The sequence below is a fragment of the Acidianus manzaensis genome (assembly GCF_002116695.1).
GTDB lineage: Archaea > Thermoproteota > Thermoprotei_A > Sulfolobales > Sulfolobaceae > Acidianus > Acidianus manzaensis.
Genome location: NZ_CP020477.1, coordinates 2,472,672 through 2,687,463 on the forward strand (window position 1 = coordinate 2,472,672; position 214,792 = coordinate 2,687,463).

Genomic DNA, 214,792 nt, shown 5'->3' on the forward strand with positions numbered 1-214,792 from the left:
AAGTAATTTTTTTAATAGCAAAGATATATAAAAATTCTACATTAATTTATATTTTATTAATATAATTATATCTAATATAAAGTAAAGAACAAAAATACCATTTTTCTAACTGGCAAACTTTTACTATTAATGAGACTCAATCTTAACAATATACTACAAGGAATTTTTATAATAATTTATCTTTAAATTGCATAAGTGAATAGAAGATATAATTGTGTAATTTAAAAAGATATAATTTATTAAGATACTTTAGACTATGCACTAAAATGAACGTAACTTCTTCTCTTTGTTTCATTAAAAAGTTTTATCTAGTATAGAAGTTTACAGAAATTCATATGACTTTTTCGTTAAAAAGTAATGCCAATTTTCTTAATCAAATTAGACTTAATTTTAAATATTTGTCTTATAATCATAAAAAGAATTAATCTTATCTAATCTTACATTAAACAGTTTCGGTAAGGCGTTAATTTCCGTTAACTACTAGTAATAACTTATTTGAATAGTAAAGATAAGGTAAAAGTATTGAAAGTTAACTGCTATCATAAGCCTTTAACTTCATACGTTAATTATGTTAAGATATTTCTACTAAGCACTGTTGATGTTAGGGCTTAATTAGAACCAGATATGAAAACTTTCTATTAAATTTCTGCAGATAAATGACGAACCCTTAACAAAAGATTCTGTGCACAAAAGCCTTATTCTAAAGTAAAATTATATGAAGTCAGTTTATACATATAGAGATATATTTTTAGATAAAAAAGAAAAGTTTCCTTTAACTGATAGCAGTTTCGTTAGGATATAAAGTTGCAAATACAGTAACATTATAAGCTTGTAACTGTATTATTAACGTAGTATTCCAGAAATATTTGCTAACACTTGATATACTAAAATTATAGACTAAAGGTAAAGGTAAATGTGAAGAATCTGCAGTAACATAATTAGTTATATTCACTATTTTCCCATAATAGATGCTAAATACTCCAGTTAATGTAAAATTAGAATTTCCTCTAAATACTATAATTTGAGAATTAAATGGAGAAGAGTTGAAATAGATTAAAACGCTTCCTCCATTTATCTGATTTTGAGCTATTTCAGCAAAATCAGGAGATTTAACGGAAGGTTTTGAATAGTTTAATAATAGATAATAAGCAGGAATTAAAATAACCAAAATAAGTATTAAAGCAATTAAAAAAGCAATTAAAGCTGACTGAGCTTTCATTTTATTCACCAGATAAGGGTGTCCAATAAATTGTTACATTATAATACACTATAATATTCATAGGCTGATTTATTATTATATAGTCAGGAATCTTTGGAAAATTATATGTAAAAGTAGTACCATTACTATATTCGAAGCATACTGTAATTGCTCCTTGAGTATAAGAACCAGTGAAAGTAACAATTGGATTGAAATAATAATTACCGCCAATGATCCAATACGAATTATTATAATTATATCCTACACCACCAATGAAAATATTATCATTACAAGTGTCATTATAGGCTATTAGACATATCTGATAATAATTATAATTATTTTGATAATAAACATAAATGTAGTTATTATCACTATTTGGAGGTACAAAAATTATTTCTGAAGTAGTTATATACTGTGCCTCGTTGTATTCTACATAGGAAAATTGATAATGTTCTATAATTCCTTCTGATTCATAGTTAGTATTATTACCTTGCAATGTATAAATTGTGATATTGACGAAACCAGCGGGTACATAAATTGTTTGTTGCATATTACTTACTGATTGTTTTTTCCCATCTATTGATAAGCATATTGATCCAGGATAGTTGGTGTTTATCGTTAATTCCACTTTACTTAATACTGGAGTGTAATTAGCTATAACAATTGTTGGTTGTCCCTCTAATTGGACATTTACGCCTAATTCGTTAGTTGAGTTAAGTTTTGCTTTTCCTATTACATTCCAATTGTGGAACACACCAGTGACTATTTGCCCTTTAGAATTCTCATAGTAAACATATTCTGGTACCTTAGCATCAAAACTTCCTGTAATGTTTGGAAATTCTACAGGTGTAGTATAATTCTTAAATGTACCGTAAATGTTAGTAGTAACATTAGTTGATACTGGTAATGTACCCGAAGAATTTGAAATCTGGGTAATAATTTCTATACCTCCTACTCCTGACTGAGAATATGGTCCTATTTCAGATCCTGGAGTAAGATAAAATATGTTACCTAAAGAAGATACTAAGATTATTGGGTCTCCTTTAACATAACTAGGTAAAGATAGAGATTTGTCTACAGAAATTACAATAGGATAATTTTCAGGGATTTCAGTCCACTTATCTTGATTGAAATAAAGCATTTCTGTTATGGTCAAATTAGAAGGTGGAACAAACTCTCCATTAGTATAAACCATGAGAACATATGTACCATTATAAACTATAGCTGGATGTCCGCTGGTTACTTGATTTATTTGTAAATTCTTAAGATAAATATAGTTATTTACTAAAACATTAGAAACTTCCTTATTGCTTTGTAAAGATTCAGAGTAGAATATAAACGGAACAGCTAAAGCTATTACTATAACTAGAAGAATAATTATAGCTACTGCATTAATTAACCCTTTTTTAAACATTTTTTTATTGGCCATTTTGATAACCTCCATATTCTATTTTCTCATAAACTGTTATGAGTAAAGGAGATGAAACGTTAAATAAGCCTCCGATAGTATTATAAAATTCACAAGTATCATTACTTTCATATGTAACATTATAACCAGCTGGACGTGTTAGCAAAGAGATATAGGAGACGTTTTGAGAGGAAATAATCCAGTTCTTTTCAATTGTATAATTTCCAATTGGAAGCTGGCAAAGATATTGGTACGTAACTTCGTAGCAAGTTCCTGCCTTAGCATAGAATTCTTGTGGTACGTAATTAGCTAAAGGTCCCCATGCGTACGTATTGTTAACTTGTAGTAACTGTCCTGCTATATCTCCGCATACTGGAGAAGTATTATAAACAAGAGAAATATAAGGAGGAAATGAATTTCCAGGATAAAAGTTAAAGCGGAAATCGTTTTTTACGGTAATAAGGTAATAAACGTTTTTTGGTTTATAATTTCCGTAAACTGTCCCATCTCCTTTTACAAATATTTCGTTGTTTGAGCTTGAGGTAATGTTATTAGAAGATGTACTAAATCCAGAAAATTGATAACAGTTGATTTCTCCATCTTTCACAGGTGAGGCGTCAAGATAATTACCAGATAATTAAATGTTATATTCTGTTCTTGTGGGAATTCAATTATGTGATATCCGTATGTTAAATTTAACGTTATTCCAGACGATCCTACATTATATACCTTATTGTTAATGATAACTGGTATTGTTGTATTTAATGATGTTATAGTAATTCCATTATTAGTAGAGCTACCTCCTAATAGTATACCTTGAGGTTCTATTGTGACCTGATATTTTTGTAATGATGCATTGTATACTGCTGTTATTACCATTGGTCCTGTTAATGTGAATTGTGTATCTAGGTTATTAGGTTCACTTAAGTATCCACTGCCGACTATGCTCCAATCTAAGAAGTTAGCAGTTAATCCATAACTGGATAGAAATATTGGAGAGCCATTAATGTCATCCAAAGTATAGCTTCCAGGATCGAGATAAACTACTTGTGGTGTTAATACAGTTATTCCGTTTCCTAGATCTACTTTTATCGGGATTGGTATGGCTTTACTTCCATTATCTGCGAATGCTACTATATATACTGGTATTTTGCCAGTAGGCCCGCTTATTGTAACTGTTACTACGGAGGTATTAGGATTTAAATAGTACATGTTTCCTAATGTAGTTAAAATAAGGATTGGATTTCCGAAGGCTTGACTAGGTAAAGGATATTTAGATTCCCCTGCTATTGTTAAATTGCTTTTTAGAACTGGAGTCCATGTTGAGCTGGTGCTGTCAAAATAGTAAATTTGGCTTATACTAAATGGAGTTGGTATTGAATCATAGAAGAATTGTAAGTAAGGTTGTTCAGAAGAATTATAGTATATGTTTGGGTTTCCTTTATAAACTTCTTGGTTTTGATAGTTTTGTTCTTGTACATATCCGTTTCCTTGAACTGAACCTTGGGATGAGTATGCTCCAGTTTCGTTGAAAATTATAAATGCAGGTATTATTTATTGAAATCATCATTATCAAAAGGATTAATAATGCGATTGGGACTGACATTCCTTTCATTTAGCTCGCCCCGGTAGAGGAAGGTATTCCGGTGTACGTATATCCTATCCTAAAAACGTACCCTCCTTCGTTAACTATAAACCAGATTATTACAATATCAGCGGGATTTACGTTATTTATGTTGATTGTAACTGGAGTGTTAAAATTAATTTTGTAAGCTGTTATTTCGGATTGAAAAAGAGTTCTTCCATTAGTGTCTAATATTTTAGTTAGTGTTGTTGTACTAGCTTGTGAACCGTTTGGGCAATAAACGGTAAATGATGGAGTAGAAGAAGGTGTAACTACTCCTGCTGAAGCTTCCATATAAGAAGGTTCGACAAAAGCTATTATGCAAGCTGTTCCGCTCGTTGATGGATTATATAATTCAGTTACTATACTTCCTGTATCACCATTTCCTATAATTAATGGACCTACTGAGACTGAAGATGATGAAGCTAAGTTTGATGCTACGTTTTCAGCATTGGATAATGCAATTTGGGGCGCAAGATATCCAAATGTGAATCCTACTACTACTAATCCTATCACTACAACCATAATGATTAAAATTAGCTCGTCTGTCACTTCTGATGGCATCTTTTTCTCCCTATAATTTTCTATATAAACTTTCTAGTATAAAAAGATGTTTCTTATTTGAAAATACGCATTTTATTATATACATTATTTACTATTATACATTAAAAAATAATTTCTAATATTATATACAAATAAGGTAAAGAGTATTATTGAATAAATAAATTATATTTGAATAAAATACGTAAAAATTTTTATTATTATAATTGATTCGTTTATTCCTTATGTCGAATGATGTGACTTTTTAACAAAAGCTATTAATTAAAGAAAGGATATAGAACTAATTTAGTAAAAGAATAAAAGGTGTTATATAATCTATTTTAATTACTTTTTATTTAAGAGTAAAAAATCAGAAAGAATATTACAAAGAAGGAAGTTAGATAGAATTATCATTATCTAAAAAACTTAAATTTGTATTCTGGTAGAATAATTTTTGAATTATGTTTGGAAGATTTATATAGAAGATATGCGATACTTTTTATATAAGTGAGACTTTAGTGAAAGCATTAAGTTCTGCTGTTATTGCTATAATTTTAACTTTAGTTACAGTAGTTGCTACTTTGTCCGTTTTTGGATTATATAGCTTCTATTTTGCTGGTGTAGATTCTTCTGTCTCTACGCAAGGTTACGTTATCTCATTATCTAAAAGTATTCAGTTCCAAATATCCACTCTAGGCTTTTATGGATTATCTCCTTCTTATAAATATTTTAACGTAAGTTATCTAATTTGGGTTTCAGCACCAGTTAGAACAGTTACGTTAATAGTGTTTAATTCAAGTAGCTTACCTTATTCCTCTTTATATTATGAGTTACCTCAGTATTCTAATAGTGGAGTGTTTTCAAGTAGTTTTAAACACCAAACTAATCAATATAGTCCATTAAGTAGTTTTACTTTAGGCTCTTCGGTTTATTTACCTCAAGACGGAACTTTATTGGGAAATGTTAATTATAAGGCTTATAATATTTCAACTAATACTACGTATATTTTATCATCTTTAGTAAAACCTAATAATGTAATAGTATTTTGGATACTCTACAATTATTTAGGCAAATGGTATAGACTAGATTTTTCGTATTTAAATCCTGGAAAAGATGGTCTTGGCATTTATATAGTAAGCAGTACCGGACTTTTTAGTCAAGGTAATAAGGGCTTAAACCATGTTGAGGCTCCTCATACTTTAACTACTCAAACTGGAGACGAGTTTGGATTTTGGTTTAAAGTTTTTAATAATGAGACGGAAGCTAATATCTTGAATTTAACTTATTATACAGTGGGCGAAAGTGGTAAAAATAATGTGTCTGTTATTCTTTTTCAGAAGAACGGCGAGTTATGGGCATCAGATTATATAGAAGGACAGATTATTAATAGTACTGAATTAACTAGTTTAAATGATAATAATTGTTATTTTGTAATTATAGAACACGGATCTCTATTAAATCATCCTAACGGATTTAATGTGACAGTTTATAGTTATACTGGTTTCATATTAAGTAGTGGAACTCTCTGTGCTCATAATCATAGTAATAGTAATGATAAGATAAGCCTTAATGGTTATAACATGTCAGTGACTTTTGGTTCTCCAGAATTAGCTGATGGAATATCTCAAGCTTATTTCGTATCACAACAAAGTAACAAGATCAAGAACGAAATCCCATCTATTTCATTAGCCATATTAAAAAATGGATTTTACTATAATAATACAGAATTCCTATATGGCAAGATATCAAATTCAAGTAACAATTTATATTCTATAGTATATTGGTATTTCGCATTTGCTTATTCAAATCCTCCTACAAACGTTCCTGGAATAATATGGTATTATCCTAATGGAAATAAAATATTAAACACTGCAATAATACCAGAATATGGAACAAATACTTATATTATATGAATTAATTTTAAGTTATATGTATTAGTTCAAACGTAAAATGTATAGATTTAAGAGAAAATAATACTAAGATAGCTTAATTGATTCTTTTTTCTTCTCTACGAATTCTTTGAAGTCACTTATTCTAACAGAAATAATCCTAGGTAATGAAATTATATAATAGCATATAATGATTCGTTTTTCCATATTAATTTGGAAGATTATTCTATGCCTGTACAACCTATTTGTAGCAATTAAAGGAAAATCCCCTTAATGACAATTAAAACATATGACTAATTCTCTTATTAAATTAATCATGCTTTGAATATATTTAACATGTAAATTAAAACTTTAATTTCTATAGAGCTACTGTTGGTGTTATCTGTCATTTAGGCAAGAATTAATACTCTGAAGATAATTGGAAGTATGTGAGAAGGTTTATTGATGGTTTAACTTACTATGGTATTAAGCTTTACAGTTATGTAAAAAATTTAGAAACAAATTCAGATGATCTATTTATTGAGAAGATTGTTTTGAGCCCTTTGTATAAGTATTCTTGTCAGTGTTGTGTTGATGGATTTTATCAACAATATTTGTGGAGTTTGGATAAACCTTACGTAATTAGATTGGGTATATATAATCCGAATTGTAGAGTTCCTGCAAATGTGGAAATTAATAGGCAGTATGATAAAGGTATTCATGGGATTGTGTTAAATCCTTCTCATCATCAATTTTCTTTGGATAATGACAAGTTAAAGTATGTTTATGAATTTGCTGAGGATCATGACTTACCAATAATTATATATTTACCCGCAAATTTAGATGTCTTGGAAACGTATAATAAAATAAAGGTTGGATTAGTAAATTGGGAAGGTAAAATAGATGAGATAAGCCCTAGGTATTATTTATTTTCTAGCAAGGTATTTTCTAGGAGGGATCGTCTAATTTACGCTAGTCAATCTCCTTACTCTGGGATATCTTTGATTGAATCTGCGAAGAATTTACCATTTTATGATGAAAAGATAATGTATGAGAACGTAAAGGAATTTTTAAATATAGAATAAAAAATGGAAATATAAGTTGATATCCAATTATTCGTGTATTAATGCTTTTTCGCTCTATTTTATCTTTCAATAGCAGGTACGATGCTTACATGGATGATGTCTATAATAAATAGTGCACAAGTAAAATTTTAGGATTTCTATCTATTAACTCTTCTACATGAGTTCTTATTCTTTTGTAGGAGATGCTATTTCTTAATTTATAAACTCTTTTCTTTTCTTTAACATACTTTATCAACACGTATATATTTACATTTGTCATACAGTTTGCATGTATTTCGAATATCATTTATTTTTTAATGTTTTCAAACAAAAATTTATTTATCATAAAATTTATATAATCAAAACATACTTATATATATTGACCAAATATGGATAAATTAGATCGTCTAATGGGATTAAAGGGAGCAATAGCTGCAGGAGAATATACGCCAGATGGAAAATTAGTAAGTTATAAGGGGAATATACAAAAAGAAATGGCAGAAATGGTTGCAATGATGGTTGCAGCAAATACAATGATGGGGAAAATGCAAGCAGAAGGATTTAGCAAATTATCAGGCATGAAATGGACGCCATTCCATGGTTGGGCAGTAGCAGCTGGAGATTATGCAGTATGTGTAATGGGTAACTATGGAGTGTTTGTCGAATTATCAAAAGCCGATTTTTCAGAAATATTCAAGACTTTAATGGAAGTTGCACAAAGTTAAAGAAAAAGAATCATTTTTTAATATTTTTCTCTTTTTAAGAATTTTCTGTTTATTTCTTCTAATGTTTTACCGCTAGTTTCTATTTTATTTCCTAGCCAGAATATTATAATTATAGAGGCTAGTAGTGATATTACAGCATATCCTACTAATATTCCTGCAGTTCCAAAAGAAGATAACAGTAGAGATCCTCCAAAAGTTCCAATAACTCCTGCTAATCTTATTCCTGACACGCTAATTCCTTGCCCTAATCCTCTAATATTAGTTGGATATAATTCTGTAGATAATGAATAAATGATAGGAATGAAGAAGGATTGTAATATTCCTCCTGCAACCATTGAAAATAATATCATATATATGTTAAATAGTAAGGAGGAGAAAGCATACATTGAAAATAATGCTATAGCAAGACCTATAGAACCTATGGCGAGCATTTTAAATCTTCCAAGTCTGTCAATTAGTTTGAATGCTACTACGTTTCCGATAATTACTGGTGTCACCCAAGCTGCGCTGGTAAACAGTAAGGAGTCTGCTTTTGAGATTTTCAATGTTGTTAATATTAATGGAGTTAACTCTAGCATTCCAGATGGTGGAATATTTAGAAACATTATAAGGAATAATGGGATGGTGATGCTTATAATATATGGTTTTAATAATTTTATCGGATTCTCATTATAATTTTCATATGTTTGTATTTCTTCTTTGCTTATTCCTGCTTCTTCTGCAGCTTTTTCAGCTTCTTTAGTTTTGTTTTTTGCTATTAACCATCTTGGAGTTTCTGGTAATTTGGATCTTATTATTAATCCTAATAATGGTGGTATTGCTCCTATAATGAAAAGGATTCTCCATTGGTTTACTCCAAAAGGTATTAAGGAAAATGCTATAAGATAAGAAGCTAATGCTCCTATGTTTGCAATTATCCAGAAGAAATCGAACGAGGATCCTCTTACTTTCGGCTTGACGAATTCTGCTAATAAGGTAATTGCTGGAACATAGTCTGCTCCTATTGCGAATCCTACAATTGTTCTAAAAAGTAAGAGAGACAAGTAATTAGGAGCTAATCCTGATAGTAATTCAAAGATAACGAATAAAGATAATGTCAGTAAAAAGGATCTTTTTCTCCCTAACTTATCTGTTAAGAATCCGAAGCTTAATGCTCCAAATATTCCTCCTACAAACGTCATAGATCCAAGTAAGCCAAATTCTGGTGTTGTTAGTTTCAATGATGTTATGATGCTTGCAGACGTTCCCCCCACGATGCTTGTGTCAAAAATGTCTGTAAATGCACCTATAGCAGTAGATATATACAAAATTTTTATGAAGGTTTGGTAATCCATTGCAGTGCATGAGTACACTTAGGATAGTAATAAATATTTTTATTATAAAAACATGAAATAAATATATATGTTTAGATTACTTTTTAAATTTCATATCAAAGATAGGGTATTTGACGTGTATTTTATAGAGTGTTAAAATGTTTTTCCTGTCTAATATAGGAATAAGTTAGGTTGTTTGGAGTGTTTTTATCAGTTAAAAGATTTTTTATGATAATTTATTTAATTCTTATGTGAATTAAGGGAAGTTAGATACGAAAGGAAGTTCATATTTTTAATTGCCCTTTAAATCTAGTTATAAACTTTCCTTATTTTTAAAAGTTAAATACTAGTAAATAGTAAGTCTTTCATGCAAGTATCGAGAAGCAGTATTGCTTTTTGTATTTTATCATTATTTGTTATATTAATAGCAGTATACTCTATTAATTTGACTTTGAATAGTAGTGCTTTAATCGATAATATGAATAATGTTAATGTAAATCAAAATAATTTAAACAATCAAGAGTTTTCAGATAATTATTCATTAAAATTTTATACATATGCAATAAAAGTGGGAGAAGATCCTAATTATGAGGTTTATGATCCTTCTAATGGATTTGTCTATGTGTCAGATTATGGTAATGTTTCTATAATTAATGGGACAAAAGTAATAGGCAATGTAATGATTGGAAATAATCCTTGGTATCTTGTTTATGATCCTTCTGATGGCTATGTGTATGTAACTCATCATTTTTCTAATTCTGTTTCTGTTATTAACGGTACTTCAGTTATCTCTAATATAACTGTAGGAGAGTATCCTTTGTATGTTGTTTATGCTAATGGTTATGTTTACGTAGTAAATGCTTTTTCTGGTACTGTCTCTGTTATTAATGGTACATCAGTTATATCTAACATTACGGTGGGATGTGAACCTGGATATCCTGCTTATGATCCTTTCAACGGGTACATATATGTGCCAAATAGTTTTTCTAATTCTGTTTCTGTTATTAACGGTACTTCAGTTATCTTTACTATACAAGTAGGAAAAGATCCGGTATATGCTTTGTATGCTAATGGTTATGTTTATGTAGTAAATAAAGATTCTAATTCTGTTTCTGTGATAAAAGGAAATTCGGTTGTTGCTAATATTTCGGTAGGAAGTAATCCAGTGGTAGCTGTTTATGCTAATTATATTTATGTCTTGAATGAGGGTTCTAATAGTGTTTCAGTTATAAATGGTACTTCGTTAATAGCTAATATATCAGTAGGAAATGATCCTGAATATGCTGTTTACGCCAATGGTTATGTTTACGTAGTGAATCATCTTTCTAATTCTGTTTCTATCATTAATGGTACTTCTGTAATAGCTACTGTGCAAGTAGGAGATGCTCCTTGCTTTGCTGTCTCTTCTAATGATTATGTATATGTTTCGAATTATGTTTCTGGTACTGTTTCTATAATTGTAAAAGAAAGGGTTTATTATGTTTCTTTTATAGAGACTGGTTTATCAGGTATATCTTGGTCTGTTACACTGAATGGTTCTACAAAGACTTCTACATCTAATATGATAACGTTTATTGAACCTGAAGGTTACTATTCCTATGTTGTTCATCCTCCTAATGGATATTCAGTTTCAAATAGTTCTGGTGTGTTTTATTTAGATAATAGCATGGTTATTTACATATTATTTAATCTAATTTCTGTTTCGTCAAGTAGTTCCGTATCTTCTTCACATTCTTCTACTACTACTGTTTCATCCGTTTCCTCATCAAAATCTACTTCCACAATAATTTCCTCTACTACTTTGTCTAAAACTACTTCATCTAAGTTGAATACTATTTCTTCTTATGATGATATTATACTTACTATTCTTACTATTATCATTATTGGAATATCTACATGGAATCTGAAAAAATCTTCTAACACAAAATAAATATAAGAATTACGAAGATTTCAGAGATAATAAAATTTCTTGTGTATGAAGAAATATAAGGATAAGAAACGTCCTCATATAGGTATTAAATCTCTTCCGAGAAAATTGTAACTTAATAAATTATTAGAAAATTCACTTGAAGATATACTTCATCAAGTCTCTAAAGGTATAATTATATGGAAATAAACTTCTAAAACTTTTCTTTCTGGATTAAAATAGTTTTTATCAATATAACGATTTTTTCAATTTGTGGAGTTCAAATAAAGAGAATCATGAAAAAAAGATTAATGCACTTAGGACTTTTTATCACCTTTATACATTATTATATTCATGATACTTGCTACTTTAGGTTCGGATAAGTCAGTTACTACAATCGACGCAATTATGACGGAAATTTTTACTGGTGTAAAACCTAATGAAATTAGAATTTACAGGGAAGAAAGCGATCCAAGGCAAAATTTCAGTGAAAAATTGAAGGATACTTTGAAACTTTTGGGAATTGACTCGAAAATAAGGGAGATAGTAATTGGTGATAAAATTTCTGATTGGAAGGATAAAATGAGTAATGAGGAAATAGATATTCTAGACATAACTCCAGGCAGGAAGTATATGGCTATAGTTGCAAATAATTACAGTAAAGCTAAAGAAGTGAGATATGCTTATCTTAAGGAGGAAAGAAAGGGATATCATGTTTTTGGATATGTTTCACCTTTAGAGATAAAAGTATATAATATAAGGGACGGTAAGGAGGTAAATTATGAACCACCTTCTACGTTAGATGGTGATGAAATATCTTTTTTAAACAGTGAGGGATTAACTTCGTTATATAATTTACTTTCTCTTCATGGTAAACTTAACATTTTAGTAGGAGATGAAGATCTTAATTTAGATAAGCCTGATATTAGAGATGATTATATAAATAATTGTTTAATAAGATCGGGTTTTAAAAAATATGACGAAGAGAAGGATGTAGAAAAGTATGAAAAACAAGATAGCTTTTTCCTTGCAGATACTAATACATATATTAAACTAGGAAATAGGTTAGGTTGGCTAACTAAGGGCAAGCTATTAGCTTCTAAGAGTGTATATAATGAATTACTAAATAAGACTAAAAATACGCAAAAGGAAGGAAAAACGATACTTTTTCATTTAGGTATGTACTCATATACTTTACTTCACAGGAATCCTCCGATAAGTGAATTCAATAAATCTGGAGATATTCCTCTTATAGAAGAGGCTAAGAAAATAAAGGATAATATTAGCGAACAACTTGTTTTAATTACTGCTGATAGACAGGAAAGTTATGTAGCTGGAAGCAATAAAGTAAAATCTATATTTCTAAATACACTAAAAGATGGCAAAGGAGACATAGGAGAGTTACTATTTTGCTTAACGTATAGAAGCGAATATACTGATCCACATGATAATGCTAAAAAAGAATTATCTATAGAATTGAATGGAGAAGAGACAGTAAAAATTCTACCTTATCAACTTCATGAAGGTAAATCTAAAGTAGTAACAAAGAATAAAGAATTAAATTATGCTAAAGTAATAGAGAAGCTTTATGAAATTGTAAAAAATCAGTAATGAGGAATTTTATTCTGGTCTGTATTATGAAAAACAGAGTTTAAAATCTCATAGTTTGACGGATTTTTTTAGGTTTATTCGTAGGAAAGTAAAAGTTAAGCATGTTCTAGTTTTTTTCTAATTTGATGGATAATAGCGTAAAGCAGTATGCAATTTTTAACGGTTTTACAATTTATGGAGTTATTATTATGGAATTAACACTTTATTGGTTACTTTATAAAGTCATAAATAATCCTTTTCTTTATGTTCCTGTAGCTGCGGCTCAACCTATAAGTAAACTGGGTTTTTCATATATTGGAGGATACATTGCAGATAAATATAATAACAGAAAGATGTATTTAACCTATTCAGTCCTTAATAGAGCATCTATTTTATTGAGTGCTCTTTTTGTTTATCTTGATAATCCTTTACTTGCAGTTATTTTCTTTTTAGCAAGATGGGCTAACGTTACATTAGGAGCTCAAGTGACAGAAACTACAATATTCAAAAAAATTCCTAAAGAAGAAATAGCTAAAGGTTATTATTATATTAGACTTGGTAAAGAAATCTTAGAAATTGCAGGCATTTTATCGTGGCCTATCTTATTGTCTTATTTTCAAGTTTGGACTGCTGGAATAGGGGCTATAGTTTCAGAAATTGGTGTTATAATACTCTCACGTTTTATGAGTAATGAAAGGAGTAAAAAAGTAATATCGTTCAGTCAAGGGATAAAAGAGTATTTTTCAAATAAAACAATATTTTCTGTCTTTTTTCCTCTTTCAATAATTGAAGGCGGAATAGGTATGGTGTATTTTTTCCCTGCTGCATTAATCCAGCTAATGCATGGTACTGCAATAGAATATACCGTAGCTGAAGTTGTAGGAAGTTTAAGTAGATTAATAGGAAGCTGGGTTTCTACTAAAATTACCTCTAGTGTTAAGTTAGCTATTGGTTCCATTTTATCGTACTTACTCGTATTTATTTCTCTTATTCCTAAAGATCCATGGCTAGTAGGATTAGGATTATTTGGAGTTGGATTTGGAGATTCTTTATATGCTGTAATATTTTACACTGCATTAAAAATGAGTAGGAATGAGGTTTACGGTAGTATCCTAGGTATAGATGAAATAGTAACTAATAGTATTAGATTAGCATATGAAGGAGTAGCTGGCTTACTTTACAGTATAGCATATTATGCTGTTCCTTTATTAGGTTTTGGCACTACTTTGGTATTTGGAATATTTTTACTGTTTAATAAAGACTGGAGAATAAAAATAGGAGGATGATGGAATAAATGTGAATTAGCATTTGAAATTTGTTCTTTTTTTATCTCTTCCTTTACATTTTGAATTTAGGAAAATATTTTTCTGGTAGACTGCAACAAGCATCGTACATTTCTAGATTAAACTCTTTCATCACTTTGTGCGTAGGATTTGATATTCTTTCTCCTAGTTCTTCTTTTATGAAGGTTCTATCTAGTTCTTCTTTCATTTTATAAGGTCTCATGCATCCTAAACTTATTTTTTTATTCATTAGATCTGACCCTAAACGTATTTTATCAATTATTTCATCTAATTTAGGTAATTCGATTTTACTAGAAGGAGTACCTGGAGTAGGGATCATAACTAAAAAGTTAATTAAGTAAGGCTTCATTGAAGAGGCTATTTTTATTGCTTCATCTACTTCATCATGAGGTAATCCTAACATTATATGAGGCACTATGTATTTAGGACCTAAATCAATTAAATTCTGTAAAACGTCCAGATAATCTTCTCTTTTTCTTCCTCTTAGACCTTTGCTTAAAAATGCTTTTTCAGAATAAGCGAATTCGAAGTCTACCATATCTATTACGTCTGACATTTCTTCTATTACTTCTTTTCTAACTAATCCAGGATGAATGTTGAAAACTATGTCATCTTTATATTCATTTTTGATTTTTCTTAGAACTGCTAAAGTTTTCTCTATATTAATTAGTTCTCCTTTTTCGTTAAATCCTCCGCTGATTAAGAATCCTCTTACTCCTTTTTCGTATCTTTCTTTTATAATTTTATATAGGGATTCATTAGCTGGTTCCATTGATTGGATGTATTTTGTAGTACAATAGAAGCAATTAAGTGAGCAAGTACCACCGCTAACGCTAATTACGTTAAATTTTTTAATCGTGGTGAACGCTTTCATGATAATCCCTCAAAGGAATATTATATAAGGTTTTTAAAGGATCTTCATTATAATAAGGTCTATCACAAGAAGGACATCCAGACGTCAAATAAGCTAATTTTTCATCTTCTTTTACTTCTTTATCATTGGATAAATTGTATCTTATCTTTTGTATTTTCCTATAATATTCTAGTTTAGGAGGAGATAAAGATTCAAAGGCAGTTCCTTTAACAGGAGTGAAGGCAAATAGAGCTACTTCTGCTCCAATTTGATAAATCTCTTTCATTAAATTAATAATCTCATCTTCTTTTTCTCCTAAGCCTACTATCAAGTGAACGTAAACGTGTCTTTTACCAAAAATTGAGACTGATCTTTTTACGAAATCCATGTACTCTTTGAAAGTAAATGGCTTTCCTACTTCATTCCACAATCTCTCTACAGTATCTAAGCCCGTACCTAAATAATCTACTCCTATTTCTTTCAATTTAATTAAATAATCATCTGTTATTGGAACAGTAGTTATGGATTTTCCTTTTGTTTTTACTTTTTCAAGAATTTCTATTGCTTCATCTTCAAAATTTTTCTTTATAACAGTTTGAAGACAAAATCTAGAAAATGATGAAAATTTTTCTTTTTCTTCGTCTAAGTTAACTGGAAACCATTTAACCCTAGATAAGTAAAATTTATCAGCTCTATTTGAGAGGGATTGAGAACAAAACTTGCATGTGCCTGAACATCCTCCAGACTGTAAAGCGTAAGCAGTATTGCTTACTCTTATTCCCTTTCTTATATAATAGTAAGTCCCAGCGGATAAAAGAACTTGCATGAGATTAGAGATGTTAATACGTTAATAGCTTTTTCTAAAATTGAACCTAATTTTTTGTCTGCTAAGTAAACATTATTTTTAGTAATATTTCTTTTTCCATCATTTGAGAAAAATTTCTTTTTTCAAAAATTAAATAGAAGAGACTTTATGAAAACTCGTAAATTCAAATTTTTTCTGGCTCTTTATTACACTTCTAGTATCATGCTCATCCATTCCTATAGCCCATTTTACATATTTTACACCAATTATTCCAGCGGTAGGATCAACAGAAATCCATTTTCCAGAATTGTAAACTTCAACCCATGCATGAGCTTCGTTAGTTGTAATAGGAGGAATTCCTACAGCTATTCTAGCTGGAATATTAGAAGCTCTCATAAAACCTATGTAAGCATGAGCAAAATTAACGCAGACGCCATACCCTCTCTGCAAAGAATATGAAGCAGATTTAACGTTATCATTTTTTACATATTGAATTTTAGTTTTCACGATTTTTAATCCTTCTACGATAGGATTTTCTAATTTAGAAAATTTCTCTACTTGAACGTATCGTGATGATGAAAGAAAATCTTTTTCTTCGCCTTTAGATTCAGAAACATTAGTTGGTTCTATCTTATATCTGATTGAAATTTCGTAATCTTCTTTAGATTCAGATGAGAATATTAAATGTATATTACCAAATCTATCTTGCTTTTTATTTATTCTACAGAAATTAGGAAAATCTACTTCTAGATCATAAACTTTTTGAGATGGATGAGGAAGCATAAGTAAATCTCCAGATGATTTACCTTTAGGGACTTTGACTATAGATTCTACTTGTAGCATGACTTCTGACTTAAAGAGAAAAAGAGCTTGGAATGTTATTAAATTTTTAGAAGTAAAGCAAGATTCCTTAACTACTCTGATTTAGCTATGAAGAGAAAAATACGTAAGAGAATTAACCGAAAAAGTAGAATGAATAAAATAATGAAAAAATATTTTCAAGTAAAATGGCGTTTCACTCTCTACAACTTATTTTATTTTTCTCTTTCTAGTAACCAGTACCATAATGGAATTGCATCATAATCTTTTATTTTCCCATTAATGTTCCATGTTATGAGTGTAATTTTTTCTGGTTTTAGTTCCTTTTCAGCTTTTTTCAAAGATTTAATTTCTCTTTCTTCAACTTTATCTTCTGCATATGTTACTTGGATTATTTCTTTTACTTCAAAATTTTCACTTACAACGAAATCAATCTCTGCTCCTTCAGATTTTCCATTTTCTTTCCAGTAATAAACCTCTTTTCCTTCTCTTCTTAACTGAAGAAATACTATATTTTCCATAGCTTTAGATATCGAGAATTCATAACCTAAAGAGAATCTATAGCCGTTATCAATAACGTAAACTTTTCTAGGATTTGCTTTTCTTTTATTTTCACTTTTATTGAATATTTCTACTTCAAAGAGGAAATAAGATTCTTTTGCTTTATTAAACATTTCAATAACTTTTTCTTTACTAATGGAATAACCCATGGATTTGAAGTAATTGTAAACTCTGTTATATGAAATAAGAGAAGAGTAGTTTGAAATTATGTAAGTTGCAAAAGTTTCTCCATACTTTTCATCTATATCTCTTATTACAACTGAATCAAAATATGAGCGAAGTAATCTCTTTTTCAAATTAACGTCTTTTTCCAAAACTACTGCTGGATATCCACCGTAATATAAATAGTTCCTCAGAAGAGACAAGATCTTTCCTTTCTCTTCCGTATAAAATGCTAATTTTGGATTTACATTAATGCCTAGAAAAGATAAATACTCCTTAAAGGAGAGTGGAAAAACTTCAAAGTTTATGCTTCTTCCTCTTAGTTCTTCTGCAATTTTTAACGGAGTTAAAACTGAGGAAGATCCAGAAAGGTAAACCTTTGCATCTATCCTTTTTCTAAACCAACTTCCGTAATCCTTAACGCTTTTGAATTTCGTCTAAGAAAAGATACTTAGGTTTTTTACCTGTAAGTTCATAAAACGCTGATAACATGTCATCTAGATCTTGTGCGTTCAAGTTCTTTAATCGTGATGTTCAAAATCTATGTAAATAATTTCGTCTTTACTAGCTTTTCCTTCAGTTATTTTTCTTATTGTGTTAAAAAGGATAAAGGTTTTCCCTACTCTTCTTCCTCCAGTAATAGTAATAATGTAATTGGTATCTAATGGTAATTCCAATTCTCTGTTAACGGTAGGCGGTAAATCAGTAGTGAGAAATTCTGCAATAACTGACTTAAAGTCCTCAATTCTCACAATACCAAATTTTACGATAAGTTATTATAGCTATCTGACCAGTTTTACCTTAAAACTGGTAGTTTAATCTTACCAGTCTATGGAAATTTTAATTACAATAATTCCCTAAAAGATGAAATATATAAAACATTACTCATAACTCTAAATAAATTAGATTTTGCTCTTTCTAAAAGAGAGTTACTGCTAATATATAATCTAAATAATCAATAGAACTGCAAGAAGCTTGGGACTAATTCCTTTAGACTTTTATTTTTTCAATATTATTTTAATTATTATATATTTTCTGCTAATTCCTATTTGTTTAGTATAAATTTAGTTTATGGAGGGTCTGAAAAATAAGATTTTTCTCTTTATACGAACACCTCGTAGAACTAACGTCTAGTTTCCAAATGATACACACTATAAAAACATAGTAAAAATTTCATCTAGCAAATTATATCTATTTTAGTTTAACTGATCCTTTTCAGCTAATAAGATCAGAATATAGGAAGCTGAAAGATATTCACAAGGTCTTTCTCACATTAACTCAAAAAGTCATTTAATTAAGAGAACCTCTTAATCCAGTAAACCTTAATATTTAATGAAAAACGCGTTAAATTTAGTTATATCAATCTCTATATTCTTAGCTGTTTAATGTTTTAATTTTCCTTTAACTACATATAATTATGGATATTGGTGATGCTATTGAACATTTTCAAAGAGGAATGGAGCTTTATAGAGAAGGAATTTTAGATCAAGCTTTTGAAGAAGTTCTTAGTGCAATCAAGTTTGATCCTAACGTAGCAGACTATTATTATTGGGCTGGAGTAATTTTAATTTCTCTCCGTCGATTCGATGAATCTTTGAACTATTTTAGGAAAGCAGTTGAAATAAATCCAAAGAATGCTGAATACCATTTCGGATTAGCCTCTTCATTATTTGAAAACGATAAATTTGACGAATCTATACTAGAATTCAAAAAAGCAATAAGCCTAAATCCTAATGAAGGAAAATATCATTGGGCTTTAAGTTTAGCTTATTTTCAACTAAAAAATAATGAAGAAGGATTAAAAGAGCTAAATAAAGCTTTAGAATTAGATCCTAATAATCACGTATATTTAAACATGAAGAATAGCATAACTAGAGAAAGAAAGAACAGAATAATCTCTCGCATATCTTCTGGAAACTACCTAGAAGTTTTAGAAGAAATTCAAAAAGAGAAAAAAATAGATCCAAATGACCCATTTCTTTACTATTATTCAGCATTATCACTCTTAAAATTAGGTAAATTCTCCGAAGCTTTGAAAGAAATTGATAAAGCAATTTCATTAAGTAATAAAAGCGAATACCATCAATTAGCTTCAGTAATCTTAGAAAATCTAGGAGAATTAGACGAAGCTTTGAAAGAAATTGATAAAGCAATTAAAATCAATCCTTACGATGATATAAATTATTACACTTATGCTCATTTACTATTTAAAAAAGGCCTAATGAAAGAAGCAATGATACAATATGGCAGATTTATAGAAATGACAAGCAAAGAAGAATTACTAGACGAAGCAGTAAAAAACTTGGAAGTAGGAGTTCTATTTAATAGCAAAGCAGAATTTTACTATTATCTAGGTTTAGGTTATTTTAAGTTAAAAAAATTTAAAAAATCAACAGAGAACTTTAAAAAAGCATACGAATTATCATCAGAAGACAAGTATCTATACTGGATGAAAAGAGCAGAAGAAAAAGCTAAAACTTTTAATTGATTACACAAAGAAAGTTTATGGAAAAAGCTTTTACAGATAAAAACATAAATATAGGAAAATTAATAGAAGATCTGACTAATTCCTTAAAAGAAGACGGTTGGGAAGTAGAAAACAACGGAAACACTAACGATACATTACTAAAAGGAATCAAGAAATCTCATTTTCACAAGGAAGAAGTTATTTTGATCAGAGTAAGAGGAGAACCTAATAATGTAATAATATCTATAGATGAAGAAAATATTGGAACATTAGGCAGAGCGTGGATAAACCTCAAGTTATTAGGAGAAATTGAAAGAAAAGTAAACGACGGATTCTATTCTCAATAAACGTTAACTTCAGATTATTCAACTCGTTTTTATAAAAAAAGAAATATTAAATAAAGGAAAAAACGACTAACCCCTTTCTAATGCTGTAAGCTTTATCTATAACCTTTATTAGGAATCAAGAATAATTCTCCATATGTACGTTGGACAGAGAATAAAAAGAAAAGAAGATTTAAAATTAATCACTGGAAACGGAAGATACGTAGATGATATTAATATCCCAGGCCAACTTTTCTTATCAATTTTAAGAAGTAGAACACCACACGCTAAATTAAATAAAGTAGACTACTCTGATGCATTAAAACTGGAAGGAGTAGTAGGCGTAATAACTGGCTTAAATCTTACGGTAGAGAACAGACCAAGAAATTTCCCAATGGCAAAAGACGAAATACTTTACGTTGGACAACCAATTGCTGCAGTTTTAGCTACAGATAGATACACTGCAGCTGACGCATTGGATTACATAACTTACGATTACGATGAATTACCCGCAGTAATAGATCCAGAAGAATCATTAAAAAACGAGACTAGAGCTGTGGAAGACAAAAATAATGTAATTTATTCTAAAACTTACAAAGGAGGAAACCCAGAAAAAGAATACGAAAAATCTGACGTTAAAATTGAAGAGAAAATAGAAATAAGCAGAGTATATCCATCAGCAATGGAACCAAGAGGATTAGTAATTGACTATTCTCCGGACAGATTAACAATATATGCATCAACTCAATCTCCTCATTACATGAAAGCTTACTTATCCCCAGTTTTTAATACAGATATAAGAGTAATTCAAGCAGACGTAGGAGGAGCATTCGGTTCCAAACTATTTCCTTATGCCGAAGAATTCATTTCAGTCTACGCTAGCTTACAGTACAAAAGACCAATAAAGTTCATAAATACTAGAAGCGAAGATTTAATGTCAACTTACCACGGAAGAGGACAAATCCACAAAGTAAAAGTAGGAGCTACTAAAGACGGAAAAGTCAACGCAATAATAGACGATTTAATTATTGACTTGGGAGCTGCATGGCACGGAACTTACTTAGCAGACATTGCAGGAACATTAATCACTGGACCATACGATATAAAAAACGCATTAGTTAACGTATACGGAGTATTAACTAACAAAGTTCCATTAGATCAGTATAGGGGAGCAGGAAGGCCAGAAGCGGCATTCGTTTATGAAAGAATGATGGACATTCTAGCCGACGAATTAAAAATGGACCCAATACAAATAAGAAAACTAAACGTTATACAATCTACCCCTTACGTTAATCCATTTGGGCTAAAATATGATACAGGCGATTACAAGTCACTACTCTACAAAGTAGAAGAAACTTATAGAGAGATGGAAACACAAGCAGAAGAGCTTAGAAAACAAGGAAAAAGAGTTGGAGTAGGATTAACATTTTACATAGAACAAAACAATTTCGGACCTTGGGAAAGCGCATCAGTAAGAGTACTATTTAATGGAAAAGTAGAAGTAGTAATAGGAGCAGCACCTCACGGACAAGGCACTGGAACTGGAGTAGCTCAAATAGTAGCTGATGAACTAGGCGTAAATATTGACGACGTAGAAGTAACCTGGGGAGATACAGACAAATTATCAAACGGTTTCGGAACTTATGGAAGCAGAAGTTTAACCTTAGCAGGAAATGCAGCACTGTTAGCTTCTAGGAAATTAAAAGAAAATATAATAAAATTAGCAGCAGACTTCATGAATGCAGATCCAGAAGAATTAATGTATAAAGATGGAAAAGTAATAAATCCTAAATCTGGTGCATCAATGAGCTTAAAAGAAATTGCAATGAAAGCAACCTCAAATTTAGGAGGCATTTGGACTCATAAAGCAGAGCCAACACTAGAGGCTACAGCATCATTTGGTTTTGACAATTACACTTTCCCATATGGTTCTCACATAGCTTTAGTCGAAGTAACAGAAGAAGGAAAAATAAAGATCCACAATTACGCAGTAATTGACGATATTGGGAAAGTAATAAATCCTATGTTAGCAGAAGGTCAAGTAGAAGGTGGAGCAATTCAAGCATTTGGAGAAGCTACTTTAGAACAGATAATTTACGATAAACAGGGTAATTTGCTAACCTCTTCATTTTCAGACTACCTAATTCCCTCGTCCTTAGAATCCTTTAACTTAAAGTGGAATTACATAGAAAAAGGTCTTTCAGAAGCTCCAATTCCAGCAAAGGGAGTAGGAGAAGGCGCAACTATCGGAGGATTAAACGCTATTGTTAGAGGAGTAGAAAAAGCTACTGGAAAAAGGATAACAAAACTACCAATTAGTTCAGAACTATTGATTTAAAATATTTTCTCTTATCCTTTTTATTAAAGGCAATAATTTATTTTCTACAGTATTTATACATATTTCAGCATTTTCTTTCGTTATATCAGAATATTGCCCTAAGTTTCTAGAGCTTTCTACTATTACGAATTCTTTTCTATTTTCTCTTATTAGTCTTGTTATCTCGCCTTCAAAACTTGGAATATGAAAAGACAAAGATGAAAGAATTTTTCTAATATGATGAAAAGAATAATACGGAGGATCCTTCCTTAGCAGACTATAGACCGATCTTATCATTAATTCTGCCGAAATTGCGCAATTAGTGGAAGAAACGTCATAAAATGAGTTATCTAAAGCAGTCTTAGAAATAATCAAGTATCTTAAAGATCTTTCATATAAGTCCATGCTTATATTAAAGGAGATAAGGATAGTAAGCCTATTGCTATCCTACAGAATATTTACTAATTTCATTTAAACTTATAATTTCTTCTTATCATGTTTTAAAATGGAATTAAATTATAAATTTTTACTTAAAACGATCTATCTCATTTCCTAATCCACATTTTTCCTACTCTTGTCCATTCCTTCCTTTTTTCTTTGTATATTTCCATAACTTTTTCCCAAAAACTATCATCTTTTTCAATTATTTTTCCCTCTTCAATGATTTGTAGAATGAATGGATCTGAAGAGTGAAGCTTCTTCAGAAATATTTCAGTGTTCATAAATAACGCATCTACATCACTAGGAAACATATTAACTATCTTTAAGTAAAGTTGATTGTCCACTCTTTTAGGATCTTTCAGAATATCATCATCAACGTACAATACATCATAATCGCTACTTTCAGTAAAATCACCTCTAGCTCTTGAACCGAAAAGAATAATTAGCTTTGCAATTGTTCCTTTACCCAATTCATAATTTTCTTAGCACAATTTAAACATTCATATCCATCCCTTTTTGTATAATATTCGAAGGGAGCACCTTCATCGTACGAATCCGATACCTAGGTGGAATATATTGTTTGTCTTAGATAAACTAAACATTCCCTTATGTCTTCTGAAGGAGATAAAGATTCAGATAATTTTAATAGAGAATGTCCTCTTCTTTCTATACTTTTACTTTAAAGTAGACCTTTTACTGCTAGTTCAGCAGACTACTGTGAAAGAAAACATGTTAATTCATAATAATCATGGTGAAAATTGAATTCTGCCTCTTCTAAAGCCCTTTCTTCTTGCTTTATCAAATCTTCTACTCTTTCATGCTCAAGATATATAGTGAAGAAATAATAATTTAGCGTTGTTAAGCTTGAATATTTATCCTTATTTCTTTTTATTGCTTTTCCTCTTTTATATTTAGGATTTCTTTTTATTGCTTTTCCTCTTTTATATTTAGGCTTATTTTTTAGCTTCTTCAAGAATGAATTTTCGGTTTACTTTCTTGTTTAAACCAGATTTTATTATTTCGAGTATAAACATTATGGTAAAGCGCCAGTGATTTACGAATTATGTTATTATTTTATGTTCATATTATTAATGTATTACTAAAAATGAGGAAATATTTTCATTATTGTTCAGTTATAATATTCTGATTGACTTGTGAATAGTTTAACATTTTTATTCTCTATTCATTTTTTCTGAATTAAGCTCATTCCTTATTTATAGTTTAGCTATTTATTTCGAGGTACAGTATTAGATCGCATTGGTATACTTAATTTATCGACAGTAATTTTTTAAATCGAAATTACTATAAAGTTTGATGATTAATGATTACTTTACTTATCGCAAAAATTTAGAAATTTTAGAAAATGTATCAGATTCAAGTAAGTTGATCGAAACTTTGAAAAATTTTCTGGATACTAGAAATTTATCCATTTGTGCTTTTGTATCTAATAAGATTTCGCATTGGTTAGCTTCGATACAATATTCTCTTAAAGCTGAAGTAGGATACGCTATTTGGGGAGATACTGGACAGAATAAGGGCTCAGATAAGGAAACTGGCATAGAATTTAAAGGATTAATTGAAAAATATAAAAATTCAATTAACTCTTCTTTAACTTCAGATGGACAACTTGAAGAGAACTTAATAAGACCTATATTCTCAGTTTTAGTAGTAAAACATGATAATAATTACTATATATTGGGTTTCGGTTTATTAGTCTCAGTGGAATATGATCTATACAGGAATTTCAAATATTGGTCTGAAGTAGGAAATATTTGGAAGATTAGACCTAAAATCAAAATATTATATCTTGATCCTGCAATAAGAAACAATATATCAAAATTAAGCGAATTAGATTTCACTCAAACTTCTGAAGATGAGCTTTTTAAATTAATAGAGAATACATATAGAATTCCACAATCGAATAAATCTGAAGAAAGTTTAGCAATTACTACTAACCAATGTTATGAAGAGAATACTAGGAAGGGGTCTCCTTCTAAACCTTTCATTCTTTTTTATAATTTTATAAAGAGCAAAATAGAGGATGAAAAAGAAGTTCTCGAAACTCTATCTATTTATAGAAGTTTAAGTAGTGTAGCGACATTAGGTGAATCTGTAGTTATCAAACCGCATGACGTCTCTTGCAAAAGGTCTCAAGATTTACAAATACCAGAAGGTCTAATAACTTCGTTATCTTTTGACCATAATAAATTAAAAGAAATTTTAGTAAGCATAATAAAAAGTGGTAATTTACTTTTTGTAGGTCCACCGGGTACAGGTAAAACTGAATTAGCCATTAACTTAGCTAAATATGTAAGTGGTGAAAATTGTTTTATGCTAACTACAGCTAATTCATTATGGTTCAGAAGGGATGTTATTGGCGGTGAAACATTAATTAATGGAAACGTTGCATGGAAAAGCGGAATATTTATTAAAGCTTATAATAAGGCATATGAAAGTGATTCAGAGTTTTTTGCAGTTATAATTGATGAAATTAACAGAGCAGATGTAGATAAAGCATTTGGAGAATTGTTTACTGTATTTTCCAGTAGTGACCCAGAAAATTGGTTAATACCTAATAACCTACTTGATGAAATTTGCAGTTATAGTAACAGAGATAAAGAAGCAGAAAAGTTCTTAGAATATTATTCTAAAGCTAAAGATAAACCTCTTAAAAAAATAAGGATTATTGGAACGATGAATTTGATGGATATGCGTAATTTATTTAGTATAGGTGAAGCTTTAGTAAGAAGATTTTCCATAGTTAACTTTGAATATCCTAGGGGAAGTGAAGATGTTACTGATACAAAAGACGATAAAATAAAGGAATTTATATCATGTTTGAGAGAAAAATTCAATCAAGATAGGAGTGGATTACTCTTCAATATATCTCCAGCATCAGTTAGAAAAACACTATCTATATACACACAATTAAAGCCTGAGGAAAAAGATCTGCAGACATTTAGTGATATATTAAGAGGAAATTTAGGAACATTAAACGTTAAAATCTTAGAAAAATATGATGAATTTTCCAGTCAATGTTTAGAAAGGATGGGCGTATCTAAATGAATAGACACGAAAAGTTAATAACGAAAGTAGGCAAATATTATTTTCTGTATAAGTCGAAAAAAATCGATAACATAGATTCTATATTTAGAAGTAATCTTACGCTAATAAATGTTGACGAAATAACACGAAGTTATCTTTTTCTATCTCTATTTAAATCAATAATAACAAACGTATTACGTGAATTTGAAATAGCAAAGAAAGATGAATTAACGTATAGGGAGTACACTGTAGAATATGATAGAGATGTGCATGGAGAGTTAACAGTACCACAGACAATTTCAGTTTTTCCTCAAGGGCTTTATGCTTATTATACATTTAGAGAAGGTAGAAATGCAAGAGAATATGCAATACTCAATTATTTATTGCATAGGATATATAATATTGCATCAAATTTTTTTAATAAAATAAAAAATAATGTAGAAAAGATAGAATATTTCAGAAAGAAAATCGACAGTATTAGAGTAAAATTAGATAAACTTTACAGTATTCTTGATTATTTTAAAGGAGAATATTTTAGACCTATTACAGCATATGATCCGACGTGGTTAAGGAATGTATACGAGGACTATATTATCATGGCTGATCTTGAAAAAGCTGAATTTGGTATTAAAGGGGAAGTAAAAATAGATAGGAAAACAATACTAATCTCTTTATGGAAATTATATGAAATTTATGTTTTCTTTCTATTGGCTAATTTTCTCGAAAGTATAGGGTATGAGATTTCTTACAATAATAACATTTTTGTAGCGAAAAAAGGTAATAAGAAATTAGATATTTATCTAAATTCTTCTCTTTCTTCATCTACGCTTGTAAGTGTTAATGACTTCCATGTAGAACAATTTAAAGGAAGACCTGATATTTCAATAAGTAATTCAAATTCTATAATAATAGAGTGTAAGTATTCAACAAATGTAAGCTACATTACTGCAAGTAGATTTAAAATTATGGCATATGCTTACGAATATGATCCTTTAACTGTTATTTTAGCTTATCCTGGATTAAATGAAAATGGAAATGCTATTGACATAGAGGAAGAAGCAACCATAAAACTAGATCAATATATAAGGAATAATGGATACGTTGATTTTAATTTTCGTAATGGCAAGAAGCTTTTTTTAATGATTCTTGATCCTGCTAGAGATGATATTGAAAATATTAAGAATATAAGGAGAATTTTTGATAACTATCCAAATCTTAAAAATTTTATTTAATCATTTTTAAAGTATGTAAAAACTTGTTTTTGTATTAAATCTTTATAAAGATATCTTGATAATTGAAATTTAATATCTTATGTTATCTTTAGTTATAACACATTCTCTCATCCAATTCTAAAGCACAGTTTCTCTTCCTCAATCGTTTTTAAGGTATAGTTTGAGTATATACTATGTTAGAAGTTAAAATTAGAAGAGCCTTACCAGAAGATGTAGAGAAGATCTTTGAATTATATAATTCATTATCTGAAGACGATCTATATTTAAGATATTTTCATTATTATAAACCAACATTAGATGAAATGAAGACATTAGTTAAACAGAGCGATCATATTACACTAGTTGCTGAAAGTGATGGAAAAATAATTGGAGAAGGAACATTATATAATGATGGTGAATTTTCGCTAGTAGTTGCTCAAGAATTTAGAAAGCAAGGAGTTGGCACTGAAATTGTGAAAGCTCTTATTGAAGAAGCTAAAAATAAAAAATTGAAGAATGTTCGATTTTACACTTTACCCGAAAATGAACCAATGATAAGAATAGGCAAAAAGTTAAATTTCAAATTAAGCATAGATGAAGATGAAGTTTATGGAGAACTAAAACTTAGCTAACTTCTAAAACATTAGATGTTTATTATTTACATATAAGAGTTAGAGTACTTAAGATGCAAATCCTCTCTGAGTTTTTACCTAGTTTAATAGATATGTCTTCCTTAAATCTCTCGTATTATTAATAGTAAGAATATTACATTTACAGTTGTATTTATTTGTATCACTAGATAAAGCTTAGGCGTAGAGGAATTTATTCTTTCTTAGTTAGAGCATATATTAGATCTAAAGCTTATATCCTAATTATATTTATTAGTGGATAAATTATGTTATCAGAGTTAATGGATTCCTTTTCAGCATTCATAGAGCATAATGATAAGATCTCTCGTAAATTTCCCAGAGAAGTAATAGACAAAATGGAACATTATTCAGAAAATAAATATTGTCAAATTTTAGAAATTGGAGAATTTTGTGTTAAGGCTTTGACTAACCCTTTAAATGAGGATTTTATCAAGACTATTTCAGAAGAATACAAAAAGATGAAGGAAGAGTTTGATATTTATAACTCTATTGTAGAACACAATACTACAATCGGAGAGTATAAGAGATTAGTAGAAAATAAATTGGGAAAGCTAATTGACGAATTGAGAATAAATTTAGACAAATTTGCTGAAGAAGTTAAGGAGTATTCTGGTGATTTCATTATTTCTTATTATAGTATTTATCTTCATTTCATAACATGTCTATATTTTATATTGGACGAATTGAAAATTACAAACTATAACATAAAAACCGTGGATTCACCTAAGGAGAGAAAACTAATTAATTTGATAAGCTTTACAGTATTTATTTTTGCTATACCTATAATTGCATATATCAAAAGGAAAGAGATTATGGAAGAAATAACATCATTACAAGGTATAATGTTGTACTTTCTGGCTAAAGATAAAACCTTTGTAAATCCTAACTCTTTTGGTCATAAAATTTTTCAAGCTATTTTTAATGGATGATATTTAATAGACGCAAATATCATCTTTTCGTTATCCGCAAAGGAATAATTATAACTAAAAATACCACATAGGTTATAAATGGGAAGCAAGTCAAAAATTTCGGAAGAACAATTAAAGAATTAGCTTAAATCTTTTCAGATTTTTCACTTACCAAAAAGATCTTAATTAAAAAATTAAGGCTAAATTAGAATTTTCAAATATATCAGGAAGGAAATATTTGACGAAATAAAAAGGAATGCGAGAAAATGAGATTTAGAACTACTTAGAGCCTGTAATTACTCAAGTTAGCAGTAGTAAATACTTTATTCTTGGCGTAAATAATAAAGCGATATAGTTAAGAATAAGTTGAAATGAGTAGAATAAAAGTTCAAAGACAAAAGAGGAGAGCGCTAGATTTTCTAGCTGATGCTAAGATAGATCTTAGCAGGGGCTCATATGATATAGCAATTTTCAATGCTGAAGAAGCGCTTCAGCTTTATTTGGAAGCTGTAATTTTTGAGTTATTTGGAGCTGAATTTAGATCTCATTATGTTAGAGCGTTATTATCTCGATTATCACAATTGCTAAAAAATAATAATTTTGAAGAATTATCTAGAAGAATTGATAATATTTCTATAGAATATAGAAGTTTGTTAATTAGTCTTGAAGATTCATATACTGAAATTAATGGAGATATGGATTATGATGAACTTCAAGCTAAGGAATCTATAGATATTGTAGAAAAGATTATAAATGAATTAGAAAATATTTCGAGCAGTGTCAAGCTGGGTAAAGGATAAATTTGCGCATTTACGTAGATGGAAAGAATACGCTACAATGATTTTTAAGTCAGCTAAAGAAATTAATCCTAACGTTAAAGTATTAGTTTTTGGTGGTGTAGCAGAAAATAGGATAACTGTTTTAAGCGATATCGATATTCTAGTTATTTTCCCTGGAACTCTGTCTAGTAAGGAGCGTTTAGAATTAAAGGTGAAAATTATGGAAAACGTAATGGATAAATATGGTTTACCTTTTGATGCTCCAGTGGAAATTCATGTAGTTGATGAGGAGAAGGCTAAGGAATATTTCAAGCATGCAAAAAATGTTATTGAAATAAATTAACTTAATTCCTATTCAAAGCAAGCTAATTATAATCTGAACTAGTTATAAAAAATCTAACCATCACTTTACTGATAAAGTAGCATTAATCTGGTGGAATTTCTTTGAATGCTAAGTCAATTTCTAATCCTTTCCTTTTATTTATATACTTAGATACTAAATATATTATTGCTCCAACTATGAATGATCCTATTACGAAAGCTAGAGTTATTGGATCTGGCTGTCCGTTAGGATAAGTGAAGTCGAACGCTGGATTTATTATAGCTTCATATGTTAGAAAAACGAAATATCCTGCTGATATTGCGGAAATTGGAATGATAGCTTTTCCGAAGGAATCACGATTCTTATATCCATATAAAAATCCTGCAATGCTTACTGTGAAGAAGTATATTGGACCTATTACTGTAGCTCCGTATAAAGAAGTAGCTCCGGATATGGAGATAACTGGTAAAACTAAGAAAGTTAAAGTTAAAGCTAAGTCGAAGATGTGAGTGTAAACTGGAGATCCTGCTCTGTTTAGCCTGGTAAATATTTCTGGGAATATTCTATCAAAAGCCATCGCGAAGATGTATCTGGCAAAAAATATTACTCCATAAGCTAATACTGCAAATTCCCAAAACATTAATCCGATTCCTATTATCCATTGAATTATTTGATTAGACGTTAAACCCAATGCAACAGTCCAAAAAGTGTAAGTAAATCCATTATTTATGAATTCATAATTTGTAAACGAATAACCTCCACCTATGTATAAAAGTAAAAATCCTAGTGTAACAATAAAGGCAGTTGCTAATACTGGAATAAATATTCCATATTTTAGGTAAGCAGGCTTCTTTAACTCTGAGCCAACTGCAGGAACGGCCTGAATCCAAGGATAAGTAAATATAGCTAAAAGTGGTAAAGATCCTAAAGTAGCGTAAATACTAAAAGGTGCTACAGAGTAATGAGAAGGAGGAGTTATTCCTTCTACTGTAAGGAAATGAGATATTGAAGTGTGGAAATGTGGTAAATTAATTCCAATTAAAATCATTGCTAATGCAGTGCTTATTAATGCTATAATTCCTGATATCGAAACTAAAGTGAATCCCCATTTTGATTTGAAAATATTGATTAATACGATAAAGGTGAATAAACCTGCTCCTAAAACATAAGAATAGATGGATGAAGTCAAAGTACTTGAAATAGATACTAGAGAAGGAATTCCGTCTAAGCTTCCTATTGTAGAGAATACACTGCTTACTGCAGAGGAAAAGAAAAACGCTGTCAAAGCAAAAAACGCTGTTGATTCTATCATTAAAGCGAAAGCCATAATTCCTCCTAAAGGTCCATTAATAATTCTAGAAATCCAAACGTAATCTCCACCGGTTCTAGCAATTTTAGAGCCAAGAAAAGTGTAGACTATGATCTGAGGTATAGCTAAAATTAATCCAATTATAGCAGCTAGCCAAATTAATGCTCCAGGGTAAATATATGGTGATATTGAAGTAAATAGTGCAACGCCAGCAGGCATGTTAGCCATATTGAGCATTATCGCGTCGGTAAGAGAAACTTCCTTTTTTAAACCTGAGGATTCTCTTACAAAAATCTTACTTGACATATAAACGTCTAATTAAACCCTGTTCTTAAAGTTGTCTAAGAGAAAAAAATAGTAAAAAGTTTTAGAAAATAAAAACAATAAATAAAAAATATTCACTAAAGATAAGAGAACAATATGAGAAGTATATATAAGTTTTACGTAAACAGATAATAATCTTTTAGATCTCCTTAATTTCTTTTTCATTGCCGAATATAAAAGAGGAGACTTATTAAATAATGCAATACCAATATTTATAGAAATGTTTTATTGATTTTTCTTGTATTGCTTGTTGAACACGTACTTAGCGTTATCTTTTTGAATAACTGCTAATTTTTAAGTTATACAATATTTCGCACAAAAATAAGGCTATTACATTTGTACAAATTTATCTGCTCTTACTTCCTATTATTCAAATTTGATTAGAATTTCTCTATATAGTAGTATATACTTTACATCAATTCTATTCTACTATATAATCTAAATTGAGAATTCTTAAATATTTATATTTTGTCAAATAAGGCGAAATGAATATAAAAGATATTTTCAAACCACTAGATGAATCTAATTTCAATATATATCACTTTAGAAGTTTACTAATAACTAGCTTAGGAATGTTTACTATAAGCTATAATACGACATTTGTATCAATAGAATTAGATACCTTATCTAAAATCTTTCATGCTTCTGGTTTACTATTCGTTTTATTAGGAACAGCATCATTGTGGACAGCTATTGCAGGAGCATTAATTTTTGGTTTCATTTCAAACTTTAAAGGAAGGAAAGCAGTGTATGGTTTTGAATGTCTCTTTCTTGCTATAGGTTCATTACTAGGAGCATTTACTACGAATGCAGTAGAATTAGTAATTACACAAATGATATTTGGTATAGGAATAGGAGGAGATTTCGTCCTTTCGCCAATAGTGTTGGGAGAATTTTCAGAAATGAGGGACAGAGGAAAACTATTAGCTTTTGCAGTAGGAGTTACTGGACCTATTGGAAGTATAGCAAGTGCAGGAACTACATTACTTTTAACGTCATTGAATGTACCTGCAGATTTGAGTTGGAGAATAATACTAGGCTTAGGCGCAATAATTCCAGGATCAGTCGTATATTTAAGGAGAAAAGTACCAGAATCTCCAAGATATTTAGCTAGGATAAAAGGGGATCTAAAAGGATTAGAAGAAGAAATTAAGAGAGTAACTAAAAAAGAGGTCAATATAGCTGGAGATATAGTAGATAAAACTCCAGTTCTTTTCTACTTTACGAAATATGCTAAGTACATATTCATAGCTGGAATATTATGGTTCTTAGATCACATGGTAAATCCAGGTGGAGTATTTGAACTAGCACTAGTAGCTTACCCTATAGGAATAAGGAATTTAGCATTGTTTAGCTTACTAATTACAATAATAGCATCAATACCAGGTGGAATCTCTAACATGCTATTAGTGGATAGATGGGGAAGAAAACCGTTGGAAGCATTAGGCTTTGTAGGAATGGGAGTAGCGTTAGTACTTTTCTTTTTACTAAAAGGCGTATTACTAAAATCTCCTATAGCTTTAACACCATTATTAGGTGCAATAATATTAGGCGGATATCATTATTTCCATAATCTAGGCCCAGCAAATATAAGTGCAGCAGGTACGTTTAACGTAGAATTAACTCCTACAAAGATAAGAGGTATAGCTTCTGGCATAACAGTTGCAATAGATAGAACAGGAGCATTAGCTAATTCAGCAATATTTCCATTCTTAGATTCAAATTTTGGTTTAGGAGTAGCTGTTGGTATAGGAGGATTTTTAGGAATACTAGCTGCAATAATAACTCTTCTAATTGTTCCAGAAACTAAAGGGAAATCGTTAGAAGAGGCAAGTAAAGAAGATCAAATATCTGCTTTAGCTAAAGAAGAAAAGGAAAAAACAAAATAATAAGCAATTAACTAAGTAATTTCTTTTTTCTGTAGTAAATGCAATAAAGTTTAAATATTTTTTGTTCTCTATTACGATTATGGATTATGGAATACTTTTGTTCATTTTTATTATTTTTATTGCAATCATAATAGGGATTATCTTTTATTATTCTAGAAAAATTTCTCTATTAAATAGAAAGATTCAAGAAGAGTATTCTCGAGCACAACAACAAGCTCAATTATCATTCAATTCTTGGGTTCAACAATACTCTCAACAATTAAGAACGCAAATGGAACAAACAATAAAGCAACAGTACGAAAATATTCTAAACCAGTGGAAAATGCAAACTGAAGAACAGATAAGGAGAGATGCTATTGAAAGATCAATAAACACGATACTAGGTAAAGTAGGAGAAGAGTTTTCTCCCGTTTTTCTAGCAGAAAAGTATAATGTTAATTTGAAAGATTTTAGGCATTTAGGATCACCAGTAGATTTTATAGCATTTAAAGGTCTTTCTGATGAAGCAGATCCAGAAATAATATTTATCGAAATAAAAAGTGGAAAATCTACTAGGTTAACTGATAGAGAAAGAAAAATTCAAGATGCAATAAAAGCTGGAAAAGTTAAGTATGAAGTAGTTAATATTAATGATTTAATTGGTGAAGTAAAAGAGAAAATATTAAAAGAATAAGTTATACAATTAAATGCTTTTAATCTATATTTTTGATGTGTTTTCTTCTTTATTAGTTTTATCTTTAGTCAACTTAGATTTAACGTGCTGTAAATTACTCTAGGAACTATGAAATATTTAATAGTATAGCATAAAACTCATAATATTCTTAGTTACTTTTTATTTAAAGACGTAATATTATGTATTCTTTATAACATATATATTTATCCTTAAAAAGGTTCACTACATAAAGAATAAAAAGTTAACACATATTTGTTGTAATTCTTAAAAACTATTGAACAGTTTTTTACACTATTCTAATATATTAGTTTATATTACTTAATGGTAATATTATATAATACTCATGTTAATCAATAACTAATAAGTTTATAAGTTGAGCTATAAGCCTTAACAATAAAACATTAAAAGTTAGTATTTAAATTTAAGTCACTATTTATAGTATTCTTTGTTTAATAAGTAAATAGATAGAAAATAGTAAAAGTTTTTAATATAAAATTAGTGTTCATAAATTCTCTATGTATAGTTGATGACTTATGTGGACTAATATTTAGAAGGTATTAACTAGGTAAAGCCAATATGTTAAAAAGTTTTAATTAATCTTATTATTATTTTCTAAGATTTGTTTTATTTTTTCTAGAACTTCACTAGCTTTAGGAACTTCTACTTCGTAAGTCTTGTTATCAGTAAATATCTCTATAGCATAGTTTACTATATATTTATTTGAAAAAGGAGAATACGTAAATCTAGTAGCTTTTATATCTGCGTTTTTAACTTTGTTCCAAGGAATATGATATTTTCTTATTTTTCTTATGTAAATTCCAGTATCAGTAACAATTATGCTTCCCTTTTTTATAACCAAAAAAAGGAGAATAAAAAATAAGATCATAAGGAAGAAAGAGATATCGAATATTACATCTAATACTATACTGTTGCCTAAGATAGTAACCAAATATATAGAAATTATGAAGACCAATATATCAGAAATAGTATAGATCGATATTTTTTTAAGACTAGCACCCGATTTTATTATTACATTCATATAATACTTTAATACTATGCGTTTTAAAAAATTATGTTGATTACTTCATGTCTTAAATTTTTTGAGAATTTTATTTATAGTACTAGAGATTATTAGAAAACATTATACACTAGAGGAAGATAAGAGCTGAAACATTTTAGTAAGTATGGTTTAAATATAAGCATTGAATAAAGTTTCGGGAGAATACTTTATTATTTTGTGTAATGAGAGATGTTAAAGATTGTGAAAGTCGCGCTCTTAGGTATTTTTGTTTTATTAATATAGTAATATTAATTCATCATTAAATTTTTTATCAATTCATTTTAAGTTTTCCATTAATAGGACATAATTCATTATTAAATATAATTTATATAATAATTAGCAAAATATGATAAATATTGAAGAGTTAAATTGCTATAACTAGATCTGAAATGCAATCTTAAATGAGATGAACATAAATTTCTAATGCTAAATTTAAACATAAGATCTAGCTAAAATACTGTGCTTATATTAGGATATACTAAGCTCAAGACTAGGGCTGGTCTTTCTATCGGGTTTGTATAACTCAAACCCGACTAATATGTTTTATATGAGGCTGTAACTAACAGTATATAGGATAATTTATTTTCCTCGTTGTTGCAGGAGGTAAGATATGCTTAAATGTTCAAGATTCTTGCAATCTAGAAGGAGAGAAAATTTTGTATAATTATTATTCTCAAACTTTGTAGAGCATGTTTCATTGAGAACTTTATCTGAGCATACGTATTATGAAGAGAATAACATTAATTTACAAATAGTCTGTATACTACAAATTTTGTGATTGAAACTAATAATTTGCTTTTCGTATATCTCATGATAATTTTAGATTTTATATAAAAATTTTAATGATAATTAAACTTCAGCTAATTGGCGTATTCTATAGATTATCATAGATATTATTAAACTAAAAATTAAATATCCTACTAATATTGCAATGCTTTCAGCTATAGTAACATTATATGATTTTTCTATTCCATTTGAGGAAACTATCTGAATAATATGTGGGGGATAATGTGGTTCAGCCACATTTGCAATTACTGTTAAACCATAAATAATTAAGAACCAAGGTTCTAATTGTAAATTTGTCATTATATCTTCTATTATAGGAAATATTATCAATAATATCAATATAGAAATAGTTATAGAAACAGAAGGATTTTTGCTTAGTGTACTAAAAAGCGAAGTGAATGCAAGTAATGATGTCATTCCTAATATAGAGAATGCAATAATTAATCCAAAATTACCCACGAGATATCCATATAAAATATATGTGGAAGATATTACTCCAAGGAGAAATACTATTACTGCAATTATTGATGAAATTAACGCTGAAAGAAATCTTGCTGTGAAAATTAAATCTCTCTTCATTGGTTGCGATAAAGTAAATAATCCTTCTCTACTAAAATCTTTACTTATTAAGTCCCCTCCAAATAATCCTGCTATAACTATAAATAAAGGAAGATAGTAGGACAAAGTAGCATCTAAAAACGTATAAGGATCAGCAGGTTTATGTAATATACGTAAAAGTACTAATATTGCATTTATATAAGATATAGCCAAAGATAACGGTAATAGTATTTGAAATCTTTTGGATCTATAATAAAATTTAAAATTAGAAATAATTAGTAATTTAAGCTCATTATTCATAACTATACACCTTACTAAATTTATCTAATAATCTAATATAACTTTCTTCTAGACTACTAGTGTTATCGCCGAAATTTTTAATGCCTAAATTTACCAATTTTTCTAAAATTTTCTTTCTATCATTATCATCACCTGAATACTCTATAACAAAAGTTCTATTGCTATCTTCAATCTGCCTAATTTGATACGCTAAAGTATTAATTAAACTTTTAACTTCTACTATATCAACTGGATAAAGGAATTCTACTCTCAATGTCTTGTTAGTGAACATATTCATTAGACTATTCTTATCTCCCTTCCATAGAAGTCGTTTCTTCACTACCATTATATAGTCGCATAACTCTTGAACCTCGGATAAAATATGTGAGGACAAAATTATTATCTTATCCTTCTTAATTTTTTTTATGATATTCTTAATTACATATATTTCTATAGGATCTAAACCATCAGTAGGTTCATCTAAAATCATTATTTTAGGATCCTGTGCTAGCAGAGCTGCTAAATACACTCTCCTCTTTTGTCCTTTTGATAAGATTCCGCATCTAGCTCTTAAATCAGGTAAATCTAATTCGTCTTTCAATTCATTTACATTAACATCTTTTCCTCTTAATTTAGCAGCAAATTCTATAAATTCTTTAACAGTTAGATAATCATATGGTTCAGGAGTTCCAACTAGAAAAGCAGTATCCTTTAAAGCCTTTTCTCGACTTTCGAAAATATCATAACCATTAATCTTAACAGTACCACTAGATGGTTTTATAAGGGTAGACATGATCTTAAAAAGAGTGGTCTTGCCAGCGCCATTGGGTCCAAGTATGCCATAGCACCCATTATTTGAGATATTGAAAGAAATGCTATCTAGCGCAATAAACTTACCAAAGTACTTCGAAATATTTGAAACTTCAACACTCATTAGAATATCATCAGCTGACCAATATTAAAATCTTTTTCCATAGAGTGTCCGGTATATTGAATAAAAATTTGAATAAACTTATAAATAAATTGAGTTTAATAAAAATCAACTATTTTAAAAATCTGTTAATCATCTTTTAAAGTAAATTAATTTGATCTGTTAATCCTTCTTTTACCTTTAGTTGAGCTATTGAAGAAATGCGTAATCTTTACTATTAAAAGATCTATGTTAAAAAGTAAATAAACGAGTTTGTCTTATTTATAACATGTCGCTATTCAGAAGAGATAACTAAACGCTGATTTTAAAAGTCAAAAATTATTCTATAATTAAAGTTTTTTAAGGCAAGGTATTAATTATTTATATATTAATTAAGAAATTATGGATTATATTTTATTTAAATCATAAAAAATCTTTATATGTTCTAAATTTTAGAAAAAATATTTAGCTTATAAAAATATTTACTGGAAATATTGAATCTTTATCCGTATATTGTATTATATATTAAATCTAAGTCATATACCATTGCATATGCGTTATAAGTTCCTATTCCAGTTACGTAATTCCATCCATACATTGCAGGGAATGGATTATATCCAGAAGTTATTGGAATCCATGGGGGTAATCCTTGTAGTGTAACGCCATCTAATTGTATTTCGCCACTATATGATATGTAGTACAATATATAATTTAGCGAACCGAATCTATGTCCAGTTAAAGCAATCATTGCTGCTGTCATTGGTGGACCACCACTAGTACCAAACCAATATTCTAAAGTTCCATTAAATATCATAGGTAGACCAGAACCATATTCAGTAATATTATATCCTGCATCAGAGACGAAGGCTATATCGGGATACTGTCTCATGAAAGTTAGAGTACCTGGAATCAGCGAGTTCCATTCATAAGGTTGATAATAGAAAACTTCACTATATCCTCCAGTACTATAATCCCAGCCACTTACGTTTATAACTTGTCCAGTAGCGCTAACATTAACAAAAATGCCTCCTACAGCAGTTACTAGTGGATCACTAGCTGGATACCAGAGAGTATTTTGATATAATGTTAAATCATCTATAGGTGGAAAATCAGTATCATAGCCCCAATCTCCGGAAGCTGCCAATACTGATATTCCTTGATCAGAAGCTTGAATCATTAAGTTATTTATAGCGTATAACATTACTGGATCATAAGCTCCTAGCAATGATTCTGGAGCTTCAACTGATACTGACATAACATTTGGATTAATGTAATTTATCATGTAATAGAATTCATAATAATAATTAAGTAAATTACCAATCATTGAATTTCCTCCTACATATCCATTACTAAACACTAAGTATATGTCAGCAGCAGGTGCTAAGACTCCAGACCATTCAGAATCCATTACATTTTCAGCGCTTTCTCCTTCACTTACGTTATTACCAAAACTTATTATATTTAAACTTCCTGTTCTTGGTACGATACTGTACTTGTTCCAGAATTGATATATATCTGAAACATTTACATAGCTTTCTGGCTCTCCTATTATACCTATTTTAGCTCCTTGACCTAACTGCCCATTTTTGTATAACTTTGTAAAATTAAAGTAGTTAGCTATAATAGATGGCGTTACAGTCACACTTGAGATTAGTGGATTTTTTTGTACTAATTGGAAATTACTTTGATATAACATTGGAGATATTGCTGGATCAAGACTGTCAATTCCTATAATTCCTAAAATATGTTTACCTATATTATAGGGAACTGAAGGTGTTACATTATTAGCGTAATAGTAGAATGGAAGAAATGTTAGCAGTCCAGGTTCATCATACCAGAAAATCTCTCCAGTAGGATAATAATAGATATTAATATAGGTATTTAATGCATTTTCTATATCTGCTACTGTTCCTTTGAAAATTAAAATTAGACCATAACTTCTTACGAACGAGATCCCATAGGATTCCATGTATGAAATTACTGAATTTATATATGATGAAGATGGGTAATAGTACTGTCTAAATTGAGCTGGAGACATAAAAGGAGCTACATGGTTCACTATTAATTGAGTATTTTGTAATAGAGATGTATAATTAGTAAAGTTTAGAATTACAGCAAATTCAATAGTTTGAGAAGCATTTAGAGGTTCTATGTATTCTGATTGAGAAATTAGTGAATAATATGGTGAATTATATTGAAGGTAATATGGCTGTGAGAATCCAGAGGTAGTTGAGATTATGTTCGTTATCGGTAAAACTAAAATTAAAGATATTATTATTACAATAACTCTTTTTTCCATATATTATATAAAGAAAATTAGTATTTAAGATTAATGTTTATTTATTCTATTTAGTTGCTTTGCGGACAATAAAAGCGATAATGATAATAATTGATACTAATGCTACTACACCTGTTAGTAGAAGTTTAGTTTTTAGATATACAGAATCATGAGATGAAGTGGTAGGTAATCTAGGAGTTGTGAAAGACGAAGATTGAACATTTGTAGAATGAGTAGTTGTAGAATTTTGAATACTTGTAGAAGTATGGGTAGTTGTAGAAGTATGAGTAGTAGTTTGAGTTACAGGAATGCTAATTTCATATAATTGAAAAGAAATGTTAACTGAACCTAAACTGTCCGAAGCAAATTCCTGCATTTGAACTAGCAAACCAGAACTATTATCTACCCATAAATTTACATACCCTTCTTCATTACTTTTTGTTACGCTTTCTTTAGCTAGATATGTATAAAAAGTCCCTGCATTAGTTGTAATCTTAGCTTTAGTTGAATTCTTAGATAAAGCTTGTAACGTTTCATAGTTTACTGAAGGGAACTTAAGCGTAGAATTATAGCTAACAGTATAAGTACCATTATTAACGTATACTAACAAAAGTTTTTGTGGATTAATATTATTTTGTTTTAAGAACTGAAATATGTTACCATATGATTCTACTGTAAATGTAAAATTATAACTAGAATAATTTATTATATTGTAGATAACAAATCCAGATTTAAATTCCTTTATAAGGCCATCGAATCCTGATATACACATATTAATTTCATATGCCATTTCTCCACCTTTAATGACATAACTAGGTTTCTCATTTAAAGCATATGATGAGAAGTACAAAGGTGAAATAATAGCTAATCCAATTAGCAGTAAAACGATAATTCCTAATTTCACGTTATATCCCCATGAAAAATGCTCACTACATTGTTTTTATCCTCTACACTTATCTGCACATTTACAAATTTATTCTTTTTATTATCGAACATTATTATTAGCTTAAGTATTTTATTATTCTTCTTATTATCTATTAATTTATAATAATCGATATTCTGCTTATTTTGTAATCTCTTCCATATTGTAGTATAATCTAAACTATAAGGAATTATGTTATATTCTACTAATATTTTGAGGATTGCTTCAATTTGCCTGTTAGGAAAATATTGAGCTAATATACTAAGAAAGTAATTGAACTCCAATGGAGCTTTTAGAATCTTTTTTCTTTTTCTATTTTCGTCTTCAAGCAAAGTAAACCATTGTTCAAATATATAATAAGGAAAAGTTATGTGATAAACAGCTATGTTACTATTTTTTTCTCCATTGGTTTTTTTGCCCATAATAACTTACCCTATTTATTATTACTTACATTAAAGTATAATTTATAAATTTTGCTATTCTTTAAGCTAATGTATATAATTGCTGGATATAGTTAAAGAAAATAAATTCTATCTTTAATTTTAGATATAATCACAAAACTCAAATCTCTAACCTAAATTATCTATTTAATTATTTTTATACAATTATTATCATAGCTTACTTAGTGTGTGTACTATGAATACTTTGCGTTAGTTCTACGAATGGTTCTGATTGGGAGAAAAACTTCAATTTTCAAATACTTCATACACTATAGTTTTATTAAGAAAAATACTTGCATCAGCCTAAATCTCTAGAAAATATCGTTCACTGTTACATTTATAAACTAAGAATTTCATAATACCCTATCTAACTCAAGGATCATATAAATTGCAAAATATTTGATTTAATGATTATTAAGTATTTTATATTAGTCGAAAGTTTTTAACAAGTATCAGACTTAGTATTTTTGGATAAGGCAACTAGTCTGTGTAATATTTGATTACTTAACGCTTATTCTACGGATAGTCCTATTTGAGAGAATAGCTTAATTTTCAAATACTTCACAAACTATAGGACAGCAATAAATATATCAAAAATAGTTTCATTACTTTACCTAGGTTAGTACTTTAAGCTCTCTTTAACTAACTCTTACTATAATTCTTATTACTAGTCCAATATTTTCTTATGGAATAGCCAAATTCTCATAAATAAGTATTATGAAAGAATATTTAGATTAAAGTATCAGATAGATTTATATAGACTTCTTACTTTTGAAAGTGTAGACATTAAATACAAAGATATTCTCTTTTTCTATATAAGTTTTCTATTTGCCTTTTCATGAAAAACTTTATTTCCTTAATGCAAACGAAGATCTAAATCTATTCTAATATCTAAACTGATAAGTCTCACTTTATAAAATAATTATAATTTTATTAATCTATTTAAATTGGAAAATGATTAGTACTAAATAATATAACACTTTAAGAATGTTAAATATTTTAATATCGCTAGAAAAGATTATATAATAAAAAATAAATTATGATTTAAATTTCATATTTTTCCTTATAAACGATGTGTAAATACTCCTAATCTTAATTAATTATAAGAGACTAAGTAGTGGAGCTTTCTGATATTATACGATAGTTAACTGCTTAATTCGAGAATCGAAACTGCATACAACATTCAAGCAGTTAGGATTTTCTTAATTAATCCAAAATATAAGAAAGAAAAAAAGAAATATCTTTATCTTTTTATGCAGCTAATGATTGAAGTAGACTTGTTAAGAGACTTAATACTGCTTGTAGTAGTTGTTCTAATAGTTGCAATAATACATTTAGTATGTCTCCTAAGGCTGATTCTGCCATTTTTGGTCTAATTATTCTTAATTAGTAAGACATTTAAATACTTTATGTCATCTGAAGATGTTTAATTATTGATATTTAATATAATTTTTTAAAAAAATTCTAGTTATCTATTGACAACTATTAAGACTTATTCAATAGAGATGGTATAGTTAATAATAACAAGGATGACGATTAAATGAATAATTATAATAATTTCCATACTAATTCGAGCTATTTCTGTCTAAAACTATTGTAAGCTAAGTTCTTAATAACGTAAACCATAACTATATTACAACTGTATTCTTTTCTATAATTTCTATAATACTTATATCTATTTTTTATATTTTCAAATAAGAAACGGTATTATTGATAAGAAATGTTTTTATACTGCTGATTGTATTTATGGTTGAGAGAAAATGTTCTTTATAGAAAGTTTGTTAGGGCTAGATTCGGCGTTAAATGGCTTGTTGACGTCGTTAGCATCGTTGTTGCAAAATCTTTTAGAGTTAGTGGTTCAACTCTTGCAGACTCTACTGGGAGCGTTAGCAAGCCTGTAAATTAAGAGAAATTTTTTATTTTTTTAATTAATATATTTGTATTTTATTATTATTTATGATTAGTAATATATCATAAAAACTGCAATTATTTAATTTTCGTTCTTAAAATTAATTATAAAAATTCCTTTGTATTAGCTAAGTATTCATTTGATAATATGTATATGTTAGTATGTGTATAATGTTTTTATGATAAAAAGTAAAAATTAAGTTTAATTTCCAAAAAGTTTTAACTAAATCAACAATCCGATGACGATTTCATAGAAGTTTATAAGGTAGTTATATGGTTATTATTAATAAATGAGATTACTAAATGGGTTATCGATAGAATATATTATAAATCTTAAATTTAATGCATCATTCTTAGATAGAGAATATTCTGGTAAGGTTAGGTACTATATTCTAGATATGGATGAAAATAAGATAAAATATAAAGTAGATACTGATGAAGAATTATTAATAGCAAAACAATCATTTAAAACAGATTTAGAAAAAATATTATTAATGAAAATAGAACCGGGAGAGTATGAACATAATTTATCTCAAAATTTTGGAAGTGGATTTCCTATTTTATCGAAAAAAAATATAAATATAATTAAAAATAACCAGAATATTAAATTAAATCCATCTACAATGTTTCCTAACTTTCCTTTAACAATAACAAATTTTGATACTACTTTCGTAGATGTTATTTGCCAAGCAGGAAAGATCAGAAGTTATAAATTTTCTATAACAGGTAAAAAAGATTTCGTAAACTTATCCGTGGATATGTATTTTGATGTGGAAAGTGGAATTTTAAGTAGATTAAACGAAAAAGGAAAAATGATGCTAATTAAATTGAATATAGAAAATGAATTATATAGAATCACGCCAAGTTAGAATTATTAGTCCTATAAAAACAAAATAAAATAAAACCATTAGAGTCATCAAACCTAACAAATCTTATCTTAAGTAGCTTGTGAATGAAGAAAGTTAATGTCTGGTATACGGATATTTTCTTTTTACTATAATAATTTTGTGATAAAATAATTTATAAATTGAATCACGAAAATATTACTATATTTTAAAATTTAATTTCTTAAAAGAAAAAAGAAATTATATCTTTTATGCTTATCCAGATAGTGACCCAAGAAGGCTTGTTAAAAGACTTAATATTGCTTTTAATAGTTCTTCTAATAGTTGCATTAATACATTTAGGAGGTCACTTAACAATGTTGTTTCTGCCATTTTTGGTCTGATTATTCTTATTAGCAAGACATTTAAATACTTTATGTCATCTGAAGATGTTTAATTATTGATATTTAATATAATTTTTTTGATAAAATTCTAGTTATCTATTGAATGGGTTAATCTCATTTCCATTGCGTTTTACAATTGATTGATATCATGTATAATAGAAATGAAATTATTAATATAATACCTATTTATTTCCTATTAACTCATATATGATTCTATTTTCATATCAAGAAGAACTTAATGATATGTAGCGAAACTTGAGTGTCTAGTTTTATGGATTCACAATTAACGTTAAAGTTTATTTTATAAGATGAGATATGGTTAATTCAAGACATATAGCCATATTTCATTATCGATATTTCACATATCGTCACATCATATTTTTATATTTTCAAATAAGAAACGGTATTATTGATAAGAAATGTTTTTATACTGCTGATTGTATTTATGGTTGAGAGAAAATGTTCTTTATAGAAAGTTTGTTAGGGCTAGATTCGGCGTTAAATGGCTTGTTGACGTCGTTAGCATCGTTGTTGCAAAATCTTTTAGAGTTAGTGGTTCAACTCTTGCAGACTCTACTGGGAGCGTTAGCAAGCCTGTAAATTAAGAGAAATTTTTTATTTTTATTATATTATTCTCATTTTTATTTGTTAATACTAATATTTCTATAAATAGAATAAGGTAAATGAAGTATTAAGACTATATTAGAATTACCGATAAACTATAGAAATCGCTGAGAAATTTATTATATAGGATATATGAATCATTTTAATCACTATAAAAAAGATAATATCTTATAATTAATGTTCCAAAGTCGAATTTATTTATCAATTCTAGAGAAATTCGTATTAGTATAATTACTTTTCCTAATAAATATTACATTAGTGTCATGTAATGAATACATGTTATCATATAATATCTAGATCTATTTTCTAAATTTCGTACCAGTTAAATCATAAGCACGTACTATAATTTAGGATATATTATTATTATTTTTAAATAAAAGATGGTTCCAAATACATCATAATGTTGGTCTTTTCTATCTTATTTCGTAGAGATATTTAGATATCTAATAGTATATAGTTATGTTATTATAGGTAAGAATTTATGTAAAATATAGTTTTATATTAAGCAGAATTAGATTCTATCTTAGTATATAACAACAAAATTTACTTCTACGTCTAGGAAGATTGATTAAGTTTATATTCGAAACTACTAATTTTGTTAACCTAAAGTAGGAGGTCATTATATCTTAATATTATTGATAGTGAATCATAATATTCATGGTACATAAATTAATTTTTATTCGATTTTCTTTTGTGAATAATCTTAAATATTAAGTTTGGTATCTAACATTTATGATTAAAGAGCATGAAAGAATTATTACTGGTCATTCGACTTATATAGACGATATAACTCCAAGCAATGTAGCTTATTTATATGTTATAAGATCTAGGATCGCTAGAGGAATTATAAAAAATATTTCTAGACCAACTAAAGGACTTTTATCCTTAACTTGGGATGATGTAAAAGCATACATTCCAGCAAGATTTTTTGGAGGAATGGAAAGAAATTCTCAAATAGCGAGAATGCCAGTTTTAGCAAAAGATAGAGTAAATTTCGTTGGCCAACCAGTTTTAGCTGTTGTAGCTGAAGACAGATATGAAACTGAAGATATTGCAGAAGACGTATCCATTGATTATGAAGAACTAAAGCCAGTAGTAGATGTAGAAGATGCCTTAAATGTAGAACCAATACACCCAGAGTTAAAAAGTAACATTTCAGTAGATCAGCTACTGGAGGGAGGAGATTTAAGGTTAAAAGAAAAAGCTGAAGTCGTAGTTCGAAGGAAAATAAAACAAAGTAGAGTTGTTTCGAATCCACTAGAGCCTAAAGGATTTATATGCTGGTGGGAAGGAGATATTCTAAATATATATGTATCAACTCAAGCTCCTTTCGGAGTAAGAAATGATTTAAGGGAAATTCTAGGCATTCCTCCAGAAAAAATAAGAGTATTGTCTCCGCCAAATGTAGGTGGAGGATTTGGAAATAAAAGCGGAGGATATGCGGAGTATGTTTTAGCTTCTTTAGCTTCATTGAAACTTCATAGACCAATAAAATGGATAGAAACTAGGAGTGAGATCTTAAATAATGCTCAATCCTTGGGAAGGGGCGAAGTTTCAGATATGAAGCTTTATGCAACGAAGCAAGGGGAGATTCTTGGGATGGAAGGGACTGTAATAGCTAATATTGGTGCATATGATTATGGAATTAATTATTTTGCCTCATCTTTCGTTGCTAGATTAAGTAATGGTCCATATAAAGTAAAGTTTGCTTCGATTAGAGCTATGTCAGTCTTCACTAATACTCCTCCAATGGGATTTTATAGAGGAGCAGGAAGACCGGAAGCTGCGTTAATACATGAGACTTTAGTTGAAGATTTAGCTGATGAATTAGGTATGGATCCTGTAGAGATAAGAAAGAAAAATTTAGTAGATGATTCTGGATATGTAACTCCATTAGGATTGAAATTTGATCCCGCTGGTTATCATGAAGTTCTTAATAAAGCAGAAAATTATTACAGGAAAATGAAAGAGATTCATAAGGATAAAGGAGTATCAATAATAGCTTTTACAGAAATAGTAAGAGCTTCACCAGGTGAAGGAGCTAGAGCTAAGATTCATGGAGGAAAAGTATACTTTTATTTAGGTTTAGGTCCACATGGTCAAGCTTATGCTTCATCGTTTAAAGGAGTAGCATCGCAAGTTTTAGGTATTGATGAAGATAAGATTGAGATAATAACTGGAAGTACTGATAACGTTAAAGAGGGAATAGGGAGTTTTGGATCAAGAGGAGGTACTGTAGGTAGTTCTGCTGTTATTGCTGCTGCTGAAGAACTTTTAAAGAAAATGAATGGTAAAATTGATCTTTCAAAAGAAGAAGAAGTAGAAGTATTTTATAAGACTGATGATATTTTTGCACCTGGAGCTCATGTTGCTGTTGTAGACGTAGATAAGGAAACTGGATTATTCAAAGTTATCGAATATTATGCTGTTGACGATGTTGGAAAAACATTAAATAAGGAAGAAGTAGAAGGGCAAATAATAGGTGGAGCACTACAAGGGGCATCTCAAGTAATGATAGAATCTATGAAGTATGATGAAAATGGCAATCCATTATTTAGTTCTATAGCGGACTGTGGAGTTTTATCGGCTACTGAAGCTCCTAGAAATATTCATGTAGATACAGTGGAATATCCTTCTGGAGTTTTATCTCACAGTAGAGGTGTGGGAGAAGCAGGAACTACTGGTGCATTACCTGCAGTTTTCATAGCGCTAGAAAAAGCTACTAAGAAGAAATATAGCAGACTACCAGTAGATCCTCAAATTGTTTTAGGAATCTAATTGATTTTTCAAAGAGTTTTTATTTTGGGTTATTCTATTATTTTCCCTCTATGGATTAAGTATTCTTACTTTTCAATGATAGTTATGCGTTATATTTATATGTAGAAATATTTTTAGCAGTAGGATTATAATAAATACTTTTATGCTAATTTCTTCTCTGTGATCGAAATAAGAACTATATGCACATTCTGTGCAGTTGATTGTGAAGCGACTACTCAGCTCTTATCGAAATGTGAAAATAAGCAAGTATTTATTTTTATGATTTTTAGAATTTCCCCAATTTTACTGGAGAGTAAAATGCAAGGAGAAATAGCGTTAAGCTTATTTTAGTAGAAGCTAAAGATAAATAACGGGGGCTCAGGCTGACTCTCTGTCATCAGTCAGGTGCCGGGCAAGTCATCATTTGGCACCCTTTTTTAGTTATGCGAATTTTGAGGTGAGAAAAACCCCACATCTTAAAGTTGAATTTCTTCAAATATTTTTTAAAATGACAGATACTGTCTTAATTTCTTTCTCTCATACTTAAATGGAAAAATTATTGCGAACTTTGTAGTACTTAAAAAATAGTAAAGCTATCGTGTTGTATTTTCAACTAATTTTTCAATATATTCCTTAATAGTATCTTCAAGTTCTCGAGTTCTAGACAAGTTTGTAAGAAAGTTATCCATAATTTCTATATAACGTAAATTAAAGAGGTAAAGCTTATTACGTTAAGGTGAGAAATAAGAAATAAGGGGGGGCTCAGCTCGTAACACGTTCATCATAGGTTAGCGCTTTGCTCCATTTATCTTTGTGCCCCTCCTCCTCATCCATATAGTTACTCTTTATAGAAAGGTTCGTTCGTATTTTCCTTTTTTCACCGTTTCCCAGAACTGTAATGGCTGACTGATGAGGGTTGTGGTTGTCTGTGTGGAGCCTCCACTGTATATCATCTCGTGAGGTGGTGTATAGTAAGTTTACCTAGAGAAGCAGGAAATCCTCATCGCGAAGTGGGCATGCTCCGTCGTAAGTGTGGATTAGTTCATGCTTTCAAGTGGCGCACAAACTAGTATAATACATAAAGCAATATTTGAAAAAATAAGATATAGTTACTTCACATTAGACCATAATACTACTGCTACACTATCCATGCTCATAGCTAATGCGGCATATTCAGGAGGTAAATATAAGGGATATAGAACTCCTGCAGCTATCGATACCAGGATAGAATTATAGACGAAAGCCCAAACTAAATTCTGCTTAATCTTATTTACGGCTCTTTTACCTTGCGAAAATACATCAATGATAGAATTAACGCTTGGAATAACGATATCTCCAGCATATTTAGCTATTTCTGTTCCATTAGAAACAGCTATTCCAACATCGGCTTCCTTTATAGCTTGGGCATCATTAATTCCGTCTCCTACAAAAACTACTTGTCCTTTGTATTTCCTAACTAAATCTACTTTTTCGTCTGGAGATAATCCTTTGTATAGTTTCACTCCTAACTTTTGTGCAACTCTATCTGAAGCAATACTAGGATCTCCAGTAGCAATAATTATTTCTTTCCCTTGTTCTTTTAGTCTTCTAATAGTATCTTCAACTCCTTCTATAATTTCGTCAGTTAGCCAAATGCTTCCTTTTATTTTTCCATCTACACAGATTAAAATATCCCCTTCTACTTCGTTACTTTCGCAATTCTTAAGAACAAACTCTCTTTTTCCTATGATTACACTTTTTCCATTTACTTCTCCATACACTCCTTCTCCAGGAAAATCGTTAAAATTCTCAACTTTTTCTTTCTTTTCAGATAACGATGAAATAGCTTTTGCTATTGGGTGAGAACTATAGCTTTCAACTGATGACGCTAAAGCTATTGTTTCTTCGTCAGCCTCTACTCTTTCTACTTGAAACTGACCTTTTGTTATAGTTCCGGTCTTATCAAAGATTATTATTTTAGTTTTCTGTAATTTTTCTAAAGAATCTCCATTTTTTACTATTATTCCTTTTTTAGCTAATTTATTAACAGTTGTTAAAACTGCCATAGGTGTAGCTAATCCTAAAGGACATGGGCAAGCAGCTGCTAAAACTGCAACTGAAAATAATACATCCATATAAGTAGGAAAATGAAGGATAAATTTCCATATTAGAAAAGTAAGTATAGACACAGAAATTATTACTGGAACAAAAATGGAGGACACTTTATCTACTAGTTTCTGAATAGGAAATTTAACGTTTTGAGATTCTCTAATGGATTGTATAACTTGTGATAAATATGTAGAATCTCCTGCTCTCGTAACGTATACTTTTATATTTCCTTTTAGAAGAATAGATCCTCCTATTACTGGATCTCCTTTAGTTTTCTTTACAGGCGTAAATTCTCCAGTAAATATTGATTCATTGACATCTCCTTCTCCTTCGTCAATTATTCCATCAGCTGGAATAATTTCTCCAGATTTAACTATTACAATATCTCCAACTTTCAAATCAGTTGAATCAACTTTCTCTTCTTTTCCGCTTTTTATTACAGTTGCCTTTACTGTTTGTAATTTTACTATAGCATTAGCTTCTCTTCCTTTAAGGTACGCTTCTAAAGTCTTTCCTACTAACACGAAAGTTATTAATAATGATGCAGCATCAAAAAATACAGGTCCATGAACAAAGAGAGAGTATACACTATAGAACCAAGCTACGTTAGAAGATAATGAGACTAAAGTATCCATGTTTGTGGTTTTATTTTTAAAAGCTCTGTAAGCTCCAGAATGAAACTTTAATCCAGAGTAAAATTGCACTGGGATTGAAGTGAAGAGAGAGATTAAGTCTAATCCACTATATTGAAAAAACAGAGTTACAGATGTAAATATTATTGCCACAATTAAGCTTGTAACGTAACTTAAGAATTCTTTTCTTGCAGCTTCTATTTCTGGAATTTCCTTTTTTGTATTTTCAATTTCTGCTTTATATCCTCTTTTTTCTAATTCCTCCCTTATTTTCTCAGCATTTATTGTTACTGGATTTATTTCTAAGTAAACTATACCATTAACGTTAACTATAGCTTTAATTACGCCATCTATTTCTTCTAATGTTTCTCTTAATTTGTTAACGTCTTCTGGATTTATTTTAACTCTTAACGTTATTTTTTGAGTTAGTACATCGTATCCAGCTTTTCTTATAGCTTCAACTATGTCTTTTAAATTAGCGTTGGAAAACTGAATTTTGGTTTGTCCGGTAGCTAAATTTACATTTACATTTGTTACTCCTTTTACTGAAGAGACAGCTTTAGATACTGATGCTACACAAGTTGCGCAATGCATGCCTATAACTTTAATTTCTTGGTCTTTCAATCTAAGGCTGTTAGCTGTTATTTGCTTTTTGTCTTCATTACTCATAAGATGATGTTTATTTTTTACTTTTTTATCTGTTATTCTTTACATTTGTTTCTTTTGATTTAGAAATTTTTTATCAAATTCTTCTTCAAAAATTCTATAAGCTTTTTCGTCATAAAGTACAACGTAAATTTCCTTCAAATAATTTGGAGAGAAATTTAGAAATACATCACTCATTATCCTTGCGCAAATTTCGTATGGATATCCGTAAATTCCAGTAGATATGGCTGGAAATGCTATAGAAGAGAGTTTTAATTCTTCAGCTTTTTCCAAAGATTTTCTTATTGCTAATTCTAGCTTTTCTTCTCCTTCAATACCAAATATTGGACCTACGGCGTGAATAATGTACTTAGCTTTTAATTTTCCTGCTGTTGTCACTGCAACTTCACCTGTTTTCACTGGACCATGAAGACGTATGTATTCATCACTTTCTTTTTGAATCTGGTAGCCTCCTTTTCTTACAATGGCATATGCTACTCCTCCTCCATGAGATAGATAAGAGTTAGCTGCATTAACTATAGCATCTGCTGAAACGTCAGTTATGTCTCCCTTTTGTAAAATTATGTTAGCCTTAAAGGGATATGTTTTCATAATTTTTAATATGGATGAGATAATTTAAAACTGACTTAGGATTTTAGATTTTATTCTCGTTAGCCTATTATCACTAGATTCTGTTATTCATGTTCTTACTGAATTATCCAAAAATCAATTTTCGACTTTTACTCGTAATAAAAAGGAGTACATAGTGATTGAAATTAAACAGTTATAGATAGAATATGTTATTTCTAGATAAAATTAATTTTTGATGAAAATAAAGGCTTACATATTTCTCATGAATACGTATGAGTCTACTGCCTTATACTTTCTTATTATTTCGTTGTATACTTCTGGATATTCGTCTTTTAAGTATTCTAATGGCATGTCAGTATATTGTGGATTATAACTTTCTTTTTGCTTGTCGTCAACTTTTCTCTTCAATGCTAGTCTCATATCTTTATCACCATATAATATATTGGCTTGCTAATTTTTAAAGTTTATTGCTAAAGTTTAAATTGATCTCGTCATCTTTAAGACGTATAATACTTTTGACTTTATCCTTAACTATGTAACTAAATAAAAATATTATAGAAGTTTAACGGTAGAAAATTCTAGATTTACATTTCATAAACTAAGGATGCTATTAACTTTTCATTATTTGAGAGTAATAATTCAACATTGTATATATTCCCAGGAGTGAACATTCCCGATAAACTGAATTTTACTTTAATTGAGTTCTCTCCAGGGTTAACACTTTTTGGAGTAATATCTAAGACTGGTAAGTCATATCCTTGTATTTGAGCAGAAACTATTTCAGCTTGAACATTAGAATATACTTTGAAATCTGCTAAACCGGTACTCTTTAAAATTCCATAACCAATTGTTTTGTCCTTTACTGTAATTTCCATAGGTGGTTTTGGTGGGATTTTAGATATTTTTTCAATTATTTCTGATGACGCTACGTAAGATATGATGTAACCTATTGGTAGGGTAACAGTTAATCCAATTAGTATTCCTGCAATAATAGTTAAATTATTTTCATAATGTTTTCCGATATCGTAAAATGTTAATCCAATTAATACATCTCCACCTACAATAAGAATTACTCCTACGTAAAGTAAAGGAAGGAAAATATCGCTAAAAAGAATTGCTATTATTCCAAAAATAAATGTATTAATTCCTGCTGTACCTAAGTTACTCCTTATGTCATAGAACTTTGATAATCCGTAAAATCCATATCTTAGTTTAGTAAATCCATAAATTAGTACAAAATATGAAGCTAATTCTATGATGAGGAATTCAAAGCTTAAACCGAACGTTCTATCTACAATTACTCCAAATATTAACCCTATGTCTACTATAACAGCTACTAAATAATACAGTGAACCGTCCTTTACATTCTTCATTGCTTGAATTTGTGATTCCATATATTACATCCTATTTTGCAAATAGAAAATACTAACTATTTCTCTCCTAAAAAAATAGACAAAAAATGTTCCTAATTGAAAATTATAATCCATAAAAGTAAAGATACAAAATCACCGTTAAGTATATTATTGAGGCTATTGTAATCCATAGTTTTTTGCTATTTATCAATCTAAATTTCTTTTCAATTAAAGAATCTAAGGAAAAGTATGATGCGCCATAATAAATAAAATAAGCGTCAATGCACATCATTAATAAATTAATTCCATACTCTTCTGCTCCTGTCCATGCTGCGGACAAAAAGTAAATTAAATTAGTATAAAATGCGGCAGTTGATGCTAATCTAGTTCCAAGGCCTAAAAACATTAATGTACCAAAAGTAATTTCACCTATCATAACAAGTTCTCCAGTTAAAATAGGATGCGGAAAAGCTACAGCATACAAGAACGATTTAATTATTGATCCTTCAGAGAAATAAAGAATAGTAAAGCCTACATAAGAGTTTGAATTAGGATTAAGGAAACCTGGGTTTAATAATTTATCGAAAATTCCAGCATTAAGCCAAATAGATGCAGTTACTAGTCTTACTAATGTTATCCACATTTGATTTTGTTCTATCTTACTCATCTATAATCACCATTCTAGATATTCTATTTGAAATAGAATAAATATAATAAGCAGAAACTCCTATTAATATAACTCCAAGTACCATTGGAGATACCAAACTTAGAGCCTGCAAAATTCCTCCAGTCCAGGCTCCTACTATAAAAGTACCATATTTCCATGTAATTCCCTTAGCAAATGGTAACGTTCCTGAAGCTAAGTACAGCAAAGAATTAATAGCTGTAGGAGTTAAGCAACAAACTCCCGCTATAGTGCCTATTGAAGGTACAGATGCTGTCAAGAACCCTCCTGCTGTACTTAATCCATAAATTCTGAATCTTTTAGGTACAGGAAAAGAATAAATATTCAATGAAACATAAACTAATGAAACAATGTAATATGAAAGGATTAAGGATAAAGTCAATATAGCATCGATAATAAATCCTAAAAATAGTAGTGTACTATTCGAAACTAAATAGACACTTCCTATTAATTTATATACAGTAATTCCACTTCCTTCATAAGTTATAATGCTTAATTGAGTAAAATAAGAATCAACGTTTATCCCAGGTATAATGAGAAGTCCAGAAGTGATTAAGTAAGAAATAAAATATAATGCAGAGTAAACTATTATTAAAGATCTACCTAAATTGTCTTTTATCATTGCCTTTACCACGTTTCTAATCCTCATCGGTCCAGAGACTAGTATAAATCTATTAGATTTTCTTCTGTATAGGAAATAACCAAGAATAATTGAAATAGATATACAAATAACTGAAAATAAGAGAAAAGGTGTAGTAAAAGTAATTTGTCCAGTATCTGACATTGGAGAATACCATAAATTTAGAATTCTTACTCCATTAACTATGACAGGTAATAAAACAGTAAAATCAATAAAAATTAAATAATAAAAAAGAGGATGAATTACTTTCTTTTTTCCTTTTTCTATCATTTAACTTCACCTAACAGTGAAGACCAGTAACTGGTGGTAATAATACATTATCTACTAAGTACGTTGCGGCAGATGTTTGTAGAGGAATTACGGCAGATGGTGCTGTAGTTAATGGAACTTGATAGACTACGCTCATACTTGAAAGAGATATAAGAACTATCATACCTCCAGTCTTTACATTTCCATGAATGACAACGAACGCATAGCTTCCACCAGGAGTTATTTCAATCTCTGATAAACCTGGAGATGAAGTACTTGGTAAAGAAATTGTATTAGTTACAGTAAAACTTGAAGTAGAAATTACTGCTACTTCATTAGTACTAGCTGAAGCCTCTAAATAATATTGTCCGTTTGGAGTAAATACTCCTCTCTGCGCTACTACAGTACTGGGCATTCTAACCATTCCTTCATACGATAAGCTAGGTAATGAGTAGAACCCTACTGAATTATTACCTGAATATTCTACTGCTAACATAGTTCCCTGAGAATTCACGGTTAACATATATGGTTCTGATCCTGGAGATGCAGCCAAAACTTTCATTACTTGTCCATTATTTGCGTTTATTTCATCTACACTATTGTTAAACCTCATGGGTACTAATAGATAATCTCCATTTGGAGCCCATCTAACATCACAAGGATAGAAAGTCCTACCAGTTGGTGATACGAAAGTTTCGCTCCATACGACGTTTAATGTATTCAAATTAATGACTTCTACAGTTCCTGAAGGACCGTCTGCTATTGCTACATATTGCATATTTGGTGAATAAGATACTCCTATGAACCCAGTAGAATTACCCACAACAAACGTTTTAACTACTTTCATTGTCTGAGAGTTTATTGCATATACTGTACCATTATTTAAAGGCATGAAAACTATATTTCCTTTGGATATCATTGAATTATAAGGTAATTGAACCCAGTAGAATACTTGTGTAGGTACGCTTAAAGAAATATTTACTACGTGCTGAAATCCAAGAAAACTATCTGATGAAGAAAATGGATTTATAACCATTGCTATTCCTTTCTGAGTTAGTACTAGAAAATCGAAATTATTGCTAGGAGCAGTAGTTGATGTAGAAATGCTAGAGATGGATGTTGTCGATGTTGGAGAAGTAGTTGTTGGTGTTCTTAACATTAAATATGCTGCACCGAAACCTACTGCTATAATTATTACAAATCCTGCTAACAATAATAATTTATAGTTCATATCATTTGTTATGAAATTTAGGTATTAAAATCTACTCAGTTTATAAACCCTTTTTATCATTCATAAGCAAAAAAGAAATTAAATTGTTATTATAAGGTCTACTTTATCTAGGACTTTATCGTAAAAATCTGGAAAACATCCTATTTTAGCTTCTGGAATTAATTTATCAGCTAAATTTCTCATGTAGACGCATTGGTCACAAGCTTGTAAATATATTCCTTTTTCTTTGTTTAATTTTGCTAATCTTTCTGCTAATGGATTATCTCTCATTAGGAGGTAAACGTTATTGTCTATAAAGAACATTCCTTTTACTTCTGCGTTATGTCTGTCTTCCTCTAATTGAGGTACTATCATCTGGCCTAAAATGTAATTTCCTAAGCTAGATTCAATTATATATGCTATTTTCTTCAAGCTTACTCACCACTTGCTTGATTACAGACGTTACAAATTGATTTCTAGTTAAACCTTTTATATTGTCTACAGTTTTTATTGCTGTATCAAAATCTATGTGTTTGTTTTCTGCATATTTTTCGCATAAAGCTTCCATAACTATTATGAGGAGAGGGCATTCACTACATTTGTATTTTAAAGGATATTCTTCCTCTTCTTTTTTCTCTTCTTTATTGATGTAATATAATTCTAAGGTTCTTCCATCAATTTGAATTTCTGCTATTTTTTCATATCCTTTAGGTTTTTTATTTACTCTAAATATCTGTCTAGAGAGAAAGTCAGAGGCATATTTTCTTTCAACTACACAACCACAATTATCTTTTATCATAATGTTAACTAATTTATAAAAGATAAAAAACTTTAATGCTTTAAATAATAAATGTTTATTAATCCGTTGAAATTATTTATCATGTTTATTGCATCTTCATCGTAAAGTTTTATGTTACCATAATCTAACCTTGCCGAAATTATTTTTCCACTATCTTCTAAGGCTGTAAGAAGCCATCCTCTTCCTTCAGGCGAAGCAACGATCAAAGTTAGTCCTTCATAAGAAAGTACATCTTGATTAATCGTCTCTGTCTTAATTTGTTTTTCTATCTTATCAAAATATAAATACAATTTTGCTATTGAGCTTTCATCTCTCATAAGATTTTTGACGTCAGATAGATCTAATTGAAAGTCTTCTTTTCTTCCACATATAAAAACGAATGATGCATAATCACCCATATTTCTTACAAAATATTTACATCCGAAAGTTTTAGCTACTTCTGGTAATGTATACAATACAGCAGCTGGATGATCTACTAGAACTTCTATTGTATCATAAGGTTTTGCTTTTAATATCAGTTTTTTTGATTCTATTTCTGGAATAGGGCATGTAGTACCTCTCAAGTCTAATGATACTGATGGTTTTGTTTCGAATATTTCTAAGAGAGATGCATTTTTCTGGTTACTTGATATTGATGTTTTAATTTCATTTATATATCCTGAATATTTCTCTAAATTTTTAGCAAGTCTCCAAACCAATGGTTTTAAGGCTACAGTTAGAATAGAACTACAATGTAGATTAATTGATGCTTCTCTACCATTAAAAGTAATTGTAATATAGAATTTCCCATTTTCTTCAATTATTTCTATAGAATTTGCTTTGACACTAACTAGAGTATTAAATTCTGTTTTTAACCATTTTAATTTACATGAGTAACCGTAATCCAATCTTTTTATATTTTTTAGTAAATATATATTCCCATGTTTTTCTATATCTAAGAGCGGAGCTATATTCTCAGATTTTATTTTCACTTGCATTAATAAACACTTGTTCTCAAAGATTTATTTATACTTTACGTTAATAAGAATTATTTAAAAACATATTCAGTAAATTAAAATAACTATTAATATGTTATTATTAAAAATCGTATTTAATGTTTATCTTATTATAAATATCTAAATTGATTCACTAGTATACAATTTCAGTTTAATGAGTTCAATAGAAAAGATTTTTATTTATAAAGATCATGATAATTATGATGACAGATTACGATTCTAATACAGGAAACAATGAAAAAACTTTAGACTTAAGGGGAGAGTCATGTCCTGTGCCAGAAATGACAGCAAGTAAAGAATTACAGAAAATAAATAAGGGGAAACTAATAATTTTAACCGATCATGCGCCTGCAATAGAAGTCACACTTCCATCATTATGTAAAAGTCTTGGATTAAATTATGAGATAAAAAACAAAGGAGATTACGTTGAATTTATAATTTATAAGGAATCAACAGAAAGTAAAGAGGAAGAAGATTCAATCTCGTTCTCAAAAAGTATAACAATAGATTCAGAAAATGATATAGTGGACAAATTAACTGATCCACATTTTCTTATGTCTTTTGTTCCACAAATTAAGGCAATAGAACAAATTCAACCGGGCAATTTTATTCTTCATATTAAATGGATTTTAAATTTTGAAACTCCATTATATTTAAATTATCAGAAGACTCCAAGAGGAGGTTTAATATACTATACTGCATATGAAAAACTTCCAATGATGAGAATTAGATTTGGTTGGAAAATAATTATAAATAAAACAGTAAAAGAAAATATTATTGATATTACAGAATGGTATAGTGGTCCTTTTAAATCGTTTGCATCTACAGCAATAAAAAAACATTTATCTAAGGCTGAAGAAATATTACCTACGATATTAGCTAAAACTTAATATCTTATTAAAATTTAATAACTTTTTTAAACAAATCATTAAATATGAAATCTACAATAGACCTTTTAGGATTATGCTGTGCAGTTCCACAAATGATAGTTTATTCTAAGCTAAAGAAAATGAAAGACGGAGATATTTTAGAAGTCATAGTAGAAAGGAATAGTTCTCAAGAAAGAGATATAGTAGATTTATTTCAATACTTTAAAATTAACACAGAATTAAAACATTTAGATGAAGATAGAGTAATGTACATTGTGAAAAAGGAATGAATAACTCATAATTTATAGCTCTGAAAACTTGAATTTCTTTTTTATATAATTAAATGACATTTATCTATTAAATAGAATATTATATTTTATGATTTTTATAATAAAAAATCATTAATAGTATGTAAACAGAAGATACACTTAACATAAAAAATCTACTGTTAATCAAGTAACTTCTAATTAATATCATAGAAAATAAATAAAGGGTTTATAAATACTTAACTCTTAAATATTGTTTTATTTCTTAAATAATGATAGGTGTGAAAAATGAGCGAAGAACTAAAAACTAAAGAACCAAATGATACATTAGATGTAAGAGGAGAATCATGCCCTGTCCCTGAAATGATGGCAAGCAAAAAACTTAAGAAAATGAAGGCAGGTCAGATCTTAGAAGTTTTAACAGACCATCAACCAGCAGTAGACGTCACATTACCATCCTTGTGCAAATCATTAGGATATCCATACGTAATATTAAAGGATGGAGAAGTGTATAAGGTGAGAATCCTGAAGGTGAGTTAATGCCTCCAATGGTATTACAACCTGTTTTTTCTTATAGCTGGGAAGTAGTTTTTGCAGTATTTGCTCTTTCTGGATTTATTTTAGGTTGGGCAGCACAAAGAGGAAACTATTGCTTTGTAAATGCTATGACTTCAATATTTACAGTAAGAAGCTTTGAAAGATTTGGAGCTTTACTACTTCTATTTGGTTTATCTGCATTAGGAGCAGGATTATTAGTAGGATTAGGAATAATTCCTGCTAGTGATCAATATTATTTTAACTATTTTGGAGGATGGTACATTTTAGTAGGATCTATAATTTTTGGATTTGGAGCAGCTCTAGCTGGAGGATGCAATTTATCAATGCTCTACAGAGCAGCTTCTGGATACGTACAAAATTGGATAGAGTTATTCGGAATGATGATAGGAACTTACATATTTGCTATAGGAATTTGGCCATTCCAATTATATACAATGGAAAAAGGAATTCTCTCTACTACATCTGGAGGATACATAGAATACCTTCCATATTTAATATTCCATAACGTTTCAGATTCCTCAATACTAATTACTACGATCATTTACTCAGCTCCTTTAATTATTTTAGGTATATATTTACAGCATAGAACTAAAAGCAAATGGAAATCTTTTGCCGGAGGAAAAATGCCTGGAATATCAGCCTTTTCTAAAATGAATTCTTTCGGAATACCTACTCCAACTGAATTGCCAAGTAAAATTAGATTAAGTCAAGATGCAAAAGACATGTTATTACTTAAGAAACCTTACGGAACAAATCTCACTACAGTAATATTAGCATTAGACATGCTATTAGTATTTATAGTAGGGTCAGGTTACACTTTCAATTACTTAGTTATAACCTCATCAGACGGAGGAAGATTTTTCGAATATATAATGATGATAGCAGGACAGCATTTGTTCCTAACTACTCCATGGTTTAACGATTCATTACCAATAGTAGATACTAGCACTCTAATGGTAGTAATGCTATGTGTAGGTGCATTTTTTGCATCATATCTAAGCGGAGACTTTAAGATAAGGATTCCTAAGGATAAGAAAAGATTAGGTATAGGCTTCATAGGAGGAATACTAGTAGGAATAGGAGTTAGAATGGCTTTAGGATGCAATGTAGGATTAATGTGGACAAACTTCGCTCAGATAGGATATGATGGAATAATATTCCTATTCGGTATGTTAGGTGGAGTATACTTAGCAGTAAAAGTTCAAGAGAGGTTATAAAAAATGCAGTCAGCATATATTAGAAAACTTTTAGCTCCACTTATACTTTCGTTATTCGCCATAGGATGGTATAAATTTAGCCTAATTTACTTAGTAGGATCAGATAATTTAGCGTTACAGCATGGAAATTATGCAGTATACGTAGTTCCTCAGCAAATGGAGGGATACTTAAATGCTACACTTTGGTTATGTTACTTTTTAGTCTTTGCAGGCTTAAGCATATTCTGGTATAATCTAGTTAAGATATTGCAACAATTAGAAAACGGCAAATCAAAATATGGAATAGTAGACTTAGCATCACCTATTGTAATAGCTTTGGAAATAATAGGACTTATAACTTTAGGAAATTCAATATTAGGTTTAAGCTTAGACGTAAGACTACCTGCATATATTGCAGTATGTTCTTGCTTAATGTGGTTCTGGTATGCACTTGTAAAATATGTAAGGGTGACTCAAATTGCAGGATAAATATTCCTTCTTTATGATATCTGGGGATCCAGAAAAACTCTATATGGGTTACATAACTGCGATAGGCTATGTCTCTTCAGGAAATAAAGTATACATGTTCTTTACAATGGATGCGCTAAGAGGCGTATCAAAAGAAGCAGAAAAAATCGTTATAGGAAACGAAAAACCATTGAAGTATTATATAGATAATTTGCTCGAATTAGGAGAAGACGATGTTGAGCTAGCAGCATGTGAATTTGGAATGAAAGTAAAAAACATAAAAGAAGAAGAATTACTTCCTAAAGTAAAGATCAGCGGAGTTTCAGAATTTGCATTAAAAAGTTCTGAATCTAAGTCAATCTTAGTTTTTTAAGATCTTTTCTTTTAAAAAAATTTAATTTATAATATATTCATTTTATATTTTTCTTAAACTCCAATAGATAAGATATCCAAATAATCCGTAAAATACGTGAGCTAGGACGTAGATTAAAGTAATTTTTATTGGAAAAATAAGGAGATGTACAGGCAAGCTAAAGAGAGCTAATACAGCAGATCCAGTCAACAGTCCTAGTATTATAACTGAAAATAGTCCATTCATTTTTATTCCAGATTTTTCTATCAAGAAAACAGCTACAAAGAAAATTATAGTAGACGCAATTATATGCAAAATAATTCCTAACGGTATTGAATATACTTTCAAGATATGAAAAGATAATACAGAGAAAATATTTAGATCATTTAAATAAAATATAACATCTATAAGCCCAGCAAAAAATCCTGCCAATAAGGATTTAAACATAGAAGAATATTGAAGGTCAACAAGAATATACGACTATCGCTGATATGTATTTAACCTATTGAATTAGATTTTTGGTATTATGAAAGGGGTCTCACAATACGATGCAATATTAGTTTTTGCTATAAATTTAGCTCCATCACAATCTCAGCTACAAAGTTTCTTCATACTAGTTCAAAATGCATTATAAGTTAACTCTTTTTTATTTTCAATCTATATGGAATTATTAAATATTTATTTTAGAACTCAACATTCAATTTACTTGATCTAGGAAGAGATGAACACATTTACAAAAAGTCATATATTTATTATACTTAATGAAGTTATATTAATGTTCCAAAAATATACGTAGTAAACTCCTCCCTCATTGAACGCTACCAATAATTCTTCATAGTAGATAGGCGAAATTGAAAGATAAAAGGAATTTATTTCCCAGCTAACGTTTAGAGTAATTAATCCTTTAGTAATAGGTACATGATAAGCATTATTTAATATTATACCATTAGATTCTAAAGGAATAATTGTATGGTTTTTTCCTTCAGATAAAGTTATATTGACATAATTATAAACTGATGAATTATTTATGCCAGTATAATATACTAATATAGGAATAATTATTAAATTTCCATTTTGATATACATTTATAGTAGAAGCATTTATATTAGCGGTAGGTGGGATATTGAAGAAATATCCCAAAACAGAATAATCTAATGTAGCATTTATGGTAATATTATTTGATGATGAAACGTATGATGAAGAATATACATAGTAAGATAATAATATATTGTGGTGGAAAAGTAATGTACCATAATAAGAATCATTATATTCATTTGCTTTAATAACATTTAGAGTTGTTATTTTCTGATTTTCATAGTAATAATATATAACAGAATTCTGATATAAAGGTAGTATACTAATTTCAAAAATCAATAGTATAGCAGCAAGACTTAGTAACTTTTTCATTAATTATGTATAATATTTTAGGGAGTATTAAAAGTGTTCTAATTTTATGTGCAAAATTTTCGTGTAAGATTCTCCATAAAATGAGGTCATAAATACTGCTTTATAGAAGCTTTCTACTCGCACTATGATAAATAAAAATCACGTATTAAAAATAAAGTTAAAAAGTTATTTCCTTCTAATTAATAATACTACTATTGCAATTATGATTATTACAACGATAATCCCAGCTATTAGTAGTAGAGGTATAGAGGATGTTGTAGTATGTGTTGTTGTAGAGGTTGTTGGTACTACTGTGCTTGTTGTAGTGCTTGTTGTTGATGTTGTTGTAGACGTTGTAGATGTTGTTGATGTTGTTGTAGTGCTTGTTGTTGACGTTGTAGTAGTTGTTGTAGTGGTGGTGCTTGTTGTTGACGTCGGTGGCACTATTTGTGCGAATTTGATTAATATTGTTGTGTTTTTGTCTAGTGTTATTATTCCTGAAGTTATGTTTTGTATGTATCCTGAGATGTTTTGTATTTTGTATTGATATGTCCCATACGGTAGTGTTACTGATATTGTGTTTGTCGTTGATGTGTATGTTGTTCCGTTTATTGTTATGTTCCATTGTGTTCCTGTTGGTAGTCCTGTTTCTTCGAATGTTAGCGTGTATTTTGGAGGTACTATAGGTAATTTGTATATAATGGTTACACTATTTGATCCAGTATTTAATACATAAACTGTTGTTCCGTTGTATATTATTTGTCTTGGGGTTTGCCCAACTTGTATAGTATTAATGACATTACTTCCTGATAAAATGAAAACGCTACCAGAAGTTAAACTTGAAACGTAAGTATAGTTTGTATTAGGATTATATAGTATATATGATGGTGATTGTATACTAGTTAAATTATAAATTACAGTATTGTCTTTAATTATCGAAATATTACCACTGCTTGAAATGGCATATATATAGTAAGGTGATATAACTATTTGAAATGGATTATTAACGTTGTTTATGTTTGCTATTACTTTTGTTCCATTAATAACCGAAATATAGTCTGATAAGGAATTTGCTACGTATATTAGTCCATTATACTGATCGTAAGTCACTGAATACGGGTATTCTCCTACTGTTATGTTTGCTATTACTTTTGTTCCATTAATAACCGAAACTGTACTAAATCCAAAATCTGCTACATATAATAGATGATTTTGTTGATCGTATGTGAAACTTACAGGATCAGCCTTAACACCTAGTTTTGCTATTACAGAAGTTCCATTAATGACTGCTATAGAATTAGTTCCAGATACCGATACATAAACATAATTATTTGACGGATTATAAATAATAGCATTAGGGTATTCTCCTACTGTTATGTTTGCTATTACTTTTGTTCCATTAATGACTGAAACGCTATATGAATTTAAATTAGCTATATATATAAGATTATTAGAAGGATCGTATGCTATAGCATCTGGTTCTTCTTGAACTGTTATGTTTGCTATTACTTTTGTTCCATTAATAACCGAAACTGAGTTTGAACCTTCGTTTACTACATACAATAACCCTTTAGCGTAAACCATAGCAGTAGGTGATTTTCCTACATTTACTGTTACTACATTAGAAGTTTGAGCGGTTGATTGTATCGAATAAAATGTCATAAATGATAGAATAAAGGCACTAATTATCAACATACTGATAATTTTCCTAATAATAAGAGTATTTAACATTTGTATAAAGAAGGAATGTTGTAATATAAGTTTATTGGGAAGTGAGTTTGGCTAATTCCTTAAATACTTACTATTAATTATATTATTAGCCTAATCGATTATCTAAAGCAATTTTTATAGAAGCAATATAAGTATCCTATGAGCATTGAAGATACTCCAAAGGATATTTCAAATGAATAAAGCATTATATCAGTAAATAAGTCTTTTTGTGTTAATAGGTAAAGTATTCCATTACTTCCTGCTATAGAAATAGCTGCAATATTTACTATTGCTAAGAATCTTGGAAATAATAATCCTGTTTTATTCGCTAAAATAAGTAAAAATATGGAAAGTAAGCCAGTTGCTAATGCAAATACTATATGTAGATAAAGAAAGTCCTCTGGCATGCTTACTTTAATTTTTCCTGAATCAATTAGAGCTCTAATTAAGCCTAAGGAAAAAGTGCCAAATAAAAGAAATAATCCTCCTAATCCTAGTTTATATAATTTACTTACTCCATTCATACTCTTTTTCCTCTTCTTTTGTTTTATTTGGATTATTTTCAATTTTTATTAAATCAGCTTTAGCTCTAATATATTTCATGTTTGACAATAATTTAATTCTCATTTCTTCTAGTAAAGCCAGCCAAGCTTCGTCTAAATCTTCTTTTCTAATTTTTATATTTGTTTCTTTTGCTATTGTTTTTAATCCTTGTAGGCATTCCGAAGTTACAGGACATCCACAGCATTGATAAACAGAATTTTCTGGATTATAATAAATCATTCTTTTATTATCGTTAGTGACGAATATTATTTGTTTATCTATAAGAATTCCTTGCAAATTAACTGTGTAAGCTAAAACTGCCTTAAAGGCTATTGCGTTATCAAGAAGTAATCCTAAATCTCTTAATTTATTTATGATAAAATAATAATAACTTTTGCTTATTTCCTTATTTCTTTTATCAGAAGAAAGTACAGATAAGTGCAATTCACTTAATTTAAGAAAATCGTCTTTTTTAAGTAATAAAATGTCGTTGGAAATTATTGGTCTGGAAACCTCATATTCTAGTAATAAACACATAAGTCTATGTTATCTCCATTTATTATAATATTTACTTTAATAATCGTTATAATTCTTCATTAACCTTGTTAATTGAATCTGATAGTAAATTGAATGAAAAATGAGAAATTCAATAATATAAGTTATAAAAATAATATCAAATTATATTTACTTAAATTGTTGGTTCTTTATCCGTTTTAAGATATTAAGAATTGAGATACTTGTTTTTTATGATATTAAAATAAATTAACATAATTTTCATTGACTATATATACTTTGAAACATAAGTAAGGTTTTTTAACTAGTTAATCATAATGTTAATTTAGGGTAAAAAGGTATGTTTGGTAATCTTGCACCAACAGATATACTAATCATATTAATTGTTGCAGCATTAGTTTTCTTCGGAGCAAGTAAAATACCTGAAATTTTTAGAAATATGGGTAAGGCTGTAGGAGAATTCAAGAAGGGAAGAATAGAGTCTGAAATGGAGATAAATCAAATGCAACAAGCTGTGCAATCTCAACCTCAAATTCAACAAAATACTCAGCCTACACAAAACGTATCGGCTTCAGATTTAGAAAAGCAGATTAAGCAATTACAAGATCAATTAGAACAATTAAAAAAGCAACAGACAAGCCAAAGTTAAATTTTTTTACTAAAATATTAAGGAAAATTAAAAAATTATTTAAGCGGTGATGTTAGTGATTGGTAACATTTCTGATATCATAATTGTTTTGATAGTAGGAGTCCTACTGATAGGAGGAGAAAAGAATGCTCCTCAAGTTATGAGGAATTTAGGTAAGGCTTATGAGGAATTTAGGAGAAGGCAATCTGAATTTACAGCAGAATTAAATAAAGAACTAAAGAGTATAGATGATATAAGGAATGAAGGAAATCAAGAATTGATTAAACAAATATCTTATACTCCTCAACAACAAAGTTATTCTTATAATAATAAAATAAGCCAGTTAGAGGAAGAAATAAAGAGGTTACAGTCAGAATTAGAGAGGCTAAAGAAAGATGGTAACAAGAACTGAAGAGTTAGAGAAAAAGCAAGAAGAGAGGCCACTACTAGATCATTTACGTGAATTAGTTCAAAGATTAAGAAGAGCTTTTATCTCAATTTTTGCAACTTTTGCTATATTATTCGGTCTTTCTCCCACTACTATAACAGTTGCTGGTCATACTATTCCCATAGTTTATCCAGACATATTTCACAGTTTTTCGACTTTAATAATTGTAATGTTTATACATTCTGAATTACCTCCTCAATTACATTTAATAAATATTAACGTATTTGATACATTATATTCTTCTGCTTATATTGCGTTCTTTTTTGGAGTTGTAATTTCATTGCCTTTCGTTGTAAAAGAAATTTGGGGATTTATAGCTCCAGGTTTATATGATAATGAGAAGAAATTATTTAGAAATATCATATTACCAAGTAGTTTATTATTTTTAGCTGGAGCATCTTTCGCTTACTTTATTATAATTCCATTTATGTTAAGATTTATCCTATTCTATACTCAGTCTTTAGGCGTTGAGCCTACTTTAGGTTTAAGATCTTTTATAAGTACTGTAGTTACATTAATGTTAGCAGTAGGTGTAGCATTTGAATTTCCTCTCGTAATGACAGTTTTGTCATATATAGGAATTGTAAAACCTGAAACTTGGAAGAGAAATTGGAGATGGGGAGTACTAGGTTCTTTCATTATAGCATGGATGATATCACCAGGAACAACTGGAGGAATAATTGAAACAACTATTGGAATAATCCTTTCATCATTATACTTTGCAGGATATGGTACATCTAAAATGGTAGTTAATAGAAAACTTAGGCAACAAAAATTATCTAGTATACCTCAGAATTTGAAATCAGTAAAAGATACAAGATAAACTTTTCTTTTTCCAAGAAGCTTAAGAAAAAAACACTCTGGTTAATAGTTGCTTTTATTTCTGATATAAGAATTTGCTTTTAGTTTCCAATTAGATCTTTCCTAAGCTAGAACCATAATATTAATCAACTCGAATGATATATCATGATTATCCTCTAGATTAAAGTTCTAGTTTAAATCTGTATATTCAGTTATATTTTTTAACTTATTATCTTTTTATATATTTTATGCGAAACATTTTTTAATAACGTAAGATAAATGATAGTGATGTTTCCTCCAAAATTTGGATATTATAAACCCTCTTCCTTACCAGATGCACTAGATTTTTTAAATGGCGGAGGAGCTAGACCATTAGCAGGCGGACAAAGCTTAATTCCTATGCTGAAATTAAGAGTTATACAGCCTAATTTCTTAGTTGATCTAAACCAATTAAAGGAATTAGATTACGTTAAAGATGAAGGAAAGACATTGAGCATAGGGAGCTTAACTAGATACTCAGAAATAGTGAATAACTACATTTTAAAAACTAAGGCACCGTTATTATCTGAAACAGCAGGAAAAGTAGGAGATTTACAAGTTAGAAATTTAGGCACTATAGGAGGAAGTTTAAGTAATGCGGACCCATCAGCTGATTACCCTGCAGTAGCACTAGCTTATGATGCTACAATGACTCTTTTATCTTCAAATGGAGAAAGAAAAGTAAAAGCTAAAGATTTCTTCAAAGGGCCTTTTACTACAGAATTAGCTGAAAATGAAATATTATCTAAAATAGAATTTCCTGTACTGGAAGGATATAAGTTCAAATATCAAAAAATCGTTAGAAGGGCTGGAGATTTTGCATTAGTAGGAATGGCATTATTATCTAAGGTAGAAGGAGACACGATAGTTGATTTAAGAGTAGCTTACACTGGCGTTTCGGATAAACCTTACAGACCATACGAACTAGAAAAAACACTAATAAACCAGAAAATTAACGATGATTTATTTAAACAATTTGCGGAAAAAGTAAGTAATTCTGTAAATCCTCCCTCAGATTCCAGAGGGAGCTCTTCTTATAGGCGCAAAGTAATGTCTATCTTAACTTATAATACATTAAAAGAGGTGTTAAATCCTTGATTAGACCTGGAGAAACAACAAAAATAAGAGTAAAAGTTAACGGAATATGGTATGAGAAAGAAGTAGAGCCTAGATTACTTCTAGTTCATTTCCTTAGAGACGAATTAGGATTAACTGGAACAAAAATAGGATGCGATACATCAACTTGCGGTGCATGTACTATTCTTTTAAATGGAAAAGCAATAAAATCATGTACATATTTAGCTGTTCAAGCTGACGGTGCAGAAATAACTACAATAGAAGGCTTAGCAAAAGATAGTAAACTTCACCCTATTCAAGAAGCGTTCAAAGATAACTTCGCCTTACAATGTGGATTTTGCACTGCAGGAATGATTATGCAGACTTACTATCTCCTTAAGGAAAATCCTTCACCCTCAGAAGAAGAAATCAGAGAAGGATTACACGGAAATATCTGTAGATGCACAGGATATCAAAACATCATTAAAGCAGTAAAAGATGCATCAATGAGGATGAGACAATGACGTACGTTGGAAAACCAATAAAAAGACTTTACGATGATAAATTCATAACTGGAAAAAGCAATTACATAGACGACGTAAAAATCAACGCATTATATGCTGGATTTGTTAGAAGTCCTTATGCTCACGCTAAGGTAAAAAACATAGACTCAACTGAAGCATTAAAAATACCTGGAATAGTAGCAGTATTTACATATAAAGATTTTGAAAAAATACTAAAAGATGGGATAAGAATATGGAACACTTACGAAGATCCTAGAATGTGGAAGTTTAATCCTAGATTGCCTTTAGCAAAAGACAAAGTAAGATATGCTGGAGAACCAGTAGCAGTAGTTATAGGTGTAAATAAGTATGTTGTAAGAGATGCTATAGATAAAGTAAATGTAGATTATGATCCGCTAGATGCTGTAATAACTATGGAAGACGCAGAAAATAATAAAGTATTAGTTCATGAAGATTTAGGAACTAACATAGCGTTTGATCAAACTTATGCATCTGGAAACGTTGATGACGCATTTAAACAAGCAGATAAAGTAATTCAAATAGAAGTTACTAATAATAGATTAATTAATTCTCCAATGGAACCTAGAGGAATCATAGCAAGTTACGAAAATGGATACTTAACAGTATGGTATTCAACACAAACTCCTCATACGTCAAGAGATGAATTCTCCAGAATATTCGGAATACCATCAAGTAAGATAAGAGTAATAATGCCAGATATAGGAGGAGCTTTTGGTAGTAAAGTACATATTACTCCAGAAGATGTTAGTGTAATAGCATCTTCAATACTTTTAGGAAGACCAGTGAGATGGACTGCTACAAGAACTGAAGAAATGATAGATGCAGAAGCTAGACATAATACTTTCAAAGGAGAAGTGGCAGTAAAGAATGATGGAACTGTCTTAGGGATAAGGGGAGAATTACTAGTTGATATGGGAGCATATTTAACTTATACTGCACCCTTACAGCCAGCAATAATACCTTTAATGATCCCTGGTCCATATAAAATAACTAATTTAAACATAAAAAGTAGGGCAGTATACACTAATACTCCACCAATTATAATGTACAGAGGAGCAAGCAGGCCAGAAGCTACTTTCATTATAGAGAGAATAATGAGTAATGTAGCAGATCAGTTAGGTTTAGACGAAGTAACTGTAAGAGAGAAAAATATGATAAGAGCTAACGAAATGCCTTATACTAATCCATTTGGATTAAAATACGACTCAGGAGATTACTTGTCAGCACTTAAAGATGGATTAAACAAATTAGGATATTATGAATTAAAGAGGAATGCAGAAGAAGAAAGGAAGAAAGGTAAGAAAGTTGGAGTAGGAATGGCATTCTATCTAGAGATATCGGGTTTTGGTCCATGGGAATTTGGAGAAGTTAGAGTAAACGAAGAAGGAGACGTTTTAGTTATAACTGGTGGAACACCACATGGACAAGGAACTGAAACAGCTATAGCTCAAGTAGTTGCTGACGCTCTTCAGATAGATATTGGGAGAATAAAAGTGATCTGGGGAGATACGGAAACAGTTGCTGCTGGAATGGGATCGTATGGATCTAGGACAGCATCTGCTGCAGGAAGCGCAGCATTAGTCGCAAGTAATGAAATATTAAATAAAATGAAAGAGATAGCTGCTACTCAATTAAAAGTTGATGTAGAAGAGGTTGAATATAGTCAAGGAGAATTTTATGTAAAAAGCGATAAAAATAGAAAGATTAGTTGGAACGATGTAGCAAAGGCTGGATACAATGGAAAAGAGTTAGGAATATATTCTCAAGTTACATTACCTGGTGATGTAACGTTCCCTTACGGTGTTCATGTAGCAGTAGTAGAAGTTGATGATTATGGAATTGCTAAAGTAAAGACATATAAGGCTTATGATGATATAGGAAGAGTTCTAAATCCTGCATTAGCAGAAGGACAGATTCACGGTGGAGCTACTCAAGCTGTAGGGCAAGCGTTATACGAGCAAGCAATATTTAATGATAATGGACAGTTGAGCGTAACATATGCGGATTATTTCGTTCCTACTGCCGTTGAAGCACCTAGCTTTGAAAATTATTTCGCAGAGAAAACTCATGATTCAGCATATCCAACTGGAGCTAAAGGTGTAGGAGAAGCAGCACTGATAGTAGGTCCTGCAGCAATAGTAAGGGCAATTGAAGATGCTACTGGTAAAAAATTCAATAAAACACCAGTAAAACCTGAAGATATTCTTAGTTAAAAAATAGTTAAAAAAAATTAAGATAATTCTTTTACTATTTTTTCTATTTCTTCATATGGTGGTTCTTTAGTTGGATCATCTGATACCCATTTATATTTTATTTTTCCGTCCTTTCCTATAACGAAAACAGCTCTTTTTGCAAGAATATATCCAGGCAATGCAGGGAATTCCCAATATACATTATATTTCTTTATTACTTCTCTATTATAATCACTTAATATTAAAAAATTGAGTTTGTTTTGATCTTTAAATGCTTTATTACTGAATGGTGGATCTACACTAATTCCTATTATTTGCGCATTTATAGAGTTAAATTTTGCCATAGAGTCTCTGAATGTACATAATTCTTTAGTACATACTGAAGTGAATGCTCCAGGGTAAAACGCTAGTACAGTTACTTTGCCTTTAAAATCAGATAGTTTAACTTTCTTTAGATCTGTATCTGGTAATTCGAAATCCGGTGCGTTTTCTCCTATTTCTGGCATACTAATATTTCTTATCCCAAGAATTTAAGTAATGTTTTGAATAATGCTTAAACTATTTTAACATTATTTTTAAAGAAACTATCAATAACTAGAAACGAAAATGTTATAAGGATCTAAAGACTTCTTTAGCAATTCTCCTGTTTTATAATGTTCAAAACATTCCTCATCTTCTTTACATCCTTTTTCAATAATTATGCTTTCTTCAGGAAAATCTTTTTTGTTTATCTCATTACATGTTCTTATATATCCAGAACCAATGTACGCTATAGTCTTATCTGGACCTATCTTATTGATGATATCAAATTCTTTTCCTCTATAAGTTGTAATACCATAGATTCTTTCACAATCGAGGCTCGCATTAGGTAAACCATCTTGAAAAGATAAACCGTATTTTTCTTCTAAAGAATCTATATACTTGGAAAATCCTCCAAAGATTACAAATGTTTTTCCGTTATTGTAGAATATCCCCCAAGGTCTTTCAGAAATTATCTTCTGAATCTTTTCTTGGTTAATTTCAGCAAAAGCTAATCTTTCTGGTTTTCCTATTAGCCTAAAAGTTAGTTCAACGTAAATTCCCAACCATCCTAAGCTTCCAGACAATGCTTTCCAAATTTTATATCCACTGGAAAATTTTGTAGTTCTACTTCCGGATTTTATTAATTCTCCTAATCCTGTAATTATTTTTGCTCCTAGTAATAGATCTTTAGGATAGGGATATATCAAAGAAAAAAGAGAGGGAAAATTAGTGGAAGCTAATCCTCCTAAACTACCGGAATAAGTTAATGGTAAAAATAGATTTCTTTCACTTAGCGCATTTTTTAATGCTTCAAAACTAACTCCAGGTTGAGCAGTTACAAATAAATCAGATTCAGAAATTTCGAGAATTTTATTAAAGTTCCTCATTGAAATACAAATATCAGCATTTACATTTTTTCCTATATGATGAGTATTAAACCCTATTATGTAAATCTTTCTTTTTCCTACATCTCTTATAATTTCAAGTAAATCCTCATAAGTTTTAGGGTAAACAGTTTCATTACATAAGACTGACATTGAAGAAAAATAGATAAATAAATTTTAAACTTTATTGTATTATGTAACGTTTAATTTAATTCAAAGACTGCAATACAACATTTTTAAACTATTTAAACAATAGTAGATTGATGATTGAAGATTTAAGGAGGATAGTAGGCGATAAATGGGTAATAGATTCTTCAGAGAAAAAATTGTTTGGCTTTGATGGTTTTACCGCAGTAAAAGGAGAACCAAAAATGGTGGTTTTACCGGGTAACGAAGATGAGACAATACAGGTTGTAAGATATCTAGTATCTAAAGACGAAAAAATAATCATAAGAGGTTCCGGCACTAGTTTAAGTGGAGCATCAATATCAGTAGAAGGAGATGAAGTAGTAGTTTCTTTGACTAGACTAAATAAGGTTTATTCTATAAACGGCTTAGAAATTGAAGTAGGTCCTGGTATAATAAACGCTATGGTTACTAAAAATGCTCCTTCTAATCTTTTTTATGCTCCTGATCCATCCAGTTATCAAGTTTCATCAATAGGAGGTAATATTTCGCATGATTCTGGAGGAATTCATGTAGTAAAATACGGTCCTACTTTTAATAGTATAATTTCATTAAAAATAATTTTACCTAACGGAGAAGTTGAATATATTAAGCCTTCTCCATTCTTTAATTTTTCAAGCATATTTGTAGGAGCAGAAGGAACATTAGGAGCAGTTTTAAGAGCTAGGCTAAGACTTTTTCCTAAACCTGAGAATAGGAAGAGCATCTTTGCAACTTTCAATAACTTATATGATGCGTCAAATACTATAGTTAGTATTTTCTCTAAGGGAGTAATTCCTTCAGCATTAGAAATGATGGATAAAAATATAATAAAAGCGATAGAAAAAAGCAGATATAAGGCTGGCTTACCAGAAGTTGAAGCTATGCTATTAATAGAATTAGATGATAGCCAAATCCAGTTAGAGGAAGAAGAAAAGAGAGTAAAGGAAATAATTGAAAATAATAATGGTCAAATAATAATCCCAGATGATGAAGGAAAAGTATGGAATGCTAGAAAAGGGGCATTTCCAGCAATGGGTGCAATAGGCCCAGCTTACGTTACATTAGATTGTAATGTTTTAAGGAGTAAATTATCGACAACATTAGAAAACATATCAAAAATTGGAGAAAAGTATCACGTATACATAGCTAATGTATTTCATGCAGGAGATGGAAATCTTCATCCTTTAATATCCTACGATCCAAATGACTTTGATAGTTTTTACAGAGCTTTTAGAGCTAGCGATGAAATAGAGAAAGAAGTGATAAATGAAGGAGGAATTCCTTCTGGAGAACATGGAATAGGAATAGAGAAAATAAAATATTTCAATATTTATTATTCAGAGAAAGACATCGAAGTAATGAAAAGAATTAAGAAAACTTTTGACGAAAAAGGATTATTTAATCCATGCAAAATGTTCGGTGGATGCAAAGCAAATAAAAAAGAATTAGAGGTTATTTGGGAATGGGATTAGAAGAAGAGTTAAATAAATGCGTTCACTGCGGATTTTGCTTAGAAGCATGTCCAACATACTCAGTAACTAGATCAGAAATTCATTCTCCAAGAGGAAGAATAACAGCAGTAAAATTAGGAATTCCCAGTGAAGGATTAGATACTTGCGTATACTGCAGAAGATGCGAATTAGCATGTCCTAGTGGAGTAAAATACTCAGAAATAATTACATCTGTAAGAAAAGCTAATCCTTTAGAAAAAATAATGCTAAAAATTTTAGAAAAACCTAGTTTAATTCAAATGTTTAATATAATAAAAGAAGTAAAAGCTAATAAACCTCTGGAGTATTCTGATAAAAATCCTGAAATAATCCTCTTTCCGGGATGCATAACTTCAGTATTCTTTAGAGATACTGTAGAAAAAGCATTGAATTTTCTGAAAAGACAAGGCTATACAGTAGAAATACTTAATGGATGTTGCGGATTAGCACATGAACACGTAGGAGAAAAGAATAGATCAAAAGAATTAATTTCAAAAGTAGGAAAAGAATTTGAGGGAAAGACAGTTATATCATTATCATCAAATTGTACAGCGCATATGAAAGAAAATGGATTGAACGTTTATGATTTTGGAGAATTCCTTATTAAAATGGATGTGCCATTGCCTTTTATAGAAGGTGAAGTTACAGTACATGAACCTTGTCATGCTAATTTGTTAGGATTAAATAAATACACTAGGCAGGTTTTATCTAAGATGGGAGTTAAAATTAAAGAGTCAGAGGAGCCATCATATGAATGCGGTGCAGGAGGAGATTATTTTATCTTTCATAAAGAGATGTCAGAAAAAATTATGATGACTAAAAAAGAGAAAGTAATGAAAAGTGGATTGACTACAGTTATTTCAACTAATCCATCATGTTCCATAGCATTCCTTAAAATGGGATTAAAACCAAAACATTTAGCTGACTTGCTATAATTATTTTTTAAATTTCCAGTAAATTATTCCTATTACTAAGACTACTATAAAAGCACCAAGAATATAATAATCCGATTTTTCAGCTAACATTATAACGTAATTTATTTGATTATAGAAAATATATCCTAAAACTGAAAGAACAGAATCCCAAATTATGTGACCAGCAAATGTAAATACTATGAACTTTAAGAGGCTCATACTAGCTATTCCTGCTGGAAAAGAAATTAATGCCCTAATTTCTGGAACAAAACGCAAGGAAAAAACTGATAAGCTTCCATGTTTAGCAAACCAACCATTTAACCTTTCTAATTTATCTTCAGTTAATCTAAATATTTTTCCATATTTCTTTAAAAATGGAAGTCCAAGTTTTAATCCAATAAAATAATCTATAATTGATCCAGTTAAACTACCTAAAGAACCTACTAGAACAGCAAGAAAAAGGTTTAATGAGCCTTGATGAGAATAATATCCAGTTAATGGCATTATTATTTCGCTGGGAATTGGAAAACCAATTCCTTCTAAAATCATTAAACCTAAAATTGAAAAATAACCTATAACTCCTTGAAACTCATACATTTGAGTTTAATCGTCTTCTTTAAGTATATAAATTCTATCCCAAAATAAAAGATGATAAAAAAATTATAATTTTATGTTATAGCTGAAAGTACAGAAACCATTTGCGATTCATCAGGACCAAAGTTTGAAGTTTTGATAATTATTAACGTATTTCCGCTGTATGCTATTATTTCACTCTCAAAAGGATATCCGAAAAAGGTATATTGTATATAAGTATAATTATAACCGTTTATATCGCCATGGATCGAACTACCCTGATAGTCAGACGCATAGATGGACTTAGGTATTGATGAATTTGAGTAAATACATTTAGTAATATATAGGTATACTTTTGTTCCATTAATTTTTCCAGCTAATTCCTCAAATTCCTCAAAATACTTCTCATTTGGTAAAGGCCCGGAAATATACTTAGAAACATTATGCTTCATTGTTGTACCATTATTGTATGAGATTGTAAATATGCCGTTACTATATGTTATTGTTCCTGATTCATTGTTTAGTATTTGCCAAGTGCCTCCAAATGTGGATTTTGCCTGGGAAGCTGAATAAGCTAATGCTGGGTGAGGTAAGACTACTAGTACTACAGCTAGAATTACGATTACCGCAATCACTGCGCCTACTACTCCAGTTATAATTTTCTTTAAAGGTATTTTTGATGGTTTTGATGGATAATATGGTGGAGGCTGATTAGGCTGTGTAGGAGGTTGAGAGTACGGTGATGCTTCTCCTGGTTGAATTGGTTGCATTGGAGGGAATTTATATCCACAATTATAGCAGAAAACTGCATCATCTGGATTTTGCGTTCCACACCTAGGACAATATTTTACCATGGTTATGAAATTTTATGATATAGGATATAAAAACTTTTAGGTAATTTTAGGATCACTTTTATATTATCTATCACAAATATTTTTAGATAGTTAAAAGATAAGATTAATTATCTTTACCCTCTTTTAATTTATATTTTATAGTAATTAAAACATATTTATTGAATTTATAACTTTTACTAGAATATAAAAATTATGCTCTAAAATCAAATTATATATTTTGCTAGTTGAAAGATATTACTGAACTACTGCGAACCTTAATATCTACTTTTTAACTTTTACTAAAAATTTTATATGGAGATGAATTAGTAGTAATCTTCCTATTATTTTTGCTTAACATTATTTTATGATAATATATAAAATAAAAAAGATCTATTGTTTTATATACGATTTTATTTCTTCCCAGAGTTCATCTACGCTATCTTCTATTTCCTTTATTTCTTTTTCATTTAGCTTAGAGAATCTTCCTTGTAATTTTAAGTATTCAGTTACTGGTTTTCTATTCTTTTTATCTATTAGGGTTTTGCTTATGCTAGTTAGACGGAATTCCCCATTCTCTATCTCGAATAAGGGCCATATTCCAGTTTCTACAGCTAATTTAGCTATTTCTATAGTTAAACTTGAGTCAAATCTCCAGCCTGGTGGACATGGTGAAAGTAAATGAACGTATCTAAATCCTTTTATCTGCTTAGCTTTTTTAACTTTGTTTTGATAATCGAACGGATAAGCTACTGAAGCTGTTGCTACATAAGGTATCTTATGCTCAGCCATTATGAATGGCATCGGTTTCTTAAACTCTCTTTTACCTTCCGGAGTAGTTGTAGTCCATGCACCTTTAGGTGTCAAACTCGATCTTTGTATTCCAGTATTCATGTAAGCTTCATTATCATAACATACGTATAAGATATCTTCATTTCTCTCAGCTGAACCACTTATCGCTGAAAATCCAATATCAGCAGTACCACCATCTCCTGCCCATACTGCTACTATGGAGTCATTATCTCCTTTCATCCTAAGACTCCTAACTATCCCAGAAGCAATAGGCGAAGCTGCTGCAAAAGCACTATGAACTACTGGAATAGTAGAAGGCATTCCAGTAGTGTCTCCCATAATTACTGTAGTGCACGAAGCAGGCACAACTAGTACTGCCTTTTCTCCTAACTCTTCGATTAATATATCTAATTCCTTAGGTATTGGGCATCCTGGGCATGCTGCATTTCCTCTATATAATTTTGGTATTCTTCTAGGATTTGTGATTAAACTCATAATATCCACCTCTCCTCTTCTAATTTTCCTGAAATTAAATCTTCAATAACGTTCTGGAAATGTAATGGTCTTACATCTTTTCCTCCTAAACCTGCAATAACACTATGTACTGGGATGTTATTTCCGTATAACGCTGACTTAATTTCATTTGCTAATATTCCTCCAGAACCAAAAGAATAAGCTCTATCAAACGTTACTACAGCCTTTACATCTTTTAATTTTTCTCTGATTTCTTCTTTAGGAAATGGTCTGAACACTCTAATCTTAAGTAATCCTACTTTTTCTCCATTATTTCTTAATCTATCTACTGCAACTTTTCCATCACTACTCCACGCTCCCATACTTACTATTACGTAATCTGCATCTTCGCATTTATAGCATTCGACTAAATCGTATTTTCTACCGCTGATTTTTTCGTATTCTTTCATTATATCTCTTATTACGTCTTTAGATCTTTCCATTGCTTTCTTTGCCTCATACCTTATTTTTATATACTCATCTGGTGTTGCTATTGGTCCTACTCCTACTGGATCTGAAAAATCAATTAGATTGAATTGTCTAGGAGGTAAGAAAGAATCTACTTCAGAATCTTCTAATACTTCTACTCTTTCCATAGTATGAGTTAGAATAAATCCGTCAAATCCCATCATTACTGGCATTATAACTCTTTGATCTTCAGAAATTTTGAATGCTTGTAATGTCATATCATATGCTTCTTGAACGTTTTCTGCCATCATCTGAATCCAAATTGCATCTCTTTTACTTATAAAATCTTGATGATCATCCCAAATTGTCCATGGCTCAGCCAGAGCTCTAGTAGCTATTGCAGCTACTATAGGAACTCTTTGACCTCCAGCCCAATATATCATTTCAGTCATGTAAAGTAATCCTTGAGATGACGTAGCTGTAAATACTCTACTTCCAGCTACTGCTGCACCATAAACTGCTGCCATGGCAGAATGTTCGCTCTCTACCCTTATCATTTCAGCCTTAAGTTCTCCTTTACTAACGTATTCAGCTAATTTTTCTAACATAGTAGTTTGAGGCGTTATTGGAAATACTGAAAGAACTTGAGGTTTAGCTTGCTTTACTGCATAAGCTACTGCATGATTTCCTACTAAGGCTAAACTTTTTCTTTTTAAAACCTGCATTTTTATTTCACCTCTGAAACCATTTCAATTGCATGAGTAGGACATACCTGTGCACATACACCGCATCCTTTACAATAATCATAATCAATTAATGGAAAAAGATCTTCCTTCATATCAATAGTATTTTCTACGCAATATAATATACAAAGCCTGCATCTAGTGCATTTATCATAATTTATTACTGGCTTATCTAGTCTCCAGGTTCCTGTTTTTCCAGCAGACCCTAATTTAGGTCTAGCTATTGGTATTCCTTCTGGTACGTTAATCAACTTTTTTCACCTCTTTATAGCCTAATTCAGCTGCTTCTGCGTTTAATTCTCCTAATTTTCCTTCAAATTCTTCTTCTATAGCCTCTTCGAGAGATTTTAATGACGGTTTTCCTAAAATTTTTGATATTGCTCCAATAAGAGCAGTATTAACGACTGCCCATCCTGCAATGGTTAATCCTAAATTTTTAGCTATAGTAGTAGCGTCAACTATGTATTCATTTTTTACCAATTTTTTAGGTATTGAAGTATTTACTAGGAGAAAGCCCGTATCCTTTAATCCTTCTGTAACATTCAAAATTGAAAGAAGCGAAGGATCGAAAACTGCTACTCCATCGGGATTATAAACTTCTCTATGAAGAAGAATAGGATTTTCTGACAGTCTTACGAAAGTTACTACTGGAGCGCCTCTTCTTTCTCCACCGTAAAATGGAATAGATTGTCCATATTCATCTTCTAAAATTGAGGCTTTAACTAAAAGTTCTCCTGCAGTTACTACTCCTTGTCCTCCTCTGCCTCGTAAGGAGATTTCTTTAAGCAAACTGTATCACACTTATAATTTTCTCTGAAATAGATGATAATGCTTCTTTAGAATATAGTAACAGAATTTCAATTAACCTTGTTAATTATTGTTTGAACTTTTGAATATGATTTTTTCTTAGATTCTAAAATAATTAGAAAAAATAAAATACAACTATTTTTAAGGTTATTGAATTACTTTATATTATTATAACTATATATAAATTCTTTTATTAATCATGGACAAAAGATATATCATGTATTTGAGTCACCTATATGTTTTTAAACAAATTTAATATAAGTTCAAAATTTTATAATTGATCTTTCATTATTAGTTTGCTGAGCGTCTGAAAATTGAGGTTTTCTCTCAATCAGAATTATTAGTAGAGCTACGTAAAGTATTCAAATAGTACACACTATTTCATTATATAATATATACTAGAAAAATCTCCTTTTGTACATCATGTCATTTTTATTAACTAACTTCATCATTAAAATTTAATTTTATTGTTAAACTGTGTTAATATCAGCAAGATTTTTTAATAAACTAGACAAAATGATTTTATGAGACTAGTTGTAGGCACAAATTTTGACGATTCGCTTATTGAAAAAATTAAGGAATATCCAGTAAAATACATGTTTGGAAGTCATACTAAAACAATAACTGGTCATGGTAGAGCTTCTTTCGTTTTGCCTCAAATTGATGAGAATAGATTTAAACAACATCTAGACATTATTCATTCTCAAAAAATAAAATTCCTATATACTATGAATACTGCTACCTTAAACGGAAAAGAGTACGATGAAACTTTCGTTAGGAAAGTTCAAGAAGAGGTAGATTATTTAGTTAAAACTGGAGTAGATGGATTTATCGTTGCTATGCCATTTTTGATCAAATTAATAAAAAAGGAATATCCTGACATGGAAGTTTCAGTCTCTTCGTATTCTAGAGTTTATAATATTAGGGAAGTAGAAGAGTACGTAAATTTAGGAGTAAATACTATCATAATGCATGAAGACGATAATAGAAATTTTGATTTATTAAAGGAAGTAGCAAAATATGGGAAAACGCACGGTGTTGATGTAGAGGTTTTAACTAATAATTCTTGCTTATGGGGATGTCCATATAGAAGATCTCATGATATAGTAAGTTCTAATCTATCAATGGAAGATGGGCCTAAAGGAGTATGGTTCGAATATCCTATACTCTTCTGTGCTACTGATGTTAGGAACGATATAGCTAACATAATAAGAATGAGGTGGATAAGGCCAGAAGACCTTCATTATTATGAAGAGATAGGAATTGATAGATTTAAAATAGCTGGAAGAAACAAAAAGACAGATTGGCTAGTAAAAGTAATAAAAGCGTACTCTGAAAGGAAATATGATGGAAATCTGCTAGATATAGTAAGTTATCCACAAGGTAGAGCTGTGCCAAAAGTATTAGAAAAATTAGGAGAAAAAGATAACGAATATGAGATTCTAACTAAAGTTGTAGTGAATAATTCTGAATTTCCTCCAAATTGGTTAGGTTACTTCAAATATAATAAATGTGAAACAAGAAGTTGTGAAGAGTGTAAATACTGTGATATGATTGCAGAAAAAGTAATCAAAGTTAATGGAAAGAATCTTAATGAATTGAAATTAAAGAAAATTGACGTACCAATAGAATTAATCCCGAGGTTTAACAATGGTCAAGATAAAGAATAATGTAAGAATAGCTGAACTTTTAGAACCAAACTTTTTTGGAACGGTATTAAATCATAACGTAACAGTTGTAGAAAAAGGACCTAGCGGAGGATTAATGATAATAGATACAAGCTTACCTTGTAATCTAGTTACTCTAGAAAATTACCTTAAATCGTGGGGATATTCAATAGAAGACATATCTGATATTGTAATAACACATGAACATCCAGATCATTACGGTAATGCAGAATATATAAAGAGAATATCAAAGGCAAAAATTTATGCCCACGAATTGGAAAGTTTCAATTCATCAGGAAAACTAAACACAGAAGAAATTAAAAGAGAGTTTCCTATTGATGAAGAGGAAATAGAAAAGACAGTAAAAAGAATAGAAAATATAAATGCGCCTACTCCTACAGTTGATGTTAAGCTAAAAGGAGGAGAAGAGTTAGCTGGTTTTAAGGTAATTCATGTTCCTGGTCATACAAAAGGGCATATAGCTTTGTTTGGCCAAGGAATATTAATTGTAGGAGATGCTATTAGAAATACGGAAAATACTATCAGACCACCGATAAAATTCTTCTGTTGGGATTACGAAAAAGCATTAAAATCGTTTAATTACTTACTTTCATTAAACTACGAGATTTTAGTCCCATATCATGGAGATTTAATTTTTAAATAATTTTTATCCAAATCGTATTATGTATTAAATTGTGAATTTTAGCTAGATATCTTACTAACTTCCTTTAAACTCGTTATAATACTAGCAATTCCTAGAATTCCTACCACTGTTATCACCAATAAAAATCCTATATTAATTGCATCTAAATTAGGTATAGGATTTCCAGTAGATATAGCAAAGTTATCTATAGGTGGTAATGCAATTATTAATAATCCAACGGCTAAGAAAACAATTCCTCCATAGTATAATACTCTGCCTGCAGTTTTTCTAGCTATATATGAGATTTGAATATCACTTAGTTTTTTTCATTCTAAGTATATTTCCGAAGATAATGCCAAATATTATTTGCATTATCATAGTTCCTAACCCAAAAAATAATCCTGGTAATGGTGCGAATATTAAAGATGGTACTTGTGGTGCAAGAATGAAAGTTATTATGGTTGCATATGCTCCAAAACCAAATCCTGCGATAAGACCATGAACTATAGTCATCTTTAGGGGTACATCACGTAGTTCTGTATTATTTGATTTTTCATGCCCTAGTAATCTATCTATAGGTAAATGCAAATATTTACCTTTCAATATATAAGATCCAGCGATAGCCATCACTATTCCAACTATTGCATATACGGGTCCATCTAGGTTATATTCCTTATAAACAGTTGCTAAACCTATAAATCCCAATGTAGTTAAGAATGCTCTTTGAATCATGAATCCTAAGGAAAATAAAAATCCTGCTTTCATTCCTCCTTTTGTGCTATATTTGCCTATAGCATAACTAAATGTTATTGGCCAAGTATGTTCGTCGGGTGTAATACCATGTAACATACCTAATATTAAAGAAAAAATAATTATCTCAGATAAGGATAATCCATTAGGTGGATTTAATAACATACTTAAACTTATCATAATATCTAGATTTAGGGTTATCCTAATTGATATTTAAAACTTTCTAACATTAAAATGTAATCTAGTTTATTTGTAATATTCTATAAAATAGAACAAATTGAATCGATTCTTTATTAGCTTAAAATTTTATTTAACAAAAAAATAAAGATTAATACGGACAAGCTGGATCTTCTTCCAAAGGATCATTATAGACAGCATAAGCTCTAGCTCTACTTCCTCCACAGATATTAGTATATTGACATTGACCACATTTTCCCTTTAGTTTTCCTTCTCTTATCATCCTTAAAAGTTCAGAATTTCTATAGATTTCTACAATGCTTTTTTCTCTTACATTTCCTAAAGATAATGGAAGGAATCCACTAGGATATACTTCTCCATTATATGATACAAATATTACTCCAGAACCATCTCTAGTAGGCATTATACTTTTATCTAATTTTCCAGTAGGTTCTCCTAGTAAATCTCTCAATCTCTTAGATAATTCTGAGGATGATCCTCCTTCTAATTTAGCTCTTCTGAAAAATGGAGCTTCAACAGTTCTTACAACTAAATCATATTTGCTAGCTTCAATCAGAAAATTAATTACCTCTTTATACTTCTCTCTTGGAATATCCAATTCTATACTTCCTCTTCCTACTGGAATTAAGAAGAATACTTCCCATACTTTTACTCCAAGGTCTTTCAATAGTTTTACCATTTCTGGAAGTTCTTCATAACTTTTCTTCCACACTACAGTATTTACTTGAACTTGAATACCATATTTTAGGCCTAATTTTATTCCTTGAATAGCGTACTTATAACTTCCAAAACCTCTTAGCCAATTATGTGTAGTCTCTTTAGCTCCATCAAGACTTATGGACATATATAAGGCAGAATTTCTTATTCTTTTTATATTCTCTTCAGTAAGATTATAAGATGGAGCAGGAGCTATAGAAACTACTAGTCCTAAGGATTTAGCGTAATCCATTAATTCGAAAACATCTTCTCTATTTAATGGATCTCCTCCAGTGAATACTACTACAATTTTTCCAAATTCTGCAATTTCTTCCAATAATTTCTTACCTTCTACAGTTGTTAATTCGTCAGGTAATTGATTTTTGATAGAATCAGCTCTGCAATGCTTACAAGTTAGTGGGCATGATTTAGTTAACTCCCAGAATACTAAATGTGGAGCTCTTTCAAAGGGCATAATGGATCGTCTCCATACATATTTTGATTCCAATAGTACGCTCTGGCTCTATCTCCTCCTTTACAGTATTGTTTGTATTTACAATCGCATTCTACATATTTATCAGTATGAATAAAGAAATCTGGTATATTTACTAGTATGTCTTTTAACTTCTTTTCTTTTACGTTTCCTAATTTTACAAAATCAATGAATTGGCAAGGATAAACGTCACCATTAGGATAAATAGAAATCATTTTCCTTCCGCATCCTCCAGTACTTTCAACAAATTTCAAATATTTTGAAAGTTCATTTTCGTTTTTGCTTAATTTATTAGCTAAATATATTCCGTCATATGTTCCTAGTGTAGTTTCAATTTCTACTTTTCCCTTTAATTTAAATGCATAGTCAAGAAGTTTATCCATGAATTTTTGATATTGTGAAGGAGAATAACTCCATTCTTTTAGATCTTTTCCTCTTCCACTTGCTGACAAATGGTAAAATGTAACCCTCTTTATACCTAATTTTAATATTAAATCGAAATAATTGTCGATATCATCAATATTCATTCCAGTTATTGTAAATCTTAATCCTACATTTAATCCCGCATTAATAGCGTTTTGTATTCCTCTTATAGTCATTGAGAAAGCTCCATTAACCCCTCTAAACTTATCGTGAAATTCTGGATTATAACTATCTAAACTTATTCCTATATACATGAAATTTAATTCTTTCAATTTTTTAGCAACTTTTTCAGAAATTAATGTACCATTAGTAGACAAAGCTAATTTTAATCCTTTTTTAGACGCGTACTCTGCAATTGTAAAAAAATCGTTTCTCATTAAAGGTTCTCCTCCACTCATTATGACTAGAGGTATTTTCAAGTCAGAAAACTGATCTACCAAGTCTAAAGCTTTTTCAGTGCTAAGCCCATTATCTCCATTTGGAGAAGCATTTATATAACAATGTAAACATTTAAGATTGCATTTATAAGTCAAATTCCACGTAATTACTGGTCTAAAATCTTCGCTAAAATTGCTTGGCTTCTCCTTATTAAAATGACCTTTTATAGAAAAAGAAACTGTACCTGTATCAGTAGCTATAACGCTTATCGGAATCATAATAATATTTTGTCATTTTTAATTTAAATTAATCACGACTAATATATTAGCCTAGTTAATGAAAAAGGGAGTTAAAGACAAAAAGCTGGAACAATAATAAAATGAATATATCTTATTTTTATTTTCAAACTACTAATTTAGCTAACGAAAATACTATAAGTAATGCAACAAATAATAAATCTCTTTTAGCTCCTCTTTTCCCTAATTCTGGTAATTCCTTCATTGATTTTAATTTATCTCCAGGTAATAGGAATCTAATAGAAGGTTCTATTAAAGCTAAAAGCAATAAATAATCGAATTTCATACTAAGAATTAAAAGAATTATCAAGATTAATATCCAAGTAAATATGACATCATTCTTCTTTAATTTTCTATAAGGTATTTTATATTCAACAAAAAGTGCTCCAGCAAAAATGTAAAAAGTCCAGAATATTGCAGGAACAAAAAATGCATGAACAGAATAAGCCCAAAAAATAGATAATGAAGCTACGAAAGTAGTACCCATAACAGTGCCCATCATAGTGTTCTTCTTATAGTAAAGAAAGAAAGTGAGTAACAATAAAAATACTGGAACTATAGCAAAAAAATTAAGGAAAAATAGATAAGGAATACCAGCGAGTATAGCTAACAAAATCTCCTTTTTGCCAAGCTTAAGTACCATTGCTTTTGGCTGTAAATATTCCATTATTGGTAAGTTATATGCTAATATAGGAATAAGTATAAGTGCCTTAAATAAGTTTATTCCAATAAACGGAATAATACTTACTATATAAGATAAAACTCCTACACCATAAAGCGCTTCATTTCTAACTTTCAAGGTCATATGAAATCCTTAATTACAGATTAAAAATATATTTGTCCTAATCTTTTAGGTGCTTCTAGACGAGAAAGAAGAAAATTTTTATATAGTAAAACCTTGTCTTAGAACAAACATATTGTACTCTTGCAAAAATCTTTATAAAACTAAAACGTAATCGCTTTCAAAATATTACGTATATATTGATAAATAAAATAATTGCTTATTTAATCCGATAAAAAATAAATCGATAGTATTTTTTTATAATTAGAAAGGTTAACATGATTTAATGTTAATTTGATAATCGTTTAGACTAAGAATGTTTAGACATTTTACGTTAATTAACATTGCTATTATATCCCGAAAATATTAGGGGTTTAAAATATTTTAAACTATACCCAGTTTATAATTGGTGATTTAATGGGTATAGATCCGAATTACAGGACGAGTAGGCCTCAAGCGGGAGAGCATGAGGGGCATAAAGTGTATGGTCCAGTAGAAGCGCCAAAAGTTCTTGGAATTCATGGTACTATTGTTGGTGTAGATTTTGATTTGTGTATTGCTGATGGTTCTTGTATAACAGCGTGTCCTGTTAATGTGTTTCAATGGTATGATACGCCTGGTCATCCTGCTTCTGAGAAGAAGGCTGATCCAATTAATGAGCAAGCTTGTATATTCTGTATGGCCTGCGTTAACGTATGTCCAGTAGCAGCAATAGACGTAAAACCACCATAAACGTATAGATCCAAATTTAATTATTTTTTAACAGTTTGTGTACTATTTGATTACTTTACGTTGATTCAACGAATTGCTCTGATTGGGAGAAAAACCTCAATTTTCAAATACTCCACGTACTATTTTTTAATATTATTTTCTGACTTTTTAAAGACAAGAGAAATTTGATACTCTTTATAAATAGATTATGTAATTGATTTTGTAGCTTAAATATAATGAAGAATATATCTTCTTTTATTATAAACTCTTTTAGAGAGAAGTTGTGTGCTTATGAATAGAATAATCCAATAGAATAGAAGTTTCCTTACATCAGAAACCTAAATAATAAGGTGTTGGATAAAAAAACTCTACAAATAACTTTAGGATTATGAGGTTAAATTTACCTCTTCTATTAATGCTTTCTGGAATAGGATTAATGCTAACTAGCGGAATACCAGCAGTATTTGAGTTCATGAGTATGCAAGGTTTTCCATCAAATCCTACATCTAGCTTATTTCCTTCTCATTGGTTTATTATGATTTATGGATTTTTCGGAGCTTTGATAGGGAATGAGATATTAGTAGCTTTAAGTGTGGAATGGTCTGGTAAAATTGCTAATAATAATCTAATTATTTCTTTTACTGCTTTGACTATAATAGCTTCATTATCTTCGTTTTTTGTTTCAATTTTATTTTCCATGTTTCTTGAGATCATATCTATTTCTATATTACTTTTATATTCTCAAACGTATCTGAATTATTCTAAAATAGGATTAAAACCTTCTACTTATAACTGGTTATTATTATTTTCATTAATAATTACAATAATTATTTTGTCATTTCAAATAGGTTTAGGATATGTAATACCTTACGTTAATTTATTCTTTCCTATAGGTGTAATATTTGCAGTCATGTCTAGAGATCTAGCACTAGTTACTAGGGCTAAAATTAACGACAGTGAAATAGCGTTAGCCTTTATATTTCTTACTTTAGGAATAATATCATATTCAAGCTTTTATGGTGAAGCACTTTTATTCTTAGCTTGGTTACTATCGTTTCATTCATCTAAGTTGTATAAATTCAAAGGAAGAAAATATCCAATTCTTCACTTAACTACAGCCTGGATTTTCTTCCTTACCTCAATTATATTCTATGCTAATTATGATATCTTTATACATAGTATAGCAGTAGGATTCTTGTTTAATACTGTATTTGGAGTTGACGTAGTCTTAATGGATATGTTTGTAAATGCTTTTGGTAAAGTTTCAGTTAAACCTTCATACATTCCTTACATTTTGATGAATTCTGGTTTAATGATGAGGATAATCTATGATCTTGGAGTAAATTATTCGTTCTTAATACTATCTGCTCCACTTCAAGGATTCGGAATTCTTTCCTTCTTCATTTTAACTTTAAGGCAAGTTTTGCTAAAAAATAAGGTGTAATGCTTATTTACTTTTATAAAGAATTTTTTTATCATGATAAAAATAAAGAGGATTTATGATCCTATAGAAAAAGATGATGGATTGAGGATACTAGTTGATAGACTATGGCCTAGAGGAGTTAAAAAAGATAGGATTGATCTTTGGTTAAAGGAAATTGCTCCGTCAGAAGAATTAAGGAAATGGTTTAATCATGATCCAGAGAAATGGGAAGAATTTAAGAAGAAATACTTTGAGGAATTGAATCAAAATCCTAAATTGTCTGGTTTGTTGAAGTTAGTAAAAGACGGAAACAATGTGACATTACTATACGCAACCACTTCACCTTATAATAATGCTGTGGCATTAAAGGAGTTTTTAGAAAAAAGATTATTAAATGAAGAAGAAAAGAAAAATGCATGAAGAAATCTCCTCTAGAAGCGAGTATAGTAATAGAAAACCATCCATGCGAAGTTATGAAATTAATTTCATCGCTTAACCTAAACGCATTTGTAGAAAATGTAAAACTAGGAGACAATGTTACAGATCATATAGTTAATTTTGATGATTTAGATAATACTCAATATCAAAAATTAAGATTAGCATCATTAAAAACTATGAGACTTAGTGATAGTAAAGTGTGGATAAGAACGAGTGGTTGTGCTGTATGTAAACTTCTTTACTCATCAGATGTTGTTGTTGAAAAAGTAAAAGTAGTAGGAGAAAAAGCATTAATCTATAATCTTTTAATTCCCAATATGAGCTCATTAAAAGATTTATTGAAAAAACTAAACGATATAGGAGTAAAATCTACGGTTATGAGCATAATGGAAATAGAAGAAAATCAGCTTACAGAAAGACAAATGGAAATATTGAAGATGGCTTTTAAATTAGGATATTTTGATGATGATAGGAAAATTTCAATGTCAGAATTAGCTGAGAAGTTAGGTATAAGTGCGCCAACTTTAGAGGAAATACTTAGAAGAGCCTTAAGAAAAGTAGTCAAGAATTATCTGGACAAAAGTAGTTAATGAATTTAATTTTCTCGATTTATTCTTTTGTTCTTAACTTTTAGTAAACTTTTTGAAACATTTTTCGTTAATCGTAAAGATGTATCTAATATTAGTTTAAAAGAGCAAATAATCTTTATAACATTTTAGATAATTATAAAAGATACTTTTTATGTGAAGTTTATTAAATACGATATAAATAAAAAAGAAATTACCTTTTTTCTTAAATTCCTTTAGAGGCTTGCTAGAGCACCTAATAATGTTTGTAGCAATTCTAGTACTAATGCTAGTAGGTTGTGTAGTAGGTCTGCTAAAGATGTTAGTAGTCCGTTTAGTGCTGAATCTAGTCCTATTAGGCTGTCTATGAAGAACATTTTTTATCATTTTAAAAATAGCAGTAATACTATAAAAAAATTTCTTTATTATACTATCTGTTTATCATTTGGAAAATATAACTTATAAATGTAGTAATATATTAAAAAGATAATCTACATAACTTAAAATGAATTTTTATATATGATAAAAATTATTTAAATATTAGATTTCAAATCTTTGCGTAAATATCCTAAAATAGAAGATATAAGGCAATTATTATATAAAAGGATATGTACAAGAAAAATTTATATAGAATTTTTAAGTAAAGCATCTTTTGAAGTTTATTACTAGTAAGTATCAGTTCTAATATAGAAATTTATAGTATTATATTGATAGAAATAACAAATAATCAACAATTTATGATAAGATAAACTATTTATATCTGCTATACATAGAGATAAAATAGACCAAAAATGAGCGCAACAAACGCATTAACCGATATACTACAAGTAATGTTCCAACTATTAGAACAACTACTACAAGCAGTATTAAGTCTCTTAACAAGTCTACTGCAGTCATTAGCAGGATAAAAAGAATAAAGATAAAATATTTTTTCTTTCTTTATTATTCTAAGTTAATATTTTTGTATTATATTATAAAAATAATGAAGCTTTGTTGTTTTGTAGTCTATCTAAACAGTTCAGTAAATTATTACTCTTTCCTTATTATAGAGTATCTACATTTTATGATAGTAATTCCTATCGATCTCATTAATCTATTTACTGTAATTAAGATAAAAATAGGAGATTAGCTTAATATTTGATAAATAATTGATATTTAAGAATTTAGGAGTATAAAAGTATAGCATAGATGCTCCCTTAAGTTTCTCTAATTAAATAAGTACTAGTAAGATATTTTATATCTTTTTGAATCTATCGTTTAGGCCAAAGTGAACATTGAAGATTTTATACTTGAAAGACTATCCTGATGCCACGAATTTTTATTATGAAACATAACTTATGTAAGAAAAGTTAAATAACGTGACATATGTTAATTCATGTATATGTTTATAAATAATCCGATTGATTTATTGAAATTTGAACATGCTATATTTAGAGTTAGATTTTCTATAATTGAAAGACTCTTGAATAACTGTGATAATGATGCTTTTTACCTTTTGCAAGAAACTCATGAATTTATAATTAATTGGCATGCAAAAATAGAGGACAAATATATTTTTCTATTTTATGGTGATGCTGCAAAGCGTTTTCATAGTGATCATCTATTAATTGAAAAATACGGAAATTCTATAATAAAGGAAAAAAGAAAAGATTGGGCAGAAAGATATATTAAGATTGTTTTAGATCACAACAATGATGAAGAGAATATATTATTTAATCAGAACATTAATGTACAGTCTTCATGGAATAACATTTTAGAAGAATTGAAAAATTATAAGGATTATTCCAAATATACTGGAATAAGAGACTTGTGAACTACTTCGCCCTTACGACGGAGCATTCCCACCTCCGGTGAGGATTTCCTGCTTCTCAGGGGAAACTTACTATACACCACCTCATGAAAGGTGACGTACAGTAGAGGTTTCCCCTCCACAGGCAGAAAGGCAGTCCCAACCCCATCCCTCAAAACATTCAAAGAAGCATTATAATCACGGTCTATTACAAGACCACAATTAGGACAATGAAATATTCTGACAGATAAACTAAGTTTCACCCTATACCCACACCTAGAACACGTTTGCGACGTATACGCTGGATCTACCTCCACCACCTTCCTACCAGCTCTTACAGCCTTGTAGAAAAGTTGGTGGAGAAAAGACGAAAACTTAGAATAAAGAATATGCTTCCTCAACCTACCGAAAGAATCTAACACCATCCTTTAGGCGTAGAGAAATTTGTTACAACGAGTGATGGTATTGTGATTGAGAATCCTAAACTGTTAGATAAGAGGGAGGAAAGGATTAAATTGTTGCAGAGGAGGTTATCGAGAAGGAAGAAAGGGTTCAAGGAATTATGAGAAAGCTAGAGTTAAGCTAGCTAAGGCTTATGAAAGGCTTGAGAATACTCTTAGGGATTATATTCACAAGGTAACAACGTGGTTAGTGAAAAATTATGATGTGATAGTTGTTGAGGAGTTAAAATACGCAAATCAATACCAACTACTTTGCCAGTCTTCTCGAGCGGTTGTTTTTCTTGCTCAACTTGAAATATTGCATACCACTTATCTGTTTTACTTCTCTTTATGATGACTCCTTTTATTTCTCCTTGTATTGGCCTATGCAAGAGTACTTTGATTTCTCCTATTTTCGACAGATAGAGTTTATCCCCTTGTAGTTTGAATCCTGACTGGTTGTACCAGATTATTTTGAATATCTTTTTGTGTCTTAGTTTTCCTATTTTCTTTCCCTTTTTCTTTAGTTCTGATAAAGCGTTGATGTTGTATCAGAGTATGTTGTTTATCATTTGTAAAGCTTTTGAGTATACTTTATGTTTTTCTTTCATGTTCTTGAGTAATTTTTGTGTATCAAGTTGTGTTATTTTTGTTCCTTGTTTTTTCTTTTCTGTTATGTAATCCAATAACGAGTTGTATACTTTTGCTTCTGTTTCCATCGTTTTGACGAGTTTTTGTTCTACCTCGGGTGCTGGGTATATTCTATACTTATAAAATAAGGTTATAGTATTCTTATTCTTTTCCTTGGTTTTGAACATATTGTTTTAGCACCTAGAGTGTTACTTGTCCAGCTAGGAAGTATGAAGCCCATAAGTGTCCTTTCCAGAGTTTTACTTCTGGAAAGTTTTTCTGTATTTCTCTTGATGTTATTGTTTTTATTGTGTTTATGTATCTTGGTATGTTTAGTGTTGGTTTTGCTTTGAATACCCTATGGAAGTGGTCTTTATGTATACTGATTTCAGTAACGTCAACTTCAAATGATTCAGTAATTTCGTATGTTAGTTTCTTTAGGAAGTCTATTGTTTTATCGTTGTCAAATGTTTTTTCCATGTTTTACTACTTATATTTATAGTAGAGTGAGTAGACTGAATGTGAATCTCCTAGAGTTTGTAACGCATATTTCATAAAATTTTTAATAACTATAAATAAAAACTTTCTATAAGGGGGCTATTCATCCCCAACTTCTGATGAGACTTCCGCCCCCTTAACCCCCAGTAATGTTAAAAATCTTATTTTCTATTATAACTCAAAAGTTATATTAATTATTTTTATATTTAGCAAAGATAATTTGAGTAAAATCGATATCAAAGAATTATATAAAAGCAGTCAAAGTCTGTTAATTCTAAGACAAATATATTAGAAATAATGCGAAATATCTCTAACTATGTATTAATTTTTATAAATGAAAGTCAAAAACGTAGTTAAATATGATAACTCTATTGTATATTAAAAGATATAACTTAAAATATATGGAAAGAGATAAAAATATAGATAAAAAAATATTTATCTTTATTTAACAACTTGTTTTTTAGCTTCGGCTTTTTCTACGGCTTGTTTATATAGTACAACATAAGATACTGCAGTTACTCCACCTACAACCAGAATTCCAGCTAATGCTAATACGAATGATCCAACTGCTAAGGTTGTTGGATTAGTTAGTAATAATGAAGCTGGAATTCCTTTAGGTGGAACAGCATCAACTAATATATCTCCTTGAGTGAATGCACCGAACATCATACTTCCAAGGAATGTTAAGAAGAATACCCATACTTGTCTCCATGGAATATTATAATGCGTAGTAGCGTATAATAGCACATAGCTTAGTATTACGTAAATCCAGAATCCTGCATTTCCTACTGCACTATCAAATACTGTAGGCAACCATAAAGCAGTACTAGCTAAAATTAATGCATTAGCTAACGTTAAAGCTAATAAACCTACTAAGAATCTCTCTTTTATCCCGTAAAACGCTATAGTAAAGTACATTACATACATTACAATTCCTATAAAGAATACCCAGTTAAATCCATTAAATATCATCTGACTAAAGTTAGGATAGAATACTTGAGTTGTAGGAGCTGCACGAAGAACTGCAGGTAATTCTCCTTTCTCTAGAACAGTAGCTACAGTAGTTAAAGGTAATTTAAGGCCTATTCCATATCCGCTGAATACTGAAGTAAATATAGTATTCCCTATAAATGCTACTATTAGAGCAAAAGGCATAGCAAGAGTTAAGAATAGCTTAGAGGTTGAATGTCTATTTAATGCGTCAGCTCCTTCAGCTGAGCCTATTAAATAATGATGAAATGCTAATATAATTATTAAAGTCATTAAAAGACCGAATAACGCTTCACCTGTTGCATACATTACTGGAGCAAATATACCGTCTAATGATACTACTAGATAAACTAAGGATGTAGCTATAATAGCCCATAAAGATCCTAATACTAACATCATCTGTTCTCTATAATTATCATATTTACATATTGGAGTCATTACTATTGATCCTGCTTCTATCATAAAAACAGTGACAAACCAAGACAGAGGTATAAAGAAGAATAATACGAAACCATTCATTTTATATCACCTCATGAATTATAGAAAAAATCATTTAACTTCACTCTTCCTAGGAGAAGATGTCTGTGAGTCCGAAGATTTAATTGAAGGTAATTGAGGATTTTGTGGAGTAGAAGAAATTCCAGAAACTGTTATACTTGCTACATCTTGTGAGATCTCTTTACCGCTAAATAATCTTTTTAGCATATATAATGTTCCTGCCACAGCTATTACCAGTGCAGTCATTATAGCTATTCCTATCGGGAGTACGTCAGGATTAGTATTATATCCTTCACTAGTTAGCATTACTGCTTGAATAGTGTATAATCCTCCAGTAGTAGTCATAGGTCCCCATATTACGAAAGGTTGTCTTCCAGTTTCTGCTGCTACCCATCCAGATTCCCATGCTATTAATTGTAGCCAGCCTATAAGGAATGATACATATAATGGTAGTTTCTTTTCAGTAGGATTGTCTAAACCTAACCAGCTAAATGCTTTTCCGAAAGATGGTTTCAAATATGCTAATGCTAATATCCAGAAAATAATAGCTCCTAGTATACCTAATGTCGCATGTAAATCATAAGCATCATGGGCCATCCACCATATAGGATCTTGAACACTGCTAACGAAGCTTGAATATCCTAATACTAAAGCGTTAGGATTAGGAGGCCACGTTGATAATAAGGATAAAACACCAGGTATAGAAATTGGTCCTACAGTCATTGGAGCTCCTTTAGCTGTTTGCATTACACCTTCTAATGTAGCCAATTTTAAAGGTTGAACCTGATATAATGTTTTACCTGCATTATCTCCTGCCCATCCTAAAAATATTGCATCTAAAGCTGCTAGATAACTTGCTAATTTTAGTCCTCTATTATAATATTCTTTAGATTGTGTATCTAAGTGTCTACTAAATATTTTTCTGAAACTGAAATATCCTACTAGAGATCCGAATCCTACGAACCATGCTCCTGCTAATACCATTGGAACTTCTGCCGTTGCTGCAGGTGGCCATAACGCTGCTAAAGGATTTATTCCGGTTAATTCTCCAGATTGAACGTATGCTTCCACATTAAAACCGTTAGGAGTATTCATCCATGAATTTACTAAAACTATTAATACAGCTGAAGCTGAAGAACCCATTCCTACTAAAGCTCCTAGTACCATGTGAGCATTTCTGCTCATTTTATTCCAACCATATAGGTAAAGTGAAAGGAATATTACTTCTGAGAAGAACGCCATAACTTCTATTTCAAAAGGTAATATATCTACTTCATTGACCAAGAACATCCATTTGTACCATACTGTTATGAATTCTACAGCTATTGCTGCTCCTGCTGCAGAACCTACTGCAAATAGTACAGCCATTACTGTGGAGAATCTTTTTGCTAATGCTAGGTAATATGGATCGTTTTTCTTGTATCCTAAGTATTCTGCGAATACTATGAAGAATGGTAGACTTATTGCCCAGTATGTAAAAAGCATATGTGTACCCATAGTAAATGCTGCTAATACTCTATCAAATATGAATAGATCCATTTATTTTCACCTATTCTAAAATAAGTAAAGATTAATTGATCATTATAAACATTCGTCTGCTTATAATATTGGACTATTATTTATTTATAATGATAGTAGTCCTACAAAAAATTTAGCATTTAACAGTTAATTTCTCTACAGTGGTAGTTTTGGCAAACTAAAGAAAATAATGAAAGAATAAAAATTTTGTTAACTTTTCATAAAGAATATTCTTTACATGACAACATTAGAAACTAATAAAAAAGTTTTATCCTTATATATTAGTAATGAAAAATGAATCATGTATAGACGTTAAAAGAGACATTTGCGATAACCCTAGCATTGTGCTAATGAATAAGGAGGAATTCAAAAAAGTGTTTCAAAAAGAAGCATATTTGAAGGTTATTGTTAATCCTGATTACAAAGAGGCTGAGATGAGTAAAAGCTATTATTACTATATTCTAGAAAAATTGAAAAAAATAAATTTAATAGATAAAGATAATAAATTAACTTTTACTATTATTGTTTCGTTTCAATTAGACGAGAGAGATTTTGCAATAAAATTTGAGCCAATTTTAGTATTTTTAAGTAAAAATAGGAAAATACTTTATATATTTGACGTTAGAAAAAGGTGTAATGTAGATGAAGAACTACTAAAAGAATTAGGAATGAATGATAAAAGGCAATATTCATGTAGAAAAATTATTGAAAATATTTATAAACTTATACTAGAATCTATACTTAACAAGGGAGTAATTTATGTATAATAAAATCTTGATAAGTAAATTAGGATTACTCTGGATAATCTCTGGAATTTTAGGCGGTTTAGGTTATATTTTTGCGACATTTTATTTGATGATAAAAAGAAAAGATTCAAGTAGATGGTTAAGTCTTATGTTTCTATTAGGTCCATTTGGATCAATAATTATTTACTTTATTACAAGAAAAGAATATGAGGATTTATCTTTAATTTCATTATACCTATTAATAGGATTCATAATTTGGATTCCAATAGCTTTAATCTTAGGATTAAACCCATTATATCAAATGTTAGGATTTGCTCATGGTTGGTTAGGAGACTAATATAGGAATTTTTATACTCTTCAAATTATTAATATATTTTAAGAGAATATCATTTATAACTACATTCCACATTTTTGATGGAAGATTTTCGTATCTTCCTTTTTCATCAATATTTCCAATTCTAATCCCCATATCCCTTGCAACTCTCTTCAAACCATAAACGCATTCAGTATAAACTGGACATTCGGGACATGCATATTTCATTGATTTAGTATCTATAAAAACTAAAACTCTATTTCCTTCATCAACGAATACCATACTATTATCAAAATTTATTCCCTTTTCATTAACTATTATTGGGATAGCGACTTTAAATGAGATAGCATTTTCGTATAATAATTGAGCATCTCTAAGCTGAGAAAGAATATAGTAATAATAGCTTTTGCTCACTGGCACTTCTTCTCTTTTATCGTTAACTAATACTTGAAAGTATGCATCATCAGTAGTAAATTTATTAAATAATTCTCTAGGTAGAAGTACTATGCTTTTTATCTTTGAAATGCTTCTACTTATTTTGACGAGTCTATAATCGCACATATCTAATTAAATTTTTAGGGTATTGTATATATAAATTTAAAAACATGGAATCGTAAGACTTTTAACACTTTTAAGTACAACGAGTACTAATATAGTCTAAGTATAATAATATTAACTTTAAAAGTTACAAAAATTAAGATAGGTAGAATAATTAGATAAAAACTAGTTACTTCATTTGCGGTCTGGGTCTCATTGAATTTCGTACTTATTATTCCTTCTAACTTCTCTACCTCTTCTTTGAATCTTGTTTTGCCGGATGGTAATTTTATTGGTGTTATTATTCCCTTTTTTACGTATTCTTGTAGTGTTCTTAATATTCCTAGTCTTTGGCATACTTCTTTAGGTCTAAGTATTATAGAGAGATTTGTATACAAACTATAAAAACTAGGTAAAAATAAAACAGTTTCTCACGACATTAATCATTATAAGTAAAAATTCTTTTTATTTTTTAACTATCAGTAATTATAATATAAAAGTAAAAATTATTAATTTAGTTCTTATATAACTATTTAATAAATACTTTAATTTAAATAGATAGGTGTTGGAACTATAATATTTTATTTATACATTAAAGTAACAATTATAAAAATATTTTACATTTTTTTACTTTGCAAATCTCATAATGGTTAACTTTATAAATCTTTAAAAAAAGTAAATAGTTATGATAAATGTAGGCCTATATTATAGGGTAAAACCAGGTCATGAGCAAGATTTTGAAAAATCTTTTGAAGGCGTAGTTACATTTTTGAAAGGGCATGTTGAAGGATTTAGAGATGCAAAATTATATAGGAGTGTAAACGATCCACAAGAATACATGATTTATAGTGAATGGGATTCTATAGAAACGTTTAAAAAATTCATGTTAAGTAGACAATTTTCAGATACAACACAATATGGAAAAACTATATTAGAAGGAATTCCAAGGCATAGAATATTTAAAGAAGTAAACGAAGAATAAAAATATTTGTTAATTTTCCATTCTATTAGATTTTTCTAATTCCTCTAAAGCTTTAGTTTTTATTCCGCTTTTTACAGCCAAGAAATGGAAAACTAAAACTACAACAGCAATAACTATCGTATCTTCAGGAAATGGAATAACTTTACCTGGACCAAATCCTCCAAAATATGATAAGCCCAATATAACAAATATGAATCCAAGTAGCCATAATCCAGATTTAACCTCATCTTTACCTTCCTTATCTCCTAAGGAATATAAGACTAAAGCATTCCCAAAAACTATTACAGCAAGAATAACTAAGTACCCTATAAATAATATTACGTTATTTGATGTAAGATAATTACTATTCACAATATAATAATAAGAAGCTATTGGAATGGTAATTAAATCTATAATACCTAAAATCATGCTTGCTTTTTTATTAACTCCTAAAATCCTATGAGCATAATAACTAAAGAATAAAGGTAAACCTACGAAAATTGCAGTTATTACATAAAATAGAGTAGTAAACCCGGACCAGTACACTAGTAAACCAGCAGACAATGTAGCTAAAGGTGCTATTAAACTTCCTGCAGGAACAGTGTAAGGTCTACATAAATCTGGAGCTAATCTCCTCAAAGTAGCCATACCTATTCCACCCATCATATAGGTAAAAACTGAAGCAGACGATAATATTGAAGTTAAAGTAACCCAAGCTGGAAAAGGCAAAAGAAAAACAGAACCGATAATAATTGTTAGTATTAGAGAAAATATAGGAATCTTATTCTTTCCTATAGTCATAAAGATTTGAGGAAGATATGCATTAGTAGAAAACGCATAAATAGTTCTAGATGCAGTACCCATGTAAATCCAACCAGTACCACTTGGAGAAATAACAGCATCAAGAAGCAAAATTATAGACCAAACATAGAAAACCAAGAAAACTAATCCTAAAACACCAGAATCTCTAAAAAGGAAATAGAAAGGCCCATTAGATAATGCAGTATTTTCCAAAGCCTTCCAATCTCCAGGATAAACTCCCAAAGCACTCCAATTTAAACCACCAATAAAAACAATCTGAAGCATAACATAAATTAGTATACCTATCAGTAAAGATCCGACAACCGCAAAAGATAAACTTTTCCTAGGATTTCTAGCTTCTCCGGAATAATCAATAGGTTGCCTAAAACCTAAATAAGAAAATAAAATACCAGCATTAGGAATAGCAAAAAGAACAGCAGAAAATCCTCCATATCCAACAGCAGTATCCCTAGCTTGAGGAACAAAATTTATTGAGAAGTTAGAAGTATGAAAATATAAAACTAAAAGTAAAATTATAGTTATGCTAGGAATTAATAACTTCCACCAACCTACACCATGGCTAATTTTTCCTAAAACTTTTACTCCAAAATAATTTATAAAGAAAAACATGATTAAAAAACATAATCTATAGCAATACCTAAAGGAGTTAAAACACCATGAACAGCTAAAGAACTAACTAAAGAAGAAAGATAAGTAACTGAAGCTGTAGCTTCAGCAGCTGCAGAAATAGAAGTAGAAATTAAGTATGCCCAGCTCATAATAAAACCTACTAGTCCACCATGAGTATAATGAGGATATCTACCAATTCCTCCTGATCTGGGTATTGCAGAGCTTATTTCAGCATAAGCTAAAGCTATGAATAAAATAAGAATACCTCCAATTATCCAAGATAAAATTGAAGCACCACCAGCATCAGCAGAAGCGTAAAGAGTTGCAAATAACCAACCAGAGCCTATAATTCCTCCTAAGCCAATATAAAATAATTCCATTTTGCTTAAACTCTTCCTCAATTGTTTATCGCTTTCCTTTCCAAAATCCCTTGCTCTAGCCATAGTTTATTAAATAATATAAACAGTATAAAAAAGCTTTGTTTAATATAGTATATACACTAAAGTATAATGCATTTAAACTTACTAAACTTTAGGAATTATATGTATAGAAATAAATTATAAATCAGTCTTAAAGCATGTTATCTTACTGTAATAATAATTTAGAAACTATTTAGAGTATAAAGGAACTCAGTCTAATTGGATAATGCTGAATAAGGACAGAATTGTAACTCTTATTAGATCTACTAAATTTAAAAAACGCTAAGAAATAATTAATTACCTTCTGTAATTATAGAATAATGTAAATAAATTGCCAAATGATAACAACTAAGAAATTACGTTATAAACTTTGTAATTCTTACATGTTTAAAACAAAAAGTTTTAAGCAGTAAATAAAATTCTAAACAATTTTATTGATAACAATAATTCTGAACTTATTAAGACCTATATTTAAGGATAGTTTTTTCAAATCCTTCCTTCAGTTTCGTATAATTTTTTACTTCTTTTTTATTTTTTAAAGCTCATGTTGTACTTATAAAAACTTTTTAACGATAAAGTTTTTATGGTTAGACAATACGAAAAAATTGAATTTCAAGATTTAATTTACAGCTTTTTTATAAAAGATAAGAAAGAAAAATTACATTGACTTATTTTCAATTTTTAAATCTTTTAGTATTTTTAAAACCACATTATAACCAGAAACTCCTACTACTTGACCACCAGGATAAGTGCCTGCTCCAGTTAAATACAAACCTTTTATAGGGGAAGAATAACCCCAACCCTTCATAGGTCTTCCATCAAAAAGATAAGGCTCTCTCATAGGCAAATGATTTAGATCACCACCAGGTAAAATATAATCTTTCTCAGCTTTTTCAGCAGTTAACTCTTCTTGATAAATTACGTTTCCTTTGAAAATATCTAAAGCCTCGTCTAAGTCTCCCATCATTTCCATAACATAACCTCCGATAGAATCATCTACAGCATACGGTAAGACTATTTCTCCTGCATCACAATCAATAATAGAAGACTTAAACTTAGCCAAATCTTCTGGCATTTTAGGCTCATTTTCAAAAATCAGATTATATTTAACCCAACCATACCTTCTGACAGGAAACTTAACGTTAATATCAGCTAACTTAACAGTTTCAGCAGGGCTTACAGCAGATACTATTAAATCAAAATCTTCTTCCTTATTATCAAATTTAATCCCTTTTACTTGATCATTTTTTGAAATAATTTTGTCTACTTTAGTATTTAGTCTAATTTTGACTCCTATTTTTTCAGCTTCTTCCTTGATCCTTTCAGCTACAGTTCCCATTCCTCCTTTTACGAAAGACCAATTAGCGTAAAAATAAGAAACTAAATAAGCAGGAGAATTTTCCATACTTGGATAGATAAAAAATCTATGATATTTCTTATTCGAGATATACTTGTTTAAGAACTCGCCAGAAGTTAACTTCATAATTTCTTCAACTCCTATTTTTTCAGCTTCCTCAGTAATTTCTTCCTTTGAAGGAGGAGTATCTACGAAAGTGAATTTCTCCTCTAGCATAGATTTAAATCTAGAAATTATATCTTCAAATTCTCCAAAATTTTCTTCTCCTATACTTTTTAATTCTTTTATTCTTCTTTCTCTATTCCTCCAAAAAGGAATAGGCTTATCGTCATAAATTATCTGAACTGGGTCTTGTTCAATAACTGGAATCTTGAACTCTTTGACTAACTTAGATGGCATTAAACCTAAAACATAAGAGGCCCTACTAATTTTCACTCCGTTTACAATTTCAGTATCAGCCATGCCTCCAACTTTAGATCTACCTTCAAAAACCGTAACGTCAAAACCATTTTTCCTCAAATAGTATGCAGAAATTAATCCATTATGACCAGCACCTATTACAGCAACCTTCATACTATATTAACTATCTTAGAGCAATAAAACTATTACGTTCTATTTTAAATTCTCTTTTTAGAATAATGAATTTAACAATATAGATATAAAGAGACTCAATTAACACTTAACTCATAATTAAATTATACAAGTATTAAATTTTCATGGGAATCTTGCTAAGCTTCCTTAAATAGCAGGAAGGGGATAATAAAAAATTTTTAAGTTAATACCTAAGCTTTACGGATATTATACTATATCACGATGAAAAAGTCGGTTTTTTAATCAAGTTATATACGTTATATTTATCTAATATTTAACAATTAGTTATTTATTTTTTGATATTTAAACCTTCTCTTCCTAAAGATTAATGATAATTATCATAAAACTTCGTAAAATTTTCATATTACCTTCATAGAGAATATAAAATAATATATACATAGTTAGGTTGACTTATTAAATAGTATTTAAAAATCTAAGGATTAAGAAAAATATTAAACGTTAATACGTCAACTTTTTTAAATTAAAGTTTAATTCGATTGATGTTAATAATTTTTATAAACTTATTGAGAGGTATATGAATTCAGATCACAAATGGCAAAGAAAGGCGGAAAGAAGCAAGGTCAACAACAAGGCGGAGAAAAGAAACAATAATAAGGAATAAAGATAACTAGATTTTAAAGTTATTATTTTTGCTTTTTTATCCCTATATTTTTCTATGTGCGTAAGACAGTATTTTTAGCTCCAATTATTCAATTAATGTGAAATAAGTCTTGTATCAGATAGTAATTATTTTATTTCTTTACTTCTCCATATAAATTCCATAAAACATTAGATATTCTAGCTTGTTCTGGAGTATACTCCAAATATCTAAATTGACCTTTCTTTTCACGGAAATCTATTAGGTAATTTGGAGTGAACTCCAAAAAATTAATTATAGACTTCTGGAGTATACTCCATAATGAAATTAGAAGATATTAAGAGCGTAATAAAGGACCAGAAAGAATCTCTTCAAATTCTCTTATCTAACTCTATAGAGAGGGACGTTCCGGATCTTCTTTCATATTTGACTATTCCCAATGTTCTAGTTATTTTAGGGGTTAGAAGGTCAGGCAAATCAACATTAGCAGGCTTACTCATGAAGGGAAAAAATTTTGGTTATGTTAATTTTGATGATGATCGTTTATCTCTAAATGTAGAAGACTTATGGAAAGTTGAGTCTGCGATCTACGAATTGTACGGAAATGTAGACTACTTTTTGTTTGATGAGATTCAAAATGTAAATGGTTGGGAAAGATTTGTATCTAGATTAAGAAACACCAAAAGAATTATAGTAACTGGCAGTAATTCTAAGTTATTATCTAATGAGTTAGGAACATCGCTAACGGGTAGACATGTAGACTTTACATTATTCCCTTTCTCTTTTAACGAATATTTAAGGTTTAGAAAAGTTAATTTAGAATATCCATTTACTACAAGAGAAATTGCGTTAATAAAAAGGTATTTAGAAGAATATTTAAATATTGGGGGATTCCCTGAAGCTCAAATACTTGGCAGAAAAATACTGGAAAGCATTTATAATGATATACTGTTCAAGGACATAGTGCAGAGGTTAAGAATTAAGCAAATTACTAAATTCAAAGATTTTTCTAGAGCTATAACTTCCCTATATTCTTCCGAAGTTTCTCTAAATAGAATAAGCAAAATGTTATCGATTGATTACAAGACCATAGATCAATGGTTTGACGGATTAGTAAATTCCTTTCTAGTTTATCCTTTAGAAAAATATAATCCAAAATTGGAAAGAATAAGAGAAAACAAGAAAATTTATGTTGTTGATCCAGGTTTAATACGATTAGTATCGATAAAAATAGATATAGGTAGAATTATGGAAAATATAGTATATATACAACTTATGAGAAAAAATCAATCGAGAAATGAATTATATTACTTTAAAGGAAAAGACTACGAGATAGATTTTGTAGATACTAAAAATAAGAGACTAATTCAAGTAACTTATGGTGATATTAAAGACAGAGAAATCAATGCATTAGTTAAAGCTAATGAAATATTTCAGGAATATGAAAAAATAATTATCAGTTGGGATATTGAAGATATCGTAAAGAAAGATAACCTAAAAATTAAAATAATACCATTATGGAAATTTTTACTACAGTCTTAAAACGCAAAAGTTCATCGTGATAATATTCTATACATAAAATATAACCGAGAATATTAACGAGCAGATTGTATTTTTAAAAATAAAAAAATTACTATTGATCAAACGGAAAAATAGTTATGAAAACGTACATATTTTTGACGTTTGAGTCCATCGTATTATTTACTATTATATTTAATATTATTGATTTATGCACATTCAAAGTGTATGGTATAGGCGTTGCCGAAACTAATGAAAAAGGTGAGGATACGTTTACAGATACAATGCCAACTGGTGGATACCTAATAGACGTTATATTTAAGGAGATCATATAATCTCCATTAAAACTTGCATTATAATTTAATGTAAGATAACAAGGAACACCTGCTAATGTGCAAATTTTATCAGTAAAGCTGTTAATTCCGTTAAATAAAACGTGAATTGCAACACCATTTACATCAATAATTAATGAATTATTTATTATGCTATTAGAAATATTAGTAGTAGAAGTACTAGTAGAAGTATTTAGTTGCTCTATATGATCTGATTTTACTGGAATTTTAGTATTTTCGACTGTATTCGAATTTTCACTATAGTATCTCATGGTAAGGATAAGTAACGAGAAAGTCAAAAGTAAAATGACTATTCCTATAATTTTTATTGTTTTTCCTGCTCTAAATATCGAGTTAATATTAGTGAAAACATCAAAATTCCATGTTGATTGATGAGATATCTTATTATTTATATACATAATTTGTTATTTATGTTTAAACATAAAAACTTTTTCCATATGTCATTTTTTAATGATAAAAAACTATTTGATAGAAAAACCAACAGCTAGAATTCAGCTATAGCTCTTACTGGAGCTCCGTCAACTCCTTTCAATTTAAGAGGAAGGCAAGTGAATTTTACAACTTTATTTAAAATTTTTTCTAGGTTATTGGATAAATTTTCTACAATTAGAATATCATTCTTTAAAAGAAAACGATGAACCTCACTATTTCCTATACTTGGCGAATCTATACCTACTAGCTTATATCCTTTTTCAACAATTTCCATAGCTTCATCTACTGTAATTTCAGATTCTTTAAGTTTTAAATCACAATTTTTATAACCAGAATAAATTAGCAGGAAATCAACATTATCTGGTTTATCTGGAATTTTGCCAGGATAACTAAAAACTATCGCATTACCAATAAACCTAGAAATTTCATATTTATCCAAAGTTTTTCCATTTTCAATAAAATGAGATTGAACATCCACATGAGTACCAGTATGAGTACCTAAAAACAAAGAATGAATAACATAATCCTCTATCCTTATTTCGGAAATTTTAGGTTTTGGATCTCCGGGAAAAACTGGCATATTTTCTTCTATACATTCCGTTAAGTCTATAATCATACAAAAATAATTCAATAAGAAGTTATATATAAAGTATAAAGCAGGAAAATCAAGGATAAAAACTACTACTACGATTTCTTAATAATTTTGTATTTTATTCTCCAATTAGCTATTATTATACTAGTTACTATCAATGAGGTAATCATTGCAATAAATAGAGGTTCTTCTAATTGAGGTTTAGCATGTATGAAGAAATTTAAGGGAAATAGAAAATACACTAACGGAAAAAGGTATGAAAATATGTTATCCTCACTTTTTTCTTTACTTCCTCTAATTAAAGAGTAAATTATAATTATTACTAAAGATACAATGAACCATCCTACAAAGTTAGTTATTGGAATTCCAAAATAGTCTAGAATAGAAGTCTTCCAGGTCCAATATCCAGCCGAAACCATAATTGGATCTACTGAAAGGTCAATAATTACCATAAGAAAAGAAAAAATAATTATCTTCTCTTTTTCAGGAAAATTAAATATAGCTAAATAAGATAAGAACGAAAAAATTCCCCATCCAAATACTACGAAAATTGGAACTCCGAAAACATAAGGAGGAAAATTATACACGTAATGCCCAAACGGAATCCCTGTGGACAAACCTAATCTCTCAAATGCAAAACCTATTATTGAACCTAATAAAAAGATAATCATAAAGTCCCTCTTTTTGAAAGATAATAGAATTAAAGAAACTATGGATGCTATAAAAAAGACTAGTAATAATCCATCAAATATAATTCCCAGACAAAGTAATATAAACGAAATTAAATATAGTCTATCCACATTACCATTTTTTAATTGTCAGTAAAATGCTTTTACACATGGGCACCTTGTATTTTCTGGGCTAAGTTAATAGCTTTCGATTAATATTTTATTACTTCTTTACGTATCATTTTATATTATTCATTATTTTAATCTTTAATAAAAAATTAAGGAAAAAGTTATATTTCTTTTCACTTACTCTTACTCATGTATATAGATGCTCATACTCATGTATGGTTTAAGGAAGTTCTTCCTCAAAATTTTCCCTCTCCTGGGTATACCTTTAAGCCCTTTTCTTTACAAGACGTAATTAAAGAAATGGATGAGGCTAACATAGATTACATTGTAATCATAGCTTATTCTTCTAGGATAGTGTGGAATACTAAAGAAGATTTTGCTATTAATACGATAAAATTTCTAAAAGATTATAAAAATAGATTTTCTGTAGTAGGAGGAGTTGAAGTGGAGAAGCTAAGTAAAGAAGAAGCAAAATTCTGGATCGAAAAACAATACGAAGCAGGAGTTTCAGGTTTTAAGATTCATCCAGTCCATTCATGGATTAAACCTAATGCTTATAGAGAAGAAGAAGGTGGAATAGAAAATTTAAGAATTTTATACGAATTTGCAGAAGATAATAACTTACCGGTAATAATTCACACTGGAACTAGCTCATTTTCGATGTCAAGAAATAAATACGGAGATCCCATCTTTCTAGATGACATAGCAGTAGATTTTCCCAAGCTAAAAATAGTCATGGCTCATATGGGAAGACCAAACTGGATATCCACAGCTTTCCAATTATGCAGAATAAGGAACAATATATACGCAGAAATTTCTTCAATACCTCCTAAAAAACTCCTAGAATACATTCCTAGGCTAGAGATATTGAAAGACAAGTTAATATATGGAAGCGATGTTGGAGGTCCAGGAGTTAAAGGATTAAGAGAAAACCTCTATGAATTCCTTTCTTTAAATATAAGCGATGAGACAAAGAAGTTAGCTACAAGCATTAATCCCAGAATATATAAAACACTAGCCTAAGGGCTATGAATTACTTTTGTCTTTGCCAGGCCTTAAAGTGTTTCTAAAGTTATCTCTTGTATTTTGTAATAGAAAAATTAATAATAAAAGATAGCTCTTTGTGTAAATTAAACAGAATTTAAGACAAAAAATGAATATTTTATGGTGGTTTTACGTCTATTGCTGCTACTGGACATACATTAACGCAGGCCATACAGAATATGCAAGCTTGTTCATTAATTGGATCAGCCTTCTTCTCAGAAGCAGGATGTCCTGGCGTATCATACCATTGAAACACATTAACAGGACATGCAGTAAGGCATGATCCATCTGCAGTACATAAGTCAAAATCTACTCCAACAATAGTACCATGAATTCCAAGAACTTTTGGCGGTTCTACTGGACCATACACTTTATGCCCTTCATGATCTCCTGCTTGAGGTCTACTCGTCCTGTAATTCGGATCTATACCCATTAAATCACCAATATTCTTCTAGGTTTTTTCATAAATAAAGTTTTTTATTTATACTTTCATAATTCATTCAAAAATCTTTCTATTCAAATTTAATAAGATTTATATCTATCATTATAAATATTTATAATAAGACTTGAGATTTGATTATACACTTTTCAGTAATTGCCAAAAAGAAATTAAGAATGAATTTAGGAGATTTAAAAACATTTAGCTATCATAGAGCAATTTATGAGAAATAGTTTGAGTAAAATCTATCATTTGTAATTAATCTATTTAATGAAAAAATTAGTTAGATTTTTGCAGATTTTATTCCCCAGAAGAAGAATCCTATTGAAGATACTGCAGCTATCAAACTTCCTTCATAGAAGTTCACTATTCCAACACTATTAATATAAGTTAAAAATGTTAAAAATGCTATAAAAGTAATATACCAAATAGCATTAATAACATCTTCCTTTATTTTAAAAATCGCTGAAAATATTATACTGGCAGCAGTAAGTAATAGTACTGCATAAGGAACTGAAGGCCATCCACTCCAAAAGATAATTAATGAAGAAAAGATAAACGCTAATAAAGCAACTGCACTAGGAAATGGAATTATAGGATTTATCTTCTTCTTAGATATTAATGCTTGCATTGCTACTGGATTTGCAGAAAATCCCAGATAACCTGCTACTACGCTATCTGAAATTAAACCATAAATTGTAGGGATTGGCGCTGCAATATAAGTCAATATTCCTCCAGTAATTAAGAACACAATTAAAGACCATAATGGTATAGAATATTTATTTAATTCCTGAATCTTTCCTGGAACATAATTAGACCTACTCATAGAAAACAAAACCCTTATTCCTCCTCCTTGATAAATATAACCGGTAACAAATGGACCTAGCACTCCTATAATTACAGTAAGAAGAAGTAAAGTAGATAGTTTTTCTGATCCTGCAATATCAATGAAAGGATTCCCAGGTAAAGACGAAAGACTACTCCAATCTCCTAGGGATACTCCAATCTTAGTCCAATCTAATGCGCCTATAAAAGCGATGGCGAATAGCAAATAAATTGCAGTTTGCCCTATAACAGTGTAGACTATCGCTTTATCCAGTATTTTATGGTCTTTAACTTCTTCTGAATAATCTGGTAATACTCTTATTCCTCCAAATGCAAACATTGCTAAAGGTATTGCTGAAAAAATACCAGCAAACCCAAATGGAGCAAAACCTCCAAAATTAGTGAAATTAGAATAATGAAAAAGAAATATAATAAATCCTATTGCAACAATTAAATAAATAGCTAATTTTATTATCCCTAATGTAGTCGTAGATTGTCCAAAAAATTTAACTGAGAAGTAATTAAATGGAACGAAAGCTAGCATTATAATTACTCCAACTATTGCTCCTAATGTAGTAGGAAAACCTTGAGAATTGATGAGAGAAGGATAAAAATAATCTAAAGCTTCAACTACTGCTAAAGCTTCTATTGGTGGAATAAATAAATACCATATTAAATCAGAAAAAGCATTAATCATATTAGTTATCCTTCCATGGGAGTAAAGTGGATATCTCGATGGGCCTCCAGCTTCAGGATAATGAATAGATAACTGAACATAAGTTAATCCTATAAATAAGTAGAAAATTCCTCCTAATAACCATGAAATTACTATTGCTGGACCAGCTAAAGCTGCCATTCCAGTTGAGCTGAAGAGTACTCCAGTTCCAACTGCACCAGCTATTCCTATTACTATTAAATTGATTAATGATAATTCTTTTCGTAAAGAATTAACATACTTTTTCTCCATGAGAGAAATTAAAAATTATGAGACATATAAGCTTTAAAAAAACTTTTTGAAGATTTTTCATAAGTTAGGAGATAAAATTAAATAAATATTACATTGATGAAGGAAAGAAAATGGAAAAACTAAAAATGTTTTATGTTTCATAAAAATTATTTATCTTATGTAATCAAAATTCATAGAGAGGATTGTTAGATAAGTATTCCATAATTCGCTACTCTTTAGTAACATATTTTTCGTGTATAATGTTACTAACTTTAGGCTATTTCCTTTATTAGAAAATTTATTATTAGAAAAATTTTTATCAAATATCATACTATGGGTAAATAAAATAGATTGCCAACTTAGTCATTTTACTAAACTGCTTAAGTATTTTCCAGTATTTTCATCTTCACAGAAAATATACACACTTTTTATTCCTCTTGTAAGCATTATATAGTATCTATTATGTAAAAGCGTAATAGCTTTCTGCTTGTCCTTTTTTGCAATTGCTTTTAGCGAAAAATATCTTCCACCAATATTATCAGTTATAGGTTCAGAATTTATATCCCATCTTCCTCTCCATATTAAATCTCTACCCCACACTACACCTACATAATCAGCCTCAAATCCTTGTGCCCCGTAAACAGATGCACAATACGAAAGAGGATCCATTAATCCAGACCAATATCTTGGATATTCAGTCTTTGGATCCATCAGCCATCTTATATTCAAATTTTTACCTTTATATAAATCGAAACCTGATTGGAGAGGATAACCTATTCTTATATTCTTTGGCGAGTTCTTATTTTCTAAGTCTCCTTCTGATTCGGTAAAAGCACAAAGTAAAGCTTTCTTACCGTCTTTAAATCTAAGTTCATTAAGCATTTTCTGTATATCGTCGAATACTTTGAAAAACGTGCCTGGTAAATTAACGCTTTTACCTTCTAAAAGTTCTTTAATAAGATTAGCATAGGGCATTCTAAAGCCTCCACTTAAACCCCTTTTTTCTGTATTCTTAGCTAATTTGGTGAAATTCTCTTCAGTACCTTCCTCATCACCTACAAGGATTTGCTCGTCATCGTAAAAGTATACCTTAACCTTTGCTCTATTCATGGTATTTTGGATTGTTTTCATAGTCATTCTTTGAGCCTCATCAAAAATAGCTAAGTCATGAGTCTGATTATACCACATATCGCCTATTCCTGCCGGATTAGGTCTACCTGTTGAGTAAAACCTAATGTACTCAGTCAAAACTTTAGTATCTTTTCTCTTTCCCAATATAAACCTCAATGTATTAAGTAGCCTATTATTTTTATATCCTAATACTACATTATAGTTTTTCTTAAGTGCCTCAAAAAATAGAGTTAAAGCCACTAAAGTTTTTCCAGATCCACTTCCTCCTTTAATTAAAAATGTCCTGTCAGTATTAGACTTTAAAGCATCTAAAACGTCTTTTACTATTAATATTTGTTCTTCTGTTAAGCCATAACCCTCAGAGTATAAAGTTTGTGAAAACGAATTAAGTATATCTTTAACATCTAAATTTTGTAATAAAGTTATTAAATCTTCAGTTATTGTAAGTTTACTTGATATAAATTTATTAATATTATCTTTTGACGGTGGTGAAAGAGAATCGATTTCTTTCTTTAACTCCTCTGGTTTTCTGATTATTACACAATTATCGGATGAATATTGATTAGAATTATAGAGGAGTAATATGCCATGAAATTTTATTCTTAATGGATGAAAATAATTTAACTTAGAAACATAATTCTCTAGTTGAAAACACGGATCTTGTCTTATTTTTCCATCTGCTTCAACAGTATAATCGTCAATTTTCTTAATATTATGCCACCCTTTTGCTTCAGCTACAATACCCTTATCATTATTAAGAAAAATAAAATCGGAAACTTCTGTAAATATAGGATATTCTGCTATAACTGGAATTGTAATATTTGACTCAAGCAAAAATTGAAGGGAAGATTTCCAAGAATTTACTCTCTCAATACTAGGAGACTGATAATAAGTATTCTGAAATTCTTTACTGAGCAGATTCACGAGTTGGTCTATTACTATTTGATTTCTCCCATCGAACTCGTCAAAGACTACCGGTAATACCATCAATAAAGTATAATATTTAAGACTTAAAATTTTTTAATCATGCTTTTTCTAGTATATTTCTTGATAATCAATAAAGAACTCTGAAATAAATTTAACAAAAATATTAGATCTATGTTATTAAATTCTTTTTAATTAGATAAGAAAATAAAACAACTAAAAATTAAAAAAAATCATTTATTTCTTATCTATTATAGTTATTTCGTTTAGGCTTATTTCAGCTTCTTTAAGTACTTTTAGCATAGTTTGCTCATCTGGAAATACTAAATTTGTATTACCTATTTTTATCCATACTGGCATATTATGTAAAATAATTATAAGGAAATAGAGAGACAAATGAAAGTTTGACCATTAATATTTTCAATTTTATCTTTATACAAATAATATAACTATCTAATCTAACTTATTCCCAGTTCATTCAGAATTCTTTTCACGAGGTTATCTCTTTCATCAGTACTTCCATCCAAAATTCTTTTAATAGTAGGATTATCTACTATGATCTTAACAAATTCGTCCAGATTTACATTATTGCTGTTAGTAATAATGAATTTTCTCACATCATAACCTCCATCTTTATTAAAACCAATCAGCTTTTTTATATTTTTTATATTTGTATCGCTAAGAGTGCTTTCATTTGTTAATTTAACATCCCCTAAATACTCTATATTATCTTTTTGAAAGAATATGTCAATATTCATGCCTCTTTGCTCAATCTTTCTTCCTCTTGGGTGAACATATTTAATTCCATATATCTTCTGTAGAGCTATAAGTCCTTCTCTAATTTTATTCTCTAATTCTTTTGAAGCTTTATCAATATCGTCAATTAGAAACGCTTTTGCTAGGTTTTTCCTGATGCAGTCTTTTTGATTATATTCGTTTTTGCACTCTTCGAAAGCTCTTTTATAAGAATCTCTAGCTATATCTAGCAATGAACTTAATCTATTAGTCTCTTGAATCTCCTTAATTTGGAGTAGTGTGTCAGCAAAATCCTCACAATAAGCCTTTAGTATTTCTAATTTATCTTCATTACTCAGTTTAAGTTCAACTCGTTTTTCGTCAAGCCTTCTTTTTAAAGCAGAATCTTTTATTTCACTATACACTTCTGGAACTAGAGTAATAACTATCGGTATATCAGTTTCATTAATTATCTTATGAAGTTCGGAAAGTTGAGTATCAATTGCTCTCATTTCATCTAAGAGTAAGCTAACTCCATCTATTTGACTCAAGTCATTAAGGAAATTAACCAGACCATTAATGTCCTCTTCATAAGACATGCAGTATAATTTTTCCGCATATTCATATTTTTCAGTCCATTTCCTTTTGTTGCATAAATGATTTAACCAATTAGGAAATTCTCTAATCTTACTAAAACCCGAATACCCTATTTCAGTTTTATGCTGAGATAAAAAATCAAAAGCAGCACTCCTTATTTTTTCATAAATTGTTGTATTCTCTATAAATTCCCAAGCTGGATTAGACAAGTTAGAACTATTTACTAGATCTAGAAAAATGATGAAATGCTTTTCTTTCAAATTCTGCATTACCGTATTTAGAATTGTAGTCTTTCCCATTCCAGGCTCTCCAATTATAGTGACTACAATGTTCTTCTTAGTTGAAATATACTCTTCAACAATTTTTACAGTTTCACTCCATAATCTACCAGAGATTTTACTTCTTTCATTGTATTTTGCTACTGTATAATCTGGAAAACTGCAGGACATTTTTATCTCTTCCTCCTAATTATTCCGTATAACACTCCTCGTTGAACGAATCCTTCTTTACCTCCGCTAATTAATTCGTAATGCTGTAGAATATAGTCTCGAAAAATTGACATAAATTGTTCTAAACTCATCCCTAATTGCTCACGTAAATCCTTAATTTGCGCATATCCTATATCGTCCTTTATTATATCGTAAACCTTATCTAAATCTTCGTAAGTTTTTGGTCTTCCAAAGTATTTTGTAAAATACTCATCAAAAAGCTGTCTTATTCCATTCAAAGTGTCGTTATCAGAAGGAGAAACAATTTTTTCTTCTTCAGTCTGTTTTTCAACTTTTCCAGATAGAGTATAATATATTGCTCTACCTGCCCTTCTTTTTACTATTATAAATCCTTCATTAAGTAATTCTCCTAATGCTTTATCAATAGTTTCATTGCTTCTTTTTCTTCCTAACTCTCTTAAAATATCACTTTTAGTGAATTCTTTCGTATTTGTTCCTCCAGTAATACGCATAATGACATTAATTATATCATCTTTACTACTCATAATCTAAATTGGTATTATGAATATTTAAACTTTAATAATTCTAGAATTGAGGGAGTAAAAACTTAATAGCATCATAAATTCTATAGTAATTATTTTGCTTCAATTTGCTTTTTTAGTTAAAAAGAAATAGTAATGTAGAGATAAGTTAGTTAGTATCTTATTGTTAGATATTACAAACTTATAAAATATTATTGTTCACTTCTTCTCATTTTATTCTTACTAATTATTTAATTTCTCTTCATTAGTAATAACATAACTTTTTAACAATTTTCTTCTTTCTTTTTAGTTATTATCCCTTCTCTTTCTTAAGAATTAATGTAGCTAATGATAATCTTCCCTCAAAATAGATAATTCTCTTAATTAAGATACTTAACTATCATTTATAAAGGACGACGTAACTATATAAAATATTCTGGATAACTAGGCTATATTGTTGAAATATTCTGGCATATTACGAAAGAGATTTACGTTAATTTTTAATTCATTTAACGTTGATAATTTTTATAAACTTATTAAGAGCTATATGATTTCAGATCCCAAATGGCAAAGAAAGGCGGAAAGAAGCAAGGTCAACAAGAAGGAGAAAACAAAAAACAATAAATAAAACTCTAGAAAGGCAAAGTTAAGATTTCAAAGTTTTTTACTTTTTTCCTTCTTCCTTTATTTCTTACTCTCCTATTTCTTAAAAGTTTATATTAATTATTCACGTAAGTTGTAATAATGAGCTTAAGATTAAAGAAAAGCATCAAAGACGTAATGGCAGAAATTGCTAACGCTAAGAAGAATTTACCAGAAAAGGAAATAGACCATGAAGGTGATCCAGAACACGAAATATCAGAAGGAGAAAAAGTAATGAGCATAGAATTGTTAAACGAATTTAAACCCGTAGCTTACTCTAAACTAGAACAAGAATACAATAGCATAGCATCAATAGATTCTTCTTCACGATATTTAAGGGATGTATCAGTTAATAGCGTTCTAGTAGGTCTTTCCATATATAGTTCAAAAAAAGGCTTTATTTACGGTCCTTATAATGTAGATAATCCTTACATGGGCATTAGTAGTTATAAGAAAATTTTAGATTCAGTCACAATTAACGACAAAAATATAAGGACAAAAAACGTAGTAGGATATCCTTTCGTTACTGATATAGATAATGAATATAAGATAGATGATATAGCTGACGAATTAAGAACCGAATCTGAAAACATTGGAATAACCATAGTTAATAATCACGACTTAGTTATAGTAGATGGGCCAATTTATCCCACTCCATTGGAATTGACAGGAGAAATTGAATTAAATACTGAAGCTAGAGTATGTCATAGGATAGCTTACGCTAAATTAGTCAAAGAGAGAATAGATCTTGTAACTGGTAAGAATGTTATAGGTATAGTTAAAAGATTAGAAAATTCCAAAAAACTATCTAATGATGAGACAGTAAAAGAAGCTTTTAAGAAAAAAGGAAGGAAAATAAATAATCTAAAAGATCCTACTGTGCTAGAACTTATTGACGAATACTTCTGCAAAAAATCTAATTCATACATTTGTACTATAGGTCCATTCAAAATAGATTATGCCCTTTCAGTTAAAGATGAAAATAATGTCTGTTATAATGGGACAGTACTAGAAAATCCACCTAGCAAATACGCTTATTACGTAATACTTAGAACTCCTTACTTTTCTCCTTCATTTTTCAGAGTTGAAAGCCTTAACAAAGACATAGAAAAACAATTGAGTACAGCATTTTCAAGAATATCAGAAAGATTAATTCCAACTTACATTGAGTTAGTAGATAAAATGAGTAAACGCGTTTCAGCCTCACTATTCATTTACGCTTATGAAGTAGCTTCAAATTACTTAAGTATAATACATGATGATAAACTTTCCTATTCTAATACGGTAGCACAGTTTTTATTGGGATCTCACTAAAATCTATTGAGTCAACTATTCCTAAACCTGGAATAGCATGCCTTAGAAAATCGTCAAATTTCTCCATTCCTATACTCTTTAATACATGAGTATCGTTCCTCATTACAATTTTAGTATTAGATAACTGCAAAACTAAAGGATTTAAATCATCTGGAACATGAGTAGCTAAGATTACGCCTATATTCCTAACTCTACCTAACCTCATTATTCTATTTATTAAACCTTCCACGATATCCTTTGATACTGTTTCTTGGTTAGTTTGAGGAAAATACTCATGAGCCTCATCCATTATAATTAGAGTTAGAGGACTTTTCTGTTTCCTAACGTAAAGTTCATTTTTCCATGCAAATATTTGATCTAAAATCTTATAAGCTATAGAAGCTACAGCTTCAACTGAAGTAGAAGCTTCCATAACCCAGCTCAAGTCAACTATTACATTATCGTACAAGGAAAATACGTCAGATGGATCAAAATCTACTGTCCCAGGTACAGTAAATATTCCATAACTATCGTAAGCCTTTAACGTTCTTATTATTGCCTCCTTTGTACTAGGAGCTAAACTTAGCGAATCCATTGAGTCCAAAAACGCTTTCCCTAAGTTTATCCCCAAACTATTGCTCTTTGAATCATATGAAACATGTGATTTACTCATGAATTTGGTTATTTTTACTGGATAAGATATTGAAATTTTATTTGAAGATATTAAGTCGCCTGGTCTTAGTCTATCCCTCAGAAAGAGAGCTAAATCATCTTCTCCCACGTAAGTTTGAGTAAATTCGTGAAGTTCAGCTCCTAATATTTCAAATGTTTTATTAACTATCCCTTCCCAATACATTGAAGCTTTAGAAGTGAAATAAGGAGTTATTCTATTGAAAGTCTTAAAATTATCAAAGAAGTTAATTGAGTAAGGTATTACGAAAACTTGAGTTCCTTTACAATCTACAAATCCTCCGTTAACCTTTATTGAAGTTACAGTACATTCATACCAATTTGCAAAGTCCTGAACAAAATCTTGAATTGAAACTTTAGGATTAGGTTTTTCAGATACTGGCATTACTACGGCAAATTCTTTCTTCTTATCTATCATAAAATTCACAAAATCTCTTTGCCTATCAAAAACTAGAGTTTGTTTTGGAATTTCCTCGCTTATTATAACATTTTTAAGAAGAGTAGTTTTACCTGATCCAGTAGTTCCTAAGATTAGAGTATGATGTTTTAAAGTCTCTTCATCCAGTCTGACCTTAGCTTCTATTTCTTCTCCTCCAGAAAATATTCTTCCAATAGTTATTCCTTGTTTAGGTATCCTAAGAATCTTTTCCAAAAGCTTTGCCTTTGGAATAAAAACAGGGCTTTGCGGATCTATAGGAGATACTGCAGGTCTTATTATTTCTTGTATCTTATCTCCTCCTTCTATTTTCTTCTCTAACTCAGCTATAGGCTGTAATTCTATATACGTTGTGGTAATTATTGTAGTAGGATCTTTTGGATAAGTCAATTCCCTTATGCCTAATCTAGATAATACGTCAGCCCTTGTAATAGAATAAACTTGACCTATCATTATTACCGGTCTAGTTATCCCTCTTATTGCTAAGTACTGTCCTTTCGTTATTTCACTGTTTAGATAATCTTCAAAAGCTATATCTACTCCAATTAATTCTTCTTCTCCTATCCTAACAGTCTCATACCTAGTTATCCTTCCTATAATTTTTCCCCAAGTTTTTGCTTCACTTTCAGCCTCATCGAGTTTTTTTGACAAATCATTTATTATTTTATCTTCGCTATCAGTATTAGTTTCCATAAAAAAGATTATACATTTTACATATAAATACTTAATATAGTGTAATTCTGCATGCTCTAGATGAATCATAAACACATGAAGAGACCAGATTCAACGTTTTAAAATAAATTACATTTATACCTTATTATGAAAAGTATGTAAAAAAAGAGATAGGACGTATATATATTATTTTTCTTTAATAAAAATAATCACATAATAAAGTTTTATCTTAGCTATTCATCATTGAGAGGATTTTTATTAATATATCATTACTCATTGAGATAATATATCTAGGAATTATAGGATCTCCTAATTGCTCTACGTCGAAGTAAATTGAATATACTGTATAAGGATCTGGAGGTGCAGAAACAGTAGTACCAGACTCGTTTTCATAATCTTGAATCTCAGTATAATCATAAAAAACGGTATAAAGGTTTAAAGTGCCAGCACTGGCTGAATATAATTCTCCTTGTAATGACACTAAACCAACAAATCCATACTCCGGCACACTTATAGAGGATTTCGGTGGAATTGAAAATACAAAACCTATCTGCTTATTATCATTATTCTTCAAAATAGCCAAGGAATATAAAGGAATATCATTGACTGATTGAATAAAAGTTGATAAATGATTTGCATAATAAACCTCAGCATATGCATCCCCGAATACATACTTAGGGACAGAAATACTCTCTCCATTAATATTCAGCATTGCTCCTCTTATCAAAATTACATCAATTTTCTTATCATTATTATTTTCCATAATCCAATTTACTTGACCTTCTGAACCACCTATATACTGATATTTTAGAGTCAATCCGCTTTTACTATATAGCGTAGAGCTTTTTATTTCACTTGTTGAAGAACTTTCAGCTAAAGGCTTAATTTCTGGTTTAAACGGTTTTTTCAAATATAATCTTCTTGCAGGATGCATAAATAACCGTATAAGATATAACTTTAGTTAGTTTAAAATCTTCCTTTATTAACTAGAACACAATTTTAACTTTAAAGACAATTTTTATATAAATTAAAAGACTACATTACTAAAAACAATATAACGTTCATATAATTCTTTTACATCATAACTTATTAGGAATTCTTATCTGCCGATGTTTGCTTCATTGATTCTTTGCCAACGGATACTTCAGATAGACTTTTTCCTTTTGGTTCTGGAAGTCTTAACGTAATAATACTCGCTACAATTCCTAATATTCCTAAGAGAATCATTGTAGTTACAATTCCATAATTTTGCAATATTATTGGAAATAAGAAGGTAGTAGTTAAAACTCCCATTCTCCCACTAACCACAGTTATTCCTTGAGTTATTCCTCTAATTTCTGCAGGAAATAATTCAACTCCCCAGAAACCTACTATCGTACCTGGACCCAATGAATTAAAAATACTACTCATGCCATATATTATTAAAGTCGTAAGTATGTCGACTTTTCCAATTAAAAACGCAAAAAGTAAAGTAAAAACTCCCATACCTATAAAACCTATAGCCTGCAATTTTTTCCTACCTAACCTATCAGCCAAGAGAGAACTAGTAAAATTCCAAGGCACTGAAAATATAGCTAATATTATCAATTCAAATAGAACTCCATTAACTCCTATCCTTTCAGCTATCACATTAGGACCAAAGAAAACACTAGAATAAGCAGAAATATCGTATAAATACCATGTTAAAGAAGCAATAAAAAGCACTGGTAAAACTGCTTTTAACACTATTTTAGAAATATTAATATTATCAACAGTTAAGCCATATTTTTCCTTTAATTCATTTAAATCTTTCTTAACATAAAGCAAATAATGAGGAGTCTCAGGAAATTTTCTCCTAAACACTACTACCGCTATAGCTGGAACACTACCTAAAGCTAATACGACCCTCCATAACGTCGATTGAGGAAATATTTGAGCTAAATATAAGGTAACTATAGCAGACAATAGAGCTCCAAAATTCCACATAAAACCGCCTGAAATAGCCATTAATTTTCCTCTATCCTTAATATTAGCATATTCAGCATTTATTAAAGGAGACAAAACATAATCAGCCCCAATTCCTAATCCTAAAAGGAATCTAAGTATTGCTATTTCGTACGCGGAAGTAGCAAAAGCTTGAAATAGAGCTCCAAAAATCATCAACATAGCATCAATTCCATAGAACTTTTTCCTACCATGCTTAGCTAAATATCCAAAAATAATAGCTCCCAATATATTTCCTAATATTATAGATGCAAAAAGCACTGTAGAAAGTTGAAGCAAAGAATTTCCAAAATAAACTTCCATTGAAGCTAACACTAAAGAAGCAGCAGTAAGATCATAACCATCAACCACTTGTCCTGCTCCAGCGATTAAAGTAGTTTTTATATGAAATAAATTCAGTCTTCTATTTTCAAATTCACCTAAAGGATTATGCATATAAGAAATAAAAAAGGTGATTATATAAATATATTCAATTTAGATTATATATTAGATTATAGTTTTCTAAAATCAAGTAAAATATATACTTCAACATAGTTAATAGTAGAGAATCCTTAAATATGCACTAAGTAACTTTCTACTATGATCGTAGAACCATATTTAGATAACAGTTTGTATTCTTTATCTAAAGACATATCTAATGCTTTAAATAAGAAAGAGACTGAAAGAATACAGAAAGATAAAGTCCTTTTAATCCTTATTGACGGTTTAGGATATTCTTTAGCAGAAAGAATAAATTTTAAAGCAGAAAAAATACACTCAGTATTTCCAACAATAACTATAACAGTACTTACTACCTTACTCACAGCTCAACCTCCAGGCAAACATGGAATAATGGGATGGAGAATTTTCGACAAAGAAAATGGAAAAATAATAAACTTAATAGATGAGTATTATAACCAATCTTCTTCAATAAATCCTTATTTATCAGAAGAAGACGTAATTTTAGCACCGGCCCTAAGACCGATGATCAGAATATTTAGCAAAATAACAAAAAATGTAGTACCTTATTTCTCTCCTTGGGATGCAATAAGTCAAACATACGAAATAGCTAAAAAGAAAAATCCCAGATTTATGTTCTTATACTTACCATTCGTAGATGCAGTAAGCCACCATTTTGGACCATATTCAGAACACACGCTAAGAACAGCAAAAGAAATAACAAACTTAGCAGAAACCCTAGCTAACGATTTGAAGAAAGACTATTCAGTTATTATTACAGCAGATCACGGTCACATACCAGTTGAAGGAGTAGTTAAACTAGATAAAAAAGAAATAATTAAAAGGTTAGACGTACCACCTTTTGGAGACTACAGGAATTTAATGCTAATAACTAGAGAAAATCCATCAAAAATCTTTGAAAACTATCCAGTTCTAGTCCTTAAAAAGGAAAAACTAGCTAAAATAACCGGAGGAGAAAACGTACCAGATTACGCAGTAGTTCCAACTGACAACAGACTATACATGTATTGGGACGATGAAGAAGAAGCAAAACATTTAGGATCCCATGGTGGAATGAATAAAGAAGAAATCGAAATACCATTGCTTATTAAACAATAAATACATATATTTTTTCTTCACAATTATAAATTGATAATTCTCTCTTTTTTCTTTTCTTGATATATACTGTTTTTCCTAGCAAAAAACTAATATTACTCTCCTAAGGTTTTCTATGTAAACTTGAAGTAAAGAATATAGACCAAAAATTAAAGTTCAATATTATCGTACAAATTCAGTGTACTAATCAATCAACCAATACACGTAAAAATGAAAAGACTAGCATTTTTATATTAGATTTTTTGGAATTATTGTAAAAGTATAGTTCTAGCGTTTTTAGATGTCAAACTACAGAAATCTACTCTGCAATCTCTATTTCCTCCTGCAATTATGTCCTCTTCTTTTAATCCTTTAGCTCTCTGTGCTATTTCATTATACTCATTTTGTGGTATAATAGTAGTGACAATATGAGCATTCAATTCTTTTGCAGCTATAGCTGCTGCGACACTCATTGCTTTTCTTCCTCCGGTAAAGTCTACGTAATCTCCCTTAGATATTCTTGATGATACTTCTTTCATAAATAACTCATAATCCGAATTGCTAGTAATGTCGGTTATTTGGAGAGAAATATCAGAAATAGTAACATCTTTTTCTCCACAGCAAGCAAATATCGCCTTAACTAATTTCCAGGCAATATCTACAGCTTTATCAGAAGTCCTTATAACATAAACTTCTTTTATGTTAACTGGAATCGGATTTTCTGCCTCATAATTGCCTTTCCTTAAATTTCCTAACGTTTCAAAAATTCCTCCTGGGCTAGTCCCTAAAGTGCAGACTAATTTTACCATGGTTAATACATTAATTATATCCTAAAAAACTTTATGTGTAGAATAACTTTATCTTAGAATGAATTTTTATCAAAGTACTAAAAACACTTTTAATCTTTATATAAAGTAATATTCCATTATAATAAGCAGAATGTAGGTAAATAGCTTACGAATCCTATAAAACTATTTTATTTCATAAAATGCTCGTAGATAATTAACATTAATTTTTAATAGCAATCAAGGAATGTATATAAGATAAATAATGGCTAAAGGAGCAATAATTGGAATAATTGTCGTATTAATTATTTTGGGAGCTCTATATTATGTATATACTAATGGTTATTTTTATTCTGTGAATATTACAGGAGTTTACATTACATTCGATAATAAAACAATATTTTCTCATATATCAGTCAGTTATTACAATTCTAGTATAAGCATACATGGTGGTCAAGAGTATACTATACCTATAAATTTAACTAATAATGGTTTGTTTTCAATAGAAATATCGTCAGTTAGCGTTTCTTCGCCATTTACTTTAGTTTCAGCAACGCCTATACCTTACACTTTAGGTCACGGTCAATCAGTTGTATTAGACGTAGTAATAAAAGCTCCTATGAGTTCATATACTGGAAATATAGATATTTATATTAATGGCACAAACACATTGTAAATATAGTATTTTCTTTTTCCATATAATCATTATAACAAATAAACTCATAGATTTGAATTTTTATAGGCTTATTCTAATTTATATTTAGAATAAATGCTTTTCTCTATTATTTTAGAGATATATTGAAATTATGATCTATTTAATAGGATTAGATATTAATATTTCTTACAGAATATAATGAGTAATCATTTATATCCAAGTACCTTATAAATATTATTTTAATTATTTAAATGAGATCTTTCATTTTTAATGTATTGCGTGCATAATTTGAATACTTTATATTAGTTCTACGAATGGTTCTGATTGGGAGAAAAACCTCAATTTTTAGATGCTCCACAACTATTTTTAACATTGGTGGGAATTAAGGGGACTGAAGTCCCATTAGACGTTGGGGATGATAGCTCCTTATAAAAAGTCTTATACCAACAAAACGAATATTCAGGTTCTACTGGGCTGAGAGAGCTGGCTGATGATGGACTGCCTGTGGAGGGAGACCTCTACTATACGCTTACGTATAGTATGTTTCCCAGGAGAAGCAGAAATCCTCATCGCTAGGTGCTCCGTCGTAATAGCGAAGCAGTTCACTGAAAAACTTGAATAGTCATTAAACTTTTACTGATGATATTGGGAATAGCTGTTATTAGTATAGTTCACCTTTGTCAGAATTCGTATGAATTTGATGTACCTACGCTTCAAATGTCAATAAGATGTATATTTTCTAGTAATAAGAAAACAATATAAGATTCTGTACAATCTTTATATGATGAATAAATATCTTTAAATAATAATATATGGAAAAGTTTTATATAAGATTTAATTGAATTAGTTTACAATGTTAAGGTTTTTTACTTTGTTAATTTCTATATTAATAATAATTAGTATATTTTCATTAATTTTAACACTAACGTCAGTAACATCTAGCTCTTCAATAGAGCATCCTACTAAACATTTGGTAGCAACAAATATGCGTGCGTTGCCTCCAAGTCTTGGCAATTCTTCATTAGCAGGAAAATACTCTGAACAAGGAGTCAATCCATATTTGAGTTATCGTTTTGAGCCAGCACCTATGGGAATTGCTGATTACGGTTTAAGCCCTAATGGTCCATTCATTAGAGAAACAACACAATTTTTAGGCGTAATAAACATAAATAGTCTAGACGCATACGCTGCAAAGCTTGATAGTAATAACGTAAGCTTTCAGCTTAATGTTGTTTTGAATTATCAGTATGATGGAAATACTTATGCGCTCTGGACGCAAGATGTAGCTGATTATAATACTGTCAATAATAATATTTGTTTTATAGATAATATATGGAATTTCTCTGCTGTAAATGCTAATGTTAATGGAGTAAGTGGAAACGGTCATATAGCAAGTTGTGATGGGATAGATTTTTACTACGATTGTGCTACCGGTTATCCCGGTAATGATGTAAGTTTATCACTTCCTACTACATTTTACCTTTTAATTAACGTTACAACTAATTCTATTGGCCAACCAGTAATTTGCTTCTGGTACGATGATGGTCATGGTTGGGTTAACTATGATAAAGTCACTGTAGATAATGTAAAATACGCCAGTAATGTTTACTTCTTAATTGATGGCTACCAATATACTGGAAACGGACTCTATTATGATGCAGAATTGGATATGGTTGGTCCTGGAGATGGATCTTGCGCTTACATCTATCAATCTTCAGTTTATCTACAGTTAGAGTACTTTAATGGCCATAATTTTCAAGGAATTAGAAACGCTTACGATTTTGGTTCAGACACTGGAGAAACTTCAAATAACGTAATTCCAAGTCCATACTATAATGTTTTACGTGGGACATTGTTATCTGGATTAACAGCTGGATCTGGTAGGTTAGGTGAATTGTGGAATCAAAATTCAGTATCTACCCTAAAAATTAATGCTAATGTTCAAAATGGATATATGATAGTATACAATTCCTCCTATTCTTATCCATATGTCTCACAAAACAAAGATTATTTTGAATTTCCATTCTATAATGGAGAAGCAGAATTAACATTAATCCCTATGAATTACTCCATTCTAGTATATAATTTACAAGGTGAACTAGTTGGAGAAGCAAACGTTAATACTCAGGAAGGAGAAACTATTTCAACTAACACTACTCAATTTCAAGTAACAGTTAACCCATCATCATTAAGCCTTGCTCAGGGAGAATCATCCTCTATAAATGTTAACCTAAACGCTTACGGTTACGTTCATATTAACGTAATATCACCTTCCGGTATAACATATTCAATTTCAGAAAATCCAATTTACGTTAATGGTCAAGATTCTGATACAATAACTGTTACAGGATTAACTCGAGGAGTTTATACTATGATTATCAATGCATCTTTATTACCTGGTTTTTACATTACGAAAACAGTAACAATAACAGTTAGTACATCAAATATTTCATATATTCCATTTGAATTCACTTACTACGTTAATGGTTCTTCTTTACCTCAATCACCTAACGTTACATTTGATTTTCCAAATGGAAGCACCATAACTATACCATATTCTAATAATACTATACTTTATGTGCCTTATGGAACTACATATTCAATACAATCTTCAATTTCATTGTCAAATGGTATAAGATGGGCTATGCCTAACTCAATTTCAGGTACTGTTACAGAATCAACTACAGTTTATACTACTTATTATGAGCAGTATCTTGTCACATTTGATTTCACAGTAGAAAATGGCCAGTGGAGTAGTTCTCCTACGGTTACCTATTATTCTTTCGGTTCTAAAGTAGTCACTACCCCACCAGCAACAGTATGGGTAGATTATAATTCACCATATTATTACTCGCAAATACTGCCTAATTCAAATTCTGAGGAAAGAGCTTATGCTCCAAATCCTTTAGGCAGTGTAACATCTCCAGGATCAATAACAGTTAACTACTATATTCAATATTATGTTACTGTCTCTTCTTCTATTCCTGTTTATGCTTTAGTCAATGGTGATAATACTACTTTCATATCTAATTGGTATAATGGAGGAACTTCTATAAGTGTTGAAAATATAACTTATTATCCATCTTCTACAGAAAGAGAAGTAATAAGTAGTATAACACCAACTAGCTCGTTTACTGTTAGCTCATCTTTAACCGTAAATATTGGTACTATAACGCAGTATTATGTTGCTGTTTCCTCTCCTATTCCTGTTTATGCTTTAGTCAATGGTGCCAATGAGACATTTACTTCAAACTGGTATAATAAAGGTGTAAAAATATCGGTTGAAAATATAACTTATTATCCATCTTCTACAGAAAGAGAAGTGATTACGTTGATATCTCCTCAATTATTTACCGTAAATTCTGCATTAAGTGTCAAGGTTTCTACTATAACTCAATACTACGTTAATATTTCCTCTCCTATTCCTGTTTATGCTTTAGTTAATGGTGCCAATCAGACGCTTGTGTCTAATTGGTATAATGGAGGAACTTCTATAAGTGTTGAAAATATAACTTATTATCCATCTTCTACAGAAAGAGAAGTGATTACGTCCATATCTACTCAATCATTTACCGTAAATTCACCAAAAGATGTGGAAATTAAGACTATAACGCAGTATTATGTTGCTGTTTCCTCTCCTATTCCTGTTAAAGCATCAGTAAATAGTAAATTAACTTATTTAAACTCTTCGTGGTTAAATGTGAGTACAAAAATTGAAATAATTAATTATACTTATCAAATAAATTCTTATGAGAGATGCGTCATTACTAATACTTCAGTCCCATTACACTTTTCATTAAATAATGCTACAGTAATTAAGATAGGTACTGAAAAGCAATATTTAACCGTAATAAACGGAGTTTCTAGCTGGAATAAGCCTGGAACTGCTATTCGTTTAAATGCTAGCGTACCATTCTACGAAGTGGGAGAATTTAAAGGAACATACAATGTACCCGTTGGCTCTGTTATAACTGTTAATGGTTACGTTAATGAGACTTTAGTAGAATCGCCTAACTTTCTGGTTATTGGGCTCATTGCGGGAATTATAATCATAGTCATTATAGTAGTAGCAGTAGTAGTTATTTTCATAATGAAAAAAGAAAAATGAGACATTAATAATAAAACTTCTTCTTTTTTTCTTAATAAAAAGTTAATAATTTAGAATTGAGAGAAATCCTTCATAAGATTTGTTCTGCTATAATGTTGAAGCTATGTTTTTCAAATAAAGAAGATCCAAAATTGAAAGAATAGGTAAATGTAAAAACACTACAAAAGAATATTCTTAAATAGTAATCTCTAAATAAAGAAATATAAGTAACAATTAATAAACCGAATTAGTCTTATTTAATTACTGACATATATTAATGTATGAAATTTAGAGAACTTGAACTAGAAATAAATGACAAAGTCCTAGTATTGTCAGATATTCATTATCCTCATTGCAATATTGACGAAATTAGAGAAATTACAAGGAGAGAAAACCCTTCTCTAATCATATTATTAGGAGATATTATAGTTTCTCAAGATTACAAAACATTTTTAGATAAATTACAAGCAAAAACTCAAATAGTTTACGTCAAAGGAGACGAAGATAAATGCGATGGAGACACAGACATTCTTAAACTAAAAAATTACAATAAAAATTATCTTCTTCTACACGGTCATCAATATTTTAACGAGAGAAATGAATATCAATTAGCTAAATTTTTAATGAAAATTAATAAAAATATACCTCCCTTCTTATTCTGCTTATTCTTTAGATTAGCTCTCAAAAACCTTGATAATTTTTTAATTTTAGGACATTCACATGCTCTAAAATATTTTAAAAGCATACGCTGTGCTAACGCAGGTACATTATCCTTAGTTAATAATTTGTATAACGATAGAGGTTACATAATTCTTGACAAAAAAGGAATAGAAGTAAAAACTATTAAATGACAGTAACACACACTCAACTAAAAATACATTTTACATTAATTAGAATTTTATTCAACTAATAAGTTTTCTAATCCATATTATCTAAATCTACAGACATTATAATTTTATTGATGCAGTTCCTTAAATTATAGAGAAATGCTTGTTTTGAAATTCCTAGTACAGTAGCTATGTCTTTAGCTTTCACATTCCTCGGATAGTTGAAATATCCCATCATCACAGCAGTTTTGAGCGATAGTAATTCCTTTTCAGTCAGATTAGTTCCACGTAATAAATTGTTTAATTTCAATTTTTCTATATTTACGTTTTCAGCACCAAATTTGTCAATAAAAATTTTAGTAAGTCTCTTGTTTGTAGTTGTTATATTCCAAATTTCTATACCTCTATTTACGACGTTAGAATAATCCAAAATATCATCTTCAAATTCAATTAAAGTTCCAGAAATTGTACTATCTTTATCTTCCAAAAACTGAATAATATAACCTTCATTTAATTTATTATATTTTACAATTTCTTCAACATTATCTGCGTTCTTAAGCTCTTTTGTAATATTAAATGGACTAATAACTATTACTTTAACCTTCTTATTATTATAGTTAGAAATTTTTATAGTCTTGACCTTATATTTTACATGCTCCGTCCAACACCCCTTGTGAGAGATGGTTAATTTGACGTTATATATACCATTCATTCCAATATCAACTTAACTCATCATTTAATAAGATTTTTACCTAAAAAAATTTAAAGTTTTTAAAGTAATAGGGAAATTGAAGCAAATTTTTTAATAAATGTTTAAAATAAGGATAAATAATTTATGACATTTTCATTGAGTTAATTATACACTTATACACTTCAGCTACCTTCTGTATGTTTTTAATATTGATTTTCTCATTAGGAACGTGAGCTTCCTCTCCTGGACCTATGTTTATTACTTCAGAATTGCAATATTTATTGAAAAACACACCATCAAATCTGAGTTGTGAAATAATTTTTTCAGTTTTATTCAAAATCTTAATTGCACACTCTTCTCCAATTTTAGCCAATGTAGAATCTTGATAAAAACCAGGAACCAAAGACTTAATCTCCATAGTATATCTGACGTTCAATCTAGAAGCTATTTCTTTCACATTATCTTCTAATTCTTCTCTTACTTCTTCGCCAGGCAAAATACTTCTATAAAAACTAAATCCAAACTCTCCAGGTATAATTCCATCATTATTACTACTAGAGACAACATATCCACCAAGATTCAAAGACAAAGGAGGATTACCCTTCCTTCTAACCTTTTCTCCATAAGTCCTATCTATTTCTAACGCTAATTTAGAAGCATTTATAAAAGCATTTTCTCCACCAATACTCGCATGCCCTTGCTTACCGTGAACCTTGATTAACCCCCTTATTATTCCATAATGCCCTATGAATATATTAGGAAAACTAGGTTCACCTATAATTACGTATTTAGGCGAAACTTTATGAGTATCCACTAAATACTTAGTTCCTATTCCGCCACTCTCCTCATCCGGAACTAGAGAAATCTCCACTGGGACCTTAACATCTTTGAGAGCCAAATACATGCTAACTATTCCACCCTTCATGTCAGAAACGCCTCTCCCATAAGCAAAACCATCAATAATTTTCAGTTTATAAGGATCAGTAATCCACCCTTCACCAGGCGGAACTACATCGTAATGGCCGTTAAAGTGAATGCTCGCTTCTTTATCATTTTTAGCTAAAACTATACTTCTTTTATATCTTTCATTCACATCATAAATATAATTCTTACGAACGTATTCATCATCAATTTCTATTATTTCTACGCTAAATCCAATTTCAGAAAATAAATCCTTAAGATATTTAGAAATCTCCAAGTAATTTTTACCAGGAGGATTAACAGTTTCAAACGAAACCAAATCTGAAAGAATCTTTATCAAGTTGAACCACGCTTTACTCTAATTAAATTAGATTTTCCTAATTTTTCTTCGATCTCTTTTAATTCCTCTTCATTATATATTTTTCCTTCCTTTTCAACATATTTTAATATTTCTAAACAAAATCTTGAAGTATGTTCTAACATTTCCATATTAAGAACGCCAGTAACATAACCTGGAACAACTTGCTTCGATACAGTAGCCAAACCAATAACTGGAGAATCAGTATATAGCCAAGGTGAAATCAAAGTACTTATATGATATACGTTAAAATCTAAAGGTAACAAATCTCCAGTAGTTAAAGGCACCATGTAAACCTCGTGACCAGTAACTCTATTATAAATATCTATAACCTCATCTTCTAACTTCAATATATAACCATCTTTTATTACATGAGTAATAGCAAAATCATCATATTTAGCTAATCTATTCCCTTTAGTCGAATCAATAGAGAGAATTAAATCTGCATTAGGATCAACCTCTTCTTTTAACGCATCATTAAAATCAATTAACGGAATCATAAAATTGAAAGGTTTATGAGGTATAAGCTTAGCATTAAGGGAAATATTAGTGACTACAGAAACATCAACATCAAAAGTTATTCCCTTATCCTTCAAGTTAATTAACTCTAAAATTAAAGCTAAAGAAACTATTGCTCCATCAGCATCTGACACCAAACCCTTACTATCCTTCATTTGAATAGCCCCTAATCTTCCTAAGATTTCAACTCTCTTCTTCCCTCCATTGCCATAATAAGCCTTCAAATACGTTACTTCACCAAAATTCTTCTCCTCATATTTAATCCCTTTGACTTTTTCTCTGATCTTGGATAAAGGATCCTTAGATTCCAGAATATCTATAGCTTCAAGTAAAGACTTTAACATCTTAACTTCCCAGGATTTAATATATTATGAGGATCAACAATATTTTTGTATTTTTTCATTAATTCTAATCTAAATTCTTCATCTACTCTGTCATTTACTTCTATTGAATGAATCTCAAAAGGTATACCTTCCTTTACCATGATAGAATCTATTAAATCAAAATTCTGCTTTTCAGACATAAATACAGTGTAGATAACAGTTTCCCCTCTCAAAGTCATCACATCCCCGTGAATTAGAACTTTATCCTTTAAGGCATTTTTAACCTCACTTACAACCTTAGAAAAACTAGATAATGGCAAAAGCCTTACCTCGTAAAAATATTCCTTAAAATTAGTTAACTTACTCATTGTTACGTAAATTGCTGCAAAAGCCAATTCGTCAAGGAACTTTAAGTTAACTTCCTCTCCTAAGCTTAAAGTACTAGCAACCATTACATTCCACCTTCCAATCTTATCAACTCTATTTTTACCTACTAAAGAAAAAGCATTTGAATCTTCTATAGTAATCCTCCTAACTTTATCTCTAATTTGACTAAGATTCTTTAATATTTTTACAACTTCATCCAATTCGTTAACTGCAATTAACTGATCCTTCCAATCTTCGTAATCTATCGTTGCAACCTCAGCCTCAGTTATAATTCCAGTAGTCCCGGCAGCTTGCGCAACAGCTAACGTATCCTTTCCTTCTAATGTATATTCTTGGAAAGGTCCTACTATTTTTATACTTTTAATCCCATTTCCATCAAAATGATAACCGTATTGAAAAGACCCAATTCCTACGTCTCCTCCAGCTATATATCCCCCCATTATAGAAATATAAAAACTACTAGGATAAACTCTAAGCTCCTTTCCTCTTTTACGTAAGTACTCTAAAGCATTCTTAACTCTTACACTAGAAGAAAGTTTAATCCAATTATCTTCAAATTCCATTTTTTCCTTCATTTTAATATCAAAAATTATTGATTCCTTTATAGGCAAAACTTGACCAATAGTCGAAGTTCCTGCTCCCCTAGCTACTACTGGAATTCTATAGTAATCGCAAATATTCAGTGCATTTTTAATTTCCTCTTCGTCCTCTAAGTAAAGTACTCCTAGAGCTCTTTTACCCATCTTTGAAAGAATAGGAGAAACTAAATAAGGAGATTTTGAATATTCTGTTACAATTTTATCATCAGTTGTAAAAGCAGTTCCAAATTCCCTCTCAAGCTTTTTCAATAAAACTTCTTCCATATAAAAATGTTAAAAATAAAACATAAAAAGGATACCCTTTAACTAAGTTAAATATTTTAAGCGCATCATTAAGGACTAAAAATCAAAAAACATTGTTCAGTCTTACATTTCTCTTATATATAAATCGAAATTTTATTAAAGAATCCTAAAATTAATAATTTATTGCAAATTCTTTTATATAAATATTGACAGAAAAATGCATAATATCACCAATTATATAAATTTTACATATGTCAATTCTCTAAGCTAAGATTAACATAGATTTAAGTTTATAAAAACCTTAATAGCTTCTAAAACATTATGTCTATATAACATCATGAAAAATGATGAAATAAGAAAAGAAGCATAAGACTGAAAATAAGGAAGTAAGAGGAAATTAAGTCTTCGTTTTGTACTTTATAAGCTTTTTCTTTAACAAAGTTACACGATTTATTGATAAATTTTCCAATAATCTAACCTTGTATAAACATATTAGTTACTATTATTATTAGAATAATCTATGGATGAAAAAAGAAACGAAATAAGAAGAGGGGTTTTAGGAACATGGTTAGTTGCGAGCTATGGAATAGCAGCCAACGCGCCAATAGCAGTAGCTACATTATATTTTGTTGGAATAGCAGGCCTAGCAGGTGGAGCGTTACCACTCATTACACTCTTGTCATATATAATTTATGCAACAACTTTAGTAATAATTTATGAATGGAGCAAAGACATTGCTTCAGCTTATAGTTTTGTAGCAATTGTGAAAAAAGGATTAGGAAGCAGTTTAGCTTCATTTACCGTAGGATACGGTTACCTCTATCAATATTTAGTCTCAGGTGCAGCTGGATTCGGTATATTAGGAATTGCTTCGTTCTTATACTTAATTAATCCTTCAATTCAATCTACGATGCCTTGGCTTTGGGCAGTAATAGTAACAATTATCACTATAGAAGTAACCTTGCTTATGTGGTTTGGAGTAAAACCTGGAGGAATGCTCAATTTAATAGTAGGATTAGTATCCATAGGATTCCTTATCATAACTTCATTAATACTAATAGGATTAGCAGGAAGTAACAATACATTATCAGTATTTACACCTCAACCGATAGGCAATAACTGGATTTTAGTATTAACTGCGATGATATTTGGAATAACCACATTTGGAGGAGCAACAACGCCAATAGGCGTAGCAGAAGAAGCTAAAATACCTAAGAAAACATTACCTAAAGCATTACTTTTAGGATTTGCAGTATTAGGGATAGGATTATTATTAAACGCTTATGCTCAAACGGTAATATACGGACCATCAAACATGTTCAATTACGCTACACTTTCAGATCCAATGATAATAATCTATAGCAAATACTTCAATCCTGTCATAGTAATACTCCTTATAATATTAGTAGCATTTATGTTCAATTCCTCAACATTAGCATTTGCAACCAGCGGAAGCAGAATGGTATACGGAATGGCCAGAGACAATGTATTATATCCCAGCATATTCTCCAAAGTAAATAAGCACGGAGTCCCAGGAAATGCAATAATATTAACTGGGGCAATAATCGGAGCATTAAGCCTAATAAGTGGATACATACTTGGACCATTAGAAGCAAGCATATTCTTAATAACATTTGGTTCATTCTACGTAGCCTTTGGACATTTATTTGCAGCAATAGGCTTAGTAAGATATAAAGTGAAAATAAAAATGGCTAACCTAGTTAAACATATTATAATTCCCGTAATATCCGCAATCGCTTATATTATGGTTATTTATTTTGGAACTTACCCAGCTCCTGCATTTCCCTTAAATATTGCAGTATTTTTAGCCTGGGGAGTGTTAGGATTACATGCAGTAGGATATTATATATTGAAAACAAGAAAACCAGAAATCATGAAAAAATTCGGTGATTTTAGCATATAAAAATGACTTCATTATTTTGAACTTTTTAGCATAAAAGATAAGGTAAAATATGTTGAATAAGTATATAACATAAAAAGTACTTCAAAAATAATGCTTCAGATAACATAAATTCAGGATGAGATAATTAGTTTACCTTAAAGTTTTTAACTACTTTTTCTAAAATACTATCATGATAAAGAATATAGCAATTAAGAAGTTCAGAGGTTTGGAATTTGAAGGCGAATTGAAAAAGTTTAACTTCATAATTGGGAAGAACGGATCAGGTAAGACAAGTTTCCTGGAATCAATTTTCTTATCAACACTCTTCCTTTCTGACGTTAGTCCTGTTGATCTATCTTCGTTAGTTAATTATTCTTTGGGCAGTAGAGGTAGTATATTACCGTCCTATTCTCGTTTAACTTCTTCTGAAGTCGATATTGATGATCAAAAAGTCTATTTTTATAAAGAAAGTGAATATACTATTTCTGTAAAGGTTAATGAAAATGAAGTAGCTAAAATAAATCTTACATTTTTACCATCACTTCAATCTTCTGTACCAGTTATTCAAGTAGAGAAAACTACTTCCAATTCAGTAAAAAAGATTGGTAATTCAGTTTATCTGTCAACATACTTTGATAAACAAGAAGACAAACCTCGCCTTTTTAAGGCGGGGTAAAAAAGGTTTTTAAACCAAAAAAATCCCCTCTTTTCTTAATGGGTAACTCTACTGGTCAACTTAGGACGGATGAGGGGCAGGAGCCGACACTCACTCCTGCAATACCAGTAGAAGTACCCAACATAAAAACAAACGTTATCAGGCTTTTAGTAAACGGTTTTCAAAACAGAAAACTACACAAACTAGCTAACACTTCAGCAAAACTATGGAACGAACTAACTTACGAAAGAAGACAACAATACTTCAAAGAAAAGAAAGTAAACTTCAAAGAAACATACAAGAAATACTACGAAAAATACAAGATCATTCTGAAAGTCAATTCACAAGCAATCATTCAGAAAAACAATGAAGCATGGTCATCCTTCTTTTCGTTGTTAAAACAAGGTGAAAAAGCAACACCACCAGGCTATTGGAAGAAGAACGGAAAAAGAAAAGAGATACTAATAATTAGACAAGACAGATACGAAGTGAAGGACAACAACATTATTTTGAAAGATTTTGGCTTAGAAATTGAATTCGCTGGAAAGCTAAGATGGAGTGGCAAACAAGGAAGATTAGAGATAATTTACGACGAACTGAAAAACACGTGGTACGCAAATATACCAGTAGAAGTTGGCGTTTATTTAGCAAGAACTGGCAAACCATCAAAGTACATTGTAAAAGGAAAGAGAGATAAAATAATCATAGCAACGCCTAAAAGTAACAAGAAGGCATCAATTGACCTCGGAATTAACATGTTAGCTAGTGTTGTAGTTGATGATGGTACTTGGTTATTGTATCGCGGTACTAGAGCAAAAGAGGATTACTTCTATTTTCAAAAGAAGATTGCTGAAGTGCAATCACTGGCAGATAAAACTAAGAATATTGGTGAGGCTGAAGCTTATGAAGAATTGACAAGAGAAAAGAGAAGGTTATTTAAGAAACTTTACTCTCGTTTATTACACTTATACAGAACATTAGCATCTCATTTAGCTAGGACATTATACGAACTCGGTGTTTCAGAAGTGTATGTTGGCTATCCTTACGATATTGCTCAAGATAAGGGGAATAAGTTTACGGTAAACATGTGGAGTTATGGTAAACTAATAGATATTCTTTCTCAAAAGCTTATTGAGTATGGTATGAGAGTGTATAAAGTGATTGAGTATAATACTTCGCGTTACTGTGCTTATCATGGTGTAGAGGTTGTGAGGAAGCCGAGAGGTACAATAACGTGTAGTTTAGGTCATAAGCTTCATTCTGATCTAAATGGAGCTTTAAATATTATGAAGAGGGTGGTGAAAGGGATTCCAGTAAAGATTAAGAGACCGCTTTCGTTTTACGTATTCCATAATGGAGTAGCTCCTATAAAGGGGAGTAACGCTTTAGACCCTAGCGGAATCCTCGCCTTTAGGGCGTGGAGTGGGTCAAAGACTTTCTGTAGAGGGAAATACTGATAAAGAATTTATAGTTAACTTATATGACAAAAAACCAAAAGAAGAATTAAGAGAAAAGATTGAGTATTAGGAGGTAAAAGAAACGCGCTTTCCCGTATAGAAAAATATATTTGTGGTGAAGAGAAACCACCAAACGAAAATATTAATTTATGTTTTATGATTGATGGGGATGAAGAAGGTTATGAACAGATTTATAATCAGTTGAAAGGGAGATGTAAAGAACTTAATTCAGAATTACGTCCGCCGTTTATTAAATTTTTACAACAGAATTATTCCATTACTGTAATAATAGTAGGTAAGAAAGATGAAAACTATAAGAGATGTTTAGAAAGTATGCTAAACTAACTTATTCAGAAACCAGAAAAAATTGAAATAGAAATTAATAATATAATTAATTTATTTCTAAATAGAAAAGTAAATCTTAACCTTTGTGACGAAGAGAAAATCAAGTTTTATTTAAGCATATTTTTGATGTCCAATGATCCTTCAAGCATATACCTTGATAAAAACTTCATTAGGGAATTTTTTAACATTACTGGGGGTTAAGGGGGCGGAAGTCCCCATCAGAAGTTGGGATGGATAGCTCCCTTATAGAAAAAGTTTTTATTTATAGTTATTAAAAATTTTATGAACTATGCGTTACAAACTCTAGGAGATTCACATTCAGTCTACTCACTCTACTATAAATATAAGTAGTAAAACATGGAAAAACATTTGACAACGATAAAACAATAGACTTCCCAAAGAAACTAACATACGAAATTAGCGAAACGTTTGAGGTCGATGTTATTGAAATTGATGTAGATAAAGACCACTTCCATAGGGTATTCAAAGCAAAACCAACACTAAACATACCAAGATACATAAACACAATAAAAACAATAACATCAAGAGAAATACAGAAAAACTTCCCAGAAGTAAAACTCTGGAAAGTACACTTATGGGCTCCCTCATACTTCCTAGCTGGACAAGTAACACTAGAGGCGCTAAAACAATATGTTGAAAACCAAGGAAAAGAATAAGAATACAGTAACCTTATCTTATAAGTATAGAATATACCCAACACCAGAGGTAGAACAAAAACTCGCCAAGACAATGGAAACAGAAGCAAAAGTATACAACTCGTTATTGGATTACATAACAGAAAAGAAAAAACAAGGAATAAAAGTAACACAACTAGACACACAAAAATTACTCAAGAACATGAAAGAAAAACATGAAGTATACTCAAAAGCTTTACAAATGATAAACAACATACTCTGGTACAACATCAACTCTTTATCAAAATTGAAGAAAAATGGAAAGAAAGTAGGAAAACTAAGACACAAAAAAATATTCAAAATAATCTGGTACAACCAATCAGGATTCAAACTACAAGGGGATAAACTCCATCTGTCAAAAATAGGAGAAATCAAAGTACTCTTGCATAGGCCAATACAAGGAAAAATAAAAGGAGTCATCATAAAGAGAAGCAAAACAGATAAGTGGTATGCAATATTTCAAGTTGAGCAAGAAAAACAACCATCGAGAAGACTGGCAAAATTGTGGGTGTTGATTTGGGCGTAGAGAAATTTGTTACAACGAGTGATGGTGTTGTGATTGAGAATTCTAAACTGTTAGATAAGAGGGAGGAAAGGATTAGATTGTTGCAGAGGAGGTTATCGAGAAGGAGGAAGGGTTCAAGGAATCGGAAAAGGCTAGGCTGAAGCTTGCTAAGGCTTATGAAAGGCTTGAGAATACTCTTAGGGATTATATTCACAAGGTAACAACGTGGTTAGTGAGAAATTATGATGTGATAGTTGTTGAGGAGTTAAATACGCAAAGGATGGTGTTAGATTCTTTTGGTAGGTTAAGAAAACACATTCTTTATTCTAAGTTTTCGTCTTTTCTCCACCAACTTTTCTACAAGGCTGTAAGAGCTGGTAGGAAGGTGGTGGAGGTAGATCCAGCGTATACGTCGCAAACGTGTTCTAGGTGTGGGTATAAGATAAAGTTGAGCTTATCTGATAGGGTATTCCATTGTCCTAATTGTGGTCTTGTAATAGATCGTGATTATAATGCTTCTTTGAATGTTTTGAAGGATGGGGTTGGGACTGCCTTTCTGCCTGTGGAGGGAAAACCTCTGCTGTACGTCACCTTTGGTGAGGTGGTGTTTAGTAAGTTCCCTAAGAAAGCAGGAAATCATCGCGAGGTGGGATACTTCGTCAGTAAGGGTGAAGTAGTCCCTTCAAATTAGCTCTAAAACTTTTCCGAGTTATCCCTCTTCAGCACTCTTCCTAAAGATGAAAACCTAACTACTATGCAATAATATTTGATTACTGTCCTCTAATTTCTTGAAAAATTTCCATAATAATACATCTCATTTCGTCAATCATTTAGACATTGAATGAAAAAATAAAGGAATAATAAAAAATTTTGTACCAGTAATCAGTAAGAAATCCAACCTGTTTCTTTACAGTTTTTAAAATTGGCTGTCATTTTATAAAAACCTAATTATACAAACTGACAACCATTAACTAGAAATAAACCAAAAAGTTAGTAGGGTTTTATTACTTCCTAAAACAAAGCAAAATATATGAAATTCGAAGTAAAAAACATAGGGCCTATAAAGCATGCAGACCTTAATTTCGATGATAAAGTAGTTATAATAGGACCAAATTCATCCGGAAAAACAGTTTTATCAAGACTATTTTACGTTGTTACGGACCCTTTTTTTAACTTTCACTTTGAATTCGATCCACCTTTAAAAGGAGAGTTGATCTTTGGAAAAGATCCATTTGATGTAAAAAAACTCATGAAGATAATTAAAGAAAATAAAGATATAATAATGAACAAAATAAAATCAAATATTTATGGCCTTATCAATAGCTCTTGGATTCAAGAAAATTCAGAGCTCATAACTGAAAGATATAAAATGAAGCTTGGTTTAGACGATATAGAAGTATATGATAAAGATTTAAAAATAGAATTTGAATGCCGGGAAGAGAACGGAATAAAGGAAGCAGTAATAATCTTAGAAATCACCAGTAAAGCTTTTGACGTAGGAATATATCCTGTTAATTCTGTAGAAGGTGAAAACTTTGTAACGTCAAATATTATAATGGATCTTCTTAGAACATATGACAATCGCTCAGCATTTATACCCACAGAAAGAATTGGCGCACCATTATTACTGAGTATAGCAAACGAGGATTTTTAAGATATGCTTTATATACTGTAATATCTCAAAATCTTGATAAGGATAAATATGAGATTATAGTTACTAAGAAGGAAGAAGATAAGGAGTTGAATAATTACGCTAAAAATAAATGTGCTAAAGCCATTTATGATGAAACAGTAAAACGCAGTTATTTACACTTATGATACAATACAATGAATGTGTAGATGGAAGTTAAGTTAAATTTATATGCTTAATCACTTTTAGGTACTTACATGGTTTTCATTAGTGTTATAATTACTGCTCATGATAGAAAAGATTATTTAATGCAAGCTGTAGATTCTGTCTTAAATCAGACTTTACCTAAGACTGAATATGAAGTTATTGTTGTGAAAAACTTTGATGAATATACAAAAGAACTTGAAAAGAAGGGAGTAAAAGTAATAGTTACTTCAGACAAGGAACTAGGAAAAAAGATAGTATTAGGAGCACAAGAAGCTAAAGGTGATATTATATCATTATTAGAGGATGATGATTTATTCTTACCAAAGAAATTAGAAAAAATTAAGAAAATATTCCAAAAAAAACGATGATATAATATTTTATGTCAATAATTTTAAAAAATTTTCAAATAATCAAATATCAAGAGAAATACCAAAAATAACAGAAAAAGAGATAATTATTGATACCTATAAAATTACAAAAGAACAATTAAAGAAAATCATAGTAAAATACTCTGCCCCATTCAATAATAGCAGAATGAGTATACGTAAGCATGAAATTTTAAAATATAAAGAATATTTAAAAAATCTTATCTATGGAGTAGATATTTTTCTTTTTGACATAGGAATCTTATTAGGTAAATATATAATTATTGATCCTAACATTTACACATACTTTAGAGTACATGGCGAAAATACAGGTAGAGTATTCGCAAATCAAATAGATGAATGGAAAAGGAAGCAACTTGATTATTTAAATAATCACGTTATAACATTCAACATTATTAATCAATTTATAGAAGATAATTTTGACTTAAGGGAGAAACATGTTAAACTAATTCATAATTATGTTAAATATGAAATTAGTATTTCTAAAATAGGAATCAAACTTTTTCAAAAAAATCAAAAGGTATCTTTAATAGATCTTATTAATGTGCTAAGAATATATCCAAAATTAATATTCGTATTATTCTATCTAATAGATTTTGGACCATCTATTTTAAAGGAAATTGTTATTAGGAAATGGTTCGAGAAGAGTCTAAATAAAACGTAGATCAGAATTTCATTAGGTGAATCAATAGTATAATCGAGAAGATATAAATTCTAGAATAAGCCTATCCTGTCACCACATCGTTGCTAAGTGACGTTTCATCATAGCTAGCTCCTATTAACAAACTCATATAAAGTATGTTAGTCGGAAGAGTGACCCACTTGCATAAAATTGAATAAAAATTAGTTTCTCTTGTATTAAAGGGATACAAAATATTATAGAAATATTAGAAATTAATCGAATTTAGCTAAAAGTAAAAACAACAGGCATAATACTTAAGGAGACTTAGAGAACACAATATCATGAAACTCTATATAACTGAAGATCTTCCAGTTCCCTATAATTAATTACCAACAAAACATAAAAATCTTGTCAAAATAAACTACGTACTAACAACCATACTCAAAGACTTAGACGACGTCATAATAAGAGCACTAATACTAATGATAATAATGCAATGCTCCTACAGTGGAGTATCAAAATACTATAACATTAACAAAATAGTAGCATGGTTCCTAAAACAACCAACATCAAAAATAACCTTATGAGTCCATTCACTCATCCTTACGTGATAGGCTAGTAAGGTTCAAGAGGCTACCAAGGCTGTTGATAGGAGCTTAGATATGATGAAGTACTCATTAGTGTTAGTATTATGGGAGAGAGCTGGTACCACAATTTATACCTTCATGACAACACTATGGACACACACAACTTGATTCCAGTTAATCTTAATAAGTCTCTATAACCATTCCTTTAGTTAGATTTAAGAGCTGCCAGGCTATTAATAGAAGCCTTAATATAAAAAATATTTCCTAATATATGGTATTATGAGATGAAAGATCTTATCCCAGAATTTATGGTTTTATGATAGTACTATGAGAACGCATTCTCTTTCCTATAGTTCATTTTAATTTACAAAAATTTCCTATACTTTCATAACGAAATATAAGGATTTATACCAGAGAAGATCTATATAATTTTTTGATTACAACATTTTTAACTTTCTTAGGAGAAAAATCAATTAAAAATGCTACTATAAACTTAGGATTAGGATTAAATTTCATTACATTAATTAAATCTGACAAATAAACCTTTTCGTCAGATAAAAAAATATTCAGTGATATCTTTTCTAAGCTATAATAATAATTCACAAATTCATACAAAGTTTTAACGTATGGCTCTTTCATACTTTTTTTTCTATAAAATTCTTAATTACAGGAAATTTTTCAATATGAGTTTTCCTTATCAGAACTTGCTTATTTAGCCATTCATTGAATTCAACATTAAACCCATTCGTACTTTTATTATGAACTCTATATAGAGAGAGAATTTCCGGGTCGTATACAATTAATTTACCATATAGAGCACTAACATAAAATAATAGAAAATCAAGTTCAAATGTAAATTTTTCTATGAGTTTTTCATTTTCCTTAAATACTTCTCGCCTTATACTCATTCTACTAGTATTAAAATAGATTGAATAGTTATGATCTAATAGTAATCTTTTTAATCCAGTCCTATTAATTTTCTTTACATCTATAATCATCTCTTCATCTTTACTTTCTCTAATGTCAGATGGTATATTATTATATTTAAATACTTGAATTCCATGAGAATGAAATATAACGTCTTTATTTTCAAAAGCCTTTTTTACCTTCTCTAACTTTTTTGGCAAAAACAAATCATCATCCTCTAGTAGAGTGATTATTTCTCCTTTAGCTTCCTTAGTTCCGATCACTATCTTTTTTCCTAGTTCCTTGTCTGAAGTAACTATTACTTTTACTCCCTTCTTTTCAAGTTCTTTTGTATATTCATCAAAGTTTTTCACAACAATAACTTCATATTCAGTCTTAGGTAAAGTCTGATTTAAGACAGAATCTACAGCTTGCATTAAATAATCTTTTCTATCATGAGCAGTAATTATAACACTAATGAAAACCATGTAAGTACCTAAAAGTGATTAAGCATATAAATTTAACTTAACTTCCATCTACACATTCATTGTATTGTATCATAAGTGTAAATAACTGTATAAATGGAAGTATTATTATAATATTGAAAATCAGATTTATAGAGAGATTAGATGTCACTCTTATGGAGCAACAACGTTGTTAAGAAGGGAGAGGAATGGTAAGAATACTCTTATAATGCATCATATGTTTCACCTCTAACAATCATGCTATTTTTCATAATTTGTCTAAGGCTGAAGACAAGGTTGAATCACCATCAACGCTTGGCTCCCTCCCTTTTCTAACCTTGATCACCTTCTCAGAATTACCCTCATAAACACCATCGTGTAAAACGTGAAACACAACCTTAGCAAGCTTATTAGCAACAGCAACAAGAGCCTTCTTACCACTACCACTCTTTAATTCTAGTATAAAACTCATTAAACTTATCGTCAACACTAACAGCAACTCTCGCAGCGAGAAAGAAAGCACGTCTCAAATACTTATTATCCGGAATCAACCCATTGTGACTCAAGAAATCACCACTCTGCTTAGTGTTCAGTAATAAATCTTATATAAGTTCTTGGAGAAAGGCCAGCATAAGAGCAAAAAGCCTTAGAGTTTGAGAATCGAGAAATATCACCAGTCTCTCCCAAAATAGCTGAAGCTGTGACAAAACCTACTCCTGGAACTTTGAGTAATTCTTCAAGAGTAGCCTTGGGGATTAGGGTAGCAATCGTGTCATCAGTCTCCTTAACTTGTCCTTCAACCATATTCAACTCTTCTACTAGTTGTTTCAAAATTAATACTTCGCCTTTGTTTAGTTTTCTTCCTAACAAGTTCTTTAGTTTCTCTTTCTCTTCATTGGTTAGTTGTTGTCCTTTTATTAGTTTGTCTAGTATTTGTCTTCCTTCTTTGTTGAATGGTTCTATTTTGTATCCTGCTGTTTGTAGTGTTTTTCTTATCATGTTTTTTATTTGTGTTATTCTCTCCTCTAGTTGTTTTCTGTGTCTTTCTAGTTCTCTTATTTCTCTTTCGTTTTCTTTTGGTATGATGTTTTTATTGTTCCTATTGCGTATGCTAGTGCTAGTCTTTTTGAGTCTAGTTTGTCTGTCTTTTTTCCGAGTATTTCTCTTAATTGTAGTGGGTTTATTACTCCTATTTTGTATCCTTTTTGTGTTAGTGTGTCGTATAGGTGGTAGAAGTATATTCCGGTTGCTTCCATTATTCCTTCGTTGTAGTCTTCTAGGAAGTTTGTGAGTTGTTGTATTCCTTCGTTGTCGTATTTGAATTCTCTTGTTTCGCTTTCTTTTTCTATTAATTGTTCTTCTTGTTGTTCTAGTTTTATTTTTGTTACTACTATTTTTGATTCTCCAACATTAATCAAAGGTTTTCAATTTTATTTGTTGCATGTGTTATACTTTTTTTCTCATATTAGGTTTTCTATCATAATACTTCTAAGAATATTGGATTATTTTTTACTTGTTTTCATAATTATGACTACTTTTTGCCCCTCGAAAAAAGTAATATTCTCCTACACGGGGTTTTCCCATTTGTTAGATTATCGAGGGGATCGTGAGCCAGCCTTGTACACGAGTTTTTTAGCCCATGTTATTTTGGCTTATGTTAGTTTTTTTCTTGAGTGTTTATTTGTTTTTCTGTCATAATACCTGAGTGTTTACCTTGGTAAATGTCTTGTGTGAAAAATCGTAGGAGTCGTTTAGCTCGTTTTAATCGTGATACTAAGGCTGTTACTCGGATGTTAGTATGGTTGATTATAGCCTAAGTTTGCTTGTTGTTACGAAATGTAAGGCATTTTTCCTAATGTTGTTACTCCTTTTAATCAAGTATGGGTCGAAAATATTAGTAAAATTAGAGAAAATTTAATTTAGTTTGTATTATATACTAATTTTCATGACTGCATTTCAACAGTCTCTCTTCTTGTATTTAAGTAGTATAGCTAGATGAGATTATTGCAATTCGTAATGAAGTCCTTAATTACCACACAATAAATCTCTAAAGTTCTTCTCGCAGCCAGTAAAATCTTTACCAAACCTCATAGGAGGTGAAACGAGAATCCTAACAATATAAACATTGCTAGAAAGTTTTTAAACTGCTTGACAAATAATAGAAAATGAATGAATCCAATAGTAAATGCATTGAAGAGCTTAAGCATCACAACAGTTAACATAATTGTTGCTCTAGTATTTTTTGTCATTACGGCTAAGATAACTAATCCAACATTCTTTGGGCAAGTTGCAATTATCCAGCTATTAGAAGTAATCTCAGTATCATTCTTTGCGTTACTTAACGGTAATTTAATCACTAGAGAAGTCAGTTACATGTATGCAAAAAAGGAAATAGATAAAAAATTCATAAGTACAGTAATCTTAACACCTTTGATTATATCACCAGTATTTTTAGTCCTTCTTATTTTTCCTACTTACGTTAAATTAGCAATTCCATATCTTGTACTATATCTTCTTTCCAATTATACAGGAAGTATAATGCATGGATTAAACAGATATACTGAAGGAGCAATGTCTGGTATTACCTTCCTTATAATTAGATGGGTTATTTCAATTATTGCAGTAATTAGACAAGATATTTTCCTATTTATAGGAATATGGACAGCTGGAGGAATTTTTTCAACTGTTTTCAATACTCTAGTAATAACCAGAGCTATAGGAGGATTTAAATTTTCATTTGAATTTACAATTTTTAAAAAAATTTTCAGAGAAGGAATCAATTTATATTTAAGTTCTACAGCCGGATTTCTTTCTGGTCAAGGAGATAGAGTAACTACTTCCTATCTTTTAGGATCATATTATCTAGGAATTTATCAGTTTGCTGCCTTAATAGCTAACGTACCTAACATGGTCTTAGGAGGATTAACTGGAGTATTACTCCCTTCTGCATCTTATTATAAAGCTTTAGGTAAGGATGAATTAAGCATTTCTAGGCTTTCATTTAAAGTAACTTCTCTGTTGACTTTCTTACTAGTTATAATTTCTTTACCTATAGCATATTATCTTTTGCCTTCATTATTTCCTGCATATAAGAGTGGAATTGAAGCTATGACAATCCTATTGTTAGCTATTACGCTTCCTCAACCTATTGGAATCTTAACAAGGTTTTTGATAGCGTTTAAGAAGAGTTTGAGGCCATTTCTCATTCTCTCTATCATAAATGCATCCACTGTCCTTACTACTTCATACACTCTTATTCCAAGGATAGGTATAATGGGAGGAGCTATATCTCAGCTAATTGTATCTGCTGTTTCGTCAGTTTTTACATTATACTACGTGTTAAGTAATCACGTGTTTCATCCATCCTGGAAAGAGATTGGAATTCTCTCTTTAATTCCTTTAATTTTCGTTTACGAAATATTTATAGATCCGCCATTTTTTGATTTTGTCTTAGTTTTAGTTATTATTCTCTTCTTTAAGATAAGCAAAATATTTAGTGAAGATGAGAAGAACATTATTTCTAACTTTTTGCCAGGCAAGCTTTTTCTCGTTAAAAGAATTATTCAGATCCTCTTATGATCTTAGCAATATTTGCTCATACTTTCTCCCAATTATGTTCTTTGATAAAATTTATTGTCCTCTCATCGTTCACTCAATTCTGAAATTCATCATTGAGAGAGCTATAAACAATTTCTGCAAACTTAGTATTGTCCAAGGGAGAAAACCTCACTGCTGGAACATTCTTGTACACTGAATAAATAGGAAAGAAGTTGTAACTAATTACTGGTGTACCTACAGCTAATGACTCCAGAATAACTAAGGAAAAGGAAAAACTATCTGCTAATGAAGGATAAATTAATAATTTTGCTTTGCTAACATTTTTATATTAATTCATCTTTATTTAAATTCTATGTATTTTACTACCTCTTCCTTATCTGAAACGTCAATATTGTATTCTTTAGAAGCGAATGTCTCAATAAAACTCCAGATGAATAAAGTACTTTCACATTATACTTAGGATTAGCCCATACTTCACCTTCTTTAATCCAACCAGATAATAAAAAAGATACTCTATAAATGATTCATTTTCATCATTTAACTCAGAAAGTAATTGTTTTTTAGATAAAAGATTTAAAGTTTCATAAAAATTACTTAAATCATAATTATTTATTTGTAATAGCTCTATAATAGCCACTATGCAATCATAAGAGCAGTAAGCTTCATTACCGTTTCTAAAAATCACTTTAATATCTTTTCTCTTTCCTTTTCGAAGTCCATATAAAGGATAGAATATCGATTTTTAAAGGTAATCCTATAATAAGTAAATATCACTTTAGTAAATACTTATGGTAAGTAATATCTACCATGAATCATAAATATTAAGGAAATTATTAAACTTTATTATTTAGTGGCATATTTTGTAGATTATAATTGGATTAAGTACTAGTTTAGGGTATATACTTAGTGTTTTAAGCTCTAACTTTGTAGGAGGAGGCGGTGTACACACTAGAGTTGTTGATGTTGGTGCCAATGTTGGTGATACTGCACTATATTTTGCTTTGAAGGGAGCAAAAAAGTTTACACTTTTGAACCCTTACCTACAGTTTATGAAGAAGCTTTAGGAAATAGTAAGTTGAACAATTTGGAAAATAAATTCTTTTATTTAATGCTGGATTTGGTAGTAAAGACGAAGTGATAAAAGTGCCATCTAATGTTACTACTGATAATAGTTTTAGTTATTCTGTTAATAATCAAGGTGATGTCGAAGTTTCTATCTTCTCTTTTTTAGAGAAGATTGTGAAAGAGATTTCAAAAGAACCTTACTTGTTAGAGATGGATTGTGAAGGATGTGAAGCTGATATTATTATGACTGGTTAAGCCAGAAATAATTTCATCATTTGATGAGATAGTCTTTGAATATCATTACTCTAGAACTAAGGTAAAAGCAAAAACATTGATAAGAAAGTTAGAGGAATTAAATTATATCTGCAAACTAAAAAAGTCATTTCCATCTCGTTCTACAGAAGATTTAGGGATAATTTATTGTGAGAAAAAGAAATAATGTTTATTGTATAAAGTGTTAATACTATTTGTTAATATTATATTTTTTATTAAATATTTATATATACTAAAAAATGTTAGTTTGGTCATAAAATGAAATTTATCTATTATTTATTTGCAAATATTGTATAATATCTAAAAGTAATATAGAAGGAATCATCAAATAATATTGATAATTTTATTTTTAAGTCTTTTTATTTAATATTTCTCTCCATATAGATAATCCAATGAACACTATCGCAATTATAATTAGAATATATTGTAATATAGGAAAATTTTCATGGATATCAGAAGATTTAGTCGTACCTATTGTAATTACTTTGTACACGTAATATCGTGGAAAGGTTATGTTTATGACAGAAGGTGAAAATATTCTAAGAGTTATGGAAGAACTCCCATTACTATAACCTAATGCATATTCCTTACCATTTATGTATACAATATACTTAGCAGGAATAAATGATTTTACTCCAAATGATAATGGCACAACAATACCGTTATCAAGTCTAATTCCAGCATAACCTATACTCTTCCAAGGTATTCCAGTATTATATTTTACTAAGTAAGTTGACGAATTAACAGTTATAGAGTAGACACATAAGGAAGAATTTACATCTTTGAAAATCACAGTGTAATTACCAGAAGAAAAAGTAGGTAGTGTTGATATTGCTGCGAAATATCCATTAAGCTTGTCTAACCATAAGATCCCACCCCATGCAACTAATATTTCATAAGTTCCAGACTGACCATCGGTCTCCTCTAAGTTGAAGTTATTGCTATAAAGTACTATTCCCGGATTAGCTCCACCGATTCTCTCTCCATAAAACGAAACTATTAACTCACTAGCATTAGTCAAGTTAATTTTATCAACTAGCCAATACCCTCCAAATCCTTGATAACCAGTATTACTAGAAATATTCACTATTTTAGTACCTGGAGTTGCATATTCAAAGTTTGTGGAGTTAATTACATTGGATGCTAGTCCGAATGTTATTGTGAAGTTTTGCCCCATAAGTACGTTTTTTGGATATTGGACGTAGGGAAAGTAGTTCGTTGCTAATGATACTACTGAAAATATTTCTAGCAAAATAATCATGAGTATGACGATTTTAGATAGCATAATATTATGAATTTTTCTTTGTTTTTAAAACTTATCGAACAGTCTTTTATTTCTATATTATCATATAGTTGTATTATATATAATCTGTTTTAATTTTAGATAAAAGTAATAATTGAGTTTTAATATAAACTTCAATCAAATAATTATTTTTTATATATATATACAATATTCTTTCCTCTATAGGGAGTCTTTTTTCTTTCTTTTTATCAGTTATGGTTCTTCTATTACATTTAAAAAATTTTTTCCCTTTTTTATGAAGATTTGATATAAATTTTGTCTTTTATTTGTTAAAAAAAGTATTTTTTCTTAATTTGAAAATAATTAATATTTATGTAAATTTGTTTAGTTTTTTGTAATATAGGAAGAAGAAACAGTAATATCTAAGATTATTTGTTAAATGATATATGAGTTAGCAGTTGTAGTGAGGAGGCTAGAGTTAGGAGTATAATAAAAAGTATATGTAGTATAATTTCTGTTATTCTTACCAACTGTTGTAAGAATTTTCCTAAAAAATGACATTTAGTACTTCTAGATTCATTAATCTAATTCTATGTATAAATTATTTGTGATTAATGTTTCTCATGGAGATTTATCGTGAGTTTTCTAAGATGCAAGTTACTAGAGGTTTGGAATATAAGTCTTGAAGTTTAAAGTTAAGGGATAAGTAATTTGAGGATTATATGTTTATTCTCTCGTTAGAATTTCAGAGTTACTTATATAGTGTCGTTATGAAGGATAAAAATAGTGTATAAAATTTTAAATGTGATACGTATGAAATATAAGTCTAGAAATGAAATGTTTAACTAATCTGAACTCCATTTATTATTATATAGTTAATATTAGACTTATTTCTTTAGAGATTAAAATAAAATTATCAAGGTAGGAACTCTTCTCTTATGAATAATTTATTAAAGAAAAAGGAAGTTTTTACTATACTAGGCTAATAGTAAAATTTTTGTGAGTTTTAATGGGAAAATTTTTGGTTATGTGAATTGAAGTTCGTATTGATTTTAGGATAGTTTTATTTCAACAATAGGTTGATTGTAGTTATTGATGTTCTGATTGAGCGTGATTTATGTGTTGAATTCCTTAAGGTTTATTAGCTTTAAGATTGGGTTTTTACTATTGGGATGTTATATTCTCTATGAAGTGAATATTTATACAAGTTGAGTTAGTGTGTGGTGTATTTGAAAATTGAGGCCTTTCTCTAAATCAGACAGACGTAGAATTAACGTAAAGTATTCAAATAGTGTACACTACAAGTTGAGTTAGTAATTGAATTATAATTTACTATAGCTAAGAGTTTTGTTGTACTTAACATATTCTGTGTATTTTTTGATGGAGATAAAAAAATTAAATATATCCCATGTATTGTATAGATATAAAAGATGTGGGTAATATTGATGTGTATTTGAAAGTGTGTTAAACTTTATTTATGTGTGGAATAATGAATTTTATGGAAAGGCTTTCGATAAATGATGTTTATAGTTTGGCTGTGGGTAGTTCTATATTGGGTTCTGGTGGTGGAGGGAATCCGTTTTTGGGTTATAGGATTCTTAAGGCTAAGATGATTGAAATGAATATAGATTATTTAGAATATACTAATGAAGTAATGGATAGTGATTTTATAATAGGAGTAGGGGGTATGGGTTCTCCTTTAATAGGGGTTGAAAAAATTCCTTCTGGGCATGAATATTATAATTCTCTGATGGTTTTAGCGGGATTTATTGGGAAGGAACCTACGAAAATAACGCCAATTGAGATAGGTGGAATAAATTCGATAGTGCCTTTCATAGTGTCGTTAATGGCTAAAAAGCCTGTGGTTGATGGTGATTTTGAAGGTAGGGCTTTTCCTGAGTTGTATATGACTACGATGCATTTTGCGGGTTTTAGAGCTACGCCTATGAGTATATGTGATGAGCGTGGGAATTGTACTGTCTTGGATCTTGTAGATGATTATTATGCTGAAAAGGTCGCTAGGGATATTACGGTTAGGTTTGGTGGGAGGGGTTATATTTCTTTGTATCCGTGTGATGGTAATGGGTATATTAATGGAGGTATTTTGGGTACGGTTAGTTTATCATATAAATTGGGTGGTGCTTTGGTTGAGAGTGGATTGGATGAGATGCTTGGTTTGAGTAATGGTAGGGTGATATTTGAGGGTAAGGTTGTTGATATTAAGAGGTATAATTTGGGGGGTTTTGCTTTGGGGGTGGTTGAGCTTGAGGGGATTGAGGGGTATAAGGATGAGAGGGCTGAGGTAATATTTAAGAATGAATATTTGGGTTTTATAAAAAATGGGGAAATATCTTATATTTCTCCGGAAATAATTAGTTTAATTGATTATAGTAATCATGTTGTTACTTCTGATTCGATAAAATATGGTATTAAGGTTAGAGTGGTGTATATTCCTGTATCTAATAAGTGGAAGGAGGTGGGAGGGTATGGTGTTATAAGAGATATGGTATATAAGGAAATTATGAGAATTCGCCAACTACTTTGACTTTTATTTTGACTGAATTGCCTGGTAGGTATGGTATTTGTAATTCTTCTATTTCTCTGATTTCGATTGTGTTGTTTGATGCGCCTGCGGTGGTTGCTATTCTTTTGGCTTCATCTATGATGTTTTTTATTGCTGATTCTCTACTGGTTTGTTCGTAGGAGAATGTTCTTTCTACTGTAGCACCTATTTTTGTTAGTGTTGCACCTATTGCGTTGGCGTATTGTGCGTTTTGGGGTTTTATTACTGTTGAGGCTCCTTCTAGTTTGTCTGGTATCATTATGCTTCCTCCTCCTACGGCTATTACTTGGATGTCTGTTTTGGAGGTTTTCATAAGGTCTATTGCGTTTTCCCACATTTTTTTCATTTTGGTGTATATATTGGTTAAATAGTCTGTAGGGAATTTCTGTAGTACGAGTTTGGGATTGGCGTTTTCTAATGTTATTCTTTTTATTGCTATTGCTACGTCAGTTGTTGTTAGTGTGTCGCCGTTCCATGAAATTCCTTTTTGGGTAAGTGCGTAACCTACGCTTTCTGGACCTATTTTTTCATTTTTAATTACTGTTCCACCGCCTAATGCTAGGGTGTATATGTCTGGCATTCTGAAATTGGTTCTTATATTAACTATTTCTACTATGGATGAGGATTCTCTTGGGTATCCGTCGTAAAGTACTCCTACGTTGGTTGTGGTTCCTCCGATGTCCATGACTATTGCGTTTTTTATTCCTGTTAGTAAATGTGCTCCTCTTATACTGTTTGATACTGGACCGGCTACGGTGAATATTGGATAGTTTTTTATGAAGTGTTCTGAGGCTACGGTTCCATCGTTTTGGGCGAAGAATATTTTTACGTCTTCTATGCCTAGTTTGGATAGTAAGTCTTTTATTTTTATTATTAGATTTTCGAAAATTCTTAGTATTAGTGCGTTTAGGATTGTTGAGTTTTCTCTTTCTAATAATCCTATTCCTCCTATTTCATGTGATAATATTATGGGTATGTTAATTCCTTTTTCTTTTAGAATTTCTCTGGTTCTTAATTCGTGGTCTGGATTGACTATTGAGAATATTGATGTTATTGCTATTGCGTCTGTTTTTCCATTAATCTCTTCTGCAATTTTCTTTATTTTATCTTCATCTAATTCTGTTATTTCTTCTCCTGTATATTCGTGACCTCCTCTTATCATGTATTTGTGTGTAATGAAATTGTTGAGATTTTCTGGCCAATCGAAGGTTGGTGGGACTCCTTCTCCTGCTGGTAAGCCTATTCTGATGATTGCGACTCTATTTAATCCTTTAGCTTGGTGTAGGGCGTTTAGGCCGTGAGTTGTTCCTATCATTAATGAGTTTATTTCATTTTTTCTTTCTCCTAATTTTTGTATTACTGTAGTTATTGCGTTTAATAGGCCGTCTGTAAGGTTTTGTGTTGTCATTACTTTGTCTGCTGCTAGTAAATTTTTTCCTTCTAATGCAACTACGTCGGTGTGTGTGCTTCCTATATCTATTCCTATTTTAATTGGCAATTTTCTTCACCTTTTGTTCTAAAGGTATAAAGTCGGTGTTGTATCCGAATGCTCGTGGTCCTATATATTTTAATGCATTAGGTGATCTAAGTTTGTTATTGGATGGTATTCCTACTACTATAACTTTTTGTCCGTATTTGATTCTGTCTGTGGTTATAGGTTTAAATGTGAATAAATCTAATACTGTAATTAGATCTGGAACTGATGCTATTATATCATTGTTAATAGTTGCTAATAGGAATTCGTTTTGAAAATCAATTTTTAGTATGTTGTTATTTTCTAATCCTTGTATTGTTACATTTCCTTTTGAAAATCCTTTGTCTAGTTTTCTATTTACGTCTATTACTTTTCCTTTAAATAGAATTATAGCTTTTAGTTTGTCTAGTACGTCATCTAAACGCATGTCATTTATGGATTGTCCTATTTCTAGTGCTAAGGTTAGTGTGCCTAGTATGGCTGAGTTGAAATATGTTTTTATGTTAGTACCGTATAGAGCTATGTATGCGCTTCCTCCGTATCTTACTGTAATTGTTCTTGCTATTTTCTCTGACCAATATCCGTTAATGCCTTTAACTATGCTTATATTTCCTTTTTCGTCGAAGATGACTACTGGAGAGGGTTGAATTCCATAGAAGTAGAAAGTGGTCATTTGTAGTTCTGGGAATGCTCTTCCCATTCCATCACCGTCAATAACTGGTATTCCGGTTTTGGCTGATGTGATTAGTGGGATGGTGGAATTAACTCCTCCCATTTCTAGTGGAGTTATATAATCTATTTTGTTTCCTGTGAAATTAGAGTATGCTTCTAATGCTTTTTTTGTTTCTGAACTATTTGGTATTTTTTCTATCATAACAATTGGTGCTCCCATCATTGCACTTCCTATGACGAAGGAATTTTGATTGATTGTATTTACTTTACTTATTATTTCTATTTTTTTACTATTATTTTGTAATTCTCTTTTTAGCATAAGACCTCCTATATATGGATCTCCTCCGCCACCGGTGCCTAAAAATGAAGCTCCTATAATTAGATTTTGAATATCTTTTGTTTGAATGTAATATGTTTCCATTCAATTCTACACCTTTATTATTGAATATCCTTTTCTATATGAAATTACTAGTAATGTTGATCCCCATAAAATTTGTATTAAAGATATTATAGATTCTGTTATGAGAATCTGGATTGAGGTTAAAAGGACTGGTGCATATACTATTGAAATGTAACCTAGTGCGAAAGATACTAATAGCCATGCTGCTTGAACTCCTGTTCTAATTTTTTGATCTTCTAGCTTGTTTATAGAGAATCTTAATATGCTGAAACTTGTTATTGCTAATATTAGTATGCCATATACTAAGTTGTAGTATTGTACAAATCCCTTAGATAAAATATATAATACGATAAAAACAAAACTTAATATTATATTATAAAAAATGAATATTTTATAATTAGTAGTTAGATTCATTTTAAGTCGCCTCCTTCATAATTATATGGTAATATTTCTGGATTCTTTCCTAATGATTTAATTAAATAATATAATAATGGATATGTTAATAATCCAGTAATTAGAGAGTTAACAGCTGGTATACCTAAATTAATGAAAAATCCTACAATTGAACCTAATGCTAAAGCTAGTACGCCTGCAATGTTTACGTTATAATACACGTTACCTGGTGTAAACTGATATCTTTTATATGGGTCATTCATTTTATTAAAATATTTTCTTACTATGAAGAAATCGGCTATTACGATTCCTCCCATAGCAGGTAAAAAGTCTCCTAATAATGAAATAAAATCTTCGAAAGGAGTTATTGATGATCCAGCAATAAAACCTATAAATGCAGCTATGGCGGTTCCAATTATGCCGTTAATTATTGATGCTATTTCGCGTCTCATAGGATATAGGTTAACTAGTGATAGGGACCCACTATATAAATTGTCTGTATTAATTATAAATTGACCAAAAATTATTATCAAAAGTACGCCTACTCCCATTCCTAAATCTAACATGGCATTAGTTATTAAATAGGAGCCTGTAACTAGGACTATTGCTACTCCTCCTAATATTAGGAATGGATAAAGGAATATTATATGGGAGATCCAGGCTGATGCAGCGTCTTTAGCTGATTTGGAAAATCTAGAAATATCTGAAGATATTATTGTACCTGCACTATATAGTCCAATAATTGCTGAGATTCCATCTAATAGACTCATATAATGTGTTGGTGTGGCAGACACAACTGCAGTAAAACCACCTTTAAGGGATAGTACTATTGCTATACCTATACCTATTAGCCATATATGGAATGGGATTGTAAAATAGCTCATAAAAGATAGCATTCTATATCCTATGTATGTCATAATTATCATTAGTATACCACCCCAAATTGATGCTACTCCAACAGAGAAAAATGGATTATTGGGAAATATTTCACTTATAACTATACCAAATAACCATGTTTCTACAGCATACCATCCTATTCCTGTAGTTATACTTATTAATAAGAATCCAGCTATTTTTCCACCTAATCTTCCTAATGGATGTCTCCACATGACGTATGTAGAAAGTCCACTATATGCTCCTATAGATGCGATTAAGCTACCTAATACTGCTAGTACTAAAGTTCCTGAAAGTACAGCTATTACAGCTTGCGAAAATGTAAGTCCATAGCCTAATGCGCCTCCTCCCCATATAACAGCTATTGCTCCATATACTGATGAAAAAACTAGGAAAATATTGAAGAAACCATATCTAGAATGTTTAGGAACTTCTTTTAATGAATAGTCATCGTATTTGGATTTTTCTTCATTTTTTCCAACTTCTTCTTTTCCTGCCATAATTTCTAAAGTATAAGTATAGAATAAAAACATTTTATAGTTCATAGATAATTTATTTAATCATAAGTTGACTATCATTATGGTCTTTTAATAGTTTATTTTTAATATAAATTGATTTCTAATAGATTAGTTTTAGTTGTTCAATAGACTATATATTTATGAATAAGCCTTATATATTAGATAGGACTGATTTTCCCCAAGCTTTGTAGGTTCTTGATACGTAATATATTTTGTAATCTTGAACTGCTTTGTCGTTTATCAGTTTTAATATTTCTTCCTTTAGCTTTATCGTGTCTTTATGAAATAATCTGATAAGCAAGTCCCATTCAGTCATATATTCAGTTATTTCATATACCAAATCATTGCTAATTAGCTTGTTAATATATTGTTCCCTTAGAACTAAATCATGGTTTAACTTAATCATGACATCAGCATAAGGTAAGCCTAAATTTTGTAATATTACAACTCCTACTATTTTAAGAATTCCGCTATTTTGTAATTTTAATCTTCTAACTCTTACACTAGTTTTAGATAATCCTATCATCTTACCTATTCTTGCATCTGAAATATTAGCATCATTATTTAAAAATTTTAAAATTTTAATATCTTTTTCATCTAGATACTTATTAAATATTTCTTCCCAGCTCATTTCATAACATCCTTTTTTTTTAAGTATTCCGTTTATTTATAATTTTCTTTTGACATAATAACATAGTTAATTGTAGCGCTATATTGTATTAATTATATAGTTTAAATACGCTATCTAGATGTCTTTTGGAATACAAATGCTGATATAATTGACTATATTATTTTTTTATATTTATTAACGAGATACACTTAATGATGATAAGAGTAGGAATAGATATAGGAGGAGCTTTTACTGATATTGTAGTTTATGATACTGATTCTGAAGAAATTCAATGGATAAAGAATGAAACTACATCTGAAGATCCATCAATTGGAGTACTTAATGGAATAGATTGGCTAAATATAAATTTAGAAGCAACTAATGAAATTATACATGGACAAACGTTAGCTATTAACACTATAATAGAAAGGAAAGGAGCTAAGATTGGCTTAATCACTACAAAAGGTTTTCGAGATATTCTTGAAATTCAAAGAGCAAATAGAAGGGACATGTATAATTTTAAATATAATAAACCTGTTCCCTTTGTTCCAAGATATTTGAGATTAGAAATAAATGAAAGAATAGATCCTAAGGGAGATATTTTAGTAGAATTGAATGAAAATGAAATTAATGAAATATATGATAGATTAAAAAATGAGAATGTAGAAGCTATTGCAGTATCTTTAATTAATTCCTATGTTAATCCTATCCATGAATTAAAAATAAAAGAACTTATAGAAAAAAATAAACCTGACGTTATAGTAACATTATCTCATGAAATAACAAGGGAATGGAGAGAATATGAAAGAACTAACACTACAGTGCTTAATGCGTATATAATGCCGAAGATGCAAAAATATTTAAGCAAAATTGAGGATGAACTTAAAAAAAGAAATTTTAAAGGAAATTATTTTGCAATGCTTTCTAATGGCGGAGTAGCTACTTTTGAGTTTGCTAAAAAATTTCCCGTATATACTTTAGAATCTGGTCCTGTTGCAGGAGTTATAGGTGCAATTAAGATAGGAGAAATTCTTGGTGAGAAAAATCTTATAACAATGGATGGAGGAAGTACTACTACTAAGGCTAGTTTAGTAAAAGATTTAGAACCTACAATAATTACTGACTATTATATTGGAAGAGATAAGTATAGCTCTGGATATCCAGTAAAAGTACCTACAATAGATATTGTAGAAATAGGAAATGGTGGCACAAGTATTGCATGGATTGACGAAACCGGAAATTTAAGAGTAGGACCTAGAGCCGCTGGTGCTTATCCTGGTCCAATTTCTTATGGAAAAGGTGGTAAGGAAATAACTGTAACTGATGCGTATATTGCTTGTGGATTTCTAAATCAAAACGAATTATTGGGTGGAAAAATAAAGATAAATAAAGATGTTGCATTGCAAGCAATTTCTGCTATTGCAAATTACTACGATGTATCAATTGAAGAAGCATCATATGGAATTATAAAAATTGCTAACGATAATGCAGTAAACGTAGTAAGACTAGTATCTATCCAGAGGGGATATGATCCAAGAGACTTTACTTTAATAGCATATGGAGGATCTGGTCCTATGTTCGCACCTTTTGTAGCAGATGAATTAGAGATAAAGAAAATAATAATTCCAGCCGTTCCTGCAGGAGTATTTTCAGCATGGGGAATGTTACTAGCGGACATTAGACATGATATGGTATTATCATATCCTATTAGGATTGATAAAGAAAATAGCATTGACATAATAAATGAGAAATTCAGCAGTATAGAAAGAAAAATAATATCTACGTTAGTTTCAGAAGGCTTTAAGGAAGAAGATATCTTAATAACTAGATACGCTGAAATGAGATATTACGGTCAAGAGCACACTGTTAAAGTCAATATAATGCCAGGCGTCATAGGAGAGAAGGAAATTAGAGAAATAGAAAGAAGATTTCATGAAGCTCACGAACTTGCTTATGCATTTAAATTAGATAGTCCAATTGAACTAGTGAATTTCCACGTTAGTGGTATTGTAAAGACTAAATCAATTCCAATAAAAAAGAAGATAGTAAATAATTATGAATTTAGTAATTCTCTCATTAGTAAGAGAAAAGTATATTTTGAGGGAGACTACAATGAATGGAATGTATATAATAAAGAGAAACTTTTACCTAATCAATATATATATGGACCAGCTATTATTGAAGATCCTACTTCTACTGCGATAATTCTTGAAAGCCAAAAAAGTGTTTTAGACGAATTTGGTAATTTAATTATAGAGAGGGATTAAATATGATTAATCAATTCACATTAGAATTAATAGAAAATGGACTAGAAGTAGCAGCTCAAGAAATGTTTTATGCTTTTGGAAGAACTGCAAAGAGTCCAGTTATATATGAAGTATTAGACTATGCTGTAGGAATAACTGATTATAAAGGTAGAGGTTTGGTCGCACAAGCACCTGGTGTACCTGGATTTTCTGGTGTTCTAGATTTTACAATAAGAGAAGTATTAGATAAATGGAATAATAATATAAAAGAAGGGGATATAATAGCTACTAATATACCATATTCTGGTGGAACTCACCTAAATGATGTAGCATTAATAATGCCAATATTTAGTAGAGACAAACTGTTAGGATTTATAGTAAATAAAGGACATTGGAGCGAAATAGGAGGAATGCATTTTGGAAGTTGGACATCAGATGCCACAGAAGTATTTCAAGAAGGACTTCAATTACCTAATATAAAATTATTCGTAGAAGGAAAGCCAAATAAGGATGTAATAGATATAATAAGTGCTAACTCAAGAATGCCTAGTGCAACATTAGGAGACATGGAAGCACAAATAGCCTCAATGAAAGTAGCATTAAGAAGAGTAAATACGCTGATTGATAAGTATGGATTAGAAAACGTAATAGAAGCAATGGATAAGTTAATTGAAGATGGGGCTAAATTAAGCAAATTAAGGTTAAGTAAATTACCTAAAGGAGTTTTTGAAGCAGAAGATTACATAGACGATGATGGAATTTCCGATAATCCAGTCTATGTTAAAGCAAAGGTCACTATAACTGATGATAATTTCATAGTAGATTTTACTGGTAGTTCTGATCAAGTCAAAGGACCAATTAATTCTCCATTACCAGCTACAGTATCGGCAGTAAGAGAAATATTTATGGCTATTACAGATCCTCATGCTTCACCTAATGCGGGTTACTTTTCCACTTTAAAAGTAATTGCACCAGAAGGCAGTATATTTAATCCTAAGAAACCAGCTCCTACTTCAACATACTGGGAATCAATGTCTTATGCTACTGATTTAGTGTGGAAAGCCCTAGCTCCTCACATACCAGATAAACTATCCGCAGGCCATTTTCTATCTATATTAGCTACAATATTAGGTGGTTATAATGAAAACACTAATGAACCTTTTGCTATTGTAGAACCGCAACCAGGAGGATGGGGAGCTTGTAACGAAAAAGATGGAGAAAGTGCACTAGTAGCTAGTGGCGATGGAGAAACATATATAGCATCTGCAGAAGTTTACGAAAATAGAATGCCAATCTTAGTTGAAAGAATATCATTAAATACTGAAGATGGATCAGGTCATGGTAAATATAGAGGAGGATTTGGAATTATAAAAAACTATATAATTAGATCTAAGGAAGCTTACTTCACAGTATCCATTGGAAGATCAAAATTCCCACCATGGGGAGTAAATGGAGGTTATAATGGTCCATCTAATTATGCTATAATTTATGAAAAAGGAGAAGAACCAAAAATTATTAGAAAAGCAGCGTCAATAAAATTGAAAGCCGGAGATAAAGTAAGCTTACATAGTGCAGGAGGCGGAGGATGGGGAGATCCATTAGACAGAGATCCAGAACTAGTTTTAAACGACGTGAAAAATGAGTATATAAATTACAATATCGCACAAAAAATATATGGAGTAGTAATAGAAAATGGAAAAATAAATTACCAAAAAACTCTTGAATTACGGAGTAAACTGAAAAACTCTAAGACTAAATAATAACTATAAAATTTTTACTAATTTATCAAGACTATAGAGAATATATTCCATAAGACAAATTAGTTTAACATAGTATAGTGTGTATCATTTGAATAATTAACGCTTATTTCACGAATAGTTCTGATTAAGAGAATAGCTTCAATTTTCAGATAATCCACAAATTAGTTTTTACGCGTTATATTTACAATAGTGGAGTTTAGGCTATTTAAAGAATTATTGTCATTCTATTTTTATAATATCTGCAAAAGGTGATGAAATCCATTATTTATTATACAACATTTTTAAATCGTATTGAAGGTGAGAGTTTTAAATGACTGATACTTTTTTCTTCTATAAGAGGAATTAATGATGAAGTTAACAGTATTTTCAAAATAAAGGCTTTGAAGATTTTAAGTTATGATGTAATTTAGTAATGTAAAAATAGAAAAATTTTTATATTGGCATAAAAAATATATTTAATGTGTCTATAATTTGTCCTTATTGTGGATATGCTAATCCTGATGAAGCACTATACTGTATGAGATGTGGGGCTAGACTAAATCCAGGTTCATTTACTGGAACATTTCAACAGCCTTACACTCAGCAAGATAACTTACCAAAAGAAATGTTTGATATTAATAATCAAATGCAAGGGGATATATCTAAACCATATGAAAGTGTGAAAAGTTTCATAACAAGGAAAAAAACGATAGTTAAAATAATGAGTAATCAAGTAATAAGAGATGGTTATATAAATCTTAAAATTGAATCGTTTGTTCCAGCTGTCATAACTTCAGCTTATATTCAAAATCCTTACATTCCGGCAACTTATATTAATCCAAATGTATTAAATCCTGGAAATACTGATGTTAAAATATATTTTGGCAATAGAAGTTCTCTTGTACCTGGAGAAAGTTATATTTTAATTATGGCATTAAATATAAGTCCAGGAAATGATAATGTGCCATCAATAAAACTTGACATGCCGACTGTTGTAAAATATGAATCATGATAGCAGGTAATCAAAACTTTTCTTACCAATTAATTATCTCCGTTAAAGTTATAAAACTTCTATTCAGTCTTATTCAATATTTCGTTGGATATTAGAAGTTTCTGATCTATTACTCATCGCCATATAATCTATTCATTCTTTTATGAGAATTAAAATGTGAGTGTTTAAAATATTCATGTCGTCGGATACGTATAAATAATTTCTAGGTTTTTCAGTATAATTAATTGTAAGTCTATCTTGATAAAGGGAACTTATATATGTAAAATTTTTTTAACTACGTGACAAGATGAAAGTAATCAACAATTTCTTTTGTATTTGTAAAAAGCAATTTATAATGTATATATTAAGTAAAAATACGCAAACTTTTTATAGCAATAATAACCAATATACTTATATAATGGTATTAATTCTTTAAGGCAATCTTTATGGAGATAAAAACAATAAAATGTCAAATTATTCCATAAATAAAGGAGAGATGCGTTTAAATGAACGTTAGATTTCAAAGAAAGAACTTCAATTACCTAAAAAAGTTAAAATTATATTATTTAATTGATAACCCAGATAATTACTACTATATAAATATATAGTTCTTAATAATACATACAAAAGTAGGTAAATTTAAACTGAAAACTTTTCATTTTTATCTGGTTAAAATATCGCACTAATTAATAAAAGTTTAACACTACAAAATCTATAAAATAGTAGTTATTTATCTTAATTTATAGAAAAATTTTTCTTGAAATCCTCCCTAATTACTTTTGAAGAAAAATGAAGTTCAACCTCACACCACAAAACACTTTAATGATAATAAGATTAAGTATAGCAGTAGCAGGATTAGCATTAGCAGCACTAGGAATAGCACACGTACTAGTACACGCAGGAGTATCTAATAGTGGAGCTGGAGATTGAATAAAAAGTTTTTAGTCTTATTTAAGGTATGTTTTTAATTATAAGTTACTCTTTTTTAGTGTGCAGTTACTTTCTCAGAAGAACAAACTTTCTACACTCCTCTATTACATTCAGAGGTTTGGAGATTTAAACCCAAAAATTTTGGGATTATTATCTGGAATAAAGGATGCTGAAGAATTAATCAGCTATCTGAGGAATAATTACGAGTACAGGACTTTTCCTTTCTTCAATGAGAAAGCTTTGGGATTGGATAAGTACATTTTTACTATTTATTCTCGAAGGAAATTTGATTTGTTGAAATTGTATGAAATGTTTGATGGAATGATTGGTTTCGCTTTGAGAGATGTTTTCAATCCTTCCTCAATTAATTTGATGATTTATTCAAATAGTTTAAGTTTTTTCAAGATTTTTGATTATTTGCTTGATAATGATTTTATTTATCATTATGAGTACTTAGGAAAAGTAAAAAGCAGATTAATTTATCCTTTAGATTATTCAATGTTCAATTTTGAAACGAAAGAATTTGAGGGAATTTCTCCTAGGGAAAGAGAACCATTTCAGAATGTTGATTTGACGGATGATTTTAAGCCAGATTATTATGACGTAAGAATAATAGGAATGAAACAAGAAAGAACAGACGTTGGTTTGAAAGAGCTTTCATCTCTTCTGGGGATCTCATTTAGAGATCTGCTGTATCACTATCAGAAGCATGTTGCAGGAAAAGGATTAATACCATCATATATTACTTATTTTACTAGGTTTACTTTTAGGCTACAAGTCATCTTTAATAAGGAAGAGACGTTAAGGTATTTAACTAGAATTCCTACTTTATACTATGTTCACGTTTTAGATAATTATTATGTTGCTCATATCCTAGGTTGGAAGGGTCAATTGTTAAAGTACGTTGAGTTCATCAAAGAAGCTGAATACGAATTTAACGATAAAGTGTACTTGTCTGTTCATCCTTATACTTCTAAGTATCTTTTGACTGCTTCTATTCCTTATGAGCATTTTACTGAAGATGGGAAGTGGGATTTTAATGTTGAAAGGATGATTTCGAAAGCTGAGAAGGTGATTGAGGTAATAAAATAGGTAGGAGTTATATTTGCTTTGTGATTTTTTGACTTAACGTTGACTTAGAAGATTTACAGATAGTTAACAAGAATAAAATTAGGAAAAAGTTTTCTCTGTTCTATCCTAAGGAGGGAAGAGAACTGGATGTGAGTATCAGATGCAACGTAAAATTGCTTACTTTTTATGGTTTTTACGTTTCTTTTTATTTCCATGGTGTTTCTGCTATTACTTCTGGTGTTAGTATTTTTTTCCACCACCATTCGTTTTGTATGTACCATTCTACTGTTTTCTTTAGTGCTTCTTGGAATGTGTGTTTTGGTTCCCATCCCAGTCCTCTTATTTTTTGTGAGTTTATGCTGTATCTTATGTCATGGCCTGGTCTGTCTTCTACGAATTTTATTTTTTCTTCTTTGTTCATTATTTTAACTACTTCTTTTATTATTTCTAGGTTGGTTTTTTCTTGGTTTGCTGATATGTTGTATATTTCTCCTTTTTTTCCTTTTTTCGCTACTGTGTATATTGCTTCGCAGTTGTCTTCTACGTATATCCAGTCTCTTACGTTTTTTCCTGTTCCGTAAACTGGTATTGGTAGGTTTAGGAGTGTTCTTATTATTGTTTTTGGTATTAGTTTTTCTGGGTATTGTCTTGGTCCGAAGTTGTTTGATGTTCTGGTTACTATTGCGTCTAATGAGTATGTTTTTACGTAGGATAGGGTTAGTAGTGTTGCTGATGCTTTTGATGCTGAGTATGGTGATGATGGTGTTAGTTTGTCGTTTTCTGTGAATGATCCTTTTTCTATTTCTCCGTATTCTTCGTCTGTCCCTATTTGGATGAATCTGGTATCGTATTTTCTTGCTGCTTCTAGTAGATTCAGTGTGCCTAGGACGTTTGTTTTTACGAATTGTGTTGGGTCTTTTATGCTTCTATCTACGTGGCTTTGTGCTGCGAAATTTATTATTATTTCTGGTTTGTGCTGTTTTATTATTTCTTCTATTTTTTCTTTGTCTGTTATGTCTGCGTAGATGAATTTGTGTTTTGTTTCGTCTATTCCTTTTAGGTTATCTGGATGTGAGCCGTAACTTAGATTGTCTACGTTTATTATGGGGAATTTAACTTCTTGTTCATCATCTTTTTTGTTTTCTACTATGTATCTTATGAAGTTTGAGCCAATGAATCCCATTCCGCCTGTAACTAGCATAATAATAATTGGTTTGAACTTTGTAATATTTGTATTGTCTTAGATTTTAGGTTTTAAATGGTAAAGGACGAGCTTTCAGCTCCTTTTTTGATTAGATCTAATTTCGATCAACTGATATAGTTTAATTTTTTGTTTTCGTAAATGTGATGACGTTAAAGAATGAGAAACCTAAATGTACTTTTACTATGATATTATATAAATTAACTGTATAAGTTTTTTATTCAGTTTTGTGTAATGAAACATTCTTCGGGGCGTATATATAAAAATGTCAACTGTATATAAGAGGTGTTCTATAATGAGTTATTTTCATCTTTACGAGTGTGGGTTTCCTTATCCTCGAAATGTTTTTAGATTTTTACCCATTGCTGAGAATCAAGATTATATATGTAATTATATGGTTTTAATATGGGTATAGGGATTTTAACTAGATATTCGTCTGCACCACCTATTGTTTTGCGTATAGGTTGCACATAACCTTTCAATAAGAAATATCTCTTACGAAGATCATGTGGTTTTAATAAACTTAAAACGTAGCTTATGGGAAATCCTCCAACTCTATATATTTGTTCTTTTTTAATACGTAGATATTGATGTGCATCGTCTTTGGAATTAGTAAAGAATGTGGTAAAATATGTTCCAATTATATTGTGCGAATAGATTATTCTATGTTTTTTGATAAAATCAAATTCATTTTGATCAACATATCTATATAAGTGTTTAGTATTAAATATGGAAACTCTCTCGAGTGAGACTTCTAAAAATCTAGCCATTTAAATTAATTAAAGATTCTTAGTAAATAAATCTTGTTTTCTCTGTACTAGTACTGAAAATTCTGCATTTGATAATGATAATGTGTTTGTGGAGTACCAGGAAAATTGAGGTTATTCTCTTGATTAGTACTGTTCGTAAATAAGCGTTAAGTATTCTAAGTATACACTAATGGTAATGTACATGAATTAGCTAAAATTTTGAGGTAAGTTTCTTATTTCATAAAATATATTTAAAATTGAAAAAGTTAGCTTGTTCTAAGCTATTTCCTTCATGTTAGACTATGTTCATAATGTCGTTAAGTAGTTAAAAATTTTACATTCCTCTCATCAAGACAAACTTACAATTAATGATACTGAAATACCCTAGAAATAATTTATGTTTATCTGACGACACTATGGATTATGTTCAATAGCTTATTAAAGGAGTTTAAAATCTTTATTAAAGTTATGCTTACTCTAATGAGAAGTTTCCAAATATCTCTCTAGATTAAGAAAAGTTTTTTCCAGTTATAGAAGGGTGAGTTATTTATCCCTAAGAGAAATAAGATTCAAGTTAGGCTTTATAATTTGTAATAAGGATATGTACGTATAAACTTTTCTGGGAAAAATATAATATATTATGCGTATATTATAATTATGGAAAGAGCAAAAAACAGAGAGGAAAGAGCAAAAAAAGGAGACGTAATTCCAATAAATAGTGACGAGGAGTTAAGGAAAGCTTTAAACATTATCAGAGATATAATTGACATTAGTGGTAAGGAGTTTGAAGAATTGAAGAATTACATCATGAATGAGTTAAAAAACCCCAAAGGGCAGATTATTGTAATTGCAGTAGAACAAGATGTTGAAAAATCATACTTAGCTTATAGGATAGCTAAAGAAATTATTAATAATGGAGTAGAACTCTTCTATATAATTGACCCAGAAAATTTTATAAAACAATCAAATTTTATAAAACAATCTGGTCGCGCTGTTTACCTCTGGGATAATAAACGTTACGATGAAAAATTGTGGAAAATAATCAAAACAGACTTTATTCAAAATAATCTAATTATAATATTCGTAAATGACTATATATATAACAGAATGAAGACTAATTTAATTAAAAAATATAGAGATGCTAAGATTAGATTTGAGAAGATCAAAGAATTTAGGATGAAAAGACCTTCTAATGAGGAATTGGAAAATGCGATTAACGACCCCTCTAAGATTGAGATAAATAGATTAAAAAATGATGTAAGTGAAGATAAAAATAAAGAGAAAGCTACTTCAAGTACTTTACCACCATCTCAAAACAAAAATCAACGTCCTGATCCTCCCTCATCTCAATCTGATAAAGATATAAATAAAGCTTTGAATAGAATGATCATTGCGTTTAAACGTTTTAGATATCTACTCAAAGGAAAAGGTTTTGAATATACATATCTCGATCCTTTTCCTTTTGATGCAAATTCTATTACTCTGGCCTTTGGAGATCATGAGTCTGAAAATCTGAAGGATAACTATTTTACAATCGGATTTGAAAATATTGAGATAAATGAAGGAAAAATTAGTTTTGATGTAGGAATGGTTTGGTGGAAAGGCAAAAAACGCCCTACTGAAAAAGATTTTGTAAATGAAGGAAAATTCAAAGGACTCGACGGCTGGTTATGTAATCAAGAAAGAAAATTTACCATTGACATAAATGCGGAAGAAGAAGAATACGAAAAAATTCTCGAGCAATGTTACAGTGAATCTGGTATAAGCCAATTACCTGTTCTAATTAAAAAGTGACTTGGTACATCTATTTGAAAACTTAATAAGTAGAGTTAGGGATTTAATTTGAAATTTTTTGCATTTAGTTTGTATCTGGGAAAAGGTTACCAGGACTTTTCACATAATAAGATCGGGGGAGAAGGAACAAGCATTGACTGGATTTAACTTTGTCTCCGCTCTAGACATAAAGTAGATAAGGGGCAAAGAAATAAATGCCTTCTCTTCTAGAGCTATCATTTAGTTTTCCCAGATATTACGTTATGGATTTCTCAATATTGAATGAGCTTAAAAAGAATATTTAATCACGTTGAGTTTCGGATTTAAATATTTCTTCCGCTGATTTTACAATACCTTTTCTGTTGGGCTCATCAGTTGGAAGGCTGTACTTATCATCTATTTTTTCTACGAGTGTATAATCTACTAGTCTGTTCAATAGTTCGTAAACTCTTGGTTCAGGTATTTCTTCATCTAAAATTGTTGATGAAACTTTTTTTATTTCTTTGAGTTCTCCAGTTCCACCTAACCTATCTAAGGCTAAAATTATCGCTGAATACCTTAAAGGTGACTGGCTATTTTCAAGGAAATTTTTGGCTTCGCTTTTAGCTTCTTCTTCTGCTTTAGAAACTATGTCGTCTATGCGTGGTTTTTGTCCGTGTTTTACTGCGAATGAGTATTCAGAACCGAATATGGTTAACCAACCTGGAATTCCGTCTAGTTTTTGAACTGCTTCATCTATAATTTGTTTATCCACTGAAATTCCTTCTTCTTCGAAACCTTTGGTAAGGAAGTCTTCACTTTGGTCTTTAGTAAACCTTTCTAAGGTAATTTTCCTTATATATCTTCCAAAAAATGGTTCTTGATACTCTATATCTTTCAGCGTACTCTCTAAAATTCTGATCATACTCCCAGTGAAGATGACCACGGTATTGTTGCATTCTTCATAAATATCGTGAAAAAGGGAAGGGAAATTTATTCCTGCAATTTTGCTTAACTCTTGTGCTTCATCCAGCACTATTGTCACTTTTTTTCTATTGTCTTTTGCTAATCGATCTAATTCTAAGAATAAATAGGAGAGATCTTTAGTATCAATTTTTTTCAGTTTTCCTTTAACTTTTAGTGAAGAAAAATCGACTTCTTCTAAACCGACTATATTTGAAATAATTCTAGATATTTTCCCTAGAAAAGTATAATTCCTTATTGTTAAATTTGTGCTTTCGAGAAGTAATGAGAGGAATGAAGCCTTATCGTACTGTTTCTTCTTCGTTGTGTTTAGTCTAGTTAAATTAACGTAAATTGGTATGCTTCCGCTTTCTTTTACAGAAACGTTAACTACGCTACTTTTTCCTATTCTTCTAATTCCTAATACTGCTGTCCATTCTCCTCTAAAAATACTGTCCTTTATCATTTCTATTTCTTTCTCTCTATCGTAAAGGTCTTTTCTATCTTCTTTTGGCCTGGTGGAGAAAAGCATTATTACGGTACCGTAATTATTACGGTGCCGTATAATAAAAACTTTGTTCTGTGTTGGATTGCAGTCATGAAAATTAGTATGTAATACGTAGTTTGTGGATTATCTGGAAACTAAGGCCATTCTCCTTATCAAAATCATCCGTAGAACCGACGTAAAGATTCAAATGGTACACACACTATGTAATACGCTAAAATTAAACGTAAAGAAATTAATGCACAAAAAGTTAGTCCCAGAAATATGCAAATACTAACTAGTATCAATTTTGTGATTATTGTAATATACCTAGGATTTGGTGTGTATCATTTGAAACTAGACGGCAATTCTATGAATAGTTCTAATATAGAGAATAACATCAATTTTCAGAAAATCCACAAACTATAGAGGGTTGCATAGATTACAATTTATCTTGCATTATTTGTTGATTTTCTTTACTGCATTCAAACGCACTATTCAAGTTAAGCGGATAAATAATATAGTACTTAACTAGATTATCTGCCTTAGTAAGAGATGCAAACTATAATTGATGAGTGAACCCTTAAAGCTAGAAAGGAAATCAGTACATTAATTTACTATTTCTAATATCGTATATAGACGCTGGAATTATTGGCCCATCAAGAAGCACTATTAATGGACTATAGTATGTCTCGAAGTTAGTAGACTGAGCCTGTGGTATGTATAAATCTAAATCTTTTATTATCGTTTCAATGTCTTCTTTTCTAGGTGGTTTAATATACAACAAAGATATTTCCGTAAATGATGCTACTCTAAATTGAACTTCATGATCTAGTTTCAATACATCTTTTGCACATATTTCATCATTAGTAAAGAGATACGTCCAATAAGTACCTCCATATACATGAAAATTAATAGACCATACGTAGCCATTTTTTATTATAAAATTATATTCGTTTTCATCTACATATCGAAATAAAATTTTATTTCTATTATCAATTATATTGTTTGCATTACATCCTTTCATACAAATTCTCCGTAATTTCATTAAACATCGTAATAAGTTTTGTTATATTATCTTCAGTAATTTTATCTTTTCCATACTCCTTTATTATTCTCCCTTTCATTTTCACATAACCACGAGAAAGAACAGTAGTTAGCCCTTCACTATTTATCTCAAAATTTGAGAGTTTAATTAAATCATCTATCGTCATACCCATAAGAATAAACTCGTAAGTATAGAAAACACCAGTAGCATAATCATCTAATTCCCTTATATCTTCAATTGCGATAACACCCAATCTCATATAAAACATATTAGTCGGGTTTGATTTATACAAACCCGATCAGGGTGAGGCCGAACTCAACCTGGAGCTTTAAGCTCGGCCGAAAGCTTGGCCTCCCCTCCATCCGTACCGGAAGTTGGGCAAAAGCCTGGATAAAACATGAGGTTGGGAAAATGGAGGGACAAAAAGCAGGAATAGATGTAGGAAAGAAAAACTTGTATTTAAGCTACCAAGGCAAAATATACAAATTAAACAACAATGAACAAGGATATGAAGAAATAAGAAAAATGCTGCCAAGAGGAACAAAAATAATACTAGAAGACTCTGGAATATACACTAGAAAGATAATAAGAGCGCTAGGCAAAGACTTCGAAATAAGAATAGTAAACCCCTTGATAATATCAAAACACAAGAGTATAAGAGGAAAGAAAAGCGACAAAATAGACGCTAAAAAACTTGCAGAAATAAAACTAGATGAAACAAGAATGGGCAAAATCTCAAAAGAAAGAGAACTAACAACCCAATGGGACTTCATAACAAGAACAACAAGTAAAATAAAAAACAGAATAAGAAGAAACCTAAACTCTCTAGGACTCGACGACAAGCTAAACAAGGATAACCTTGAAAAAGCCATGAACATGAACGAACCAGAAGCTGACGAAATAAAATTCTTATTACAAGAGCTGAAGCACTTCGAGGAAAGGAAGAAGAAAATAGAAGAAGAACTAAAAACCGTCATTCCAAGAGATCACGTGATTTTCACAATCCCAGGCATTGGTGAGACTATTGGTTCCTTAATCGTTGCTAGAGTGGGAGACTTCTCACGTTTCTCGACGAAGAAGAAGTTTGTTGCTTACTGTGGCCTAGATCCTTTTATTGAGCAAAGTGGTTCAAGGATTCTAACTCAAGGAATTTCTAAGCGTGGTGATGCGTTATTGAGGAAATTGTTCTATCTTTCTGCTTTAACTGCCATTAGGGTTAATCCTACTATTAAGGAGTTTTACGAGAATCATAAGGGGAAGCTGAAAGGAAAGAAGTTAATTATTGCTTGTGCGAGGAAGCTAGCTGTTATAACTTGGGCTGTTTGTTATTACAATAAAGCTTACAGCGAATTACAGTAATTGTATAGGAAATCAACGTAAAAATTTGCATAAGTAGTGAGGAGTATGCAAAAATTTCATCAGAAAGATTTTTATACCGGAAGCTTTCGTCTGAAGTTCTCACTCCAAATTTCATATATGCTCTATTAGGTTCAATTCTGTGCTTAAAGTAAGGTACTTCTTTAGCATACTTCTCCAATGCCACAAAATTATTCTCTATAATCTTGTAAGTTTTTTCCCTCATTTTCTCCCCAGCTTAGTTGAACCTTATTCTTACTGTATTTAAACTTTTTGCCCATTTTTCTTAAATTTTGAACTTACATAGGACTCTTGCTGATTCCACGTCTAAAAGGTTCTGTCTCAGTCTAAAGCGTTACTTCTACGGTAGTTACTCCCTTATGAAAAACAACGGATTCTTGCTCTTAAGAACTTTAACCCAGAAAGGCAAGATTTGTCCTTTTATTTTACCATTTCTATTTCTTTCTCTCTATCGTAAAGGTCTTTCCTATCTTCTTTTAATCTAGCGGAAAAAAGCATTATTACAATACCATATAATAAAAACTTTATTCAAAGTAATGAAGAGGAATACGTTAAGAAAGGACTTATCTAATTTTTAGGTATATTAATTCTGTTTTTGATAATTTCTAGTCTAGGACGATATGATTTAAGGAAGAGTCATTTTCAAGTACTAATCAAACTTATGCTAATAGTCGAACATACTGGGTATACAGCAGGTTTGAGATTTAGAAGAAAACTTTAAAGACTGTATTTACAATATTTATATTATGGGACTGCCAGGGGATACTGGCAGGATGATCGAAATAGCGGACTGTCGAGGGATATCGACAGGATGATGCAAATATAAAACCTTTATGTTTATTATCAGGAAACATTTCTATAAGCGAATCTGGAAATCAGTCAGATAAGGACGCTTACCCACTTATTATGATAATAAAATAAAAGATATGAGCAAGATATAAAAACTCATGAACTACTCCTTTCTTATGGACTCTATAAATTCAATTCATGAAAATATTATTGAACTTCATTTAATAATAGAAAAAGAAATTAAATTTTTGCAAATAAATTAAATACTACAAAAAACAGTGTAGGAGTAGTAATAAATCTTTCAATTAAAAATTTTGTGAACTTATATAAATTCTGTTTTACAAAAGCAAAATAAGAAAAAGTCCAAAACCTTGGATATAAAATATTTTTTGACGTTCATTAAAAAATGAGATTGCTTTTTATTAATCCTTATTTATATTTTTAAGAAGTTGATTCTAGATAACAGTTTCCGAAAAATCCACTCATGATTTTTAGTTAAAAGACAATAAAGGTCTATCAATAGGATTAGACTTAATTTTAAAATATGAGGTATAATTATAAAATAATTAATCTTGTTTTGCTCTTGAATTTATTGGTTTCTATAAGGCATTAATTTAGTTAACTATTATTAGAGTATCAGAAAATGGTGAAGTAATTCATAAATTTTACCTCATGTTAGAGAATCTAATTTACCTTTATTTATTATTAGTTTTTTTAATCTCATCATCACTTATTATACCCCTAGCCTTAAGTTCAGGAAGAATTAATTTAGCACCATCACTTATAAATGAAATATCTGAAAAGAGTAGCTCTAGGTAGTAGATTTTCCTTTTTACTGCTTCTTCTTTAACAATTATTAAAGGAAGTAGTGGTAACATTAACAAAGCGAGTAGTCTTGCTATTTCATCGTTTGATTCTAGTAATTTCAAGAAATAGTTAGAGTCTTCTTTATTAATTATTCTTTTATCAAGAAGTTCTGATAACTTGGACCAGGCGTCATCTCTTATTATTTCATTGTTTGATTCTAGTAATTTCAAGTAGTAGTTTTTCCTTTGTATTGCTTCTTCTTTATTAATTATTCTTTTATCAAGAAGTTCTGGTAACATTAACCAAGCGAGTAGTCTTGCTGTTTCATTGTTTGATTCTATTAATTTCAAGTAAATATATTTAATAACATGTTTAATATTCTCGACTTCTAGAAAGTCTTTCTGCAATATATAGATAATTTGAAATATTACATATCCTAAAGCGTCTATGAGTATAGTTCTATTACTCTTTTCAAAGATTACCATAAGATATTTTAAGAGCCAGACTTCATACTTCTCTCTTTCTTCCTCCTCTAGGAGCCAAAAGAGTGATAAAGTATATGGTGGATAAAGTCCATTAAGTTCGAGGTCAACTAAATTTTGTGGATCTTCTATACTTTCAATTACCTTCAAATACTTATCCTTATTCTTCTTAATATACTCCCTAATCTTCTCCTCAATATTCTCCAAATAATTCGTATCTATATTCTCTGCTTTAAGTACTTCCTTTAAGTTCTCTTCTATACCTATGAGTACAGAAGGATGAATTGGAACTACTTCACCTTCGTAATTTACTTCAAATAGGGGTAGTCTTACCTCCTCTTCATCAATGTATCTCCATTGTAGCTTGGTTAAAGCATTTATTAATAGTTTTAGTTCTTGATCTTCTACTTCATCTTCATCAACAAGAGGGTAAAAAGCGTTAAGATTTACTCCCTCCATACATGCTAGCTTAAGAAAAGAAAGGAGGCAGAGTTTCTCTTTTTTAACTTCATGTAGTCTTCCATTATTCTTATATAGAGAAAGATAGGCATCTTTAACTCTATTCTTAACATATTCTTCGAGGGAGTGGATGTTATGCATATTTTCAAGGAATTTTTTGATTTCCTCTTCACTTATACTACCTTTCCTTATCTTGTCAAAGAAGAAACGAATGAAAATTGGAAGACCTTTACTTTCTCTTATTATATCATCTTTGAACTTCTGTACTGTTTCTATTTGAGGAGAATTATTTCTTTCTTGCTCTTCCAATAATTTCAGTTGAGAGTAAAACACTTCCGCTAGCTCTTTCTCAGAAGCTTGCTTTGTTTCAATTTCCATTATCCTCTGTTCGATGCTTTTAAGTTCTTCATTATTTTCTTTATAACTGTCCTTTAGCTTCTCCATCATTTTATTGAATCTAAAGTTAGATAGTGAAATGATGACTGGGCCATTAGGCTTATTTTTTGAATTTCTTCCTACCTTAAAGATTTCCCAAGAGTTCTCTTCAAAGTTAGAATCATCCCAGAGGTAAACTGCCCTATTTACGGGCATATAATCGGTGAAATTCCCTGGTCCTTTTATCCAATAGATTTTTATATCCTTGTATTTTTCTGCTATATCTCTTGCTATCCTATAAGCTAGGTAGGTTTTACCAACGCCCATTTCACCCCTAATTACAATAATCTTTCCAGTAGGGTTACTCAATTCCTCTTTTACAAGCTCCCACACTTTGTTAAATTCGTCTTCATGAATGTTGACTACTTCTCCTTGAATATTGTAAAATAACGGAAGATCTTTGCCAGTAATTTGCTTTATCCCAGGATGAGTTTCTTCAATTAATTGTTCAAGTTTTTTGTATTTTTCCTCATTATTTAACGCTTCAAGTGCTTGGCATACTTCATTAAAACTAACGCCTAAGTAGAAGGCAAGACTATAGGCAAAGAATTTCCTCAAGTCATCATTAAGAGTCTTCCATTTAATTACTAATTTTAGGAATCCGTTAAGTGGATTCTCGTCGTTTGACCTAATTGCTCCTCCAATTAACACACTCAGTAATGTTCCTCCAATGGAACCAAATGTGGATGATATGAAATTCAATACTTCTGGTTTTATAATCTTATTAAGAATTTCATTCAAATTATTTGTAATAATCTCAGTGCCTCCATCAATAATTCCTCCTATTATCAGATCTTTAATCTTAGTTTTTTCCATTAATTCGTTAAGAGTTTTTAGCTGGTGCCTTAGTTCATCCTCCTTTCCTTCCTTAATGTAGTTCAGTAAGCTGGGCATGACGTAATTAATTCCAAACCAGTTTATTCTTGTATTCTCTTCTTTAAGGATGTCATTTAGCTTTCCTATATCTTGAGAATCTTTATCTTCCGATAATATCTTGTTAGGTATCCAAAATGGAATAATGTAGGCGTCTTCGTTTTCTTTCATTATCTCTTTAAGGCTTTTTACTATTGCCTTCGAGATCTTATCGCCAAATAGTACTTCTTTCTTTTCTAGTAGTAGCCTAATCCTCTCTTTTGATCTCTTGTCATCGCCTACTAATTCTCTCTCTAGGTCATTTAGAGGGACTGATGTTGTGAATAAATTCTTTAATTTTTCCTGGAATTTCTTAAAGAACTCTTTTATCTTATTTTGATCGTCTACAGGAACTTTCTCCTCTTCATAACTTAATACTTTTTCAACTATTTTGGAGGGATCAATGTCGAGTCCTTCACAAGGGTAAGTTTTTAGGTGATTTATGAAGTATTTTTTCCCAGAGAGAGGAGGACCAACGATAATAATCTTTACTTGATTTCCTTTCTCTCTAAGAATATCGCAAATATACTTCTCAGTCTTCTCAGTCTCTCTTATGAATGGCTCTAAAAATTTCTCTTCGAAGTTTTGTGGCACATAAATTATTTTATATTCACATTATTTATATATTATGAACAACGAAGATGTAATTTAGTTACTTTTAACATAAAATTGCTGGGTACACGAAAAAGCATTATGGAGTTGTAATTTCCTCCGCATTCTAAGCAGTATTCTACAAATTCAATTTATGAGAGATTTCTAAGATTTATTTAAGCTAACAGAAAGAATATAAATTAAAACTTAAGAAATAAATTGAATTATATGAGAGAAAAACATTCGTGGATAGGCAATATTAAATTATAATTTTTATGAGTGTAGTTGTTGCCTGGTTCCATGTTTTATGTTTTTGCCACCGATGCTAGCTTGTATGTCTCTTCGATTAAATGTTTCATTACTTCTACTGCACAATCTATATTCTTCTTGGCTTCTTCATTATCTAGCCATATTTTCAGATCATTAGTTATTGATGAGTTATTCTTTATTGAGCTTTTTGATGCTTCTGTAAGTTTTCTAGTGAATTGTTCAGCTAAGTGTGCAATATGATCACCATTATTCTTAACTTTATTAGCGCATTCGGTCAAATTATTATTCAATAGACCACCAATCTTAGCGCAATTAATCAAAAACTGGAAACCTATCTTCTTATCTTTTAACATATTAATATTTTGGTCGTCAGGGGTGTAACTAACGAGTACGCCATTATTATTGAATTTAAGATCCTTAGCGATAAGCCTATAGAACAATGCAGCCTCTAGGGCTGACCTAGCCATTATTGCTGATGGTTCATTAAGCCCCATTCCGAATGCTAATAATGCCTGCTTAAGGAGTTCAATAGGGATGTAGAACATAAAGTAGGTTTCATTGAAGCCCCTAGTTTGGGCTAGTGAATCCAACTCATCATCAATGAACTTAAACCTTTCAGCATGGAAATTACACAATTGCACCTCAGGCCAACCATTAACATGCTTAAGCTTAACAGGTTCTGTATTCTCATTTATGCAATATGGTACCGAACACTTCATAAGCAATATTTAGTCAATTTAAGTATTTAATATTATATGCTAAAGTTTAATTGCATTATTGTCTATTCAATGTTTCTGCTATTCGCATTAACAAGTCATATATTTTTGCTATGCAATGGGCTAGTGGTTTCCTAACGCTCTCACCATAAATAGTGACTTCTGCATCCTGCTCCTTTAATTTGACGATTAGTTCTGAATCTTAAATATAAGCTGTATAGCCTAACTTAGATCGATCATCTGTCCGTGTCGTCTAGCTTCTCTTTTGAAGGTCCTATTGCTCTGTATTTGTTGTAGAAGATAACCACGAATTCCTTATCGCCAATGAATTAAAGCATGAGTTTTTTCCTGATATATCTTTAGCAAAGAGTTAAGTGTGATTACAATCGCTATTTTCTATACGTTCAATAAAATCATCTAAATCTTGGTCAGACATTATGTCATCAATATGTTTTTTCTTCTTAATCCGTAGGCATAGGGATGCTGGGTCAGAGTTCTCGCAATAAACTATTATTTTTATTATATCATCTTGATTAATTACTAAGGGAGCATTAACTGATTCTATTTGATTATATGGGATATTAAATTTTAAATTCTGAGAACCAAGAAAAGTCTCTTTTTCATTTGCATTGTTTGCGTTATATCTGAATAAGACTATTAGGTCAACTAATTCAAAATCGTTTTTTGTTATGGTCATAAAGAAGGGTACTTTTTCTTTTCCGTATATGCAAACATCCTTAAAATACATATGCCAAATAAGCCTCTCCAAAGATGTGACACTTCCAGAAGACGTAAATTTAATAGCCTTAACTACACATTCTCTAGCTTGTGTATTACCAGTATTTTCTATTTTTAATTTGATAATTTTTGCTTCACCGATAGTAATATTTTCAGCAATATAAACTGGCTCTCTGTTTGCTACAGTAGCACCATAAATCTCAAGTTTCAGCTTAGGTTTCTTTAATAATTCAGCATTTTGTTTCTTTAATTCTTCCACTTGTCCTTGTAATGCCTTAGTTTGTTTATGAGAATAATATACTGAGAATGCCAAGGCTGTTGCTGAAATGACGCTTGCAGATGCGCTTAAATAGGTTATTATATCTAATATACCCAAATCAGATCACTATAAATATTGAATTAAAGTGATGACAAATAAAAATCTTTTTACAGATTTAGAAGTATTAGTGCTTAGTAAAATACAAAATAGAGAAACTTCTGACTTCCTCTCCGCTACTCCCTAAAATCACTTTCTTAGAAATAAATTAATAAAAACAGTTCTGTAACTTTATTCGGTATTACTATAAACTCATTTACAAAAAGTAAAGAAAGGAAAAGCTTGAAATTCACTCTATTAACAGTACCCTTAAAGAACGCAAAAACGATAGTAAAACAAAAGCGAGCTAAAAACTCAACTCCTAGTAAAGACAAGAAACCCTTAATCTCCTATAAGAAGCCTCAACAGGAAAATTATTGAAAAGTTGTTAATTAGGTAATGGAAATTGTTTTATCTAATAAAAGGAAGTCAAAAATATCTATTAAAACAAAGAAAAATAATGTGTAACTGGAAACTAAACGATAATTCTATGGTTCTAATAAAGAGAATAACCTTAATTCTCAGATATTCCACAAACTAGGAAAAAAATACAAAGAATCTCTTATTAAGTCTTCTATAAGTCTAATTTCTATTTCGTCACATAACCTTTTCTTATTTTAAGATTCTTGTATCAAATGATTTTTCTTGCTTCTAACTGTTAGTTAACTATTTTTTTCTGATTTCTTATTATTCTTATGATTCTGGTTACTGGTGCTGGTGGACTTTTAGGCAAGAAGCTCGTCAAAGTTTTTGATGATGATGTAGTAGGTGTTTATTATAAGAGTAAGCCTGAGACTTCTCGTTATTTGTCTTTGGATCTTTCTTCTTTGAATATAAAGGCTATTGAGGATCTATCTCCAGACGTTATTATCCATGCTGCTGCTTTGACTGATGTTGATAAGTGTGAGAAGGATCCTGGTTTGGCTAGGCTTTTGAATGTTGATGTTACTAGGGAGATTTCTAAGGTTGCAGAGAGGATTAATGCTTACCTGGTTTACATTTCTACGGATTATGTTTTTGACGGTAAGAGGGGTAATTACAGGGAGGATGATGAGGCTTCTCCTATTAATGTTTATGGTTTAACTAAGTTTGAAGGTGAGAAGGAGGTTATGAGGTTTTCTAGTAATTATCTTATTGTAAGGACTAGTACTCCTTATGGTAGTAATCCTGCCAGTGGTAAGGATAATTTTGCTCTTTGGTTATTGAGGAAGTTGAAGAATGGTGAGAAAGTTAGGATTGTTTCTGATCAGGTTACTTCTCCTACGTTAAATACGAATTTTGCTTTAATGCTTAAGGAATGCGTTGAGAAGAAAGTTAAAGGAATTATTCATTTGGCTGGTGCTTCTCCTTTGAGTAGGTATGATTTTTCTGTTTTATTAGCCAGGACTTTTAATCTGGATGAGGGTTTAATTTCGCCTGCTAGTTCCTCTGAGATGAATTGGATTGCAAAGAGGCCTATGAATTCTTCTTTAAATGTGGAGAAAGCTATGATGCTGGAGAATAAGCCTTTAAAAATTGAGGATGCTTTAAAAACTCTTAAGAAAGAGATTGAGGAAAATGAAAATTCAGAAATAATCTAGTGTATCATTTGAATACTTTACGCTAATTCTACGTACTCTAATTCTACGAATTGCTCTATTCGAGAGAATTACCTCAATTTTCAATACTCCACAAACTAGTATAGAAAAGAAACTTTTCAAACAACTAATTAAATTTATATAATGAGAGCTTTATAGTCTTTTTCACCTAATTTTTCCTTTTTAGATAGTACTATTTGTCATTTTCAATAGCTAGTTTTTATAATTTATTTATAGAAAAGTATTTTTAAAGTCTTTGAAAATAAAAAGATTTATAAATTATAAGAGTTAATATAGACCGATATAATATGCCAGAAGATGAAGAGAAAAGAAAAAAGGAACACCACGAAGGACATCACCATGAACACGAAGAACATGAAGAAGAACATAGACATCATGAACATGAAGAGCATCATCACGAAGAAAGACACGAGCATGAACATAAACATCATCACGAAGAAGAGTAATAAGTTCCTTCTATATTTAAAGTAAAAATAATTTTTATTTTTTAGAAAAACAGTTATAGCATAGATTTATCGAGTATTCTATTTGATTATAAAATTATTTTATTAAATGAGAAAAAAGAGTTTTTAGGGTGAAGATAAGCTATTTTCAAATAAAATTCAAATTTTTAGGGAGTGAGCGTCTGGTAAACCCCAGACTGTCGTAAAAGGCTTGGAAATTGGGGCTCTACTCACTCCCTATTTTCCTTGAGAATTTTCTGTTAAAAAAGATTTTCTCACATAATAAATGATGTGCAATGAAGGATAGTAAGCATCTGATGAAAAGGCTAACTATGAAAGAACGACCTGGAGGCTGACACTCTGCCTTCTCCCTCATTTTCCTAAATTTTCTGGTGAACTTTATGTAGTTATGATTATCAGATTATCTAGCTATACTTTGTCGTTTTATGACATGAGTATACTCAATTATACAAGTTACAGGAATTTACTATGATTAGAAAGGAAGTTTTCGTTCAATTATTAAATAGGAAAATCTAAAATTAAAATGATAATATAGATTTTATTTCAATTTACTATTACTGTAACTAATCTCCTTCTTAACCTGTAATTAAGTTCTAATTTTTCTTATCTTCTTCTTATTAGGTATTAACTATCTAATAATTGTTAGTTTGATTTCTAAGTAAATTTGCTATGTTCATTTGCCAATCAGCTTTAGCATTTAATATCGTAATTTTCACGTTATTGCTACTATAGTCATCAATAGCAATCCATAATGCATCAGCTAAAGTATTTGATGGTATTCCACTGTACTGTAAACTTGATAATAACGCGTTATATTCCAAATTAGACCCACAACGAACTGCGAACATGACATTGGTCTCATTAACTGGTGGTATATTTAAGGCAAAAGGAATTGTATAAATGTATATTAATGAATCCATCTTAGAGGCTAAATATTTGCAATAATAGGATTCACATTTTACAAATTCTATGTTATATCCTAATTTTCCAAATACGTCTTTAAAATATTTATTAATCATTGCATCACTTTGAACTCTTGATATTTCATCAAATGCTTTTGATACGTGGTTTACTAGTAAGGGATTTATTTGGCCATTATATACTATTTTACTTATACTTAGACTATTAAAAACGGAGAAATTATCGAGACCATATGCTGCTTTATAAAATGTAGAATTATGTCTTTTATAATTATAGTAAGTATCTATTGTATACATTAGTGCTGCTATGCTGTAAGGTTTAGATGAATTTAACGTCTCTAATATATCGTGCACATATTTATAGTCAGGTAACTCACTTTGAACCTCATTAGCTAATTTCTGAATTGTAGTTTTATTATTATCCGTTAATATTAAATGCATATGAGCATAATAATGTTTCCTACTACTATGGTGATTTTTTACAGCTAGAAGTGACTTTACTAGTACTCTTTCTAAATCTTCAGGATTTACTTTAGATGATAACATTGTGGATACAAAGTCTGCTGTGTCATATGAATCAATAATGCCGTTATTAAATGCGTTTTTCTCTACAATATAGAGGGATATCATATTTAATAATTTATGGTAAAGAGGTTCTAAGCTATCAACCTTATTATTGCCTATACAATCGTATATTACACTTTCAAGCTGTTTCTTTCCGTCAATATAATTTCGTTGACTTAGATAATTTGTTATTGGGTCACGTAACTTCTCTAGTTCTTGAAATACTTGATCTATTTCAATATTTGGTACTCCATAATATTGTAGAGTATCTCTAACATTTGTATAGTCATAGAAAGACTCAATAAATGCGAAAGAAGCTAGAGCTCTTTCAACACTCATACATGCAAAAGCTTTAATTGCATTAATTATGTCATCCATAATTATTCTAGCAATTAATTAGTTTTAAATATTTCTTTTAGTAGTGCTCAATATAGTCACAAAAATAGAATTTAATTCTATAAAAATTCAAAATATTAAAAGTCTTAACAAATATAAAACTAAATGCAAAAAGCAAAAAGTACTGGAGTTCTTATATCTAATTTATCAATATTAATACAGTGATATCTATATTATTTGAAATAAAGTTATGTTAATTTGAATTACAAACTTCAAAATTTTATTTATGGTAATACTAAAGAAAATATAGAAATGATTTATATGCAAATTAATCTAAGTTTAAGGGGAGCGGATGAGCGTATGATGAATCCCAAGACTCTGATTATAATGAACCGCTTGCAACTGACGCTATAGTCCCGCTCCCTTTTTTATTTAAACTTTTCTGCTAAAAGATTTTTCTCTCTTCTTAATCAGAATGGAACTTAATCTGACTTTTTCTGTACACTTAATATTAGATCAGCATTAAGTGTTAGGCTGTTGATTTCTAAGAATATTTACTCAACTAATATTTTTCTAAAAGATTTTTATTAATTATTTTTCTTTAGTTTTTCATAATACTGTTTTCCTTTCTTTATAAACGTGAATAAGTCTATTAACTCTACCTTATCATTCTCTTTAACTGGTATTAATACTGATAAGTTAATTCCTTCTTCCTTATACGATTTAATTCTTGCTTTTATTGCTTTAAAATCAAGTAATGCTGGTAAAGGTCTCATAACTGCAAAAATGTTTGAAGGTGGGTTTTGAGCTGGTGAATTTTCAGATGTATGATGATACTTTTCTAATTCATATAATTCGTCTACTGGCAATTTTCCGTAGGAAGTTTTAGCGTCATATATTTCATTTGTGTCAGTCACGTAAATATCTGGTCTTAAGTCTGTTTTTTCCATTATTTGTTCTACTTTTATTGACTCTGGTTTGATTTTTCTATTTTCTATTAAATGCCTAATAGTTACTGCTTTTAATTTTCTGTGTAATAATGATTCATTTTCATCTGGATCTTGATTACTGGGCACGTCTAGTTTAATATATTTCTCTTGATGTAGCCATTTCCAACTTTCGTTCAATATTTCCTCATACTTGAGTCTGATGTTTGATAAACTATCGTAACCATCCAAAATAGATACTAAGCCGGAAGCTAAGTATGCTATAGTTTGTATTTCTTCTTTAGTAAATTTTTCTTTAATTATTGTTGATGGTTTTAATCCTATTTTGAGTTGATATATATTATATAAGCAATTTGGAATAATTATAATACTAAACTTATCTCCTATTATTGCTGTATTTACAATATCAAATATACTATCTAAATCAAATAGAGTATATAAATTATCATAAGATTTACCTATTTTTTCACATAATTCATGGTCTAACACGAATATGCCTTCTCCTATATCTTTTAATTTAGATAAAGTTGAGTTAATTTTATCAGTGCTTAATGAGATTAATTTTGGAGAAAACTCCTTACCACTTATAATTCTTGCCATATCTACTGCTATTTTGGATAGAGAATCCTCAATGTCAATTTTATTCTCATCATATACTATTATGTTAGGTCCATCAGATGATACACTACTTAGGAATTCTCCTAGTTTAACTATAAATTCAGGTTCTTCTTCTGTCATACCATCTGAATTACCTGGGTTTGAACTTGAAGAATTAGTTTTAGGTTCTTCAGTTTCTTTTAGTTTTGGTTGAGATAATTTTGGGGTTGAAACTTCGCTGTTTATATATAATGGAATTTTCTGCGGTTGGATGAAATACGGATTAACCACTAATTTTTCTTGGAAACTATTGAGATTCTTTTCAATTTTTGGTAAGGAAGAATGTATTTGAATTGACAAAGGATGGGGTTTAATGAAGGCCAATTTTAGAATTTTTAAATTTATTTCATCTGATTCTTGATTTTTAGGAGAATTAATGTAAGATAAATCTAAGGGGATTAATACTTTCGGTGGTTGACTGAATTTTAGTTCATGTACTAATTTTTCAATTTTGTTAATTTTTATACTTTGCTTTTTGATTGTTAAGACAGATGATTGTATCAGTTCTTGAGATTTTGGTTTAAGACTGAATTGTGGATAAATGATTCTTATAGGTTCAAATACTTCAGTTTCTTTTTTACTCTCGTTAGTAACGTTAGAGGTTTCTGGATTTTGTTTATTGCTTGATATATTTTGATTTATATTATTATGAGCACTTGTATTATCATTTTCCTTTTTCCTCTTACTTTCATTAGGATTTTCTTCTTCTGTATTTTCTTCTATGTTTTCTTCGTATTCTCTTTGGTTATCTTCTTTTTCTTCCATATTTCTCACCTAAGGTTGTGATAATATCTTAGAAGGACTAATCTCTGATCCTGTATCGAATCTTTCCCATAGAGATTTTTCTCCTATAAATTTGAACACTTCATTCTCAGATGTAGTTTGTATAGTTAGAGATGGATCTAAGAACAAGATAATGTTAACTTTATTGTCCTTGAAAAGACTTCCTATATCATAATTTTTTTCATAAAAAACGAAGTTAATTTCATTATCTGGATATCTGCTAATTAACACATGTGCATCTTGGCCTTTAATTTCAATTTTTTTGAATCTTGAATCTTCTAGTTCGCCTACTACTAGGTTATTACTCTTTAAGATACTATTCATAAAATCTATATAATTAATTTTAACTTGTAGTTGGGGAACTATTGAGTACCAAATTGTTCTAAATAATATGTCAGCAGTTTCGTTTTGCTTATGAATGTATATACTCGAGTTTTTTTCCTGTGGATAAATCGGAATTTTTTCTAATCCTAGGAACTTTTGAAGAGATTCATCATTAAAAATTTCAGGATATTGTACCTCCAACATTGTTCCTAATACATGCCTTGTAGTCGTTATGACGAAAGAATAATAATTATATATTGGTAAAATTGAAATCATATTATTTTCTAAATTTTGAATAATGTTCTTAAACTGTTCTGCATTTGTGATGTCTTCTACCGAAGGTATAACTAATCCTAACTTTGTAAATAATGCTTCTAAATCATTTACGAGAGAATGTATAATACTGATAGCAGTAGTTGTATCTATTTTCTGTATGCCAACTTTAGAGTAATTTAAACCTTGTGCAAAGTTTAAATACGCTTTTGGATCTACGTAAATTCCGTATAAACCTTTAATGAGTTTAGCTAAACTACCTTGTATATACTCTCCTTTTTCGTTAATTCCTCCAGCAAAGAATGGTAGAAGATTTTGGTCTATCTTGCCTAGATCTACGACGTTACTTACTTCTCTCATCAAATAATTTCCAAAATTGTCAACAGCCTTCAGATTAACATAAAGAGGTACAATGCAATTCTTAATGTAACCTATCCAAGCTTCTTTATTTAATTGACCTTTAGTTTGGTACGAACATTCCTCCATAAAATTTTTTAGCTTTTATAGTATATAATCATTTCTCTCTATTTTTATACATACATAGCATATGAAATATATTAAAAAGGAATTTTTTATTTATATATTTGAATGAATTTTACTAGCGTTTGAACATAAGCGAACTAACTTCCTACCTAATTTTCATGTAATTGTGGAATTCTTTATGTAGGCTATTTATTACTGAATTGTAGTTTGTGTATATGGAAATTAAATTCTTCTCTCAATCAGAATCAGTAGTAGAAATAACGTAAAGTATTCAAATAGTACATACTAATTATATTTTATAATTTTTAGATTTCAATCTAACTGTATTAATAAACTCAGTTACTATAGATAATGAAGGTAAATCCAGATAATTTCTGAAAGAATAGTAGTCTATTATCAGTTACACTTAATAAAGTGATATCTGATGAACTGATAAGAATGGAAATTTGTCTATTAATATAAAGAAATTAAGTACTGACGCATTTGTACTTTTGGCTAAGTTTTCTGTCAGCATTTGTATTATAAGCTATTAGTTTTAGTAATACTATGAATGTCATAAAAAGATTTTTTTATACAAAAAATCTTAGATTTAAGGGGAGCGGGTGAGCGTATGATGAACGACAACGCTCTGATCATGATGAAGGGCTTGGAGTCTGACGCTATGACCCCGCTCCTCATTTTTCATTTAAACTTTTCTGCTAAAAAGCTTTTCTCTTCTTTTTCATTTAGTTAGAACGAGCTTGAGTTAACTTAATATTAGTATGTATTGAAATACCAGCTGTTTTTAGACGAAAATCCTCACTATTGATACTTTTCTTCGGAGTTTCTACTAGCTATTTTTCTTAGATTTTCATAATACTTTTTTCCTTTCTTTATAAAGGTAAACAAGTCTACCAGCTCCACCTTATTATTCTCTTCAACTGGTATTAATACCGATAAGTTAATTCCTTTTTCCTTAGCTGACTTAATTTTTCCTCTTATCGCTTTGAAGTCAAGTAATCCTGGTAAAGGTCTCATAACTGCAAAAATATTTGGAGATATTGTAGAATACTTCTTTTGTAATTCGTATAATTCGTCTGCAGGCAATTTTCCGTAGGAAGTTTTAGCGTCATATATTTCATTCGTAGTAGATACGTAAATATCTGGTATTAGTCCTCCTCCTCTTTCTTCTTCTACTTGTATTGAGTTAGGATCGATCTTTTTATTTTCTACTAAATGCTTAATAGTTACTGCTTTCAATTGTCTGTGAGTATCACTTTCTTCGCTTTCTTCATTGCTTGGAATATCTAGATAACTATACTTTTCTCTTAACCATTTCCAACTTTTTTCTAAAATTGAAATGTAATATCCGTTTACGTCTGGTAAACTACCATATGATAAATTGGAAACAGAAGTTAGACCTGATGCTAAGTATGCTAGAGTTTGTATATCCGCTTTAGTGAATTTTTCAAAAATTATTTTAGCTGGCTTTTGCGCTATTTTAAGTTGATATTTTTCATATATGCATTTTGGCATTATTATTATAGTAAGCTTATCTCCTATTAGTGATGTAAATGCTATATTTAATAAATTATCCACAGGGTTATCCTTAGTGTTTTTTATTTCCTCACATAATTCTCTGTCTAATATGAATATTCCATCAGCTATTTCTTTTAATTTAATTAAATTTGAATCGGTTGGACTTAAGCCCGAGGAAATTAGCTTGGAATTAAATTGACGCGATTTTATCTCTGCGATTTCAACTGCAATTCTAGCCAAGGAATATTCTATACCAGCTTTGTATTCATCGTATACTATTACGGTTGGACCTCTACTTGATATGCTATTTAGGATGTCATTTAATTTATCTATAAATTCTAAATCTGTTTCATCTATATCTGGATTATTGGAATTAGATATAGGGGCTGATTCAAGATTAGAAGTATTGTTGGCTAGAATAGAAGATGTTTGAGGATTGGTTGGACGAATGTTTTTGGAGAATTCTGGGATTAAAATATCTCCATCTATATACGCAGAAAGTGTTGGAGGCAAAATAAAATTAGGCTTTTGAAGATTTATTTTTATTATGTTATTAGAGGACTCATTATTAGATGGTTTAAAGTGTATGGTTGAATCTACTGAGATTGGAATTTTTGGAGGTGTGAGAAAACTTAACTTTAATCTAGAATTTGGTTTGATCTCAGCTTTATTTATTTTAAATATAGTAGAATCTATTTGGATAGATAAATGACGAGGAGAAATAAAAGCTGGTCTAAATTTTTTAATCGGAATAATTGATAATTCTTGAATTTTATTAGCTTCTTTTTCAATCTTTATTTCAACGCTTCTATTACTTTCTGGCATTGAAGTTTTTGCATTTTGTTCATTTTCTGATATTGAATTGTAATTAGTGTCTTGTTTATGTTCTGGTATAGAACTGTAATTAGTGTTTTGTACATTGGGAGATAAACTAGGAGTATTTTCCTTCTTTTTATTTATTTTAGATTTTTCTTTTTTATTTTCATTTTCCTCAATATTTTCTTCATTTTCATAATCCTGTTCATAGTTTTCTTCATTAGTTTTTTCTTTCATCTTTCTTCACCCTAGTATATCTGAAATACTAACTTCTGATCCAATACTAACTCCTGAGTCTTGGAATTTCAACAATAAGGGATAATTAGATTCTATTGAAATATATTCATGTGATTGATGTACAGATATGTTTAGAGAAGGATTTAAAAATAATATAAGATTCAAGTTCTTATCTTTTAAGAGTTCCGTAATATTATACTCCTTATGATAATACCAATTATCATAACAATATTGACTACCTATTCTAACTTTATTATAATAATATCGATTACCTATTATAACTCTTACTGATAAATTATTTGAAACAGTAATATCATAGCTAATTATACTTTTAAACATTGTCTTATCTAGGTCAAAAAACTCAGTATTTAAAAATGAATTTATAAATGTTTCAAGATCGTTAATTACTTGTTTATTTCTAACTACAGAGAGATAGATTATTCGAAATATCATGTCTGCTATTCTATTTTTTCCATGAATAAATAATGAAAATCTTGAATCTAAAGATAGGTTGTTTCCAGGCGGAGAAAGTGGTATTTTTTCCATCCCTAAGAAATCTTGAAGAGACTTATCATTATATATTTCTGGATATTGTGACTCTAACATTGGTCCTAGTATATGTCTTGTACTCGTTATAACAAAAGAATAATAATTATACATTGGTAAAATTTGAATCATACTATTCTCTAGATCTTGAATAGCAGTTCTAAATTGCTCAATATTTGTAATTTCATCTACTGAAGGTATAGTTATTTTTAAAGTTCGAAATAATGTTTCCAGATTATATTCAAGATCTTTAAAATTTTTTAGAATAGGATAATTCTCCTTCATAATAGGAATCTTAGAGAAGTCAACATTAATTTTTGAATAGTTAGAAAGTGCCTTTGGATCTACATATATTCCATACGACTTCTTAATGATTGAAGCTAGACTATTGGGTACGTATTCTCCTTTTTCGTTGATTCCTCCAATAAAGAACGGTAGTAGATCTTGATTTATCTTATCTAGAGTTACGCTTCTACTTGTTTCTCTATCTAGATAATTTCCAAATTCATCAAGAGCTTTCAGATTAACGTAAATAGGTACAAAGCAATTCTTTATGTAATCTATCCAAGCTTCTTTATTTAACGGACCTTCGGTTTGATACGAGCATTCTTCCATAAAATCTCTTTTTTCTTTCTATACTATATAATTATTTCTCTCTATTTTTATTTGCATAGTAGTGTGGATAGTATTTGATTACTTAACGCTTACTCTACGACAGTCTGATTAAGAGAATTGCATTAATTTTCAGATCTTATAAACTACTTGAATAGTATATGAAATAATATTAAAAAAGAAATTTTTTATTTATATATTTGAATAAAATTTTACTAGTATTTGAACATAAGCGAGCTAACTTCCTACTTAATTTTCATGTAAGTGTAAAATTCTTTAGATAGGCTATTTATCACTATAAGTTAGTTCGCAGAGTATATGGAAATTGAGGTTCTTCTCCTAATTAGACAGCAGTAGAACTAACGTAAAGTATTCAAATAGTACACACTAACTATAAGTCATCTATTATAAAAGGAAAAAGAAGGAAGAAAGAGAGAAGAAAACATTCTATTATTTTTCACTTTCCTTTTAGACTAAATCTATCTTGGAATTATCTCCTAAAATGAAGCGAAATGTTTTAGGCATTTCTTCATTTCTTTTTATTTCTACATTATTACCGATAATGTTATCAGAAATCCTAACTCTTATGTTTTCTATCTTAACATTATTCATTATAATAGAATTTTCAATTTCTACTTCGTTTATGACGCAGTTATCTCCGATGGAAGTATAAGGACCAATGTAAGCGTGATAAATTTTACAATTCTTACCAATAATCACTGGTCCTCTGATTCTGGAATCTTTGACTTCAGTTCCTTCACCTATAATTACTCTGCCTTCAATTTTACCGTCTACCTTCCCAGAAATGTTAGGAGAGATTTCGTCTAAAATAAGTTGGTTTGCTTCCAGTAAATCTTCTGGTTTTCCTGTATCTTTCCACCATCCTTTAACGTGAACTACTTCTACTCTCTTACCGTCATTTACCATTAATTGAATTGCGTCTGTTATTTCGTATTCTCCTCTCCAACTTGGCTTTAGTTTTTTCACGTATTCGTGAATGATTGGAGAAAAAACGTAAACGCCTACTAAAGCTAAGTTAGAGGGAGGTTCTTTAGGTTTTTCAATTAGTTTTTTTACTTTTCCTCCTTCTAACACTACTACTCCGTACTGTCTTGGATCTTTAACTTCTGTAACGCCAATAACTGCGTCAGCGTTAGTTTCGTTAAAAGCTTTGACGAAGTCTGAAATTCCGTCTCTAAGGAGGTTATCCCCTAGATGCATTACGAATGGTTCGTCTAAAAAATCTTCGGCTGTCATAACTGCGTGAGCTAATCCTTTAGGATCTGGTTGATCTATGAAAGTTATGTTTACTCCAGGATAATCTTTGAGTATGTTTTCTATTCCTTCTTTCAATGGGCCTAAAATTACTCCTATGTTTTTTATTCCTGCTTTGACTAGGTCGTCAAAGGCGTAAAGGATCATGGGTTTATTCGCTATAGGTATTGTGTGTTTGTTTCCAGTATATGTTAATGGTCTTAATCTCGTGCCTAAGCCACCAGCTAATAAAAGACCTTTCATAAAATTAGATGAAAGGATAGAATAAAAAAGCTAAGTGAAGACTGTACTTAATTTTATGTGAGTTTTTTCTTAACTTAGATTCACTAATGTGGAAATCTTATGATAGTGTGTGTATCATTTGAAAACTAGACGATAATTCTATGAATGATTCTAATAAAGAGAATAATCTTAATTTTCAGATTATCCACAATCTAATCTTATGATCGTAAAATTGAAGAATTCTTCTGTTTAATCTGTATTTAGTTTGTGTATCTGAAAATTGAAGTTCTTCTCTTAATCAGACAATCGTTGAATCTGCGTAAAGTATTCAACTAATACATATACTATTATTTTAGTTCATTTGTCTTAGATTATAAAATTATCAAAGTCTTCTCTTAAATTCTCTTTATTCAAAGAAAAGATAGATTTTCTAGTCCTTTCTGGCCAGCATTAAGTATTATCACTGTAAATCATGTTGAACCTCTTTCATTTTTCTGCTTTGTATTCTTCTAAAGTTAATTCTTCTTATTTCTTCTACTTCCATGTGGGGGTTTAAAAAGCTGTCAAACGCCATTTGACAGTCTTACGTATATCTGTCAAATAGTATTTGACAGTCCTTATTCAGAAAGCTTAGAGTAAAAATCTTGTTCTGCATATTAATTTATGTAGTGTTTTATTACTTAACGCTGATCTACGACAGTCTGATTTAGAGAGGAATCCAATTTTCAGAATAGGCTATCTGCATAACCTAAGAACGCATAAAGTAGCAAAGCAGATAAGCATAAATTTTCCGGTGGCGGAAAATTCTCTTTGACCTAAGACCTAAAACAGAGAGGAAGGATCTTTTTGATAGGGAGAAGGAGTTATCTCTGTTAGAGGACGTGATTCTTCATAAGGATTTTGCTTCTGTAGTAGGTGTAAGAAGGATAGGAAAAACCAGTCTAGTTAGAGTATCTTTTAACGATTTGAAAGATAATATAATTCCTCTTAGCATAAATTTAGGAAGACTTAATGGAAAAAATTATTCGGTTGAGGATTTTAGTAGGTTGTTTTTAGAAGGAGTTACAGATTTAATTAAAAATTATACTTTTGTGGTAAAATTGCCAGAATAATTGGAAATAGGTTAGGAATAGATGAGAAAGATATTTTAGAAACTAATTGGGCAAAAATTGGGATAAATCTGAAAAATTTTAAAAGTGATGATGTTAATGAAATAATTAGAGAGTTAGATAGACTAAGTAAGGACAATAAAAGGATCCTGGTTTTGTTTTTTGACGAATTTCAAAATATAAAAAAAGTTAATATAAATTATGGTTCTTTGCTTCACGATATTTTTGATTGGTGTGATAACACTACTGTGGTGGTTTCTGGAAGTATTGTAGGTATGATGGAAGAAGTGCTGAAACAAGTTGAGGAGGAAAAACCTTTTTACGGAAGGAATTTTATCAGAATTGAATTAGATAAATTTGAAAGGGAAAAGTCTAAAGAATTTTTGCTTAAGGGATTTGAGGAAGAGAAAGTCAAAATTGATAATCAGACATTAGAAAAAGCGTTGAAGTATTTTGATGGTATCCCAGGATGGTTAGCGTTATTTGGAAGGAGTTATTCTTATTCTGTTAAACATGGATCAAAAGTTGAATTAAAACTCATTTTAAGAGAAGCGTCTAAACAGGAGGCGAAAGAATTTACTAACTTTTTGAAAGTTTCAAATTCTCCCAATAGATATGCAGGGATAATCTTAGCTTTAGGAAGTTTGAAGAAGGCTCGTTTAAAGGAAATAAGGGATTACGTTTCAACCGTTTTGAAAGATAATGTAAGAGAATCTAGGGTAAAGGAATTAATAGACACTTTGATAACTTATGGCTTTGCGAGAAAGATTAGCACTGGAGTTTATTCTTTGCCTGAAGATTTGCCTACGAAGTTGGGGTTAGTTCATTCAGCAAAAAGGTGGATAAAGAAGAAATAACTTCTTGGATTACTTTGTGTATCTGAAAATTTAGGCAATTCTCTAAATCAGACAGCATTAATATATGTTATTCAAATACTAATTGTAGATAAAAAATTTTGAAGTACGCATAAATTTCAGAATTTTGATAAGATAATCAAAACTCTTTGGGTACTTTCTAAAATTTATGAAAAATACATTAGTGTGTACCGTTGAATACTTAACGCTTATTTTACGACTGTCTGATTTAGAGAAAAACCTCAATTTCCAGATCACAAACTAAAAATACATGAGTTTTGATTCAACTATATCCTTATTTTGTTTTAATGAAAATAACACAAATTAAAACTTAAGAGTAAATTAAACTAAGAAAATAACATTTGTGAGAGAGTAGGTAATGTATGTGATAATATACGGACCTACTCTCCCATAACCTAACATATATCCATTCCGTATTCGAAGTTTGCTTTTGAATTTCTTAACAGCGGTAATTTACCATCTTTTTCTGATATTATAACTTCGGTAGTAGGCCATTTGACGTTTATTTCCGGATCATTCCACGCTATTCCTGAATCATGGTCTTTAGAAAATTCTCTAGTTACGAAATAGATTACGTGAGAGTCCTCTAAAGCTAGAAAACCATGAGCGAAACCTGATGGAATCCAAAAGAGTTTTCCTGGAGTTAGTTCTGCGTGCACCCATTTTTTATACGTTGGTGATCCTTTTCTCAAATCTACTGCTACGTCGAAGATTTTTCCTGAAGTTACGGTAACTAGTTTTCCTTGAGGAACTGGCATTAATTGGAAATGAAGTCCTCTGATTACTCCTTTTTTAGAATAGGAATGATTGAATTGGACAAAATGGCATGGTATGTATTCGTGGAAATCGCTTTCTTTATATATTTCTTCGAAATAACCTCTATTATCTGAAAATTGTTTAGCTTCGATTAAAATTACTTCTGGTATGCTCGTTCTGGAGAAATTAAATGGCATGACCTTTTCTTTTTTCCGCAATATAAAAAATTTTAGTAAAGCCATGCGTGGGAAAAACCCGCGCACGAGAACATGCTATTTGAAATAAATGTAATTATTTGATAGTTTTTGTGTATCCGAAAAATTTGGCTTTCTTTAATCAGACAGTCATTAATAAGCGTAAAGTACTCAACGGTACACTAATTATTCGGTTTATTTTTGAAAATATCTTTAATTAATAAAGATAAATTTCTTTGTAAGAGTAAACAAACGAAGTGTGAATCTTTCTATAGCAAAGTATATATTAAAGGAAGAAATAAATAATCTATATTGAACTCTATAAGCGTGGAGTTTGTCATCTCTTCATTTAAAACTTTCATATTATGAGTTGAAATACTTATGTAAAATTAAAAATTTTTAGAAATTTAGAGTAAAAAAATGAAAACCTTTTACTATACAACGCAATTATTTTAATAATCGTTTTCTCAATTACTAAGATTTAATTTAAAAAAGGTATTTTTATATTAGTTTATGGAGTAGCTGAGAATAAGGTTCTCTTTATATGGTATAGAATTATCGTCTAGTTTTCAAGTACGCACTTTTATCTTAGAAAAATAAAGAGTTAGAATACTTGAGAGAAATTAAAAAGGGAGGAAAAAAGAAAAGACGAAGAAGAATAATAAAATAAAGGAGGAGAGAAAAAAGCAAAAAACACACAAAAAAGTCTTTCTTCTTCTTTTATTTAGCTTTTCTTGAATTCTTTACTGAACTCTTCTAATGCTTCTCTTATCTCTTCTACTGAAGCTTCATCTTCTAAAGTAGATACATCCCCAACTTCACTATTAGTAGCTACAGCTCTTATTACCCTCCTCATTATTTTCCCTGACCTGGTTTTAGGTAATTTTCCTACAAAATATACTTCATTGACTGAAGCTATTGGACCTACTTTCTCTCTTACAGTATTTATTATCTCTTTCTTTAACTCTTCACTTGGAGAATTTCCTTGCCTCAAAATCACAAAAGCAATAGGAACTTCTCCTTTTACCGGATCGCTTACTCCTATCACCGCTGCCTCAGCCACAGCGGGATGTTCAATTAAAGCAGATTCCAACTCATAAGTTCCTAGCCTATGACCAGAAACTTTTATGACTTCATCCGCCCTTCCTAAAATCCAGAAGTATCCATCTTCATCCTTTACAGCGTAATCTCCGGCGTAGAACATTCCAGGGAACTTACTCCAATAAACTTGAACATACCTCTGCGGATCCTTATAAATTGTCAAAGGCATTCCTGGCCATGGATTCTTCAAAACTAAATATCCTCTTTCACCTCTTGCCTTCTCATTCCCATTATCATCTACCACGTCAGCTTCAACTCCAGGTATTGGCATTCCATTGCTTCCAGGCTTCATAGGAATCATCAAATATCCTGGTAGATTAGAAATCATAATTCCACCAGTCTCAGTCATCCACCATGTAGAACCAAAAGGAATTTCACCATTTCCTACGTTCTTGTAAAACCATTCAAAAGCTTCAGGATTAATAGGTTCTCCAACTGAATGCATTACTCTAACTGATGATGTATCATGCTTCTTTACCCATTCTTCCCCATATTTCATGAAACTCCTTATTGCAGTAGGAGAAGTGTAAAGGACAGATACTTTATATTTTTCTATTATTGAAGCCCACCTGTCAGGCTGAGGATAATCTAAAGCACCTTCATACATTACCTCTGTAGCACCTTCTAATAAAGGACCAAAAACAATGTAAGAATGCCCAGTAACCCAACCTATGTCAGCAGTACACCAGTATACATCCTCATCCCTAATATCGAAAACCCAATTCATTGTCCCATGAAGTAAAGTTAAATACCCGCCAGTATCGTGCACAATACCTTTTGGTTTACCAGTAGTTCCTGACGTATAAAGAATGTAAAGAGGATCTTCAGACTTCATTCTTTCTGGTTCAACGTAAGTTTGAGGAATATCGCGAATCAAATCATCAAAATAATAATCCCTACCTTCTTTCATATTTACTTGACTTCCAGTTCTTCTAACTACTATAACGTTTTTCACAGTGGGTGATTTCTCCACAGCTTTATCCGTGATTCCTTTCAAGTCAATTATTTTACCTCTCCTATAACCACCATCCGCAGTTATCACAACTTTAGCTTCAGAGTCATTTATCCTAGAAGCTAATGCATCAGAACTAAAACCAGAAAATATGACAGTAAATACTACACCTAACCTAGCCGCTGCTAACATAAAAATGGGCAATTCAGGAATCATAGGTAAGTATATTGCTATAGCATCTCCTTTTCTTAACTTCATCTTTTCCCTTAGCATATAAGCTACTCTATTAACTTCAAAATATAAGTCAGCATAACTTAACTCTTTCGTTGTTCCATCTTCTCCTTCCCAAATTATTGCAACCTTATTTCTTTTCCAAGAATTATAATGCCTATCAACTGTTAAATAGGAAGCATTCAATTCTCCACCAACAAACCACTTATAGAAAGGAGGATTAGAATCGTCTATCGCTTTATCCCATTTCTTATACCAATAAAGCTGTGATGCAACACCTTCCCAAAATCTAACGTAGTCCTTTACAGTAGTTTCATGAATTTTTTCATAAGTTTCTTCATCAACTAAGTTATTTAACTTAGGTTTTATTTTTGTTTCAAAAGGAAGAGCCCACGTAACAGACATAATAAAATATTTTATAATGATAATAATAAACATTTCTAATGTTTAGAGATTATAGAAAGTTTTAAAAATTAGAAACCGAACAAATTTTAATATGACAGAAGAGAAGAGGGCTAATGCAGCACCCCTCGGATTATCAGGATTCGCACTAACAACACTAGTTTTAAGCTTATACAACGCAGGAATAATAACTTCCGGAGCAGGAACAGTAATAGGATTAGCAGCATTCTACGGAGGATTAGCACAACTACTAGCATCAATACTAGAATGGAGAGCAGGAAACACATTCGGACTAGTAGCATTCTTCACATATGGAGCATTCTGGGAATGGTACTTCATATCATCACTAGGAATAATACCAATAACAAGCATAGGAGTAGGAATAACACTAATAGCATTCGGAATATTCACACTAGCAATGTGGTTCGGAACACTAAAAACAAACATAGGACTATTCACAACATTCCTACTACTATGGATAACATTCTTCCTACTAGGAGCAGGAGCAATGACAAGCAACACTACACTAACTCATGCCGGAGGATACGTAGGAATACTAACAGCAATAGCAGCATGGTACACAGGATTAGCAACAGTAGTAGCAGAAAGCCTAGGAACAAAACCACCAGTAGGAAGAGCAATAATTAAGTAATTTTTTTAATTTTTTAAATAATATTACTAATATATGACACTGTTTAACTTCATCCTTTCAATCATAAGGTTTTTCTGATTTTTATAGAAGTAAATGCTAAACATGTTAACTATATCTGAATAAAGCTATTCTCTCAAATAGATCCGTAGAATAAGCATTAAGTAATCAAAATAAACGTAATTGAAAAACAAAGAAAAAAATTGTTAACTTTTTTATTGTCCTGCCGGAGAATAAGGCTTAGTTATTTTTCTTCCTAATTCTACTATTGTAGTTAATAATATAAATATTGAAGTTACTAGCAATAAAATTCCTGCTGGTATATCTATTGCTCCTGCTGCAAATAAAGTATACGCTCCTCCAGCTACGTATCCTGGCAATCCTGTAGTAGATGGTACTCCAGAAGATATTACAACAGCACCCAGCACTAGAACACCTATACTAAATAGTAGTGATGTTATATTTAGCAAAAGTTTGTTAATAATCGATATTATTTGATATCTACTAAATGGTTTAATGTATAATGTTATTACAAATAGTATCATTGACACAAAACCTAGATAATAGTATGAATTTGCCGATAATAATCCTGCAAATCTATTTGCTCCACCATAAGTTGAAGAAATCGATATAAAGTACAGTATTCCTGCAACTAATCCAAAAGTAATTCCAGTATATGAAGTATATAGTGAATTAGATCTGAATAAGAACATTGATACTAAAAGGAAAACAGCAGCAATTACAGCTTCAACTCCTGCTCCTATAGCTGAAGAACCCTCTATGAAATTGAAAACACCCAATAATATCATGTATAGGAATCCTAGTATAGATAATATGAAAATAACACCTCCAGATATACTCCTTTTAATGCTACTCATTAGTAAAAATAATCCAATAAGCAAGTAGATTATGTAGTCTCCTAAAGATACGCCGCCTACTGCTGCGGATTTACCACCTATTTTAATTAAAGATATTGAAAAGGATAATATGAACCCTATAGATATTAATATTATAGCTATTGAATATAATAATCCACCAGGTAACAATAACTTAGGAGATATCTCATTAAATTTCTGAACATTAATTGTTGGAGGTTGGTTAGATGGCATTGGCTGATTAAATGGCTGATTGAATTGGACTGGCTGATTAGCTGGTTGTGTTTGCTGTAGTGTACTAAAATCAAATCCACATTTCATGCAGAACCTTGCGTCATCCGGATTTGGAGCCCCACATTTTGGACAATACTTAGTCATTATATTTCTGTTGAGTAGTCTATATTTTAAAGTTTACTTTGAGTCAAAACATAATGAGAAAATGACTCTTTATATTTTTAATTAAAATTTTAACTGATAGCATTATTTTTCAAAATTAGAAAACTTGATAGCTTTTTAACATTACTGGGGGTTAAGGGGGCGGAAGTCTCATCAGAAGTTGGGGATGAATAGCCCCCTTATAGAAAAATTATAAGTCATAAGTAATTATTTTTTATTCAGTCATGCTTGGCTGAAAGAGCTGGCTGATGAGGGATGAGACTGCCTGATTGCCTGTGGAGGGAAAACCTCTACTGTACGTTTGCGTATAGCAAGTTTCCCCAGAGAAGCAGGAAATCCTCATCGCGAGGTGGGGATGCTTCGTCGTAAGGGCGGAGTAGTTCACAATAAGCACTTCTTCCTTCGTTTTTTTTTCTTCTTATTTCTCATTAACTAAATTTGCTTCCACATTAAAAGACGAAAGGAATTTTCTTATCTCCTCATGCTTAATAACAGCCATGTCAATATCCTTATAACTTTTCTCAATCTTCTTATTTAATTCATCCAATTTATTCCATATTCCCTTCTCTTTAAGATACTTTTTATGCTTAATTAATTGCTTTAAAGACTTGATAAAAGCTATCCTATCCAAATTTTCCTCATACTCACCTTCTAAGATTTTTATCTCATTTTCCACATTCTGCAATTCCTTTTCATACTTACTTTTAATTATTCCTTCGTTCTTTTTTACCTCTTCTTGCAACATTTTTCTTCTCTCGTACAACGAATTTAGTTTCCTCTCCTTTTCTTCGTTGTCCAGTATAACTTTGTTCTCCTCTTCTTCTAAATCCTCAATCTTTATCGAGTCAATAGACTTATGCTTATACCAGTAAACGTAAAGAGATGCAAAAATAGAAAAGAAAGTTAACGAAGTAGCAACAGTAGGAAGTAAAGGCAAACTCATTACTGAAGATACAGCAGAAACTATGTTACCTGGAATTCCAAGCTTTTCATTTATTAAACTAATTATTTCACTCATGACGAACCATGCCCCTCATTCCATTCTTCATACTTTTTAATCATTTCCTTTGAGACAGAAGGCTTAGTCTCTTCAATAGCTTGAAAGAGCTCCTCCCTTTTTATTTTTCCTATTTTAATCTCTTTTACATTATCGTCAACTTGAGGATTCAATCTCCTAATCATTAACATCACCGCCTTCCTACAAATATGAGAAATTTCTCTTCCAGTATATCCTTCAGTCTTTTCAGCTAACTCATCATAATTACCTTCAATTTCAAAACCCCTCTTCTCTAACTCTAGTTTAAATATTCCTTTCCTTCCTTCAAAATCTGGAGGAGGAACGTACACTCTATAATCAAACCTATTTACAATCGCTTCATCCAAAGCCCATGGTCTATTAGTTCCAGCAATAATCATAACTAAGTCAGAAGATTTCTTAAAACCATCCATTTCAATAAGCAACTTTTGAAGCAAACCAGTCCCAACGTTTTGACCTTCTTCCCTACTAATAGTCATAGAATCAATCTCATCAAAAAATATAAGAGAAGGAGCCTTTTCTCTGGCCAAGGAAAACAGAGCATCAATAGTCTTAGGAGCATCGCCAACGTACTTAGATAAAATTTTTGATATATCAGCATTAAAAAAGGTAGCGTGAATGGAATTTGAAGCCGCAGAAGCTAAAAGAGTCTTTCCTGTTCCAGGAGGACCAAAAAGCAGAACAGAACGAGGAGGATCTAATTTTACTGGCTTATCTGGCTTAGCTCTAGCCATAATTACAGCTCTTTTTAAGAGATCCTTTACGTTATCTAAACCAACAATATCATCCCATGTTAAATCAGTCTTCTCCATCATTGATTCTGCAATACTTTCGTAATCAGTTTCTTCTCCACCTTCTGTAACTACTTTTTTAGGCTTAGCTTTTCTCCTATATTCCTCAGCTTTTTTAGCGTAAAGTTCTTTACTACTAGGCGATTTAGCTGCGCTTGACGCCTTCTCATAAAGAATAGCAATTTTTTCATACGTTTTCCTAGCGTTTTCAATATCTCCAGAATCCTCATAATTTTCTGCTTGTTTTTCTAAATTTTTTATTTCATTTAAATACAAAAAATCTAAAGACATAAAAAACACTTAATTTTCTTCTTCCTTCTTTGTAGTAACTTCCTTCGTTGCGTCCTCTGGTTTCTTCTCTCCTTTTTCTACAGCATTCATTGCCTCTAAAATCTCTTTTTCATCAGAAGACAATTCTTCTCCTTCTACTTCTGGAGATTGAGCATTATATATTCCTCTCAATTTGTTCAAAATTTCCTCATCAGATACTTTTTGATCTGATAACCATTTTTCTAACGTTTCCTCACTTACGTTATTTATTAGCTGATCCCACACTTTTGAATTATACGTTTTTTCAGCCTTTTCCTTTAATCTTTCAATTTTATATAGAACTCCCAATCTTAAGTTAACTTCCTTTAAATCCTTCTCGATATCAGCAATCCTATCCTTTATATTCTTAATTTTAGTAGCATTAAGCCTTTTCGTTGACTCTGATTTTCCTATAGAATCTTGAAATAATTTTGTTGCCTCTTTCTCCAATTCGTCTCTCTGTGCTTCCAATTTCTTCTGTTGTAATTCTAAGTAAGTAATCTCTTTCTTTATTTCATCTAACTTAACGTTCTTTAATACATTCTTAGCTCCATCCTTTTTGAATACGTCAAATATTCCCATAATCCTCTAGAAAACTATACTCATCCAACTATTTATACTTTTCTCCGTTTTGGAGAAAAAGAAGAATAGGCAAAAAAGAATATATTCGCTTAGTTCAAAAAAGGAAAAATAAATAAATGAGCAAAACAACTAATAACTAATGTACTTTCTTCAAGTTTACTACAGGAACGATAACGAAAGAAAAAGATTAGACTATATAATAAATAAATGGAATAACAAAGTAAGCAAACTAGACGGATACTTACTTAAAATAGACGACGAAACAACCTACAAAGAGATCTTCAACGAAATATCATCAAAATTTCCTCCAGAATTAATAAAATCTTATAAAGCAGAAGAATTAGAAGTCAAACCACAAACCATTCAAGAAACTAAAACTTACCTCCTAAATAAAAGCTTACATGATACAAAAACATTTTTAAACTTTATAATTGCAAAAAATAAGGGAATTTACCTAGGAAAAACAGAAGAAGCTGACATTTACGACATCTATACAAGAAAAGGAATAGTAAGAACATTCGTTGCCTTGAAAGGAGATACAAACAAAACACAAATAATTCTCTCATATGAAGGAACAAAAGAAGCTGTAAATAAAATTGAAGAAGAAATAGAAAAAGAAATAAAAATCTTTGAAGAAATAAGGTGACTAAAACGCAAAACTGCGATGAAACATTTCAAGATGTTGTAGAATTTTCAAGAAAAGACTTAATAGAAATAGAATCAATGCCAATAGAAGAAAGAATACTTAAGTACAATCAACTAAAACAGAATAGAAGAGAATACGAACAGACTTGCACAAAAAATCTAACATTCAACGAAAAAGCCAACAGACTAGGATACTTTGACATAGCCTTATTAAGAATATCCTACACATTAAAAGACCAAGGAATAGCAAAAGACTTTACCCAAGACGAATACGAAGCATTTTCAAAACTAAACCAATTTATAAATCTAGACTACGTAACTCCCGAAGAAATAGCTACCGCTTTATTTAACAAAAAAGGAAAAATCTACGACATAGTCAAAAAATGGTACGAAGAACAAATGTACGAATTCGAAAAAATGATAGATCCAGAAGGAAAAAAAGTAAGACAAACATTAGCAACAGCCCTAAGACACGAATACTTACTCAGATTCGAAAAAATAAAAAAAGGAATAATTGAGTACTTCAACAAAGATCCAGGAGCACCAAAAGAACTATTCTCAGAATACGAAGACGTAATAAGAAAAGAATACGAAGCAGAAATGGAAAGAATAAAAATAGAAGAAAACACAAGAAGAATAGCAGAACAGAAAAATGCCGAATTAGAAAGACAAATTGAAGAATTAAGAGAAGAAAGAGAAAAATTGGATCAATATCTATCATCTTACGGAGCAAAAGGACAAGACTTACAATCAAAAATAAATGCCGTAATCTCATCACTTCAAAATAATTTGAGACAACTATTAGATGAAAAAAGAAAATTAGAACAAGAAAAGAATAATTTACTAGAAATGTTAAACTCAGCTAAAAACCAAACAAAAGCAGTAATAGAAGCAGAAATAAAAAGATACGAAGATACCAACAAAGACCTAGAAAATAAAATAGCACAATTACAGAATGCATTATCTCAAATGCAATTAGAAAAAAATGCACTACAAGAAAAAATTGAAGACATAAAGAACGCTTCATCATCTTCTATAGCAATAAAATTCGACGAAGCAAGAATAATGGAAGTAAACTTCATAGGAAGATTCGAAACAAAAATAAACCAGCCAAGAAAATACTTTGACCCAATAAGAAAAGAAGAATTCGAAATGAAAAAACCTAGTACAGTGTATAAATCAGAAGAAACAGCAAAACTTTTAATCCCACCACAAGACATACCAAAATACCCTCACAATACAGAAATAACATGCATAATGAGAAAAAACAGAATACTAAGAGAAGACCTAGAAGTAATAGTAAAAGCAAAATTCCTCAGTCACTTAGAAAACTTTACAAAAACATTCTACGATAATAAAACAATAGGATTATCAGACATACTACCTTATTTAGACCAAGCAATAGAAGAAGCAAGAAAAGGAAAAGTACTATACGTAATAGGAATAGCCTCTCCCACAGGCTTTTCCGAAGAACTAACAAAATACGTTAACTCAGACGATTTCTACAGAAACTTCACCTCATATTACGTTACCATGTGTCTAGTAAACCTACTAACAGGAGAAATTATTTACAACAAAATGGACGAAAAAATAAAAGATTACATAGACTTATTCGAACCACAACTAGAAAATGAAAAAATACAAAAACTAAAAGAAGAAGTAAAACACTACCTACTCCTAGATGGATACATAACATTAAGCAAAGCCATAGAAAAAACAAACTCATCCCAAATATTAATGAAAAGAGTATTCTACGAAATACAAAAAGAAGGAACAGCAAAAATATATGAAGAAAAACAAGACATAATATTAAAAGTACAAAGCTAAACTTTTCATAAAAAAGAGATACATATAACTTAGTGTGTGAATCCGAAAATTAAGGCAATACTCTTGAACAGACAGCCGTTAATAAGCGTTAACCAATCTACACGCTAACATAATCTTAAAAAAACATAACTAGATTGTGGAATATCTGAAAATTAAGGTTTTTCTCTAAATCAGGACGTCTCGTAAAATCAACTTAAAGCATTAGGATACACACTAAAACATAACATCAAAAATTTGTGATCACGATAATTAACGTTTTCCCATTTTCAGAGGATTCCTGAGAAGATACATAGCCAATAAACTAGCAGTTTGTGGAGTTCCCGGAAATTAATGCTATTCTCTATAGTAGAAATCCCTGCTGAATAAGCGTTAAAATGAAATACTACACACATTAATAAACTAATACAAAAAGCGAAATGCTTTTAACTTAGAAAAAAGAAAAGACTATATGATATTAAATGTCATATGATAGTGAATTAAATGGAATAAAGAAATTAAGAACAGGAACACTATTCGAAATACTCTCTATGCTATTCCCTATAATATCAGTAGCTGTTATTCTTATTAGCATCCCAGCCTTCTCATTGTCCACGATTAGTACCTCGTCTGGAAATTCAACTGCCCTTTCGAATACTCTAGCATCAGCTACTACAGTTCTAATTATAGCATCAGTTTTATTCATTCTTTCCCCAATCTTCCAGATTCTAGGAGTAATTTCTATGAGAAAAGGGTTTTCCATACTGAGAAATCTTGGCAGACCAGTAGGAACAGGTGAGACTGGGGCTACTCTTTACTTAGTAAGTTTATTACTGTTAGTTATTAGTCTCATCATAATAGTAATAACATCTATTTCTTTAATTTCCACTTCATCGTACAGTGATGCATCGGCTGGTGTATTTTTAGGTCTATTTGCAGGTACAGGATTAGCTGTAGTTGCAGCTATTTTAGGTTTTATAGGCATAATCATGATTTCCATTGGTACCTATCAAGTTGGGGATACTTATAGAAAAGGAATAGTAGAAGTTGGAGGAATATTAGTTTTAGTGGGATTTTTATTATCATTCGCTTCCTTTTTAACTCTAGCTTTAAGCATAATATCCTTTATATTAATAATAATAGGATATATATTGGTCTACACAGGTTTAGGTGGTATATCATATAATATTACAAAAGGAATAATTCCAGTTCCTTATTCTCCACTAATAAATTACCAGCATCAATATTATAACCAACCTCAGTATCTACTATATCAAATAGGAGAAGGTACAATTACAAGTAATGGCAACGCTTATATAACCCTTTATTCTCAAACCCAGGCCATTATAATTTCTGCAGTGATACAAGGATATAATCTAATTTCAACATCTATAAACCCTGCAACGTTGGTTCCAGGTAATAATAATGTCACATTACATTTCAACAATTTATATAGCTTAATGCCTGGAACACAATATATATCCCTTACCATTAATGTTGGAGGAAACATTGTTAATATTACAGCCAAAGCAGTATATCGACCCTAACTGTTTAAAAATTATTTTAAAAATTTTAGTTTCTGTACTATTTGAATACTTTACGTTGATTCTACTATGGTCTGAGAAAAACCTAGATTTTCAAATACTCTATGAACTATTAAAAATTTTCCTTATCTATAAAACTGAATCTGCTAGGTACTATATCTCTATTTTATTGCTTGATGCTTCTGCTGAAATCACGATATTGTAAGTAGCTTCTGGGCTTAAATCTAATGGATCTGAAAACGTTAAAATAACTTCAGTGTCTCCAATTAATAATTTTAGAAGAATATTTAGTCCCATCTTTTTTGCTGAAAATAAAGCTTGAGTTGCTGAATTCAGTTTTACTGTAGCATCACCGTTTTGTCTTTATTGTTCATAAACCCATAGCAACAATAAAAGGTTTAGCAGAAGGAGGAATAGTAGGATTAGGTGGAGGAATGATAGGATATTGAAAAGGGATCTGAGATTTTACCTAATTTCTTCTCTAATTAGTGTAGTTTGTGGATTATCTGAAAATTGAGGTTCTTCTCTTAATCAGACAGTCGTAAAATAAGCGTTAAGTATTCAAATGAATACACACTATAAGTAGTGAAGCAAATCTGGCTAAGTCTAGGGGCTTACATTGTTTAATTGAAAGGATAGTCTTCCAAAATTAAAATTATCCATTTAACAATGCTATTGCAGTTCCACATATTAATCATATAAGAAGTTGAGATACCATTAATCTAATAGGTCTTTCTGACATACTTTCTCCTTTGTTACGATTTACTACAAGAAATCGCTTATTTATTAAAGCTAGATATAATTGAGACTGTTATAATGTGAAAATTAGTTAATACGCAAAAATTAAACATAAAGAAACTATATGCACAAAAAGTTAGTTCATGAAAATCACTACTGACATAGTATTTAATTAGCGTTTATTGTAAGATATATAGAAGATTTCATGAACTACAATTTAACTCTATTATTTGTCGATTTTCATGACTTCAATCCAATACACTCGTTTTTAGTTTCTTTTTGTAATTACGTTTTGCGTTCATGTGGTGGAGATTTTAACGAATTATTTTAGTTTCTTTTCGTTATTACTTAGGATTGCTTTTACTAGTTTTCCTGTGTAGTCATTTTAGTTTCTTTTCGTCATTACTGATCGTTTTGTTTGTCAAAATTAATGTTGTTTTGCCTATTTATAAAATCAACTCTCCGTTAAGTCAACTAAACTTAACGTTTGACACTAAACGCAAATTGAAATAAAGCCTATTTTCAAAAAATGTTAAAAATTTTTTAGAGCATACTCAGACTTAACGCCTCTTCTCCTTAGTTAAGACTTAAATACTTAAACATTAAACTGACTATTACGTATTATTTTTTACTCTTTTTATTTTCTTTCCTTAAATTTTGTCTTTTTTTATTACGTCTTCATACGGTTAGTCTATACATTACGTAAAAATAGTAATAAAGAAAAATTATAAATGAAATTTAGATAAAGTTTATTTAAATTTAAAATAGAAATTGAAATAACTGTAACTGAAATATCTAGCTCACTAAGCAGAATTTTAAGTAAACTTAACAGAAAAACACGAGCTATCTTTGATAATTAATACTTTCAATAACCCTTTCAGCTTTCAAAATCATTCTTTCAACATTAAAATCCCACTTCCCATCTTCAGTAAAATGCTCATAAGGAATAGAAGCAGCAATTCGATACTTATCATTGGCTGGATGAACAGTTATAGAGATCTTATCATTAAATTCATATTCCGCGTCCTTAATGAAGTCAACGTACTTAAATAATTGACTATTCCAACCTAAGATGTGAGCAACATAATAATTATCTAGAATATGAACATAGTATAAGGTAGGAATTCTAGTCAAATACCTTAACGTATTCTCCTTACTAAAAATTACTTGAAGTCTATAATGCGGTCTTACAACAAATGTAGTGTATGATGATATTAATCCTTTTCCTGCAATATGCTTTTGATAATGATACAGTACATCCTTGAATGAAAATCCAAGAAGAGATGAAAGATCTTTCAAATTTGAGTATGTTCTTTCTTGTTTCTTTCCTATTATTCTTACGTCATAATAATCTGGCTTAAAATCATCCGTCAAATCAACATTCTGAAATGGTTCTCTTTCCCTAGGAGAAATTCCCTCAAATTCTTTCGTTTCAAAATTGAACATTGAATAATCTAAAGGATAAATTAATCTGCTTTTTACTTTTCCTAAGTACTCATAATGATAAATAAAATCATTATCAAGCAAATAATCAAAAATCTTGAAAAAACTTAAACTATTTGAATAAATCATCAAATTAATTGAGGAAGGATTGAAAACATCTCTCAAAGCGAAACCAATCATTCCATCAAACATTTCATACAATTTCAACAAATCAAATTTCCTTCGAGAATAAATAGTAAAAATGTACTTATCCAATCCCAAAGCTTTCTCATTGAAGAAAGGAAAAGTCCTGTACTCGTAATTATTCCTCAGATAGCTGATTAATTCTTCAGCATCCTTTATTCCAGATAATAATCCCAAAATTTTTGGGTTTAAATCTCCAAACCTCTGAATGTAATAGAGGAGTGTAGAAAGTTTGTTCTTCTGAGAAAGTAACTGCACACTAAAAAAGAGTAACTTATAATTAAAAACATACCTTAAATAAGACTAAAAACTTTTTATTCAATCTCCAGCTCCATCAAAATCAGATACTCCTGCGTGTACTAGTACGTGTGCTATTCCTAATGCTGCTAATGCTAATCCTGCTATCGCTATACTTAATCTCATTATCATTAAAGTGTTTTGTGGTGTGAGGTTGAACTTCATTTTTCTTCAAAAATAATTATGGAAGAATTCAACAAAAATTTATCTATAAGTTAAGATAAATTATAAAAAATATAGATTTTTGTAATATTAAAATCTTTTAATTCTCCTACGCGTTATTACGCGTTATTCGGCTGTTAAATTAAAAACTTTTTATTAGGACCAACGTATTTTATTGTGTATTATGGAAAATTAAGCTTATATAGAATGATATCTGCATTTTTTATTCTAGTTAATTCCATTGAATAGAATATAATCTTCTTTTTTGTAGCGTGTATACCATTTAAATACTTAACGCTTATTCTACGATTGTCTGATCTAGAGAATTGCCTCAATTTTCAGATACACAAAGAAAGCTCATATTTCATAAAAATATTATCTCATTTCTAATAGATTGTGGACCATCTGAAAATCAAGATTATTCTCTTTATTAGAATTATTCATAGAATCGTCTAGTTTTCAAATTCTCGTTAATTCCATTGCATGCACACTACATTAGATAATTGGAGATACTGAAAATAATTTTTTAAGTATTAAATAAAAAATTTACATGTATTTCATGAACTTGAATGGGTCTTTCTTCGGCATTATTTTTTCCAATTTCTGGTTAGAAACGAAATAAATGATATCTGAGAATACTGATTTCTCCAACTGGATAGGATAAACCTCACATCTTAAGGACGTATTTATCACTTTTCTTATTATAATACTTAAGGGAACTATTGTAGATTCTATATATCCTTGAGATGTTTTAACTGCAAAATTTGCCGTAAATATGAATACTAAGTAATTTCCTATCTGTAATGAAGGAGCAATTTCAAATGATCTTACTTTTTCTTGTGGCACTATAATGACGTGTAATTTAGGATTTTTCATCTCTATTCCATCTATCACATTATATTATTATATACTTCCTCCCTAATAAAGCTTATACCAAATTTTAACGTCGTTCTATTTTCTCGTATCCGTCAAATATCTAGTAGAAATTTTACGTTTAAATGATAATACTAATATTATAAACCTTTTCCCTTTATCAATGTACACTGGTAATGCTGATTCGTAAGTCAGACGAGGTCAGTCATTCTTCTTTCATCTTCCCACTCTCTTGGTTCAAAGCATGATTTTTAATTAAGATTAAGTAAGACCCTTCTAATTCTTTTAGTTCCGCCTAGTCTTTAGGGAATCTGAAGTAATCGCCTACTGACGGTTTTAGTTTAATGTTAACTTTAGGTATGTTTTTCCAATTAATTTTCATGACTTCTTCAAACAGTCTCAATTAGTTGGATTACAATGGAAGAGTTATACTAACGCGTTTGTTTTCAATTTCTCCTTTTATTTTTAAGCATTTGTCAGTTATTGCCCAACCTATTTTTCCCTCTTTTAGCGAGGAAGTTTCAAGAACCTTTGCAAAATTTTTTATCTCATATCCAAATTTTTCAGTATCTATATCATTTACTGGTATTGAGCTAGCACATTCCTCTGTACTTTCCTTTATGTCTTTTATTTCCACCTCATTATAGTAAATTTGCAGAATCCCCCATCTTTTCTTTCCTATTCTTATCCACCTAGGTAATTTTGACTTAGGATAATCGTCTGAAGTTACTATGTAAGTCATAAACCTTGAACCTGGCGAAAAAGCTGAGTAACTAGTTAATCTAGGGAAAACGTTTTTTGTAGGTTTTCTGGTTGGTAATGCATAACTCCACGATTCTGATGATAGTAAAAATGAATTAACTATAATTTTTTTAGGAACTAGCGGAAAAGAGTATAGTGATTGCTCCTCTTTTTTAGCAAATTTTTCTATTTCTCTTTTCACCGTAGTATACCGAAGAAGAGAGTTTCCCCCAGATTTTTTACCTTTTAATTCGTAATCAGCCTTATGTAAAGAGGGAATTACGAAGTAAGCCTCTGAAGGCATTCCTAGCAGTCCGTACATTACAGGATAATTGTGAATGTAAGGTGATGGAGTTATGTAAGAACCCATCGACGAATAAGAAGTTATCATAGGTTTTACCTCTGTAGAAAAAATAAGAAATCCTTCTAAAGTAAGCTCAGCTTCATATATTTTCATTTTTTCTCCCTAACGAATAATTCTATTGCTTTTCTGAAGTTCACTCCATTTATCCAGGCTTCTTTTACAACGTCGTGAGATATTGTGCCATTCACAGTTAACTCATCTAATACTTCCTCGGCAATATCCTCAGAAGTTACTAGTACGTGATTTTTCTTAAATCTGTCCAAGTAGGAGTTAATCCTTTTATTTATTTCGTCTAAATTGTTTAATCCTTCTATTTCTGCTCTTCTATGCAAGTCATATCCTGAGGAAACTTCAAATGATGAAAATATTATTGCCGGTATGTGTACAGATATTTTTCCGAAATCGCTAGTTACTGCACCTATTCTGCTAGTAGATGCTAATGAGTAAAGTGACAGTAAGAACTCTGCTGGACTTACGTCTTTCATTACTACTTTTCCTACGAATATTGTACCTTCTCTAACTAAAGATAATCTGAACAATCCTCCAGTTCTTTCTCCTTGTACGAACGTTGTTTTAGTTACTTCATCTACCACATTAAAAGTTCTGACTACTACGCTTTTTTGTTCAGGTTCCGTAGCTATGTGTAAGTCTCCTTCTATCCTACTCTTTAAGTTAAATGATCCTTCCTTTACCGCAAAACCAAATTCCATACAATTAGGACATTCTCCACATAACCCTCCCATTCTTTCTTCTTTGTTCGTGGAGGAGAACGGTCTTAAAGAGCAATCCCAATCGTCATTTTTACCTCTTATTTTGTTTATTTCCTCTTTATGGTCTGCATAGTCTCTTCTCAGTAATTCTAACATTTTCCTTCTTACGCTCGAAGCCAATTTTTCGTGAAGTATTATAGGATATTTCTTATCTCCTATAGTAGCTAATGTTATATCCTCTCCTCCTTCATGCCTTATTATTAATTCTCCTTCTGCCTGTATCGTTACAAATACGTTAATTACTCTTCCTCTTGGTACTGCGTTTTCTTTTTTAACATCTGATAAGTCAGCAAAAAATGGAGATATTTTTTCCTTTTCTATTCCTAATATTTTTTCAATTTTTTCATTTAAGCTCATTTTTATCATCTATTGTTTTATATAAGATATACAACCAATTTATTATTGCGTTTGAAATTGATATAGCCAGAGACCTATCGCTCTGCTTTTCTATATCATATAAAACAGAGAAAACATCATTTAACTTATAATACATGGTCTTCTTTTTATCATCAGTGAACACTTTTTCAGACAATTTATGTTCCAAGGTAGAGAAAGACGCACCGATAGCAATTCCTATTCTATCCTCTTTTGATAAGTTAATGGGAGACGTTTTGAAAAACATATCAATGCCATCCCTTAGAAATCCTATTACATCATCCTTTGATTTAGCTTGTCTATTCATTTCTTTTAGATTTGCTGCTATTGAATACAAACTATTTTTTAACGTTTCTCCCATTTTAGATACCTTACCTAGAGTAAAATTTAAAAAATATGAACGAGGAGATATATAACTGAAAAACTTGTTATCTTCTTCCAAATTAGTTCCTATGCCAAAAGCTAACACAGACAAAGAAGGATCTACAGAACCAAACAAATCCATCTCGCTAGCCATTTCGTTTATACAATTATCATCTCTTTCGCATACTCCAATCTTTTCATAATAAGATAAAAGGAGAAGCAAAGTCTTGTAATTAATATTCTCCTCTTTTTCTCTATTCTCCAATTTAGTCCAAGTATAATTAAATTCTGAAGAAAAGTCAATACTCCTACTTTCCTCTGGAATATCTAGTATGATAGAAGAAACCTTTACTGGAGCAGATAAGTAAGATATAGAAATTAAAGGAGCATAAGGCAAAATCTTATTAAAAGTAGTCTTATCCAACCTAGTAATTATCTTCAATTTAGGAGCAACATCAGAAGCCTTTATTATCACTTTTGACGATAAGCAATCAACTATACTCTTCTTATTACTTGATTCGTTAAAATCTCCACCACATGAACGCATAACATCCAAATAACTTGAATTTGATGTAATCTTTCTAGTCACATCAGCTATTTTAGCAGGGTTAAAATCCAAGATTTTAAGTAAAGAAACCGGAATACCAGGATAAAACGACACAATAAAATAAGGAGGCTGTATCTTATTTTTCAACTGTGACGCTTCATAATTACATATTTTACATATGTGCAAATCATCCCTTATCCTATCAATCTCATCCAATGCAGTTTCCCTAGGAATGAAAATCTCAGTCTTTCCAGAAAGCAATTCAGCAAACTGCTTAAAACGAACTGGCTCCTTATCGTAAATAGAAGCACCACAAACCACACAATAATCATAAGGCTTTTCCCTAACTTCTGGCAAATCATCTTGAACATAACCAGAAAAAGACTTCTTAACAAAAGAAAGCAAAGTCAAATCCGTAGTCTTAGCTGAAGAATACTTTTCCCTTATAATACTCTTAACTTTCTCCAACAAAGGAATAGGATCATCAATCTCCTCCATGTAACGTGGAAACTTTTCTTTAATCCCTAGCCGTTCCCTGACGTAATCCTTATCCGAAGAAGAGAACTTCTCCATAAAATACATTAAAACACCATAAGGTATATCATTCTTATACTTTTCAATAATCTCCTCAGCAACTTTAACTTTCAGTTCAGGCGGTAAAAGGCCAACTTGATCTTCAAAGTAAGAACATAACTTAGAAGGTAGAAAAGCATTAACTTGCTTAGGTTTTCCTTCTTTGTATAAGGCTGACTTCCTAGAATTAGGATCATTCAGCTTCTCGAAAGACTCTTTTTTTAAGCATTCTTCTATTTTATCCTTTACTTCACCAATCCCCTCTTCCTTTCCTTCCATCAACTTTTCCAAAGTATTATATATAGAAAGAAGAGATATTGGAGGAGACTCTTTTTTAGTTAAATAAACAAAACCATCAGGATAAGAAATTAAAGGAACACCATTACTCAACTTAATTATCTCATCAGAAGCTAATAAAGTAAATAATCTAGGAGTAGAAGAAATATATTTCAAATCCAAACCATAAGAATTCAAAGCTCTTATAGCGTCAGTATAAGACTCCTTATATTTCACTATATCATTAGCACTCCTTATATCACTCATTAACATATCAGCCAATTTAACAGAAACCCAGATAGGCAAATGAACATTGTCCGGCAAAGTTCCTTTAGCAAATAACGATAGAAAATGCAAAGCTTGATTATCGTCAAATTTCAAAGCTCTAGCAATTTCCCTTACCCTATCCTCCTTATTCTCCAATTTATTCCACGCATAAAGAAAACCTACATAAAAACATAATTCCTTAAAATCCTTATTATAAGCTTTTTCTAACGGAGCAAAAGCAGAAGGATCAACATCATAAATGCTCTTGCATATATCCATGGATAAAGTACCAACTGAAACAGCATGAAAAACGTGAGATTGAGGAGACTTAGCCTCTCTAACTCCATCCTCAAAATTTAAAGAAGATAAAGTATTTTCTATAGCAGGAGTTTCATTCTTTTTTTCTGTAGTAGTTTCATTCATTCGTTTAATCCATTCATCATAACTAATAAAACGAATTTTTTCACCGATCTTGTTTATATTCATTTTAACTTACCCTATTTTTCCAAATACATTAAGCCCATTAGAAGGATCCTTAGTTCTTAAAATTTGATCGCGATCATTAACATATTTTATCATAGGAATAATCTCATTTTCTTGCTCTATCATGTTATCTTTTTCCATACGATATTCTCTCAATATTAGTTTAAAAGCTTTTTCACACCCTTTTACTAATCGTTAACATTTTCACGTTAATGTGGAAAAAGACTTATATATTTGCAGGCTTATGTAAAAAGTATGAAAGTTTTAGTATTATCTTTGGGCTTTACTGTCGAGTACCTAGTTAGAATAATTTCCACCAGAGGAACCTCTGACGTAGAAAAAATAATAATCTTTACCTCATTTGGAGAAGACCCTTTAAGCAGAAAAAGAGCAGAAGATACAATAAACTACGCAAAAGACTACCTCTCCAAAGCTGGATTAAATTACGAAATTAAAGCTTTAGATATCTCCAAATCATTTCTAAACGTAGTACTACAAATAGCAGAAACACTAAAAAAATACAACGAAATGGAAATTTACATATTAGGCGGAATGAGACTATTCGCACTATCACTATACTACTACGGACTAGTAGCAAAAAGCTTAAACAAAAACGTGAAAGTAATACTTTACACAGAAGACATGAGCCTAATCGGAGAACTACCACTAACAATTCCAGAAAAATTAAAAGATGAAGAAATAAAAATACTTAAAGTGATAGAAAACCAAAAAAGCTTAAAAGACATAGCAAAATCATTAAACAAATCCATATCAACCATATCAAAACAAATGGATTCATTAGAAGAAAACAAACTAGTAGAATGCCAAAAAATAGGAAACTTAAAACAATGCAAAATAACAGAACTAGGAAAAATCTTACTACAACTAGAGGACAAAAACGTATAAATTCCACCATAGTTTGTGAAGTATTTGAAAATTAAGATTTTTCTCTAAATCAGAACCTCTCGTAAAACCAACGTAAAGTATTCAGATTACACACACTAGAACTCTACCTATTACTAACGAAATTTTTAAGTATGCTTCTCGTGAGTATATTATATGAGTTTAGTATTTGCCGTAATTGGAGATCCAGGGAAATATAAAGATACTGAATATTCATTTAATGAAAAAATAGTAAAAAGTAAGACTAGCTTCTCCGTCTTTCAAGGGAAAAAGGTTATTTTTGCTGGGATTTCTCTTTGCGAGAATGGGAGTAACTTTAACGATTGCGTAAACGATGTTAAAGATTACGTTAAGGGTAAGATAGATGGTTTTGATGAGATTATAGTAGCACCTAACGTTATGGGAAAGTTTAAAGGAGATTTAGGATTTTATTTTTCTTACGTTTATTTAAAAACTTTAGAGGAACTTCAAAAGGAAAATCCAAAAGAAGTTTTTCTAGATTCTACTCATGGAATAAATTACATGTCTTTATTAGCAAAAGACGCTATAATGCTAGCTATTTCAGTCTATTCTGTTTTGAAAAGAACAGAAGTAAAATTCGTCGTTTACAATTCTGACCCTTATGAATCTACAAAACCTTTAGAAGTTCACGAAACAAACAGTGTCAAAATTAATCCATTAGCAGGATTAAAGTACATCACATTTTTAATACTAAATAAGGAAGAAAATAGATATAAGCCTGATAAAATATGCTCATGCAATTCCTCTTTATTCTCTCATAAAGACGTTCACAGGCTAGCTTTGGCTTTAGATGGTGGATTATTTTTATACGTTAAGCAAAAACTTGAACAAACGAATACGCAAACTGAAAAGGGCGCTAGAATTCTCGACGTTAACAATATTCTAAAAGCTTTAGAAGACGAAATAACAAACGTGACATGGGACTCTTTCAAATATAAGGGAAATGTTAAAGTTGAAACTGCTGAGGCTCACGCATTATTCAAAGTCGCTTCTATCTTCAATTTTAGTTCATTAGAGGATTTAAAAAATCTAGTAGAAAAATACTGTGATGAAATAACAAAAACTATAGTTACGCAAGAAATTAGTGAAATTGAAAGATCCAAAAATAGGATAGAAGACGATTGGAAAGAATACGCAAAAATTAAGGAAAGTAAAAAAGAGAAATCTGAAGAAGATGAAGGTAAAAAAGGGCATTTTACCAGAAGAATACTATACGCTCACGGAGGATTACCATACGATCAGATTCTGCTTAAAAAGGAAAATGATAAGATATTAATTAGATACAAAGATTTAACTGAAATAGAAAAACAGATTGATTAACTTGTAGAGTGTTCAATAATAAATCCATCGTTTAAAAATTTTATGCTTATATAAGTATTTGAAACAGGAATCTTAATCAATAAACCATATCAGAAACAGATATTCATCCTACACAATCCTCCTAGGTAGAGACAATTACACTTACAAACTTTTGTTTTACGAAA

General features: G+C 30.2%; 188 protein-coding genes and 8 pseudogenes. 82 read left to right on the forward strand and 114 right to left on the reverse strand.

What is annotated here, in order from left to right; translation table 11 throughout:
- Nucleotides 1-772: 772 nt before the first annotated feature.
- The 5 genes from B6F84_RS12880 to B6F84_RS12895 all read right to left on the reverse strand — a co-directional run bounded on the left by B6F84_RS12880 (nucleotide 773) and on the right by B6F84_RS12895 (nucleotide 4,794).
- Nucleotides 773-1,219 carry a hypothetical protein gene (locus tag B6F84_RS12880; RefSeq protein WP_148692618.1) on the reverse strand — a complete coding sequence of 149 codons (447 nt, stop codon included), beginning with the start codon at nucleotides 1,217-1,219 and terminating at the stop codon, nucleotides 773-775.
- A 1-nt stretch (nucleotide 1,220) separates the two neighbouring features.
- Nucleotides 1,221-2,627, reverse strand: a complete 1,407-nt coding sequence (locus B6F84_RS12885) for a hypothetical protein (RefSeq protein WP_187152700.1) — start codon at nucleotides 2,625-2,627, stop codon at nucleotides 1,221-1,223.
- The gene (locus B6F84_RS14115) at nucleotides 2,617-3,213 is read right to left on the reverse strand and encodes a hypothetical protein (RefSeq protein ID WP_236748973.1); all 597 of its coding nucleotides are present in this window, start codon (nucleotides 3,211-3,213) and stop codon (nucleotides 2,617-2,619) included. Before B6F84_RS14115 ends, B6F84_RS12885 begins: the two co-directional genes overlap by 11 nt.
- On the reverse strand, nucleotides 3,210-3,818 hold the full coding sequence (locus tag B6F84_RS14120) for a hypothetical protein (RefSeq protein WP_236748974.1): 609 nt from the start codon (nucleotides 3,816-3,818) through the stop codon (nucleotides 3,210-3,212). The genes B6F84_RS14115 and B6F84_RS14120 overlap by 4 nt, the downstream gene beginning before the upstream one ends.
- Nucleotides 3,819-4,221: 403 nt before the next feature.
- Complete coding sequence (locus tag B6F84_RS12895; protein ID WP_148692619.1) at nucleotides 4,222-4,794, reverse strand: hypothetical protein; 573 nt, start codon at nucleotides 4,792-4,794, stop codon at nucleotides 4,222-4,224.
- A 494-nt stretch (nucleotides 4,795-5,288) separates the two neighbouring features.
- On the opposite strand from B6F84_RS12895, the gene B6F84_RS12900 reads away from it, so the two are divergent.
- From B6F84_RS12900 to B6F84_RS12910, 3 genes are all read left to right on the forward strand, one after another.
- On the forward strand, nucleotides 5,289-6,683 hold the full coding sequence (locus B6F84_RS12900; RefSeq protein ID WP_148692620.1) for a hypothetical protein: 1,395 nt from the start codon (nucleotides 5,289-5,291) through the stop codon (nucleotides 6,681-6,683).
- 404 nt (nucleotides 6,684-7,087) lie between these two features.
- The gene (locus tag B6F84_RS12905) at nucleotides 7,088-7,723 is read left to right on the forward strand and encodes an amidohydrolase family protein (RefSeq protein ID WP_148692621.1); all 636 of its coding nucleotides are present in this window, start codon (nucleotides 7,088-7,090) and stop codon (nucleotides 7,721-7,723) included.
- A gap of 368 nt (nucleotides 7,724-8,091) precedes the next feature.
- On the forward strand, nucleotides 8,092-8,427 hold the full coding sequence (locus B6F84_RS12910; RefSeq protein WP_148692622.1) for a DUF2173 family protein: 336 nt from the start codon (nucleotides 8,092-8,094) through the stop codon (nucleotides 8,425-8,427).
- A gap of 17 nt (nucleotides 8,428-8,444) precedes the next feature.
- On the opposite strand, the gene B6F84_RS12915 is transcribed toward B6F84_RS12910, so the two are convergent.
- The gene (locus B6F84_RS12915; protein WP_148692623.1) at nucleotides 8,445-9,761 is read right to left on the reverse strand and encodes an MFS transporter; all 1,317 of its coding nucleotides are present in this window, start codon (nucleotides 9,759-9,761) and stop codon (nucleotides 8,445-8,447) included.
- A 346-nt stretch (nucleotides 9,762-10,107) separates the two neighbouring features.
- On the opposite strand from B6F84_RS12915, the gene B6F84_RS12920 reads away from it, so the two are divergent.
- From B6F84_RS12920 to B6F84_RS12930, 3 genes are all read left to right on the forward strand, one after another.
- On the forward strand, nucleotides 10,108-11,670 hold the full coding sequence (locus B6F84_RS12920; RefSeq protein ID WP_148692624.1) for a hypothetical protein: 1,563 nt from the start codon (nucleotides 10,108-10,110) through the stop codon (nucleotides 11,668-11,670).
- 330 nt (nucleotides 11,671-12,000) lie between these two features.
- Entirely contained in the window at nucleotides 12,001-13,257 is a 1,257-nt protein-coding gene (locus tag B6F84_RS12925) for a PIN domain-containing protein (protein WP_148692625.1), read from the forward strand.
- A 188-nt stretch (nucleotides 13,258-13,445) separates the two neighbouring features.
- On the forward strand, nucleotides 13,446-14,522 hold the full coding sequence (locus B6F84_RS12930) for an MFS transporter (RefSeq protein WP_187152701.1): 1,077 nt from the start codon (nucleotides 13,446-13,448) through the stop codon (nucleotides 14,520-14,522).
- A 52-nt stretch (nucleotides 14,523-14,574) separates the two neighbouring features.
- Here the strand turns inward: B6F84_RS12930 and B6F84_RS12935 are convergent, their stop codons facing one another.
- From B6F84_RS12935 to B6F84_RS14125, 4 genes are all read right to left on the reverse strand, one after another.
- Entirely contained in the window at nucleotides 14,575-15,414 is an 840-nt protein-coding gene (locus tag B6F84_RS12935; protein WP_148692627.1) for a LipS1 family lipoyl synthase, read from the reverse strand.
- The gene (locus tag B6F84_RS12940; RefSeq protein WP_148692628.1) at nucleotides 15,392-16,219 is read right to left on the reverse strand and encodes a radical SAM protein; all 828 of its coding nucleotides are present in this window, start codon (nucleotides 16,217-16,219) and stop codon (nucleotides 15,392-15,394) included. The genes B6F84_RS12935 and B6F84_RS12940 overlap by 23 nt, the downstream gene beginning before the upstream one ends.
- Nucleotides 16,220-16,348: 129 nt before the next feature.
- Nucleotides 16,349-17,041, reverse strand: coding sequence for a transglutaminase-like domain-containing protein (locus B6F84_RS12945; RefSeq protein ID WP_148692629.1), 693 nt, complete (start codon nucleotides 17,039-17,041; stop codon nucleotides 16,349-16,351).
- A gap of 191 nt (nucleotides 17,042-17,232) precedes the next feature.
- Nucleotides 17,233-17,943 (reverse strand): ATP-binding protein, encoded by a 711-nt coding sequence (locus B6F84_RS14125; protein WP_236749126.1) that lies wholly within the window; start codon nucleotides 17,941-17,943, stop codon nucleotides 17,233-17,235.
- 49 nt (nucleotides 17,944-17,992) lie between these two features.
- Between B6F84_RS14125 and B6F84_RS14195 the strand changes: the two genes are divergently transcribed.
- The gene (locus tag B6F84_RS14195) at nucleotides 17,993-18,115 is read left to right on the forward strand and encodes a hypothetical protein (protein WP_257788621.1); all 123 of its coding nucleotides are present in this window, start codon (nucleotides 17,993-17,995) and stop codon (nucleotides 18,113-18,115) included.
- Here the strand turns inward: B6F84_RS14195 and B6F84_RS14130 are convergent.
- Nucleotides 18,067-18,492, reverse strand: a pseudogene (locus B6F84_RS14130) (AAA family ATPase); the annotation flags it as partial. The gene B6F84_RS14195 and the pseudogene B6F84_RS14130 overlap by 49 nt on opposite strands.
- 665 nt (nucleotides 18,493-19,157) lie before the next feature.
- Here B6F84_RS14130 and B6F84_RS12955 point away from each other — a divergent pair.
- From B6F84_RS12955 to cutA (B6F84_RS12965), 3 genes are all read left to right on the forward strand, one after another.
- Entirely contained in the window at nucleotides 19,158-20,228 is a 1,071-nt protein-coding gene (locus B6F84_RS12955; protein WP_148692630.1) for a tetratricopeptide repeat protein, read from the forward strand.
- Nucleotides 20,229-20,245: 17 nt separating this feature from the next.
- The gene (locus B6F84_RS12960; RefSeq protein WP_148692631.1) at nucleotides 20,246-20,554 is read left to right on the forward strand and encodes a hypothetical protein; all 309 of its coding nucleotides are present in this window, start codon (nucleotides 20,246-20,248) and stop codon (nucleotides 20,552-20,554) included.
- Between the two features lie 133 nt (nucleotides 20,555-20,687).
- Complete coding sequence (gene cutA, locus B6F84_RS12965) at nucleotides 20,688-22,868, forward strand: glyceraldehyde dehydrogenase subunit alpha (RefSeq protein ID WP_148692632.1); 2,181 nt, start codon at nucleotides 20,688-20,690, stop codon at nucleotides 22,866-22,868.
- Here cutA (B6F84_RS12965) and B6F84_RS12970 read toward each other — a convergent pair.
- From B6F84_RS12970 to B6F84_RS14135, 3 genes are all read right to left on the reverse strand, one after another.
- Nucleotides 22,857-23,252, reverse strand: a complete 396-nt coding sequence (locus tag B6F84_RS12970; protein ID WP_148692633.1) for a HEPN domain-containing protein — start codon at nucleotides 23,250-23,252, stop codon at nucleotides 22,857-22,859. The genes cutA (B6F84_RS12965) and B6F84_RS12970 overlap by 12 nt on opposite strands.
- 140 nt (nucleotides 23,253-23,392) lie before the next feature.
- Nucleotides 23,393-23,758: a nucleotidyltransferase domain-containing protein gene (locus B6F84_RS12975; protein WP_236748976.1), complete on the reverse strand. Its 366-nt coding sequence runs from the start codon at nucleotides 23,756-23,758 to the stop codon at nucleotides 23,393-23,395.
- 242 nt (nucleotides 23,759-24,000) lie between these two features.
- Nucleotides 24,001-24,261 (reverse strand): HEPN domain-containing protein, encoded by a 261-nt coding sequence (locus B6F84_RS14135; protein WP_236748977.1) that lies wholly within the window; start codon nucleotides 24,259-24,261, stop codon nucleotides 24,001-24,003.
- Between the two features lie 341 nt (nucleotides 24,262-24,602).
- Between B6F84_RS14135 and B6F84_RS12985 the strand changes: the two genes are divergently transcribed.
- From B6F84_RS12985 to B6F84_RS13010, 6 genes are all read left to right on the forward strand, one after another.
- On the forward strand, nucleotides 24,603-26,354 hold the full coding sequence (locus tag B6F84_RS12985) for an AAA family ATPase (protein ID WP_148692634.1): 1,752 nt from the start codon (nucleotides 24,603-24,605) through the stop codon (nucleotides 26,352-26,354).
- Nucleotides 26,351-27,565 carry a hypothetical protein gene (locus tag B6F84_RS12990; RefSeq protein WP_148692635.1) on the forward strand — a complete coding sequence of 405 codons (1,215 nt, stop codon included), beginning with the start codon at nucleotides 26,351-26,353 and terminating at the stop codon, nucleotides 27,563-27,565. The genes B6F84_RS12985 and B6F84_RS12990 overlap by 4 nt, the downstream gene beginning before the upstream one ends.
- 173 nt (nucleotides 27,566-27,738) lie before the next feature.
- Complete coding sequence (locus B6F84_RS12995; protein ID WP_148692636.1) at nucleotides 27,739-28,176, forward strand: GNAT family N-acetyltransferase; 438 nt, start codon at nucleotides 27,739-27,741, stop codon at nucleotides 28,174-28,176.
- Between the two features lie 263 nt (nucleotides 28,177-28,439).
- On the forward strand, nucleotides 28,440-29,123 hold the full coding sequence (locus B6F84_RS13000) for a hypothetical protein (RefSeq protein WP_148692637.1): 684 nt from the start codon (nucleotides 28,440-28,442) through the stop codon (nucleotides 29,121-29,123).
- 350 nt (nucleotides 29,124-29,473) lie between these two features.
- On the forward strand, nucleotides 29,474-29,902 hold the full coding sequence (locus B6F84_RS13005; protein WP_148692638.1) for a HEPN domain-containing protein: 429 nt from the start codon (nucleotides 29,474-29,476) through the stop codon (nucleotides 29,900-29,902).
- Nucleotides 29,880-30,224: a nucleotidyltransferase domain-containing protein gene (locus tag B6F84_RS13010; protein WP_148692639.1), complete on the forward strand. Its 345-nt coding sequence runs from the start codon at nucleotides 29,880-29,882 to the stop codon at nucleotides 30,222-30,224. The genes B6F84_RS13005 and B6F84_RS13010 overlap by 23 nt, the downstream gene beginning before the upstream one ends.
- A gap of 82 nt (nucleotides 30,225-30,306) precedes the next feature.
- Here the strand turns inward: B6F84_RS13010 and B6F84_RS13015 are convergent, their stop codons facing one another.
- Nucleotides 30,307-31,818, reverse strand: coding sequence for an APC family permease (locus tag B6F84_RS13015; protein ID WP_148692640.1), 1,512 nt, complete (start codon nucleotides 31,816-31,818; stop codon nucleotides 30,307-30,309).
- 503 nt (nucleotides 31,819-32,321) lie between these two features.
- Here B6F84_RS13015 and B6F84_RS13020 point away from each other — a divergent pair.
- Together B6F84_RS13020 and B6F84_RS13025 are read left to right on the forward strand one after the other, a co-directional pair.
- Complete coding sequence (locus B6F84_RS13020) at nucleotides 32,322-33,725, forward strand: MFS transporter (protein WP_148692641.1); 1,404 nt, start codon at nucleotides 32,322-32,324, stop codon at nucleotides 33,723-33,725.
- Between the two features lie 79 nt (nucleotides 33,726-33,804).
- Nucleotides 33,805-34,398 (forward strand): Holliday junction resolvase-like protein, encoded by a 594-nt coding sequence (locus B6F84_RS13025; RefSeq protein WP_148692642.1) that lies wholly within the window; start codon nucleotides 33,805-33,807, stop codon nucleotides 34,396-34,398.
- Between the two features lie 589 nt (nucleotides 34,399-34,987).
- Here B6F84_RS13025 and B6F84_RS13030 read toward each other — a convergent pair.
- The 6 genes from B6F84_RS13030 to B6F84_RS13055 all read right to left on the reverse strand — a co-directional run bounded on the left by B6F84_RS13030 (nucleotide 34,988) and on the right by B6F84_RS13055 (nucleotide 41,613).
- The gene (locus B6F84_RS13030) at nucleotides 34,988-35,437 is read right to left on the reverse strand and encodes a hypothetical protein (protein ID WP_148692643.1); all 450 of its coding nucleotides are present in this window, start codon (nucleotides 35,435-35,437) and stop codon (nucleotides 34,988-34,990) included.
- 870 nt (nucleotides 35,438-36,307) lie between these two features.
- Nucleotides 36,308-37,102, reverse strand: coding sequence for an ABC transporter permease (locus tag B6F84_RS13035; protein WP_148692644.1), 795 nt, complete (start codon nucleotides 37,100-37,102; stop codon nucleotides 36,308-36,310).
- Nucleotides 37,095-38,015 carry an ABC transporter ATP-binding protein gene (locus B6F84_RS13040; RefSeq protein WP_148692645.1) on the reverse strand — a complete coding sequence of 307 codons (921 nt, stop codon included), beginning with the start codon at nucleotides 38,013-38,015 and terminating at the stop codon, nucleotides 37,095-37,097. Before B6F84_RS13040 ends, B6F84_RS13035 begins: the two co-directional genes overlap by 8 nt.
- Nucleotides 38,016-38,493: 478 nt before the next feature.
- Nucleotides 38,494-40,290 (reverse strand): S53 family peptidase, encoded by a 1,797-nt coding sequence (locus B6F84_RS13045; protein WP_148692646.1) that lies wholly within the window; start codon nucleotides 40,288-40,290, stop codon nucleotides 38,494-38,496.
- A gap of 46 nt (nucleotides 40,291-40,336) precedes the next feature.
- Entirely contained in the window at nucleotides 40,337-41,173 is an 837-nt protein-coding gene (locus tag B6F84_RS13050; RefSeq protein WP_148692647.1) for a hypothetical protein, read from the reverse strand.
- On the reverse strand, nucleotides 41,170-41,613 hold the full coding sequence (locus tag B6F84_RS13055; protein WP_148692648.1) for a hypothetical protein: 444 nt from the start codon (nucleotides 41,611-41,613) through the stop codon (nucleotides 41,170-41,172). Before B6F84_RS13055 ends, B6F84_RS13050 begins: the two co-directional genes overlap by 4 nt.
- A 2,216-nt stretch (nucleotides 41,614-43,829) precedes the next feature.
- Between B6F84_RS13055 and B6F84_RS13060 the strand changes: the two genes are divergently transcribed.
- Nucleotides 43,830-44,408 (forward strand): hypothetical protein, encoded by a 579-nt coding sequence (locus tag B6F84_RS13060; protein WP_148692649.1) that lies wholly within the window; start codon nucleotides 43,830-43,832, stop codon nucleotides 44,406-44,408.
- A 1,715-nt stretch (nucleotides 44,409-46,123) separates the two neighbouring features.
- Entirely contained in the window at nucleotides 46,124-48,169 is a 2,046-nt protein-coding gene (locus B6F84_RS13065) for a xanthine dehydrogenase family protein molybdopterin-binding subunit (RefSeq protein ID WP_148692650.1), read from the forward strand.
- Nucleotides 48,170-49,257: 1,088 nt separating this feature from the next.
- On the opposite strand, the gene B6F84_RS13070 is transcribed toward B6F84_RS13065, so the two are convergent.
- The 10 genes from B6F84_RS13070 to B6F84_RS13110 all read right to left on the reverse strand — a co-directional run bounded on the left by B6F84_RS13070 (nucleotide 49,258) and on the right by B6F84_RS13110 (nucleotide 58,016).
- Nucleotides 49,258-51,537 carry a heavy metal translocating P-type ATPase gene (locus B6F84_RS13070; protein WP_148692651.1) on the reverse strand — a complete coding sequence of 760 codons (2,280 nt, stop codon included), beginning with the start codon at nucleotides 51,535-51,537 and terminating at the stop codon, nucleotides 49,258-49,260.
- A 39-nt stretch (nucleotides 51,538-51,576) separates the two neighbouring features.
- The gene (locus B6F84_RS13075; protein ID WP_148692652.1) at nucleotides 51,577-52,125 is read right to left on the reverse strand and encodes an ADP-ribose-binding protein; all 549 of its coding nucleotides are present in this window, start codon (nucleotides 52,123-52,125) and stop codon (nucleotides 51,577-51,579) included.
- A gap of 228 nt (nucleotides 52,126-52,353) precedes the next feature.
- The gene (locus tag B6F84_RS13940; protein WP_187152702.1) at nucleotides 52,354-52,524 is read right to left on the reverse strand and encodes a hypothetical protein; all 171 of its coding nucleotides are present in this window, start codon (nucleotides 52,522-52,524) and stop codon (nucleotides 52,354-52,356) included.
- A gap of 164 nt (nucleotides 52,525-52,688) precedes the next feature.
- Nucleotides 52,689-53,498: a DUF973 family protein gene (locus tag B6F84_RS13080; RefSeq protein WP_148692653.1), complete on the reverse strand. Its 810-nt coding sequence runs from the start codon at nucleotides 53,496-53,498 to the stop codon at nucleotides 52,689-52,691.
- 82 nt (nucleotides 53,499-53,580) lie between these two features.
- Nucleotides 53,581-54,123 carry a TQO small subunit DoxD gene (locus B6F84_RS13085; protein ID WP_148692654.1) on the reverse strand — a complete coding sequence of 181 codons (543 nt, stop codon included), beginning with the start codon at nucleotides 54,121-54,123 and terminating at the stop codon, nucleotides 53,581-53,583.
- The gene (locus B6F84_RS13090; protein WP_148692655.1) at nucleotides 54,116-55,051 is read right to left on the reverse strand and encodes a hypothetical protein; all 936 of its coding nucleotides are present in this window, start codon (nucleotides 55,049-55,051) and stop codon (nucleotides 54,116-54,118) included. Before B6F84_RS13090 ends, B6F84_RS13085 begins: the two co-directional genes overlap by 8 nt.
- A 10-nt stretch (nucleotides 55,052-55,061) precedes the next feature.
- A complete protein-coding gene (locus B6F84_RS13095; protein ID WP_148692656.1) occupies nucleotides 55,062-56,261 on the reverse strand; it encodes a YncE family protein in 1,200 nt (399 codons plus the stop codon).
- A 78-nt stretch (nucleotides 56,262-56,339) separates the two neighbouring features.
- The gene (locus B6F84_RS13100; RefSeq protein WP_148692657.1) at nucleotides 56,340-56,672 is read right to left on the reverse strand and encodes a DsrE family protein; all 333 of its coding nucleotides are present in this window, start codon (nucleotides 56,670-56,672) and stop codon (nucleotides 56,340-56,342) included.
- Nucleotides 56,647-57,039, reverse strand: a complete 393-nt coding sequence (locus tag B6F84_RS13105; RefSeq protein ID WP_148692658.1) for a hypothetical protein — start codon at nucleotides 57,037-57,039, stop codon at nucleotides 56,647-56,649. The genes B6F84_RS13100 and B6F84_RS13105 overlap by 26 nt, the downstream gene beginning before the upstream one ends.
- 32 nt (nucleotides 57,040-57,071) lie before the next feature.
- Nucleotides 57,072-58,016: a sulfurtransferase TusA family protein gene (locus B6F84_RS13110; RefSeq protein WP_148692659.1), complete on the reverse strand. Its 945-nt coding sequence runs from the start codon at nucleotides 58,014-58,016 to the stop codon at nucleotides 57,072-57,074.
- A gap of 221 nt (nucleotides 58,017-58,237) precedes the next feature.
- Here B6F84_RS13110 and B6F84_RS13115 point away from each other — a divergent pair, with 221 nt between their 5' ends.
- The 6 genes from B6F84_RS13115 (at nucleotide 58,238) to B6F84_RS13140 (ending at nucleotide 61,764) form a co-directional block, all read left to right on the forward strand.
- The gene (locus B6F84_RS13115) at nucleotides 58,238-58,924 is read left to right on the forward strand and encodes a sulfurtransferase TusA family protein (protein ID WP_148692660.1); all 687 of its coding nucleotides are present in this window, start codon (nucleotides 58,238-58,240) and stop codon (nucleotides 58,922-58,924) included.
- Nucleotides 58,925-58,968: 44 nt separating this feature from the next.
- A complete protein-coding gene (locus tag B6F84_RS13120; protein WP_148692661.1) occupies nucleotides 58,969-59,193 on the forward strand; it encodes a sulfurtransferase TusA family protein in 225 nt (74 codons plus the stop codon).
- 264 nt (nucleotides 59,194-59,457) lie between these two features.
- A complete protein-coding gene (locus tag B6F84_RS13125; protein ID WP_148692662.1) occupies nucleotides 59,458-59,709 on the forward strand; it encodes a sulfurtransferase TusA family protein in 252 nt (83 codons plus the stop codon).
- Nucleotides 59,709-60,944: a YeeE/YedE family protein gene (locus tag B6F84_RS13130; protein ID WP_148692663.1), complete on the forward strand. Its 1,236-nt coding sequence runs from the start codon at nucleotides 59,709-59,711 to the stop codon at nucleotides 60,942-60,944. The genes B6F84_RS13125 and B6F84_RS13130 overlap by 1 nt, the downstream gene beginning before the upstream one ends.
- Nucleotides 60,945-60,947: 3 nt before the next feature.
- Nucleotides 60,948-61,412, forward strand: coding sequence for a hypothetical protein (locus B6F84_RS14140; RefSeq protein ID WP_236748978.1), 465 nt, complete (start codon nucleotides 60,948-60,950; stop codon nucleotides 61,410-61,412).
- A gap of 13 nt (nucleotides 61,413-61,425) precedes the next feature.
- On the forward strand, nucleotides 61,426-61,764 hold the full coding sequence (locus B6F84_RS13140) for a DsrE family protein (protein WP_420807182.1): 339 nt from the start codon (nucleotides 61,426-61,428) through the stop codon (nucleotides 61,762-61,764).
- 42 nt (nucleotides 61,765-61,806) lie between these two features.
- On the opposite strand, the gene B6F84_RS13145 is transcribed toward B6F84_RS13140, so the two are convergent.
- The 5 genes from B6F84_RS13145 to B6F84_RS13165 all read right to left on the reverse strand — a co-directional run bounded on the left by B6F84_RS13145 (nucleotide 61,807) and on the right by B6F84_RS13165 (nucleotide 65,919).
- Nucleotides 61,807-62,190 carry a hypothetical protein gene (locus B6F84_RS13145; RefSeq protein WP_148692665.1) on the reverse strand — a complete coding sequence of 128 codons (384 nt, stop codon included), beginning with the start codon at nucleotides 62,188-62,190 and terminating at the stop codon, nucleotides 61,807-61,809.
- 294 nt (nucleotides 62,191-62,484) lie between these two features.
- Nucleotides 62,485-63,150 (reverse strand): hypothetical protein, encoded by a 666-nt coding sequence (locus B6F84_RS13150; RefSeq protein WP_148692666.1) that lies wholly within the window; start codon nucleotides 63,148-63,150, stop codon nucleotides 62,485-62,487.
- 165 nt (nucleotides 63,151-63,315) lie between these two features.
- Complete coding sequence (locus B6F84_RS13155; protein WP_187152703.1) at nucleotides 63,316-64,791, reverse strand: YncE family protein; 1,476 nt, start codon at nucleotides 64,789-64,791, stop codon at nucleotides 63,316-63,318.
- 167 nt (nucleotides 64,792-64,958) lie between these two features.
- Complete coding sequence (locus tag B6F84_RS13160) at nucleotides 64,959-65,363, reverse strand: hypothetical protein (protein ID WP_148692668.1); 405 nt, start codon at nucleotides 65,361-65,363, stop codon at nucleotides 64,959-64,961.
- The gene (locus B6F84_RS13165) at nucleotides 65,347-65,919 is read right to left on the reverse strand and encodes a hypothetical protein (protein ID WP_187152704.1); all 573 of its coding nucleotides are present in this window, start codon (nucleotides 65,917-65,919) and stop codon (nucleotides 65,347-65,349) included. The genes B6F84_RS13160 and B6F84_RS13165 overlap by 17 nt, the downstream gene beginning before the upstream one ends.
- Before the next feature lie 316 nt (nucleotides 65,920-66,235).
- On the opposite strand from B6F84_RS13165, the gene B6F84_RS13170 reads away from it, so the two are divergent.
- From B6F84_RS13170 to cutA (B6F84_RS13195), 6 genes are all read left to right on the forward strand, one after another.
- Nucleotides 66,236-66,544 (forward strand): twin-arginine translocase TatA/TatE family subunit, encoded by a 309-nt coding sequence (locus B6F84_RS13170; RefSeq protein WP_148692669.1) that lies wholly within the window; start codon nucleotides 66,236-66,238, stop codon nucleotides 66,542-66,544.
- A gap of 55 nt (nucleotides 66,545-66,599) precedes the next feature.
- Nucleotides 66,600-66,935, forward strand: a complete 336-nt coding sequence (locus tag B6F84_RS13175; RefSeq protein ID WP_187152705.1) for a Sec-independent protein translocase subunit TatA/TatB — start codon at nucleotides 66,600-66,602, stop codon at nucleotides 66,933-66,935.
- Entirely contained in the window at nucleotides 66,919-67,794 is an 876-nt protein-coding gene (gene tatC, locus B6F84_RS13180; protein WP_148692671.1) for a twin-arginine translocase subunit TatC, read from the forward strand. The genes B6F84_RS13175 and tatC overlap by 17 nt, the downstream gene beginning before the upstream one ends.
- Nucleotides 67,795-68,060: 266 nt before the next feature.
- A complete protein-coding gene (gene cutB, locus B6F84_RS13185) occupies nucleotides 68,061-68,909 on the forward strand; it encodes a glyceraldehyde dehydrogenase subunit beta (protein ID WP_148692672.1) in 849 nt (282 codons plus the stop codon).
- Entirely contained in the window at nucleotides 68,906-69,391 is a 486-nt protein-coding gene (cutC, locus tag B6F84_RS13190) for a glyceraldehyde dehydrogenase subunit gamma (protein WP_148692673.1), read from the forward strand. The genes cutB and cutC overlap by 4 nt, the downstream gene beginning before the upstream one ends.
- On the forward strand, nucleotides 69,388-71,625 hold the full coding sequence (gene cutA, locus B6F84_RS13195) for a glyceraldehyde dehydrogenase subunit alpha (RefSeq protein WP_148692674.1): 2,238 nt from the start codon (nucleotides 69,388-69,390) through the stop codon (nucleotides 71,623-71,625). Before cutC ends, cutA (B6F84_RS13195) begins: the two co-directional genes overlap by 4 nt.
- Nucleotides 71,626-71,642: 17 nt before the next feature.
- Here the strand turns inward: cutA (B6F84_RS13195) and B6F84_RS13200 are convergent, their stop codons facing one another.
- Together B6F84_RS13200 and B6F84_RS13205 are read right to left on the reverse strand one after the other, a co-directional pair.
- On the reverse strand, nucleotides 71,643-72,110 hold the full coding sequence (locus B6F84_RS13200; protein ID WP_148692675.1) for a peroxiredoxin: 468 nt from the start codon (nucleotides 72,108-72,110) through the stop codon (nucleotides 71,643-71,645).
- 81 nt (nucleotides 72,111-72,191) lie between these two features.
- A complete protein-coding gene (locus tag B6F84_RS13205) occupies nucleotides 72,192-73,163 on the reverse strand; it encodes an FAD-binding oxidoreductase (protein WP_148692676.1) in 972 nt (323 codons plus the stop codon).
- 110 nt (nucleotides 73,164-73,273) lie between these two features.
- Between B6F84_RS13205 and B6F84_RS13210 the strand changes: the two genes are divergently transcribed.
- Entirely contained in the window at nucleotides 73,274-74,650 is a 1,377-nt protein-coding gene (locus tag B6F84_RS13210) for an FAD-binding oxidoreductase (protein WP_187152706.1), read from the forward strand.
- Complete coding sequence (locus B6F84_RS13215) at nucleotides 74,641-75,603, forward strand: (Fe-S)-binding protein (protein WP_148692678.1); 963 nt, start codon at nucleotides 74,641-74,643, stop codon at nucleotides 75,601-75,603. The genes B6F84_RS13210 and B6F84_RS13215 overlap by 10 nt, the downstream gene beginning before the upstream one ends.
- On the opposite strand, the gene B6F84_RS13220 is transcribed toward B6F84_RS13215, so the two are convergent.
- The 6 genes from B6F84_RS13220 to B6F84_RS13245 form a co-directional block, all read right to left on the reverse strand.
- The gene (locus tag B6F84_RS13220; RefSeq protein WP_148692679.1) at nucleotides 75,604-76,179 is read right to left on the reverse strand and encodes a DedA family protein; all 576 of its coding nucleotides are present in this window, start codon (nucleotides 76,177-76,179) and stop codon (nucleotides 75,604-75,606) included.
- Nucleotides 76,180-76,250: 71 nt separating this feature from the next.
- Nucleotides 76,251-77,009: a zinc ribbon domain-containing protein gene (locus B6F84_RS13225; RefSeq protein ID WP_148692680.1), complete on the reverse strand. Its 759-nt coding sequence runs from the start codon at nucleotides 77,007-77,009 to the stop codon at nucleotides 76,251-76,253.
- A gap of 369 nt (nucleotides 77,010-77,378) precedes the next feature.
- Nucleotides 77,379-78,272: a 3-methyl-2-oxobutanoate dehydrogenase subunit beta gene (locus tag B6F84_RS13230; protein ID WP_148692681.1), complete on the reverse strand. Its 894-nt coding sequence runs from the start codon at nucleotides 78,270-78,272 to the stop codon at nucleotides 77,379-77,381.
- Nucleotides 78,269-79,423: a transketolase C-terminal domain-containing protein gene (locus B6F84_RS13235; protein ID WP_148692682.1), complete on the reverse strand. Its 1,155-nt coding sequence runs from the start codon at nucleotides 79,421-79,423 to the stop codon at nucleotides 78,269-78,271. Before B6F84_RS13235 ends, B6F84_RS13230 begins: the two co-directional genes overlap by 4 nt.
- Nucleotides 79,424-79,425: 2 nt before the next feature.
- Nucleotides 79,426-79,692, reverse strand: a complete 267-nt coding sequence (locus B6F84_RS13240) for a 4Fe-4S binding protein (protein ID WP_148692683.1) — start codon at nucleotides 79,690-79,692, stop codon at nucleotides 79,426-79,428.
- Nucleotides 79,685-80,230 carry a 2-oxoacid:acceptor oxidoreductase family protein gene (locus tag B6F84_RS13245; RefSeq protein ID WP_148692684.1) on the reverse strand — a complete coding sequence of 182 codons (546 nt, stop codon included), beginning with the start codon at nucleotides 80,228-80,230 and terminating at the stop codon, nucleotides 79,685-79,687. Before B6F84_RS13245 ends, B6F84_RS13240 begins: the two co-directional genes overlap by 8 nt.
- 542 nt (nucleotides 80,231-80,772) lie before the next feature.
- On the opposite strand from B6F84_RS13245, the gene B6F84_RS13250 reads away from it, so the two are divergent.
- Both B6F84_RS13250 and B6F84_RS13255 read left to right on the forward strand, forming a co-directional pair.
- Nucleotides 80,773-81,918, forward strand: a complete 1,146-nt coding sequence (locus B6F84_RS13250) for a peptidase U32 family protein (RefSeq protein WP_148692685.1) — start codon at nucleotides 80,773-80,775, stop codon at nucleotides 81,916-81,918.
- Entirely contained in the window at nucleotides 81,899-82,579 is a 681-nt protein-coding gene (locus B6F84_RS13255) for an MBL fold metallo-hydrolase (protein ID WP_148692686.1), read from the forward strand. The genes B6F84_RS13250 and B6F84_RS13255 overlap by 20 nt, the downstream gene beginning before the upstream one ends.
- Nucleotides 82,580-82,617: 38 nt before the next feature.
- On the opposite strand, the pseudogene B6F84_RS13260 reads toward B6F84_RS13255, so the two are convergent.
- From B6F84_RS13260 to B6F84_RS13275, 4 genes and pseudogenes are all read right to left on the reverse strand, one after another.
- Nucleotides 82,618-83,488 (reverse strand): annotated as a pseudogene (locus B6F84_RS13260) (hypothetical protein).
- Nucleotides 83,489-83,636: 148 nt separating this feature from the next.
- Nucleotides 83,637-84,677 (reverse strand): TIGR04053 family radical SAM/SPASM domain-containing protein, encoded by a 1,041-nt coding sequence (locus B6F84_RS13265; RefSeq protein WP_148692687.1) that lies wholly within the window; start codon nucleotides 84,675-84,677, stop codon nucleotides 83,637-83,639.
- Nucleotides 84,650-85,774: a radical SAM/SPASM domain-containing protein gene (locus tag B6F84_RS13270; protein ID WP_148692688.1), complete on the reverse strand. Its 1,125-nt coding sequence runs from the start codon at nucleotides 85,772-85,774 to the stop codon at nucleotides 84,650-84,652. The genes B6F84_RS13265 and B6F84_RS13270 overlap by 28 nt, the downstream gene beginning before the upstream one ends.
- A gap of 124 nt (nucleotides 85,775-85,898) precedes the next feature.
- Nucleotides 85,899-86,597, reverse strand: coding sequence for a hypothetical protein (locus tag B6F84_RS13275; RefSeq protein WP_148692689.1), 699 nt, complete (start codon nucleotides 86,595-86,597; stop codon nucleotides 85,899-85,901).
- 393 nt (nucleotides 86,598-86,990) lie between these two features.
- Between B6F84_RS13275 and B6F84_RS13280 the strand changes: the two genes are divergently transcribed.
- From B6F84_RS13280 to B6F84_RS13295, 4 genes are all read left to right on the forward strand, one after another.
- On the forward strand, nucleotides 86,991-87,305 hold the full coding sequence (locus B6F84_RS13280) for a 4Fe-4S dicluster domain-containing protein (RefSeq protein WP_148691985.1): 315 nt from the start codon (nucleotides 86,991-86,993) through the stop codon (nucleotides 87,303-87,305).
- A 367-nt stretch (nucleotides 87,306-87,672) separates the two neighbouring features.
- Complete coding sequence (locus tag B6F84_RS13285) at nucleotides 87,673-88,728, forward strand: nitric oxide response protein (RefSeq protein ID WP_148692690.1); 1,056 nt, start codon at nucleotides 87,673-87,675, stop codon at nucleotides 88,726-88,728.
- Nucleotides 88,729-88,761: 33 nt separating this feature from the next.
- Nucleotides 88,762-89,127, forward strand: coding sequence for a DUF488 domain-containing protein (locus B6F84_RS13290; RefSeq protein WP_148692691.1), 366 nt, complete (start codon nucleotides 88,762-88,764; stop codon nucleotides 89,125-89,127).
- Complete coding sequence (locus B6F84_RS13295) at nucleotides 89,124-89,735, forward strand: helix-turn-helix domain-containing protein (protein ID WP_148692692.1); 612 nt, start codon at nucleotides 89,124-89,126, stop codon at nucleotides 89,733-89,735. Before B6F84_RS13290 ends, B6F84_RS13295 begins: the two co-directional genes overlap by 4 nt.
- Before the next feature lie 212 nt (nucleotides 89,736-89,947).
- Here the strand turns inward: B6F84_RS13295 and B6F84_RS13945 are convergent, their stop codons facing one another.
- Nucleotides 89,948-90,088 (reverse strand): hypothetical protein, encoded by a 141-nt coding sequence (locus B6F84_RS13945; protein WP_187152707.1) that lies wholly within the window; start codon nucleotides 90,086-90,088, stop codon nucleotides 89,948-89,950.
- 1,004 nt (nucleotides 90,089-91,092) lie between these two features.
- Here B6F84_RS13945 and B6F84_RS13300 point away from each other — a divergent pair.
- Nucleotides 91,093-91,524 (forward strand): hemerythrin domain-containing protein, encoded by a 432-nt coding sequence (locus B6F84_RS13300; protein ID WP_148692693.1) that lies wholly within the window; start codon nucleotides 91,093-91,095, stop codon nucleotides 91,522-91,524.
- Here the strand turns inward: B6F84_RS13300 and B6F84_RS13305 are convergent.
- Complete coding sequence (locus tag B6F84_RS13305; RefSeq protein ID WP_420807160.1) at nucleotides 91,491-91,925, reverse strand: RNA-guided endonuclease InsQ/TnpB family protein; 435 nt, start codon at nucleotides 91,923-91,925, stop codon at nucleotides 91,491-91,493. The two genes, B6F84_RS13300 and B6F84_RS13305, sit on opposite strands and share 34 nt — an antisense overlap.
- Before the next feature lie 178 nt (nucleotides 91,926-92,103).
- Between B6F84_RS13305 and B6F84_RS14295 the strand changes: the two are divergent.
- Nucleotides 92,104-92,295, forward strand: a pseudogene (locus tag B6F84_RS14295) (hypothetical protein); the annotation flags it as partial.
- A 196-nt stretch (nucleotides 92,296-92,491) separates the two neighbouring features.
- Here B6F84_RS14295 and B6F84_RS14300 read toward each other — a convergent pair.
- From B6F84_RS14300 to B6F84_RS13330, 4 genes are all read right to left on the reverse strand, one after another.
- Nucleotides 92,492-92,758 (reverse strand): helix-turn-helix domain-containing protein, encoded by a 267-nt coding sequence (locus B6F84_RS14300; RefSeq protein WP_420807161.1) that lies wholly within the window; start codon nucleotides 92,756-92,758, stop codon nucleotides 92,492-92,494.
- A 13-nt stretch (nucleotides 92,759-92,771) separates the two neighbouring features.
- Nucleotides 92,772-93,050, reverse strand: a complete 279-nt coding sequence (gene tnpA / locus B6F84_RS13320; RefSeq protein WP_236748979.1) for an IS200/IS605 family transposase — start codon at nucleotides 93,048-93,050, stop codon at nucleotides 92,772-92,774.
- A 459-nt stretch (nucleotides 93,051-93,509) separates the two neighbouring features.
- The gene (locus tag B6F84_RS13325; RefSeq protein WP_148692694.1) at nucleotides 93,510-94,577 is read right to left on the reverse strand and encodes a hypothetical protein; all 1,068 of its coding nucleotides are present in this window, start codon (nucleotides 94,575-94,577) and stop codon (nucleotides 93,510-93,512) included.
- Between the two features lie 30 nt (nucleotides 94,578-94,607).
- On the reverse strand, nucleotides 94,608-96,095 hold the full coding sequence (locus B6F84_RS13330) for a cytochrome ubiquinol oxidase subunit I (RefSeq protein WP_148692695.1): 1,488 nt from the start codon (nucleotides 96,093-96,095) through the stop codon (nucleotides 94,608-94,610).
- 266 nt (nucleotides 96,096-96,361) lie between these two features.
- Between B6F84_RS13330 and B6F84_RS13335 the strand changes: the two genes are divergently transcribed.
- Both B6F84_RS13335 and B6F84_RS13340 read left to right on the forward strand, forming a co-directional pair.
- Nucleotides 96,362-96,841 (forward strand): hypothetical protein, encoded by a 480-nt coding sequence (locus tag B6F84_RS13335; protein WP_148692696.1) that lies wholly within the window; start codon nucleotides 96,362-96,364, stop codon nucleotides 96,839-96,841.
- Nucleotides 96,834-97,157, forward strand: a complete 324-nt coding sequence (locus B6F84_RS13340; RefSeq protein WP_148692697.1) for a hypothetical protein — start codon at nucleotides 96,834-96,836, stop codon at nucleotides 97,155-97,157. Before B6F84_RS13335 ends, B6F84_RS13340 begins: the two co-directional genes overlap by 8 nt.
- Here the strand turns inward: B6F84_RS13340 and B6F84_RS13345 are convergent.
- Complete coding sequence (locus B6F84_RS13345) at nucleotides 97,146-97,694, reverse strand: hypothetical protein (RefSeq protein WP_148692698.1); 549 nt, start codon at nucleotides 97,692-97,694, stop codon at nucleotides 97,146-97,148. The two genes, B6F84_RS13340 and B6F84_RS13345, sit on opposite strands and share 12 nt — an antisense overlap.
- Nucleotides 97,695-97,900: 206 nt before the next feature.
- Nucleotides 97,901-98,047: pseudogene (locus B6F84_RS13350) on the reverse strand (MerR family transcriptional regulator); the annotation flags it as partial.
- 308 nt (nucleotides 98,048-98,355) lie between these two features.
- Here B6F84_RS13350 and B6F84_RS13355 point away from each other — a divergent pair.
- Nucleotides 98,356-98,652 (forward strand): antibiotic biosynthesis monooxygenase family protein, encoded by a 297-nt coding sequence (locus tag B6F84_RS13355; RefSeq protein WP_148692699.1) that lies wholly within the window; start codon nucleotides 98,356-98,358, stop codon nucleotides 98,650-98,652.
- A 9-nt stretch (nucleotides 98,653-98,661) separates the two neighbouring features.
- On the opposite strand, the gene B6F84_RS13360 is transcribed toward B6F84_RS13355, so the two are convergent.
- The 3 genes from B6F84_RS13360 to B6F84_RS13365 form a co-directional block, all read right to left on the reverse strand.
- Nucleotides 98,662-100,062: an APC family permease gene (locus B6F84_RS13360; protein WP_338025982.1), complete on the reverse strand. Its 1,401-nt coding sequence runs from the start codon at nucleotides 100,060-100,062 to the stop codon at nucleotides 98,662-98,664.
- Nucleotides 100,063-100,064: 2 nt separating this feature from the next.
- Nucleotides 100,065-100,505, reverse strand: coding sequence for an amino acid permease (locus tag B6F84_RS14230; protein ID WP_338025983.1), 441 nt, complete (start codon nucleotides 100,503-100,505; stop codon nucleotides 100,065-100,067).
- 634 nt (nucleotides 100,506-101,139) lie between these two features.
- Nucleotides 101,140-102,411, reverse strand: coding sequence for a phytoene desaturase family protein (locus B6F84_RS13365; RefSeq protein WP_148692700.1), 1,272 nt, complete (start codon nucleotides 102,409-102,411; stop codon nucleotides 101,140-101,142).
- A gap of 937 nt (nucleotides 102,412-103,348) precedes the next feature.
- On the opposite strand from B6F84_RS13365, the gene B6F84_RS13370 reads away from it, so the two are divergent.
- Nucleotides 103,349-104,569 carry an ATP-binding protein gene (locus B6F84_RS13370; protein ID WP_148692701.1) on the forward strand — a complete coding sequence of 407 codons (1,221 nt, stop codon included), beginning with the start codon at nucleotides 103,349-103,351 and terminating at the stop codon, nucleotides 104,567-104,569.
- A 91-nt stretch (nucleotides 104,570-104,660) separates the two neighbouring features.
- On the opposite strand, the gene B6F84_RS13375 is transcribed toward B6F84_RS13370, so the two are convergent.
- The 3 genes from B6F84_RS13375 to B6F84_RS13385 form a co-directional block, all read right to left on the reverse strand.
- Nucleotides 104,661-105,296: a hypothetical protein gene (locus B6F84_RS13375; RefSeq protein WP_148692702.1), complete on the reverse strand. Its 636-nt coding sequence runs from the start codon at nucleotides 105,294-105,296 to the stop codon at nucleotides 104,661-104,663.
- A gap of 86 nt (nucleotides 105,297-105,382) precedes the next feature.
- A complete protein-coding gene (locus B6F84_RS13380) occupies nucleotides 105,383-105,946 on the reverse strand; it encodes a cyclase family protein (RefSeq protein ID WP_148692703.1) in 564 nt (187 codons plus the stop codon).
- A 68-nt stretch (nucleotides 105,947-106,014) separates the two neighbouring features.
- Nucleotides 106,015-106,722, reverse strand: coding sequence for a carotenoid biosynthesis protein (locus B6F84_RS13385; RefSeq protein WP_148692704.1), 708 nt, complete (start codon nucleotides 106,720-106,722; stop codon nucleotides 106,015-106,017).
- A gap of 186 nt (nucleotides 106,723-106,908) precedes the next feature.
- Here B6F84_RS13385 and B6F84_RS13390 point away from each other — a divergent pair, with 186 nt between their 5' ends.
- Nucleotides 106,909-107,742, forward strand: a complete 834-nt coding sequence (locus tag B6F84_RS13390) for an amidohydrolase family protein (RefSeq protein ID WP_148692705.1) — start codon at nucleotides 106,909-106,911, stop codon at nucleotides 107,740-107,742.
- Between the two features lie 139 nt (nucleotides 107,743-107,881).
- Here the strand turns inward: B6F84_RS13390 and B6F84_RS13395 are convergent, their stop codons facing one another.
- The 6 genes from B6F84_RS13395 to B6F84_RS14145 form a co-directional block, all read right to left on the reverse strand.
- Nucleotides 107,882-108,196, reverse strand: coding sequence for a 4Fe-4S dicluster domain-containing protein (locus tag B6F84_RS13395; RefSeq protein ID WP_148692706.1), 315 nt, complete (start codon nucleotides 108,194-108,196; stop codon nucleotides 107,882-107,884).
- Between the two features lie 289 nt (nucleotides 108,197-108,485).
- Nucleotides 108,486-109,994, reverse strand: a complete 1,509-nt coding sequence (locus B6F84_RS13400; RefSeq protein ID WP_148692707.1) for an APC family permease — start codon at nucleotides 109,992-109,994, stop codon at nucleotides 108,486-108,488.
- Nucleotides 109,995-110,336: 342 nt separating this feature from the next.
- Nucleotides 110,337-112,091, reverse strand: coding sequence for a DNA/RNA helicase domain-containing protein (locus B6F84_RS13405; RefSeq protein ID WP_148692708.1), 1,755 nt, complete (start codon nucleotides 112,089-112,091; stop codon nucleotides 110,337-110,339).
- 174 nt (nucleotides 112,092-112,265) lie between these two features.
- Nucleotides 112,266-112,388, reverse strand: coding sequence for a hypothetical protein (locus B6F84_RS14200; RefSeq protein ID WP_257788605.1), 123 nt, complete (start codon nucleotides 112,386-112,388; stop codon nucleotides 112,266-112,268).
- A 98-nt stretch (nucleotides 112,389-112,486) separates the two neighbouring features.
- Nucleotides 112,487-113,809 carry an AAA family ATPase gene (locus B6F84_RS13410; RefSeq protein WP_148692709.1) on the reverse strand — a complete coding sequence of 441 codons (1,323 nt, stop codon included), beginning with the start codon at nucleotides 113,807-113,809 and terminating at the stop codon, nucleotides 112,487-112,489.
- A gap of 2 nt (nucleotides 113,810-113,811) precedes the next feature.
- Nucleotides 113,812-114,354, reverse strand: a complete 543-nt coding sequence (locus tag B6F84_RS14145) for a hypothetical protein (protein WP_236748980.1) — start codon at nucleotides 114,352-114,354, stop codon at nucleotides 113,812-113,814.
- A 720-nt stretch (nucleotides 114,355-115,074) separates the two neighbouring features.
- Between B6F84_RS14145 and B6F84_RS13420 the strand changes: the two genes are divergently transcribed.
- Entirely contained in the window at nucleotides 115,075-116,286 is a 1,212-nt protein-coding gene (locus tag B6F84_RS13420) for a DNA double-strand break repair nuclease NurA (protein ID WP_148692710.1), read from the forward strand.
- Here the strand turns inward: B6F84_RS13420 and B6F84_RS13425 are convergent.
- The 3 genes from B6F84_RS13425 to B6F84_RS13435 all read right to left on the reverse strand — a co-directional run bounded on the left by B6F84_RS13425 (nucleotide 116,249) and on the right by B6F84_RS13435 (nucleotide 120,481).
- Entirely contained in the window at nucleotides 116,249-118,084 is a 1,836-nt protein-coding gene (locus tag B6F84_RS13425; protein ID WP_148692711.1) for an ATP-binding protein, read from the reverse strand. The genes B6F84_RS13420 and B6F84_RS13425 overlap by 38 nt on opposite strands.
- A gap of 208 nt (nucleotides 118,085-118,292) precedes the next feature.
- On the reverse strand, nucleotides 118,293-118,997 hold the full coding sequence (locus B6F84_RS13430; RefSeq protein WP_148692712.1) for a hypothetical protein: 705 nt from the start codon (nucleotides 118,995-118,997) through the stop codon (nucleotides 118,293-118,295).
- Nucleotides 118,998-119,152: 155 nt separating this feature from the next.
- Nucleotides 119,153-120,481 carry an MFS transporter gene (locus B6F84_RS13435; RefSeq protein WP_148692713.1) on the reverse strand — a complete coding sequence of 443 codons (1,329 nt, stop codon included), beginning with the start codon at nucleotides 120,479-120,481 and terminating at the stop codon, nucleotides 119,153-119,155.
- A 144-nt stretch (nucleotides 120,482-120,625) separates the two neighbouring features.
- Between B6F84_RS13435 and B6F84_RS13440 the strand changes: the two genes are divergently transcribed.
- A complete protein-coding gene (locus B6F84_RS13440) occupies nucleotides 120,626-121,603 on the forward strand; it encodes an alkaline phosphatase family protein (RefSeq protein ID WP_148692714.1) in 978 nt (325 codons plus the stop codon).
- A gap of 245 nt (nucleotides 121,604-121,848) precedes the next feature.
- Here B6F84_RS13440 and crn1 read toward each other — a convergent pair whose 3' ends face one another.
- Entirely contained in the window at nucleotides 121,849-122,388 is a 540-nt protein-coding gene (gene crn1 / locus B6F84_RS13445) for a CRISPR-associated ring nuclease Crn1 (protein ID WP_148692715.1), read from the reverse strand.
- A gap of 241 nt (nucleotides 122,389-122,629) precedes the next feature.
- Here crn1 and B6F84_RS13450 point away from each other — a divergent pair, with 241 nt between their 5' ends.
- From B6F84_RS13450 to B6F84_RS13460, 3 genes are all read left to right on the forward strand, one after another.
- Nucleotides 122,630-123,040 carry a hypothetical protein gene (locus B6F84_RS13450; protein ID WP_148692716.1) on the forward strand — a complete coding sequence of 137 codons (411 nt, stop codon included), beginning with the start codon at nucleotides 122,630-122,632 and terminating at the stop codon, nucleotides 123,038-123,040.
- 832 nt (nucleotides 123,041-123,872) lie between these two features.
- Nucleotides 123,873-127,127: a thermopsin gene (locus B6F84_RS13455; protein ID WP_148692717.1), complete on the forward strand. Its 3,255-nt coding sequence runs from the start codon at nucleotides 123,873-123,875 to the stop codon at nucleotides 127,125-127,127.
- 260 nt (nucleotides 127,128-127,387) lie between these two features.
- The gene (locus tag B6F84_RS13460) at nucleotides 127,388-127,957 is read left to right on the forward strand and encodes a metallophosphoesterase family protein (protein ID WP_148692718.1); all 570 of its coding nucleotides are present in this window, start codon (nucleotides 127,388-127,390) and stop codon (nucleotides 127,955-127,957) included.
- Nucleotides 127,958-128,024: 67 nt separating this feature from the next.
- On the opposite strand, the gene B6F84_RS13465 is transcribed toward B6F84_RS13460, so the two are convergent.
- From B6F84_RS13465 to B6F84_RS13480, 4 genes are all read right to left on the reverse strand, one after another.
- On the reverse strand, nucleotides 128,025-128,645 hold the full coding sequence (locus tag B6F84_RS13465) for a helix-turn-helix domain-containing protein (RefSeq protein ID WP_148692719.1): 621 nt from the start codon (nucleotides 128,643-128,645) through the stop codon (nucleotides 128,025-128,027).
- Between the two features lie 121 nt (nucleotides 128,646-128,766).
- A complete protein-coding gene (locus tag B6F84_RS13470; RefSeq protein ID WP_236748981.1) occupies nucleotides 128,767-129,885 on the reverse strand; it encodes a M20 family metallopeptidase in 1,119 nt (372 codons plus the stop codon).
- Nucleotides 129,882-130,766 (reverse strand): DUF1177 family protein, encoded by an 885-nt coding sequence (locus B6F84_RS13475; protein ID WP_148692720.1) that lies wholly within the window; start codon nucleotides 130,764-130,766, stop codon nucleotides 129,882-129,884. The genes B6F84_RS13470 and B6F84_RS13475 overlap by 4 nt, the downstream gene beginning before the upstream one ends.
- Nucleotides 130,760-131,995: an FAD-binding oxidoreductase gene (locus tag B6F84_RS13480; protein ID WP_148692721.1), complete on the reverse strand. Its 1,236-nt coding sequence runs from the start codon at nucleotides 131,993-131,995 to the stop codon at nucleotides 130,760-130,762. Before B6F84_RS13480 ends, B6F84_RS13475 begins: the two co-directional genes overlap by 7 nt.
- A gap of 499 nt (nucleotides 131,996-132,494) precedes the next feature.
- On the opposite strand from B6F84_RS13480, the gene B6F84_RS13485 reads away from it, so the two are divergent.
- From B6F84_RS13485 to B6F84_RS14150, 10 genes and pseudogenes are all read left to right on the forward strand, one after another.
- Nucleotides 132,495-133,898, forward strand: coding sequence for an APC family permease (locus B6F84_RS13485; protein ID WP_148692722.1), 1,404 nt, complete (start codon nucleotides 132,495-132,497; stop codon nucleotides 133,896-133,898).
- Between the two features lie 169 nt (nucleotides 133,899-134,067).
- Nucleotides 134,068-134,553 carry an AAA family ATPase gene (locus B6F84_RS13490; protein WP_148692723.1) on the forward strand — a complete coding sequence of 162 codons (486 nt, stop codon included), beginning with the start codon at nucleotides 134,068-134,070 and terminating at the stop codon, nucleotides 134,551-134,553.
- A 38-nt stretch (nucleotides 134,554-134,591) separates the two neighbouring features.
- The gene (locus B6F84_RS13495; RefSeq protein WP_148692724.1) at nucleotides 134,592-135,989 is read left to right on the forward strand and encodes an RNA-guided endonuclease InsQ/TnpB family protein; all 1,398 of its coding nucleotides are present in this window, start codon (nucleotides 134,592-134,594) and stop codon (nucleotides 135,987-135,989) included.
- Between the two features lie 156 nt (nucleotides 135,990-136,145).
- Nucleotides 136,146-136,334, forward strand: coding sequence for a hypothetical protein (locus tag B6F84_RS13500; protein WP_148692725.1), 189 nt, complete (start codon nucleotides 136,146-136,148; stop codon nucleotides 136,332-136,334).
- Nucleotides 136,335-136,616: 282 nt separating this feature from the next.
- Nucleotides 136,617-137,011, forward strand: a pseudogene (gene tnpA / locus B6F84_RS13505) (IS200/IS605 family transposase).
- A pseudogene (locus B6F84_RS13510) lies at nucleotides 136,986-138,200 on the forward strand (RNA-guided endonuclease InsQ/TnpB family protein). The pseudogenes tnpA (B6F84_RS13505) and B6F84_RS13510 overlap by 26 nt, the downstream one beginning before the upstream one ends.
- A 364-nt stretch (nucleotides 138,201-138,564) precedes the next feature.
- Nucleotides 138,565-139,188, forward strand: coding sequence for an ATP-binding protein (locus tag B6F84_RS13515; RefSeq protein WP_148692726.1), 624 nt, complete (start codon nucleotides 138,565-138,567; stop codon nucleotides 139,186-139,188).
- A gap of 233 nt (nucleotides 139,189-139,421) precedes the next feature.
- Entirely contained in the window at nucleotides 139,422-139,739 is a 318-nt protein-coding gene (locus B6F84_RS13520; protein ID WP_148692727.1) for a glycosyltransferase family 2 protein, read from the forward strand.
- A gap of 166 nt (nucleotides 139,740-139,905) precedes the next feature.
- Nucleotides 139,906-140,421, forward strand: coding sequence for a hypothetical protein (locus B6F84_RS13525; RefSeq protein ID WP_148692728.1), 516 nt, complete (start codon nucleotides 139,906-139,908; stop codon nucleotides 140,419-140,421).
- 537 nt (nucleotides 140,422-140,958) lie between these two features.
- Nucleotides 140,959-141,108 (forward strand): annotated as a pseudogene (locus B6F84_RS14150) (IS1 family transposase); the annotation flags it as partial.
- A gap of 263 nt (nucleotides 141,109-141,371) precedes the next feature.
- Here the strand turns inward: B6F84_RS14150 and B6F84_RS13950 are convergent.
- The 3 genes and pseudogenes from B6F84_RS13950 to B6F84_RS13535 form a co-directional block, all read right to left on the reverse strand.
- Nucleotides 141,372-141,605 carry a hypothetical protein gene (locus B6F84_RS13950; RefSeq protein WP_187152708.1) on the reverse strand — a complete coding sequence of 78 codons (234 nt, stop codon included), beginning with the start codon at nucleotides 141,603-141,605 and terminating at the stop codon, nucleotides 141,372-141,374.
- Nucleotides 141,602-142,360, reverse strand: coding sequence for a glycosyltransferase family 2 protein (locus tag B6F84_RS13530; RefSeq protein ID WP_148692729.1), 759 nt, complete (start codon nucleotides 142,358-142,360; stop codon nucleotides 141,602-141,604). The genes B6F84_RS13950 and B6F84_RS13530 overlap by 4 nt, the downstream gene beginning before the upstream one ends.
- A 244-nt stretch (nucleotides 142,361-142,604) precedes the next feature.
- Nucleotides 142,605-143,754: pseudogene (locus tag B6F84_RS13535) on the reverse strand (IS110 family RNA-guided transposase).
- A 751-nt stretch (nucleotides 143,755-144,505) separates the two neighbouring features.
- On the opposite strand from B6F84_RS13535, the gene B6F84_RS13540 reads away from it, so the two are divergent.
- Entirely contained in the window at nucleotides 144,506-145,915 is a 1,410-nt protein-coding gene (locus B6F84_RS13540; RefSeq protein WP_148692730.1) for an oligosaccharide flippase family protein, read from the forward strand.
- A gap of 73 nt (nucleotides 145,916-145,988) precedes the next feature.
- On the opposite strand, the gene B6F84_RS14305 is transcribed toward B6F84_RS13540, so the two are convergent.
- Nucleotides 145,989-146,192: a glycosyltransferase gene (locus tag B6F84_RS14305; protein ID WP_420807183.1), complete on the reverse strand. Its 204-nt coding sequence runs from the start codon at nucleotides 146,190-146,192 to the stop codon at nucleotides 145,989-145,991.
- An 845-nt stretch (nucleotides 146,193-147,037) separates the two neighbouring features.
- On the opposite strand from B6F84_RS14305, the gene B6F84_RS13955 reads away from it, so the two are divergent.
- The gene (locus B6F84_RS13955; RefSeq protein ID WP_187152709.1) at nucleotides 147,038-147,214 is read left to right on the forward strand and encodes a class I SAM-dependent methyltransferase; all 177 of its coding nucleotides are present in this window, start codon (nucleotides 147,038-147,040) and stop codon (nucleotides 147,212-147,214) included.
- A 367-nt stretch (nucleotides 147,215-147,581) separates the two neighbouring features.
- Here B6F84_RS13955 and B6F84_RS13545 read toward each other — a convergent pair whose 3' ends face one another.
- Nucleotides 147,582-148,517, reverse strand: a complete 936-nt coding sequence (locus B6F84_RS13545; RefSeq protein ID WP_148692731.1) for a hypothetical protein — start codon at nucleotides 148,515-148,517, stop codon at nucleotides 147,582-147,584.
- Nucleotides 148,518-149,973: 1,456 nt separating this feature from the next.
- Between B6F84_RS13545 and B6F84_RS13550 the strand changes: the two genes are divergently transcribed.
- Complete coding sequence (locus B6F84_RS13550; RefSeq protein ID WP_148692732.1) at nucleotides 149,974-151,020, forward strand: DUF917 domain-containing protein; 1,047 nt, start codon at nucleotides 149,974-149,976, stop codon at nucleotides 151,018-151,020.
- On the opposite strand, the gene B6F84_RS13555 is transcribed toward B6F84_RS13550, so the two are convergent.
- The 5 genes from B6F84_RS13555 to B6F84_RS13575 all read right to left on the reverse strand — a co-directional run bounded on the left by B6F84_RS13555 (nucleotide 150,995) and on the right by B6F84_RS13575 (nucleotide 156,020).
- Nucleotides 150,995-152,536: a hydantoinase/oxoprolinase N-terminal domain-containing protein gene (locus B6F84_RS13555; RefSeq protein ID WP_148692733.1), complete on the reverse strand. Its 1,542-nt coding sequence runs from the start codon at nucleotides 152,534-152,536 to the stop codon at nucleotides 150,995-150,997. The genes B6F84_RS13550 and B6F84_RS13555 overlap by 26 nt on opposite strands.
- Nucleotides 152,526-153,605, reverse strand: a complete 1,080-nt coding sequence (locus B6F84_RS13560; protein ID WP_148692734.1) for a DUF917 domain-containing protein — start codon at nucleotides 153,603-153,605, stop codon at nucleotides 152,526-152,528. The genes B6F84_RS13555 and B6F84_RS13560 overlap by 11 nt, the downstream gene beginning before the upstream one ends.
- 6 nt (nucleotides 153,606-153,611) lie before the next feature.
- Entirely contained in the window at nucleotides 153,612-153,998 is a 387-nt protein-coding gene (locus B6F84_RS13565) for a hypothetical protein (RefSeq protein ID WP_148692735.1), read from the reverse strand.
- Complete coding sequence (locus B6F84_RS13570; protein WP_148692736.1) at nucleotides 153,995-155,371, reverse strand: purine-cytosine permease family protein; 1,377 nt, start codon at nucleotides 155,369-155,371, stop codon at nucleotides 153,995-153,997. The genes B6F84_RS13565 and B6F84_RS13570 overlap by 4 nt, the downstream gene beginning before the upstream one ends.
- 169 nt (nucleotides 155,372-155,540) lie before the next feature.
- On the reverse strand, nucleotides 155,541-156,020 hold the full coding sequence (locus B6F84_RS13575; protein WP_148692737.1) for an Lrp/AsnC family transcriptional regulator: 480 nt from the start codon (nucleotides 156,018-156,020) through the stop codon (nucleotides 155,541-155,543).
- Nucleotides 156,021-156,214: 194 nt separating this feature from the next.
- Between B6F84_RS13575 and B6F84_RS13580 the strand changes: the two genes are divergently transcribed.
- The 5 genes from B6F84_RS13580 to B6F84_RS13595 all read left to right on the forward strand — a co-directional run bounded on the left by B6F84_RS13580 (nucleotide 156,215) and on the right by B6F84_RS13595 (nucleotide 162,997).
- Nucleotides 156,215-158,266: a hydantoinase/oxoprolinase family protein gene (locus B6F84_RS13580; protein ID WP_148692939.1), complete on the forward strand. Its 2,052-nt coding sequence runs from the start codon at nucleotides 156,215-156,217 to the stop codon at nucleotides 158,264-158,266.
- Nucleotides 158,267-158,268: 2 nt separating this feature from the next.
- Nucleotides 158,269-160,005 carry a hydantoinase B/oxoprolinase family protein gene (locus B6F84_RS13585; RefSeq protein ID WP_148692738.1) on the forward strand — a complete coding sequence of 579 codons (1,737 nt, stop codon included), beginning with the start codon at nucleotides 158,269-158,271 and terminating at the stop codon, nucleotides 160,003-160,005.
- A gap of 460 nt (nucleotides 160,006-160,465) precedes the next feature.
- Nucleotides 160,466-160,996, forward strand: a complete 531-nt coding sequence (locus B6F84_RS13590; protein WP_148692739.1) for a zinc ribbon domain-containing protein — start codon at nucleotides 160,466-160,468, stop codon at nucleotides 160,994-160,996.
- 768 nt (nucleotides 160,997-161,764) lie between these two features.
- Complete coding sequence (locus B6F84_RS13960) at nucleotides 161,765-161,905, forward strand: hypothetical protein (RefSeq protein ID WP_187152710.1); 141 nt, start codon at nucleotides 161,765-161,767, stop codon at nucleotides 161,903-161,905.
- 60 nt (nucleotides 161,906-161,965) lie between these two features.
- A complete protein-coding gene (locus B6F84_RS13595) occupies nucleotides 161,966-162,997 on the forward strand; it encodes an AsnC family protein (protein WP_148692740.1) in 1,032 nt (343 codons plus the stop codon).
- Between the two features lie 184 nt (nucleotides 162,998-163,181).
- Here the strand turns inward: B6F84_RS13595 and rfbB are convergent, their stop codons facing one another.
- Together rfbB and B6F84_RS13605 are read right to left on the reverse strand one after the other, a co-directional pair.
- Entirely contained in the window at nucleotides 163,182-164,183 is a 1,002-nt protein-coding gene (gene rfbB / locus B6F84_RS13600; RefSeq protein ID WP_222703228.1) for a dTDP-glucose 4,6-dehydratase, read from the reverse strand.
- Between the two features lie 341 nt (nucleotides 164,184-164,524).
- Complete coding sequence (locus B6F84_RS13605; RefSeq protein WP_148692742.1) at nucleotides 164,525-164,947, reverse strand: hypothetical protein; 423 nt, start codon at nucleotides 164,945-164,947, stop codon at nucleotides 164,525-164,527.
- Nucleotides 164,948-165,583: 636 nt separating this feature from the next.
- On the opposite strand from B6F84_RS13605, the gene B6F84_RS13610 reads away from it, so the two are divergent.
- Entirely contained in the window at nucleotides 165,584-166,720 is a 1,137-nt protein-coding gene (locus B6F84_RS13610; RefSeq protein WP_148692743.1) for a hypothetical protein, read from the forward strand.
- A gap of 280 nt (nucleotides 166,721-167,000) precedes the next feature.
- On the opposite strand, the gene B6F84_RS13615 is transcribed toward B6F84_RS13610, so the two are convergent.
- The 3 genes from B6F84_RS13615 to B6F84_RS13625 form a co-directional block, all read right to left on the reverse strand.
- The gene (locus B6F84_RS13615; RefSeq protein WP_148692744.1) at nucleotides 167,001-168,173 is read right to left on the reverse strand and encodes an AAA family ATPase; all 1,173 of its coding nucleotides are present in this window, start codon (nucleotides 168,171-168,173) and stop codon (nucleotides 167,001-167,003) included.
- A 553-nt stretch (nucleotides 168,174-168,726) separates the two neighbouring features.
- Complete coding sequence (locus B6F84_RS13620; protein WP_148692745.1) at nucleotides 168,727-169,152, reverse strand: hypothetical protein; 426 nt, start codon at nucleotides 169,150-169,152, stop codon at nucleotides 168,727-168,729.
- Nucleotides 169,139-169,432 (reverse strand): hypothetical protein, encoded by a 294-nt coding sequence (locus B6F84_RS13625; RefSeq protein ID WP_148692746.1) that lies wholly within the window; start codon nucleotides 169,430-169,432, stop codon nucleotides 169,139-169,141. The genes B6F84_RS13620 and B6F84_RS13625 overlap by 14 nt, the downstream gene beginning before the upstream one ends.
- A gap of 152 nt (nucleotides 169,433-169,584) precedes the next feature.
- On the opposite strand from B6F84_RS13625, the gene B6F84_RS13630 reads away from it, so the two are divergent.
- A complete protein-coding gene (locus B6F84_RS13630; RefSeq protein ID WP_148692747.1) occupies nucleotides 169,585-170,532 on the forward strand; it encodes an IS110 family RNA-guided transposase in 948 nt (315 codons plus the stop codon).
- A gap of 1,502 nt (nucleotides 170,533-172,034) precedes the next feature.
- Here the strand turns inward: B6F84_RS13630 and B6F84_RS13635 are convergent.
- The 3 genes from B6F84_RS13635 to B6F84_RS13645 form a co-directional block, all read right to left on the reverse strand.
- The gene (locus tag B6F84_RS13635) at nucleotides 172,035-175,028 is read right to left on the reverse strand and encodes an nSTAND3 domain-containing NTPase (RefSeq protein ID WP_148692748.1); all 2,994 of its coding nucleotides are present in this window, start codon (nucleotides 175,026-175,028) and stop codon (nucleotides 172,035-172,037) included.
- 302 nt (nucleotides 175,029-175,330) lie between these two features.
- Nucleotides 175,331-176,014 (reverse strand): hypothetical protein, encoded by a 684-nt coding sequence (locus tag B6F84_RS13640; protein ID WP_148692749.1) that lies wholly within the window; start codon nucleotides 176,012-176,014, stop codon nucleotides 175,331-175,333.
- Between the two features lie 367 nt (nucleotides 176,015-176,381).
- Complete coding sequence (locus tag B6F84_RS13645) at nucleotides 176,382-177,125, reverse strand: hypothetical protein (RefSeq protein WP_148692750.1); 744 nt, start codon at nucleotides 177,123-177,125, stop codon at nucleotides 176,382-176,384.
- A gap of 674 nt (nucleotides 177,126-177,799) precedes the next feature.
- On the opposite strand from B6F84_RS13645, the gene rfbD reads away from it, so the two are divergent.
- Together rfbD and B6F84_RS13965 are read left to right on the forward strand one after the other, a co-directional pair.
- A complete protein-coding gene (gene rfbD, locus B6F84_RS13650) occupies nucleotides 177,800-178,684 on the forward strand; it encodes a dTDP-4-dehydrorhamnose reductase (RefSeq protein ID WP_148692751.1) in 885 nt (294 codons plus the stop codon).
- Nucleotides 178,685-178,989: 305 nt separating this feature from the next.
- The gene (locus B6F84_RS13965; protein WP_187152712.1) at nucleotides 178,990-179,148 is read left to right on the forward strand and encodes a hypothetical protein; all 159 of its coding nucleotides are present in this window, start codon (nucleotides 178,990-178,992) and stop codon (nucleotides 179,146-179,148) included.
- A gap of 650 nt (nucleotides 179,149-179,798) precedes the next feature.
- On the opposite strand, the gene B6F84_RS13655 is transcribed toward B6F84_RS13965, so the two are convergent.
- The 6 genes from B6F84_RS13655 to B6F84_RS13680 all read right to left on the reverse strand — a co-directional run bounded on the left by B6F84_RS13655 (nucleotide 179,799) and on the right by B6F84_RS13680 (nucleotide 189,700).
- A complete protein-coding gene (locus B6F84_RS13655; RefSeq protein WP_148692752.1) occupies nucleotides 179,799-181,028 on the reverse strand; it encodes a hypothetical protein in 1,230 nt (409 codons plus the stop codon).
- Between the two features lie 545 nt (nucleotides 181,029-181,573).
- Complete coding sequence (locus B6F84_RS13660) at nucleotides 181,574-183,355, reverse strand: hypothetical protein (protein ID WP_148692753.1); 1,782 nt, start codon at nucleotides 183,353-183,355, stop codon at nucleotides 181,574-181,576.
- Between the two features lie 9 nt (nucleotides 183,356-183,364).
- Nucleotides 183,365-184,456 (reverse strand): hypothetical protein, encoded by a 1,092-nt coding sequence (locus tag B6F84_RS13665; RefSeq protein WP_148692754.1) that lies wholly within the window; start codon nucleotides 184,454-184,456, stop codon nucleotides 183,365-183,367.
- Nucleotides 184,457-185,254: 798 nt separating this feature from the next.
- A complete protein-coding gene (locus tag B6F84_RS13670; protein WP_148692755.1) occupies nucleotides 185,255-187,024 on the reverse strand; it encodes a hypothetical protein in 1,770 nt (589 codons plus the stop codon).
- A gap of 6 nt (nucleotides 187,025-187,030) precedes the next feature.
- Entirely contained in the window at nucleotides 187,031-188,185 is a 1,155-nt protein-coding gene (locus tag B6F84_RS13675) for a hypothetical protein (RefSeq protein ID WP_148692756.1), read from the reverse strand.
- Nucleotides 188,186-188,650: 465 nt separating this feature from the next.
- Nucleotides 188,651-189,700, reverse strand: coding sequence for a glucose-1-phosphate thymidylyltransferase (locus B6F84_RS13680; protein WP_148692757.1), 1,050 nt, complete (start codon nucleotides 189,698-189,700; stop codon nucleotides 188,651-188,653).
- 860 nt (nucleotides 189,701-190,560) lie between these two features.
- Here B6F84_RS13680 and B6F84_RS13685 point away from each other — a divergent pair.
- Both B6F84_RS13685 and B6F84_RS13690 read left to right on the forward strand, forming a co-directional pair.
- Nucleotides 190,561-190,791, forward strand: coding sequence for a hypothetical protein (locus B6F84_RS13685; protein ID WP_148692758.1), 231 nt, complete (start codon nucleotides 190,561-190,563; stop codon nucleotides 190,789-190,791).
- A gap of 68 nt (nucleotides 190,792-190,859) precedes the next feature.
- On the forward strand, nucleotides 190,860-191,645 hold the full coding sequence (locus tag B6F84_RS13690; protein WP_257788620.1) for an AAA family ATPase: 786 nt from the start codon (nucleotides 190,860-190,862) through the stop codon (nucleotides 191,643-191,645).
- Between the two features lie 413 nt (nucleotides 191,646-192,058).
- Here B6F84_RS13690 and rfbC read toward each other — a convergent pair whose 3' ends face one another.
- On the reverse strand, nucleotides 192,059-192,616 hold the full coding sequence (gene rfbC, locus B6F84_RS13695; protein WP_148692760.1) for a dTDP-4-dehydrorhamnose 3,5-epimerase: 558 nt from the start codon (nucleotides 192,614-192,616) through the stop codon (nucleotides 192,059-192,061).
- Nucleotides 192,617-193,337: 721 nt separating this feature from the next.
- Nucleotides 193,338-195,302: an acetate--CoA ligase gene (gene acs / locus B6F84_RS13700; protein WP_148692761.1), complete on the reverse strand. Its 1,965-nt coding sequence runs from the start codon at nucleotides 195,300-195,302 to the stop codon at nucleotides 193,338-193,340.
- 91 nt (nucleotides 195,303-195,393) lie between these two features.
- Here acs and B6F84_RS13705 point away from each other — a divergent pair, with 91 nt between their 5' ends.
- A complete protein-coding gene (locus tag B6F84_RS13705) occupies nucleotides 195,394-195,951 on the forward strand; it encodes an acetate uptake transporter (RefSeq protein ID WP_148692762.1) in 558 nt (185 codons plus the stop codon).
- 212 nt (nucleotides 195,952-196,163) lie between these two features.
- On the opposite strand, the gene B6F84_RS13710 is transcribed toward B6F84_RS13705, so the two are convergent.
- From B6F84_RS13710 to B6F84_RS13725, 4 genes are all read right to left on the reverse strand, one after another.
- Nucleotides 196,164-197,201 carry a zinc-ribbon domain-containing protein gene (locus B6F84_RS13710; protein ID WP_148692763.1) on the reverse strand — a complete coding sequence of 346 codons (1,038 nt, stop codon included), beginning with the start codon at nucleotides 197,199-197,201 and terminating at the stop codon, nucleotides 196,164-196,166.
- Between the two features lie 436 nt (nucleotides 197,202-197,637).
- Complete coding sequence (locus B6F84_RS13715; RefSeq protein WP_148692764.1) at nucleotides 197,638-198,237, reverse strand: hypothetical protein; 600 nt, start codon at nucleotides 198,235-198,237, stop codon at nucleotides 197,638-197,640.
- Nucleotides 198,234-199,337 (reverse strand): ATP-binding protein, encoded by a 1,104-nt coding sequence (locus tag B6F84_RS13720; RefSeq protein ID WP_148692940.1) that lies wholly within the window; start codon nucleotides 199,335-199,337, stop codon nucleotides 198,234-198,236. The genes B6F84_RS13715 and B6F84_RS13720 overlap by 4 nt, the downstream gene beginning before the upstream one ends.
- Before the next feature lie 9 nt (nucleotides 199,338-199,346).
- Nucleotides 199,347-199,937: a hypothetical protein gene (locus B6F84_RS13725; protein ID WP_148692765.1), complete on the reverse strand. Its 591-nt coding sequence runs from the start codon at nucleotides 199,935-199,937 to the stop codon at nucleotides 199,347-199,349.
- 139 nt (nucleotides 199,938-200,076) lie between these two features.
- Here B6F84_RS13725 and B6F84_RS13730 point away from each other — a divergent pair, with 139 nt between their 5' ends.
- The 3 genes from B6F84_RS13730 (at nucleotide 200,077) to B6F84_RS13740 (ending at nucleotide 203,932) form a co-directional block, all read left to right on the forward strand.
- Nucleotides 200,077-200,583 carry a hypothetical protein gene (locus B6F84_RS13730; protein ID WP_148692766.1) on the forward strand — a complete coding sequence of 169 codons (507 nt, stop codon included), beginning with the start codon at nucleotides 200,077-200,079 and terminating at the stop codon, nucleotides 200,581-200,583.
- Nucleotides 200,580-202,409 (forward strand): AAA family ATPase, encoded by a 1,830-nt coding sequence (locus tag B6F84_RS13735; RefSeq protein WP_148692767.1) that lies wholly within the window; start codon nucleotides 200,580-200,582, stop codon nucleotides 202,407-202,409. Before B6F84_RS13730 ends, B6F84_RS13735 begins: the two co-directional genes overlap by 4 nt.
- Nucleotides 202,410-202,936: 527 nt before the next feature.
- The gene (locus B6F84_RS13740) at nucleotides 202,937-203,932 is read left to right on the forward strand and encodes a DUF973 family protein (protein ID WP_236749130.1); all 996 of its coding nucleotides are present in this window, start codon (nucleotides 202,937-202,939) and stop codon (nucleotides 203,930-203,932) included.
- 150 nt (nucleotides 203,933-204,082) lie between these two features.
- Here B6F84_RS13740 and B6F84_RS13970 read toward each other — a convergent pair whose 3' ends face one another.
- The 8 genes from B6F84_RS13970 to B6F84_RS14205 all read right to left on the reverse strand — a co-directional run bounded on the left by B6F84_RS13970 (nucleotide 204,083) and on the right by B6F84_RS14205 (nucleotide 212,525).
- Entirely contained in the window at nucleotides 204,083-204,226 is a 144-nt protein-coding gene (locus B6F84_RS13970; protein WP_187152713.1) for a hypothetical protein, read from the reverse strand.
- Between the two features lie 1,284 nt (nucleotides 204,227-205,510).
- Entirely contained in the window at nucleotides 205,511-206,551 is a 1,041-nt protein-coding gene (locus B6F84_RS13745) for an AsnC family protein (protein WP_148692769.1), read from the reverse strand.
- 60 nt (nucleotides 206,552-206,611) lie between these two features.
- Nucleotides 206,612-206,755 carry a hypothetical protein gene (locus tag B6F84_RS13975; protein ID WP_187152714.1) on the reverse strand — a complete coding sequence of 48 codons (144 nt, stop codon included), beginning with the start codon at nucleotides 206,753-206,755 and terminating at the stop codon, nucleotides 206,612-206,614.
- Between the two features lie 543 nt (nucleotides 206,756-207,298).
- The gene (locus B6F84_RS13750; RefSeq protein WP_148692770.1) at nucleotides 207,299-207,646 is read right to left on the reverse strand and encodes a hypothetical protein; all 348 of its coding nucleotides are present in this window, start codon (nucleotides 207,644-207,646) and stop codon (nucleotides 207,299-207,301) included.
- Nucleotides 207,647-208,037: 391 nt separating this feature from the next.
- Nucleotides 208,038-208,823: a type I-D CRISPR-associated protein Csc1 gene (locus B6F84_RS13755; RefSeq protein ID WP_148692771.1), complete on the reverse strand. Its 786-nt coding sequence runs from the start codon at nucleotides 208,821-208,823 to the stop codon at nucleotides 208,038-208,040.
- Nucleotides 208,820-209,857 carry a type I-D CRISPR-associated protein Cas7/Csc2 gene (cas7d, locus tag B6F84_RS13760; RefSeq protein ID WP_148692772.1) on the reverse strand — a complete coding sequence of 346 codons (1,038 nt, stop codon included), beginning with the start codon at nucleotides 209,855-209,857 and terminating at the stop codon, nucleotides 208,820-208,822. Before cas7d ends, B6F84_RS13755 begins: the two co-directional genes overlap by 4 nt.
- Nucleotides 209,844-212,387, reverse strand: a complete 2,544-nt coding sequence (locus B6F84_RS13765; protein ID WP_148692773.1) for a CRISPR-associated protein — start codon at nucleotides 212,385-212,387, stop codon at nucleotides 209,844-209,846. Before B6F84_RS13765 ends, cas7d begins: the two co-directional genes overlap by 14 nt.
- Before the next feature lie 6 nt (nucleotides 212,388-212,393).
- Entirely contained in the window at nucleotides 212,394-212,525 is a 132-nt protein-coding gene (locus B6F84_RS14205; protein WP_257788606.1) for a hypothetical protein, read from the reverse strand.
- Between the two features lie 114 nt (nucleotides 212,526-212,639).
- On the opposite strand from B6F84_RS14205, the gene csa3 reads away from it, so the two are divergent.
- Both csa3 and csx1 read left to right on the forward strand, forming a co-directional pair.
- Nucleotides 212,640-213,290, forward strand: coding sequence for a CRISPR-associated CARF protein Csa3 (gene csa3 / locus B6F84_RS13770; protein WP_148692774.1), 651 nt, complete (start codon nucleotides 212,640-212,642; stop codon nucleotides 213,288-213,290).
- Nucleotides 213,291-213,443: 153 nt separating this feature from the next.
- Entirely contained in the window at nucleotides 213,444-214,628 is a 1,185-nt protein-coding gene (gene csx1 / locus B6F84_RS13775; protein WP_148692775.1) for a CRISPR-associated CARF protein Csx1, read from the forward strand.
- Nucleotides 214,629-214,792 lie beyond the last annotated feature (164 nt).

Bases quoted from the DNA above. Each gene is read 5' to 3' on its own strand.
- B6F84_RS13335 (WP_148692696.1), top strand. From the start codon at position 96,362: ATGAAAAATGAATCATGTATAGACGTTAAAAGAGACATTTGCGATAAC.
- B6F84_RS13375 (WP_148692702.1), bottom strand. From the start codon at position 105,296: ATGTATATAAATAATAAGATATCTCATCAATCAACATGGAATTTTGAT.
- B6F84_RS13475 (WP_148692720.1), bottom strand. From the start codon at position 130,766: ATGTTAAAGTCTTTACTTGAAGCTATAGATATTCTGGAATCTAAGGAT.
- B6F84_RS13130 (WP_148692663.1), top strand. From the start codon at position 59,709: ATGCCTCCAATGGTATTACAACCTGTTTTTTCTTATAGCTGGGAAGTA.
- B6F84_RS13460 (WP_148692718.1), top strand. From the start codon at position 127,388: ATGAAATTTAGAGAACTTGAACTAGAAATAAATGACAAAGTCCTAGTA.
- B6F84_RS13465 (WP_148692719.1), bottom strand. From the start codon at position 128,645: ATGAATGGTATATATAACGTCAAATTAACCATCTCTCACAAGGGGTGT.
- B6F84_RS13570 (WP_148692736.1), bottom strand. From the start codon at position 155,371: ATGGCAGGAAAAGAAGAAGTTGGAAAAAATGAAGAAAAATCCAAATAC.
- B6F84_RS13620 (WP_148692745.1), bottom strand. From the start codon at position 169,152: ATGAAAGGATGTAATGCAAACAATATAATTGATAATAGAAATAAAATT.
- B6F84_RS13485 (WP_148692722.1), top strand. From the start codon at position 132,495: ATGGATGAAAAAAGAAACGAAATAAGAAGAGGGGTTTTAGGAACATGG.
- B6F84_RS14200 (WP_257788605.1), bottom strand. From the start codon at position 112,388: ATGCCAGTATGGATAAAAATAGGTAATACAAATTTAGTATTTCCAGAT.
- B6F84_RS13160 (WP_148692668.1), bottom strand. From the start codon at position 65,363: ATGAATGGAGTAAGTAAATTATATAAACTAGGATTAGGAGGATTATTT.
- B6F84_RS13220 (WP_148692679.1), bottom strand. From the start codon at position 76,179: ATGTATGAGTTTCAAGGAGTTATAGGTTATTTTTCAATTTTAGGTTTA.
- B6F84_RS13500 (WP_148692725.1), top strand. From the start codon at position 136,146: ATGATTGATGGGGATGAAGAAGGTTATGAACAGATTTATAATCAGTTG.
- B6F84_RS13200 (WP_148692675.1), bottom strand. From the start codon at position 72,110: ATGCCAGAAATAGGAGAAAACGCACCGGATTTCGAATTACCAGATACA.
- B6F84_RS13390 (WP_148692705.1), top strand. From the start codon at position 106,909: ATGTATATAGATGCTCATACTCATGTATGGTTTAAGGAAGTTCTTCCT.
- B6F84_RS13965 (WP_187152712.1), top strand. From the start codon at position 178,990: ATGCCAGAAGATGAAGAGAAAAGAAAAAAGGAACACCACGAAGGACAT.
- B6F84_RS13625 (WP_148692746.1), bottom strand. From the start codon at position 169,432: ATGAGATTGGGTGTTATCGCAATTGAAGATATAAGGGAATTAGATGAT.
- B6F84_RS12885 (WP_187152700.1), bottom strand. From the start codon at position 2,627: ATGGCCAATAAAAAAATGTTTAAAAAAGGGTTAATTAATGCAGTAGCT.
- B6F84_RS13140 (WP_420807182.1), top strand. From the start codon at position 61,426: ATGATATCTGGGGATCCAGAAAAACTCTATATGGGTTACATAACTGCG.
- B6F84_RS13410 (WP_148692709.1), bottom strand. From the start codon at position 113,809: ATGTCCTGCAGTTTTCCAGATTATACAGTAGCAAAATACAATGAAAGA.
- B6F84_RS13370 (WP_148692701.1), top strand. From the start codon at position 103,349: ATGAAATTAGAAGATATTAAGAGCGTAATAAAGGACCAGAAAGAATCT.
- B6F84_RS13715 (WP_148692764.1), bottom strand. From the start codon at position 198,237: ATGAGTGAAATAATTAGTTTAATAAATGAAAAGCTTGGAATTCCAGGT.
- B6F84_RS13525 (WP_148692728.1), top strand. From the start codon at position 139,906: ATGAGTATACGTAAGCATGAAATTTTAAAATATAAAGAATATTTAAAA.
- B6F84_RS13440 (WP_148692714.1), top strand. From the start codon at position 120,626: ATGATCGTAGAACCATATTTAGATAACAGTTTGTATTCTTTATCTAAA.
- B6F84_RS13405 (WP_148692708.1), bottom strand. From the start codon at position 112,091: ATGGTATTACCGGTAGTCTTTGACGAGTTCGATGGGAGAAATCAAATA.
- B6F84_RS13675 (WP_148692756.1), bottom strand. From the start codon at position 188,185: ATGGAAGAATGCTCGTATCAAACCGAAGGTCCGTTAAATAAAGAAGCT.
- B6F84_RS13155 (WP_187152703.1), bottom strand. From the start codon at position 64,791: ATGACATTTTATTCGATACAATCAACCGCTCAAACTTCTAATGTAGTA.
- B6F84_RS13150 (WP_148692666.1), bottom strand. From the start codon at position 63,150: ATGAAAAAGTTACTAAGTCTTGCTGCTATACTATTGATTTTTGAAATT.
- B6F84_RS13005 (WP_148692638.1), top strand. From the start codon at position 29,474: ATGAGTAGAATAAAAGTTCAAAGACAAAAGAGGAGAGCGCTAGATTTT.
- B6F84_RS12880 (WP_148692618.1), bottom strand. From the start codon at position 1,219: ATGAAAGCTCAGTCAGCTTTAATTGCTTTTTTAATTGCTTTAATACTT.
- B6F84_RS13730 (WP_148692766.1), top strand. From the start codon at position 200,077: ATGTACTTTCTTCAAGTTTACTACAGGAACGATAACGAAAGAAAAAGA.
- B6F84_RS13640 (WP_148692749.1), bottom strand. From the start codon at position 176,014: ATGAAGTGTTCGGTACCATATTGCATAAATGAGAATACAGAACCTGTT.
- cas7d (WP_148692772.1), bottom strand. From the start codon at position 209,857: ATGAGCTTAAATGAAAAAATTGAAAAAATATTAGGAATAGAAAAGGAA.
- B6F84_RS12960 (WP_148692631.1), top strand. From the start codon at position 20,246: ATGGAAAAAGCTTTTACAGATAAAAACATAAATATAGGAAAATTAATA.
- B6F84_RS13425 (WP_148692711.1), bottom strand. From the start codon at position 118,084: ATGGAAACTAATACTGATAGCGAAGATAAAATAATAAATGATTTGTCA.
- B6F84_RS13940 (WP_187152702.1), bottom strand. From the start codon at position 52,524: ATGAGACTAGCATTGAAGAGAAAAGTTGACGACAAGCAAAAAGAAAGT.
- B6F84_RS13235 (WP_148692682.1), bottom strand. From the start codon at position 79,423: ATGCAGGTTTTAAAAAGAAAAAGTTTAGCCTTAGTAGGAAATCATGCA.
- B6F84_RS13290 (WP_148692691.1), top strand. From the start codon at position 88,762: ATGATAAAAATAAAGAGGATTTATGATCCTATAGAAAAAGATGATGGA.
- B6F84_RS12945 (WP_148692629.1), bottom strand. From the start codon at position 17,041: ATGCTACAAGTAGAATCTATAGTCAAAGTCCCTAAAGGTAAATCATCT.
- B6F84_RS12990 (WP_148692635.1), top strand. From the start codon at position 26,351: ATGAATAGACACGAAAAGTTAATAACGAAAGTAGGCAAATATTATTTT.
- B6F84_RS13035 (WP_148692644.1), bottom strand. From the start codon at position 37,102: ATGAATAATGAGCTTAAATTACTAATTATTTCTAATTTTAAATTTTAT.
- B6F84_RS13025 (WP_148692642.1), top strand. From the start codon at position 33,805: ATGGATTATGGAATACTTTTGTTCATTTTTATTATTTTTATTGCAATC.
- B6F84_RS12930 (WP_187152701.1), top strand. From the start codon at position 13,446: ATGGAATTAACACTTTATTGGTTACTTTATAAAGTCATAAATAATCCT.
- B6F84_RS13455 (WP_148692717.1), top strand. From the start codon at position 123,873: ATGTTAAGGTTTTTTACTTTGTTAATTTCTATATTAATAATAATTAGT.
- B6F84_RS14300 (WP_420807161.1), bottom strand. From the start codon at position 92,758: ATGTTCAAAACCAAGGAAAAGAATAAGAATACTATAACCTTATTTTAT.
- B6F84_RS13115 (WP_148692660.1), top strand. From the start codon at position 58,238: ATGACAGATTACGATTCTAATACAGGAAACAATGAAAAAACTTTAGAC.
- B6F84_RS14145 (WP_236748980.1), bottom strand. From the start codon at position 114,354: ATGAGTAGTAAAGATGATATAATTAATGTCATTATGCGTATTACTGGA.
- B6F84_RS13545 (WP_148692731.1), bottom strand. From the start codon at position 148,517: ATGCTATCTAAAATCGTCATACTCATGATTATTTTGCTAGAAATATTT.
- B6F84_RS13075 (WP_148692652.1), bottom strand. From the start codon at position 52,125: ATGAAAACATATCCCTTTAAGGCTAACATAATTTTACAAAAGGGAGAC.
- B6F84_RS13330 (WP_148692695.1), bottom strand. From the start codon at position 96,095: ATGGATCTATTCATATTTGATAGAGTATTAGCAGCATTTACTATGGGT.
- B6F84_RS13680 (WP_148692757.1), bottom strand. From the start codon at position 189,700: ATGAAAGGTCTTTTATTAGCTGGTGGCTTAGGCACGAGATTAAGACCA.
- B6F84_RS13490 (WP_148692723.1), top strand. From the start codon at position 134,068: ATGATAAAGAATATAGCAATTAAGAAGTTCAGAGGTTTGGAATTTGAA.
- B6F84_RS12995 (WP_148692636.1), top strand. From the start codon at position 27,739: ATGTTAGAAGTTAAAATTAGAAGAGCCTTACCAGAAGATGTAGAGAAG.
- B6F84_RS13170 (WP_148692669.1), top strand. From the start codon at position 66,236: ATGTTTGGTAATCTTGCACCAACAGATATACTAATCATATTAATTGTT.
- B6F84_RS13090 (WP_148692655.1), bottom strand. From the start codon at position 55,051: ATGATAGAAAAAGGAAAAAAGAAAGTAATTCATCCTCTTTTTTATTAT.
- B6F84_RS12920 (WP_148692624.1), top strand. From the start codon at position 10,108: ATGCAAGTATCGAGAAGCAGTATTGCTTTTTGTATTTTATCATTATTT.
- B6F84_RS13105 (WP_148692658.1), bottom strand. From the start codon at position 57,039: ATGATAAAAGATAATTGTGGTTGTGTAGTTGAAAGAAAATATGCCTCT.
- B6F84_RS13085 (WP_148692654.1), bottom strand. From the start codon at position 54,123: ATGAGTAAGATAGAACAAAATCAAATGTGGATAACATTAGTAAGACTA.
- B6F84_RS13945 (WP_187152707.1), bottom strand. From the start codon at position 90,088: ATGTTCTTCATAGACAGCCTAATAGGACTAGATTCAGCACTAAACGGA.
- B6F84_RS13580 (WP_148692939.1), top strand. From the start codon at position 156,215: ATGATAAGAGTAGGAATAGATATAGGAGGAGCTTTTACTGATATTGTA.
- B6F84_RS13960 (WP_187152710.1), top strand. From the start codon at position 161,765: ATGAAGTTCAACCTCACACCACAAAACACTTTAATGATAATAAGATTA.
- B6F84_RS13710 (WP_148692763.1), bottom strand. From the start codon at position 197,201: ATGACTAAGTATTGTCCAAAATGTGGGGCTCCAAATCCGGATGACGCA.
- B6F84_RS13495 (WP_148692724.1), top strand. From the start codon at position 134,592: ATGGGTAACTCTACTGGTCAACTTAGGACGGATGAGGGGCAGGAGCCG.
- B6F84_RS13275 (WP_148692689.1), bottom strand. From the start codon at position 86,597: ATGACCTTGAAAGTTAGAAATGAAGCGCTTTATGGTGTAGGAGTTTTA.
- cutB (WP_148692672.1), top strand. From the start codon at position 68,061: ATGTTTCCTCCAAAATTTGGATATTATAAACCCTCTTCCTTACCAGAT.
- tnpA (WP_236748979.1), bottom strand. From the start codon at position 93,050: ATGGAAAAAACATTTGACAACGATAAAACAATAGACTTCCTAAAGAAA.
- cutA (WP_148692632.1), top strand. From the start codon at position 20,688: ATGTACGTTGGACAGAGAATAAAAAGAAAAGAAGATTTAAAATTAATC.
- B6F84_RS13670 (WP_148692755.1), bottom strand. From the start codon at position 187,024: ATGAAAGAAAAAACTAATGAAGAAAACTATGAACAGGATTATGAAAAT.
- B6F84_RS13340 (WP_148692697.1), top strand. From the start codon at position 96,834: ATGTATAATAAAATCTTGATAAGTAAATTAGGATTACTCTGGATAATC.
- B6F84_RS13755 (WP_148692771.1), bottom strand. From the start codon at position 208,823: ATGAAAATATATGAAGCTGAGCTTACTTTAGAAGGATTTCTTATTTTT.
- B6F84_RS13280 (WP_148691985.1), top strand. From the start codon at position 86,991: ATGGGTATAGATCCGAATTACAGGACGAGTAGGCCTCAAGCGGGAGAG.
- acs (WP_148692761.1), bottom strand. From the start codon at position 195,302: ATGTCTGTTACGTGGGCTCTTCCTTTTGAAACAAAAATAAAACCTAAG.
- B6F84_RS13305 (WP_420807160.1), bottom strand. From the start codon at position 91,925: ATGGTGTTAGATTCTTTCGGTAGGTTGAGGAAGCATATTCTTTATTCT.
- B6F84_RS13030 (WP_148692643.1), bottom strand. From the start codon at position 35,437: ATGAATGTAATAATAAAATCGGGTGCTAGTCTTAAAAAAATATCGATC.
- B6F84_RS13615 (WP_148692744.1), bottom strand. From the start codon at position 168,173: ATGCTTTTCTCCACCAGGCCAAAAGAAGATAGAAAAGACCTTTACGAT.
- B6F84_RS13055 (WP_148692648.1), bottom strand. From the start codon at position 41,613: ATGGGCAAAAAAACCAATGGAGAAAAAAATAGTAACATAGCTGTTTAT.
- cutA (WP_148692674.1), top strand. From the start codon at position 69,388: ATGACGTACGTTGGAAAACCAATAAAAAGACTTTACGATGATAAATTC.
- rfbC (WP_148692760.1), bottom strand. From the start codon at position 192,616: ATGCCATTTAATTTCTCCAGAACGAGCATACCAGAAGTAATTTTAATC.
- csa3 (WP_148692774.1), top strand. From the start codon at position 212,640: ATGAAAGTTTTAGTATTATCTTTGGGCTTTACTGTCGAGTACCTAGTT.
- B6F84_RS13395 (WP_148692706.1), bottom strand. From the start codon at position 108,196: ATGGGTATAGATCCGAATTACAGGACGAGTAGACCTCAAGCAGGAGAT.
- B6F84_RS13120 (WP_148692661.1), top strand. From the start codon at position 58,969: ATGAAATCTACAATAGACCTTTTAGGATTATGCTGTGCAGTTCCACAA.
- B6F84_RS13480 (WP_148692721.1), bottom strand. From the start codon at position 131,995: ATGGAAGAAGTTTTATTGAAAAAGCTTGAGAGGGAATTTGGAACTGCT.
- B6F84_RS12955 (WP_148692630.1), top strand. From the start codon at position 19,158: ATGGATATTGGTGATGCTATTGAACATTTTCAAAGAGGAATGGAGCTT.
- B6F84_RS13065 (WP_148692650.1), top strand. From the start codon at position 46,124: ATGATTAAAGAGCATGAAAGAATTATTACTGGTCATTCGACTTATATA.
- B6F84_RS13660 (WP_148692753.1), bottom strand. From the start codon at position 183,355: ATGGAAGAAAAAGAAGATAACCAAAGAGAATACGAAGAAAACATAGAA.
- B6F84_RS12910 (WP_148692622.1), top strand. From the start codon at position 8,092: ATGGATAAATTAGATCGTCTAATGGGATTAAAGGGAGCAATAGCTGCA.
- B6F84_RS13070 (WP_148692651.1), bottom strand. From the start codon at position 51,537: ATGAGTAATGAAGACAAAAAGCAAATAACAGCTAACAGCCTTAGATTG.
- B6F84_RS13345 (WP_148692698.1), bottom strand. From the start codon at position 97,694: ATGTGCGATTATAGACTCGTCAAAATAAGTAGAAGCATTTCAAAGATA.
- B6F84_RS12915 (WP_148692623.1), bottom strand. From the start codon at position 9,761: ATGGATTACCAAACCTTCATAAAAATTTTGTATATATCTACTGCTATA.
- B6F84_RS13540 (WP_148692730.1), top strand. From the start codon at position 144,506: ATGAATCCAATAGTAAATGCATTGAAGAGCTTAAGCATCACAACAGTT.
- B6F84_RS13270 (WP_148692688.1), bottom strand. From the start codon at position 85,774: ATGATTCCGATAAGCGTTATAGCTACTGATACAGGTACAGTTTCTTTT.
- B6F84_RS14205 (WP_257788606.1), bottom strand. From the start codon at position 212,525: ATGGAAAAAGATAACATGATAGAGCAAGAAAATGAGATTATTCCTATG.
- B6F84_RS12970 (WP_148692633.1), bottom strand. From the start codon at position 23,252: ATGGACTTATATGAAAGATCTTTAAGATACTTGATTATTTCTAAGACT.
- B6F84_RS13585 (WP_148692738.1), top strand. From the start codon at position 158,269: ATGATTAATCAATTCACATTAGAATTAATAGAAAATGGACTAGAAGTA.
- B6F84_RS13950 (WP_187152708.1), bottom strand. From the start codon at position 141,605: ATGAAAGAGCCATACGTTAAAACTTTGTATGAATTTGTGAATTATTAT.
- B6F84_RS13565 (WP_148692735.1), bottom strand. From the start codon at position 153,998: ATGAATCTAACTACTAATTATAAAATATTCATTTTTTATAATATAATA.
- B6F84_RS13110 (WP_148692659.1), bottom strand. From the start codon at position 58,016: ATGCAAGTGAAAATAAAATCTGAGAATATAGCTCCGCTCTTAGATATA.
- csx1 (WP_148692775.1), top strand. From the start codon at position 213,444: ATGAGTTTAGTATTTGCCGTAATTGGAGATCCAGGGAAATATAAAGAT.
- B6F84_RS12935 (WP_148692627.1), bottom strand. From the start codon at position 15,414: ATGAAAGCGTTCACCACGATTAAAAAATTTAACGTAATTAGCGTTAGC.
- B6F84_RS13765 (WP_148692773.1), bottom strand. From the start codon at position 212,387: ATGAATATAAACAAGATCGGTGAAAAAATTCGTTTTATTAGTTATGAT.
- B6F84_RS13225 (WP_148692680.1), bottom strand. From the start codon at position 77,009: ATGGTAAAATATTGTCCTAGGTGTGGAACGCAAAATCCAGATGATGCA.
- B6F84_RS13145 (WP_148692665.1), bottom strand. From the start codon at position 62,190: ATGTTTAAATCCTTATTGGCAGGATTTTTTGCTGGGCTTATAGATGTT.
- B6F84_RS13970 (WP_187152713.1), bottom strand. From the start codon at position 204,226: ATGGGACTAAATATTCTTCTAAAATTATTAATTGGAGACACTGAAGTT.
- B6F84_RS13420 (WP_148692710.1), top strand. From the start codon at position 115,075: ATGAGCTTAAGATTAAAGAAAAGCATCAAAGACGTAATGGCAGAAATT.
- B6F84_RS13295 (WP_148692692.1), top strand. From the start codon at position 89,124: ATGAAGAAATCTCCTCTAGAAGCGAGTATAGTAATAGAAAACCATCCA.
- B6F84_RS13360 (WP_338025982.1), bottom strand. From the start codon at position 100,062: ATGTTTTTCTTTATAAATTATTTTGGAGTAAAAGTTTTAGGAAAAATT.
- B6F84_RS13265 (WP_148692687.1), bottom strand. From the start codon at position 84,677: ATGCCCTTTGAAAGAGCTCCACATTTAGTATTCTGGGAGTTAACTAAA.
- B6F84_RS13740 (WP_236749130.1), top strand. From the start codon at position 202,937: ATGCTATTCCCTATAATATCAGTAGCTGTTATTCTTATTAGCATCCCA.
- B6F84_RS13095 (WP_148692656.1), bottom strand. From the start codon at position 56,261: ATGAACTATAAATTATTATTGTTAGCAGGATTTGTAATAATTATAGCA.
- B6F84_RS14120 (WP_236748974.1), bottom strand. From the start codon at position 3,818: ATGTACTATTTAAATCCTAATACCTCCGTAGTAACAGTTACAATAAGC.
- B6F84_RS13575 (WP_148692737.1), bottom strand. From the start codon at position 156,020: ATGAGCTGGGAAGAAATATTTAATAAGTATCTAGATGAAAAAGATATT.
- B6F84_RS13430 (WP_148692712.1), bottom strand. From the start codon at position 118,997: ATGCATCCTGCAAGAAGATTATATTTGAAAAAACCGTTTAAACCAGAA.
- B6F84_RS13520 (WP_148692727.1), top strand. From the start codon at position 139,422: ATGGTTTTCATTAGTGTTATAATTACTGCTCATGATAGAAAAGATTAT.
- B6F84_RS14195 (WP_257788621.1), top strand. From the start codon at position 17,993: ATGCCTAGAAAAGATAAATACTCCTTAAAGGAGAGTGGAAAAACTTCA.
- crn1 (WP_148692715.1), bottom strand. From the start codon at position 122,388: ATGGTAAAATTAGTCTGCACTTTAGGGACTAGCCCAGGAGGAATTTTT.
- B6F84_RS13400 (WP_148692707.1), bottom strand. From the start codon at position 109,994: ATGGAGAAAAAGTATGTTAATTCTTTACGAAAAGAATTATCATTAATC.
- B6F84_RS13060 (WP_148692649.1), top strand. From the start codon at position 43,830: ATGAGATTACTAAATGGGTTATCGATAGAATATATTATAAATCTTAAA.
- tatC (WP_148692671.1), top strand. From the start codon at position 66,919: ATGGTAACAAGAACTGAAGAGTTAGAGAAAAAGCAAGAAGAGAGGCCA.
- B6F84_RS13205 (WP_148692676.1), bottom strand. From the start codon at position 73,163: ATGTCAGTCTTATGTAATGAAACTGTTTACCCTAAAACTTATGAGGAT.
- B6F84_RS13550 (WP_148692732.1), top strand. From the start codon at position 149,974: ATGGAAAGGCTTTCGATAAATGATGTTTATAGTTTGGCTGTGGGTAGT.
- B6F84_RS13355 (WP_148692699.1), top strand. From the start codon at position 98,356: ATGATAAATGTAGGCCTATATTATAGGGTAAAACCAGGTCATGAGCAA.
- B6F84_RS13380 (WP_148692703.1), bottom strand. From the start codon at position 105,946: ATGATTATAGACTTAACGGAATGTATAGAAGAAAATATGCCAGTTTTT.
- B6F84_RS12940 (WP_148692628.1), bottom strand. From the start codon at position 16,219: ATGCAAGTTCTTTTATCCGCTGGGACTTACTATTATATAAGAAAGGGA.
- B6F84_RS14140 (WP_236748978.1), top strand. From the start codon at position 60,948: ATGCAGTCAGCATATATTAGAAAACTTTTAGCTCCACTTATACTTTCG.
- B6F84_RS13530 (WP_148692729.1), bottom strand. From the start codon at position 142,360: ATGGTTTTCATTAGTGTTATAATTACTGCTCATGATAGAAAAGATTAT.
- B6F84_RS12925 (WP_148692625.1), top strand. From the start codon at position 12,001: ATGATACTTGCTACTTTAGGTTCGGATAAGTCAGTTACTACAATCGAC.
- B6F84_RS13605 (WP_148692742.1), bottom strand. From the start codon at position 164,947: ATGGCTAGATTTTTAGAAGTCTCACTCGAGAGAGTTTCCATATTTAAT.
- B6F84_RS14230 (WP_338025983.1), bottom strand. From the start codon at position 100,505: ATGGCTAGAGCAAGGGATTTTGGAAAGGAAAGCGATAAACAATTGAGG.
- B6F84_RS13255 (WP_148692686.1), top strand. From the start codon at position 81,899: ATGGTCAAGATAAAGAATAATGTAAGAATAGCTGAACTTTTAGAACCA.
- B6F84_RS13300 (WP_148692693.1), top strand. From the start codon at position 91,093: ATGTTTATAAATAATCCGATTGATTTATTGAAATTTGAACATGCTATA.
- B6F84_RS13655 (WP_148692752.1), bottom strand. From the start codon at position 181,028: ATGGATGACATAATTAATGCAATTAAAGCTTTTGCATGTATGAGTGTT.
- B6F84_RS13015 (WP_148692640.1), bottom strand. From the start codon at position 31,818: ATGTCAAGTAAGATTTTTGTAAGAGAATCCTCAGGTTTAAAAAAGGAA.
- B6F84_RS13230 (WP_148692681.1), bottom strand. From the start codon at position 78,272: ATGAGTTTAATCACAAATCCTAGAAGAATACCAAAATTATATAGAGGA.
- B6F84_RS13080 (WP_148692653.1), bottom strand. From the start codon at position 53,498: ATGGAATCACAAATTCAAGCAATGAAGAATGTAAAGGACGGTTCACTG.
- B6F84_RS13725 (WP_148692765.1), bottom strand. From the start codon at position 199,937: ATGGGAATATTTGACGTATTCAAAAAGGATGGAGCTAAGAATGTATTA.
- B6F84_RS13125 (WP_148692662.1), top strand. From the start codon at position 59,458: ATGAGCGAAGAACTAAAAACTAAAGAACCAAATGATACATTAGATGTA.
- B6F84_RS13250 (WP_148692685.1), top strand. From the start codon at position 80,773: ATGAGACTAGTTGTAGGCACAAATTTTGACGATTCGCTTATTGAAAAA.
- B6F84_RS12985 (WP_148692634.1), top strand. From the start codon at position 24,603: ATGATTAATGATTACTTTACTTATCGCAAAAATTTAGAAATTTTAGAA.
- B6F84_RS13665 (WP_148692754.1), bottom strand. From the start codon at position 184,456: ATGGAGGAATGTTCGTACCAAACTAAAGGTCAATTAAATAAAGAAGCT.
- B6F84_RS13040 (WP_148692645.1), bottom strand. From the start codon at position 38,015: ATGAGTGTTGAAGTTTCAAATATTTCGAAGTACTTTGGTAAGTTTATT.
- B6F84_RS13325 (WP_148692694.1), bottom strand. From the start codon at position 94,577: ATGAATGGTTTCGTATTATTCTTCTTTATACCTCTGTCTTGGTTTGTC.
- B6F84_RS13020 (WP_148692641.1), top strand. From the start codon at position 32,322: ATGAATATAAAAGATATTTTCAAACCACTAGATGAATCTAATTTCAAT.
- B6F84_RS12895 (WP_148692619.1), bottom strand. From the start codon at position 4,794: ATGCCATCAGAAGTGACAGACGAGCTAATTTTAATCATTATGGTTGTA.
- B6F84_RS13215 (WP_148692678.1), top strand. From the start codon at position 74,641: ATGGGATTAGAAGAAGAGTTAAATAAATGCGTTCACTGCGGATTTTGC.
- B6F84_RS13165 (WP_187152704.1), bottom strand. From the start codon at position 65,919: ATGTGTTTATTACTAGAATATGAGGTTTCCAGACCAATAATTTCCAAC.
- B6F84_RS13515 (WP_148692726.1), top strand. From the start codon at position 138,565: ATGAAATTCGAAGTAAAAAACATAGGGCCTATAAAGCATGCAGACCTT.
- B6F84_RS13045 (WP_148692646.1), bottom strand. From the start codon at position 40,290: ATGGAAAAAAGAGTTATTGTAATAATAATATCTTTAATTTTAGTTTTA.
- B6F84_RS13705 (WP_148692762.1), top strand. From the start codon at position 195,394: ATGACAGAAGAGAAGAGGGCTAATGCAGCACCCCTCGGATTATCAGGA.
- B6F84_RS13630 (WP_148692747.1), top strand. From the start codon at position 169,585: ATGGAGGGACAAAAAGCAGGAATAGATGTAGGAAAGAAAAACTTGTAT.
- B6F84_RS13610 (WP_148692743.1), top strand. From the start codon at position 165,584: ATGGAAAGAGCAAAAAACAGAGAGGAAAGAGCAAAAAAAGGAGACGTA.
- B6F84_RS13720 (WP_148692940.1), bottom strand. From the start codon at position 199,337: ATGTCTTTAGATTTTTTGTATTTAAATGAAATAAAAAATTTAGAAAAA.
- B6F84_RS13365 (WP_148692700.1), bottom strand. From the start codon at position 102,411: ATGAAGGTTGCTGTAATAGGTGCTGGTCATAATGGATTAATTTCTGCA.
- B6F84_RS13450 (WP_148692716.1), top strand. From the start codon at position 122,630: ATGGCTAAAGGAGCAATAATTGGAATAATTGTCGTATTAATTATTTTG.
- B6F84_RS13210 (WP_187152706.1), top strand. From the start codon at position 73,274: ATGATTGAAGATTTAAGGAGGATAGTAGGCGATAAATGGGTAATAGAT.
- B6F84_RS13435 (WP_148692713.1), bottom strand. From the start codon at position 120,481: ATGCATAATCCTTTAGGTGAATTTGAAAATAGAAGACTGAATTTATTT.
- B6F84_RS13000 (WP_148692637.1), top strand. From the start codon at position 28,440: ATGTTATCAGAGTTAATGGATTCCTTTTCAGCATTCATAGAGCATAAT.
- rfbD (WP_148692751.1), top strand. From the start codon at position 177,800: ATGATTCTGGTTACTGGTGCTGGTGGACTTTTAGGCAAGAAGCTCGTC.
- B6F84_RS13975 (WP_187152714.1), bottom strand. From the start codon at position 206,755: ATGAAGTTCAACCTCACACCACAAAACACTTTAATGATAATGAGATTA.
- B6F84_RS13560 (WP_148692734.1), bottom strand. From the start codon at position 153,605: ATGGAAACATATTACATTCAAACAAAAGATATTCAAAATCTAATTATA.
- B6F84_RS13285 (WP_148692690.1), top strand. From the start codon at position 87,673: ATGAGGTTAAATTTACCTCTTCTATTAATGCTTTCTGGAATAGGATTA.